The organism is Rheinheimera sp. EpRS3, assembly GCF_001513785.1.
Taxonomy (GTDB): domain Bacteria; phylum Pseudomonadota; class Gammaproteobacteria; order Enterobacterales; family Alteromonadaceae; genus Alishewanella.
On the sequence record NZ_LNQS01000010.1, the window covers coordinates 288357 to 519042 of the forward strand.

Annotated in this window: 197 protein-coding genes (2 of these 197 only partly in view); 72 read left to right on the forward strand and 125 right to left on the reverse strand. The window is 49.1% G+C overall.

Translation table 11 applies throughout. The features are described 5' to 3' along the window. Positions 1 to 500, reverse strand: the 5' portion of a protein-coding gene (locus AR688_RS16745) for a sensor histidine kinase (RefSeq protein ID WP_068236668.1). The gene continues 574 nt to the left of window position 1, outside the view; only the first 500 of its 1074 coding nucleotides appear in the window; it begins with the start codon at positions 498 to 500; its stop codon lies off the left edge, out of view. Positions 501 to 693: 193 nt separating this feature from the next. On the opposite strand from AR688_RS16745, the gene AR688_RS16750 reads away from it, so the two are divergent. The 5 genes from AR688_RS16750 to AR688_RS16770 all read left to right on the forward strand — a co-directional run bounded on the left by AR688_RS16750 (position 694) and on the right by AR688_RS16770 (position 6744). Further along, entirely contained in the window at positions 694 to 1635 is a 942-nt protein-coding gene (locus AR688_RS16750) for an alpha/beta fold hydrolase (protein ID WP_068237267.1), read from the forward strand. Then, the gene (locus AR688_RS16755; RefSeq protein WP_068236671.1) at positions 1635 to 2546 is read left to right on the forward strand and encodes an ABC transporter ATP-binding protein; all 912 of its coding nucleotides are present in this window, start codon (positions 1635 to 1637) and stop codon (positions 2544 to 2546) included. Before AR688_RS16750 ends, AR688_RS16755 begins: the two co-directional genes overlap by 1 nt. Position 2547: 1 nt before the next feature. Then, positions 2548 to 3291 (forward strand): ABC transporter permease, encoded by a 744-nt coding sequence (locus AR688_RS16760; protein WP_068236674.1) that lies wholly within the window; start codon positions 2548 to 2550, stop codon positions 3289 to 3291. A gap of 173 nt (positions 3292 to 3464) precedes the next feature. Continuing rightward, positions 3465 to 5594: a TonB-dependent siderophore receptor gene (locus AR688_RS16765; RefSeq protein WP_068236677.1), complete on the forward strand. Its 2130-nt coding sequence runs from the start codon at positions 3465 to 3467 to the stop codon at positions 5592 to 5594. Between the two features lie 10 nt (positions 5595 to 5604). Then, positions 5605 to 6744, forward strand: a complete 1140-nt coding sequence (locus AR688_RS16770) for a DUF1624 domain-containing protein (protein ID WP_068236680.1) — start codon at positions 5605 to 5607, stop codon at positions 6742 to 6744. A gap of 24 nt (positions 6745 to 6768) precedes the next feature. Here AR688_RS16770 and AR688_RS16775 read toward each other — a convergent pair whose 3' ends face one another. From AR688_RS16775 to AR688_RS16795, 5 genes are all read right to left on the reverse strand, one after another. Beyond that, positions 6769 to 8025: a phospholipase effector Tle1 domain-containing protein gene (locus AR688_RS16775; protein WP_068236683.1), complete on the reverse strand. Its 1257-nt coding sequence runs from the start codon at positions 8023 to 8025 to the stop codon at positions 6769 to 6771. A 118-nt stretch (positions 8026 to 8143) separates the two neighbouring features. Next, positions 8144 to 8854 (reverse strand): SDR family NAD(P)-dependent oxidoreductase, encoded by a 711-nt coding sequence (locus AR688_RS16780; RefSeq protein WP_068236686.1) that lies wholly within the window; start codon positions 8852 to 8854, stop codon positions 8144 to 8146. Beyond that, positions 8851 to 9825 carry an NAD(P)/FAD-dependent oxidoreductase gene (locus tag AR688_RS16785; RefSeq protein WP_068236689.1) on the reverse strand — a complete coding sequence of 325 codons (975 nt, stop codon included), beginning with the start codon at positions 9823 to 9825 and terminating at the stop codon, positions 8851 to 8853. The genes AR688_RS16780 and AR688_RS16785 overlap by 4 nt, the downstream gene beginning before the upstream one ends. A gap of 66 nt (positions 9826 to 9891) precedes the next feature. Continuing rightward, positions 9892 to 10368 (reverse strand): hypothetical protein, encoded by a 477-nt coding sequence (locus AR688_RS16790; protein ID WP_068236692.1) that lies wholly within the window; start codon positions 10366 to 10368, stop codon positions 9892 to 9894. Next, the gene (locus AR688_RS16795; protein ID WP_068236695.1) at positions 10358 to 11506 is read right to left on the reverse strand and encodes a PepSY-associated TM helix domain-containing protein; all 1149 of its coding nucleotides are present in this window, start codon (positions 11504 to 11506) and stop codon (positions 10358 to 10360) included. The genes AR688_RS16790 and AR688_RS16795 overlap by 11 nt, the downstream gene beginning before the upstream one ends. Positions 11507 to 11649: 143 nt before the next feature. On the opposite strand from AR688_RS16795, the gene AR688_RS16800 reads away from it, so the two are divergent. After that, entirely contained in the window at positions 11650 to 13755 is a 2106-nt protein-coding gene (locus AR688_RS16800) for a TonB-dependent siderophore receptor (RefSeq protein WP_197412264.1), read from the forward strand. A 36-nt stretch (positions 13756 to 13791) separates the two neighbouring features. Here AR688_RS16800 and AR688_RS16805 read toward each other — a convergent pair whose 3' ends face one another. The 6 genes from AR688_RS16805 to AR688_RS16830 form a co-directional block, all read right to left on the reverse strand. After that, complete coding sequence (locus AR688_RS16805) at positions 13792 to 14901, reverse strand: PepSY-associated TM helix domain-containing protein (protein WP_068236697.1); 1110 nt, start codon at positions 14899 to 14901, stop codon at positions 13792 to 13794. A 50-nt stretch (positions 14902 to 14951) separates the two neighbouring features. Continuing rightward, on the reverse strand, positions 14952 to 16886 hold the full coding sequence (locus AR688_RS16810; protein WP_068236700.1) for a TonB-dependent receptor domain-containing protein: 1935 nt from the start codon (positions 16884 to 16886) through the stop codon (positions 14952 to 14954). Between the two features lie 86 nt (positions 16887 to 16972). After that, on the reverse strand, positions 16973 to 18304 hold the full coding sequence (locus AR688_RS16815; protein ID WP_068236703.1) for a sensor histidine kinase: 1332 nt from the start codon (positions 18302 to 18304) through the stop codon (positions 16973 to 16975). Next, positions 18301 to 18993 carry a response regulator transcription factor gene (locus AR688_RS16820; protein ID WP_068236706.1) on the reverse strand — a complete coding sequence of 231 codons (693 nt, stop codon included), beginning with the start codon at positions 18991 to 18993 and terminating at the stop codon, positions 18301 to 18303. The genes AR688_RS16815 and AR688_RS16820 overlap by 4 nt, the downstream gene beginning before the upstream one ends. A gap of 91 nt (positions 18994 to 19084) precedes the next feature. After that, positions 19085 to 20398 (reverse strand): short-chain fatty acid transporter, encoded by a 1314-nt coding sequence (locus AR688_RS16825; protein WP_068236710.1) that lies wholly within the window; start codon positions 20396 to 20398, stop codon positions 19085 to 19087. A 118-nt stretch (positions 20399 to 20516) separates the two neighbouring features. Beyond that, the gene (locus AR688_RS16830) at positions 20517 to 20915 is read right to left on the reverse strand and encodes a DUF4168 domain-containing protein (protein ID WP_068236713.1); all 399 of its coding nucleotides are present in this window, start codon (positions 20913 to 20915) and stop codon (positions 20517 to 20519) included. 169 nt (positions 20916 to 21084) lie between these two features. Here AR688_RS16830 and AR688_RS16835 point away from each other — a divergent pair, with 169 nt between their 5' ends. The 3 genes from AR688_RS16835 to AR688_RS16845 are packed head-to-tail and all read left to right on the forward strand — an operon-like array spanning position 21085 to position 24775. After that, complete coding sequence (locus AR688_RS16835) at positions 21085 to 22584, forward strand: sensor histidine kinase (protein WP_197412265.1); 1500 nt, start codon at positions 21085 to 21087, stop codon at positions 22582 to 22584. Further along, positions 22581 to 23951, forward strand: coding sequence for a sigma-54-dependent transcriptional regulator (locus AR688_RS16840; RefSeq protein WP_068236716.1), 1371 nt, complete (start codon positions 22581 to 22583; stop codon positions 23949 to 23951). The genes AR688_RS16835 and AR688_RS16840 overlap by 4 nt, the downstream gene beginning before the upstream one ends. After that, on the forward strand, positions 23948 to 24775 hold the full coding sequence (locus AR688_RS16845; protein ID WP_197412266.1) for a kinase: 828 nt from the start codon (positions 23948 to 23950) through the stop codon (positions 24773 to 24775). The genes AR688_RS16840 and AR688_RS16845 overlap by 4 nt, the downstream gene beginning before the upstream one ends. Positions 24776 to 24842: 67 nt before the next feature. Here AR688_RS16845 and AR688_RS16850 read toward each other — a convergent pair whose 3' ends face one another. The 15 genes from AR688_RS16850 to AR688_RS16915 form a co-directional block, all read right to left on the reverse strand. Continuing rightward, on the reverse strand, positions 24843 to 26945 hold the full coding sequence (locus AR688_RS16850) for a peptidase domain-containing ABC transporter (RefSeq protein ID WP_068236718.1): 2103 nt from the start codon (positions 26943 to 26945) through the stop codon (positions 24843 to 24845). Continuing rightward, positions 26945 to 28186: an HlyD family secretion protein gene (locus AR688_RS16855; protein WP_068236721.1), complete on the reverse strand. Its 1242-nt coding sequence runs from the start codon at positions 28184 to 28186 to the stop codon at positions 26945 to 26947. The genes AR688_RS16850 and AR688_RS16855 overlap by 1 nt, the downstream gene beginning before the upstream one ends. A gap of 36 nt (positions 28187 to 28222) precedes the next feature. Then, a complete protein-coding gene (locus AR688_RS16860; RefSeq protein WP_068236723.1) occupies positions 28223 to 31354 on the reverse strand; it encodes a lantibiotic dehydratase in 3132 nt (1043 codons plus the stop codon). A gap of 27 nt (positions 31355 to 31381) precedes the next feature. After that, the gene (locus AR688_RS16865) at positions 31382 to 32590 is read right to left on the reverse strand and encodes a lanthionine synthetase C family protein (protein ID WP_068236726.1); all 1209 of its coding nucleotides are present in this window, start codon (positions 32588 to 32590) and stop codon (positions 31382 to 31384) included. A gap of 119 nt (positions 32591 to 32709) precedes the next feature. Next, positions 32710 to 32910: a hypothetical protein gene (locus AR688_RS20255; RefSeq protein ID WP_156420336.1), complete on the reverse strand. Its 201-nt coding sequence runs from the start codon at positions 32908 to 32910 to the stop codon at positions 32710 to 32712. A gap of 70 nt (positions 32911 to 32980) precedes the next feature. Beyond that, positions 32981 to 33181, reverse strand: a complete 201-nt coding sequence (locus tag AR688_RS20260) for a hypothetical protein (protein WP_156420337.1) — start codon at positions 33179 to 33181, stop codon at positions 32981 to 32983. 358 nt (positions 33182 to 33539) lie between these two features. After that, complete coding sequence (locus AR688_RS16870; RefSeq protein WP_068236729.1) at positions 33540 to 33749, reverse strand: hypothetical protein; 210 nt, start codon at positions 33747 to 33749, stop codon at positions 33540 to 33542. Between the two features lie 15 nt (positions 33750 to 33764). Further along, positions 33765 to 34703 carry an HYD1 signature containing ADP-ribosyltransferase family protein gene (locus AR688_RS16875; RefSeq protein WP_331458837.1) on the reverse strand — a complete coding sequence of 313 codons (939 nt, stop codon included), beginning with the start codon at positions 34701 to 34703 and terminating at the stop codon, positions 33765 to 33767. A 55-nt stretch (positions 34704 to 34758) separates the two neighbouring features. Further along, positions 34759 to 35328: a PIN domain-containing protein gene (locus tag AR688_RS16880; protein ID WP_068236735.1), complete on the reverse strand. Its 570-nt coding sequence runs from the start codon at positions 35326 to 35328 to the stop codon at positions 34759 to 34761. Further along, positions 35329 to 35805, reverse strand: coding sequence for an excisionase family DNA-binding protein (locus tag AR688_RS16885; protein WP_197412267.1), 477 nt, complete (start codon positions 35803 to 35805; stop codon positions 35329 to 35331). Positions 35806 to 35939: 134 nt separating this feature from the next. Continuing rightward, positions 35940 to 36887 carry a tyrosine-type recombinase/integrase gene (locus AR688_RS16890; protein WP_068236738.1) on the reverse strand — a complete coding sequence of 316 codons (948 nt, stop codon included), beginning with the start codon at positions 36885 to 36887 and terminating at the stop codon, positions 35940 to 35942. Continuing rightward, positions 36874 to 37353: a hypothetical protein gene (locus tag AR688_RS16895; RefSeq protein ID WP_068236742.1), complete on the reverse strand. Its 480-nt coding sequence runs from the start codon at positions 37351 to 37353 to the stop codon at positions 36874 to 36876. Before AR688_RS16895 ends, AR688_RS16890 begins: the two co-directional genes overlap by 14 nt. Continuing rightward, on the reverse strand, positions 37350 to 38102 hold the full coding sequence (istB, locus tag AR688_RS16900; protein WP_068236744.1) for an IS21-like element helper ATPase IstB: 753 nt from the start codon (positions 38100 to 38102) through the stop codon (positions 37350 to 37352). Before istB ends, AR688_RS16895 begins: the two co-directional genes overlap by 4 nt. A gap of 1 nt (position 38103) precedes the next feature. Then, positions 38104 to 39642 carry an IS21 family transposase gene (istA, locus tag AR688_RS16905; protein WP_068236748.1) on the reverse strand — a complete coding sequence of 513 codons (1539 nt, stop codon included), beginning with the start codon at positions 39640 to 39642 and terminating at the stop codon, positions 38104 to 38106. A gap of 209 nt (positions 39643 to 39851) precedes the next feature. After that, positions 39852 to 40151: a hypothetical protein gene (locus AR688_RS16915; protein WP_068236754.1), complete on the reverse strand. Its 300-nt coding sequence runs from the start codon at positions 40149 to 40151 to the stop codon at positions 39852 to 39854. 302 nt (positions 40152 to 40453) lie between these two features. On the opposite strand from AR688_RS16915, the gene AR688_RS16920 reads away from it, so the two are divergent. Next, positions 40454 to 41317 carry a hypothetical protein gene (locus AR688_RS16920; RefSeq protein WP_156420338.1) on the forward strand — a complete coding sequence of 288 codons (864 nt, stop codon included), beginning with the start codon at positions 40454 to 40456 and terminating at the stop codon, positions 41315 to 41317. A 285-nt stretch (positions 41318 to 41602) separates the two neighbouring features. Here the strand turns inward: AR688_RS16920 and AR688_RS16925 are convergent, their stop codons facing one another. The 3 genes from AR688_RS16925 to AR688_RS16935 all read right to left on the reverse strand — a co-directional run bounded on the left by AR688_RS16925 (position 41603) and on the right by AR688_RS16935 (position 52956). Beyond that, positions 41603 to 42106: a hypothetical protein gene (locus tag AR688_RS16925; protein ID WP_068236759.1), complete on the reverse strand. Its 504-nt coding sequence runs from the start codon at positions 42104 to 42106 to the stop codon at positions 41603 to 41605. Continuing rightward, a complete protein-coding gene (locus AR688_RS16930; RefSeq protein ID WP_197412268.1) occupies positions 42096 to 50090 on the reverse strand; it encodes an RHS repeat-associated core domain-containing protein in 7995 nt (2664 codons plus the stop codon). The genes AR688_RS16925 and AR688_RS16930 overlap by 11 nt, the downstream gene beginning before the upstream one ends. An 802-nt stretch (positions 50091 to 50892) precedes the next feature. Then, positions 50893 to 52956, reverse strand: a complete 2064-nt coding sequence (locus tag AR688_RS16935; RefSeq protein WP_068236765.1) for a M13 family metallopeptidase — start codon at positions 52954 to 52956, stop codon at positions 50893 to 50895. 197 nt (positions 52957 to 53153) lie between these two features. Here AR688_RS16935 and AR688_RS16940 point away from each other — a divergent pair, with 197 nt between their 5' ends. From AR688_RS16940 to argA, 7 genes are all read left to right on the forward strand, one after another. Then, complete coding sequence (locus AR688_RS16940; RefSeq protein ID WP_068237281.1) at positions 53154 to 53567, forward strand: DUF350 domain-containing protein; 414 nt, start codon at positions 53154 to 53156, stop codon at positions 53565 to 53567. A 10-nt stretch (positions 53568 to 53577) separates the two neighbouring features. Continuing rightward, the gene (locus AR688_RS16945) at positions 53578 to 54225 is read left to right on the forward strand and encodes a DUF1190 domain-containing protein (protein ID WP_068236768.1); all 648 of its coding nucleotides are present in this window, start codon (positions 53578 to 53580) and stop codon (positions 54223 to 54225) included. Between the two features lie 6 nt (positions 54226 to 54231). Further along, complete coding sequence (locus AR688_RS16950; RefSeq protein ID WP_068236771.1) at positions 54232 to 55380, forward strand: glutathionylspermidine synthase family protein; 1149 nt, start codon at positions 54232 to 54234, stop codon at positions 55378 to 55380. A gap of 366 nt (positions 55381 to 55746) precedes the next feature. Beyond that, complete coding sequence (locus AR688_RS16955; RefSeq protein ID WP_068236773.1) at positions 55747 to 57495, forward strand: glycosyl hydrolase family 18 protein; 1749 nt, start codon at positions 55747 to 55749, stop codon at positions 57493 to 57495. Between the two features lie 270 nt (positions 57496 to 57765). Then, positions 57766 to 60114 (forward strand): glycosyl hydrolase family 18 protein, encoded by a 2349-nt coding sequence (locus AR688_RS16960; RefSeq protein ID WP_068236776.1) that lies wholly within the window; start codon positions 57766 to 57768, stop codon positions 60112 to 60114. A 180-nt stretch (positions 60115 to 60294) separates the two neighbouring features. Beyond that, positions 60295 to 61509, forward strand: coding sequence for a lytic polysaccharide monooxygenase (locus AR688_RS16965; protein ID WP_068236779.1), 1215 nt, complete (start codon positions 60295 to 60297; stop codon positions 61507 to 61509). A gap of 233 nt (positions 61510 to 61742) precedes the next feature. Further along, the gene (gene argA, locus AR688_RS16970; RefSeq protein ID WP_068236781.1) at positions 61743 to 63062 is read left to right on the forward strand and encodes an amino-acid N-acetyltransferase; all 1320 of its coding nucleotides are present in this window, start codon (positions 61743 to 61745) and stop codon (positions 63060 to 63062) included. On the opposite strand, the gene AR688_RS16975 is transcribed toward argA, so the two are convergent. From AR688_RS16975 to AR688_RS16985, 3 genes are all read right to left on the reverse strand, one after another. After that, entirely contained in the window at positions 63063 to 64133 is a 1071-nt protein-coding gene (locus tag AR688_RS16975; RefSeq protein WP_068236784.1) for a glycerol-3-phosphate dehydrogenase/oxidase, read from the reverse strand. 12 nt (positions 64134 to 64145) lie between these two features. Then, on the reverse strand, positions 64146 to 65252 hold the full coding sequence (proB, locus tag AR688_RS16980) for a glutamate 5-kinase (protein ID WP_068236787.1): 1107 nt from the start codon (positions 65250 to 65252) through the stop codon (positions 64146 to 64148). A gap of 61 nt (positions 65253 to 65313) precedes the next feature. Beyond that, a complete protein-coding gene (locus AR688_RS16985) occupies positions 65314 to 65832 on the reverse strand; it encodes a DUF4124 domain-containing protein (RefSeq protein WP_068236790.1) in 519 nt (172 codons plus the stop codon). Positions 65833 to 66032: 200 nt separating this feature from the next. Between AR688_RS16985 and AR688_RS16990 the strand changes: the two genes are divergently transcribed. After that, positions 66033 to 66671 carry an OmpA family protein gene (locus AR688_RS16990; RefSeq protein WP_068236793.1) on the forward strand — a complete coding sequence of 213 codons (639 nt, stop codon included), beginning with the start codon at positions 66033 to 66035 and terminating at the stop codon, positions 66669 to 66671. A 57-nt stretch (positions 66672 to 66728) separates the two neighbouring features. On the opposite strand, the gene fkpA is transcribed toward AR688_RS16990, so the two are convergent. Continuing rightward, positions 66729 to 67469 (reverse strand): FKBP-type peptidyl-prolyl cis-trans isomerase, encoded by a 741-nt coding sequence (fkpA, locus tag AR688_RS16995; protein ID WP_068236796.1) that lies wholly within the window; start codon positions 67467 to 67469, stop codon positions 66729 to 66731. 105 nt (positions 67470 to 67574) lie between these two features. Between fkpA and AR688_RS17000 the strand changes: the two genes are divergently transcribed. After that, entirely contained in the window at positions 67575 to 68555 is a 981-nt protein-coding gene (locus tag AR688_RS17000; protein WP_068236799.1) for a WD40 repeat domain-containing protein, read from the forward strand. Next, positions 68542 to 68769, forward strand: a complete 228-nt coding sequence (locus tag AR688_RS17005; protein WP_068236801.1) for a SlyX family protein — start codon at positions 68542 to 68544, stop codon at positions 68767 to 68769. Before AR688_RS17000 ends, AR688_RS17005 begins: the two co-directional genes overlap by 14 nt. 155 nt (positions 68770 to 68924) lie before the next feature. Here the strand turns inward: AR688_RS17005 and AR688_RS17010 are convergent, their stop codons facing one another. Then, the gene (locus AR688_RS17010) at positions 68925 to 69131 is read right to left on the reverse strand and encodes a YheV family putative zinc ribbon protein (protein ID WP_068236804.1); all 207 of its coding nucleotides are present in this window, start codon (positions 69129 to 69131) and stop codon (positions 68925 to 68927) included. A 103-nt stretch (positions 69132 to 69234) separates the two neighbouring features. On the opposite strand from AR688_RS17010, the gene AR688_RS17015 reads away from it, so the two are divergent. The 3 genes from AR688_RS17015 to AR688_RS20265 are packed head-to-tail and all read left to right on the forward strand — an operon-like array spanning position 69235 to position 71874. Then, complete coding sequence (locus AR688_RS17015; protein ID WP_068236807.1) at positions 69235 to 71142, forward strand: ATP-binding cassette domain-containing protein; 1908 nt, start codon at positions 69235 to 69237, stop codon at positions 71140 to 71142. A 14-nt stretch (positions 71143 to 71156) separates the two neighbouring features. Then, positions 71157 to 71657: a TIGR02444 family protein gene (locus tag AR688_RS17020; RefSeq protein WP_068237287.1), complete on the forward strand. Its 501-nt coding sequence runs from the start codon at positions 71157 to 71159 to the stop codon at positions 71655 to 71657. A 34-nt stretch (positions 71658 to 71691) separates the two neighbouring features. Further along, the gene (locus tag AR688_RS20265; protein ID WP_231732125.1) at positions 71692 to 71874 is read left to right on the forward strand and encodes a DUF3149 domain-containing protein; all 183 of its coding nucleotides are present in this window, start codon (positions 71692 to 71694) and stop codon (positions 71872 to 71874) included. Between the two features lie 10 nt (positions 71875 to 71884). Here AR688_RS20265 and fdxA read toward each other — a convergent pair whose 3' ends face one another. Further along, positions 71885 to 72211 (reverse strand): ferredoxin FdxA, encoded by a 327-nt coding sequence (fdxA, locus tag AR688_RS17025; protein WP_068236810.1) that lies wholly within the window; start codon positions 72209 to 72211, stop codon positions 71885 to 71887. Between the two features lie 304 nt (positions 72212 to 72515). Between fdxA and AR688_RS17030 the strand changes: the two genes are divergently transcribed. After that, positions 72516 to 74117: an NAD(P)/FAD-dependent oxidoreductase gene (locus AR688_RS17030; RefSeq protein WP_068236813.1), complete on the forward strand. Its 1602-nt coding sequence runs from the start codon at positions 72516 to 72518 to the stop codon at positions 74115 to 74117. Positions 74118 to 74128: 11 nt separating this feature from the next. Here the strand turns inward: AR688_RS17030 and AR688_RS17035 are convergent, their stop codons facing one another. The 4 genes from AR688_RS17035 to AR688_RS17050 all read right to left on the reverse strand — a co-directional run bounded on the left by AR688_RS17035 (position 74129) and on the right by AR688_RS17050 (position 79972). After that, complete coding sequence (locus AR688_RS17035; RefSeq protein WP_068236816.1) at positions 74129 to 75526, reverse strand: sensor domain-containing protein; 1398 nt, start codon at positions 75524 to 75526, stop codon at positions 74129 to 74131. A gap of 139 nt (positions 75527 to 75665) precedes the next feature. Then, entirely contained in the window at positions 75666 to 77684 is a 2019-nt protein-coding gene (locus AR688_RS17040; protein ID WP_068236819.1) for an amidohydrolase family protein, read from the reverse strand. Between the two features lie 82 nt (positions 77685 to 77766). After that, the gene (locus tag AR688_RS17045; RefSeq protein ID WP_068236822.1) at positions 77767 to 79317 is read right to left on the reverse strand and encodes a GMC family oxidoreductase; all 1551 of its coding nucleotides are present in this window, start codon (positions 79315 to 79317) and stop codon (positions 77767 to 77769) included. Between the two features lie 157 nt (positions 79318 to 79474). Next, positions 79475 to 79972, reverse strand: a complete 498-nt coding sequence (locus AR688_RS17050; protein ID WP_068236825.1) for a hypothetical protein — start codon at positions 79970 to 79972, stop codon at positions 79475 to 79477. A 52-nt stretch (positions 79973 to 80024) separates the two neighbouring features. Here AR688_RS17050 and AR688_RS17055 point away from each other — a divergent pair, with 52 nt between their 5' ends. Then, positions 80025 to 81026, forward strand: coding sequence for a hydrolase (locus AR688_RS17055; protein WP_068236828.1), 1002 nt, complete (start codon positions 80025 to 80027; stop codon positions 81024 to 81026). Continuing rightward, positions 81023 to 81259, forward strand: coding sequence for a YheU family protein (locus tag AR688_RS17060; protein ID WP_068236831.1), 237 nt, complete (start codon positions 81023 to 81025; stop codon positions 81257 to 81259). The genes AR688_RS17055 and AR688_RS17060 overlap by 4 nt, the downstream gene beginning before the upstream one ends. Here AR688_RS17060 and AR688_RS17065 read toward each other — a convergent pair. After that, a complete protein-coding gene (locus tag AR688_RS17065) occupies positions 81256 to 82860 on the reverse strand; it encodes a ParB-like protein (protein ID WP_068236834.1) in 1605 nt (534 codons plus the stop codon). The two genes, AR688_RS17060 and AR688_RS17065, sit on opposite strands and share 4 nt — an antisense overlap. Before the next feature lie 85 nt (positions 82861 to 82945). Between AR688_RS17065 and AR688_RS17070 the strand changes: the two genes are divergently transcribed. Both AR688_RS17070 and AR688_RS17075 read left to right on the forward strand, forming a co-directional pair. After that, complete coding sequence (locus AR688_RS17070; protein ID WP_068236836.1) at positions 82946 to 85747, forward strand: TonB-dependent receptor; 2802 nt, start codon at positions 82946 to 82948, stop codon at positions 85745 to 85747. A gap of 115 nt (positions 85748 to 85862) precedes the next feature. Further along, positions 85863 to 86885: a CNNM domain-containing protein gene (locus AR688_RS17075; RefSeq protein ID WP_068236839.1), complete on the forward strand. Its 1023-nt coding sequence runs from the start codon at positions 85863 to 85865 to the stop codon at positions 86883 to 86885. A gap of 59 nt (positions 86886 to 86944) precedes the next feature. Here AR688_RS17075 and AR688_RS17080 read toward each other — a convergent pair whose 3' ends face one another. From AR688_RS17080 to nudE, 4 genes are all read right to left on the reverse strand, one after another. After that, positions 86945 to 88564, reverse strand: coding sequence for a methyl-accepting chemotaxis protein (locus AR688_RS17080; RefSeq protein WP_068236842.1), 1620 nt, complete (start codon positions 88562 to 88564; stop codon positions 86945 to 86947). Between the two features lie 188 nt (positions 88565 to 88752). Then, complete coding sequence (pckA, locus tag AR688_RS17085; RefSeq protein ID WP_068236845.1) at positions 88753 to 90354, reverse strand: phosphoenolpyruvate carboxykinase (ATP); 1602 nt, start codon at positions 90352 to 90354, stop codon at positions 88753 to 88755. A 252-nt stretch (positions 90355 to 90606) separates the two neighbouring features. Continuing rightward, complete coding sequence (gene cysQ / locus AR688_RS17090) at positions 90607 to 91437, reverse strand: 3'(2'),5'-bisphosphate nucleotidase CysQ (protein ID WP_068236848.1); 831 nt, start codon at positions 91435 to 91437, stop codon at positions 90607 to 90609. Continuing rightward, a complete protein-coding gene (gene nudE, locus AR688_RS17095) occupies positions 91415 to 92014 on the reverse strand; it encodes an ADP compounds hydrolase NudE (RefSeq protein ID WP_068236851.1) in 600 nt (199 codons plus the stop codon). The genes cysQ and nudE overlap by 23 nt, the downstream gene beginning before the upstream one ends. 59 nt (positions 92015 to 92073) lie before the next feature. Here nudE and yrfG point away from each other — a divergent pair, with 59 nt between their 5' ends. Then, the gene (gene yrfG / locus AR688_RS17100; RefSeq protein WP_068236854.1) at positions 92074 to 92745 is read left to right on the forward strand and encodes a GMP/IMP nucleotidase; all 672 of its coding nucleotides are present in this window, start codon (positions 92074 to 92076) and stop codon (positions 92743 to 92745) included. A gap of 17 nt (positions 92746 to 92762) precedes the next feature. Here yrfG and AR688_RS17105 read toward each other — a convergent pair whose 3' ends face one another. Genes AR688_RS17105 through gspC form a run of 12 tightly spaced genes read right to left on the reverse strand, consistent with a single transcriptional unit; the run spans position 92763 to position 104036 of the window. After that, positions 92763 to 93506 carry a type II secretion system protein N gene (locus tag AR688_RS17105; protein ID WP_068236857.1) on the reverse strand — a complete coding sequence of 248 codons (744 nt, stop codon included), beginning with the start codon at positions 93504 to 93506 and terminating at the stop codon, positions 92763 to 92765. Between the two features lie 8 nt (positions 93507 to 93514). Further along, positions 93515 to 93985: a type II secretion system protein GspM gene (gene gspM, locus AR688_RS17110; protein ID WP_068236859.1), complete on the reverse strand. Its 471-nt coding sequence runs from the start codon at positions 93983 to 93985 to the stop codon at positions 93515 to 93517. After that, complete coding sequence (gene gspL, locus AR688_RS17115; protein WP_068236862.1) at positions 93982 to 95169, reverse strand: type II secretion system protein GspL; 1188 nt, start codon at positions 95167 to 95169, stop codon at positions 93982 to 93984. The genes gspM and gspL overlap by 4 nt, the downstream gene beginning before the upstream one ends. Then, the gene (gene gspK, locus AR688_RS17120; RefSeq protein WP_068236865.1) at positions 95166 to 96155 is read right to left on the reverse strand and encodes a type II secretion system minor pseudopilin GspK; all 990 of its coding nucleotides are present in this window, start codon (positions 96153 to 96155) and stop codon (positions 95166 to 95168) included. Before gspK ends, gspL begins: the two co-directional genes overlap by 4 nt. After that, positions 96152 to 96796 carry a type II secretion system minor pseudopilin GspJ gene (gene gspJ, locus AR688_RS17125; RefSeq protein WP_231732127.1) on the reverse strand — a complete coding sequence of 215 codons (645 nt, stop codon included), beginning with the start codon at positions 96794 to 96796 and terminating at the stop codon, positions 96152 to 96154. The genes gspK and gspJ overlap by 4 nt, the downstream gene beginning before the upstream one ends. Further along, positions 96789 to 97157 (reverse strand): type II secretion system minor pseudopilin GspI, encoded by a 369-nt coding sequence (gene gspI, locus AR688_RS17130; protein ID WP_068236871.1) that lies wholly within the window; start codon positions 97155 to 97157, stop codon positions 96789 to 96791. Before gspI ends, gspJ begins: the two co-directional genes overlap by 8 nt. Then, entirely contained in the window at positions 97154 to 97750 is a 597-nt protein-coding gene (gene gspH / locus AR688_RS17135) for a type II secretion system minor pseudopilin GspH (protein WP_068236874.1), read from the reverse strand. Before gspH ends, gspI begins: the two co-directional genes overlap by 4 nt. Beyond that, the gene (gene gspG / locus AR688_RS17140; RefSeq protein WP_068236877.1) at positions 97750 to 98205 is read right to left on the reverse strand and encodes a type II secretion system major pseudopilin GspG; all 456 of its coding nucleotides are present in this window, start codon (positions 98203 to 98205) and stop codon (positions 97750 to 97752) included. The genes gspH and gspG overlap by 1 nt, the downstream gene beginning before the upstream one ends. Before the next feature lies 1 nt (position 98206). Further along, a complete protein-coding gene (gspF, locus tag AR688_RS17145) occupies positions 98207 to 99430 on the reverse strand; it encodes a type II secretion system inner membrane protein GspF (RefSeq protein ID WP_068236881.1) in 1224 nt (407 codons plus the stop codon). After that, entirely contained in the window at positions 99430 to 100941 is a 1512-nt protein-coding gene (gene gspE / locus AR688_RS17150; RefSeq protein ID WP_068236884.1) for a type II secretion system ATPase GspE, read from the reverse strand. Before gspE ends, gspF begins: the two co-directional genes overlap by 1 nt. Beyond that, complete coding sequence (gspD, locus tag AR688_RS17155; protein WP_068236887.1) at positions 100941 to 103061, reverse strand: type II secretion system secretin GspD; 2121 nt, start codon at positions 103059 to 103061, stop codon at positions 100941 to 100943. The genes gspE and gspD overlap by 1 nt, the downstream gene beginning before the upstream one ends. A gap of 27 nt (positions 103062 to 103088) precedes the next feature. After that, positions 103089 to 104036, reverse strand: coding sequence for a type II secretion system protein GspC (gene gspC, locus AR688_RS17160; RefSeq protein ID WP_068236890.1), 948 nt, complete (start codon positions 104034 to 104036; stop codon positions 103089 to 103091). A 169-nt stretch (positions 104037 to 104205) separates the two neighbouring features. Here gspC and hslR point away from each other — a divergent pair, with 169 nt between their 5' ends. The 4 genes from hslR (at position 104206) to AR688_RS17180 (ending at position 108995) form a co-directional block, all read left to right on the forward strand. Then, positions 104206 to 104619 (forward strand): ribosome-associated heat shock protein Hsp15, encoded by a 414-nt coding sequence (gene hslR / locus AR688_RS17165; protein ID WP_068236893.1) that lies wholly within the window; start codon positions 104206 to 104208, stop codon positions 104617 to 104619. 9 nt (positions 104620 to 104628) lie between these two features. Further along, positions 104629 to 105477 (forward strand): Hsp33 family molecular chaperone HslO, encoded by an 849-nt coding sequence (hslO, locus tag AR688_RS17170; RefSeq protein ID WP_068236896.1) that lies wholly within the window; start codon positions 104629 to 104631, stop codon positions 105475 to 105477. Positions 105478 to 105735: 258 nt separating this feature from the next. Then, positions 105736 to 106692 (forward strand): glycoside hydrolase family 16 protein, encoded by a 957-nt coding sequence (locus AR688_RS17175; RefSeq protein ID WP_068236899.1) that lies wholly within the window; start codon positions 105736 to 105738, stop codon positions 106690 to 106692. Between the two features lie 185 nt (positions 106693 to 106877). Then, positions 106878 to 108995, forward strand: a complete 2118-nt coding sequence (locus AR688_RS17180) for a TonB-dependent siderophore receptor (protein WP_068236902.1) — start codon at positions 106878 to 106880, stop codon at positions 108993 to 108995. Between the two features lie 64 nt (positions 108996 to 109059). Here AR688_RS17180 and AR688_RS17185 read toward each other — a convergent pair whose 3' ends face one another. From AR688_RS17185 to AR688_RS17205, 5 genes are all read right to left on the reverse strand, one after another. Beyond that, positions 109060 to 110046 carry an LLM class flavin-dependent oxidoreductase gene (locus tag AR688_RS17185; protein ID WP_068236905.1) on the reverse strand — a complete coding sequence of 329 codons (987 nt, stop codon included), beginning with the start codon at positions 110044 to 110046 and terminating at the stop codon, positions 109060 to 109062. A gap of 207 nt (positions 110047 to 110253) precedes the next feature. Continuing rightward, positions 110254 to 111849 carry a glycoside hydrolase family 32 protein gene (locus AR688_RS17190; protein WP_068237290.1) on the reverse strand — a complete coding sequence of 532 codons (1596 nt, stop codon included), beginning with the start codon at positions 111847 to 111849 and terminating at the stop codon, positions 110254 to 110256. Between the two features lie 57 nt (positions 111850 to 111906). Further along, positions 111907 to 113628 (reverse strand): RagB/SusD family nutrient uptake outer membrane protein, encoded by a 1722-nt coding sequence (locus AR688_RS17195; RefSeq protein WP_082694823.1) that lies wholly within the window; start codon positions 113626 to 113628, stop codon positions 111907 to 111909. 26 nt (positions 113629 to 113654) lie between these two features. After that, positions 113655 to 116615 carry a SusC/RagA family TonB-linked outer membrane protein gene (locus tag AR688_RS17200; RefSeq protein WP_068236908.1) on the reverse strand — a complete coding sequence of 987 codons (2961 nt, stop codon included), beginning with the start codon at positions 116613 to 116615 and terminating at the stop codon, positions 113655 to 113657. Between the two features lie 114 nt (positions 116616 to 116729). Further along, a complete protein-coding gene (locus tag AR688_RS17205) occupies positions 116730 to 119522 on the reverse strand; it encodes a hypothetical protein (protein ID WP_082694824.1) in 2793 nt (930 codons plus the stop codon). A gap of 446 nt (positions 119523 to 119968) precedes the next feature. On the opposite strand from AR688_RS17205, the gene AR688_RS17210 reads away from it, so the two are divergent. Both AR688_RS17210 and AR688_RS17215 read left to right on the forward strand, forming a co-directional pair. Then, positions 119969 to 120904 carry a carbohydrate kinase family protein gene (locus AR688_RS17210; protein WP_068236911.1) on the forward strand — a complete coding sequence of 312 codons (936 nt, stop codon included), beginning with the start codon at positions 119969 to 119971 and terminating at the stop codon, positions 120902 to 120904. Between the two features lie 152 nt (positions 120905 to 121056). Next, entirely contained in the window at positions 121057 to 122277 is a 1221-nt protein-coding gene (locus AR688_RS17215) for an ROK family transcriptional regulator (protein WP_197412270.1), read from the forward strand. Positions 122278 to 122311: 34 nt separating this feature from the next. Here the strand turns inward: AR688_RS17215 and AR688_RS17220 are convergent, their stop codons facing one another. From AR688_RS17220 to AR688_RS17235, 4 genes are all read right to left on the reverse strand, one after another. Continuing rightward, positions 122312 to 123652: a sugar porter family MFS transporter gene (locus AR688_RS17220; RefSeq protein ID WP_068236915.1), complete on the reverse strand. Its 1341-nt coding sequence runs from the start codon at positions 123650 to 123652 to the stop codon at positions 122312 to 122314. 210 nt (positions 123653 to 123862) lie between these two features. After that, positions 123863 to 124477: a single-stranded DNA-binding protein gene (ssb, locus tag AR688_RS17225; protein WP_068236918.1), complete on the reverse strand. Its 615-nt coding sequence runs from the start codon at positions 124475 to 124477 to the stop codon at positions 123863 to 123865. A 21-nt stretch (positions 124478 to 124498) separates the two neighbouring features. After that, on the reverse strand, positions 124499 to 125863 hold the full coding sequence (locus AR688_RS17230) for an MFS transporter (protein ID WP_068236921.1): 1365 nt from the start codon (positions 125861 to 125863) through the stop codon (positions 124499 to 124501). 99 nt (positions 125864 to 125962) lie between these two features. Then, the gene (locus AR688_RS17235; RefSeq protein WP_068236924.1) at positions 125963 to 127189 is read right to left on the reverse strand and encodes an MFS transporter; all 1227 of its coding nucleotides are present in this window, start codon (positions 127187 to 127189) and stop codon (positions 125963 to 125965) included. Between the two features lie 165 nt (positions 127190 to 127354). Here AR688_RS17235 and AR688_RS17240 point away from each other — a divergent pair, with 165 nt between their 5' ends. After that, positions 127355 to 129691, forward strand: coding sequence for a glycoside hydrolase family 65 protein (locus tag AR688_RS17240; protein WP_068237299.1), 2337 nt, complete (start codon positions 127355 to 127357; stop codon positions 129689 to 129691). Further along, positions 129688 to 130335 (forward strand): beta-phosphoglucomutase, encoded by a 648-nt coding sequence (pgmB, locus tag AR688_RS17245; protein ID WP_068236926.1) that lies wholly within the window; start codon positions 129688 to 129690, stop codon positions 130333 to 130335. Before AR688_RS17240 ends, pgmB begins: the two co-directional genes overlap by 4 nt. Positions 130336 to 130480: 145 nt before the next feature. Here the strand turns inward: pgmB and AR688_RS17250 are convergent, their stop codons facing one another. Further along, on the reverse strand, positions 130481 to 131512 hold the full coding sequence (locus AR688_RS17250; RefSeq protein WP_082694827.1) for a LacI family DNA-binding transcriptional regulator: 1032 nt from the start codon (positions 131510 to 131512) through the stop codon (positions 130481 to 130483). Between the two features lie 270 nt (positions 131513 to 131782). Between AR688_RS17250 and AR688_RS17255 the strand changes: the two genes are divergently transcribed. The 3 genes from AR688_RS17255 to AR688_RS17265 all read left to right on the forward strand — a co-directional run bounded on the left by AR688_RS17255 (position 131783) and on the right by AR688_RS17265 (position 137296). Further along, entirely contained in the window at positions 131783 to 134050 is a 2268-nt protein-coding gene (locus AR688_RS17255) for a TonB-dependent receptor (RefSeq protein WP_068236929.1), read from the forward strand. A gap of 119 nt (positions 134051 to 134169) precedes the next feature. Next, positions 134170 to 136992 (forward strand): excinuclease ABC subunit UvrA, encoded by a 2823-nt coding sequence (gene uvrA, locus AR688_RS17260; protein ID WP_068236932.1) that lies wholly within the window; start codon positions 134170 to 134172, stop codon positions 136990 to 136992. Positions 136993 to 137005: 13 nt separating this feature from the next. Next, entirely contained in the window at positions 137006 to 137296 is a 291-nt protein-coding gene (locus AR688_RS17265) for a helix-turn-helix domain-containing protein (RefSeq protein WP_068236935.1), read from the forward strand. 15 nt (positions 137297 to 137311) lie between these two features. Here the strand turns inward: AR688_RS17265 and AR688_RS17270 are convergent, their stop codons facing one another. From AR688_RS17270 to AR688_RS17290, 5 genes are all read right to left on the reverse strand, one after another. After that, entirely contained in the window at positions 137312 to 137773 is a 462-nt protein-coding gene (locus tag AR688_RS17270; protein WP_068236938.1) for a methyltransferase family protein, read from the reverse strand. 14 nt (positions 137774 to 137787) lie between these two features. Next, positions 137788 to 139116 carry an ATP-binding protein gene (locus AR688_RS17275; protein ID WP_068236941.1) on the reverse strand — a complete coding sequence of 443 codons (1329 nt, stop codon included), beginning with the start codon at positions 139114 to 139116 and terminating at the stop codon, positions 137788 to 137790. Positions 139117 to 139272: 156 nt separating this feature from the next. Beyond that, complete coding sequence (locus AR688_RS17280; protein ID WP_068236944.1) at positions 139273 to 140028, reverse strand: HNH endonuclease; 756 nt, start codon at positions 140026 to 140028, stop codon at positions 139273 to 139275. Between the two features lie 118 nt (positions 140029 to 140146). Next, the gene (locus AR688_RS17285; RefSeq protein ID WP_068236947.1) at positions 140147 to 140938 is read right to left on the reverse strand and encodes a putative porin; all 792 of its coding nucleotides are present in this window, start codon (positions 140936 to 140938) and stop codon (positions 140147 to 140149) included. A 229-nt stretch (positions 140939 to 141167) separates the two neighbouring features. Continuing rightward, positions 141168 to 141560, reverse strand: a complete 393-nt coding sequence (locus tag AR688_RS17290) for a hypothetical protein (protein WP_197412271.1) — start codon at positions 141558 to 141560, stop codon at positions 141168 to 141170. Positions 141561 to 141717: 157 nt separating this feature from the next. Here AR688_RS17290 and AR688_RS17295 point away from each other — a divergent pair, with 157 nt between their 5' ends. The 5 genes from AR688_RS17295 to AR688_RS17315 all read left to right on the forward strand — a co-directional run bounded on the left by AR688_RS17295 (position 141718) and on the right by AR688_RS17315 (position 146614). After that, positions 141718 to 142104 (forward strand): DUF4920 domain-containing protein, encoded by a 387-nt coding sequence (locus AR688_RS17295; protein WP_156420339.1) that lies wholly within the window; start codon positions 141718 to 141720, stop codon positions 142102 to 142104. Positions 142105 to 142286: 182 nt separating this feature from the next. Beyond that, on the forward strand, positions 142287 to 144560 hold the full coding sequence (locus AR688_RS17300; RefSeq protein ID WP_082694828.1) for a TonB-dependent receptor: 2274 nt from the start codon (positions 142287 to 142289) through the stop codon (positions 144558 to 144560). Positions 144561 to 144567: 7 nt separating this feature from the next. Continuing rightward, complete coding sequence (locus AR688_RS17305) at positions 144568 to 144834, forward strand: hypothetical protein (protein ID WP_068236950.1); 267 nt, start codon at positions 144568 to 144570, stop codon at positions 144832 to 144834. Continuing rightward, entirely contained in the window at positions 144824 to 145087 is a 264-nt protein-coding gene (locus AR688_RS17310; protein ID WP_068236953.1) for a hypothetical protein, read from the forward strand. The genes AR688_RS17305 and AR688_RS17310 overlap by 11 nt, the downstream gene beginning before the upstream one ends. Continuing rightward, positions 145088 to 146614: a PepSY-associated TM helix domain-containing protein gene (locus AR688_RS17315; protein ID WP_068236956.1), complete on the forward strand. Its 1527-nt coding sequence runs from the start codon at positions 145088 to 145090 to the stop codon at positions 146612 to 146614. Between the two features lie 52 nt (positions 146615 to 146666). On the opposite strand, the gene AR688_RS17320 is transcribed toward AR688_RS17315, so the two are convergent. Then, on the reverse strand, positions 146667 to 147134 hold the full coding sequence (locus tag AR688_RS17320) for a hypothetical protein (protein WP_068236958.1): 468 nt from the start codon (positions 147132 to 147134) through the stop codon (positions 146667 to 146669). After that, the gene (locus tag AR688_RS17325) at positions 147127 to 147666 is read right to left on the reverse strand and encodes a DUF6942 family protein (protein ID WP_068236961.1); all 540 of its coding nucleotides are present in this window, start codon (positions 147664 to 147666) and stop codon (positions 147127 to 147129) included. The genes AR688_RS17320 and AR688_RS17325 overlap by 8 nt, the downstream gene beginning before the upstream one ends. Before the next feature lie 101 nt (positions 147667 to 147767). On the opposite strand from AR688_RS17325, the gene AR688_RS17330 reads away from it, so the two are divergent. Next, positions 147768 to 148631: a DUF817 domain-containing protein gene (locus AR688_RS17330; RefSeq protein ID WP_068236964.1), complete on the forward strand. Its 864-nt coding sequence runs from the start codon at positions 147768 to 147770 to the stop codon at positions 148629 to 148631. 47 nt (positions 148632 to 148678) lie between these two features. Here AR688_RS17330 and AR688_RS17335 read toward each other — a convergent pair whose 3' ends face one another. The 3 genes from AR688_RS17335 to ccoG are packed head-to-tail and all read right to left on the reverse strand — an operon-like array spanning position 148679 to position 151796. After that, on the reverse strand, positions 148679 to 149314 hold the full coding sequence (locus AR688_RS17335) for a thiol:disulfide interchange protein DsbA/DsbL (protein ID WP_068236967.1): 636 nt from the start codon (positions 149312 to 149314) through the stop codon (positions 148679 to 148681). A 50-nt stretch (positions 149315 to 149364) separates the two neighbouring features. Next, entirely contained in the window at positions 149365 to 150360 is a 996-nt protein-coding gene (locus AR688_RS17340; protein WP_068236970.1) for a serine/threonine protein kinase, read from the reverse strand. A gap of 8 nt (positions 150361 to 150368) precedes the next feature. Continuing rightward, on the reverse strand, positions 150369 to 151796 hold the full coding sequence (gene ccoG, locus AR688_RS17345; RefSeq protein WP_068236973.1) for a cytochrome c oxidase accessory protein CcoG: 1428 nt from the start codon (positions 151794 to 151796) through the stop codon (positions 150369 to 150371). Between the two features lie 266 nt (positions 151797 to 152062). On the opposite strand from ccoG, the gene AR688_RS17350 reads away from it, so the two are divergent. Together AR688_RS17350 and AR688_RS17355 are read left to right on the forward strand one after the other, a co-directional pair. Continuing rightward, on the forward strand, positions 152063 to 152425 hold the full coding sequence (locus AR688_RS17350) for a hypothetical protein (protein WP_068236981.1): 363 nt from the start codon (positions 152063 to 152065) through the stop codon (positions 152423 to 152425). Between the two features lie 14 nt (positions 152426 to 152439). Continuing rightward, positions 152440 to 152862 carry a DUF3010 family protein gene (locus tag AR688_RS17355; RefSeq protein WP_068236982.1) on the forward strand — a complete coding sequence of 141 codons (423 nt, stop codon included), beginning with the start codon at positions 152440 to 152442 and terminating at the stop codon, positions 152860 to 152862. A 48-nt stretch (positions 152863 to 152910) separates the two neighbouring features. Here AR688_RS17355 and AR688_RS17360 read toward each other — a convergent pair whose 3' ends face one another. Beyond that, positions 152911 to 153690 (reverse strand): peptidylprolyl isomerase, encoded by a 780-nt coding sequence (locus AR688_RS17360; protein ID WP_068236983.1) that lies wholly within the window; start codon positions 153688 to 153690, stop codon positions 152911 to 152913. Positions 153691 to 153765: 75 nt separating this feature from the next. After that, the gene (locus AR688_RS17365) at positions 153766 to 155745 is read right to left on the reverse strand and encodes a DNA topoisomerase III (protein WP_068236984.1); all 1980 of its coding nucleotides are present in this window, start codon (positions 155743 to 155745) and stop codon (positions 153766 to 153768) included. Positions 155746 to 155920: 175 nt separating this feature from the next. Here AR688_RS17365 and AR688_RS17370 point away from each other — a divergent pair, with 175 nt between their 5' ends. Then, a complete protein-coding gene (locus AR688_RS17370) occupies positions 155921 to 157618 on the forward strand; it encodes a hypothetical protein (RefSeq protein WP_068236987.1) in 1698 nt (565 codons plus the stop codon). 11 nt (positions 157619 to 157629) lie between these two features. Here the strand turns inward: AR688_RS17370 and AR688_RS17375 are convergent, their stop codons facing one another. Beyond that, entirely contained in the window at positions 157630 to 158937 is a 1308-nt protein-coding gene (locus AR688_RS17375; protein ID WP_197412272.1) for a sensor histidine kinase, read from the reverse strand. Between the two features lies 1 nt (position 158938). Beyond that, positions 158939 to 160303, reverse strand: a complete 1365-nt coding sequence (locus tag AR688_RS17380; protein ID WP_068236995.1) for a sigma-54-dependent transcriptional regulator — start codon at positions 160301 to 160303, stop codon at positions 158939 to 158941. A 243-nt stretch (positions 160304 to 160546) separates the two neighbouring features. Here AR688_RS17380 and AR688_RS17385 point away from each other — a divergent pair, with 243 nt between their 5' ends. The 4 genes from AR688_RS17385 to AR688_RS17400 are packed head-to-tail and all read left to right on the forward strand — an operon-like array spanning position 160547 to position 166052. Next, positions 160547 to 161797, forward strand: coding sequence for an efflux RND transporter periplasmic adaptor subunit (locus tag AR688_RS17385; protein ID WP_068236998.1), 1251 nt, complete (start codon positions 160547 to 160549; stop codon positions 161795 to 161797). Positions 161798 to 161807: 10 nt separating this feature from the next. Further along, on the forward strand, positions 161808 to 162509 hold the full coding sequence (locus AR688_RS17390) for an ABC transporter ATP-binding protein (RefSeq protein ID WP_068237000.1): 702 nt from the start codon (positions 161808 to 161810) through the stop codon (positions 162507 to 162509). After that, entirely contained in the window at positions 162502 to 164919 is a 2418-nt protein-coding gene (locus AR688_RS17395; RefSeq protein WP_068237001.1) for an ABC transporter permease, read from the forward strand. The genes AR688_RS17390 and AR688_RS17395 overlap by 8 nt, the downstream gene beginning before the upstream one ends. A gap of 35 nt (positions 164920 to 164954) precedes the next feature. Then, positions 164955 to 166052 carry an MBL fold metallo-hydrolase gene (locus tag AR688_RS17400; RefSeq protein WP_068237002.1) on the forward strand — a complete coding sequence of 366 codons (1098 nt, stop codon included), beginning with the start codon at positions 164955 to 164957 and terminating at the stop codon, positions 166050 to 166052. Positions 166053 to 166056: 4 nt separating this feature from the next. Here AR688_RS17400 and AR688_RS17405 read toward each other — a convergent pair whose 3' ends face one another. Continuing rightward, a complete protein-coding gene (locus tag AR688_RS17405) occupies positions 166057 to 166335 on the reverse strand; it encodes a superinfection immunity protein (protein ID WP_068237003.1) in 279 nt (92 codons plus the stop codon). A gap of 43 nt (positions 166336 to 166378) precedes the next feature. Then, entirely contained in the window at positions 166379 to 167839 is a 1461-nt protein-coding gene (locus AR688_RS17410; protein ID WP_068237005.1) for an amidohydrolase family protein, read from the reverse strand. Positions 167840 to 168026: 187 nt separating this feature from the next. On the opposite strand from AR688_RS17410, the gene AR688_RS17415 reads away from it, so the two are divergent. Together AR688_RS17415 and AR688_RS17420 are read left to right on the forward strand one after the other, a co-directional pair. Further along, positions 168027 to 168551, forward strand: coding sequence for an RNA polymerase sigma factor (locus AR688_RS17415; RefSeq protein WP_068237008.1), 525 nt, complete (start codon positions 168027 to 168029; stop codon positions 168549 to 168551). After that, complete coding sequence (locus AR688_RS17420) at positions 168541 to 169125, forward strand: hypothetical protein (protein WP_068237009.1); 585 nt, start codon at positions 168541 to 168543, stop codon at positions 169123 to 169125. The genes AR688_RS17415 and AR688_RS17420 overlap by 11 nt, the downstream gene beginning before the upstream one ends. On the opposite strand, the gene AR688_RS17425 is transcribed toward AR688_RS17420, so the two are convergent. The 3 genes from AR688_RS17425 to AR688_RS17435 form a co-directional block, all read right to left on the reverse strand. After that, a complete protein-coding gene (locus tag AR688_RS17425) occupies positions 169118 to 170236 on the reverse strand; it encodes an SLC13 family permease (protein WP_231732129.1) in 1119 nt (372 codons plus the stop codon). The two genes, AR688_RS17420 and AR688_RS17425, sit on opposite strands and share 8 nt — an antisense overlap. An 83-nt stretch (positions 170237 to 170319) precedes the next feature. Then, the gene (locus AR688_RS17430) at positions 170320 to 171651 is read right to left on the reverse strand and encodes a type II toxin-antitoxin system HipA family toxin (protein ID WP_068237010.1); all 1332 of its coding nucleotides are present in this window, start codon (positions 171649 to 171651) and stop codon (positions 170320 to 170322) included. Then, the gene (locus AR688_RS17435; protein WP_068237013.1) at positions 171652 to 172056 is read right to left on the reverse strand and encodes a helix-turn-helix transcriptional regulator; all 405 of its coding nucleotides are present in this window, start codon (positions 172054 to 172056) and stop codon (positions 171652 to 171654) included. It lies immediately after the preceding gene. Positions 172057 to 172377: 321 nt separating this feature from the next. Here AR688_RS17435 and AR688_RS17440 point away from each other — a divergent pair, with 321 nt between their 5' ends. Continuing rightward, complete coding sequence (locus AR688_RS17440; protein ID WP_068237015.1) at positions 172378 to 173172, forward strand: DUF2971 domain-containing protein; 795 nt, start codon at positions 172378 to 172380, stop codon at positions 173170 to 173172. Between the two features lie 80 nt (positions 173173 to 173252). Here the strand turns inward: AR688_RS17440 and glmS are convergent, their stop codons facing one another. Next, complete coding sequence (gene glmS / locus AR688_RS17445; RefSeq protein ID WP_068237017.1) at positions 173253 to 175082, reverse strand: glutamine--fructose-6-phosphate transaminase (isomerizing); 1830 nt, start codon at positions 175080 to 175082, stop codon at positions 173253 to 173255. A gap of 56 nt (positions 175083 to 175138) precedes the next feature. Further along, positions 175139 to 175906, reverse strand: coding sequence for a DeoR/GlpR family DNA-binding transcription regulator (locus tag AR688_RS17450; protein WP_068237021.1), 768 nt, complete (start codon positions 175904 to 175906; stop codon positions 175139 to 175141). A gap of 255 nt (positions 175907 to 176161) precedes the next feature. Here AR688_RS17450 and AR688_RS17455 point away from each other — a divergent pair, with 255 nt between their 5' ends. Further along, the gene (locus tag AR688_RS17455) at positions 176162 to 177958 is read left to right on the forward strand and encodes a flavodoxin domain-containing protein (RefSeq protein ID WP_068237024.1); all 1797 of its coding nucleotides are present in this window, start codon (positions 176162 to 176164) and stop codon (positions 177956 to 177958) included. Here AR688_RS17455 and AR688_RS17460 read toward each other — a convergent pair. After that, positions 177955 to 178515, reverse strand: a complete 561-nt coding sequence (locus AR688_RS17460; RefSeq protein ID WP_068237028.1) for a DUF1439 domain-containing protein — start codon at positions 178513 to 178515, stop codon at positions 177955 to 177957. The two genes, AR688_RS17455 and AR688_RS17460, sit on opposite strands and share 4 nt — an antisense overlap. A 232-nt stretch (positions 178516 to 178747) precedes the next feature. Here AR688_RS17460 and AR688_RS17465 point away from each other — a divergent pair, with 232 nt between their 5' ends. Then, positions 178748 to 179887 carry a dicarboxylate/amino acid:cation symporter gene (locus AR688_RS17465; RefSeq protein ID WP_068237030.1) on the forward strand — a complete coding sequence of 380 codons (1140 nt, stop codon included), beginning with the start codon at positions 178748 to 178750 and terminating at the stop codon, positions 179885 to 179887. A 165-nt stretch (positions 179888 to 180052) separates the two neighbouring features. Here the strand turns inward: AR688_RS17465 and glmU are convergent, their stop codons facing one another. From glmU to mioC, 23 genes are all read right to left on the reverse strand, one after another. Beyond that, entirely contained in the window at positions 180053 to 181417 is a 1365-nt protein-coding gene (gene glmU / locus AR688_RS17470; protein ID WP_068237032.1) for a bifunctional UDP-N-acetylglucosamine diphosphorylase/glucosamine-1-phosphate N-acetyltransferase GlmU, read from the reverse strand. Between the two features lie 178 nt (positions 181418 to 181595). Continuing rightward, positions 181596 to 181946 carry a hypothetical protein gene (locus AR688_RS17475; protein ID WP_068237036.1) on the reverse strand — a complete coding sequence of 117 codons (351 nt, stop codon included), beginning with the start codon at positions 181944 to 181946 and terminating at the stop codon, positions 181596 to 181598. 10 nt (positions 181947 to 181956) lie between these two features. Then, positions 181957 to 183207 carry an HlyD family secretion protein gene (locus AR688_RS17480; protein WP_068237039.1) on the reverse strand — a complete coding sequence of 417 codons (1251 nt, stop codon included), beginning with the start codon at positions 183205 to 183207 and terminating at the stop codon, positions 181957 to 181959. Positions 183208 to 183267: 60 nt separating this feature from the next. After that, positions 183268 to 185997, reverse strand: coding sequence for a class III lanthionine synthetase LanKC (gene lanKC / locus AR688_RS17485; RefSeq protein WP_068237042.1), 2730 nt, complete (start codon positions 185995 to 185997; stop codon positions 183268 to 183270). 138 nt (positions 185998 to 186135) lie between these two features. Further along, a complete protein-coding gene (locus AR688_RS17490; RefSeq protein ID WP_068237045.1) occupies positions 186136 to 186333 on the reverse strand; it encodes a hypothetical protein in 198 nt (65 codons plus the stop codon). 190 nt (positions 186334 to 186523) lie between these two features. Beyond that, the gene (locus tag AR688_RS17495) at positions 186524 to 188617 is read right to left on the reverse strand and encodes a peptidase domain-containing ABC transporter (protein ID WP_068237313.1); all 2094 of its coding nucleotides are present in this window, start codon (positions 188615 to 188617) and stop codon (positions 186524 to 186526) included. Between the two features lie 213 nt (positions 188618 to 188830). Continuing rightward, positions 188831 to 189484, reverse strand: a complete 654-nt coding sequence (locus AR688_RS20685) for a helix-turn-helix transcriptional regulator (protein WP_068237046.1) — start codon at positions 189482 to 189484, stop codon at positions 188831 to 188833. 33 nt (positions 189485 to 189517) lie between these two features. Continuing rightward, positions 189518 to 189676, reverse strand: coding sequence for a hypothetical protein (locus AR688_RS20270; RefSeq protein WP_156420340.1), 159 nt, complete (start codon positions 189674 to 189676; stop codon positions 189518 to 189520). Between the two features lie 99 nt (positions 189677 to 189775). Continuing rightward, the gene (locus AR688_RS17505) at positions 189776 to 191863 is read right to left on the reverse strand and encodes a winged helix-turn-helix domain-containing protein (RefSeq protein WP_068237047.1); all 2088 of its coding nucleotides are present in this window, start codon (positions 191861 to 191863) and stop codon (positions 189776 to 189778) included. 173 nt (positions 191864 to 192036) lie between these two features. After that, entirely contained in the window at positions 192037 to 192453 is a 417-nt protein-coding gene (locus tag AR688_RS17510) for a F0F1 ATP synthase subunit epsilon (RefSeq protein ID WP_027670541.1), read from the reverse strand. Between the two features lie 23 nt (positions 192454 to 192476). Beyond that, positions 192477 to 193862: a F0F1 ATP synthase subunit beta gene (gene atpD, locus AR688_RS17515; protein ID WP_068237050.1), complete on the reverse strand. Its 1386-nt coding sequence runs from the start codon at positions 193860 to 193862 to the stop codon at positions 192477 to 192479. A gap of 33 nt (positions 193863 to 193895) precedes the next feature. Beyond that, entirely contained in the window at positions 193896 to 194759 is an 864-nt protein-coding gene (gene atpG, locus AR688_RS17520; protein ID WP_068237052.1) for a F0F1 ATP synthase subunit gamma, read from the reverse strand. A 52-nt stretch (positions 194760 to 194811) separates the two neighbouring features. Continuing rightward, on the reverse strand, positions 194812 to 196353 hold the full coding sequence (gene atpA / locus AR688_RS17525; RefSeq protein WP_068237054.1) for a F0F1 ATP synthase subunit alpha: 1542 nt from the start codon (positions 196351 to 196353) through the stop codon (positions 194812 to 194814). Positions 196354 to 196367: 14 nt separating this feature from the next. Continuing rightward, on the reverse strand, positions 196368 to 196901 hold the full coding sequence (gene atpH, locus AR688_RS17530; protein WP_068237057.1) for a F0F1 ATP synthase subunit delta: 534 nt from the start codon (positions 196899 to 196901) through the stop codon (positions 196368 to 196370). A 12-nt stretch (positions 196902 to 196913) separates the two neighbouring features. Then, the gene (atpF, locus tag AR688_RS17535) at positions 196914 to 197384 is read right to left on the reverse strand and encodes a F0F1 ATP synthase subunit B (protein WP_068237060.1); all 471 of its coding nucleotides are present in this window, start codon (positions 197382 to 197384) and stop codon (positions 196914 to 196916) included. Positions 197385 to 197433: 49 nt separating this feature from the next. Next, positions 197434 to 197667 (reverse strand): F0F1 ATP synthase subunit C, encoded by a 234-nt coding sequence (gene atpE, locus AR688_RS17540; RefSeq protein WP_008985017.1) that lies wholly within the window; start codon positions 197665 to 197667, stop codon positions 197434 to 197436. Positions 197668 to 197712: 45 nt separating this feature from the next. Continuing rightward, a complete protein-coding gene (gene atpB, locus AR688_RS17545) occupies positions 197713 to 198573 on the reverse strand; it encodes a F0F1 ATP synthase subunit A (protein WP_068237061.1) in 861 nt (286 codons plus the stop codon). A 14-nt stretch (positions 198574 to 198587) separates the two neighbouring features. After that, positions 198588 to 198968 carry an ATP synthase subunit I gene (locus tag AR688_RS17550; protein ID WP_068237064.1) on the reverse strand — a complete coding sequence of 127 codons (381 nt, stop codon included), beginning with the start codon at positions 198966 to 198968 and terminating at the stop codon, positions 198588 to 198590. A 135-nt stretch (positions 198969 to 199103) separates the two neighbouring features. After that, positions 199104 to 199976 carry a ParB/RepB/Spo0J family partition protein gene (locus tag AR688_RS17555; RefSeq protein ID WP_068237067.1) on the reverse strand — a complete coding sequence of 291 codons (873 nt, stop codon included), beginning with the start codon at positions 199974 to 199976 and terminating at the stop codon, positions 199104 to 199106. A gap of 29 nt (positions 199977 to 200005) precedes the next feature. Beyond that, complete coding sequence (locus AR688_RS17560; RefSeq protein WP_068237070.1) at positions 200006 to 200800, reverse strand: ParA family protein; 795 nt, start codon at positions 200798 to 200800, stop codon at positions 200006 to 200008. Positions 200801 to 200819: 19 nt separating this feature from the next. Beyond that, positions 200820 to 201437, reverse strand: a complete 618-nt coding sequence (rsmG, locus tag AR688_RS17565; RefSeq protein WP_068237073.1) for a 16S rRNA (guanine(527)-N(7))-methyltransferase RsmG — start codon at positions 201435 to 201437, stop codon at positions 200820 to 200822. A gap of 18 nt (positions 201438 to 201455) precedes the next feature. After that, positions 201456 to 203345, reverse strand: a complete 1890-nt coding sequence (gene mnmG, locus AR688_RS17570; protein ID WP_068237076.1) for a tRNA uridine-5-carboxymethylaminomethyl(34) synthesis enzyme MnmG — start codon at positions 203343 to 203345, stop codon at positions 201456 to 201458. Between the two features lie 581 nt (positions 203346 to 203926). Further along, positions 203927 to 204364: an FMN-binding protein MioC gene (mioC, locus tag AR688_RS17575; protein WP_068237078.1), complete on the reverse strand. Its 438-nt coding sequence runs from the start codon at positions 204362 to 204364 to the stop codon at positions 203927 to 203929. Between the two features lie 162 nt (positions 204365 to 204526). Here mioC and AR688_RS17580 point away from each other — a divergent pair, with 162 nt between their 5' ends. The 6 genes from AR688_RS17580 to AR688_RS17605 all read left to right on the forward strand — a co-directional run bounded on the left by AR688_RS17580 (position 204527) and on the right by AR688_RS17605 (position 211735). Beyond that, positions 204527 to 206305, forward strand: coding sequence for a DEAD/DEAH box helicase (locus AR688_RS17580; RefSeq protein ID WP_197412273.1), 1779 nt, complete (start codon positions 204527 to 204529; stop codon positions 206303 to 206305). 61 nt (positions 206306 to 206366) lie between these two features. Next, entirely contained in the window at positions 206367 to 208946 is a 2580-nt protein-coding gene (locus AR688_RS20540) for a M1 family metallopeptidase (protein ID WP_231732132.1), read from the forward strand. Further along, positions 208946 to 209434, forward strand: coding sequence for a DUF6702 family protein (locus AR688_RS17590; protein WP_068237080.1), 489 nt, complete (start codon positions 208946 to 208948; stop codon positions 209432 to 209434). The genes AR688_RS20540 and AR688_RS17590 overlap by 1 nt, the downstream gene beginning before the upstream one ends. Before the next feature lie 66 nt (positions 209435 to 209500). Continuing rightward, a complete protein-coding gene (gene trxC / locus AR688_RS17595; RefSeq protein WP_068237083.1) occupies positions 209501 to 209923 on the forward strand; it encodes a thioredoxin TrxC in 423 nt (140 codons plus the stop codon). Between the two features lie 25 nt (positions 209924 to 209948). Further along, on the forward strand, positions 209949 to 210440 hold the full coding sequence (locus AR688_RS17600) for a YbhB/YbcL family Raf kinase inhibitor-like protein (RefSeq protein WP_068237085.1): 492 nt from the start codon (positions 209949 to 209951) through the stop codon (positions 210438 to 210440). Positions 210441 to 210547: 107 nt separating this feature from the next. Further along, entirely contained in the window at positions 210548 to 211735 is a 1188-nt protein-coding gene (locus tag AR688_RS17605; RefSeq protein ID WP_068237086.1) for a YbfB/YjiJ family MFS transporter, read from the forward strand. A gap of 146 nt (positions 211736 to 211881) precedes the next feature. On the opposite strand, the gene AR688_RS17610 is transcribed toward AR688_RS17605, so the two are convergent. The 3 genes from AR688_RS17610 to AR688_RS17620 form a co-directional block, all read right to left on the reverse strand. Further along, positions 211882 to 212895 (reverse strand): aldo/keto reductase, encoded by a 1014-nt coding sequence (locus AR688_RS17610; RefSeq protein ID WP_068237089.1) that lies wholly within the window; start codon positions 212893 to 212895, stop codon positions 211882 to 211884. Between the two features lie 559 nt (positions 212896 to 213454). Continuing rightward, positions 213455 to 213985, reverse strand: coding sequence for a type II toxin-antitoxin system PemK/MazF family toxin (locus tag AR688_RS17615; protein ID WP_068237092.1), 531 nt, complete (start codon positions 213983 to 213985; stop codon positions 213455 to 213457). A 19-nt stretch (positions 213986 to 214004) separates the two neighbouring features. Then, positions 214005 to 215063, reverse strand: a complete 1059-nt coding sequence (locus AR688_RS17620; protein ID WP_068237093.1) for a hypothetical protein — start codon at positions 215061 to 215063, stop codon at positions 214005 to 214007. Between the two features lie 196 nt (positions 215064 to 215259). Between AR688_RS17620 and AR688_RS17625 the strand changes: the two genes are divergently transcribed. Continuing rightward, positions 215260 to 215922 carry a hypothetical protein gene (locus AR688_RS17625; protein WP_068237094.1) on the forward strand — a complete coding sequence of 221 codons (663 nt, stop codon included), beginning with the start codon at positions 215260 to 215262 and terminating at the stop codon, positions 215920 to 215922. Positions 215923 to 215977: 55 nt separating this feature from the next. Here the strand turns inward: AR688_RS17625 and AR688_RS17630 are convergent, their stop codons facing one another. The 3 genes from AR688_RS17630 to AR688_RS17640 all read right to left on the reverse strand — a co-directional run bounded on the left by AR688_RS17630 (position 215978) and on the right by AR688_RS17640 (position 218630). Then, on the reverse strand, positions 215978 to 216307 hold the full coding sequence (locus tag AR688_RS17630; protein ID WP_197412275.1) for a helix-turn-helix transcriptional regulator: 330 nt from the start codon (positions 216305 to 216307) through the stop codon (positions 215978 to 215980). A 50-nt stretch (positions 216308 to 216357) separates the two neighbouring features. Then, positions 216358 to 218085, reverse strand: coding sequence for a DUF927 domain-containing protein (locus AR688_RS17635; RefSeq protein WP_197412276.1), 1728 nt, complete (start codon positions 218083 to 218085; stop codon positions 216358 to 216360). A 167-nt stretch (positions 218086 to 218252) separates the two neighbouring features. Beyond that, complete coding sequence (locus AR688_RS17640; protein WP_068237099.1) at positions 218253 to 218630, reverse strand: hypothetical protein; 378 nt, start codon at positions 218628 to 218630, stop codon at positions 218253 to 218255. 447 nt (positions 218631 to 219077) lie between these two features. Here AR688_RS17640 and AR688_RS17645 point away from each other — a divergent pair, with 447 nt between their 5' ends. The 3 genes from AR688_RS17645 (at position 219078) to AR688_RS17650 (ending at position 221731) form a co-directional block, all read left to right on the forward strand. Continuing rightward, positions 219078 to 220604 (forward strand): anti-phage dCTP deaminase, encoded by a 1527-nt coding sequence (locus tag AR688_RS17645; RefSeq protein WP_068237100.1) that lies wholly within the window; start codon positions 219078 to 219080, stop codon positions 220602 to 220604. Continuing rightward, positions 220597 to 220755 (forward strand): hypothetical protein, encoded by a 159-nt coding sequence (locus tag AR688_RS20275; protein WP_156420341.1) that lies wholly within the window; start codon positions 220597 to 220599, stop codon positions 220753 to 220755. Before AR688_RS17645 ends, AR688_RS20275 begins: the two co-directional genes overlap by 8 nt. Before the next feature lie 217 nt (positions 220756 to 220972). Then, positions 220973 to 221731 (forward strand): hypothetical protein, encoded by a 759-nt coding sequence (locus tag AR688_RS17650; RefSeq protein ID WP_068237101.1) that lies wholly within the window; start codon positions 220973 to 220975, stop codon positions 221729 to 221731. Positions 221732 to 221764: 33 nt separating this feature from the next. Here the strand turns inward: AR688_RS17650 and AR688_RS17655 are convergent, their stop codons facing one another. The 6 genes from AR688_RS17655 to AR688_RS17685 form a co-directional block, all read right to left on the reverse strand. Further along, positions 221765 to 221950, reverse strand: a complete 186-nt coding sequence (locus AR688_RS17655) for a hypothetical protein (RefSeq protein WP_068237109.1) — start codon at positions 221948 to 221950, stop codon at positions 221765 to 221767. A 78-nt stretch (positions 221951 to 222028) separates the two neighbouring features. Further along, complete coding sequence (locus AR688_RS17660) at positions 222029 to 222892, reverse strand: phage integrase N-terminal domain-containing protein (RefSeq protein ID WP_068237110.1); 864 nt, start codon at positions 222890 to 222892, stop codon at positions 222029 to 222031. 598 nt (positions 222893 to 223490) lie between these two features. Continuing rightward, positions 223491 to 224759, reverse strand: coding sequence for a hypothetical protein (locus AR688_RS17670; protein ID WP_068237114.1), 1269 nt, complete (start codon positions 224757 to 224759; stop codon positions 223491 to 223493). An 18-nt stretch (positions 224760 to 224777) separates the two neighbouring features. Further along, positions 224778 to 225107: a DUF6527 family protein gene (locus tag AR688_RS17675; RefSeq protein ID WP_068237117.1), complete on the reverse strand. Its 330-nt coding sequence runs from the start codon at positions 225105 to 225107 to the stop codon at positions 224778 to 224780. After that, the gene (locus tag AR688_RS17680; RefSeq protein WP_068237118.1) at positions 225104 to 226510 is read right to left on the reverse strand and encodes a ThiF family adenylyltransferase; all 1407 of its coding nucleotides are present in this window, start codon (positions 226508 to 226510) and stop codon (positions 225104 to 225106) included. Before AR688_RS17680 ends, AR688_RS17675 begins: the two co-directional genes overlap by 4 nt. Continuing rightward, positions 226507 to 227643, reverse strand: a complete 1137-nt coding sequence (locus AR688_RS17685) for a multiubiquitin domain-containing protein (protein WP_068237119.1) — start codon at positions 227641 to 227643, stop codon at positions 226507 to 226509. The genes AR688_RS17680 and AR688_RS17685 overlap by 4 nt, the downstream gene beginning before the upstream one ends. A 147-nt stretch (positions 227644 to 227790) precedes the next feature. On the opposite strand from AR688_RS17685, the gene AR688_RS17690 reads away from it, so the two are divergent. The 4 genes from AR688_RS17690 to AR688_RS17705 are packed head-to-tail and all read left to right on the forward strand — an operon-like array spanning position 227791 to position 230057. Continuing rightward, the gene (locus AR688_RS17690; protein WP_068237120.1) at positions 227791 to 228006 is read left to right on the forward strand and encodes a transcriptional regulator; all 216 of its coding nucleotides are present in this window, start codon (positions 227791 to 227793) and stop codon (positions 228004 to 228006) included. Then, positions 228003 to 228632 carry a GNAT family N-acetyltransferase gene (locus tag AR688_RS17695; protein WP_068237122.1) on the forward strand — a complete coding sequence of 210 codons (630 nt, stop codon included), beginning with the start codon at positions 228003 to 228005 and terminating at the stop codon, positions 228630 to 228632. The genes AR688_RS17690 and AR688_RS17695 overlap by 4 nt, the downstream gene beginning before the upstream one ends. A 2-nt stretch (positions 228633 to 228634) precedes the next feature. Beyond that, positions 228635 to 229108: a helix-turn-helix domain-containing protein gene (locus AR688_RS17700; protein ID WP_068237123.1), complete on the forward strand. Its 474-nt coding sequence runs from the start codon at positions 228635 to 228637 to the stop codon at positions 229106 to 229108. Positions 229109 to 229127: 19 nt separating this feature from the next. Further along, positions 229128 to 230057, forward strand: coding sequence for an ImmA/IrrE family metallo-endopeptidase (locus tag AR688_RS17705; protein ID WP_068237124.1), 930 nt, complete (start codon positions 229128 to 229130; stop codon positions 230055 to 230057). A gap of 530 nt (positions 230058 to 230587) precedes the next feature. Here AR688_RS17705 and AR688_RS17715 read toward each other — a convergent pair. Continuing rightward, positions 230588 to 230686 carry the end of a tyrosine-type recombinase/integrase gene (locus AR688_RS17715; protein ID WP_068237130.1) on the reverse strand. 1041 nt of this gene lie beyond the right edge of the window, so only the last 99 of its 1140 coding nucleotides appear in the window; its start codon lies beyond the right edge, outside the window; it ends in the stop codon at positions 230588 to 230590.

A 230686-nucleotide genomic window follows, 5' to 3' on the forward strand; every position in this document is an offset into this window, starting at 1 on the left:
GTCGCCAACTGTTTAATTTCATCTTCGCTTTGCTGCTCAGCCATACGGTGGCGCAGTTTTGCCTGCTCGGCGCGGCCCAGCAAACTGACTGCCAGCACGATCGGCGCCCCCATAATTAAAAACAGGTTCCAATGAATGGTTAGTGTCAGCTCAAGCAACACCAACAGCGCGATCAGTAGCGCCATCAGCAGCAGGTAGCGCGGTAATGCATAAGCAAAACCGATAAAAAAGCCGGCATACGCAAACATTGATACCGAGCCCGGATTAACCGGAGTAATCAGTGTTGCCACCAGCACTATGCCGGCAATTGGCCAGTGCATTTCGCTACGCCGGCTGCGATAGGCCCAGAAATAACACACTAAAAACAGTACCAGCGCTGCCGCCATACTGAGGTACTGCCACAATGCAAAGTGCACAATAAACAGTGGCATAACATAAAAGATAAGGTTTATCAGGTAAACCCAGCTTAATTTGTTTTCCAGCTTATCGTAAGGCGTCATCCGTCTCTCCCGCGCTTTGCCGATTGCCAGTGTAATCAGGATCAAGGGTTTGATGCCAGTGACAAAGGTCATATTAGCCGGTGGCAATTGTCATCCGCAATTGATGACAAGCGTTAGCTGTACCCGCCGTAACAGCAACCTAAACTGGCCCCGTCAACATTACAAACATATCAACACTTACGGGGCTTACAATATGAAAACATTAAACACCGCCATCAATACTTTGGTTCTGTCGCTGGCCTTAACAGGCAGCTTAATTAGCCCGGGTGCCGCAGCAGCACAAGCAAAAACTGCCGTTGCTGCGCAGCAACAGGCTTGTGCTTGTTTTGAGGTAAAAGTAACGGGCCAGGGCCCGGCAATTATTTTAATTCCCGGCGTGGCGTCGTCCGGTGAAGTGTGGCAAAGCACGGTTGATGCGTTGCAGGGCAATTATCAGCTGCATGTTTTCACCCTGGCCGGTTTTGCCGGGGTAGCACCGCTGCCAATGCCAAGCTGGGGTGAGGGCTATCTGGCGACGCAACAACAAGCGATTTTACGCTATATCGATGAGCAAAAGCTGGATAAACCGGTGGTAATTGGCCACTCCCTCGGTGGTTATCTGGCGCTGGCACTGGCCGCGAATGCGCCAGAGCAAATTGGCGCTGTTATCAATGTTGATGGTTTACCGGCACTTGGCGCGCTATTTGCGCAAAGTAATACACAGGGCTCTACGGCAACTACTGCCGGGGCTGCTGATAACAAACCACAACGTGGCAACTTTGACCCTATGGCCATGGCTAAAGGTATGACCAACGACGCAAGCTGGCAGCAACGTATTGTTGCTGATATGTACCGCTCTGACGGTATGACCAGTGGCCGGGTAATGGGCGAGCTGATGCAGGCTGATTTGCGGCCACAGCTGAATAATATCCGCGTGCCGGTGCTAACGCTGGGCGCATTACAACATGGCGCGCCATACAGTACGCCCGAGCAGGTGCAGGCCAACTATGAACAGCAGCTGGCCAATGCGCCAACGCAATACCACAGCTTTGCTTTTGCCCGTGATTCCAAGCATTTTATTATGGCCGACGCACCACAGTGGCTGAACCAACAAATTCAGCAGTTTTTACAACAACATCCGCACCGGGGGCAATAATGTCTGCCTTGCCATTACAGGTAACCGGCCTGACCAAACATTATGCCGATAAAACGGTACTGGCCAGTGTCGACATAGCACTGGCCAGCGGCGAGGTGTTGTGTATCCTCGGGCCTAACGGAGCCGGTAAAACCACGCTGATTTCTGCCGTTTTAGGCCTGGTTAGCGCCGACAGTGGCCAGATCAGGCTATTTGGCCAGTTGCAAAGCGGGATGGCCAGAAGCACGGCTCTGCGGCAAAAACTGGGGGTAATGATGCAAATTGGCAGCCTGAGCGCCAATTTAACCGTGTATGAGCAATGTGATTTATTCAGCAGCTACTATCAAAATGGTCACAACGCCACAGAGCTGATTAGCCTGGCCGGGTTAGATAACCACGCTAATCAACGTTTTGGCCGGTTATCCGGTGGGCAGAAACAACGCTTATTATTTGCTTTGGCACTGGCCGGTAAACCGCAGCTGGTGTTTCTGGACGAACCCACCCTTGGTATGGACGTTGAAGCACGCCGTAGTTTATGGCAGCAGGTGCGCCAATTAAAACAACAGGGGGTTGCCGTGGTACTGACCACACATTATCTGGAAGAAGCAGAACAATTGGCTGATCGCATTCTGGTACTGAACAACGGCCAGATTATTGCCCAGGGTAGCCCGGCACAACTTAAAGCCATGACAGCCTATAAATTTATTCAGTGTTGCAGCACTTTAGATGATGCGCAGCTAACTGCCCTACCCGCAGTACAGCAGCTAACCCGCCTGCCGCACAGTGTTGTGCTGCAAAGTAACCAGATAGAACAAACTTTGCGCGCCCTGTTAGCACAGGACAGCCATGTCACAGATCTTGAAGTGCGGCCGGTAGCGCTGGAGCAAGCGTTTTTACAACTTACGCAAAGCACAACAGCAAAGGAGCAGTAGCATGAGCACACTACGCATTTATAAAAAAGAAGCCTGGTACGATCTAATCAGTGTCTGGCGCACACCTGGCTTTGTGCTGCCATCACTGGCCTTTCCGCTGATGTTTTATCTGTTTTTCGGCGTGGTGTTTTCTGCTGGTGGCAATGCCACTTACCTGCTTGTCAGTTATGGCTGCTTTGGCATTATGGGCCCGGCGATGTTTAATTTTGCCATGAATATCGCCAGTGACCGGGCCCACGGCTGGCTGACATTAAAACGGTTATCACCCATGCCGGTTGGCGCCTATTTGCTGGCCAAGCTTTTTACCAGCCTGGTGTTTGCTCTGGTTATTATTTTGCTATTGTTCAGCGTAGCGGCGCTGTTTGGTAACGTGCGGCTGCTCACCAACCAGTGGCTGATACTGGCTGGTCTGCTGTTAGCAGGTACGCTGCCATTTGCACTTATTGGCTTAATTCTGGGGTTAACTTTGAGTGACAAAGCCGCACCCGGCGTGGTCAACTTGCTTTATCTGCCAATGGCCTTTTTGTCTGGCTTATGGCTACCTATCACTATGCTGCCGCAAGCACTGCAACAACTGGCCTGGTTGTGGCCTAGTTATCACCTGAGCCAGTTGGGTTTAAAAGTCGTCGCGGCAGATCAGGGCTTTGCACTGTGGTTACATTTACTGATTGTCGTGCTAAGCACCGTAGTGCTGGCTGGCACTACTGTACTGGTGTTTCGTCGCCTGAAAGCAAACAAAGCTTAAAGCTGTTAATGGCCCGACGGAGGCCCGGCTTTGCCCTGAGCCATTCAGCCTGGTTTAAACTGCGCCAGTCGCAACAATACAGCGACTGGTGCTTTCTCTGCGTTAAAGCAGCTGCATCCCCCAAGCAATTATGTTATGTTATAACATCTTTTTGTCGTAGTAATAAGATCCCTATGTCACCGATAACTCCGCTACCGTGTTTTCTTCTGCTTGCCACTGCAGCAAGCAGCCTTAATGTACACGCCAATGTTGCTACACAGGCCGACACTGAGCTGGCTAGTACCGAGCAAGCAGCAATTGAACATATCAGCGTGCGCCATAAGCAGGCTTATCGCGGCGATGTGCCGCTAAAGCTGCAGCCACAGGCTTTGGAAACTCTTAGCCTGGAGCTGCTGACCGACAATGGCATTAGCAGTTTTCAGCAGGCACTGGATTTATCCGGCAGCATAGCGCGGCAAAATAACGGTGGCGGTCTGTGGGACAGCTTTTCTATCCGCGGTTTTCCCGGCAATGAAAATATGCCATCGGGGTACCTGCTAAACGGCTTTAATGCCGGTCGCGGTTTTAGCGGTAACCGCGACTTATCCAATATTGAATATATTGAAATTATGAAAGGCCCGGGCTCGGCGCTATTTGGCCGCTCAGAACCCGGCGGTACGGTAAATATTATTACCAAAAAGCCGCAGTTTGCGCCGGAAGGTTATTTGCAGTTATCGGCCGGTAAGTTTGATCAATACCGCTTAGAAGGTGACTACACCAACGGCGTTAACGACAAACTGGCTGTCCGGGTTAATGGCGCAGTGCAGGACTACGACAGCTTTAGGGATTATGTCGGCAATAAAAAAACCGTGTTTACGCCGTCTGTCAGTTATCTCGTTAATGACCACAGCACGCTGAATTATGAATTTGAATACCTGAAACAAGAGCAGCTGTTTGACCGTGGTTTGCTGGTACTGAACAATAACCTGCATACATTACCACGCTCGCGTTATCTGGGTGAGCCAGACGACGGCCCAACTGAAGTTGATGCTACCGGCCACCAGTTAACACTGGACACCACCCTATGGCAGGACTGGACCTTACTGGCCGGTGTGGGCTATCGCGAATCTGCGCTGCAGGGCTATTCGTCTGACGCAGAACTGGCCGCCGGCCGCCAAAGCCTGTTTACTGACGGCGAAACCCTGACCCGCCAGCGCCGTTACCGCGATTACGATTCGGAAGATTTAACCGTACGTACCGAGCTTAGCGGCAACCTGCAGTTGGGTGGTATTGAGCACCACATCTTGCTGGGTGCCGATGCGTTTGACTACAGCCTGTATACCCGGCTGGACAGATACCGTGGCCCGGCGGGCAGCTACAGCCTGAATATTTACCAGCCGGTGTACGGCAGTACAGCACCAGAGCCGGTTAATTTATATATTAACGACGAAACCCAGCACGGTGTCGGCTTATATGTGCAGGACCAGCTGCGTTTAACCGAGCGCTGGCATTTATCTGCCGGAGTGCGGTTTGACCGCATCACCCAGGAATTAACCGAGCTGGTGTCGGATATTTCCAGCAGCCAGCAGTTTACCCGGCTTAGCCCCCGCTTAGGTTTAGTGTACGAATATCACCCCGGGTTAACGTTTTACAGCAACTATTCCGAAGGTTTTGTGCCGCTAAGCGGCACAGACTTTAACCGTAATATGTTTGAACCGGAAGAAAGTGAGTCGTTTGAAGTGGGCGCTAAGTTTAGTTTGGGCGCTACCCAGGGTACGCTGGCGCTGTTTGATGCGGAAAAATCCAATATTCTGACCTCGGATCCGCTTAATGCTACCTTTCAGGCTACGTTGGGCAAAGCGCGCAGCCGTGGTATTGAGCTGGATATACACAGCCACCTGAATGACAACCTATATGCCGACTTATCCTACGCCTTTATGGATACCAGAACCGTAGGCGAGGCACTAAACGCCGACTGGGGCAGCCAGGTGCCAGACGGCAGCCGGCTGGTCAATGTGCCCAAACATAATGCCAGCCTGGTGTTGACCCAGTTACTGCAACTGGCCGGTAGAGAAAGCAAAGCAGGTATACGGTTGCGTTATGTCGGCAGCCGGCTGGGCGATTCAGTAAACCCGGATTATCAGCTACCGTCTTTTACGCTGGTTGGCGTGTTTACCAGTATGGAATTAACGCCGCAGCTTAGCGCTCAACTAAATATTAATAACCTGTTCGACCGCCACTATGTGCATAACTCGTACAACGAATTATGGACAGTGCCGGGCGAACCGCTGAACTATCAGGCCAGTATCCGTTACCGCTTCTGAAGGTGAAATTATGACAACCGCTTTAGTGAAAAAACGTATAGACACTATTGATATGATGCGCGGCCTGGTGATCCTGCTAATGCTGCTGGATCATGTACGCGAGCGTTTTTATTATCATGTGCAAGTATCCGATCCGATGGATATTAGCATTACCGAGCCGGGGCTGTTTTTCAGCCGCTTTGCCGCGCATTTTTGCGCGCCGGTGTTTGTGTTTTTAACCGGTTTATCGGCCTGGCTATATGCGCACCCGGTGCAAAGCGCACCGCGCTCTGCCCGTGGTTTTTTATTTAAACGCGGCCTGTTTTTAATAGCACTGGAAGTCACCGTAATTACCGTGTCGTGGATGGGCAGTTATCATACTGTCTGGCTGCAGGTAATTTGGGCCATTGGCGTAAGTATGCTGGCCCTGGCTGCTATGCTGGCACTGCCGTATCGCGTATTGGCGGTGCTGGGGTTGTTAATTGTGTTTGGTCATAATGCGCTAACGCCAATTAACTTTATGCCCGGCGAGTGGGGTTATAATCTGTGGACTATCTTGCATGACCGCAACTACCTGCTGCAAAGCGAAGGGCTGAATATCAGGGCCAGCTACCCGGTACTGCCATGGATTGGTGTAATTCTGCTTGGCTATGTCGCTGGGCCTTTATATGCCATGGCAGCCACAACAAGGCGGCGCTGGCTGCTACGCCTTGGCGCGACCTGTTTACTGCTGCTGGTGTTGCTGCGTGGCTTTAATATCTATGGCGAAACCCTGCCCTGGCAACTGCAGGCGTCAGCGTCAGAAAGCCTGATGGCAATATTAAACTTTACCAAGTATCCGCCTTCGCTGCATTTTTTACTGGTAACCCTGGGGCTGATGTTTTTGCTGCTGGCGCAAATGGAGCGCTGGCAAAATAAGGCAGCACAGGTGCTGGTAACCTTTGGTTCAGTACCCATGTTCTTCTATATTCTGCATTTATACGTGCTGCTGGCGCTGTACAGTATCTGTATGGCACTGTTTGGCCCAAATCAGGGCGCGCTGTTTGGCGTAAACCAGTTAAGTCTAATCTGGCTGATTAGCATAGTGCTGGCTGTGTTGCTGTACTGGCCCACCAAATGGTTCAGCCAATACAAGCACAGCAGTAAAAAGGCCTGGCTGCGTTACTTGTAACATCCGTTAAGGTAACCACTGGCCTCAGGCAACAAATTGCAGGCCATACTGGTTGCCTTTTTTCCATACACATTGCGCAATGCTGCTGCCAAAGCGTTCGCTTTCAATGCTTACGCTGTCGCCTTTTTTCAGCTCACCATTGTACTGAATACGCGCGCCGCCGCCCTGGCTGAAATCCAACAACTGGCAATGGGCGGCAAACTCTTTTAACGTTAGCTGGGCCAGAGGGGTATCGGTGGCCATATAGCGGATTTGCCTGCGCCGGTCGGCCAGTTTGTCTGCAGTTGGAAAATCGGGGTTTTGTGGCCGGTATTTACCGCCCGCTATACGCTGATACACGCTATCATGAATACTGACATTAATAGGAGGGTTGGCCGGATCGCCATAAATGTGCCGCACCGATCCACCGGCTCCCATTTTTTCCAATAATTTGTAACTGTACGAATAAGAGTTATGCACCTGCATGTTTAAGTCGGGCTGACACAGGGTGAGTAAATACTCGTCATTAAATTCCAGCCCCAGCGCGCAGGCTTTAATCAGCATCCATTGCAGTGGAATATCAGACAAGCCACACTCTTCATAACCACCACCAATATCAGAATGCACGCCGGCAAACCAGCATTGCTCCACGTACTGATCATCTTTTAAGCTGCCGGTCCATAAATCAGGTTGAAACGGCGCCCGCCGCTCATCCAGCGCCAGAGCATGATAGGCATGTTTTACCTGTTCACAAATATGGGTGTTAAAAAAGCCTACCCAGCCGCGGGTGAGTTTCCCCAGAAATGGCGTGGGCGCCCCCAGCGCACCAACGGTATCAAACACACCTACCATCCGGATTTCCGGCCGGTAATTGTCATAATACTGTGTTTGCGGCCGCTGTTCCGGGTGGGTGCGATAGTATTTGTATACTTGCCGCATCTGATCAAGCTGGTCTTTTTCCAGCAGGCCAACGGTGTGTATTAACCCGACAAAAGCTCTGGCGGTATAAGCACCGCGGCTAAAACCAAAGCAATATATTTCGTCGCCCAGCTCATAGTTGTGTACCAAAAATCGGTAGCAATCGAGTACGTTTTTTTCCAGCCCGCGGCCAAAGGCACCGCCAATAAATCTGTCTATTCTGCCGCCGGTGCCAACACCCTCATCATAAAACACCACCTGATGTATGCCATCGCTGGCGGTGGGCTTAATACTGCGTACCAGTTTAGTTACATTGGTGGGAATATCATCGGGCTCATTCCAGGTACCGTCACAACAAATTATTATCCGTTTCGAAGCCGCCATCACTGTTCTCCTTATGTCAGAAAAACGGCATATCTAACTGCGACCTTACTACGATAACTGCGCCGGACTGCGAAAACAGTATAGTTCAAACCTGGTTAAAAAACGTACCAGACACAATTTACCAGGGTAGCGCTGTGCCATCCCAATTCAGTAGCAAGCCGGTTTTCTCTGCGTTAAGCCCGGCGGCCACGCGTGCCAGCCGCTGTGCAGTCGCAGCCGGGGTTTGCAATTGCCCCTGCGGTAAATTTTGCTGAAAGGGCTCTGACAATGCGGTGTCTGTGGTGCCAGGGTGAACACTGACAATAGCGGCAGTTTTGTTTAGCCTGCCCACTTCAATGCTGAAGTTTTTCACCAGCATATTCAGCGCAGCTTTGCTGATACGGTAACTGTACCAGCCGCCAAGAGCGTTATCACTGATACTGCCTACTTTAGCGCTAAGTGCCAGCACACGCACATTGGCTTGCTTACTAAGATAGGGGAATAACAGTTTCAGGTATAACGCCGGCACCTGCACATTAGTTAAAAAACGCTGAGCAAGGATGGCGGTATCCAGCTGGCGAATGGTTTTTTCCGGCATGGCTTTGTCGTCGTGCAATACACCATTACAAATGAAAATGGTATCCGGCTGATACAGCAATGCCTGCTTTACCGCCTGTGCACTGTGCTCTTCAGATAACAACGGGTCTTGCAGCCAGTGCAGGCCTGCATTGCCGACACTATTATTTTGCCGGCTGATAACACAAACGGTTGCGCCTGCATCCGCGTAATGCCGGGCCAGCGCCAAACCTATACCTTTACTGGCGCCAATAACCAACACAGACTGCGTCATAACACTAACTCCGCTGCCAGTTGTACGCCGCTTAACCAGGCATTTTCTACCCGGCCGCCGTTAAGCCAGTCTCCGGCCAAACCCAGTGCTAAATCCGGTAAATATACCGCGCCCGACACAGGGTACTGCGGCGCCTGCTGGGCATAACGCCAGCGATGGCATAGGGTTGTTACCGCATTTATTGGCTGCCCGCTTATCTGCTGTAAGGCTATAACAGCCTGCTCAGCTATCGCTTCAGTGCTGGCTTCAAGATGCTGGGCTGAAAACGCCGGGCTGAAATGCAACAGCCAGTGCTCTGCGCTGCAACGTCCTGATTTAGAGGCTTGCCGGGCTAGCCAGCTTATGGAATGGTTTTTAACAAAAACAGCGTCATACGGCAGTAACGGTTGCTCAAGCTGAATATTTACTGCCCAGCATGGCAACAGCGCCGTAGCGGCGAATAGTGTTGTCAGCCGGGCGCTTTGCGGTAGAAAAGGTTGTAATAACTGCCTGGCTTGCTGCTGTGGTATCGCCAGCACCAGTTGGCTAAAGCTGCCAAGCGCAATACCCTTACTAAACAGTTGCCAGTGGTTACCATCAAATTGCAGTTGGTCTACCGGGCAGTTGCAATGCAGGCTGATGTTACCCAGCAACTGCACAACCGGTGCCTGCATGGCAGGCTGGCCAATATAACGCGCGGTATTATCAGGTGAAGGGTGAAGGCCGCTGTCATCAAACACAGCTAAGCGGCCGTTCCAGCGGCTAATAGTGCCCGCTTGCAGCCATTTAGCACACTGCGCCCGAAAAGCCTCACTGCGGGCGGTAAAATACTGCGCACCTAAATCCAGGTAGCCCTGTTCAGTGCGCTTACTGCTCATGCGCCCACCGGCACTGCGGCCTTTATCAAACACGACTACCTGGTGGCCTTGCTGTGTCAGCCGAGCGGCACACGCAGCTCCGGCGATTCCGGCACCAATAATTGCTATTGTCACCCTTTACTACCTGTGTTTTATTCTGGCATGGCACAGGTTACGGGCAAAAACTATGGCGCGATCAGGCTATGGCAGAATTTGTTGCAGCAATTCAGGGGGCAGTTCCCAGCTGCTGGTCAGCAGTTCACCCTGCCAGGTTTCAATGGTCAGCCAGAGTTTATCCGTGGCGCTAAACTGCTTTGGCGCTATCGCATGCACATGCTGGCCATGGCGGCTGCCGTGCAAAATGCCTTCATCGCCTTGTTGTAGTTCTTCAATTGGCAGAGGCGCCGGGCCAATATTGACATAACCCTGGCGAATATCGCTGACATCACCCTGGCCGAACATCAGCATAAAATCTTTTACATACTCATCGTGATGGGCATAAGGTGGTTTGAGGTTCAGTGGCATGGGGGCAATTTCAAATTGTCCTACTTGCTGTGCCGGCCAGGCGGGCGGAAATTCCGGCGTGAGTGACTGATATAAAAACCAGAATGGCAATACCAGTACCAGGCCATTCAGTTTGTATTTGTGCCGCTGCCAAACGCTGTTACTACGCGCCATGGTTAATCTCCTGCAATGCTTCGCTGCTACGGCTGGCCCGAACCGCTTTAACGGTGCGGCTGCCCCAAATCATAAAGCCGGTAATCGACATGCCGGACAAGATCAAACCAAACAGAAACCAGATAGCCTTGGTCCAGATACCGCCAATAGTGCCGTAGTGTAACGGATCAGCAATATGCATTACCGTTTGCAACGCCGTCATCGATTCCGGTGATTTCTCGTGGGCAATCTCGCCGGTCCAGGGGTTAATACTCAGGTTATAAGACTGCTCATCGTAGAAAATATGGTCGCCACCGCCCATCAGCGTATACATGCCGCGGTTATGCTCTGGCAGCATCAGGTAACTGGGGCGAAAATCCGGGAAACGCTGTTGGGTAATTTGCATCGCATCAGCAAAACTGACCGGTGGTGTGGTATGCTCAGCCGGCATATCGGTTACAGCCACAATAGGCGCATGCGGCTCTATATCAACATCGGCATGCCACATTACCGCCTGCACCAAATACCACAGGCCGGTAGCACTCATCAGCATTAAAAACCAGATCGACCACACCCCGGCCAACCGGTGTAAATCGGTCAGTATGGTTTTTCTGCCCTGATTAAAACGGATTTTGGGTTGGATAAAACTGCGCCAGAAGTTTTTGTAGATCACCAGGCCGGTGATCAGCGCGCCCAGCATCACTATGGCCATTGCCGACACCAAGTAATAACCTACGCTGTAACTGCCCGGCCAAGGAAATAATAACCAGCCATGCAGGCTGCGCATAAAGCCGATAAAAGTAATACCTTCATTTACTTGCTGAATTTCGCCGCTGTACTGGTTTACATAAGCAATAGCAAACGGCTTATCGTGATCGGTAAACATTACTGCATTAACCAGATAAGGTTCAAATACCATTACTGTGCCAACAGCGGCAGTCGGGTAGGCTTGCTGTACCGTTGCTACCAGTTCGGCTACCGGCCTGGCCGCTAAGTTATCCGGGTTTGTCGCGCGCGAAGCCGGGTTGGTTAGCCACGTCAGTTCATGGCTGAAAACGGCAATAGTGCCGGTGAGGCAAACAAAGCAGAAAATCAGCCATATTGGTAATGAAAACCAGCCATGTAATTGAAACCAGAAACGGTTGCTGAGTTTAGCCATGTGAAAACTGCCTGTGATTACACTGATGTACCTGATTAATGCCGACTATATTAATGTTAATAAGAATACTTATCAACCAAGATTACAATTGAGATTAATTATCATTTAGAATAAGACCGATTTTCTATTGATAAGGATCTGTTGTGAACATCAGCCATGCTTTTCGTTTAACCACTCTTTCCGCTGCCGTCTTGCTGGCGCTGGCGACTCCACAGTTACAGGCACAGCAAAGCACGGCAGAAGCTGACGTCGAAGTGTTGCAGGTGCGCGGCAGCCGGCTGGACAGCGCAGCTACGGCTACAGGCTTGCCGCTGACGCTACGCGAAACACCGCAGTCGGTATCTATTATTGATGACAGCTTTATCAGTGCGTTTTCGCTGGACAGCGTGGCCGACATTATGGCACTGGCCCCCGGCATTCAGGCGCAGCAGGCAGAAACCAACCGTTATTTTTTCCGCGCCCGCGGCAATGCCATTACTAATTTTCAGTTTGACGGCGTGCCGGTGCAATACAGCAGCTTTTTTAATGAAGCGGTGACCGACAGCATTTTGTTTGACCGCATTGAACTGGTGCGCGGTGCCAGTGGCTTGTTAAGCGGTGCCGGTGAGCCCTCGGCTGCTATTAACCTTATTCGCAAAAGGCCCAAGGCTGAACCCGCCGGTTACGCCAGTGTCAAGCTGGGTAGCCGGGACAGCGTGCGGCTGGAAGCCGATCAATCGTTAAATCTTACTGATGATGGTGCGGTACAGGCGCGCTTTGCCGCTGCCTACGAGCAGTTCGACAGCTATATCGATTTAGCCAAAGAAGACAACCTGCAACTGTATGGTGTAACCACTGCCGCGCTGGCTAGCAATACCCGCTTAACGGTGGGGGTGGATTACAGCGAACGTAACCCGGAAGGTTCAACCTGGGGCGCTTTACCGCTGTTTTATGCCGACGGCAGTGCGGCTAACGATATATCGCGCTCTACCACTACAGCGGCCTCCTGGTCCAGTTGGCAGCGTAAAGGCTTAAACGCTTTTGCCACCCTGGAGCATGGCTTTACCAATGGCTGGGATCTCCGTTTAGAGCTGGAGCGGCGCCATGACGAAATGGACGGGCATTTGCTGTATTTGTCTGGTTTTCCGGATAAAACCACCGGCCTTGGCATGAATGCCTTTCCAATGGTTTACCAGGCCGAACGCGATCAGGATGCCTTGCGCTTATTCGCCTCCGGCCCCTATCAGCTGTTTGGCCGCGAACATCAGTTAACTGCCGGCCTGCTGTATTCAAAGCAGGATATGAGCGCCAATTCGTTTTATACCAGCGACACACTGGTGGTAGGTAATTTCTGGCAATGGGATGGCAGTATTGCCGAGCCGTCTTACCCCACCCAGCCGTTAACCGACAGCGCTGTAGATACACAAAAAGGCTTGTATATTGCCAGCCAGTTTAACCTGCACGACAAACTGACATTAATTGTTGGTAACCGTTTTAGCAGCTACGACATGGATGCCGCCACAGACTATAAGCACAGCAATATCAATACACCTTATGCCGGTGTGGTATTCGATGTCACAGAAAAACTATCCTTGTACAGCAGCTATACCGAGATTTTTCAGCCGCAAAATGCGCGTGATGCCAATAACCAGCGGCTGGATCCGGTAGAAGGCAGCAACATTGAATTGGGTATTAAAGGGGATTTCCTCAATGATGCAGTTACCGCCAGTATTGCTGTATTTAAGGTAGAAAAAGACAACGTTGCCGAACGGGATCCCAACTTTACCGCACCCTTGCCGGATGGCAGCTTCCCAATGCGCGGTGTAAAAGGCACTAACAGTAAGGGTTATGAGCTGGAGTTAACCGGTAAACCACTGGACACGCTGGATCTGTATTTCAGTTACACCCACAACACATCAGAGCAGGCCGATGGCAGCGCTTTTGCCACCTATCTGCCGGAAGAGATGCTGCGTTTTAGCGCCATTTACCGCCTGAACGGCAGCCTGGCACCGGTAACCCTGGGTACTAACATTAACTGGCAGAGCAAAATGACCCAGCCCAATGTAGGCCCTAATGGCGAAACAGCAGAGCAACCGGCCTATACGCTGGTTAACCTGATGGCCAGTTATGACATTAATCAGCAACTGATCGCACGCTTTAATGTGCGCAACCTGTTTGATAAAAAGTACTACTCCAGCATCGACTTTTATAATCAGGGCTTTTTCGGTGCGCCACGTAGCGTCGAGTTAAGCTTAAGTTATAACTGGTAATACTGCGGCCCAGCCGTAAGCAGCGCGGTGCGCCGCTTAAGGCTGTTTAGTGCTGGTTTTCAGCCGTCGGTTCAACCACATTTTAATGCCGGTGACAAACAACAGCAGCGGCAAAAAACCGCCAATAAACCAGAGTATCCGGGTAAGAATGCCGCCAAATTCGCCAAAATGCAGCGGGATCAGCCAGGCACTGGCCAGTGCCGCACCACGCGGTAGTGTGGCAGGATCATAACTTGACAGCACTTCGCCGGTAAAAGGGTTGGCATGAATAAAAGCACGCCGCCTTGGCCCGCTGTGCAGGCTAAGGCTGTTTTGATAACCCCACACCAGGGCATCGTCGCTATGCTCAGCAAACCAGATATTACGCGGATACAGCTGCGGATAATACTGCGCCATATGCTGTACCACCTCTGCTGCGCTTAACATCGGCTGCTGCGGAATGTTGAACTGGTACTTTTGTTGCCAGGGATCTGCCGGTGCAGGCGCTGATAAGGTCAGCACATCCAGTACTTTTTGCAGCGGCGCAGTATATAAAAAATAAGCGCCGGTTATAGCCATGATAAATAATGGTATCGCGAACAGGGCACCACTAACGCTATGTAATTCAAAATTAAAGCGTTTGGCATTACCGCGGTGAATTCTCAGCGCATGGCGCCAGCGGGTTAAGCGCCGGGGCCACCACAGATACAGGCCCAGCAAAACACTACTCAACGCAAACAGCAGTGAGGCTGTAGCGGTAATATAACGGCCCGGCTCCCCCAGCAGCAGGTTAGCGTGGATATTATAAACCAGCTCAAAAAACGGATGGTTAAAGGCGCCTTTATTTTGCGAAATAGCGCCGCTGCTTTGATCAAAATAGTACCAGTTGCTATCGTCAAATACCTTAAAAGCATAAGTCTGCCGGCTGCGCACCGGCCATTGCAGCGTTTGCAGCTGCGCCTGCGTTTGCTGCTCGATATAGCTGGCAATGGCAGCATCGTCGGCAAAAGGCCGGCTACTTAATTGCGGCTGATAATAATCGCGCTGCAACCAGGCGGTCAGCTCAGGTTCAAACACGTACAAGGAGCCGGTAATACCGACAATACTGACCACAATACCGCTGAGCAGCGCAGTAATAAGGTGAATTTTTCTTAGCCAGTGCCGCATAAGTTAACATTGCCTGCAAGAAAGAATAACAGGCGCAAGCGCCCATCGGGTTAAAACTGCCAACGTGCTTCCAGGCGCAGATCGCGACCGGCTTCTGGCAAGCCGGCCAGACCTTCAAAATCCGGCAGATGGCCGAAATCGGCCACAGTAGCGTGATCGCGGTAGAATTTATCCAGCAGATTACGCACTGTCAGGTTCAGTGTCAGGCCATTAAGCATCGCCGGTTGCCAACGCACAAATACATCATGTACGGCATAGCCGGGTTGCTGCACCAGGCCGGCTGAGGTGGGAATATCGTGTTCACCTTCCACCGCCCGGCTGCCCCAGCCGGTTAACAGCGTATCGCTGAGCGCGTATTCCAGCCGTAGTACCCAGGTACGGCCCAAAGTGGTGCCAAGGGCACCATGGTCATAGCCATTCATTCGCTCGCCGTTTAGTCGGGCCCTGGCCTGGTTTACACTGGCCGAGGCTGAAAAATCCTGTAACCGGTAGCGCAGTTGCACGTTATAACCCTTGGTTTCTACATCGCCGATGTTCTGGTACACCCGGCTGACTTCTGAAATAGCATCATCAATATCGGTCTGAAACAGGTTGGCATTCAGCTGCCAGTTACCCTGGCGCCATTCAGACCCCAGTTGCCAGTGATGGGCTTCTTCCGCTTGCAAATCCTCGCTGTTGCTAAGGCTATCTAGTACAAAGCTGTTAGTGGTTAAGCGGCCACGCAGCGCACTGCTGTAACCCCCGTAAAGGCGCCAGTTTGTTGTTTGCTGCCATGACAAGCCAAGGTTAGGGCTGATACCGTCAGACGTTAACCGCTGCTGATTAGCATCATCAACTTTATAGTCGTCAAAGCGGGCACCGGCATTCAGGCGCAGGCGCGGCGTAATATCCCAGTAGTCCTGCAGAAACACGCCGATCACGCGGGCTTTCTCGCCATCCTGCGGCACTGTTGGGTCTTCCAGTGCCGTTAAGCCGGTTTCTTCATGCCGGTAGTCAATACCGTATTCCAACTGATGCGTACCAAGGCGGCTGCTGTTACGCAAATCCAGCCCCTGATTCTGAATATCGCCCTGATACAGGCCAAAACGGGCGTTTTGCTTCAGTTTGGTGTCGCTATGAAACAGTGCCAGTTTGACATCAACCAGCGCAGAGTCTGGGTTAAACTGGTAGTTAACAGCGCTGGTGCTACGCACCGTTTGCAGCGGATACACCGCATTCCAGCTACTAACCTGCCAGTTTGGCCGCTGCGCCCGCAGGCCGTCGTCAGTGGCGCGTTCAAAACTAAAGCGCACAGTTTGATGCTCAGTTAGCTGGCCGGTCAGCTTGGCAAAACCAAATTGTTGCTCTGCTGCTGTACCTGGCTGTTTAATGCCAGCGCCATCTTGCATCAGCTTGCTATCCACATCAGAAAAACTGCCAATCAGGCCCCAGTTATCGCTGATCATACCGGCTAAAGTCAGGTTATACTTTTGTCCGTCATTCACCGAGCTATAGCCGGCTTTGGCCAAGCCGGCAAAACGCTCGCCCGGCAGCAATAAGTCGCTGGCGTCTTTGGTGATAAAATCAATACTGCCGCCTAAAGCACCTGCGCCCTGAGTGGCATCACCGGGGCCGGCCTGCACTTCAACCTGGCGCAGCAGCTCCGGCTCCAGTGTTAGCCGGCCAATATGATGAAACATACTGCCCGATTGCACGGCGCCATCAATTGATACATTCAGCAGTAAATCTTCAATGCCATTCAGGTAGATTTTCTGTGCTACCCCTAAGCCTCCGCCGACACTGAGTGCAGCTTGTTCGGCAAACAAATCTTCCAAATCCTGCGCCTGGCGCTTTTGCCAGTCGTCGTCAGTCAGGATCAGCCGCTCTGCGGTAATGCGCTTACCGACAACTTCTATGGTTTCCAGCTCAGATGAGTCAGTATTGGCCAAAGCCTGAGCGCTGGCGGCGGCAACAGCGACAGCCAGCAATGAGTAGCGCAGAGACATGTGCAATCCTTAACAATGAGAATAGTTATCATTAATCATTGTAAAGATCAGCAAGCCGAAGCAAACCACTTTTACACTTGTTACATTTAGCCGGGTAACTTCAGGCTAATACACAAACCGGGCGTGCAATTAGCGGCGCTGATACTGCCGCCAGCGGCTTCTGTCAGCCGCTTCGCCAGTGCCAACCCCAGGCCATAGCCGGAGCCGGAAAGCTCTGCCCCGGGCACGCGGAAAAATGGTGTAAATAGCCGAGGTAAGTAAGCTTCTGCTACGCCAGGGCCGCTGTCGCGGATTTGCAGAATCCAGTACTCTTCGCTGCGGCTGACACTAAGCCAGACGCTGGCACCGGGCGGAGTAAACCGCAGCGCATTACGTAAAATGTTCTCAATCGCCTGGCCAAGCAAACGGGCGCTGCCCTTGCTTAACGGCATGCTGTCTGGCCAGTTGCAGTGTAACTGCCGATCAGGAAATTCAAAGCGGGCATCGCTGCATAAACTGTCGAGTAAGTCAGCTAAATCAAAGGCTTCAGCGGCCAGCTGGCCTGCTTCGTTATCCAACCAGGCCAGCGTTAGCGCATTGCCAATCAGTTGCTGCATCGCATCAGACTCGCGCCGCAGCCGTGCAAGCATGATCTGGCTATCCAGTTGCTGTTCGGCGCAGTCCAGCGCCAGCGTCATCCGGCTAAGCGGTGTGCGCAGCTCATGCGACATATCAGCAATAAACTGGCGCTGACGCTGCAGTTGCTGGCTTAACCGCTCGGCCATCAGATCAAAGTTGTCGGCCAACTCGGTCAGTTCATCCTGCCTTGGCCCCAGCGCAGGCCGCACGCGGCTGTCTAACCGGCCGGCGGCCAGTTGGCGGGCATGCTGCTGTAACAGCTTTACCGGCCGCATTAAATGCCGGTACAGTAAATAACACACCAGCAGCATCAGCGTTAACGGTAGCAACAATTGCAGTAGTAGTTTCAGCGGTGGCCAGTATTTGCCCGGTCTGAGTTGCTCAGGCAGTTCCAGCAGTAAACTGGCATGGTGGTGGATAAACGGCAGGTCCATTACCGGGTTATAGTCCAGATGTAAATGAATTGGCCAATCGATACTGCGGCCAAGAATAAAGCCATCGGTAAAGCGGGCCTGTAAATCGGTGCTGTCGATACTGACAACATCAAGGTGCACCACGGTAACCCAGCTATTTTCCTGTTGCCGAAACTGGTTAAGCCATTGCTGCAATGCAGCCGGATTGGCCGGGTCATACAAAGCTTCGGCCTGATCGCGGTACTGCAATAATGTTTGCCTCGCCGCTGGGCTTAACATGCTAAGCTGACGCTCCAGCTGGTTCAGTGCTGCGGCAATCAGCCAGAACAACAGCACAGTACCCACCGCCAGCAGCATACATAAGCGGATAAACAGCGGCCGGTTCATAGTAACCGGAAGCCTTTACCGTGCAGTGTCACCAGGCGCCCGGTGTTAAAGCCGCAACTGCTGAGTTTCTTTCTCAACCTGCTTAAGTGCATATCCAGGCTGCGATCATGCTCGGTAAAGTTACGGTCCAGCACCAGCGGATACAACACGCGCTTACTCAGTATCTGCTGCGGTTGCTGCGCCAGTGCCCACAGTAAGCGAAATTCTACCGGCGTCAGCATCAGCAACTGCTCATAGCAGCTGGCACTCTGGCTGCGCCGGTCCAGTGTTAATTCCTGATATTGCAGCTGCCACACTGCAGCCTGAGGCTGGCTGCGGCGCAGCACGGCCTCAATCCGCAGCAGCAACTCAGCAAAGCTGTAGGGCTTGGCCAGATAATCATCGGCGCCATGGGTAAAGCCCTGAATACGATCCGCTTCAGCGCCACAGGCCGAGACAATAATCACCGGCGTATTGGCGCGCTGCCTTAACAGTTGCAGTACATTAAAGCCATCGATGCCGGGCAGGCGGATATCCAAGAGGATCAAATCATAGCTACCGGTCAGCGCCATACTGGCGCCACTCTCACCATCTGCGGCGATGTCCGGTTGATAACCATGGTTTTGCAGCAGCAGCTTTAATTGCTGGCGCATCTGGGCGTCATCTTCGATCACCAGCAGGGTTTTGTTATAACTGGTTGTGGCAGGCATCCGGGCTCTGATAATGGCAAATTATATAAATAATAACCATTATCATTTGAGAAAGTAGCCTTGTCCAGCCTGTTTTCCGGCCGCGCAAAACTCAGGTAAAGGCAAAGCTTAATACCAGGCTGATAATTACCCCGGTAATAACCAGTTGTACCAGACAAAAACCCATAATATCTTTGGCTTTTAAACCGGCAATCGCCAGTACCGGTAAGGCCCAAAACGGTTGTATAAGATTGGTCCAGGCGTCGCCCCAGGCCACTGCCATGGCAATGCGGCTAACATCAGCACCCAACTCCAGCGCCGCCGGCAGCATTACCGGTGCCTGTACTGCCCACTGGCCGCCGCCTGAAGGTACAAAAATATTCACAATACCGGCGCTGATAAAGCTCCAGAACGCCAGTGATTCGGCACTGGCAAAGCTGATAAACCACTGCGACATACTCTGGGCCAAGCCGGATTGCACCATAATGGCCATAATTCCGGCATAAAACGGAAACTGAATAACAATACCGGCGCCGCCCTGAATCGCCTGCTGCAGGCTGTGCAGCAAACGCCTTGGTGTGCCGTGCAGTACTATGGCAAGAAACAAAAATAAGAAGTTAACGATATTCAGGTTAAGCCCGCCGCCCTTGGCAAAGTACTGCACTAAATAAGCAATACCGGCAAAGCCTACCAGCAGCGCCAGCAGCATACTGTTTTCCAGCTTATCGGCCGGGCGTGATGTGCTGCTATCAGCAAGATCAGCGTCCTGCAGTTTGGCCGGGTCAACATAAACACTGTCACCGGCCTTGGGTAGTATTAAGTAATTTACCAGCGGCACGGCAATAAACAGTAAAGCTACTAATAGCAGGTTAAAACCGGCAAAAATCGTTTCACTGGTCGGAATAATGCCTATTTGCGCTTCGCTAAAGTGGTTCGGCGTGGCAATAGTTAATGGCACTGAGCCTGCCAGCCCGCCATGCCACACCACAAAACCCGAGTAAGCGCTGGCTACCAGCAAGCGGTAATCCACTTTTACTTTTCTGGCCAGTGCTTTGGCGAACAGCGCCCCTACTACTAAACCAAAGCCCCAGTTAATCCAGCTGGCCAGCAACGAAATAACCGTTACCAGCAAAATAGCCTGCCCGGCAGTTTTTGCCAGGGCAGCCAAGCGATCCAGTATGCCTTTTACCAGCGGCGTACTGGCCAGCATAAAGCCGGTAACCAGCACCAGCAGCATTTGCATAGAAAAACTAAGCAAACTCCAGAAACCGTCACCCCAATAGCCTAAAACGGCCAGCGGGCTTTGCTGCTCAAATAATATTGCAGCGGCAAACACCACTATGCTGAGTAACAGTACAAAGATGTAAGGATCGGGCAGGTAACGTTCAACCAGTTTAACAAGGGGTTTAGCTGCGGCGTTTAACATGGCAATTTACTGAATCAACAGAATGTTGCACTTAGCCTAACGCGAAAAGTGAAAGGTTGCCAGCCAGTCGGATCAGCTCCGGCCTGGCTGGCAGGTTTACCCAGCGGTTCTGCCTGACTTAACCCTTGTTTGACGCAGGGGTTTTCGCCATGGCGAGAATCTTGTTACGCAGAGCTTCGTCCTGCTGAGCCTGTTGGGCGATGGCGTTGTATTCGTCAGCAGTTAAGCCTGCTGCCTCCACCGCTTTTACCATTTCAGCCTGTGCTTCTTGCTGCACTTGCTGGGCTTGTTCCGGCGTTTCGGCTGCCTGGAACTTACTTTCATACTCTGCACCAACCTTCTGGATGGAATCCATAGCTACACTGAACTTCAGCAAATTAGCGTCACTCAAATCTACCGCACTTTGCTGCGTGGCTGCTGCAGCCTGAGTAGGCGTCTCTGTAGCAGTTTGTTGTGCCAGCGCCGCACCAGACAGGGTAAGGCCAGCCAGAATGGCTGCTAAATAAGTTTTACGCATAAAGAGTCTCCTCTGATAACAATTCATTATTACTGTTGCAATGTTGCTATTGCCAGTTGCGTGCCAGTTTTTAAGTTATTGAATTTAATAAATTATATTTAACGGGCGACTTGGCATTCGGCTATATCGCCAACCTTGTGTATACTTATGACACACCAAAGGAGGCATTGTGACAAAACTATCCAGTTTACTACGCTGGCCACAAGGCAGCTTACAGCGCAGTTTGTTCTGCTATGTGGTTTTACCTATGTTATTGCTGTGTGGCCTGGCCATCCGCTTTGGCCTTAGCTTTACCCACGACATGGTAAGCCAGAGCCTGCGCAGCGATCTGGAGCTAATCGGCCGGGCCATTCGTACCCCGGTAAGTGACGCCCTGCTCAGTGGCGATGGCAATGCGATACTGGCGAATCTGGAATCGGTGTTTGCCATTAATGAAATTTATGGCGCTGCGGTTTATAACACCAGTGGCAGGCTGGTAGCCTCGACCGGGCTGGCAGAAACTGATTTAACCCGCTCACTGGCGGCCTCGGAAGCCGTGCGTACCGGCGAGCAGCAGGAATCTTATAGTGTGGTATCCGGCTGGCAGTTATATTCGCAGTTTATGCCGGTAACCGATCGCAGTGGCCGTATTCATGGCCTGCTGCAAATAACCCGCCGCGCCAGTGACTTTGAGCAATCATTAACCCATTTGTCCCGTCTGGCCTGGCTTAGCTGGGGCGCGCTGGCGCTGCTCAGTTTTTTAATTATCCGCTTTGGCCATAACAAAGCCATTGGCCGCTATTTATGGCAGCTGCAGGGCAGTATGCGACGGGTGGCGCAAGGCGAGTTGCAACACCGGGCTGTGCTGTCTGGCCCGGCCGAGTTTCAGGAAGTCGGCCATGGTTTAAACGCCATGCTAGACAGCATGCAGCAGGCCGAACATCAGCTGCGCCAGCAGCAGCTGCAACAACAACTGCTCACACAGCAATTAAAAGAGCAAGAAAAAATGGCGGTAATAGGCCAGTTGGTAAGTGGCGTAGCGCATGAGCTTGGCGCTCCGCTTACGGTAATTGATGGCCGTGTACAACGCGTACTACGCGAGCACAACGATGAAGACACCGAGCGCCAGTTGCAGGCTGTACGTAATCAGGTATCGCGGTTAAGCACACTGGTGCGCCAATTACAGGCATTTGCCTATACGCCGGTGGCACAACGCCAGCCGCTGTCGGTAGCCGAATTATTACAACAGGCCATTCACAGCCTCAGTTTTGAATTGCAGGCCGAAGATGCACAGCCGCAGTTGCAACAGCCGTGCCCTAAAGTAACCCTGTATGGTGATCCCGGCCGGCTGGAACTGGCGTTGGTGAATTTACTGCGTAATGCAGTGCAGGCGGCAACCAGCAGTGTATCAGTGCAGGTGGAAGTAAATGCCGGCGAGCTGGCCATTAGTGTGCTGGATGATGGCGCGGGTTTACCGCCGCAATTTAGTACCGAGCAGCTGTTATCGCCATTTGTGTCTACCAAAGCGCAGGGCCGTGGCACCGGGCTGGGGCTGGCCATAGTGCAGCAAATTGTGCTGGAGCATGAGGGTAAACTGTTATTGTCGAACCGGCCAGAGGGCGGCTGTTGTGTGCGTATAACCCTGCCGTTACAGGCAGAAATAGCAGCTAAACCGGAGGCCAACGTATGAAAAACGCCTCACCGTATCGTATCGCAGTAGTAGAGGACGACCCGGCACTGCTGGAGCTGCTGCAGGAGGAACTAACCAGCCATGGCTATCAGATAGCAGCCTGTGACAGTGCCGAAGCCTTGTTAGCGCAACTGGAAGATTTAACACCCGATCTGGTAATAAGCGATATCCGCCTGCCGGGTATTGATGGTATGGCACTGCTGCAGCGCTTACGCCAGCAACCTAAGCCACCGGCATTACTGCTAATCACCGCTTTTGGCACCGTGCGTCAGGCCGTGGCAGCCCTAAAACAGGGTGCCGATGACTTTCTTACCAAACCACTGGATTTAGAACATCTGCTGCTGAGTGTTGAGCGCTTACTGGCGCATAAAGCGCTGCAACAAGAAGTGCAACAATACCGCCAGAGCAGCCAGCAAGGGCCGGGCGGTATGATCGGCCAAAGCCGTGCTATGCGCCGTTTATACCAGCAAACTGAGCGCATAGCCAAAGCGCAGGGCGCTGTATTAATTCTGGGCGAAAGCGGCAGCGGTAAAGAGCTGGTAGCGCAGGCACTACACCAACACAGTGATCGCGCCAGCCAGCCCTTTATTGCAGTAAATTGTGCCGGTATTCCGGCCGAGCTGATGGAAAGTGAATTTTTCGGCCACGCTGCCGGGGCCTACACCGGTGCGCGTAACAGCCGCGCCGGGCTATTTAAACAGGCTGATGGCGGCACCCTGCTGCTGGACGAAATAGCCGAAATGCCGCTGCTGTTGCAGGCCAAATTATTGCGCGTACTGCAGGAAGGCCGCATGCGGCCGGTGGGTGGCGATGAAGAAGTAGCGGTTGATGTACGCATTATTGCCGCCACGCATCAGAATTTAGAACAGCTGGTTGACGCCAGCCAGTTTCGTGCCGATTTATTCTTCCGGTTGGAAACCTTTACGCTGAATATACCGCCGCTGCGCGAGCGTGCCGACGATCTGGAGCTGCTGGCGCAGCATTTTCTGGCACAGTTAAAACAAAAACAACCGGCGAATGTCCACAGTATCAGCAGCGATGCGCTGGACTGCCTGTACCGTTATCCGTTTCCGGGCAACGTGCGCGAGCTGCAAAATGCACTGGAGCGGGCCTATACCTTCGCCGCCAGCCATGAAATAACCCCCGACGACTTACCCGAGCGTATTGTCAGCTATCAGGGCAAATCGGCGGTGCCGCAGCAAGCCAGCGACACCAGTTGGCCCAGCCTGCAGCAGGTGCAGCACAACTATATGCGCCAGGTATTACAACATACCAATGGCAATAAGCAGCAGGCGGCCGAAATGCTCGGCATTACCCGCCGTACGCTTTACCGCTGGCTGGAAGAACAACAGGCCGGGCAACAATGAGCCAACTTAACGCACTGTTCCAACATCTGCAGCTTAATGCAGATGCCGAGCAGGCTTACCGGCAAATGCTGCAGCAACTATTCAGCGCACTGCAGAATCTGCCGCGTCCGGTGATTATTGGCATCAGCGGTGCTCAGGGTAGCGGCAAAAGTACGCTGGCTACTATGCTGGCACAGATGTTTAATACAACAGGTTGCAGCGCTGCCGCCGTATCGCTGGACGATTACTACCTGAGCAAAGCACAGCGCCGGCAACTGGCAGAAAATGTACACCCCCTGCTGGTACAGCGCGGTGTACCGGGTACGCACAATATTGCGCAGGCACTGGCCGATGCCAGAGCGGTGCTGGCCGGCGAGCCGGTAGCATTGCCGCAATTTGATAAAGCCCTGGATGAACCGGCTGCCGCCTTACCGGCACAAACGCTGGATATTCTTATTGTCGAAGGCTGGTGTCTGGGCGTACCGGCGCAAACCGAAGCAAAACTGGCTACACCGGTTAATGAGCTGGAAGCACATGAGGATAGCAGCGGCCGCTGGCGCCGTTATGTCAATACACAACTGCTGGGGCCTTATACAGAGTATTGGCGCTTAATGACACCACTGATTTGGCTACAGGCACCCAACTGGGATTGCGTATGCCGCTGGCGCGCTAAGCAAGAGCAACAGCTGTGGCAAAGCCGTGGTAAAGGCATGGCAGAAGCCGAACTGGCACGGTTTATGTTGCCGTTTCAGCGCTTAACGCAAGCCAGCTGGCAACAGCTACCCACCACTGCCGATCACATTATCCGCTTAGATCAACAGCAATTGCCTTTGTTGGCGGTGTAAAAACCGGCAGATTATTGTTGTTTTAGCTTAGACACCAGAAGTTGACTGTCATATGGTTATTGCTTGGCTATTCTATAATATCTTTTCTCGGTTGCAGTTGAATAACTCTGTCAACCGATGCGATAGTTTCTGGCCGATGTGCAATTACAACACGTGTAATATTAAGTTGTTGAATCGCTTTGCTTACATAAGATTCGGTTTTGGTATCCAGATGACTGGTTGCTTCATCCAAAAATAAGATGCGGGGTTTGCGGTATAAAGCTCTGGCAAGCAATACACGCTGCTTCTGTCCGCCGGATAATGCGGAGCCCATATCTCCAATCAGGCTATTGTACCCCATCGGCATTTGCATGATGTCACTATGAACTGCTGCCATTTTTGCGCATTCCTCTACCCAGGCCATGTCGATATTGTCTTCAAAGAAGCCAATGTTATCCCGAATACTGCCTGACAGAAGCTGATCATCCTGCATAACGGCCGCTACCTGGCGTCTATAGTTGCTTATCCCCATTTGATCCAACGAAATATTATCAATCAGAATGCTGCCACTGGCGGGCTGCAATAAAGCCAACATTACTTTCATCAAGGTTGTTTTTCCACAACCAGAAGGGCCTACCAGAGCAACAGACTCTCCTGATTTTATACTGATATTAATATCCTGCAGCACAGGGCGGGTAACGTCGCTGTAAGAAAAAGAGATGTTTTTTAACTCTATCTGGCCCTCGATCTGGTGTTGTCTTTCCTGCGGGGGATGCACCTGCTCTTTGGCCGACAGTGCTATATCGCCGATACGTTCGAAATGCAGGCTTAACATACGAAACTGAATCAACTTATCGATCAGCCGGGCCATGCGATCCATAAATTGGGTTTTATACGCCATAAAGGCAAATAACATACCGGTACTAAAACCACCTTCAAGCACTAAACGGGCAGCCAGATAAACCACCAGGATATTTTCCAGCCCAAATAACAGGCGGTTCACTGCCTGATAAGAAATATTGAAGATGCCAAGATTAATAGATTTATTGGTGAAGTTAATATAGTGGTTTTGCCAGAGTCCTTCCCGTTTGGCTTCTGAGCCAAATAGCTTAATAGTCTGCATTGCTCTGACAGTTTCCATAAAATTAGATTGCTCGTTGGCCCGTGCCAGAATTTCCTGCTCGGATACCATACGCAATGAGCGGTACATGGCTAAACGAAATAAAGCATAGGAGAGTACAGCGACCACCACCACGGCGGTGAGAGAAGGGCTGTAAACCAGAATCACCACCAAAATTGCGGAGGCCATCAAGCCGTCGATTAGTGTTTCAATAACTCCTGTTGTTAATAGCTCACGCACTTGCTGCAGTGAGCCAAAGCGGGAAACAACGTCACCCATATGCCGTTTTTCAAAATAGTTGAGTGGCAAACGGATCAGGTGATGAAACAGGTTTCCTGCCATCTGTATGCTGAGCTGGCTGCCAAAATGCAACAATACAAAACTGCGGGCAATATTTGTGGCTATTTCAAACAGCAACACCATGCTAAAGCCAATAGCCAACACCAGCAATAAGCTTGTATCGCGGGTAAGAATGACGTCATCAATGACCAGCTGCATATAATAAGGTGCAATTAAGGTGAACACCTGTAGCAGAATAGAAAAAACAAAGAGCAATGTTAGTGAGCGTTTAAGGCCGGTAATTTTAGACCAGAAATTAGATAAGCCAAGCCTGGATTGGCCTTCTTTCAAGGAGAAATTATTAGTAGGGATCAGCTCAAGCGCAATACCGGTGAAATGCTTCGCTACTTCAGACATAGGCATCTTACAGAAGCCGGTTGCCGGATCGTGGATATGGCACATATCGCCACTAACTTTCTTTAAAACAACAAAGTGGTTTAAATCCCAGTGCAAAATGCATGGTGTTTTTAATGACGGCAAGCCTTCCATTTCTATGCGTAACGGCCTTGCTGAAAGCTCCAACCTCTCAGCAAAATTCATTAAATCCAGCAGAGTGCAGCCCTCAATAGACAACGAGAATTTGTGTCTAAGTTCATTCAAACTGGTGTGATACCCATGATACCCAGCCACCATTGCCATACAAACAAGACCACATTCAGCAGCTTCTGTCTGATAAATTACTGGTAGTGAATTCTTATGCCAAAATGTTAACTTCTGCACAGCTGCCTGCATTACAAACGTCCTTTCAGGCTGAAAATAGGATCAAATAACCACCGTATAAGGCTGCGGTGCTCTGTCACTATATCAGCATCCAGAGCCATGCCTGATCGCAGAGAAAGCTCACGGTTGTAGGCATAAATAAATTGTTGCTGTAAGCCTATGCGCACCCGGTAAGCCGGCTCTTCCAGAGTTAGTCCGGGCACTTCATCAGGCATAATCACAGTACGACTAATCTCTAATACCTTGCCTTCGTGCACCCCAAAGCGTTCATAAGGAAATGCGTGAAAACGAATACGGGCGTGTTGCCCACTTTCAATAAATGCGATAGCCCGGGTGGGCACATAAACAACGGCTTCTAACTGCGTATCGTCAGGTAAAATGCTCAATGCCACACTGCCTGCAGCTAAGTACTGGCCAGGCTTTATCAGAATACCCGTTACCGTTCCGGCTACAGGTGCTGTAATTAATGTTGATTGCTCATGTTGCAGGCGCGTAAGCTGATTACGGAGTTCAGAAATCTGATTATCCAGTTGGCCCTGAGACGCATTGAAATCTAATGGTTGCTGTTGCTGTTCACTAAGCTGTTGTTGTAGTTGTTCTTCCAGAACCAATTGCTGATTGATTAGCGTCTGCTCCTGCTGTTGTAACGACAGCAGAGTATCTTGCTGCCGGCTTAATTCAATATTGGAAATATACCCTGTGCCGGAAAGCTGGGAGATCTGGCTTACCAGATAATCATTTAACTCCAGCCGCTTCATGAAGGTTGCATGCTGAGTTTGTAGTTGTTCCTGCTGTTTCTTCAGGTTGGCTATCCGTGCTGCTATTTCTTTTAAGCGCAGTTGATACTTTTGTTCTTCCTGTAATTTCTGGCGCTGTAAATTAGCCAGGATAATGTCCAGCTCTTTGCCTAGCGCTGCATTTAGCTCGGTCTGCTCGGCTAAATAGCGGTTCATTGTCAGTTGCAGCAATGCTTGCCCGGCCTCAACACGCTCCCCCTCTGCAATAAGAAATTGTTGCACAGTACCGGACTGGTTGGTTTGTACCCGTATTATTCCTTGTTCCGGCTGTAATATGCCAAAGACCACTTCTTTTCGTTTATAACTGCCTGTAATCAAAAACAGCAGGCTAGCAATCAGAATAAAGCTGATTAACACCGCCAGTAACGTAAACGTTGGAGGTTGGGTTAAATTGACTTCTCCCTGAAGGCGGGACTGTCTGACATCTAAAACCTGCTGACGAAAAAGTGATTTCATGTATGCATGGGCCCGGAATATTGACTCAACTGTAATTTATTTGTGTTTCGAGCCCTCTGAAAGATAACGCCTTCTTAAGAAATCGTAAACAACAAACTCCTGCTCACGACCATAAGCTTTGAAAATACGGTTGTTCAACATATGTAGCAATGACGCCACTAGTGTGTCCAGGCTGCAGGTAAGGCTATCAGTCTGCTGCAGTTGTATTAATTGCTGTGCAATAGGCTCTAGTGTCTGCAAGTAGCGTTGGCGCAGTTCTGACAGCGGTTTTGTTGTCTGGGTATGGTTACTGTCAGGCTGGTTAGCAGAAAAGTCTTGCCTGATATAATCAGCCTGCTCACGGTACTTTTTCCCCAATTGATTGCGTAGATGAGTATGTTCCTGAAATTCTTGCCCGAACTTATGCCGTAGTTCACTTATCAACTTTAGTTTTTCAGGAAGACTGTAGCCAAAGGCGTCCTGTAACGCATCTGATAGCTGTAATGCCAGACGCCATCTTATGGATTCACCATACCCGGTAATTAATTCAAGGCCCTGTAATATGATATCGCTGTCGACCCTAAAAATATTTTCAGCAAATACAATACCTTGCTCGCCACCATAGCGCTCAACCTCCCGCTCATAAGTGAAAAGCTCTAAGCGATGCAATTTATTACTGTTTAACCATGGTGCTAAACGTTGTTGCAACTGGGGGAGTAGCTGACTGTAAAGTTGCTGAGGATTGCCATAAAACCGCAGGCGAATATGCCAGTCGGGATCCGCGTACCGTATAAAAAACCACTGTTCGAAGCTTTGCTGTGCGTACATCGTTTCAATTAATGGTTTTATATCTTCCAGCAAGATTTGTTCAACAGTGCTGTTAGCAGCATATAATTTAATACTCAGCCACTTTGAACCAGGCTGAAAGCGCCGAACTGTGGTGGAATTAATTTGTGCTTGTGGGTTCTCGTGTAGTACCTGCTCCGGAACTGCGGCATTATTAACTAGCGGTACAATAATTTCATGAGCAAAAGAGCCGTCGTCATTGCTGACATAGCTCTGATACTGCATTAGCAATGATTCTTTTAACAAAATATATTTTTGGTGCTGGGTTTCAGATAACAGCAGATTTACCATAAACGGATTGTGCAAATCTAAGGTAAGAACATTGTCTGCAACGGCATAACAGACATAACGTTTAATCTTATATCTGTCACAGAGTTTTGCCCATGCTTCAGCCTGCCACTCTTTATTCTGTATTAACGCCACCAGCATTTCGCGTTCAATCCGCCAGTGGGTTTCATGCAGGATAACGTTATCAAGCTGTATGCGGGGCACATATTCCATCTGGTTGAAGGATGCTGGCATGACAAAATGCGGTAATTCAGCTTGTTGATGTTGAAGCATGCAAAGAAAGCGGTAAATGCCAAGAGCATGGGAAGAGTAGTTATGTGCCGAGGTAAGACGGGGAATAATTTGTTTATTCAGCCTTTTAGACCAGAGTTTTACCTTGCCGGCTTCGATAAATACATAAAGATCGCTGACAGCGATCTGTTTGCTCTCGTCCAGTGTGGTATCAGCCAGAAATACAATTTCATAATCACGTAATGATGGTCTTGAGATCACATTACCCGGGCGCCCGTCTGGCATATGTACTACTTCGGCAAATATGGCCTCCGGTGACAGGCTTTCTTCTTTTTTCAGGTATTGCCTTACCTGATTAAGTAACTGCTCATCAAGATGACAAAAGCGCCCCAGCATATTGGCTCCTGATGGCCCTGACAGGCCATGCAGATGAATCAACAGCTGATTGTTTTCGTCCTGATACAGCGAAATATTCACTGCAAATGAGGCCGGCAGCTGTTTTAACATGATGTTTTTATCACGGTCTTTTAGTAGATCTTCAGATTTCAACTCCAGGGTGGAAGTGTTGTTTTTTAGTGGCACTTCCCGTAAAAAAAGCTGCTCAAACTTGCTGATATGATGATTATTGCCGGCATCACGTGATGAAGTAATATTTAACCCGGCTAATAATGGTGATTCATAGCCTGTATCTGATGAAAAAGAAACACCTGCTTCGTCATCTAGCACCTGTAGCAGAGATACAAACTGGCCTTCAAAACGCTGATTAAATTGCCGGATAAAAGTATCAAAATGTCCTGTCTTATCAGAAGCTGTGGTTTTTAATGCCAGAATTGTTTGCTGTAGAGTATTTAAAAGAGAGGTACTGATATTGGCGTGCTCCATCGTTCGCCAGGTATCGCTCTGAAACAATTTATTTTCGGACACCTTATAGGGCAGAGCCTTCAGTGTTTGGTACATCGCCCGATATTCATCTGGGGTGCAGGTGTTGAGGCGATCATGGTTCTGCAGTTCAGCCAGTATTTGCTCCAACACACTAGCTGTCTGCTGTGCTCCGGCCAGTTTCACAGAGGTAACAAATGACTCTCCCGTATTGCCGGATGTCAGGGGGAGTTTAAGCTCGGGAATAAGCACTTGTTCCTGAAACAGTTGTTGCAGGTAATGTTCAATATCCGTGATATCCGCCTCAGGGTATCGCTCTGAGAATGCCTGCACCAGCTGAGTTTTCGTTCTGCCCTTTAAAGCCAGTGCGAGCACAGCGTCAAGATATTCATCCTGTTCAGCGGCACTGAGCCGATACTGCCGTTTATCTGCAGACTGATAAGGTTCGATATAGTGGTAAGTGTGGCCCAGCAAATAGAGTGTTGCGTTAGGTTTGTAATAACACTGTGCTATTTCGGCAGGGTTCTGTGCCAACTCTTGCTGGATAGTGCCCAGATAAAACATATCCAGTCGGGTTTTACGACGTTCAACAGCCAGTGAAGCAGGTTTAAGCACAGTGTTTTCATTAAAACTGCCTGAAGCTACCCCGGCAAATAAACCAAAAGGTGTTGCTCTGCACCCCATACGTATAAGGTACTTAAGCAACGCATAAGTGACTTTTATGCCTGATTTACTGTCGGGTTTAGCCTGCCAGAGTTCTAAACGTTCCAGCAGTGAAGGGCTTGCCAGATAAAGCGCTTCTTTTACTCCGGGTGATGCCAGCCAACCGGACAAATAATCCTGTAATTCTGCTTCATTAACAGGGAGAGCTTTAACGATTCTGCAGCTAAGCCGCGGAATACGGATAACAAAAAAATCGGCTTCTAATTTTGCAGTACTGGCCATTAAACACCTGTATTTCTATTATTTTATTTATTGCAGCAGCAAAGCTTCTGTCCAATCAGCGTTTTGTCCCAGAGTAGTCAGTAAATACAAACCTATTCCGGCATAACCGTTCAATAAAGAGGCATCCTCCAGATAAGTGGGTTGCCCTTCTTCTTCCCCAAACCGATAAAAACCTTTCAGGCCTTGGGTTCGATATAACGTCAAGAGTTCGTTATGCCAGAACTGCTCCGCCAATTTTATTTGTGGGTGCGTGCAATATTCTGATAGCAGACGAAAGCTAAGTGCTAAACCAGCTATGCCGTGGCAGATAGCTGCGTCCTGAACGAAACTTTGTTCAAGTGTTCTGTGACTGGCATGCAGGCAAATTTCAGTCGCGGCACCAATAAGGTCATCTCTTTGCAGCAAATGCCCTGCGCGAAACAAAGTTAGGGCAATAGTCAAATCCCCATAACACCATCCCAGCCGGGATTGAGATAGTTTCTCCGCAACATTGCCAAAATAACAACCATACTTTTGCGGGTCCTGACGTTGTGCCAATAGCCAATTGCAGCCGGCATTTAGAAGTTTTGCTGCTGTTGCTTTTTGCTGGGTTAATCCGTCATGTAAAGCGATTAAAGCGGCTAATACAGCCGGAACGCCATGAGCTAATCCCAGATTAAACTCAGGGTTGTTATTATCTTTATTGAAACGATAGATTGAAGACGGCGGCGTGCTCCAGGCACAAGATGATTCGTCCAGAAAATGTGCTTGCCTCTGCAAAACTGAGATCAATAATTCACTACAACCCAGCGCTTGCCGGCAACGATTTCTTCGCGCCAGATATACTGCAATACCACTCACTCCAAGTACATATTCGATATCTGTACTATCTGAAACCTGTTCCAGATATTGTTGTACAAGAATATCAGTATTCTGGTTAAACTCTGGCTGGTAACTGTCGGTCTGATCCTGCAAAAAAGTTTCATATAACCAGGCAATACCGGTTATACCAATACCAAAAGACATCCCAAAGGGCTTGGTATGATCAACAACTTCCATTTCCGACAGATGCCGATTAAATAATGATTCAGATACCTGCTCTGGCAAAAACTTGCCTGCATGCCATAAAAATAAAAGGTGCCCGCTAAGCCCAGTTAGCAGGCCAGAACTGATGGCTTTTTCCGGTATATTTTGTATTTCGTTGATCATTTCCCTGACAATACTCTCTGCTTCATCAATCACACTGGTTTGTTGCATCATTTTCCTTAAATGTTTTTTAGCCAATGTGTGGCTTCAAAAATATAACCATCTGAAAAAATTTTTGCAGAAAGGCAGAGAGTAAATCTCTCTGCCTGATAGATGTAAAAATTGTCTGATTAAGGAATTTGACAACAAGGACGTGTAAAACCCGTTGGATCAGAAATTGGACAACCAGGTCTGTTTGGGCTATCAACAGATGGCTGCGGGCACCAGTCCGTTACTGCGCCACCGCCAACCTGAGGAGTAAGTTCATTGGGCAGAACCTGAGCATCTTGCGATAAGTTCACTAGTTGTTTTTTGTTTAATTCAAGTTTCATTTTATATTCCTTTAGTTTGCATCATAAACGAAAGTTATAATCATACTTCTGTCGCTTTTAGCAGTATTTTTCAGGGAATAAGGCAACACATATGTGTAAAACCTGATGGGTCGGAGACTCTGCAGCCAGGTTGATTCGGATAATTAACAGACGGTTCGGGGCATCCTTGAGTATTGACACCGCCGCCAACCTGAGGGGTGAGTTCATTGGGCAGAACCTGAGCATCTTGCGATAAATTTACCAGCTGCTTTTTATTTAACTCTAGTTTCATAACAATCTTCCTTCCTTAAATAATCAGTTAGTGAAGTTCGCCATTAGGCAAATAACTACTAACACTAAACAAACTTTTCTCCAAATAGGAACGGAAATTATCACATATATATCACATTTAAATATCCATTATCAAAACGGTATTACCAACTATATATTCCCGTTTAGCTCCCCCACTCAAGCTTCCACAGGATTTGCAGAACTGAAGGCCATTGAAACAGAGTTAAAAGTTAGTGGCACTGGTTCAGATTGCCAGGCCTGCTGGCCAACGCTGATCACTTCTACCGGCCCACACTGCCCAGCCTGCTGATGGTTCTATTCACCTAAGTTAAGCCCAAGGTAGCTCTTGAATATGTAATTTAACGCTCTTCCAACTCAGCCTTCACATCGTCAGGCAGCCAGTCCCATATTATGTTGTGATATATATCTTTCAACTCTGGATAAATCTCCTTTGCAAAGGCCTCTATATTTAAGTGGTTCGCTGGTTGATGCAAAAACTTCTGTAATTTTTCAACCACCTCGAAAACATGAATAGCTTCATTAAGCTTGATATTGATTTCTCTATCCACACATAGCCTCACTTTTTATCTTTTAATGAATGTTGCATTACGACCCGGTAAGTCAACATTTCCGTTGAAAACCCTTTCGGTAGCACCGGTAACAGGGTTCTTAATAACTTTAAATTCACTGGGGCTTGCATCAAACTCGACGTAGTTTCTACCTCTACCAGGCCCAATACCCAGTCTTTGCTCAACATCACGGGGACTTCCTGGCTTCCCTCTAGCTCTTTCCGTAAACACACTGTTTTGATCACTGGCTTTGATAACCTGACTTTCACGGATACCTTCCAACCCTTTATTATTTGTGAAATGTCGAACTCGCTCTGTTAAATCAGTAACGCCGTCAGCGATACTCTCACCAATTTTCCCTACGCCTTTTACTTTTTTACCGACAATACCGGCCATTGATTCCAATGCGCCAGTATAATCGCCATTCATTGCAGCATTTATTGAATCTTCAATATCAGGAATTGGGTTTATAAAGTTATCAAATACCCATTGCTGTGCTTGGCCGAACGGGCTTTCAAAAGCTCCACTCTTTAAAAGAGTTTGGAAATCAGTTTTTTGGTTCTCACCACCATTGATATTCCCTCCATTAATAGTAGCTGTGTTTTGCTGAGCACCAATATCCATGATCGCCTGACCTATCTGGCCAGCTCCAACAGCCTTAGCAGAGTTTACTTCAGCACCATTTTTGAAATTAACATCTTTGACTACCGTACTTCCAACAACCTTGCCGTCTATTTTCAGGTCAACTTTCATATCGCCGCAAGACTTAATCCGAGTACCAGTTGCTGCGGCACAGTAACCCGTAGGATCGGTGCCAGCCAGCGGGTTGTTCATGATGTAGCTGTAGGGGTTCAAGCTTTGCGAGTTTGCCGGGCTTTGGATTATCGGGTCAACACTCAAAAACCTACCAAGGTTGTAATCATACGCCCGGCCGTTCATATGAATTAATCGGATAGTGCTTTTGGAGTTAACTTATTAAAGAGCGAAGAAAAAGCCCCTTGCGGGACTTTTACAGTATCATTTCAAATTGGCGTAACTTGGATACAAATGCAGGCAGCTTTTGTCGTTGCAACGAATCCAGATATTCCTCCACCGTCATGGGAGGGTTCTTTAGTGAACCTCTTTGTCGCTGTGCTGCCAGAATTGCTCTGCCAGGATCGAGTTCAAACATATCAGTCAGAAATACATCTGGGTGAATAGCCGTTAATCCCAAAGGAGCCAGGCTCTGCTGCGGAAAATCTTTCAGGTTAAAGGTAATGATGCCTTCTGCCTGGCCCTTTATTGCCGCCGCGACAACATGCCTGTCGTCGTCATCAGGTAGCTCAATGCCTGTAACAAACTGTTGGTAGCCTTCAACAACACAATCCGGTGCATGGCTGTTCATCAGTTCCCGTGTCTTTTGTAACTTTTCTGCGGGCAGGTCAGGTTGATTCTTTAGCAGATTACGTATCCATTCATCATGTATCTGCTCGGTCCATCTGGCACGGTAAAGGCCGGTTTGTGCAAGATATAATAAATAACTGCGCAACGGCGCTGGATACATCACACATGCATCCAGGATCACGGTATAGGTTGCCATTTAATATCCCAAATTCAGCTCCTGATCGAGGGCTGATAACTCATCCAGGGCTGTTAGGCGTTTAGCATCAAGATTTTGCTTATATTTCATCACATCGACAAACGCAACCTTACGACGATTGCCCGTTCTGTTATGAGCAAGCTCTCCGGAATCAAGCAACTTAATAAAGGTGGGGCGGGACATATTCAGCATATCCGCCGCTTCTTGCGTTGTCAGCTCAGCATGTATAGGAGTGATGCTCACACTATTACCCTGACCGAGTTGAGTCAGTACCTCGATCATTAATTTAACCGCACTGGCAGGAAGCTTTACCGAATGGTGTTCGCCATCCTTTCCCACCACATTAAAATTTTGTACATCACCATTTGCTTCCAATACAGCAGAAAGCTCCTGGCTGCTTAACTTTGCCAATGCAATTTCTTCAGCACTCGGTAATGATTGTACATTTAACATTTCAATAATCTCTAAAGTTTTCAAGTTTTCAAGTTTTCAAGTTTTCAAGTTTTCAAGTTTTCAAGTTTTCAAGTAATTATCCGCAATATTCGCAACGGCGTCAAGTTTTCGAAATATTCGCAACAACTGCCTTAAGGTTCATCCCTGAACCTACATTCTCATTTTTGGGCGGCTGGATGCGTCCTGTTGTAAACTTCTCTCAGCTTTACCATACTCACGTGCACATAGATTTGTGTGGTAGACAGATCGGCATGGCCCAAAAACTCCTGCACGTGGCGGATATCCGCGCCATTATCGACCATGTGCGTTGCAGCAGCATGCCGATATTGGTTACAAGCACCTCTTTTACGAATATCTGATAGCTTGATATATTTCGCTACCAGCTCCGACAACTGTGCAGCCCGGAACGGCTTACCATTGTTTGCCAAGAACAGGACTTTACCTGAATGTTCATTTGCCAGCCTGGTTCTTACCTCTTTCAAATAGCGGTAGATCCAAAAACAGGCACTCTTGGCTATTGGTACATACCGGTCTTTAAAGCCTTTTCCCTGATTAACTCTGAGTTGATACTGCTCAAAATCCAGATCATCCAGTGTCAGGGTTCCCAGCTCAGAACGTCGAATACCGGAGGCATAATATGTTTCCATTATCGCCCTATCTCTTAAACCACGCTGACCATAATGCTCTGATTGTTGCAGCACTTTTTTCACTTCTAGCTTGCTTAGGATTGGCTTGGGCAACCGCCTGCCAATTTTAGGCAATTCAAAGTGCTCTGTACTATTCACCTCAAGCACGCCTTTAACAAACAGCGTCCTGATCAGCACTTTTACCACTGTTAACCGGTACCGTATGGTTGCCCGGCACAATGGCTCGCCATTACGTACTTTGCGGTATTGATGCAGATATTGCTGATAGCTGTCCAGTAAGTCTACATCCACTTGCTCCAGGCTGATAATACCCAGTGCCTCACACCACTGCTGAAATAGGGATAGAGCAGCCTCTTTGCTGACCACCGTATTTTCACTCTGCCCCTTAGCCCGGCAAACATCCAGGTAATAATGGATACAGCCGGGCAGTGCCAGAGATGCTGGCTTAGTGAGTAACATAACGCTTTCCCCATACCATGATGTTGAACCTGACAGGACATGTGTAAACACAGTTCCTGTACCACTGGATAATGCGCGAAGCCGGGCGACTGGGGCAGATCAGCTTAACTCCACATGCTGCTATCAGCCTGTCGCCCTCAAACACCGGTTCTACGATACAACCTCTGAAGATCTCATGGCCATTAGCCTTGGTTAACTCCAAACGTCGCAGTGCACCTCTAAAGCCAGCGCCATCCGGCTTATCAGAGGGCTGAACATAGCGGTTTAACTTGCGGTCGCAGTAGCCCATCTGAAACGCCAGAATTGCATCCATACCTATACCCCGCAGCTTAAGCTTCTGGCATACCATCGGGTTAGTGATTAATCGCTGGTGGTAGATCTCAAACAGCTGTTTGACATATATATCGTCAACATCAACAGATACCAGCATTTGCTCGAAGCCATCAATGTGTATTTCTCTATTCATGACTTGCCCTCCCCGATGGTTTTGTACACTTTGCGCATAGATTCGCCGTGCAATTCCAGCCGGTGAGCGCGGTGAACAATCCTGTCCATAATGGCATCTGCAATCGTCGGCTCTCCGATGTATTCATGCCACTTACTTACCGGCAGTTGTGTGGTAATAATCAGCGAGCCTGACTCGGTACGCTCTTCCATCAATTCCAGCAAGTCCTGCCGGTTACGCTCGAGTAATGGCGTAATGGCCCAGTCATCCAAAACGAGCAATTTGAATTTGGACAGATAACTTCGCAACCTCGGTAAAGAGCCATCTTTGCGGGCAATATCCAGCTCTTCCATCAGCAAACCAAAACGTTTGTACAATACCGGCTGGTTCAGTTTGATAGCCTGGTTTGCTAAGGCACAGGCGATCCAGCTTTTACCCACACCGGTAGGGCCGGTAATAATTAAGAACTGATTTCGGGTTATCCATTCACAGTTAATCAGCGTGGCGAGATAGCCCTTATCAATCCCCCGTTTAGCCAGGTGGTCAATATTCTCCACACAAGCCTGAGCCTGCTTCAGTTTCGCGGCTTTGAACAATCGTTCACGCTTTTTCTGCGCCTTGTACTGGATTTCCTCACAGGTCAGAAACGCCAGGATATCGATAACCGGCATAGCCGCCATATCCGGCGTGTCCAATACCCGCTGCAGGGCCGTGCTCATACCGGGCAACCGGAGAGCCCGGAAGTGTTCAAACACTTGTTGCTCACTCATTTTACTGCCCTCCGTTTATATAATATTGCGCCCCACGCACATTATGATGTAGCGGTAACTGCACTTGTACCGGTATATCCGTTTGTGCGGCATCATCCAAACGACATTGCAAAATCGAGCGCACGCTGCTTGCTGTCAGTGATTGGATGTCACAGGCGCACTTGCAGGCTCTTTCAAACCGGTCATTACCATAATGTCTGGCCAGCTTTTGCAGCTGCGAGCTGGCTTTACAGCCCTGTAGCGAGTGTTCCGGCTTATTGGCAAATTGAGCACACACCAAAGCCGATGCACTTTCACCAATCCCTTTGGCCCACTGCATAAAGTGTGCTTTGGATTGCTCGGCATAAGCTTGATGGCTTTTGGGCCGGTGGCCGGGCTCTGTGGTTGCACCGCCTTTGATAAAGCCTCGCACATGCACGGCAACCAGTTTATGTTGGAAGTAGAGTTCAACCTTGTTTTGGCAAATCTTGATATCCACGTGCTGGTTAGTCAGCTCGTAGGGTACTGAGTAGGCATGGCCAAGTGCATAGACGTGATAGTCGCGGTTTACTTTCTGCTGATGTATCCAGCGGCCAATATCAAACGGCTTATCCGGCAACGCTGACAATACGGCTCTTTCAGCTTGTTCAAAGCGCTCACGCCGGTTGCCTTCATAGCGTTTAAATGGGCGTTTATTTAACTGCTCCAGCAGCTCTTTTATTGCCTGATTAATCTCAGCAAGGCTAAAAAACTGCCGGCGACGCAGCACAACGGTGATCCAACGGGTGACCAGTAACACACCAATTTCTGCCAGCGATTTATCCTGCGGCCGCCTGACTCGCGCTGGCTCAATCACATAGCCATAGTGCTCTGCCAACTCCAGATAGCTGGGATTTATTTCCGGGTATTTGCCGGGTGTGGTAATCGCGGATTTGAGGTTATCCGGCACTACTAACTGTGGCACACCAGCATAGTAAGTGAACATCTGCTGATGGGCACCAAGCCATTCTTCCAGCTTCTGTGAGCGCAGCGCTACAGCAAAAATAAGCTGGGAGTAACCTAACACGCCGACAAAAATTTCCGCAAACTGGGGTTCTTGTGTTTTGGGCTCTGTCCACGGTATCCGCTTACCGGCAAAATCGACAAAACACACCTCACCGGGCGCGTAATATTGGCGCATCGAGACATCAATCGATTTAACGTATTGGCGGTAGTAATGGGTAAACTGGGAATAACTAAACGCATCTGCAGGGCATATGCTGCGATATTCTTCCCAAAGCTGAATAAGCGTTTGATGCTTAACCTGCATCAACTGATGGATGTGTGGCCAGTCTGGCTGACGTTTATCCGAGCCAGGCTGTTTCGATGTACTCAGCTTTGCAGCTAGCTGATTGTCTGCCAACTGCGCAACTTCAGCACTGTCTATCGCGGCTTCGCTCAGCTTTTGCCGGTAGGTCCGCACCGTGTTGGGCGATGTCGCCGCCAGTTGCGCAATACGACGGTTGGAAAAGTTAGTGGTTAGCAGCAACCGGATAAGCTGCCGCAAGGTATGCTTGCTCATAATGAGCCTCCTTAATTTCAATGTTAATGAAATCAAGGCACGCGCAGTCCTGTGTCTTCGGCTAAGCCGAAAACTTGACAGGGATGCAATAGAAAGCTTAAATAAACGGGTCGAGCCGAACAAAATTCGACGAGTTCCGAAAAAGTCAGAGTCCGAAATACTCTGGCTTTTTCACTTTCTGTGCCTTGTGAATATAACGATATATTTAGCTATTGTTCGATAGGCTTCTCCTCTGGTTCGTATTGATGTTGCAGTCGTTGTGTTGCCAGCCAGCAGGCAATATCTTTCACCAATGCAAATCTGCCGCGCCGTCCTTTTATTGTGAACAACTTCACAGGAAAGTTTCTCTGTGACATATGCTTGCGTAAAGAGTGAATGCTGCGATACCCCATGGCCTCAGCGAGCTTTTCGCCGGTCAGTAAAGGTGAGCCATAGCTGTTCATCAGCTCACGCTCCAACTGAAAAGCCAGAGTTTCTATTTCACTACCTTCGCTTGTATCGCTCTGCATCGTCATTAACCTGCATGGAACTCATAGGATTAACTAAGAGTATGCAAGTCTGCTAATCTTGCATAAGGCTTTATTTTCAGATTAAAGGCACGAGTTTAGCGATGGGGTATTTTGCAAATTTCAATTTATTCAATGTGTTGCTTAATACAGGAAGAATTTAGCATCGAAAATGCTAAATTTTATTTTTCCTCATGTATACCTTTGATCAGTACTTAAAACTAAGCCGGGAAGCCAAATCGTTGGCAACAAGGTACGGCTGCGCATGTTTAAAAGCGCACCTTGGTGCACTAAGTGCCTATGACATGAAAAAGAAGTTATTAACTGACGCCGAGAAGATGAAATATGGCGCAGACTGGCTGAACAAATCGTCTCGATTTTATAATAAAAAGGAACAAGGCGAGCCAATAGTCAGACGCCAGGTGGTTGAAGATATCGACAGGCGGGTTCAACCGCTATTCAGCTTAACCTCGCTGCTATGCCATCCACTATGGCAGCTGATTGATAACCCAACGCCTACTAAACAGTCGATCACCGAAGCACTGTCAAACTTACCGCATAGCTACGTGCAAATGCTATTTAAGGAAGCCGATGCTGTTGGGCTGGTAAAAAGGAAAAAGTTAAGTCGGCAGGCTATTTGGAAAATTCACGCAAGTGCCGATATTCATGCACTGGCCTGCCTAATCGCGTTTTGTCTTGAATCACCACCAACCAAAAACGACCGACTCGATTTAGCTCAGTTGTCTGCTATTCAATACCTTATAAAACTATCCATCATCAGTGTTTTTTCAACGGTGGCTGAAGATTTTTATATTCTATTAAATCAGAATTTTTCTGCCACACTCGTCGCAAAGCACGACAGACTATATTCCGATGTTTGGCCTTACAGAGCACCTGACGACTCGCATATTATGCTCCCGATGCGAATCATCAACAATTATCATGTAAATATCGCGGGAACCATAAATGTCTATAAAAAGCTGTATCAAAAAGCAATACAACGTGGCTTTGTGAACAAAGCGGATGTAAATGAACAAACCTTTTATAATTTTATCTGCCACACCGAGATACAACAGCTTTCAAACATCCTCTATCAAGATGGACCAATCCCGGACAACTTCCGTGATTTAAAACATCTGATATTTGAGCGTACCCTGCTCCGAAAGTAACAGCAGACTGAGCAGGATAAAGCAGCAGAGCTGATCACACCCAGCCAGCAGAACAGATCAATCTGTCCAGCCCCACCATCTAGTGGCGCTGGCCAAAACTGCATGGCCCGCTGGTCAACGCTGATCACTTCTACCGGACAAGCCTGCCCGGCCTGCTGGTCGTTTTGCTCATTTCAGATGATTCCCAACAACCGGATATTGACTAAATCTAAAACAAAATCCGGTTGTTTTCATCCACCTCAACCATGTGAAACGGTGTAGATGCGATACATATGATAATAAGTGCTAGCAATCACTCCTGCCAGGCACTACATGGAATCCCTGTTGATCATTGTAAACAGAAGGAATGACCACATAATCTTCTCGATGCAAAAATTCTACAAGAGAATCAAACTTTTCTTCTTTACAGAAAAAATCTTCATTAGCAAAAACATCCTTAAATTTACTTTCAAACTTTACAAAAATTTCATCTAACTCTCTAGCACTAATTATTAGGCAGTTATCAAAATCTCCGGCTAGATTACTCGCCACAAATTCGCGCTCAGCTAAGTTAATTTCAGATAATCCATAATTTTTTAATCCTTTATCTGGGTCGACAAAGAAGGACTCTTTACTTAAAGAAAACACATTCCTGCCAAGAGATCTTATAAATCTCCGCCATACTCCATAATAAATATTTACTTTTGTTGGCTCTAGCCAAGCAGCATTTTGCGAGTAAAGATACCAATTAAAGCCCGTAAATTTGTCTAATATTTGCTCTACACTTAAAAAATCTTTGTCAATATCCATAATGTCCACCGTCATTATCTTGTCGGCCATTTCTCATAACCCCAGTATTAAAATGAGGTCCCCAATTATGAATGTTTCCACTTCCATAATAATGACCAGATGAGTCATGGCGTATAAATACATCCCTATATGTTCCGTTCCCTACCGGCAACCTGAATATTTCCACAAAACCTGGCTGAATCACTCCATTATTGTCTCGGTTAGGTTGAACGCTTGTTGGTCTCGCATTCATTGGAATGTTCAAACTCCGCCTGGCCGCTCTGTACGCAGCACCTGTCCCACCTCCGATTGGAGTTAGATCCAGAGCGGGCGCACCTCGAATACCTGATAAATGTTGCTCAAGAACTTCGACTTCCCTCCTTGAAACATCACGCCTTGCCGGACGAGCAACGCTAAAGTTGGGATCCAATTCTCTTATTTGATTAAATAACCTGTTATACCTCGCATTAATATATGATTGAAACGGGTCTCTTGTAGTATTTCCTCTACGACCTCCTTTTGACGCTGTTTGGCCCAAATCATTTGGATCAGTCTGCATTGCCGCAATTTCAACATCAACGTCCGTTGAAACATCTTCATATTTGTCCGCAATTTCTTTGGCTTTTGATTGATTCCAGCTCTTCTTTGCCGGACTCTGAATATCAGTAGTTGGTGTTGTCGGTGTGGGTGGCTGCTGAGCTTGAATCGCGCCATTACCTTTATCGGCTCCACCTGTTGAGATACCAGAAGGTATAGTCCCCGGCTCAGCAAATCCACCATGATTCGCATCGGTTCTCGCACACACAGTATCAATCTTCGATGCTGCACAGCCCATATACCCAGTCGGATCTGTCCCTGCCAACGGGTTATTCATGATGTATGAATAGGGGTTAAGTGATTGGCTATTACCCGGTGACTGAATTATCGGGTCAACACTCAAGAACCTACCGAGGTTGTAATCATACGCCCGACCGTTCATATGAATTAACTCCACTTCATCCAAATGCCGGTGGTCGGTAAAGCCATTGCGGCTTAAGCTCAGGTTTTGTAGCCTCGGGGGCATAAGGGTATTGCCATCTGTCGCTCTGGGTTTACCAAATGCATCAAACATCCTACGGTCGGTTACCTGGCCGTTATGGTCGGTATAGGTTAAGGTGCTGCCTAAACGGTCTTTATGCGTATAGCGTAGCTGGTGGCCGTTCGTGCTGTCGTATTTAATAATGGCAATATCTTGCAGGTATATCCGCCAGTTGCCGTTGCTTTCTTCTTCATACAGCTTGTCTATCTCGTAAGTGGTTACACCGTTGCGGACTTCTTTTAACCGCTCTAGGTTAGCGCCATAGGTAAAGGCGAAGCTGTTGCCGCTCCGGCTTATCTGCGTGGGCTGCTTAAAGCTGTTGTAGCTGATAGCTAAGCCGTCACCTGCGGTTAAGTTGCCCTGGTTGTCGTAGCTAAAGTTTACGGTGCTGTTATTCAGTTTTACCACTTGCCGTACGGCATTGCTACCGGCATTGCCGCCTAAGCTTCTTTGCGCATTGCCGTAACGGTAGGTGTTGGCGTAGTCGCTTTTGCTTTGTAAGTTACCTACCGCGTCATAGCTGTAGCTTATCGGTACGGTGTAGCCCAGGTTGCTGTAGGTACTCTGTGTTAGCCGGTGTAACTCGTCGTAGGCGTAGCTTTCTGTCGCGCCGGTTACATGGTTGTGCACCTGGCGGATATTGCCAAACACGTCATACTGCTGGTATTCCACGTCGTGCAACCGCGTACTACCTCGCCAAGCGGTTAAACTCTGCACCCAGCCTGTTTCGCTGTTGTACTGGTTGTTGTAATACACGCCATTGCCCAGGCTGATATCCAGCATATTACCAAACGCGTCCTGGCTGTTGATTGTGCGGTACACATAGCCACTGGCTGCATTGCTGACCTCTTGCAGGTAACCGCTTGGTGTATAGCCGTATTGCACGGTCAGGCCATTGGGGTAGCGCATACCGTTTGGCAGGCCGCTGCTGGCATCATAAAAGTACTGATTGGTAAAGTTTTTGCTGTCTATCGCTACGGTGTTGGTGGTTAAATTACCCATAGGGTCATAGCCAAAGGTACGCACGGCGCCGTTGGAACTTTCCTGATACGGAAAACCTTTTAAAGCGGTATCAAAGCTAAAGGCGGCACTGTCTTTTACTGTGCTGCCGCTGTAGCTGGTGCGCGTAGTCTGCCGCCCAAGCAGGTCATAATCAAACCGGACAGCCAGACCATTGGCATCGGTTTCCTGCTCCAGCTCACCAAAGCCGTTGTACTGATAGCTGCTGTCGCCCTGATTCGGGTCTTTAACCTGTAATTTTTGCCCCAGGGCATTGTAGCCGGCGCTTAACTGCACGCCGTTGGCATCTTGCAGCACTATAGGTAACCCGCGGCCGTTGTAACGGTAGTACGTCACGCCGCCTTTGGCATCAGTTGTTTGCATCAAGTGCTTTAAACTATTGTAGCTGCGGCTCATGGTTAGCGTGCCGTCGGCCACTATGCTGGTGTCAAGCCCACTGTACTGATAACTAACCTGCAAGCCACCCGGAGATGATTTACCCAATGGCCGGCCCAGTTCGTCATAACCGCTGTAGAGGGTCTCGCCTGCCGCGCTACCTGCTTGCCAGGGGCTGGTCTGACGTATCACCAAACCCCGCTCGTTATATTCCGTGTCTAGGTTGATCCAATCTCCCTGGAAGCCTACGCTGCTTTTGCGCAGTTCCCGCCCCAGCGCATCAAAATAGATCCGCTGCTGTGGCGTGCCGGTCTGAATAATGACCTGCATCCACACCGCTCTGTCCGGAGCGTTATTATCGTAAGCCGCGGTGTCATACCAAATGTTCTGTGCAGCCTGACCATCGTGCTGCACGGTTTTCATCCGGCCATAAGCATCATAATCACTAACCACTGCAATATTATTGGCATCAACTTGCTGTATCGGCTGGCCGGTAGCCACGTCGCTGCGGATATAACTGACATGGTTCAGGGCATTCGTCAGCTTAAACGGGAAATAGCCGTCTACCGCTTCTGTTGTGCCGTTTTTACTGTAACGGATCTGCTCTACCCGGCTTTGGGTACTCCATAGCCCCGCCGTGTTCATAACTTCAGCAGTCCGGGTTACCGAAAGCGGCAGGCCGTAGCCATTAAAGCTGGTTGTCACACTCTGGCTGCGACTATTGTCGCTGCTGCTCACCGCCACCTGCTGTGGCGTGCCCGACGCATGCCAGTCGCTAAAGCTGGTTTTCACCCAACCGGCACTGTCCAGGTTGGCAGCATAATTCAGCACCGGCCAAAGCTGTTGCACCGGGTGGCTATATTCAGTGCGGCTTTTTAAACGGTGTGGCCACCAGGGATTGGTTTGCGGCGCATATTCCGCAAGGAAAGATGACAGATACACTCCGCTGTCGTCCGTAACAGTTGTACTGCCGGCAAGAACATTGCCGTTAGCATCAATATCGCTAACTTGCTGCCGTGTATGACTATATTGCTGTCCTGATTGCAAATCATACAGGTATTGATCGGCTGCCGCCTGATATACATTATAAATAAGCCCGGCCGGGCAGCTCAGGTCGGTTTCATCAGTAAAGCTGTCGGTTGTTGCAGTGCAACCAGTATTACCCAAAGCCGAGGCATGCTGCTGGTTAAGTTGCCAGTCGACAACCTGAGCAGAAATAGCGTTATACACCCCTGTCGCCTCAGCGCCGCTATACCCAATGTTAAAGCCGCTGTCGGCAGCAATATCTGCCGCTTTGAATACAAACTGACCACGCAACTGGCCACTGAACGGAAACTTTTGCCGGAAGTCGCTGTAGGTTATCAAATTATTGCGCATGTCGTGGCTGATAATGCTGCGAAATCCTCTGAAGCCTCTGCCCTGCAAATGATACATAGCGCCTTTGTAGGCAAATTGGGTCTCATTGATACCGCCGATACCGTCAGGCTGCTTGAATGACTGCACCGCATACATACTGGAGGCAAAGTGCAAATAGCCACCGCCCTGATAATAATTGGCGGTTTCATAGAAGGGTTGGCCTGTGCTATTTTCTCCGGTAGACAGCGGCCGGTAACGCCATTCGCTGCGATTACTAAATCCATCCGTAACAGCATGCAGATAGTCTACCGGTTGATAATCTTTGTTGGTATAACCATCGCCACTACCAAAATTACGATTAAAGTACACACCATACTGATTCGCAAAACCGCTGAATACGGTGCCAGCAGCCGTACCGGTAAAACTAAAGCCCGGTCTTAACCGGTGATTAAACAGCAGCCCTGGCAAGCCCGTGCCATAAGCATCAATAATGACAGACTCGTAAGCATGCCCAACTAACGAGGTTGCCTCCTTGCGAGCTGTAATTGTGCCATCTGGCGCGGTATCAAAATAAATGGCATCAAACTGATAAATACTGTCATCTAAAGCAACGCTATCAATACTGGTTCTGGAGCCTCTGTTGGTTGATGCCTGAAAGAAGCTGTACAGAGCATCGCCACATTTTATCGGCGTACCAGGTCCAGGTGTGGGCGCGCAGCCTGTTAGCAGCCTTTGCCCCGGAACAAGCAGTTCGGGAATGCCATCATGGTTAATATCATGCACTTTGAGCGCCGCGCTGTACTTGGGTACATAACGCAGCCCAGGCTCATCCCCGGGCAAGGGGAAATAATCGTTTCTAAACGCCAGGCTGGCACCGGCAATCAAGGTTTTGCCTGAAAATATACCATTACCGAGGTTTTGCCGGTAACCAAAACCCTCGCGATCAGCCTGTTCAGTCCAGCCAACCCAGTCTGGTAAGCCGTCACCATTCAGATCGATAAAGTAACTAAAGGTGTCGTTGAGCATACTGAAACCGAAATCTAATGTCTGACTGGCGAAACTGACATCGCTGCCAAGCTGGGTGGTGTTTTTCAACAGCTCTACCGGTACCGGCTGTGCATAAGCAATATTCATTCCGGCGCCGGTATTCACTCTAATCAAATCTGGCCGGCCGTTGCCGGTCATATCGCCCATAAACTGGATATCCGTTTTCAGTGAATAACGGGCACCACTTTCATGCACAGCGTAACTGAATACTAACGGGCCTGAGGCATAAGGCGTGATTATATTTCTGCTGTGCAAATACAGCTTTAACTGTGGCTGCCCGGCATTATGATGATGTACCATCAGATCCGGCCAGCCATCGCCGTTATAATCGGCGACATGCGCCAGATGACTGTCAAGTAAACCCGATTTGGTACTGTTATCCAACAAAATCCCGGTAGAGAACCAGCTTCCCCCGGTGTATTTAATTTGTAATTGCCCGCCACTACTGCGACGCCAATCATCAGTCAGGCCGTCAAGGTTGAAATCGGCGTCAGTACAGATCGGCGTTTTGAGCAGATAAAAGTTTTTATAGCAAGGTTTCAAGGCTAGGTTATGCGTACCTGTAGATCCACCTTCCGCATTAACATAGCGCCCCGGCCAGTCCCTGACACCATCACCATTGACATCACCCCGGGGTAAAATCTCGGCCAGTTCAGCAACATTGGGGTAAGCCATACCCGAACCAAAGTTAAAAGCCTGTAACTGAACATCTTGCTCTGCATCAAGCCAGTCAAACACTGTTGGCGCCAAACATGCAGCCGCCACACCATCCTGATAACCACACTGCGTTATATTGCGCAGTAAACTGCGGCCAGAGGTAGAGCTTGGCGCGTAACTCAGCTCGTAGCGTTGCAGTAATGTACTTCCGTATAGTGTTGTCAAGGTTTTCAGCCGTTTGGTTTGCTCAAACAGCCCTTCGGCCAGATAGGCTCGGCTGACGTCAGGCCGTGCTTCATAGCTAAACTGTACCTGCCTGTCGCCCTGGCTTGATGCGCTGTTGCCGGTGTAACGAATGCTGTCCAATACCACTTCACCATTACCAGCAGCCAGGTAATTATAGTGAATAACATTGCTAGCTGTTGCGTCCTGCTGATAGTTAAGCAGCCAGTTAAACGCTTCGCTGCGCCCTGCATGGACCACTTTTGCTGCATTGCCTGATGAGCCAAAAAAGGCAGTTTGTCCGTTGCTATACTCAACTTTAAATTGTGTATTAGTCTGGTTCAGATTGCCGCCGAGCTGCGTTACCCGCAGGAGTTGATCAAGCTCTGTGCGGTAAACTGCATTGCTGGCGCCGTAATTACCACTAACCAGCATAAGACGTTGACCATTTAAGCATAAGCGGTCAGTAGTCAGTGCATAACTGACATTGGCAGAGAACCCATCCTGAGCAACGGTAGCAGGACAACGTGCAATGCCGCCACCCGCAGACAGTGCAAAGCCAACACCAAGCAGGCCATTGCCTTGCTGCGATCCGTACGAAATACCAACCTGCGGCTGCATACCCGCCCGCCCCGGCGGCAGTGAAACAGACAGCTGATAACTGGCCTGCCCGCCATTCACTGCTGCAACAGCATCCAATACCCCAACACCGGTAGATACAGGCGAGTACGTTTCGCTGGAAAACGACAGCTCATCCGGCAATTCAGTATTCGTTTGTACCCAGCCTTGTCGCAACACTAAACTGTTTTCAGCAGAAAATGCCGAGCAGCCTGCTGTATTACAGGCTTTAAGGCGGAATTTGTACGTATCACCTATTACGCCAGTGAAGGATTTAGTCAGGGTATTACCTGCATTTATCTCCGGCTGCCAATCTCCCGCCACATATTGCTGTATATGATAGCGGGTTGCACCTGACACACTATACCATTGAACCAACATATCTGGTGACGACGCACTAATGTCAGGCGCCGCCGGCACCGATGGTACCAAGGTTTTGCTTACAATTGCCGACCAACCGGAACAGCCACTGCTGTTACAAGAGCTGACCCGGTAAGAGTAGCTTTGCCCCGCTGAGCCGCCAAATAAGCGACTCAATGAACTGCCGTTGTTTATCACAGCTTGCCATGCGCCATCAACGTACTGCTGCAGTTTGTACGACGCTGCAGCACTAACTGGCAGCCAGCTCACTGTCATTGTTGTGCCCTCTGCAGCTACGCCAGCTACAGGACTGGCAGGAATAGGCGGCACGGCAATTGCCGCTGTAGCCAAAGACCAGTCTGAGCAACCACTGTCGTTGCAAGCCTTTACCTGATACTGATAACTACGGCCCGGCACTACGGTGTATGAATGGCTGCGGCCGTCGCCTTTACTAATCTGGTCCTGCGGGTTACCGTTCTCAATTTGGCGCACATAATAGGCCGTTGCATGAGCCGACGCATTCCAGCCGGTATTGATGGTTGTGGCCGACAAACTGCCCGCCAGCCCGGTTGGTATAGCAGGTATGGGTGGCACCGCTATCGTGGCTGTCGCCACTGACCAGCCCGAACAGCCGCTGCCGTTACAGGCTTTCACCTGATATTGATAACTACGGCCCGGCACTACGGTGTATAGATGGCTGCGGCCGTTGCCTTTACTAATCTGCTCCTGCGGGTTACCGTTCTCAATTTGGCGCACATAATAGGCCGTTGCATGAGCCGACGCATTCCAGCCGGTATTGATGGTTGTGGCCGACAAACTGCCCGCCAGCCCGGTTGGTATAGCAGGAATGGGTGGCACCGCTATCGCAGATGTGGCCAAAGACCAACCTGAACAACCACTGCCGTTGCAAGCATTTACCTGATACTGGTAACTGCGGCCTGGCACTACGGCGTATGGATGACTGCGGCTGCCTCCTTTGTTGATCTCGCCTTGCAGGTTACCATTCTCAATTTGGCGCACATAATAAGTCGTTGCATGGGCAGAGATGTTCCAACTGGTGGTCATTGTCGTTGCCGACAAACTGCCTTTAATTCCGGTTGGCTGACCCGGTATGGGCGGCACCGCTATCGTGGCTGTCGCTGCCGACCAATTCGAACAGCCACTGCTGTTGCAGGCCTTTACCTGATACTGATAACTGCTGGCAGGATACACTGTGAATGATTTTCTGAGCACCTCCTCGGGGCCGACGTCGGCATGCCAAACACCATTCACACTTTGCCTTACATAATAGGTGGTTGCGTATGTAGATGCATTCCAACTGGTGTTAATTGTTGTTGCTGATAAGCTGCCCTTAAGCCCGGTTGGTATAGCCGGCACAGGTGGTACGTTAACAGTGTTGCTTTGATAGGTATACACAGAGCATCCCCAGTCATTGCAGGCTGCGACTCTATATTTATAAGAACTGCCGGGATTTACCGGAAACCGTTTAAATAGTGCCGTTGTGGTTCCGGCGCTTTGCCACGCTGCACCATTAATACTCTGCTGCAAAGCATAATGTTTTGTATTCAGAGAGTAACCCCAACCAACCTGTATAGTTGTGTTGTCGAGATTGGCAGTGGGGATATCGGGTTTAGCTGGTGCGCACGAAGCTGCAGGTGCCAGTGCAGCTGAAGACTGTATTGAGCGTGAATCGCTCCTGGCAATATTTATCGGGATACAAGCAGAAGCTACCCCACCGTTTTCTTCCGGCGCTGATATCTGCTCAGCGCTTATGTTCACGGAAAAAAATGCAGCAATAAGCACGACTACAAAACAACCGCAAGCACGTCCAATATGCAACATTTATATTATCCATAATAAATAAAAAAATATATATATTAAAAATAATGTAAATGTCAAAACATTATTTACTGCATAAAATGGTATTCACTAACATGAGGCAATATTAACAAGTATATGAAGAATACAGAGTGAACATAGACAGAAACTCTATACAGAAAGAGTTTATTCAAAAAAGTGGGCTGCGTTAGCAACCCATTTTTTCTTTAATACTGAAATAGCTTATTCATTTTTCTTACCAGATCTTCACCCGCACTTTGTCGTCACGGTACATGCCATCACCCGGTTTTACATCATAGGCTTCGTAAAACTGTGGCATATTCGATAGTGTACCTAACACGCGATACATACCCGGTGAGTGTGGCCCGGTGATCACTTGCTGGCGCAAGGCTTCATCACGGAATTTAATACGCCACACCTGGCCCCAACCCATAAAAAAGCGCTGCTCTGGCGTAAAGCCATCAATTACTGCACCGCTCTGGCCGTTCAGTGAGTTCTGATAGGCTTTGTACGATACGGTTAAGCCGCCTAAGTCAGCGATATTTTCGCCTAAGCCCAAAGCGCCCTGCAGGTGTAAGTCGTCTATCGGGTTAAAGGCGCTGTACTGGTCAATCATCAGCTGAGCGCGGCCCTGGAACTGGGCGGCGTCTTGCTCTGTCCACCAGTCGCGCAGGTTGCCGTCACCGTCTGAGCGGCGGCCCTGATCGTCAAAACCGTGGGTAAATTCGTGGCCGATAACACCACCGATAGCGCCGTAGTTTACCGCGTCGTCGGCGTCTACATTAAAAAACGGTGGCTGTAAAATAGCGGCCGGAAACACAATTTCGTTCATGGTAGAGCTGTAATAGGCATTTACTGTTTGCGGTGTCATACCCCATTCAGTGCGATCTACCGGTTTACCTAAACGCTCGATGGTACGCTGATATTCACATTCGGCGCTGCGGCGCAGGTTGCCAACTAAATCAGTGGGGCTAATTTCTACACAGCTGTAATCACGCCATTTATCCGGGTAGCCAATTTTGGTGTTAAATTTAGCCAGTTTAATTTGTGCCTGCTTTTTCGTTACCGGGCTCATCCATTCCAGCTCGTCAATTGACTGACGAAATGCCCCGCGCAGGTTTTCAATCATCTGGTCCATACGGGCTTTGGCTTCGGGCTTAAAGTGTTGCTCTACGTATTTTTTACCCACCATAAAGCCCAGATTGCTGTCTACCAGGCTAACTGCACGCTTCTCCCGGCTACGCTGCTCTTGCAGGCCATTTAAGGTTTTGCCGTAAAAATCAAAGCTGGCATCGGCAAAGGCGCTGCTGAGGTTACCGGCATTGCTACGGATTAAATGAAACTTCAGATACTGCTGCCACTGCGCTACCGGGGTATTGGCCTGCAGTTTGGCAAATTCGGTAAAGTAGCTGGGTTGGCGCACCACCAGCTCGTTGATGCTGCCAAGGCCCGCTGCGGTTAAAAAAGCCTGCCAGTCAAAACCCGGTGCCAGTTTAGTTAATTCAGCAATAGTCAGCTTGTTATAGGTGGCGTTGCGGTCACGGTTTTGCACCCGGCTCCACTGGGCGGCAGCAATTTGTTTTTCCAGTGCGACGATATCGGCGGCAGCCTGCTCGGCATTATCCATGCCCGCCAGGGCCCATAATTTGGCAATAAATGCCTGATACTGGCCAAGCAATTCGGCCGAGCGGGCATCATCTTTTAAGTAGTAATCACGATCAGGTAAACCTAAACCCGCCTGCGATGCTCCGGTAATGTACTGATCAGACTGCTTTTGATCCTGGCCGACAAACACAGCTACCGGTGTACCAACGCGGTAGCGCTGCCATTGTCCCCAAAGCGCCGTTAAGTCTTTGTGCGATTTAATATTATCAATTTGCGCCAATTCACCACGCAAAGGGTTCAGGCCCAGCACTTCGGCCAGTTCTTCATCGAGAAATGAGCTGTATAAGTCGGCAATTTTCTGCTCGTCAGAGCCTTTAACATGTTGCTCAGCCGCCAGTTGCTGCACTATGGCCAATACTTGTTTTTCGGCGTTTTCGCGCAGTTCGTCAAAACTGCCCCAGCGCGCTTTGTCACCCGGGATCTCGGTTTTCTCCATCCAGCTGCCGTTTACATAATGGAAGAAGTCCTGTTGTGGGGCTACGCTGGTGTCCATATTCGCCAGTTCGATACCTGAACTGAGGCCGGTCTGGGTTTGCACCACAGCATTATTTTCAGCGGTTACACTGCTGTTCGAGCACGATGCCACGCCCAGCGCCAGCGCAATACTCAGCGCGACTGTTGTAATTTTTTTCATTAGTGATTCCTGGTTATTAACATTCTTATTGTTTTAACGCAGGCCAGTGTAGAAGCATGATCAGCGGTGTCCAGCCAATACAGGTTAAGCAGAAGGCCTGCTGCGATAAATAACCTGCCGCAGCAGACCGATTTAACTTGAACTACAGCCGTATTTTCCGCAGGATCGGCACTATCAGTAAAAACACGGGATCTATTATGCTAAATACTGCCTTAACCTCACTAACCGGTTTACCGGCTTTCGCAGCGTACTTTGCGCTGGCCATTGTGCTGGTGCTGTTATTTGTCCGCCTGTACACACTGGTGACACCGCATGACGAATTTGCCCTGATCCGCGCTAACAACGCCTCTGCCGCTGTTGCTTTTGGTGGCGCCTTAATTGGTTTTGCCTGGCCATTGGCAAGCGCTATTACGCACTCCATGTCATTACTCGACTGCGCTATCTGGGGCGGCGTAGCCTTGCTGGTACAGATTCTGACCTTTTTTATCAGCACCGCTGTGCTAAAAAAGCTGCCGCAGCGTATTACGCAGGGTGAACTGGCAGCCGGTATTTTCTCGGCTTGTTGCTCAGTCAGCGTAGGTATATTAAATGCCGCCTGTATGAGTTATTAAGGAGCGCACTATGACTAACACTACAACTAAAACATTTAAACGCAGCAAAACCGCCCGCCTGATTATGATGGTACCTGCCGCAGGTTTGGTGCTGGCAGGCTGTGGCGAAAAGCCGGTTGAAGTACAGGTGTTTAACTCGCCAGACGAATGCGCCGCCTACTATAACCCGCCGGCAGAATGTAAAGCTGCGTTTGACGACGCCAAAGCTTTGCATCCGCAGGTGGCACCGCGCTATGCCAGCAAGCAGGAATGTGAAACCGATTTTGGTAACGGCCAGTGTGAAACCGCACCGGTACTTGCCGCAAACAACACTGTGCCAACAGAACAAACGCAACAAAGCCAGCAAAGCAGCGGCTTTTTTATGCCGATGATGATGGGTTTTATGGCCGGGCAAATGCTAAACCGCGGTGGTATGGCCGGGGCGCCACAGCAACAGGCAGCCGCCGCCAACCGCTCGCCGGTGCCAAACCAGCCGTTGTATAAATCACGCGACGATCGCAGTACTTTTCGTACAGCAACCAATACTGCCGTTGCCAACCAGCCGGGTAGCACCAGCATACGGCCATCAGCAGTGCAGCCTAAACCTGCTTCCATGGCTCGCCGTGGTGGTTTTGGTGCCCAGGCAGCTAAGCGCAATGTTGGCAGCTATGGTGGTTAAACCGGCATGAAACGAGTGAACAGCACCCCAAGGCCGGGTTGGCAGGCCTTTGCACAAAGTGTTGGCTTTAATTTTCATACCTTTGATGGCGAGCCGTACTGGGACGAAAGTGCCTATTATCAGTTTAGCCTGCAGCAAATAGAGCAGGATCTGGAACAGCCTACCGAAGAGCTGCACCAGATGGCGCTTGATCTGGTTGACGATATCGTTAACAACGAGCAAATGCTGCAGCAACTTGCGATACCGCGCCAGTTTTGGGACGCCGTGCGCAGCAGCTGGCAAAACCAACAGCCGCATTTATACGGCCGCATGGATTTTAGCTACAACGGTACCGGCCCGGCTAAATTGCTGGAGCTGAATTACGACACGCCAACCTCATTATATGAAACCGGCTTTTTTCAGTGGGTATGGCTGGAAGACCAACTGATGCGTGGCGAGTTACCGCAAGGCGCTGATCAGTTCAACTCTTTGCAGGACAAACTGCAGCAAGCCTTTAGTGAACTTAACCTGCCACAGCCGTTTTACTTTGCCAGCGTAACCGAAAGCATTGAAGATAAAGGCACGGTAGATTACCTGATGGATATCGCGCTGCAAGCCGGTATCAACAGCCGTTATATTCAGTTAGAACAGTTGGGCGATATCGATGGCCAACTGGTTGATATTGAGGGCTTCCCGATACAAGGCCTGTTTAAGCTGTACCCGTGGGAATTTATGCTGCAGGAAGATTTTGCCAGCACTATTGTTACCAGCCAGACCCAGTTTATTGAACCGCTGTGGAAGTGTTTATTGTCTAACAAAGGCATATTGCCGCTGCTATGGCAAAAATATCAGGGCCATCCTAACCTGTTACCGGCCTTTTTTGATGACGGCAGCGCATTACAAAACGGCTGGGTGCGTAAACCACTGCTTTCACGCGAAGGCGCCAATATAGAGCTGGTAACCAGTGATGGCAAAGCGCTAAAGCAAGACGGCCCTTACAACGACAGCGGCTATATCCGCCAGGCGTTAGCGCCATTACCGCAGTTTAACGGCAACTATGCGCTGATTGGCAGCTGGGTCGTGGCAAATAGTGCCGCCGGTATTTGCATCCGTGAAGACAACAGCCTGATCACCAAAGACAGCTCACGCTTTTTGCCGCATATTATCCTCGACTAATTCACCGTTACGCACCGGGGCGCAAGCTAAAGCGCTCCGGTTAAAATTAACATTCTTCCCGAAAAACACAGTTCTGGCCCGATAATATGTAAAGAAATCCGGCACCGCGATGTAAAAACATTTCGTCTTATTTCAGTCATTTAAGTTTAAATCAAAAATTTATCATCGAAAAATTAAATCACTTTTTTGACAACGCTGTCATTTTTGCCATAGTCAATTCGCTCATTTCCTATACGATACGGAACCGCTACTTACGCCAGGCAGGCGCCAGAATGTGCAACAACAAACATGTGCTGCAACGGTAAAACCCAGCCAGCACCACGAAATAAAAAAAGATAAAAACAAGTAACAAAACCGGAGGAAGTTATGTTTAAACAAACAGTTAACCTATGTAGTGCTGCCTCACTGCTGCTACTGGCAGCCAGTGTACAGGCCGCCACACCGAATGCACCGGTGATCAGCTGGATGCCAACAGAATACAGCCTGCAAAACGGCAGTGTGCAGGTGCCGGTACGCTGGGATATGTGGTGGGGTACCAACGGTAACAAGTGGTATTTAAAACAAAATGACAGCGTTGTCTTTACTGCTGCAATAACACCAAATGGCCAGAATGCACAAACCGGCACTACCAACCTTACCTTTACCCAACCCGGCAGTTATCAGTTACAGGCAAGCTTGTGCCAGGTAACAGGTACTGCAGAAGAATGCGCCAGCAGTGGCATTACCACTATTAATATTACCGGCAGCGGCGGTGGTGACGGAGGTGACAATGGTGGTGGGGATAACGGTGGCGGCGATGGCGGCTTTAACCCCTGGACTGATCTGGATTTAACCGCCTGGCCGCATCCGCTAAAACAAAGTAATCTGCCGTATCAGAATACCACCGGCAAAAAAGTGGGTGCTTATTTTGTCGAATGGGGTATTTATGGCCGCGCCTTTAATGCCGCCGATATACCGGCGCAAAACCTGACGCATATTTACTACGGTTTTATTCCGCTATGTGGCCCGAACGCTGGCTTACAACAGGCTAACCCCGAAGGCTACGCTGCTCTGAACAGCCAGTGTGCCGGTAAACCGGATTACTCTGTGGTAGTACACGACAAATTTGCTGCCCTGGAAAAAAGCTACCCTGGTGATGTCTGGGATCAACCGATACGCGGTATTTTTGCCGAGTTGTACCGTTTAAAGCAGACTCATCCGCATATTAAAATTTTGCCATCAGTTGGCGGTTGGACACTGTCAGATCCCTTGTACGACGTAGGTACTAACCCAGCAGCGCGGGCGGTATTTATTGATTCTATTATCGATTTTATCCGCACTTATGATTTTTTCGACGGTATTGATATCGACTGGGAATTCCCTGGCGGTGGTGGTGCCAACACCAATTTAGGCTCAGCCCAGGACGGTGCCGGTTTTGCCACCCTGATGCAAGAGCTGCGTGCTGCCCTGGATGCCTTGAGTGTAGAAACCGGCCGCGATTATGAGCTGGCCGCCGCGATGTCTGGCGGGGTAGAAAAACTCAGCGTTGTTGATTGGGAAGATGCCCACCAGTACATGGATTACATTAACCTGATGACTTACGACTACTACGGCGCCTGGAACGGCGTACTGGGCCACCAGACTGGCCTGTATCCGTCGGCGAACTCTCCCACTCCCGGCTTTAGCGCCCATGAAGCCGTGCAATATCTGCTTAACCGCGGCGTACCGGCAGGCAAAATTGCGCTGGGAGCCGCCATGTATGGCCGCGGCTGGCAAAACGTGGCGGGTGTAACCGGTAATAACCCCTTTACCGGCACCGGTGGTGCAGGCATCAGTGGTGGTTGGGAACCTGGCATTATGGACTACAAAAAAATTGAAACCGATTATATGGGCGGGCCTGAAGCCAGCGGCGTTAATGGCTTTACCGTGGGCTGGGATAACACTGCCAAAGCCAGCTATGTCTGGAACCCTACAACCAATACGCTGATCAGCATTGATACCAAGCGTTCAGTGCGGGAAAAAGGGGCCTATATTCTGCAGCATCAGCTGGGTGGTATTTTCGCCTGGGAAATAGATGCCGACAACGGCCATATTTTAAACGCGATGCATGAAGGCTTAGGCCATCCGCAGCAATAACCATACTGCCGCGGGCCGGATACTGATAGCACAAACAGAGGAGTAAGCAAAAACCGCTTTGCCCACGCTAACAAGCCGTAAACCCATCCCTGGGGGCTCGATTGTAGACTTCCTCCTTGAAGTCTACCCTTCGGGCCAGCAGAGCTGTCCAAATTCGCTCCAAACGAATTTGTCAGCATCCAGGCCTGCAACGGTTAGCTTAGAGCAAAGCGGTTCTTGCTCCCTTGGCATTGGCTCAGCTTCCCAGCGGCATTTTCCGGGAATACCACTATGAAACAATCTATTTTACTGTCGCTGCTGGCACTGGTTAGCACAGCGGCATTTTCACAGCAAACTGATCATAACAACTGCCGGCCCGATGGCCTGTACCAAACCCCCGGTATTAACGTACCCTACTGCACGGTGTACGACACTGAAGGCCGCGAAATAATCAGCCCGGATCATCCGCGGCGCATTATTGGTTACTTCACCAGCTGGCGCCATGGCAAAAACGGTCAGCCAGCGTATTTAGCCGCGGATATTCCGTGGGATAAAATTACCCATATCAACTACGCCTTTGCCCATGTAAATGGCGCTAACCAGATTTCAGTAGGTAATACGGGTTCGCCTGATAATGCATCAACCGGTATGGAATGGCCCGGCATGGCCGGCGCTGAGCTGGACCCTAACCTGCCTTATAAAGGTCACTTTAACCTGCTGCAAAAATACAAACAGCAACACCCGCACGTAAAAACGCTGATTTCAGTCGGCGGCTGGGCCGAAAGCGGTGGCTATTTTGACGACGACGGCGAGCGCATTGCCAGTGGTGGTTTTTATACCATGACCACCAACAGCGATTTAAGCATTAACACTCAGGGCATTAATACCTTTGCCGACTCGGCCGTGGCCTTTATCCGTCAATATGGTTTTGATGGCGTGGATATTGACTACGAATACCCCACCAGCATGAATGATGCCGGCAACCCGGACGACTTTGCGCTGGCTAACAGCCTGCGTGGCGGCCTGATGCGCTCTTATATCGAGCTGATGAAAGTGCTGCGGCAAAAACTGGATGCCGCCGGTGCTGCCGACGGTAAGCATTATCTGCTTACCATCGCTTCCCCCTCGTCCGGCTATCTGCTGCGCGGTATGGAAGCCTTTCAGGTAACCCAGTATCTGGACTACGTTAACATTATGACCTACGACCTGCACGGTGCCTGGAACCAGTTTGTTGGCCACAATGCGGCACTGTTTGACACCGGCCAGGACGCCGAGCTGGTAGCGTGGAATTACTACAACACCAGCCAGTACCAGCAAATTGGCTACCTGAATACCGACTGGGCGTACCGGTATTTTCGCGGCACCATGCCTGCAGGTCGTATTAATATTGGCATTCCGTACTACAGCCGCGGCTGGAAAGATGTACAGGGTGGCAGCTTTGGTTTATGGGGCACAGCAGCGTTACCAAACCAGAGCCAGTGCCCGCCCGGCACTGGTGGCAGCACGGTAAGCAAATGCGGTAACGGTGCAGTGGGCATCGATAACCTGTGGCACGATAAAAATACCCAGGGCAGTGAGATGCCAGCAGGTTCAAATCCGCTTTGGCATACCATGAACCTGGCCGAAGGTATCAGCGCCAGCTACTTCAGCCTGTATGATCTTGACCCAGGCAACCCAGAGCATCAGCTGACCGGCAGCTACAGCCGCCACTATGATGCCACTGCCGCAGGTCCCTGGTTATGGAATGCACAAAAACAGGTGTTTTTATCGGTAGAAACCGAGCAAAGCATCAGCACCAAAGCGCAGTATGTGATCGACAACGGCATTGGCGGCGTGATGTTTTGGGAGCTGGCCGGCGACTACGACTGGGACGCAGCTAAAGGCGAGTACTTTATTGGTAACACGCTGACATCGCTGTTTTATAACAGCTTTAAAAATGCCAGCCCTTATGGCGCAGTAAAAGCCGAACGCGTTATGCCAACCCAGGCGGTAGATGTGCGCTTAAGCATCAGTGATTTTAAACTCGGCGATCAAAACTTCCCTATCAACCCCAAGCTTACGCTGACTAACCACAGCAACAGCACTATTCCCGGCAGCAGCAGTTTCAGCTTTGACGTTCCCACGGCAATACCCGATACCATCAGCGATCAAAGCGGTTTTGGTTTAACGGTAGTGGAAAGCGGCCGAAATGCCAGCGGCAACAATATCGGCGGCCTGCAAAATAACCTGCACCGGGTCGCGTTTAATCTGCCGGCTTATTTAAGCGTAGCCCACGGTGAAAGCGTTACCGTTACGCTGAATTATCAGCTGCCAATGCCGATGCCGTCTAACTGGATCCTTAGTGCCAATGGCAACAGCTATGCCTTTGCCGAAGAGTATCCGCAGTTGCCGGTTGTTAGCATCGGCAATGGCGATGGCCCCGGTGACGGAGATGGCGACGGTAATGGCGAGAGTTGTGGCGGTATTACCGCCACTATTCACCCGTACCCGGCCTGGCCGCAACCCGACTGGGCCGGTAACCCAAGCCATGCCGTTAATGGTGATTACCTGTCGTATCAGGGCGACGTGTACAAAGCCAACTGGTGGACAAACTCAGTGCCCGGTAGTGATGGCAGCTGGAGTTTTATCTGTAATTTGTAAGCTGTTACCAAGCGCAAAACGGTGAGTAGCAGACTTACCGCTTTTCCTTGCGAGGGTCGATGCCTTATCAGGGCGCCACAGAGTGTCTGAGTCCGCACGCCAGTGCGGGCGAGTTGCTGTGGCGAGCCTGAGAAGGTCTTCGACCCGGAGCGCCAAGCCTTATAACCAAGAGAAATCACTATGCAACCCAAACACTTACTCCCTACACTACTAACAACAAGCCTGCTATTTACCAGCCTGCAGGCCAGCAGCCATGGCTATGTAGACTACCCCAAAGCCCGGCAGCAAATTTGTAAAGACGACGGCGGTTACTGGTGGCCGGCAGATGGCAGCGGCATACCTAATTCTGCCTGTCGCGCCGCTTACCAACAATCGGGCGGTTATATGCTAACGCAGCACCATGAGTTTTCGGCCAACGTTGCCGATTACCGCAATATGGCAGCAGTGCAGGCAGTCGTCAGCGATGGTAGCCTGTGCGCCGGCGGTGACAGCCGCAAAAGTGGGATGGATATTCCCTCAACCGACTGGCAACGCACCAGTATTAACCTGACGCAAAGCAATGAGATCACGCTGCGTTTTCGCGCCACCACGCCACACAACCCCAGCTACTGGCAAATCTACCTGAGTAAACCCGGTTTCGACAGCGCCAGCGAAACACTCAGCTGGAACCAGCTACAGCTGATACACCAGCAAAACGACGTAAACGCCGAGGCCGGTTACTATAACCTTAATGTGCAGCTACCAGCAGATCGCAGCGGCCCGGCGGTGCTTTACACCCGCTGGCAGCGGGTGGATGTGGTCGGCGAAGGCTTTTATAACTGCTCAGATATCGAATTGGTAAATGGCAGCAGCGACCCCCCACCAGCACTATGGTTTGATAAAGGCGCTTATGTAAACCTGCAAACGTCGGCAGAAGTAGGCGGTTATGCTCAGCTACGGCTGTTTGATGCCAACGGGCAAGAGCTGATAGACGAAAGCTGGCAGATCACCCACGCCAATATCGGCAATGCACTCTGGGCCACTGAACTGGCAACACAGATAAACACCCAGTACAGTAATCTGCTGCAAATTGGGGTGTTAAACGACGATAATGTGGTATTTAGCAGCGATCTGGCAACTAACAGTGCCTATGTGCGGGAGAATAGCACCTTCTATAACCTTGACCTGCGCCCGGCAGACAGCGGCGGCAGTAACCCACCGGGTAACTGCCCGGGTTATGACCTGAGTAGCGTAAACACCTATCCTGACTGGCCGCAAAGCAACATTCAGGGCCAACCCGGACACGCTGCCGGTGGTGATCAACTGATCCACCAAAACGCGCTGTACCAAGCCAACTGGTGGACACAATCCATTCCCGGCAGTGATAGCAGTTGGACACAATTATGTAGCTGGTAGCCACTTACTCAGTGGCAAATAACAACACAGGCCGCATTGCGGCCTGTTAGTCCGGCACTTACTTTTGCTGGAGCGCACAATAAATCAGCATAAATATGCTCAAAAAGTAGATATACACCCACTAATCACCTAAAATGCCGGTTCTGTCGCAGTTGCAGTTGGCATTTTGTCATCTTGCTGCCATCTTTAAGCCTTACACCTGTGTTGTCTTTTCAGAAGGAAGCCCCAAGCCCGTGCGCACTACTGAACTTGTTTCCGGTTTTCGTCAGTCTGCCCCTTATGTTAATGCTCACCGCGGTAAAACCTTTGTGGTAATGCTCGGTGGTGAAGCTATTAGCCAAAGCGGTTTTCGCAGCATTATTAACGACATCGCCCTGCTAAACAGCCTGGGCATTAAAATTGTGCTGGTGTATGGCGCCAGGCCTCAAATTAATACGGCATTGCAGCAAGCCGGTTTAGAGCCTACTTACCATAACCGCGTGCGGGTAACAGATGACGACTCGTTTAAACTGATTAAGCAAGTGGCCGGTGCGCTGCAACTGGATATAACGGCCCGGCTGTCGATGAGTTTAAGCAATACCCCGATGCAAGGCGCGCAAATTAACGTGGTAAGCGGTAACTTTGTTATTGCCCAACCATTGGGGGTAGACGAAGGCATAGATTATCACCACAGCGGCCGTGTGCGGCGCATTGATGCGGCCGGTATTCGCCGCCAGCTGGATAACAACGGCATAGTGCTGATGGGGCCGATAGCGGCCTCGGTTACCGGTGAAAGCTTTAACCTTACCGCCGAAGATATTGCTACCCAGGTCGCGGTAAAACTGAAAGCCGACAAAATGATTGGCTTTAGTGAAATTGGCGGTATTGTTGGCGAAAATGGCGAAATAACAGCAGAGTTAATGCCAAACTACGCCGAAAAAATTATGCTGGAGATGGAGCAGCAACCCAATGCCTGCCCCGGTACACTGGCGTTTTTGCATGCCGCTATTACTGCCTGCCGCTCCGGTGTGCCACGCTGCCACTTAGTTAGCTACGATGAAGATGGCGCCCTGCTGCAGGAGCTGTTCTCGCGTGATGGTATCGGTACACAAATTGTGACCGAATCGGCAGAAAAACTGCGCGCAGCCACTATTTCAGATATCGGCGGTATTCTGGATTTGATCCGGCCGCTGGAACAGCAAGGCCTGCTGGTGCGCCGCTCTCGTGAACAACTGGAGATGGAAATAAACCAGTTTACCTTAATTGAACGCGATGGCTTAGTGATTGGCTGTGCGGCACTGTATCCGTTTCCGGAAGAAAATGTCGGCGAATTTGCCTGCCTGGCAGTGCACCCGGATTACCGCGATGCAGACCGGGGCAGCCTGCTGCTAAAAAGCATTATCCAGCAAGCGCGGCAGCGTAAATACGACAAACTATTTGCCCTGACCACCCGCAGCATTCACTGGTTTTTAGAACAAGGCTTTGAACTGTTAACGGTAGATGATTTACCGGCACAAAAAAAGCAGCTATATAACTACCAGCGCCGCTCTAAAATTCTGGCGATTACGCTGTAATCAGCCCAGCTGTTGTATCTGCGCGGCTACCTGCTGACCCAGGGCCCGCGCAGTAGTCCATTTACCACCCGACACTGTTAACAACTGGCCCTGCCAGTTAAGCTGATATTCGCGACTGGCTTTGCTGGCATTAGCCGTGCCGCCAAGCAAAGGCCGCACACCGGCAAAATCTGCCAGCACTGCATCGTGCTGGCGCGCCGGTAAAAAGTAGTGGTTGTATACACCAAGCAGGTAATCACGCTCGGCATCTGAGCACACTATGGGCTCATCCAACTGCTGGCGCACTTCGGTGGTGCCGAGCAAGGTTTTGCCCTGATACGGCAACACAAACACAATCCGCGCTTCACCCGGCACTTCCAGCATATGGCCGTAACGGCTGATTGGCGGCAGCAATAAATGGCTGCCGCGTACTAAATCCAGCGGTTGCTGCGGCAAGTCCGATTGCTGCAACAGCTGCTGGCTCCAGGGCCCGGCCACGTTTACTACACGATCAAACTGCTGCCAGCCGCTGCTAAGCAACACCTTGCCATCCGTTGTTACCTGCTGCACCGGGCTATGCTCAAAAATGTGCACTCCGGCTTTGGTACATTGCTGCGCCATCCACAGGCCAAGTTTTTTATCGTCCATCTGGCCATCAAAAAACAGGTAAGCCCCGGTTAAACCTTCGCTGTTTAGCTGTGGCGAACAGCGCAGTGCCTGCGCAGCCGTTAACCAGCGATGGCGGCCAATACCTTTTCTGCCGGCAAAAGTATCATACAGCCACAGGCCTATTTTTAATTGCCAGCGAGCGCGGCGCGAGGTGTTGTACAGCGGATACAAAATGGGCAGGCGACGGGTTAACTGCGGCGCTTTTTTTAACCACCAGCGCCGTTCTTGCAAAGCCTCGCGCACCAGCCGGAATTCACCCTGCTCTAAATAGCGCAGCCCGCCATGCAGCAGCTTGGAAGAGGCCTGGCTGGTAGCTTGCATCAGGCCGTCACGCTCAAACAGGCTAACATCATGCCCGGCCAGCGCCAGTTGCCAGCCGCTGCTTAAGCCATTAATACCTCCGCCAACTACTGCTATTTTCATCCGGTATCTGCCTTAGTTTGTCAGTGCAATATCATCGCGGTGTACCACTTCCTCGCTGGGGCAAAACCCCAGTGTGTCAGCAATTTGCTGGCTGTGTAAGCCTTTAATTAACTGTAGTTCAGTTGCGCTGTACTGGCAGATGCCTTTTGCCAGTTGCTTGCCGCCGCTGTCACATAACCAGATAGCATCGCCTTTATCAAACTGGCCAGTTACCGCGGTAACGCCCTTTGCCAGCAAAGAAGCGCCTTTATGCAACAGTGCCTGTACTGCACCGCTGTCCAGCACAATGCTGCCATGGCTTTTCAGGCTGTGCAGCAGCCAGTGTTTTTTCGCGCTAAGCCGGTCTTGCTGGCGTACAAATAAAGTACCGGCCTGCTCACCTTTGAGTAAAGCGTCAAAACTTTCGGCTTTCTGACCGTTAATAATCAGCGTATCTACGCCCAGCCGGGTGGCTTTTTCTGCCGCCTGAATTTTGGTTAGCATACCGCCGGTACCAATGGCGTGGTGGCTGCCGCCAGCCATAGCATAAATGCTGGCATCAACCCGCTCTACCCGGGGGATAAAGCGCGCGTCTGGCGTGGTTCTGGGATTAGCGCTGTAAAGGCCGTCGATATCCGAGCAGATAATCAGTACATCAGCATCAACCAGTACCGCTACCATTGCCGCCAGGTTGTCGTTGTCACCCACTTTAAGCTCCGCCGTGGCAACACTGTCGTTTTCATTCACAACCGGCAATACCTGGTTCGCCAGCAAGGTACGCAGTGTATTGTCGATATTAAGATACCGGCGCCGGTCGGCCAGATCATCATGTGTCAGCAAAATCTGCGCGCAGCGAAAATCAAATAAATGGCTCCAGGTGGCCATCATCTGGGTTTGGCCTACGGCGGCCATAGCTTGTTTAATATTGATAGGTAACGGATGGTGTGAAAAAGCGATGGCCGAACGCCCGGCGGCGACACTGCCGGAAGACACCAGCACTACTTCAACGCCTAGCTGACGGCATTCGCTGATAAAGCGGGCAATAGCGAGTAAATAACGGGTTGAACACCCTTTGGCATCGGGGGAGATCAGCGCACTGCCAACCTTGATCACAATGCGCCGCCAGGCTGAATTTAACATAGACACACCTTCACGCTGCTGTATTGCCAGCAGCTTAAAGTTTGGGCGTCTATATGTCTATTTAATTTTGAGAGAGGGCTACTTTTACGTCACAGTTGCCGGGCGACAAATGGGTAAAGCCGCCATAAGCAGCAATAACCAGTTGCTCGTCAGTAAGTTTTCTTACCTGCCAGCTAACCTGGCCACTACCGAAAGCTGGGTGATCAATAACAAAAGAGCCAGGGGTCTGGCGAATAGCGTATTTAAAGGTGTCTTGCCGCTGGCCCTGGCTGATATGCTGCACCATCTGGCGCTCGCTGAAAATCCAGGTTTTACGCATGGCGCTGTCCAGCGTAACAGTACCATCAGCCACAACAGAAGTGCCTATTTCGCACCAACTGCCAGAAATTAACTGATTAATATCCACGGCCTGTTGTTCACCAAAGCGGATATCTACTTTTACTTCGTCACCACCACGGCAAGGCTCGCCCTGAAATATCACGTCACCATTAGCTGCCGTACATTTATACACTTCAGCACTGATATAAGGCGCAACCAGCAGGCTGACCAGCGGTAAATATAACCGTATCATTATTGTCATTATTCAATCCCTTAGCGCACACTGGCAAACTGCGTGCAGACAAAATCCTGCTTACAATACTGAAAAAACTACCGAAAGTGAATCATGCTTACATAAATATACAAAATAGCAACAAAAGCTTTTTCTTAGTTCCGTTATAGTTCAGCCCGAATTCAGCTGTCAGCACTATGCTAAACAGAATAATTTATCGGGAGTTTCTTATGCGCCGTTCAGCTTTATTAGTATCTTTATTATCTGCCAGCCTGGTGATGGCAGGTTGTGCCACCAACGGATATTCTAACACTGCCAAGGGTGCAGCTATAGGTGGTGTGGTTGGTGCTGTTGCAGGTAAAGCCACCGGTAACCATAAAGACAAACGTCTGGTTATCGGCGCTGCCATTGGCGCCTTAACCGGTGCCGCTGTAGGCAGCTATATGGACAATCAGGAAAAAGCACTTAATGAAGAGTTAAGCGGCAGTGGCGTAAAAGTGGTGCGCGATGGCGACAAATTACGCCTGGATATTCCGGCTCAGCTAACATTTGATATTAACCGTTCAGACATCCGTTCTAGCCTGTACCCGGTATTTAATGATATTGCCAAGGTACTGCGTGATTATGAAAAAACCATGTTGGTTATTGCCGGCCACACTGATGATACCGGAGCCTATCAATATAATATGACACTATCGCAGGCGCGCGCTGACAGTGTTAAGCAGTATCTTACAGCACAGAATGTACAGGCCATTCGGATTGAAACTCAGGGTTATGGCCCAAGTTACCCAATAGTGCCAAACACTTCTGAAGCCAACCGCACGCTAAACCGCCGGGTAGAAATTCATATTGAACCTGTAGTGGAATAACCACCACAGCAAAACAAAAAAAGCGGCCTTGGCCGCTTTTTTTATTGTTGCAACAAATTATTGCTCTGTTGTTTCTGCCGCTGCAATTTCTAATAACTCTACTTCAAACACCAGTACGCTGTTTGGCTTAATTACGCCCATATCGCGCTCGCCGTAGGCCAGCTCTGCTGGAATAGTAAACTTAAACTTAGAACCTACGTTCATCAGCTGTACGCCTTCTGTCCAGCCAGGAATAACGCGGTTTAACGGGAACTGTGCCGGTTCGCCACGATCCAGTGAACTGTCAAACTTGGTGCCGTCAGTTAAGGTGCCCACATAATGTACTTTCACGGTATCAGTTGCAGCTGGCTTGGCGCCGTCTGCCGCTTGCAGCACTTCATACTGTAAGCCTGATTCAGTTACCGTTACGCCTTCTTTCTTGGCGTTTTCTTCTAAGTAAGTTTTACCGGCAGCAATGGCCTGCGCAGCTTCAGCTTCCACTACCGCAGCTTGTTTTTCACGGAACTGTTCTTCCAGTGCGGTCATCATGGTTTGCACTTCTTCTTCAGTCAGTGCGGTTTTATCAGCAATAGCGTCTTGTACACCACGTAAAATTAATGCGCTGTCCAGCGACAGGCCCATTTTGCTGTATTCGTCCAGCGTGCTGTCCAGGTAACGGCCAACAGACACACCTAAGCTATAAGATTGTTTCGCTTCGTCAGTATCCAGCGCAGCTGGCTTTTGCTCTGCTTCTTTCTGACAGGCTGCAAGAGTAATAACAGCCACTGCGACCAGTGACATTTTGGTAACTAAGCGCATTCGGTTCTCCAAGATTTACGCAGCCAGGCTGCAAAAGTATGTTTTAATAGTGTCCAATGAACTGACCTATACTAACGGTTTGTGCGGATGAGGTTAACACCCGACATGAAATATCCTGTGTTTTTTCTGCTATTACTGCTTTGTGGCTGCGAAAAACTGACATCAACGCCACCGGTACAACAATTTCCGCATGTGGCTCAGGGTAGCTACGCCGCCGCTTTGTCAGATGATGGCCGCTACAGTGCTGTATCGTCAATTCAGGATGGCGTGGCATTGTGGGATTTGCAAACCAATGCGTTAAAATACCAGTGGAAGCATCAGGACAGCGCTGAAAATCTGGTGTTTAGCCTGGCAATAAGCCATAACAGCAGCCATGTGTTCACCGCAGATCAAAACACTTATGCGTTGTGGCAGCTTAGTAACGGCGAAAATGTCGGTTTTTGGCAGTTAGATGCCGCCACGGTGCGTGATGTTGCTGTGTCGGACAACGGCGAACATTTATTAATTGGTAAAAGTAATGGCGGTGTGCAGCATATTACGCTGGCATCGGGCCGGCGGCTGGAGTTTTTAGGCCATACCGAACGCATTAACAGTGTGGCCATGTCGCCCAATGGCCGTTATGCTTTAACAGGCGGTAACGACTACAAAGCACATTTATGGGATACACAAAGCGCACAAATTTTATATAGCTTTAGCCACCCCAGCCGGGTAACCAAGGTAGCGCTGGACCCGCAAGGCCGCTATGCCTTTACCGCCGACAGCCAGGATTTAGCCCAGATTTGGGATATTCAAACCGGCCAGTTAGTCAGCGCGTTAAAGTTTACCGCGCGCCAGCAAATATTCAGTGCCGTGCGCTTTAGCCGTGATGGTAAATATCTGGCCACCGGCGCCCCCACGCGCAAACTGGCATTATGGGATGTACAAAGCGGCCGCGAGTTACAGCAATGGCAGGTTGGCGTAAAACCAGACAGCCGCCCGCCCAGTGCGGTAGTACATGCGGTAGCCTTTTTAACAGACAATAAGCTGATAAGCGAAAGCTCCAGTGGCATAGCCGAAGTATGGGAGATAACAGATGACACCAAGTGAGCAGGAATTACAGCTGCATATTGTTGAGTTAGAGAGCAAGCTGGCGTTTCAGGAAGATACGGTAAACAGCTTAAGCAATGAATTGCTGGAACACCAAAAACGCATAGACCGGCTGGCGCAGCAGGTAATGCTGCTGGCCGAGAAACTACGCAACCTGCCGGACGATCAGGGTATATTGCGGCCGGAGGAAGAGCCACCACCGCCGCATTATTGATTAGAGCAAATAAATGTCGAATACATGATTGTTGCACAAGCAGCGCATTTCCCACGCTGACACGCCGTAAACCCATCCATGGGGGCTCGACTCAGGCATCCATGCCTTCAACGGTCAGCTTAGGGTAATCCGCTGCCTGTCAGATATGCTGCAGGTTATTCTGGCTTAAACACGCCAATAACCTGCTCGGCGGCGCGACTGGCTTTGGCTATCTGCGCTTCGGGCTGCACCATCTGGTGGCCGCATGCCACGCATTCGACTTTTTCTACGTTATTCTCAAAAAACAACATCAGCGTATCCATCGCTTTGCATTTCGGGCAGCTGGCACCGGCAATAAAACGTTTCTTTTTACGTGTTGTCATCTTGTATCTCATTTATCAGTGGCAGCAATTTTATCCGGCAAGCCTTGGTTTGTTGCGGTTATACGGGTAAATTAGCAACCCAATTCAGTACACAGGAAAAAACATGATCCAACTGCAACAGGTCGAATTGCGCCGCGGTATTCAGTGTTTGTTTCAGGGCGCCGATCTTACCGTATTTCCGGGGCAAAAGGTGGGAATTGTCGGTGCTAACGGCTGTGGTAAATCCAGCTTGTTTGCCTTACTGCAAAATAAACTGCACGCCGATGCCGGTAATGTCAGTATTCCGGCCAGCTGGCATATTTCTACCGTAGCTCAGGAGACACCGGCGCTGGACTGCAGCGCGATGGATTATGTACTGCAAGGCGACGAGCAGCTATTTCCGTTATTGTTAAAAGTGCGTACCGATTGCAGCGAAAGTGATTTGGCCGCAGTACACCTGCAAATTGAAGCGTTAGACGGCTACCGTGCTGAAGCCAAAGCCGGTATTTTGCTCGACGGGCTGGGCTTTAGCGGTGAAGCACAGCAGCATGCGGTAAAGTCATTCTCTGGTGGCTGGCGCATGCGGTTAAACCTGGCACGGGCGTTAATGCAACGCGCCGAACTATTATTACTGGATGAACCGACCAACCACCTCGATTTAGACGCTGTGTTGTGGCTGGAAAAATACCTGGCGAACTATCAGGGTACCTTGCTACTGATCAGCCACGACCGCGATTTTCTCGATGCCGTTACCGATAATATCGTGCATATCGAGCGCCAAACCCTGACAGTGTACAAAGGTAACTACAGCCAGTTCGAGCGCCAGCGCGCTGAGCAGTTATCGCAGCATCAGGCCAATTTTGACAAACAGCAGCGCCAGGTGGCGCATCTGCAAAAGTTTATTGACCGCTTTAAAGCCCAGGCTACCAAAGCGCGGCAGGCACAAAGCCGGATTAAAGCGCTGGAGCGGATGACCGTGTTAGCACCGGCGCATGTTGATTCGCCGTTCAGCTTTAGCTTTCGTGAACCCAAAGCGCTGCCCAATCCATTGTTAAAAATGGAAAACGTGCAGGCCGGTTATGCCGACAAAATTATTTTAAGCCAGATTAAATTCCAGCTACTGCCCGGCAGCCGCATTGGTTTACTTGGCCGCAACGGCGCCGGTAAATCTACCTTAATTAAACTGCTGTCTGGCGGCATGACACCGCAAAGCGGTGAAGTATGGTACGCCAATGGCGTAAGTTTGGGCTACTTTGCCCAGCATCAGCTGGAAACGCTGCGGCCGCAGGATTCCCCCTTGCAACATCTGGTACGGTTAGACCCGTTAGTACCCGAGCAAAAACTGCGCGACTTTTTAGGCGGTTTTGGCTTTCACGGCGATAAAGCGCTGGAAGCCTGCGCTCCGTTTTCCGGCGGCGAAAAAGCCCGTTTAGTGCTGGCACTTATAGTTTACCAGCGCCCCAACCTGTTGCTGCTGGATGAACCAACCAACCACCTTGATTTGGATATGCGTGAAGCCATAGTGATGGCGCTGCAGGAGTTTGAAGGCGCCATTGTTATCGTATCGCACGACCGGCATTTGCTTAGCAGTTGTACCGACGAGTTTTATTTAGTCGCTAATGGCCGGGTTGCGCCGTTTGACGGTGATTTAGCCGACTACTACCAATGGTTGCAACAAGACGCCCGGCAAACGGCTAATGCCGCTCAGGCCGACGCTGCTGTTAGCAGCAATGTGGTGCGTAAAGATCAAAAACGGCTGGAAGCCGAGCTGCGTAATTTACTGCGCCCGCTAAAGCAAAAAGTGGAAAAGCTGGAGCTACAGCAAGAAAAGCTCACTACTGAACTTGCTGCGATTGAGCAGAAAATGGCAGATCCTGATATTTACGACGCCAAGCGTAAAGCCGAGCTGACTGACTTACTGGCAAAACAAGCTGCGGCCAGCAGCAACTTAAGCAGCACAGAAGAAAACTGGTTTATGGCCCAGGACGAACTGGAGCAAAAAACCGCACAGTTCTGGCAGAACAATGCCTAACCGTGGCAGAAAAAATGTCTGAAGCCATCACAGCAGACAAATTCTGGCAGTTTAGCCTGCAGCTGTATCCGCAGGTTAAACCGCTGTGCCTGCAATGGCAGGACGAGCTTGGCGTAAATGTAAACCTGCTACTGTTGCTGTGCTATTTAGAGCAGCAGCAGCTTAGTTTAAGCGCTGCAGAGCTGCAGCAACTGGCAGCACAGCTAAACAACTTTAGCGCGCAGTTTACCAAGCCATTACGCACACTGCGCAAAAACACCGCTATAGCTGCGGTAACACCGGCACAACAGCAAACATTAAAGCAGGCATTGCTGCAGGCCGAGCTGGAACTGGAAAAGCTGGAACAACAGCTTCTGCTGCAACACTGCCCGCCGCTAAGCAAGAAAGCCACACCGTTGCTGGAGCTGTATTTAGCCCAGTTTAATACCGATAGCAACGCTGACAGCGATACTTTAGCCGCGCAAATACTTGATCTACGTCAAGCTTACCAACACTTATCCCAGCACGGCGGCTGATCTTTGATCTGCATCAGTTAAGCCGGGTATTGCTTTGCCTACACTTGAACTAACAACACAGCAAGAGGGTAAAGTTATGAACCTGTGGCAGGAATTTTTAAACGATCCGGTAATTTTTATCTCTTTTACCGGTTTAGCAATTGTGATCGGCTTATGTATTTTTTATGCCGTGTACTTTATGTATAAAGTCGGACATGAGCAGCCCGACGGCAAGTAGCGGCCAATAATTATTCTATTGCCAGATACTGCAGTTTGTCTGGTACGCCATTCCAGGCATCGGCATCGGTTGGCGCCGGTTTTACTTCGCGAATATTTGGCCACAGCGCGGCCAGTTCGGCATTTAGCTGAATAAAGCCGTACTGCTCTGCCGGCACCTTGTCTTGCTGCACTATGGCATTGGCCGGACACTCCGGCTCGCATAAGCCGCAATCAATGCAAATAACCGGATCGATGGCCAGAAAGTTGGGCCCTTCAAAAAAAGCATCCACCGGGCATACCGCAACGCAGTCGGTGTATTTGCATTTTATACAGTTATCCAGCACCACAAAGGCCATAGCGTATCGGTTCCTATTGTTTCAGGCTGGCGATCATACTGCAGCGCTGTAAAAAAACAACCTATCAGCTGCTATCGGGCACGAACCTGACAACTCACGCTAACACGCCGTGAACCCATCCCTGGGGGCTCGATTCGGCCATCCAGGCCTGCAACGGTTAGCTTAGAGTAGTCAGATTCTCGCTGAAAAGTCCGTCAGTTTTAAAACGAATACGGACATAACCCGAGGCTTGGCGTAAAATAGCCGTTATCTTGTGAGCTGCCCGCTTGTTGCTGTGCAGCAATGACACCGATTTGGAACCCCTATGCTGCGCCTGACCGAAATAAAACTGCCGTTAAACCATGACGAACATGCTATTAACGCTGCCATTCTTACCAAGTTAAACATAAAACCCGAACAACTGCTTAGCGTTAATGTGTTTAAACGCGGCTTTGATGCGCGCAAAAAAACCGATATCCAGCTTATTTACACCCTGGATATCGAAGTAGATAACGAAGCCGCGTTATTGAAAACCTTTGCCAAAGACCAGCATGTTAAACCTTCGCCGGACACCCGCTATAAATTTGTTGCCAAAGCGCCTGAGCAGGTAGCCGAGCGGCCGATTGTTATCGGCCTTGGCCCCTGCGGTTTATTTGCCGGCTTAGTACTGGCACAAATGGGCTTTAAGCCGATTATTTTAGAACGCGGCAAAGAAGTACGCGAACGTACCAAAGACACCTTTGGTTTTTGGCGTGGTAAAGAGTTAAACCCCGAGTCAAACGTGCAGTACGGTGAAGGCGGCGCCGGTACCTTTTCTGATGGCAAGCTGTACAGCCAGGTAAAAGACCCCAAGCATTACGGCCGCAAAGTTATGAGCGAATTTGTTGCCGCCGGTGCACCAGACGAAATTATGTATGTCAGTAAGCCGCATATCGGTACCTTTAAGCTGGTGGCAATGGTGGAAAAAATGCGCGCCACTATTATCGAACTGGGCGGTGAAATTCGCTTTAGCAGCCGGGTAGACGACTTACACATTGAAGATGGCCAGGTCACCGGTTTAACCCTGGCAACAGGCGAGCGCTTGCACAGCCACCATGTGGTGTTGGCAGTTGGCCACAGCGCTCGTGACACCTTTCATATGCTGTATGACAAAGGCGTATATGTTGAAGCCAAACCGTTTTCTATTGGTTTTCGCATTGAACACGAGCAATCCATGATCGACGAATGCCGCTTTGGCCCCAACGCCGGCAACCCTATTTTAGGTGCCGCCGATTATAAACTGGTGCATCACTGTAACAATGGCCGCACCGTATACAGCTTTTGTATGTGCCCGGGTGGCACTGTGGTAGCCGCCGCATCGGAACAAGGCCGCGTGGTAACCAACGGTATGAGCCAATATTCGCGCCACGAACGTAACGCTAACAGCGCCATAGTGGTGGGTATAGACCCGCAGCGTGATTACCCGGGCCACCCGTTGGCCGGCATTGCCTTGCAACGTCAATTAGAAGAGCAAGCCTTTAAACTTGGCGGTGAAAACTACCATGCGCCGGCGCAACTAATCGGTGATTTTTTAGCGGCTAAATCATCAGCCGAACTGGGCGAGGTAAAACCGTCTTACACGCCGGGCATAACGCTCACCGATTTGTCGCAAGTGTTGCCTGATTTTGCCATTGCCGCTATCCGCGAGGCCATACCGGCGTTTGATAAGCAAATTAAAGGCTTTGCTAAAGCCGATGGTTTACTTACCGGGGTAGAAACCCGTACCTCATCGCCTATTTGCATTAAACGCGGCGCAGATTACCAAAGCATTAATATCAAAGGCTTATATCCGGCAGGTGAAGGTGCCGGTTACGCCGGTGGTATTTTATCGGCCGGTATAGACGGCATTAAAGTAGCCGAAGCAGTAGCACTGGCGATGCTGGGCTAAAGCAGGCTTAATTAAACAGGCTCGCCAGGTGTTGTAACACGGTGTTTTACCACTGCAGCGCCGCTTAGCATTATTCTGTTGCCGCCGGCTTTTTTGGCCAGATACATGGCATTGTCGGCGCTACGCATTAATGCCTGCGCTTCATTGCTGTGCTGCGGATACAAGGCGATACCCACACTGGGCTGCACCTGCAGGGAATTGTTAGCTAAAACAAAAGGCTGGTTTAACGCCTGGCGGATTTTTTCTGCCAGCAGCAGGGCAAGATCTTCGCTATCTACCTGTTGTAGTAAGATAACAAATTCATCGCCACCAAAGCGTGCTACGGTGTCGCTGCTGCGCAGGCAGCTTAATATTCGCTGAGCGGTATGTTGCAGTAATTCGTCACCAATATGATGGCCGTAATTATCATTAATCTGTTTAAATTTATCTAAATCCAGATATAACAGCGCAAACTGGCTTTGTTCACGCCCGGCCGTCGTGAGCGCCAGCTGCAATCTGTCGTAAAACAGTTCACGGTTCGGCAATTGCGTTAACTGATCATACAGCGCATTGCGGTGCAGCCGATCCAGCATTTGTTTGCGCTCTATGGCCACTGCCACCTGCACTGAAACAAACTCGAGTAACTCCATTTCGCTATTACTGTACCGGGGCGCGTCAGCACTGTTTTGCACCATTAAGGCGCCCATAACAGCCGAGTGTGATTTTAGCGGCACACCAAGCCAGTTTATTGCAGCTCCGGCTACCAGTTTTTTTAACTTTGCTGGCAGTTCGGCCTGGTTATCGCCGGTAACTAATACCGTTTCAGACCGTCTTACTACCTCAGCACATAATGCCAGCACATCACATTCTGCATGCTCTGCTGTTTGCTGCGACACTGAAGTGTAAACAAAACCCAGCTGCCCGCTGCTAACATCGGGCAATACAATGGCAAAACAGCGCATTGGTATTAAAGCGGCAATAATTTGCTGGATGCTGCGATATAACGCGGGTAAATCGTCGCTGGCAAAGGCCGCTTCTGAAATAGCGTAAATTGCCGCCTGGCGTGCTTCAATTTGTTTGCTGCGGGTAATATCACGGGCTACTGCTACGCGGCGTTTATCGGTGTCTGACCAGCGGGCCGACCAGAGCAAATGCACTGTCTGGCCATCTTTGCGGATATAGCGGTTTTCAAAATCCACTTTCACCGCGCCGGCATTGATCTCTATAGCGGTTTGCAACGTGCGGGCTCTGTCATCGGGGTGTACCAGCTCAATCATCGGCCGCCCCAGCATTTCCTCTGGAGTGTAACCAAAAATACGTTCAGCACCGGCGCTGACAAATTCAAAACGGCCGTCTTTGTCCACTACGCAGATGGCATCCAGCAGTAAATCAATATATTGGCTTAGGGCTTTGTAACTGTCAGTATTCATAAAACTGCGAAACTACTACAACAGGAAATTTGTTAAACATTAGCATGAATCAACAAGGATATCTGGTGGTGCAGGCCGGTTTACATAAAATAAAGCTAATATTGCAAAAGCAACAGGGTGCGGCAGCACCCTGCATGAATTAAGGTTTAAACGCGACCGGGCTGGTAAAAGGTGTAACACCGAGCACCGGATAGAGTTCATCCGGTTTGTAGTAGTGCTTACCTTTAAATACCATAGCCACTTTGCGGATATCGGCCATATTGGTGCTGGGGTCGCCGTTTATCAGTAGTAAATCGGCATCTTTGCCCACGCTGATTGAGCCACTGTGATACGCCGCACCGACCAGCCGGGCAGGTTCATAACTGGCAATGCGCAGTACGTCCAGCGGCGGTATGCCAGCCTGAGCATATAGTTCCAGCTCGCGGTGTAGGGTAAAACCAGCAATATGATCGGTGCCGGGTATTATCGGCACGCCGGCGTCATACAGCTTTTTCACCATTTTCAGCATAGCGTCAGCCGATTGCTGATACACCGGTTGCAGCTCTGGCGCGACGTTCATCGATGCACCTTTTAACTGCCTGACTATGGCCGGCGGCAAATGATCGGCGATACTGGCAAATTCCGGGTCAATTTGTTTATTCTGCCCCAGTAACAAACTGCGAAAAGTGGCAACAGTTGGATCCACCACAATTTGTTTGTCGGCTAGCAACTTAATAAAGTCATTTACCGGTTTACTGGCTAAATCCAGGCTGCCGGCTTTTTCACCGAGCAGAGAAAAGCGCAGCTGGGTACGGGTGTCGACCTCAGTGCCAGCAAGAAAGTTTAAAAACAGCATATTGACATGCTGGATCTCATCAAAACCCTGCTCTACTGCCTGGCGTGCCGTCATAAAGGCCGGCACATGGCCGCTTAAGCGCATGCCGCGGCGGTGTGCATGTTCGGCAATCGGTTTTACCCAGGAGGGATCAATCGAGCTGTAGATCTTTATTTGCAGATAACCGTTGTCAGCAAACCAGTCTATTTTTTCATGCGCTTCCTGCAGTGAATTCACCGACAAACCAGCTGAATACTCACTTTGTTTATCGAAAAAACCGGCACGATATACCCGGCTGCCAATCAGCTGATCGCTGTTAAACAAGCCGGCAATTTCCATAATATTGTCATGGCTGTTGCCTACATCACGCACGCTGGTAACCCCGGCGGCAATATTCAGTAAGCCATCGTTTTTTGACAAGTGGCCATGCATATCCCACAGGCCGGGTATGATGGTTTTGCCGCGTGCATCCAGCACCTTTGCTCCAGCCGGCACCGTCAGACCACTGGCTATCGCCATTATTTTGCCGTCTTTTAGCAGTACATCAGTATTGCGCAGCACTTTGCGCTCAAGCACATCTATCACGCTACCGCCTTGCAGCAGCACCGTGCTGTAACTATGGCTCAGGTGCTTGGCAATATCGGCCAGATAGTCATTCTCGGCCTGCTTTTGTATTTTTGTCAGTTCAGCAAAGTTGTCCAGGCTAAAACCGTCGCGGATCACGCGCATAAAACCGCTGAAATCCTGAGCGAAATAATGGCCATCTTTGTCGAACCAGCCAAAGGATGGGTTAAACGACAGGCCACTGATAGCGTACAACGTTACCTCTTTGCTATTGCTGCCATTAGTTACCGTAACAGTTTTCAGCGCATCCAGCCTTGCCGTGCCGCCGGGAAATAAGTCTACCGAACGGGTTGGCGATGCCATTAATGCTTTCATCAGTACATGCCCGGCGGCACCGGCTTCATCGGCGGGCACGTAAAAACGTTGTTCGCCGGTTTGTAGCATGCCTTCGTCTTTATTACCGGCCCAACGTGCCACGCCGTCAACCAGGCTAAACTGCTCTGCTATCGGCGCACCAAAAGCGGAAGTGCCGCTGGCAGAAAAGGCTATCGGTACGCCTTTGGCATCAACCTGCAGTGTTTCGTTAACGGTAACTACCCTGTTGTTCCAGCTCATTTTAAGTGATGCGCTGTAGTTACCGTCCTCCTGCCGGGTAATAACCTGCTCACCGGCTTCACCTTTTTCTGAATACAGCTTGTTAACGACCTTGTGTTCCGCAGCCTCGGGCGACAGGCAATGCAGTAGTACGAGGCCCCAAAGCAACATAGAGCTAAGTTTCATGTCGTGTCCCTATCAGGAAATAAACTCAGAAACTATAGCAGCTCATTACACTAAAGCAGTGTCAGAGGGTTAAATTGTGGCTTTACTGCAGCTCTTTAATTAACAGCTGGCAATTGCGCCATACCAGGGCATAGATAGTCAGTTGTGGGTTAGCACCCAGGCTGGTGGGCAGAATAGAACCATCGAAAACAGATAAGTTTTGCAGCTGATGATGGCGGCCGTTTTGGTTTACCACGCCGTTGGCCACACTGCTGCTCATATTACAGCCGCCCATTACATGAGCCGATACCACGGTTTGCCGCAGTTTTTGCATTGGCAGTGTTTGTATCGCGCGCCTTGCTTCTGCCCAGCTATTATACAATTTAGCGTCGTGGTGAATGGGCAGCACCTGCTTAGCACCGGCAGCAAATTGCAACTCAGCCATCGACAGCAAGGCTTCGCGCATACCTTGCCATAAGTAATCTGTGATTGGGTAATCCAGCACCGGTTGCTGCGCATCATCTAACTGTACGGTGCCACCCTGGCTTTGCGGATGAAAACCATCGCGCAGCAGCGCTATAATCACCTGCAAATGGTTAAACTGCTGCATTAACGCGGCATGCTGCCCACCGGTGCCTGTCAGCTTAGTGGCCACTAACACCGGATGCAGTGGCGGTACTTCCAGTTTGTAACCGGCTTTGTCGCTATGTTGTGGCCAGACAAAATGGTCGGAATAAATAGATTGTGGCGCGCCGCTGTGGCCGTTAATGGCGTCAGCAAACAAAGCACCGGAAATAACACTGGGGTGCAAATAGGTATGCTTGCCTAATCGGCCTGACGGGTTAGGCACACCGGATCGCAGCAATAGTGCAGGAGAACCAATAGCCCCAGCGGCAACAATATAATGCTTTGCTTTAATATGAATACCGATATCGCTGCGCGGCTGAAAATGTTGATCCACCGGCACGGCTTCAAGGCCGCTTATACTGTCGCCCTGCCACTGCAGCTGACGCACCGAAATCCGCGATATCAGCGAGGCACCTAATGCCATCGCCGCCGGTATAGTACTCACCAACATCGACTGCTTCGCATTAATCGGGCAACCAATACCGCAGTAACCCAAGTTAGCGCAGCCATTTACGTTGCGGTTAATTACCGTATGCTGCCAGCCCAGCGCTTCACAGCCCTGCTGTAGCTTGGCGTTGTTGGCATTGGGTGGCACCGGCCATTGGCGAATATTAAGCCGTTGTTCGGCCAGTACAAAATAAGTGGTTAAATCGTTATCGCCACTAAAATTGATGCCAAACTCACTATTCCAATAGTTTAATGTGGCCTTGGGTGTGCGTATTGACGTTGTCCAGTTAACGGTGGTTGAACCGCCGACGGTACGACCCTGCAAAATACCAATCGCCTGATCGCGGGTTTTACGCGCTGCACCTTCCTGATACAAATTCGGGTAGGCCCAGCGTTCCTGCATCACAAAATCGTCGCGGGTGTAATAAGCCCCTTCTTCCAGCAGCAGTACTTTAAAACCGGCCTGTGCCAGTTGTTCTGCAGCAATACCACCACCGGCGCCGGAGCCGATAATAACGATATCCGCTTCAAACTGCCGGTTCTGCGTAAACTGGCTGGCATCAAGATGGTGAGTCATCATGTATTTATCTCATTAATCTGCTGCAATAGTTGCGACAAGGAAATTCTTACTTCGCCGCCTTCGACAGCACATCCCTGTGCTGTCTCAGCCTCCGCGGCATCCCTGCCGCTGCTACGTAAGAACACCTTGTCCCAACTTGTCGTGCCATCTGTCTAACTTATCTAAACCTTGGCGCGGTATAAGCCAGCGCTTGCCAGTGTTCACTCTGGCCGTAGTAGGCACCGTACAGTAGTTCGCGCAGGCCATAATAAGCCTGCTGCAATAAGCCAAGGTAGCTGTCACGCCATTGGTTTAGCAACTGCAAACGCTGGCTGATCGAAAGTTGTGCTAAAGCCGTGAAATGGCCGGTTAATGCCAGTTGCGTAACCCGATTGGCCAGCAGGTTAAACAGCTGGTGCAGCTCTTGCTGCTGACGCTGCGGTAAAAACGGCATAAAGTCGAAAACAGCAGTTTTAGTGCGGCTAATTTCAGCGGCAGCTAAAGTCGCATCCTGTGGCAAAGCACCGTACAATAGCGCAGGTAGCAGTGCGCTAAGTACCAGGTCAAGGTTATCGTTATGTGGTTGCAGGCTATGCTGCCAGCTAAGCACGCCTAACCCCAGGCTGGATGCAGTACCTAAGGCTATGCCAGATAAAATAAATTGCCGCCGATCCATAGTGCTGCACCTGCAGTAAAACTTCACTTATTGTTTATCAGGATACGCTACTTTGCAAGACCAGATCAGACCAGTATCACCCCCTCCATTTCAGCCAGCCTGGTGGTTAAAACATGCCCATCTGCAAACCATTTTTGCCAAATATTTAAGCCCGAAACAGCGCCTGAACACCGAAGCAGAAACCGTACCCCTGCCAGATGGCGATGAAGTACAACTAAACTGGTTGCATAGTAAAAACAGCAGCGATAACGCCCCCGTGGTTATTTTGCTACACGGTTTAGCCGGTGATATTAACAGCCATTATATTCAGGCCATGTTGGCCCAATGCCATGCACTGGGCTGGACGGCGGTATTACTGCATTTTCGCGGTTGTAACGGCAAACCCAACAAGCTGCCACGGGCTTATCATAGCGGCGATACTGCCGATGCAGCGTTGGTGATAACACAAGTTAAACGCCGTTACCCGAACCGGCCATTAGTCGCCGTAGGCTATTCGCTTGGCGGCAATGTATTACTGAAATACTGCGGCGAGCAGGCTGAACACAACCCGTTGTCGGCGGCTGTTGCCGTGTGCCCGCCGCTGTCGCTGTCGGCCTGTGCTAAACGCATTAATACCGGTAGCAGCAAGCTGTATCAGCGTTACCTGCTGGGGCGCTTAAAGCGCAGCACTTTACTTAAACTAACGCAATTTACCGATTTTCCGCTGCCACTCACGCCGCAGCAGGTGCAGGGTTTTAGCAGTATTGAACAGTTTGATGAGTATTACACCGCACCGATCCACGGCTTTTTAAACGCGCAGGACTATTATCAAAAAGCCAGTGGCAAAGCGTTTTTACGCCATATTTGCATACCTACACTGATTATTCATGCCAAAGATGACCCGTTTTTAAGCGACGACGTGATCCCCAAAGCCAGTGAGCTTAGCCCGCATATTCATTACGAACTAACCAGCGGCGGCGGCCATGTCGGTTTTGTTTATGGCAGCCCGTTAAAACCCCAATTCTGGTTAAACCAGCGTATTCCGCAATTTATTACTGAGCAGTTAGCAAAATGATTATTCCGTACACCGACATCGCCGAAGATACGCTAAACAATCTGATTGAATACTATGTACTGCGCGAAGGCACCGATTACGGCGAGCATGAAATGGCCATGGCAGAAAAAGTTGCTATGGTAAAACGCCAGCTAAAAAGCGGTGACGTGGTGATAGTGTATTCTGAGTTGCATGAAAGCATTAACCTGATGCCAAAGCAGGTGTTTTTACAACAGGAAAACAGCCAACCTTAAAGTTGGCTGCTTTTTATCAGCGCCAGTGCCGCAGCTGCATCATCAAACTTCTGCACTGTTATTTTAGCAGCCGGGCCTTTGTAATGCTCAAACCAGTTTTGCAGTTGCGCCGTAACACCCGGAAACAACTGCTGCAGTTGTGCAAGATTATGCACGCTGGCAAAAGCGCCGTTTAATGGTACAGCCAGCAGCTTGTCGTCGTGCTCGCCGTTATCCAGCATGCGCATAACACCAACCAGCCTTACCTGCTGTATTGTCCCCTGTGCCAGGGCACTGCCCAATACCAGTACGTCCAGCGGATCACCATCTCCGCCCTGCGCTTTACTCAGTAAAGTGCTGGTTACAATGCCATAATTTACCGGATACGGCAGATACTGCACCTGGCGCAAAGCGCCGTTTTGTTGCTCCCACTCCAGTTGCAGCGGCGCTTGTTTATCTTGCTGCCATTTGTCTGCACTGCCGGCGGCTATTTCAATCAGCACATTAATACTGCCATCAGCATTGGTGGCTTGCGGTAACACGCTAAGCCCGCTGTGCAGCGCATTACGATCCAGATACTGCCTGTTGTCACAATTTACCGGCATGCCCCGTTGTTGCAACGCTATCGTCAGCCTGCCACTGCTGGCGCCGCTGCTATTACGCTGGCACAATAACTGGCTTAGCTGCTGGTAATGCACACCACCGCGCCAGCCTAAATCGGCTGCTGTAAAACCGGCAAAAATAGCGGTATTAGCGCTTAACCCGGCTAAATGGCCATGAATACGTTCCAGCCATTGCATATAGTCAGCGGCATTGTAATAGCCCGGAAATTGCAGCCCGTCTTGCTGGCGTAAATACTGTGCCCAATAAAATTCAACAAAAGGGATGGCGGGCTCAGGTTTTCCCCAAACGCCGCCGCGTAAAAAATACATGGCGGCACGGTAAGGGTCATTTTCTAAACTGGCGCGGCCTAAACTGGCAGGCAGTTGCTGATAACCGATAGGGTTACCGGCCGCATCGTACAACCAGGCGTTGCCCTGCTGCTGCATAAGTTGCCAGAACGCTTGCGGCTCTTTTACATCAAGCTTTGCCTGCAAATATACGGCTACCGGCAGTTCTGCACCACCATTTGGCATATCATAAAACGCTGAAAAAGTGTGATGACCGTCGGTCAGATACAACTGGTTATCTGCGCCCAGCACGGCTGTTTTCATCTGCTGTGTTTTGCGTTTTTTCTGCCCGGCATTGGCACACTGATAACTGCCAGGCTGCTGTGGTGTTGAGTCGGCCGTAAAACTGACTTTTTTACCCCAACCGGCACTTTCACATAAATCAGCGAATAACGCCTGACGATTTTGCCGGTACAGTGCCAGCTTATAGTTTACCTGCTCATGGGCAATCACACTTTGTGTCGGACGCAACTGCCCCAGTGTTACCTCAATAACCGAATTGGCCTGCCACTGTGGCTCTGCAATCGCAAAACCGGCAAAAGCCAATATAAAACATAGTGGTAAACCCCAACGCAGCACAGCATGCACTCCTGACAACAGGCCAAAGCGGCCGAGCTTAAAAGCAGCAGATGACAATAGCATGACAATAACCACAATTGTCTTTTTTGTCATGTTAGTGACATATCAGTGTCACTTTGCTGCAATCTGACATTGTTAACATTTGGCCAGAACTTAAAATTATCGTAAGGACGTCAACATGTTAAGCAATAAAACCAAGATAACCCTGCGCCAGCGCCCGCTGTTAAGCGGCCTAATGCTGGCACTGGCATTGCCGGTAGCGGGTTATGTACAAGCCGCTGGCGTAGCTGAAGGTATAGTACAAAAAGCAGACAGCGGCACGCCACTGGCTGGCGCACTGGTTAAAGTAGCCGGCACCGAGCAACAAGTATTTACTGACGCCTCTGGCCGCTTTGTGCTGCGTAATCTGGCTGCCGGAGCAGTGACACTGGAAGTCAGTTATATTGGTTTACCACCACAGACACAGCAAATTACCGTTACAGATAACAGCAACACTGCAGTTGTAGTGCAACTGGACGAAGTTGAACGCCTGGCTGTGGTAGGCCAGCGTCAGGCACAAAATAAAGCCTTAAACCTGTACCGTGCGTCAGACGCAGTAACCAACTTTATCGCCTCGGATGATATGGGGCAGTTTGTTGACCAAAACGTCGCCGAATCGCTGCAGCGTTTGCCCGGCACGTCAATCAGCCGCGATCAGGGCGAAGGCCGCTTTGTCAGCGTGCGTGGTATCTCCGCCGGTTTAAGCACAGTCACGGTAAACGGCATGCGTATTGGTACGCCAGAAGGCAGTTCACGCGCGGTGCCACTGGATGTTATTCCTACCGGCTCCATCGAAGGTATCTCGGTTACCAAAGCGCCAACGCCGGATATGCCAGGCGATGCAATTGGTGGTGCTATAGATGTAAAATCGGCGTCAGCATTTGAGAAAGACGGCCGGCAAATACGTTATCGTGCTGAAGCGTCATACAACGACCTGAGCAGCGAAACCAGCCCGAAATTCAGCCTGAACGCCAGCGACACCTTTAGTTTATCCGGTGACGGTAAAGACTTCGGTGTAGCGTTCGGCATTAACTATCTAGATCGCAAGCTGGAGTCCGATAACGTAGAAGCGGCCTACGACATGGTCGATTATCAGGATGGCGAAGCCTTTGGTTTAATTGAGCTGCAGCAACGCAAATACTTTGTTAACCGCGAACGCATTGGCGCCAACCTGAACCTGGAATTCCGCCCGGACAGCAGCAACAAATATTTTGCCAATACCGTATTTAGCCGCTTTAGTGATGCTGAAACCCGCCAGCGTAGCATTTATGTATTTGAAGAAGGCAGTTTAACGGATTTCGACGGCAGTTCTGCTACGGTCAGCGAAATAGCTCCTGACGCGCTGCGCCGCCGCGTGCGCTACCGTACAAAAGAGCAAGACACGCTGGCTCTGAACCTGGGGGCTGAGCATATTCGCAACAGCTATACGCTGGATTATTATGCCGGTATATCAACAACCCGTGAGCGCGTACTGGACGAGAACGAAGGCCGTTTTGAATACACCGGTGACGAGCTGAATGCAACTTATTCGATTGGCAATGGTGTGCCAAATTTTGCCATTTTACGTGACGGTGTTGCAGACACTACACACCTGGACAACGCCAACTATGAGCTGGATCGGGCGGTACTGGAGCCGAAAATTATCGACGACGATGAATATAATCTTGGCGCCAATATTGAGCTGCCTTATGCCTTTGGCAACAGCAACCTGACGTTAAAAGCCGGCGCCGACCTGCGCTGGAAACAAAAAGACACCAACACCGATATTATTGAATTACGCCGCACACCTGATGCAACGCTGGATCAGTTTACTACTGGCGCGCCGTCTTATGGTTTAGGCAATCTGGGCCAGGGCATCAGCTCTGGCGCTTATATCAACTTTTTTAATCAAAACCGCAGCGATTTTACCGAGCGGCCACAAGATATGGCCGAAAATGCGCAGCTGTCATTAGGTGAAGACTTTGTTGCCGACGAAGACGTGCAAGCCGGTTACCTGATGGCGACGTATGATGCACAGAACTGGCGCTTAATTGCTGGTATGCGGGTAGAGCGCACCGACTACTCTGCCAGCGGTAATCAGCTGACATTTAACGAAGACGGTGAGCTGGCAATCAGCAGCCGCTCGGTAAACAGTGATTACACTAACCTGCTGCCGGGTTTGCATTTGAGCTACGATCTGGCCGACGATCTGGTGCTACGCGCGGCTTGGACCAACACCATAGCGCGCCCGAGCTTTAATGATATTTCCCCCCGTGCCCAGATAAATTTAGAAGACAACGAAGTTGAGCTGGGTAACCCGGATCTGGACCCATACGAAGCCGTAAACTATGACCTGTTGCTAGACTGGTACTACAACGATGGCAGCCTGTTATCCGCCGGTGTGTTTTATAAAGATATCGATAACTTTATTGTTGAGCTAACCAGCAATGACGTGGCAGAGTTTGCCGGCTTTGATGTAACCCGCCCGGTTAATGCACTCAGTGCCAGCGTAAAAGGCTTTGAATTTGCCTGGCAACACAGCTTTATTCAGCCGGCGCTGGCCGGGGTGTTAGTGGGTGCTAACTTTACGCTGCTTGACACAGATTTAGCCGTAGCGGAGCGTGCCGGTGAGAGCTTTAGCTTACCGGAATCTGCTGAGCGTGCCGGTAACCTGTATCTGGGTTATGAAGATGGTAAATTCAGCACCCGTTTAAGTGTGTCATACCGTGACAAGTTCTTAAGCGAAGTAGGTGATGACAGCAACTATGATATCTATGTCGCGGCCCACACTCAGGTTGATGTCACAGCATCTTATAAGCTGAGCAAACATGTTGAACTGGTGGCAGAGCTGGTAAACCTGACAGACGAACCACTTGAGCTGTATCAGGGTAGCTCAGCCTACACTTATCAGTTTGAAGAGTACGGCATGACCTTTGCGCTGGGCGTTAAAGGTAAATTCTAACCGTTTCAGCACGATGCAACAGCGGGCCACACCATCAGCGTGTGGCTCGCTTTTTTGTAGCATCACCTTTATACTGCCATTGCCTTAGTAAAATGGAGTGTTGTAACTAACCTGTATGAGTCTTCTAATTGCATTTGCGGTTCTGTCAATTGCGGTATCTTTTGTCTGTTCTATCCTCGAAGCAGCCTTGCTATCGATTACCCCAAGTTATATTGCCCAGCAAAAATTAACCCGGCCTAAGCTGTATGAACAGCTCAAAGTGTTAAAAGATAAGATTGACCAGCCACTGGCTGCCATTCTGACACTAAACACTGTAGCCCATACGGTAGGTGCTACCGGTGTAGGTGCTCAGGTTACGGTAGTATTTGGTGACGGCTATCTGGGTATTGCTTCGGCGGTAATGACTATCCTTATTCTAGTGTTGTCAGAAATTATGCCTAAAACCATAGGCGCACGTTACTGGCCACAACTCACACCGATACTGCCTTTTATGCTTAACAGCATGATTACGCTATTAAGGCCGTTTATCTGGTTATCTGATCAAATTATGAAACTGTTTGGCGGCGGCCATCATGAGCATGATTTACGCCAGGAAATTAAAGCCCTGACAGTTCTCGGCCGTGAGTTAAACAAGCTGGATGAAGACGAGCAACGCGTTATCGCCAATATTCTGGATTTGCACGACATTAAAGTACGCGACATTATGACACCGCGTACCGTGTGTGAAACTGCCAGCCCCGATGAGCCACTGGAAGAATTTGCCGAGCGCGTTAAGGTAGGTCAGTTCTCGCGCTACCCGGTCCTGGATAAAGACGAAGCGCCGATGGGCATCGCCTTTCGCTACGATATGCTGGACATTACCGACCAGAAAACCGTGGCTGATTTGATGAAACCGGTCAAAGTGATTTCAGACAAAATGAGCGCCGAGCAGTTGATGGCTCAACTGATGCACGAGCGCCAGCATATGTGTTTAGTTTACGACGAATACGGCACCTGGCTGGGCCTGGTAACAATGGAAGATGTGATTGAAACCATTATCGGCCAGCCCATTATGGATGAGACCGACGATATCCCTAATATGCGTCGCTTTGCCAAACGCCGCTGGGAACATAAACTGAAAAACCTGTCAGAAGACTAACTGACGCTTCACCCAATAAAACAGGCCGCAATTGCGGCCTGTTTTATTAGTGCTAAATACTACACCTTAAATTTACTTACCAGTGTATTTAACTCAACTGCCAGACGCGACAGTTCTGATGCACTGGCGGTGGTCTGGTTGGAGCCGGCCGCCGTTTGCGCGGCTAAATCGCTGATAGTCACGATGTTGCGGTCTATTTCGCGCGCCACTTTGGATTGCTCTTCTGCGGCACCGGCGATGACATGGTTCTGGTCGCTTATCGCCATAATGTTTTCGGCGATAAGCTCCAGTGCATCCGCCGCCGATTTTGCTACATTCTGAGCATTATCGGCATTGCCGCTGATCAACTGCATGGCATTTACGGCTTCTTTGGCAGATGACTGCACTTGCTGAATCATCTGCTCAATTTCGCCGGTAGAGGTTTGGGTGCGATGCGCCAGGCTGCGCACTTCATCGGCTACCACGGCAAAACCGCGACCAGCTTCACCGGCACGGGCAGCTTCTATAGCGGCATTCAGTGCCAACAGGTTAGTTTGGTCGGCAACGTTGCGGATAACTTCCAACACCTGATTAATTGATGATACTTTCTCGGCCAGGGTATTAATAACGGTTGTGCTTTGGCGCACATCGGCATTCATTTTCTCAATAACGCTGCGGGTTTGTATCACTTTTTGTGTGCCGTCTTTAGCCAGATTAGCCGATTGCGATGAGGCTTCAGAGGTTTTCATTGCCGTACCGGCTACTTCATCTACTGCTGAGCTCATTTCGGTAATAGCAGTCGCCGCTTGTTGTACTTCATCATTTTGCAGTTGTAGTGCTTTGGCAGATTCGTCGGTAACCACATTAAGCTCTTCGGCGGCCGATGCCAGCTGGCTGGACGAGCTGGAAATATGGCTAATGGCATCGCGCAGTTTTTGCTGCATCTGTTGCAGTGCCTGCGCCAAATCAGTCAGTTCATCACGGCCTTCAATCGTTACTTGCTGTGTAAGATCGCCATCAGCGATAAAGCGTGCTGACACTACCGAGCGTGCCAACGGCTGGCTGATGCTGCGGGAAATTAATATTGATACTGCCACCGCAATACCCACTGCAACTACAATGAGAATAATCACGGCTACTTTGGCACTTTCATAGGTCGCAATAGAGGATTCTCTGGCATCCTGGGCGGCTTTCTGGTTGATATCATCCAACTGGCCTAGCTGCTGCGTTATCTCATTGGCTACCGGAGTCATTTGATCAAGCAAATCCTGCGCCGCACCCAGTTCTTCTTTGCGTAACAACTCTAAGGCTTGTTCCTGTAACTCAAAATATTTCTGTCTGGATACCTGATACTGACCAAAAATAATGCGTTCCTGCGAGTCGAAAATAGACGCTTCATATGGCTTTTCAAGGTTTAAAATCTCTTCCCTTAACCTGCGGATCGTATCAAAGGTTTCGCCTTCTTGCGTGATGTCGAGAGATAGCAATAACCGCATAGTCAAGGCTCTATTACGATTTATGCCGGTGCCTATATCGCCAATACCAGATATCCCCGGAACAACAGCCGTTTCTACGAAATCAGCCTGAGCTCTCACCTTCGACAAACTTTGCAAACTAAACAAACCTGTAATAGTAAGCAACAGTGCCAATGCACCGAAAGCTACCAGCAGCCGTTTCTGGATCGAAATTGTTCTTAACATCAGTTACCTCTGTTGCCACATTATTATGCACTACAAATAGGGCTTACTTACTAGTTACCCTAGCAAATCTAATTCTAAACTACTAATGATATTACTGTTGCACATAGTAGCAGGATATTAACGACAACAGCATAAGCGGCAATATAAAAAAGGCCGCATAAGCGGCCTGACAGATATTGATATCAGACTTACAGCAGCGGACCTGCGGCCACTAAGGCTTTACCTTCATCGTTATCGGTAAATTTAACAAAGTTATCGACAAAACGTTTGGCTAAGTCTTTGGCTTTTAGCTCCCACTCTGCCGCATTAGCGTAAGTGTTACGCGGGTCGAGAATAGATACATCATCCACCCCGTGCAGTGCGGTTGGCATTGCCAGATTAAAATACGGCAGTTGCACAAACTCAGCATTTTCAATGCTGCCATCTAAAATGGCATCAATAATGGCGCGGGTGGCTTTAATGGAAATACGCTTACCGCTGCCATTCCAACCGGTGTTTACCAAATAAGCTTCAGCGCCCGATGCCGCCATGCGCTTGCCCAATACTTCGGCATACTTGGTTGGGTGCAGGCTTAAAAACGCCGCACCAAAACAGCTGGAGAAGGTGGGCGTGGGCTCGGTAATACCACGCTCGGTACCGGCCAGCTTGGCAGTAAAGCCAGACAGGAAATGGTACTTGGCCTGCTCTTTGGTTAATTTAGATACCGGTGGTAATACACCAAAGGCATCAGCAGTTAAGAAAATCACTTTTTTTGCGTGGCCCGCTTTGGACACCGGCGTAACGATATTATCGATATGATAAATCGGGTAAGACACACGGGTATTTTCGGTTTTAGAGCCATCGTTAAAATCAATTTCACCGTCAGCCAATACCGTTACGTTTTCCAGCAGCGCATCACGGCGAATAGCGTTGTAGATATCCGGCTCGTTTTCTTTCGACAGGTTAATGGTTTTAGCATAACAACCACCTTCAAAATTAAATACGCCGTCGTCATCCCAGCCGTGCTCGTCGTCGCCAATCAACTGGCGCTTAGGATCGGTTGAAAGGGTAGTTTTACCGGTGCCGGATAAACCAAAAAATACCGCAACATCGCCGTCTTTGCCCACGTTAGCTGAGCAGTGCATAGAAGCAATACCCTGCAGCGGTAAAAAGTAGTTCATCATGGAGAACATACCTTTTTTCATCTCGCCGCCGTACCAGGTACCACCAATCAGCTGAATGCGTTCAGTCAGGTTAAAGGCGACAAAATTTTCTGAGTTCAGGCCCTGTTGCTGCCAGTTCGGGTTAGTGCACTTGGCACCGTTCATCACAATGAAATCAGGTTTGTAAGTTTTCAGCTCGGCATTCGTCGGGCGGATAAACATGTTTTTAACGAAATGCGCCTGCCAGGCCACTTCGGTAATAAAACGCACCGCTAAGCGGGTGTCGCTGTTAGCGCCACAGAAAGTATCCACGACAAACAACCGCTTACCAGAAAGCTGTGTTGTTACCAGCGTTTTCAGATCAGCCCATACTGCAGGCGTAATGGCTTTGTTGTCATTTTTACCTTGATCAGACCACCACACAGTGTCGCGCGTAGTGTCGTCACGTACTATGTATTTGTCTTTTGGCGAGCGGCCAGTAAAGATACCGGTATCGACTGAAACCGCGCCCAGTTTGGTCAGTTTGCCTTGTTCATAGCCTTGTAAATCACTGCGGGTTTCTTCCGCAAATAGCTGATCATACGAAGGGTTATAAACGATTTCCGTGACATCTGTGATGCCGTATTGGCCCAGATCCAGATCGGACATGATGTAACTCCTAAGGGTACTGTAGGTAAGGGTGCAGTCTCTGGCGGACTTAATTTTCGGTATTTTTGTCACAATGTGCTGTTTTTCTGTGCAAAAACCCGGCTACATAATAGCGTTTTGCCAGAATAAAAGATAGCCGGAAAATGCGCTGATTTGGCTAAAAGCCTTACCAGATATGGAGTTGCCAAACTGTCAGCGGTAAGATAATAGTAATGAAAAACACTTCGTAACCCATACTGAAAGCTTTCAGTATCAAGCGGTAAGGCTACGTTCGGTAGGTCGGGATTTAATTAATTTGGGCCACGGAATGCTCGCCTGCCCCATTACCATAAAGTCAGGGTTTGCCAGGGTATCGCGCTGGTTGTAGCTTAGCGGGGTAAATTCGCTGTCGAGAATTTTACCGCCGGCTTCTTCAACAATAACATGTACTGCGCCGGTGTCCCACTCGCCGGTAGGGCCCAGACGCATATAACAATCAGCTTTGCCTTCTGCCACCAGGCAGCTTTTTAGTGAACAACTACCAAGGGCAATATATTCCACATCGTGCTGGCTTTGCAGTAAATCGACTATAGGCTGCAGCGGCTGGCGCCGGCTAACAGCAATTTTCAGTGTTTGCCCGGCCTGGTGCTGGTTAACCCGCATACGGTTAATCAGGTTACGCCGCTGTTTAAAAGCGCCATTACCGCGGCTGGCGTAGTACATAACCTCTTCTTTAGGCCAGTAAATCACCCCAAGCGCGGGCCAGCCATGTTCCACCAGCGCAATGCTGACAGCAAAATCACCGCTTTTGGCAACAAATTCCTGGGTACCATCCATAGGGTCGATCAGCCAGTAACGTGGCCAGTGCTGGCGCTGAGCCAGCGGAATAAGATGTGATTCTTCTGAAATGATCGGGATATCGGGTGTCAGCTCAGACAAACGATTAATGATAATCCGGTTGGCGGCCAGATCGGCCGAGGTTACCGGGCTCAAATCGGCTTTTTGCTGCTGCTGAAAATCACCGCTTTGGTATAGCTGCCATAGCTCTGCTCCGGCCTCTCTGGCTGCAGATTTAACAGGGTCAAGCAGTTTGCTTAAAAACATCCGGGTTCGCTTCCAAATATTGCTGCGCTAATAACAGAGCGGCGACACTTCTGGCTTCAGTAAAATCGGCCTGCTGTAACAGAGCTGCGCTGTTTTGCCGTGCCCACGGCACCAGCTCAAGTGGCTCGGGTTCATCACCTTCAAGGCTTTCTGCATATAAATCAAAGGCCAGAACTATATGCATTGTAGCATTAAAATAGCCCGGGGCTAAGGCCAGCGACTTCAGCTGAACAAAACGTTGCGCGCCAAAACCAATTTCTTCTTTTAGCTCACGGTTCGCGGCGGTAATCACATCTTCGCCCGGATCAATTAAGCCTTTTGGAAAGCCCAGCTGGTAATCGTGGGTGCCGGCGCAATATTCGCGGATCAGATAAAAATGTTCCGCATCAGGGCAGGCAATAATCATTACCGCGCCACGGCCACTGCCGCGCATACGCTCGTAGGTGCGCTGCTCGCCATTGCTAAACATTAGTTCCAGTTGCTCAATTTTAAACAAGCGGCTTTGTGCAACGATATCTGCACTTAAAATTTCAGGCTTTTGTTTGTTGCTGTGTTTGTCGTCCTGCCGCTGCGTCATGCTGCCACCTCTGGTACAATCCAATGCTGCTACTATAAAACGATTAACAGGAAAAACCTATGCTGAACTGGGCTGAAATTGATACCGTGTTGCTGGATATGGACGGTACTTTGCTGGATCTGCACTTTGACAATTACTTCTGGCTACAGCACTTACCCAAGCGCTGGGCTGAAATTAGCGGTATTAGCGTTGCAGATGCAGAAGCACAATTAAAAGCCGAGTACGCTGAACTAACCGGTAAACTGGAGTGGTATTGTCTGGATTACTGGGGTAAGCGCCTGCAACTGCCGATTAACGAGCTAAAGCGTGAAGTGATGCATAAAATTGCTATGCGTGCCGATGTGCCCCAGTTTCTTACCGCGTTAAAACAAAGTGGCCGCCAGATAGCCCTGGTAACCAATGCCCATCCGGATAGTTTATCGCTTAAAATTGAGCGCACCGAGCTGGCCAGTTATATTGATACGCTGATCTCTACCCATGAATTTGGTGTCACCAAAGAAAACTGGGCGCTGTGGCAAAAGCTGCAACAACGGCTCGGTTTTAACCCGCAGCGCACCTTATTTGTTGACGATAGCCTGCCAATTTTAACAGCGGCACAGAATTTTGGTATTAAGCATTTGCTGGCAGTGGCCAACCCGGACAGCCAGCAACTAAGCCGGCAAATTACCGAGTTTCCTGCCATTACCGATTACACCGTGCTGCTGGACGATATTCGCAACTATCGCAGTTAAGCCCTTAAGCTTAGGGCTTAAAAGCTGATACGGTAGCGTCCCTGGGTATCCGGCTTGCCGAGGAATTGCATCGCCTGATGCACTTCTTCGGGCATATCGGCCTCGGGCTTTAATGTACCATTTACCAGCAGCTGCTCAGCATTAATTACCGCTTTGATATCCAGCCCCAGCCGGTTAGCGCCGTCGGTTGTCAGCACTATAGTACCGTCAGCACAGCTTAATTCACCAAACAGGCTTTGTAACTCAAGCCAGGTGCCGGTTGGTGTTTGTAGGCGGGCATCCTGCCAGCTGGCATGGCCGTTTAATACCTTACACCAGGGCTGGCCCTGGCTAAACTCTGCTACATCCAGCACCAGTTCGCCACTGGCATCTACCGGTAATGGTAAGGGTAACATTGGCAATAACTGTGCGACCGGCAGCTTTAACAAACTATTTTGCAGCGCGCCACCGCCAAAACCGTAACTGGCTGTCGCTGTTACATAAGGCTGGGCCGGGTTTTGCGCGCTGCCACTTTGCAGTTCAAACTGCAGCTTGCCGGTAAATAACCGCCAGGGGCTTAATGACCACTGCAGGTTGTCAAACTGCAGCTGCTGATAACGTAAACCGGCTACTTCGCCCTGCCATAAGGTGCCCGACACCGCACCTAACTGCAGTTGTGCTGGTAGCGGCGCCAGTTTTAACCACCAGCTGGCTGGCGTTAACAGCAAGGTAAACACTAAATAGCTGATTACACCAATAACAATAAGTTTGGTTTTTGACATAGCTTTACTTACTCCACTACCATACGCCGCACCCGCACTATGCCGGGTGTTTCAGCAGTGGCTACGTCTAAATTGATCAGTTTCACACCATGCTGATACTGCAGCGCATGCAGCCAGCTTAATAGTTTGTCGAAACTGACATCTTCCAGCACCAGTGTTAGCTGCTCGTTTTGCGGCTGCATCCGGCTGACACTGATACCGCTGCTGCGCGCACTGTTACTGATAATTTGTGCCAGGCTGCCGCCACTACGCGCAGTAGTGACAGAGGCAGCTTTTAACTGCGGCAGTAATTGCTGCAACTGGCTAAGCTGGCGCTGGGCACTTTGCACCTTTTGTTGCTGTACATCACGGGCCTGATGCAGCGGCTGCCACAGCATCCAGTAAAACAACCCCACCACTACCACTATTGCTGCACCGGCAACCAGCCGTTGTTCGCGTTGTTGTAACCCTGTCCACCAGGTTAAAAACTGCTGCTTCATACTTTGCCCCGCATCGCGACACTGCCTTGCACCTTGCCGCCATCGTTACTTAATGCGCCCTGCTCAACAATAAACCCAGCCTGTTCCAGTGCGGTTTTTAAGCGCTCAAAACTCTGAAAGCCTTCGCCTTTGGCCTGAAAGCGCAGCTCGGCGCGTTTACCATCAAAACGCAGGTTTTCCAGGCTGATATCCGGCACTTTTGCCAACTGCTGCTGCAGGCTGTCCAGCAATGCCAGAAAGCTCTGCTCATTGCTGCCACCGACAGCGGCAAGCTTTTGCTGCAGTTGCAGGTTAAGGTTAACCACACGCTCATTCGGAAAGGCCTGCTGATATACGCTAAGGCTTTGTTGTTGCAGCGCGGCGCTTTGCCGGCCTAATTGCCAGTTATTTAAACCCAGTTGCAGCACATAGAGTGTTAAACAGGCACCGGCCAGAATGGCGCTATTACGCCACAGCTGCAAGTGACGGTTTACCTGACGCTTGGGTTTATATTCGCCTTGCAGCAACGTAAAGTCATTGTGGTTTAGCTGGCTGGCCAGTAATGCCAGAGGCAACTCCGGCTCTGCCAGTTGATGCGGCTGCAGCAGCTCTGCGGGCCAGGGGCTGTAACTGGTTAACATCGGCAAAGCGGCCAGTTGCAGGTAATCTGCCCACCAGGGTGCATCAATAGCCGCAACCTGCCAACTGCTTTGTTTTAACAACCACTGCTCATGCAACTGAATACAGGCGGGTAGCTGCTGCTCTGGCAGCAACAGGGCGTCGGGTAACATGCGGCTAACGCTAAAACCGGCACTTTGCAGTGCGCCCAGCCATTGCTCCAACCGCTCGTGCTGACACACCGCTACTTGCTGGCTGTACTGGCCGTCGTGATGCACTACATCACCCAACGCCAGAAACAGCTGCTCAATATCTTCGGCCTGATCTTCTTCCAGCATATAAGGTAATGCCTGCAGCAGTTGCCGGTTAGGCTTGCCCGGCAAGGTTACCTGCTTTAACACCACATCGGATGCGGGTACCAGCGCCACCACCGGCCGGTTGCCCAGCCGTACTGCCAGCTCCGGCAATTGCTCGGTGCCGGTAAGCTCGCCGCTGGCAATCACTTCCTGGTTATGGCTGGCCCACACCAGCCAACTGATACTTTGTTCTGCCCGGCTACCTAGCCGGATCACCAACTGTTCACTCACCCCTGGCCTCCAAATCGCCGGGCCAATACTTTGACCTGATTATTATCATTTATTTTAAGTACCGACGTTAATACAAAGCCACTTTCCAGATAGGCCGCTGTCGCTGTTAGCTGAAAACTGTCTGACTTAAGCGCCAGCATGCTTTTAGCCTCATCCGGCACGGTAATAGCGCTAAGCTCAGCGGTGGCAAACAGCTCTTCCAATGTAGCAAAACCCTCTTCTGGCCGGTTAGCGATAATATCCAGTGCCGCCTGCTCTGTCAGCTCAGGGATCAGCGCCGCCAGCAATACTGCCGTATCTTCGGTCAGTGTGTTTACATTCAGTAATAAGCGGTTATCTTCCGGCAGCACACAAACAAAAGGTGCCAGTAACTGGTAATCTGCCGGTGTCATATCCAGTATTACCCGCAACTCTGACACACTGGCCATCAGGCTGTTAGCGGCGTAATACGGAAACCGCAGCGCGGCATAGTCATCATCTTCAGCACTACCGGCCGTGCTTAGCATACCATCTTCATCCAGCCAGTCGCCCAGGCGCGCCGTCAGATATTCAGCCGGCATTGATAACTCTGCTGCTTTTAGCTCCAGTAGGCGCTGAAAGGCTTTTTGCCCGGCACTTTGCTCTACTCTGCCACCGCTTTGCGGTGTAACATTTTGCAGCGCATTTAAGTTAAAGCAGCTGCGCAAATCGATAATATCGCCCGATATGGTGCCGTTTTCTACCGGAAAGGTGGCGCCGGCCATGGCCCAGTTTTGTGACAGGTTTACCGTTTCCTGGCCAGATAACTCGCGGGCCAGCAGTACACGGGCAAACTGCTCGGCACTGATGGCATACCAGAATGCCTGCTGTTGCTGCTGCATATTCTGTTGGCGCTGCAGTTGCAGTTGCAGGCGGCCGGTCATGTTTACCGCAATCACCACTACAATGGCAATAATCATCAGCACCGCAACCAATGCCACACCGGCTTGTTTGTGCGGCCTCATCATTCTATTGCTCCTGCGGCAACGGCAGCATCCGGTAGCATAAAAATACGCTCTAACCGGCCGAGGCTTTCATCAACCAGCGTAATGCGTACCGCCAGCGGGAAATTTGCATCCTGCCAGCGCTCCAGCCATTCTTCACCCTGCAGGTAGTGCACTTCAAAACCAGATAAGCCGCTTTGCAGCTGCTGTACTTTAGGCTCAGTGCCGGTTACAGCGTCCGGGTACAAGGTAAATAAACGCTGCAAAGTGCCTTCCTGTAACCGGTAAGCAACGGTTTGAATTTCACTGCGTGGTAAAATCATGCCCGGATTACGCCAGCCGTGCCGGGCAAAGCTAACGCCATGATCTTCGCTTTCCAGTAAAAATTTCTCACCAAACAAACGGTATTTTTGCGCGGCTTCACCATCAAGGCGCACATGGCGCACGCTAATTTGCATAAAGTCACGTTCCAGCATCAGCATAGTGCGCTGCAGCTGCACCAAGCGCTCACTGGCCTGCTGCGATAATTCATCACTTTGCGTTACACTGGTTAACACTGCTACCGACGCCAGCCCTACCAAAGCAAAAATGGCCGCCGCCAGCAGCATCTCAATAAAGGTAAAACCGCTGTTTGCCTTAACCACCGGGCCCATTATCTTAACCACCGGGCTTACCCCTGTAGCTTTGCAACTGAAACAGCACCTGCTCCGGCGATTCAGCCAGGCTGACACTGATTTGTATCAGGCGTAAATCTTCGTCCGGTACCCGGGTTAGCTGTTGTTGCCATAACCAGTTCCGGTTGGCCATTTCTACCTGACCCTGATCTTTTTCTTTGCCCGGCCACTCGGTTTCTATCATCGCCAGTTGCATCTGGTTGTTGGCGATGTAACTGGCCATGGTTAAATCATCTAACTGGCTTAAACTGCGGATATGGGCAGAGCTGGCCTGCATAATGGCCATACCGGCAGTAGCAAAAATGGCCATGGCTACCAGCAGCTCCAGCAGGGTAAAGCCGTTACGCTTCATGGCAGCTCCGCAGATACCGGCGTGCGGGTAAGTGGTATGGCAAAATCGGTCGATATTGCACTATACAGCGGTGTCAGATCAGAGCTTTCGGTCAGCAACAGCTGAAACGGGCTGATTTCGCCCGACGACAGCACAAACACCTGTGGCAGCACAGGTATTTTACTGTCTTCGTCGCTTTGTTCGTCGTCATCCAGTTGCCAGTCCAATTGGCTTAGCAGGTTGGTTTCCTCGCCCGGCAAGCCTTCAAGCTCCAGTGTTAAGGCGATATCGCGCGGTAATGTATATTGCCGTAAACCGGCAGGTTCATCGGCTTCAGCCCATTTGCCTTCGTTATTGTCGTAATACAAAAAGCCATAACGATCTGGCAGCACATACAGGCCCCATTCCTGCTGTTTTAACATGGCAGTTTCTGCGACAAACTGAAATAACTGCTGAAAACGCTCGGCTTCTTTTTCCAGCCGCTCTTCGCGTGATTCGCCGCTAAAATTCATTACCACTGTGGTAGCCAGCAAACCAATCAGCAGCATAACCAGCATTACCTCAACCAGGGTAAAGCCGTTGCTACGATGCTGAACAGCCGGCAGAGATGGCATTAGTTGTTTGAATTCCCGTTGGCATCCAGATTCCAGTTACCGATGTCATCATCAGTACCTGCGGTGCGATCCGGGCCTTTACTCAGGATATCAATACGGCCAACCTGGCCCGGGCTTACCAGAATATAGTCTTCATCCCATGGGTCTTTCGGTAAGCGACGGATAAAACCACCATCCGGAAATGAGCGTGGTACCGGCTGTGACGTTGGTGCGGTAACCAGTGCCTGCATGCCTTGCTCTGTGGTGGGGTAAAAGCCATTGCGCAAACGGTACATGTCCAGCGCGCTTTCCAACTGCTGAATATCCACTACGGCTTTTTGCCGTGCGGCGGCTTCCTGGTTACCTATCAGGTTCGGCACCACCATACTGGCGATAATGCCCAGAATAACGATAACCACCATCACTTCTAACAGCGTAAAGCCGCTGTGCTGTCTAAACTTATGTTGCCTTAACATATTAACCACCACCTACCATATTGTTTAACGCTAAAATCGGCTGCAAAATCGCCATGACAATAAATAACACCATACCGGCCATTACCGCTACCAACACCGGTTCAAACACTTTTAACGACACTGTAACTAAGGTTTCAAACTCGCGGTCCTGCGTATTAGCGGCGCGTTCGAGCATTGAATCAAGCTGGCCGCTTTTTTCGCCGCTGGCAATCATATGCAGCATCATCGGCGGAAACAGCTTGGTTTGCTCCAGCGCGTTACGTAGCGATGTACCTTCACGCACCCTGGCGGTAGCATCTGTTACTGCCTGGCGCATATAAGTATTGCTTAAAACATCGGCGCTAATGCGCATAGCTTCCAGTAACGGCACCGCCGAGGCATTCAGAATACTTAAGGTACGGGCAAAGCGGGCGGTATTCAGCCCTTTGGTTACTTTGCCCATAATGCGGCTTTTTAGCACCAGTGCATCCCAGCGAAAACGAAACGCCGGTTTACGCAACGCCCGTTTAAACAGCACCAGCAACAGCATAAAACCAATCAGGACAAAGATGCCGTAAGCGCGTAAAAAGTCACTGGCGGCAATTAAAAACAAGGTTGTGCCTGGCAGGGTTTGGCCCATATGCTCAAACTGGCCGACAATTTTGGGTACCACCGCTGCCAGCAGGATAGAAATCACCAGCACAGCAAAGCACGTCAGAATAATAGGGTACAGCAGTGCCTGCAAAATCTGGCTGCGCATATGCTGGCGCTGCTCGGTGTAATCGGCCAGCCGGTTTAACACCTGATCCAAATGGCCGGATTTTTCACCGGCTGCCACCATAGAACGAAACAAGTGATCAAATACATAGGGAAACTCAGCCAAGCCTTCAGCCAGGCTGTAACCTTCCACCACCTTGGAGCGCACGGTCATCATCATATTGGTCAGACGTGGCTTGTCGCATTGCTCGGCAACCGCCAGCAATGCGCTTTCAATCGGCAGGGCAGCTTCAACCAGCGTAGCCAGCTGGCGGGTAATCAGTGCCAGCTCAGAGGCGGAAATATTACGCTTAAACCATTGCTTGCCCGAGGCAAGCATTTTTTCCTGCTGTGACGCCAGCGCCACGCTAACCGGTGTTAATTTTTGTTCACGCAATAACGAGCGGGCATGGCGGGCATTATCGGCCTCAAGCACACCTTTGCTGTTTTTGCCTCTGGCATCCAGTGCCTGATATTCAAAGGCTGGCACTATACATCCTCACGCGTAACACGCAGCACTTCTTCCAGCGTAGTTTCACCGCTGAGTACTTTGCTAAAACCATCGGCGCGGATGCTGGGGCTGTGCTGGCGCACGTATTTTTCAATAGCTTGTTCACCCTTGCCGTTGTGAATAAGCTCGCGGATATGCTCGTCTACCAGTAACAGTTCATGAATACCGGTACGGCCGCGGTAGCCGGTGAAATTACACTGATCGCAACCTTTGGCACGGTAGATCAGCACGCCTTCTTTTTTGGTTACACCCAGCAGGCTGCGCTCTTCTTTATCAGGCTCATGCGCTTCTTTACAGTGTATACACAAGGTACGCACTAAACGCTGTGCCAGTACACCCAGCAAGCTGGACGATAATAAAAATGCCTCTACACCCATATCTTCCAGCCGGGTAATAGCACCGGCGGCAGTATTGGTGTGCAGCGTAGATAACACTAAGTGGCCGGTTAAACTGGCCTGTACAGCAATTTGTGCGGTTTCAAGATCGCGTATTTCACCCACCATCACCACATCAGGGTCTTGCCGTAATATAGCGCGTAAGCCACGGGCGAAGGTCATGCTCACTTTAGTATTAACCTGAGTTTGGCCGATGCCTTCCAGTTCGTATTCAATCGGGTCTTCTACGGTAAGAATATTGCGATCTTTGGTATTAATTTCGGTTAAACCGGCATACAAGGTAGTACTTTTACCGGAACCGGTAGGGCCGGTAACCAGAATAATGCCATGCGGCTTTAAAATAAGTTGCGAAAACGCCTGTTGTACTGACAACGTCATGCCAAGGTCGGCTAAATTCAGGTGGGAATTGTTTTTATCCAGCAACCGCATTACCACCCGCTCGCCATGGCTGGACGGCATGGTAGATACCCGCACATCCACCGCCCGGCCGGCAATACGCAGGCTGATCCGGCCATCTTGCGGCACGCGCTTTTCGGCAATATCCAGTTTGGCCATTACTTTAATACGTGATACCAGCAAGCTGGACAAGCGCCGGTTTGGCCGCAGCACTTCGCGCAAAATACCGTCTACCCGAAAACGCACTATCAGCGCTTTTTCAAAAGTTTCCACGTGAATATCGGACGCGCCCAGCTTAATGGCTTCGCCCAGCATGGCGTTAATCAGCTTGATAATGGGCGCATCGTCTTCGTTTTCCAGTAAGTCTTCGCTTTCCTGAATATCGTCAGCCAGTGAAGCCAGGTTAACTTCGTTACCTATATCTTCCATCAGCTGCTGGGCTTCGCTGGAGTCCCGCTGGTAGCTGGCTTCCAGCATGGCTTCAAACTCTACCGCTGATAAACGCTGAATTTGAAACGGCTCAGCCAGCATACGGCGCACTTCTAACACAGCGGCGGCGGCGGTCGCGGTATGAATATATAAGCGCCAGCCTTCATCGGCCTGTAGTTTCAGCAAGACACCGTGGCGTTTGGCAAAGCCGAACGGCAGGCGGATGCGGCTACTGGCCGGTTTTACCTGTTCTGCTTCCAGCGCGTCCATTAGTCTTGCTTCCCTTGCTCAACACCGGCCGGTGGTTGCTGCTTATTCATATAATCATCAAAAGTAGGCGGCAATGTCAGTGATTCATCCCACTCTGGCATCACCACCTGCTTGGTATTTGGCATTAAGCGAATACCGGCCTCTTCACGCTTTAACTGCTCAGCGCGGATATAGTTATATTTGGTTTTAGAAATACCGGAAATGGCCGAGCCTTCGCGCACTATGGTGGCTTTAATAAATACCATCAGGTTACGTTTTTGTTTGGTAACACTGGTCGATTTAAACAAATGCCCCAAAATAGGAATATCGCCTAAAATTGGTACCTTGGATTCGCTTTCCTGCACGTCTTCATCAATTAAGCCGCCCAGCACCACAGTAGCACCGTCATCGGCTATAACCGTGGTTTTAATTTCACGTTTATTAATGGTGATGTCTACTGCGGTGGCACCACCAATACTGGATACTTCCTGCTCTATTGTCAGTTGTACCGCTGTGCCTTCGTTAATTTGCGGCGTAACTTTAAGCTTAATACCCACTTCCTGCCGATCTACCTGCTGGAACGGGTTGGTATTGTTGGAACCGGTGGTAGAACCGGTAATAACCGGCACCTCCTGGCCTACCAGAAAGAACGCTTCCTGGTTATCCATAGTAGTAATATGCGGTGTGGCCAGCACGTTAGAGTTGGTGCTGGTGCGTACTGCCTGCACAAGAGCGGCCCAGTCACCTTTATAAAAGCCCAGCATAGCGCCATTTAAACCGCTTAATACATCTGCAAGAACTGAGTAATCGCGGTTTGAGTCTGGTGTGGTGGTAGTGACAGGGTTGCCATTACCGTCGATGATAACGGTTGAAGAACCTCTAGTGATCTGTGAAGCAACTGCAGCGCCACCCGCCACACTAATAATAGGAATGGTATTACCATTATTAAAGTTAGTACCACCACCATTTGCGTTGATCCACTGCACGCCAAAATCGGTACCATCACCTTCAAATACTTCAACAATAATGGCTTCAACCAGTACCTGAGCACGGCGAATATCCAACTGGCGCAGCACTTCTTCTAACGAACGCATCATATCCGGCTGCGCGGTGATCACCAGAGAGTTCGTGTCTTCATGCGCATCAATGCTGATAGCCCGGCCGGTATTGGCTGCCGCACTGCGACCGCCCTGCGCTCCGGCTGCACCTGCGGCGCCTTGTACTTCAGCCACTATCGATTCACTGACGCCTTTTAGCACCGGTACCAACTCTTCCGCTTTGGCATACTTTAAGTAAAATACCCGGGTGTTGCCGCTGGTTTGCAGTTCGCTGTCCAGCCGTTTGGCCAGTTCAATTACGCGCTGGCGCGCCTGCAATTCGCCGCTAACAATTACGCTGTTGGTGCGCTCATCGGCAACGATGCGCGGCACCAGAAAATCTGGCTGTTCTGCCCGGCCCTGGCTTTTATAAATGCTTTCAAGTATCCGCACAATTTCCGGGGCCGAGGCGAACTGCATTTTAACAATTTCCAGCTCCTGATCGCCGGCTTTATCTACCCGCTGAATAATATCCACCAGCCGGTTTACCACCGCGGCCGGGCCAGTCATCATTATTACGTTAGACGGGTCGTAGTTTACTACATGGCCGCCACCGGCCTGGTTACTAAACTGGCGTAATAATGGCGCCAGCTCGCGTACCGATACATTACGTACCTGCACCACCCGGGTAACCATTTCGTCGCCCTGGCCTGGTGCATCATCAGTCACCACCGGAATATTGCTGGTTTTGGCGTCTTTATTGCGTACAACTTTCAGTACGCCATTATCCATTTCCACCACAGCAAAGCTGTACACTTCCAGTACGTTGAGGAAAAACTGATAATATTGTTTTTCGTTCAGCATTTCGTAGCTGCGCACATTAATGCGGCCACGTACCTGCGGATCAACAATAATGGTTTTCTTCAGATTCATACCGACGATATTAATAAACTCATTAATATCAGTGCCTTTAAAGTTAGGCGAATACATCACCTCTTCCTGTGCTACAACAGTAACACCCGGAACAACGGCAGTGAGCGCAGCCGCCACCAGCAAACTGGCCAGCGAACGGCGGGAGAATAAAGAAAATTGCCCTGATTTCATTAATTTATAACCAATTAGTTTTAATAATTATTGTGACAGACTAACCAGAATATCCCTGATCTCGCCATCGCGCTCTATTTTTATTGCCGCTTCTTTGGCATCGCGCAATTCATTAATTACGTTCATTGCCTGCTGCATATCATTTAAACGAATACCATTAATTTCTACAGCCAAATCGTTAGGCTGCAAGCCAAGCTGAGTAAATAATGACGGGTCTTTGCCCGGCATTAAGCGGTATCCCGCCAGTTGGCCGTTATCCCGGTGGGGTGAAACCCGGATATAGTCAAAAAACTTCATCGGCTGGGCAATCAGCTCGTCGCGACGCGCATCCAAATCTTCACTTACCTGCAACGGTTGCATTTCCATCGGCTCGGGTGCCGGTGCCATATCGGTATAGGGCTCTTCCATTTGCTCGTCAGAACGCCCCAAGCCAGCATTAGCCTGTGCAATTTGCGTGTATTCAAAGCCATCCAGCATCAGGGTTTCATAACGCCCGGCCTGCTGCAACAACACCCGGTCGGCTAACACCTGTTTTAACACTGCACTGGTGCCTTCAATGGTGTCGTCAATGGCGTAGGTTGCCTCGCTGCCGCGGCTTTCTATAATGGCACTACCCTGATTCGGGCTGGCACCCACCGCAACCAGGCCGGTTAACTTAACATTTAATTGGGTTTTCGGCGCTTCAGTTACCACCGGTGCAGCTTGTTGTACCGGCACATCAGAAGCTTTGCCAAACAATGAAAAACCGGTTAATGCTGCCAGACTAACACCGCCGCTTTGCTTTACTGCCGCCGCAGGCCCGCTGGCTGGTGGCAGAGCATTATTATCAGCAGCCGGTACCAGTTGCCAGCTAAAGCTTGCCAATAACCACGCCAGCAAAATAACCAACATCAGGTTCAGCACCTGCTGCACCCGGTTTAGTGGCACTTTTTGTAGTTGTCTCGCTAACTGCTGCGTGTCTAATAACGGCTTCATTGCACACTTCTACTTTAAGAGAGGAATTTATCTTACCCAGTTGTCTGGCAGCCAACAAGGCCAGCGCCGAAATTTACAAGGTATTAACCATGTTTTTTTCGTATCTGCCGCCATTTTGCCTGCTTTGGCACTATAATGGCGATCTTAGTTCGACCACACAGTGTAAATTATGTCGTCAGCAAAACAATCCGCGCAGGATACCACCCCAACATTACGGTTAGATAAATGGTTGTGGGCCTGCCGCTTTTATAAAACCCGCGCTTTAGCTAAAGAGATGATCGAAGGCGGTAAAGTACATTATAATGGCCAGCGCTGCAAAGCCAGCAGAACGGTAGAAACCGGTGCCACAGTGCGCCTACCCCAGGGCACCGACGAAAAAGTGGTAATAGTGCTGGGTTTGTCGGAAAAACGCCTGGCTGCATCTTTGGCGCAGCAGCTGTATGAAGAAACAGCCGACAGCATAGAGCAGCGGTTAAAGCGTGCCGAGCTGAGAAAAACCAACAGCTTGTTTGCTCCGCACCCGGATACTAAACCAGACAAAAAAGAGCGGCGTAAGCTGCTTTTATTAAAATCGCAGCAGTAAGAGAACAGCATGAATTCAGATAATTTATTCCGCTTTTTATTTCAAAACCGCAACGTACGTGGCGAGCTGGTACAACTGGCAGACAGCCTTGATCAGATGCTGCTACATCATGATTACCCACAGCCGGTAAAACAGCTGCTGGCCGAGCTGGTTGCTGCCACCAGTTTACTAACCGCCACTTTGAAGCTGGATGGCGATATTGCTGTACAAATTCAGGGCGATGGCCCAATACGTTTTGCTGCGGTAAATGGCACTGATCAACAGCAATTTCGCGGTGTAGTGCGGATGCAGGCAGAAATTTCCGGTGATAGCTTTCGCGAGCTGGTTGGTGAAGGCTATCTGTTGGTTACCATTACGCCAAAACAGGGCGAACGTTATCAGGGTATTATTCCGTTAAGCGGCGACAGCTTAACCAGTACCTTGGAAGCCTATTTTGCTCAGTCAGAACAACTGCCCACCCGGTTATACCTGTACACCGACTTACAAGCAGCGCACTGCCGTGCAGCTGGGTTTATGTTGCAGGTATTGCCGGTAGATCAGCAAAAAGCCAAAGCAGATTTTGAAGATTTAGTGATGTTAAGCGATACCCTAACCAAAGACGAAATATTCAGCCTGCCAGCCGAGCAACTGTTATACCGTTTATTCCATCAGGAAGAGGTAGAACTGTTTGCCCCGCAGCCAGTCAGTTTTGTTTGTGGTTGTTCAAAAGAGAAATGCGCGTCAGCCATTATCAGCCTGGGCCGTGACATCATTAACGAACATATCGCCGAAGGCAACCTGGATATTAACTGCGAATACTGCAATAAAAATTACCACTTCAGCCCGGACGATTTAACCGCTTTACTGCAGCAAATGTAGCAATGCGGTTGATATTGCCCTTTAAGCGTTTAACCCAAGCCGGCTGACAGTTGCTACCGTGTTAGCCCGGTTATGTCACTTTATTAAATAAACAACAGCTACCCCGTAACAGCAGGTTACATTTTAGAAAAATACCACAATTGACAGCGCTGTCATTTTGCTGCTAGTCTGTTTTTTGAGCATTTATGCTCAGCCCGGTTAACACCTTTCACTTTGAGTCAGGCCGGGTTTCAGCAAACTATGGGGAAGGACGGGGAAATGACAAAAACAAAAATAATGGTAACCACCGCAATTATGCTGGCATTACAAGGTTGTAATCCTTCGGCAGAGATAACATCAGCAGGCCATGCCAACACCGCAGCCCTGCTATTTGATGACTTTAATTATGACAGCACTGACGCCTTGTTTGCTAATGGCTGGACTGCACGCTCAGAAACCGGACACCCCGGTATTGCTGGTGCGGCCTGGTCAGCTGACGGTGTCAGCCTGCACCCGGCACCTGAACAGGCGCAGTTTGGTATAGCCCGCTTAAGCTCTGTTACTGATGGCACAGGTGAAGGCACCCGGCATACGCAAATTTGCCATGCACGTAAATACTTATATGGCACCTATGCCGCCAGGGTATTTTTCCGCAATGAGCCAACCTACGGGCCGGATGGCGACGAAGTGATCCAGACATTTTATGCCATCAGCCCACTGGAGTATCCGCTTGACCCCAACTACAGCGAAGTCGATTTCGAATATCTGCCCAATGGCGGCTGGGGCGAAAACACTCAGCATGCCATGTGGACCACCAGTTGGGAAACCTTTCAGTTAGAACCCTGGACCAAAGTAAATGAATACAGCCGGGTTGAAGGTGACTACAGCGGCTGGCGCACACTGGTAATGAACGTCAGCGCCGATGCTGTGCTTTACTTTGTCGATGGTGAATTGATTGGCGAACATAGCGCTAATGTAGCACCAGAAGTACCGATGTCAGTTAATTTTAACCTCTGGTTTATGCCCAAAGGGGCGGATGGCTCGGTTGGCCCAATTGATTCAGCTGAGCAACGCCAGTATCAGCAGGATATCGACTGGGTACTGCATGTACCGCAAACACAGCTCAGCACTGAAGAAGTTAACGCACAAGTGGCAGAGCTAAGAACCCGGCAGCAGTTTTTTGTCGACACCGTACCCGAAGCTGTACCGGCCTTACCTTCGCCTTGTGGTTTGTAATACAACCTTAGTTGCCGGTATACCCACTCAGCCCAGGCCCGCACCACACGCCGGGCTGAGATTATCTCTGGCAACACCAAAATATACGAATAGCAATAATTATCATTAAGCTTTAAACATAGTAAAACTTGCTTTAAAATGCCTGAAATGCAGCTAAACAACCCTTCAAGTTTCAGGAACCTTATATGCCCGGCCAATTTAAAACTTCTGTACTGGCAAGCGCACTGCGTGTTGTACTACCCGTTTCGTTTGTTACTTTCAGCACCTTTGTGCTGGCAGAAAACAGCAGCGTAAATAACTCAGCAGCAGAAGCCGCTGTTGAAGTTATCGCGGTTTATGGCCATCAGGGCGAGAGCCGCTCGGCCACCAAGCTGGACCTGACCGTGTATGAAACTCCGCAGGTCATCACCGTAGTTTCCCGGCCGCAAATAGAAGATTTTGCGCTTTATTCTGTGAACGATTTACTCAGTTACACGCCTGGCGTCACGGTAGAAAGCGCCGAAACAGAGCGCACCTATTTCACTGCACGGGGTTTTGACATTGTCAATTTTCAGTATGACGGTATCGGTGTGCCGTTTTCGGCCGGGTTATCACAAGGCAGTTATGACACCGCCATTTTTGAACAGATAGAAGTGATCAAAGGCGCTGCCGGGTTGGTTACCGGGCTGGCCAATCCATCGGCAACCATTAACTACCTGCGTAAACGCCCGACACAGGAATTGTTTGGCTATGTTACGCTGGCAGCCGGCTCTGAAAACCACCGCCGGCTGGAAGGTGATCTTTCCGGCAGTATCAGTGAGCGTTTCCGGGGCAGGATCGTAGCAGCCAAAGATACGGCAGACTCATACCTGGACCGCAAGGCAGACGATACTTCGCAATTGTATCTGGTGGGCGAGTACGATCTGACAGATCGCACTGAGCTGACACTAGGCCACAGTGTAAATAACAATAAAGCGGATGGCAGTTTATCCGGTGCTCTGCCGTTGTATTACACCGACGGCACGCCAACCAATTATGCTACTGCTACCAGTACCGCCACCGACTGGGCTTACCGCGATAACAAAACTACCCAAACCTTTGCCGAGTTACGTCAGCAACTGAGCGACGACTGGAGCCTGAATATCTTACTGAGCCAGAATAAAATTCTGCAGGATGCCGAGCTATTTTATGTCTATGGCACGCCGGACAAAGCTACAGAGCTTGGCCTTAACGGCTATGCCAGCGCCTATAAACTTGATGAAAAACATCGTATTGCCGATATTTACCTCAGTGGCAGTTATACGCTGGCGGGGCGTAAGCATGAACTGATGGCCGGGGTTAATTACGCTAATATCGACCTGTTCGGCCAGTCGTTTTTCGATTACGAAACCGGTTACCCGGTGCTGGGTGCCGACTGGGCAACGGGTTCTTCCCCCAAAGGAGTATTTGACGATACCGATCCTTACACCACAGGCCATCTGGACAAACAAATTCATCAATCGTTTTACCTGGCTACGCGGTTGCACCTGAGTGATGCCTTGTCTGTGTTGCTGGGCGCCAGAGCCATGTCGGTTGAACAAAGTGGCTACAGCTATGGCGTTGACAGCAGCTCAGATGCCAGCGAAACAGTGCCCTATGTCGGCGGGGTTTATCAGCTGAACGATACTGTATCGCTGTACGCCAGCTACAGTGAGGTTTTTACGCCGCAATCTTTTGTTGATACCGGATTTAAGGCCCTGGGCGTAGCAAAAGGTGATAACAGCGAAGTGGGTGTCAAATTCTTGCTCAACAATAACCGTGCTACTGCCAGTGCCGCGCTGTTTCGTGCTGATCTGAAAAACGTCGGCGAATTTGTTGAAGTCATTAACGGCGTTAATACCTACACCGGCCTTGATTATCAGTCACAAGGCGCTGAACTGGAACTTACCGGCAGCATTACCGACCAGTTTAACCTTAGCTTTGGTTATACCTGGCTACAAAGTGTAGAAGGCAACGACGGCCAGCAGGTACGCACCTATGTACCGCGTAATCTGGTAAAACTGTCCGGCGTTTATTACCCGCAGGCCATCCCTGACTTATCTGTAGGTGCCAGTGTGCAGTGGCAGGACAGCATCGCCATTACGCCTGAAACAGATATCCGTATCCGTCAGGGCAGCTACGCCTTAGTGGATATGTTTGTCCGCTACAACCTGAGCGAAAATCTGTCAGTTGCGCTCAACGCCACTAACCTTACTGACCGCAAACATTATGAAAGCCTGTACTGGACCCAGGCCTACTATGGCGCGCCAGCACAATGGCAGGCGGCTGTTACCTGGCGTTACTAAGGCATTAAGCTAAGCAAACGGGGCAGCCCTTACAGGAAAGCCCCATTTTGTAAAAACCTGTGCTTTATTCTGCCAGTAACTCTGCCGCTATGCGGTAACTGGTTTGCCGTGCTTGCGGGTTGTGCATCATGCTGGTCAGCATCAGCTCGTCCGGGTTATGTTTGGCTGTAAAATCCTTAATGCCTTGCTGCACCGCAGCGGCATCGCCGACCACAGAGCAGGCTAGTGCAGTCTGCACATAGGCTTTTTCATGCGGCTGCCAGATAGTGTCCATGCTATCCACCGGCGCCGGCAGTAAGCCTGGAGTGCCGCGCGTCAGGTTAACAAACTGTTGTTGCAGTGAGCTAAACAGCCGTTTGGCTTCAGTTGCAGTGTCTGCGGCAAACACATTTAACGCCAGCATCAGGTAAGGTTTATCCAGTTGCGCCGACGGTTTAAATTCACGCCGGTACAGCTCTGCTGCTTGCTTCATCATGCCGGGAGCAAAATGCGAAGCAAAGGCATAGGGCAGCCCTAGCTGCGCTGCTAGTTGAGCACCATATAAGCTTGAACCTAATATCCATAACGGCACCTGCAGCCCTTGCCCTGGCACGGCCTGCACCAGCTGATTCGGCCTGGCGGCAGCAAAGTACTGCTGTAACTCGGCGATATCGGCCGGAAATTGTGCTTCGGTTTCCACTTTATGCCGGCGTAATGCCCGTGCTGTGGCCTGATCACTGCCAGGCGCGCGGCCTAAGCCTAAGTCGATGCGGTTGGGATACAAGGTCGCCAGAGTGCCGAATTGTTCGGCGATAACCAGCGGCGAGTGGTTCGGTAGCATAATACCACCGGCACCTAAACGAATACGCGATGTAGCAGCAGCTAAATGGCTGATTAATAACGAGGTGGCAGCACTGGCAATGCCCGGCATATTGTGGTGCTCGGCCAGCCAGTAGCGGTGGTACCCCAGTTGTTCGGCATATTGTGCCAGGGCTTTGCTGGCAGCAAAACTGTCGGCCACGCTGCTGCCTGCTGAAACCGGGGCTAAATCTAAAATGGATAAAGGGATCATCAGCTCTCCGCTATGCTGTGAATATGGATATTACATACCAAGTGGTATAAAACTATATTAGCAATGGGGGCCTACCTCAGCGGCTTCAAGGGTTAGATAAGCGGTAATAAAAAAGCCTCTGATTTTAGAGGCTTTTCCCGAAAAATTAGCGGAGCGTTAGGCGTTTAAAAAACGACAAGTCGTTAACCGCTAACCAACACTGTATGGCTATTTTTGCCATATTGACCTGAGTTGCGCTATAGCGGCATGCTGAATGTTAACAGCACTGTCAGTACTGAGTTTAAGCTGACTATAGGGTGCGCCAGGAAATACCACACTGGTCATCACCGTGCGGCCATTGTCGGCAAACACTTCTATAGAAGAGGTATCCAGAAATATCTCTAACTGCACAGCGCCAGCTTTAATATCTAATGGCGCCCGCTGCACAGAGGCAAAGCCGCTTTCAAAATCGGCAATACCTGCGTTAGTCCTGTCTAAAATCAATTGTCCCGCTACCGCGTCTATTTTTAGTTTCAGGCTGTGCTTTGCATTTTCAAATGACAGCTCAACTAACTTTGACTGCTTTAAATCCAGCTCAAGCTTGATATGTTCGCCTAACTCTGTAGATTTAGTTAGTTTAACCAACTCTATGGGTTGACCACCTTTTACACTGCTATTGCGCACCATTTTAGCATCCGTCGCCAGCGACGACAGGCTGGCTACCGGTTGCGAGCTGACTATATAGCTATTACCCCGCTTTTCTAATTCCAGCTGCCGGGCAATAGTCATAGCACTGCGCCAACGTTGGGTCGGTACTTTATTGGCATATTGCCAGTTACTCATCCAACCAATAAACAGATGCCGGCCATCTTGTTGCGGCACATCAGACCAGGTTACACCGGCATAGTTGTCGGTACCATAATCCAGCCAAACTGCTGCTTGTTTTGAAGGCGAGCTGTGTTCCGCGGCCATAAGCTGTTGGTTAAATGCCGGGTCAAGTTTAAAGGTTTTACCATCAAAGTCGCCGACAAAGTATTGTGTAGCCGAGCCACCATTCGGGCCTCCAGGGTTAATGCTAACCAGTAACACATACTTTTCTTCGTCACTGCCATTAACCCGCATCTTAATCAGATCAGGACATTCCCATACACCACCGTGCGCACCAATGCCCTGGCCAAAATCGCCGGTATGTTGCCAGTTTTTTAAATCCGTTGACGTGTAGAAGCTGATTTTATCTTTTACTGCAAGTGACATAACCCAGCGCTCAGAGTCCTCGTGCCAGCTCACTTTAGGGTCACGGAAATCCCTGATATCAGGGCTTTTCAGCACCGGGTTACCATCATACTTGGTCCAGGTTCTGCCGTTGTCTAAGCTGTATGCAATACCCTGCGACTGGAAGGTGTCAGAGCCGAAGTTTTCCTGCAAATGATCATGATAGGTGTAAATGGCCACCATAGCTGGCTTGTCTTTGCTACCAAAACCAGAGGTATTGTTCCAGTCTACCACTGCACTGCCTGAAAAGATGGTGCCATGTTGATCCGGATACAACGCTATGGGTTGCTGCTCCCAGTGCACTAAATCTTTGCTGATAGCATGGCCCCAGTGCATAGGCCCCCAGATATTACTGTACGGATTGTACTGATAAAACAGGTGGTATTCACCATCCAGATACACCATGCCATTGGGATCATTCATCCATTGCTGCTCTGGGGTGAAATGGAATTGCGGCCGGTGTGGTTCCTGATATAAATCGTCTACCGCCAGGGCATTGGGTACTATAGTGCTACTCACTGCTAAGCATAAAGCTAAAACTGTTTTTCTCATTTTACTGTATTCCTTTTTAACAGACGGCAGCATCTGAGTTCAGCTGCTGCCATACAATTAATAGCCGGGTAATTGCTTATACAAACCACCACTTAAATTGATTTGTTGCTGTGGGATCGGCAGATATTCGTCGCGCCCGGCAGTGAACAAGGCTTCCTGTAAATAAGGCTTACGGCTGCGTTCAACTTCAAGATAAGTATCTAATGTCTGTTTTGCTACGCCCCAGCGCACCAGGTCAAAGAAACGGTGTCCTTCCAGGCCAAGTTCTAATCGTCGCTCCATCCGTAGTGCGCGGCGGGCTTGCTCTTGTGACGTAAACTCAGTGTAAAGCCCGACATTGTAGATACTGGCATTATTAAGCATGGCGGTGCTGTTCATCGCCCGGCTGCGTAACCGGTTGATGATTTGTAAGGCTTCATCCAGACGATTTAATTCGATCAGTGCTTCTGCTTTCCACAGCAACACATCGGCAAAACGGATCAACACCGTATTCATCGAAAACACCGGGAAGGGCCCGTTTTGTATACGACATTCGCAATCCGGATGCTCCAGTTCTTTCATCGAAATGAAATTGCCGTAAACCGCCGGCGCCCGTGCCCAGGCATTGCCATTTTCAATCATCAGCTCGCTGTCATATTTAAACGGTTTACCTTGCATGGCAACAGTGTGGTCTAACCTGGGGTCAACCGCGTCCTGTGCCAGTACATAATTGGCGCTATTAAAGCTGTCAAACTGTGGTAAGCCCTGAGCATCGGTTTTAAACGCGTTAACGAAATTCTCTGTCGGCACATGAAAACCACAGCAGCCAAAGCCGCCCTGCAAAGGCGCATTCAATGCTGTTGGCCAGGAACCACGGCCATCCGGCGAACCGTCATTGCGTGAGCGCTGGATCGCAAACACCGACTCTTCGCTGTTTTCAAAACGGTGCAGAAAGTTCTGCCCGAAGTCATCCTGCAAACCATAGACACTGGCGTCTTCAATATCATCCACCAGATCGACCACCGTTTGCAGTTTCTCCAGATCAATGTTGACGACCTGATGCACATCATTTTGCTCATAAGCCTGATACAACTTCGTTTTCGCCAGATAAGCTTTGGCGCTTAACTGATTGGCCCGGCCGATTTCACTCTGTGTAACCGGTAAATTGTCGGCGGCAAACTGGAAATCTGCGGCGATTTTGTCCCACAATTGCTGATCGGTTAAATCAAAGTTTGTCAGCGCTTTAATCTGCTCTGATGACATGGTTTCATCAACATAAGGGATATGCTTGTGGTGTATTTTCAGATCGAAATAAAAGAAAGCGCGTAAAAACCTCAGCTCAGCCTCTCGAATAATCTTTTTCGCAAACTGTGCCTCTGAGGCATTACCAAGGGCCTTTAATGCGGTATTGGCTCTTGAGATGGCAGTGTAGTTCCTTACCCACTTCTTGTTATTCAGGTCAACAAAATCCGGTGGGTAAGACTCCATATCAGCAATAATCGACGTATACATCGACAGCGCATGATAGGCAAATATATCACCAGGCCCATTGCCGCCTTTATGGGCATCACCGGCCCGCAGGTTACCGGTTGGCCAGAGAAAATTTGGCGCAGTATAGTGATCATTGCCAAGGTAAGAATAAGTGGCCGTCACCAGCCCCTCCAGATTACCACCGCCGGTAATTTGCTCTTCCGTTAGGGTGCCTTGTGGTGATTGCTCAAGATCGCCACCACAACCCGCTACTGCCAGCAGCACAGTACCGGCAACTATCATTACACCTGCTTTTAGTTTGTTATACATAATTCATGTCCTATTTAAGCATCAACTCAGAATGTCATCGACAGACCCAGGGTCACGGTTCTTGGAATGGGGAATACACTGTTCGGCGCCTCAGGATCCTGACTTAAAGTGCCGCTTGGCGTTATCGTCAGTAAGTTCTGTGCACTTAAGTAAACCCTTGCATCAAGAATTTCCGGGTCGATGTTGTATGCGATAGAAAGATTGCGCAGCTTCAGGTATGAACCATCCTCCCAGTAGAAACTGGACTCTCTGGCTTCATTGTTGTTATCCAGTAAGGTTAATGCCGGCACATTGCTGCCGGTATTATCTGGTGTCCAGGCATTCAATGTCCTGTCACCATAGTTAGAGCCGATATTCAGTGAGGTGAAATCGGTAAACAAGCGCCAGCTGTTACGAACACTGCCGCCTTTTACACCTTGCCAGAACATATTGAAGTCCCAACGCCCGTAGGTCAGCGTGAAATTCAGGCCGTAGATAAAATCCGGATCGGTATTGGTAAAGAAATCCTGGTCCTGATCGTTAATGACACCATCACCATTGAGGTCAACATAACGTATCCGGCCGGGGGCTGCGCCAGGCTGGCTGGCATGCGCGGCAACTTCTTCCGCACTTTGGAACAGGCCATCGGTAACATAACCAAATACCGAATTTACCGACTTGCCCAGAATGGTTTTATCCCGGCCGTTACCGCCAAAGGAGTTCACCACCGAGTCAGGCAGCGCTATGACCTTGTTTTTTGCGGTTGAAATATTGCCGGCAATATCGAACGTAAAGCTCCCCAGGCTGGCCACAGTAAACTCATCGGTATAACCCAGCATCAGCTCAATACCGGTGTTTTCTATGGTGCCACCGTTGACGATCATCTGCGCACCTTCGCCTTCTGTCGCCAGCGGCTGCGTTGTGGTCAGAATATCTTCGGTGCGCTTTCTGAACCAGTCAAAGCTGCCGTATAACGCACTGTCAAAGAAGTCAAAATCCACCCCCAGGTTCAGCTGGGTCGATGTTTCCCACTTTAAGTCCGGGTTACCTGAACTGACTTTGGCAAAGCCAGACGGTAGATTGCCCTGATCACTGCCGGTTAAATCGTATGCGGTACCTTCATCCTGTTCATTGGTAAACAGTGACTGAGTGGCGTAACGTGATTGAAAGATGGATGAAGTCGCCCGGGTATTAATTTCCTGGTTACCATTTTGTCCCCAACTGACTCTGAATTTCAGCTGGTTCATCGCATCAAACTTAAAGAAATCCTCATCTGAAACACGCCAGCCTACCGACGCAGCGGGGAAGTTACCCCACTGATTATTCTGGCCAAAACGGGATGAACCATCGCGGCGCAATGTAAAAGACGCCAGATACTTTCTATCATAGTCATAATCGAGTTTGGTAAAGTAGGATTTCAGCGTCCATGCATCAGCAAAGCCATTGGCCGTAATGCCGCTGGTGGCCTGCTCTAAAAAGGCATAATCACGGTCTTGTGACGCAAAGCCAGAACCGGAAGCGCTAAAAAACTCACTCTCAAACTCAACCGTTTCATTACCCACCAACAGGGTAAACATATGGTCATAATTCAGTAAGTATTTGTACTCTGCGGTATTTGACCAGACAGTGGTTTTGTTCCAGTCGTCCGTCACCGTAAGACGGTCATTAAAGTTCAGGCTGCCGGCCTGAAACGCTTTGGTGAAATTACGAAACTTAAAATTGCCATAGCTCAGGCCATAGTTGGTCCGAAGTGTTAAATCATCCAGCGGCAGATATTCCACATAAACATTGCCAAGCACCTTGTTAAATCTGTTGGTGTTGTCTTTGTTCATTTCCAGCAGCCGTACCGGATTATCACGGTCTGTGATACCGGCAGTTGGCCCGCCCCAGCCAGTGCCGTCTTCAGTGCGGATTGGGATAATAGACTGTTGCTCAATCGCCAGGCCAAGAATGCCGCCAGCCAGGTCGTTGACGAGATTCTGCTTCTGATCAGTCAGGGCCAGGTTTTCACCTACCCGCACTTTGCCGTCAAATAGCTCAACATGTGAATTTACCCGGCCGCTGATGCGGGTAAATTCAGAGCTTTTCACTACGCCATTGCGATCAAGATACCCCAGTGATGCGTACACCGCAGAAGTATCACTGCCGCTGGAATAAGACAGGTTTAAATCTTTTGACGTAGAACGCCGGGTCACTTCATCAAACCAGTCGGTATCGGCCGGGCGCATGGTTTGCGCACTGTCAATGTAAGTGTTCAGAATGACGTTATTAAGCTGCGGATTATCGTAGTCACCGTTCCAGTCGTACTGATACAACGGGCTGACATTATTCGGGTTAGCCCTGTCGTTAACGGCTGCGCGCCAGACAACTTCAGCACGTTGCTTGGTATTTAGCGGATTAAGGTCGTACTCGAAGTCTTCCGTTGAGGTATTTAATTTCACTTCAAATTTCGAATCACCGCTGCCTTTCTTGGTGGTAATAATAATGACGCCATTCGCTGCCCGCGCCCCGTAAATACTTGCGCTGGCCGCATCACGCAATACAACAAGTGATTCAATATCGTTACTGTTAATCTCGTGCAAACCGGAGTTCATCGGCACGCCATCTACCACGTATAACGGGTCGTTATACCCCAGAGGTCCAAGCCCCTGGCCGCGAATTTTTACCTGAGCGGTTGAATTTGGATTACCGTTAGTCAGGATCTGCACGCCAGGCACTCGCCCCTGCAAATTCTGCATAATATTGGCTGAGGACAAATCTTTCACATCGGCGATTTTCACATCGACTGCGGCGCCGGTAATATCTTCCTGCCGTGTACTGCTGTAGCCCACAACCACGATGGTTTCAACTTCTTTCTCTTTCTTCTCCAGAGCGCTTTGTTGCGCTTCAGAGTCTTGTTGCTGAACGACCAACTCATCAGGTACTGAGTCCTGTTGCACCTGCGCCGCCAGTCCTGCACTTTGCAATGCACAGCATAGTGCACTTAACGCAAAAGTTTGTTTTTTCATAGTTCCCCCGTCTCGTTTTATTTTCTTCAGAGACAGCATCGCTGTATCGGGCCAGCCGACATCAATTCTGCCTGGCCCCAAAGTTTGCTGTTATGAAGAAGTGATTTCTATTAGTTATTGTTTGTAGCGCTGCAGTCCGTTTACCGTGACTGGCGCATTCCCGGAATAAATGCCCACGTCATAGTCTGCCAAACCATACAACCGGAAGCTCAGCGCCTTATCCTGGTTGATATAGACAGCCCCGACACCCGCGAGCGGGTCAAGCAGGATCTCCAGCGCCACTCCCTGCTGGGCATCTAACGGCAGTTGTACTGTTGGATAAGCCGGGTTGTGGCCTGCCGGTTCTGCTTTGTAGCTAACGACACCAGTCGCACTGTTTATCTCGATAAAAACATTACTTTCTGTTTGGTCAGCGTTAACTTTGCGCAGTTGCACACCGAAAATAGCATCACTGACAACAGAGCTGATATCCAGACTCAGTCTGTTCTTTACCGCCAACTTTTGCAGCGTAAAGGCCGCATCCGCATTCAAAAGCAGTTGCTCGTTTTGCGCTGAGACACTGCCTTGGGTCCAAATAGTATCTACCGGCACAGGCTCTGCTAACGCCTGCTTCAGCTTTTGTGGCAGTTCAACCTGCAACCTGCCGGCAACATGGCGAACCTGGTGCACTATAAGATCACCACCCCAGTCATATCTGTTGCCATCCATACGGCCTTCAGTGTGCGCAATCCAGCCAAACAGCAAGCGCTCATCGCCGCTGCCTGCCGTTCTTGCGGCATAAAATGCCCGGCCATCCACGGCGTCAAAATCCGGTTTGGTCCATACACCATCAACCTGTTGCAGGTATTTCACCTGGCGCGATTCATCGCGCTGATCGGAGTAAACAATAAAAGGTGTACCATCAAGACTAAAATAATCGGGCACTTCAAGGTTCAGGGTTGAGTCTTCCAGATAAAGCGGCGTCTGAGGCGCCCAATTCTGTAAATCCGTCGACGTGTATAAGCCGATAGCTGCCTGATTGTTGTAGCGGGACGTGATCAGCATCCAGTAGTTTTGCTGTTGTGCGTTCCAGACCACCATAGGATCACGGAAGTCGTAATCACTGTAGCCTGCCGAGCCGGAAAACTGCTCGCCAGATGATGCGGCCCAGTTATATAAACCTGTATCGGACGACTGGGCCCGCATAACCACTTCAACCGGCGTCAGATTTTTATTGTGCCCGGTATAGAACAGGTGCAACTGACCATTTTCAGCTTTAATTACACTGCCGGAGCCCAACCATTGATCTGCTGCATTGGCCGCGCCGGATGCAGACAGCACTTCACGTGGGAAACTAGAGGTTATTAAATCGTCAGTCTTAACCACCGACCAGGAGTGATTGCCAATATTCTGCAGGTAGTAAATGTAGTAACTGCCGTTGTGATAAAACGGGTTGGGATCGCCCATATCAAGCTTCAGCGCCTGATCATGCCCGTCAACTGTGCTGACAACCGAGTCTGTTGCAGGCTGAACGGCAGCGGACGGACTTTGCCTGATTTCATCAACCAGGATAAATGCCAGTGCGGCATCGTCAGGATTGGCATCATGGCGGTCAATTATTTCAATCACTGCTTTTTGTCCGCTTAAACCCGATACATCCCAACTTTGCCAGTCAACTTTACTTGCTTCGCCATTGCCTGAGGCGTGCCGGACTATTTTACCGTTGACCCGTAATACCATGGCAGTTGCCCGCGGATGGTCAAACGGATTAGTACCGCCACCAATCAGGAAATTAATGTACTTCTCGGTAATGGTGAATGTAGGAGAAACTAAAGTGCCGGTAGCCGCGTCGCCAATCCAGCCCAGTGCCGTACCATCGCCGGTAAAACCATCCGCCCGGCTGGAAAATACCCGCTCACCCACATGATTAACAATGTCGGCGCCCCAAAAACCACCATCCAGTTGCAGGAAATCGCCGGTAGCATGAAACTCATGTTGCTGATAGGTATTAAACTTACCGCAACAGAACTCAAAACCAGCAATATGTTGTCCCGGCTCCGCCTGGCGGGTAAAGGCCGATTTTCCGGCCGTGAGTGGGTTCGCGGCTAACTGAGCCGCAGCACCAACCTTGTCTGTTGCTACCGGCAGCGCCGCGGCTTTATCTGCTTTGCGAAATTCATCCGCCAGCATATATGGCAGCGCTTGATCGGAGTTATCTGCCGGATGCTGGTCAATAAACCGGATCTGTCCGGTTTGCCCGGCCAGATCTGCCACATCCCAGCTATGCCAGGCCATTGCTGCAGCCTGGTTATTACCATGGGCGTGCCGTACAACTTTATCATCAACCACCAGCACCACAGCAGTGGCATTGGCGGTGTCAAAACGATTAGCCCCGCCGCCAATCAGAAAATTAATGTACTGATGCGTGATCTCAAACGCCGGACTGTCAATAGTGCCGGTCGCTGCGCCACCTAACTGCTGTGCCGTGGTGTCTTGCTCATTATCAAACCCATCGCCGTAACTGGAAAAAACCCGTTCACCAATCAGGCCCGCAATGTCAGCCCCCCAGAAACCACCATCCAGTTTTAGAAAATCGCCGCTTGCGTTAACAAAGCCATGCTGCTGATAAGTATCGTAGCCACCGCAACAAAACTCAAAGCCCGACACATTTTGCCCGGGTTCATCTGAGCGCAGAAACAGACTCACACCCTCTGTAGCGGGATCATCAGATAAGGAGACATCAGTGTCGTCATCACCATCATCTCCTGAGCCGGGATTAAGCACATCTTCAATACTCTGGCCTTCTTCCAGCACAATCAACCCGACCCCACTGTCAGGTACCTTTTTAGCATCCCCGTCACAGCCCACTAACGACAAAGAGCTGAGACAAATAGAACCCAGTAAAAACAGACTATGTTTGCTCGCCATAAAACACCCTATCAAGTTTAGTTATTATTTTTTGGAGGTCTGTTCCGGCGGTATTGGCCCTTTGCGGTATCAGCTAAGAGCAGTTTTCACATGCATGTTTGGAAACCGTCAATTTTCCTGTTTTGCATATTGCACATTATTCGACCATCCACGCACCAATATACAACACAGCTTTAGTTAATCAAGTTTGACCAGTTCAGAAAAATGCAATAATTAAGAAATAATCAAGAATCCGCATTAAGGTTTATATTTATTCTCCTCTTAAAACAGTAACTTAATTATTAAAATAATAAATGACAAACCAAAAATAAAAAATAACATTGATTTAGTTATAAAGCTAAAACAGAATAGATGACATATAAGAGAAAGCATGCTAATGCCAAGATGCGCGGCTCATTACTATTGGCGAGGTGGCGTTTGCACCTTAAATGAACACGGAGAACACTATGATTGCGGTGCTTGGAGAGAACGTTGTTGATCTGTTAATGCAGCCTGATGGAAATTTTTGCCCTCATCTGGGGGGATCACCGTTTAACGTTGCCATTGGCATTGCCAAACAGGAAGTGCCTGTTACATACCTTTCGCCCATTTCACAGGACAGGTTTGGTGACAACTTTCTGAGCTATATGCAAACACAAGGCGTTCAGTATGGTGCGCCGCATCGCTCAGCGCTACCAAGCTCGGCGGCTATCGTCACGTTAGATGCGCAGCGCCAGCCACATTATAGTATTTACCGCCATCACGTTGCCGACAGGGATATCAGTACCGGGTTGCTGGTTTCTTGCCTGCCGGAAAAAACCCGGATATTGCACACCGGCTCTTTGGCATTGGAGCCTGAGGACTTAACAAAAGTTAAAACACTTTTAGCTTTTGCCAAATCCAGAGGGGTCAGGATCAGCATAGACATTAATATCAGAATGGATTTCGTCACCGATAAAGCCGCCTACAGTGCCGGCATTGAAGAGCTGGTACCACTTTGCGATTACGTTAAAGCAAGCGACGAAGATTTGACCAGACTGTATCCGGACATGCCCCTGAGCGATGCATTGGCAAAGTTTAAGTCCCTGATACCGGATGCACTCTTTGCTTACACTGAAGGTGATAAGGGCGCACTTTTATGCACCCAAGCGATAGAAATTACGATGCCGGTAATTCGTCCTGACGTATTCGGCGATACCGTCGGCGCGGGTGACACCTTTTACAGCATGCTGTTATCTTACCTCTGGTCTGAAAACCTCGACACTATTGCTCCCTCATTGCTGTCAGACACACAACTTCGCCCTGCACTTAAGCATGCTATTGTTGCCGCGAGTATCAATGTGTCCCGCCATGGCTGCATGCCGCCAAGCAAAGTGGAGGTTCAACAGAAACTGGCTTGCTGATGCCTTGATGATTGATTTACTGCAATTAAACTCTGCGTACCGTTAGGGTACGTAGTATCATCATAGAAAAATGTGCCTTAACTGGTTATTATTACGGCAAATATGGCGTTTCGCCGTTCAACCGTTGTACAACCAAGATAATGTGGAATTTTATGGGGCAAGGCAGTAATTCATCAACTCTCAGACAGTACAATGAGCGCGTGGTTATTTCCGCCGTGCGTAAGGCTGGCGTCGCATCTAAACCGGATCTTGCCAGAAGTATTGGTTTAACCCTGCAATCGTTAACCCGTATTGTCGATGCGTTAGAAGAAAAAGGGTTGCTGGAGAAATCCGGCCGGCGCAGTGTTGGCATTGGTCAGCCATCCAACCTGTACCAGATTAAAGCCGATGGCCTGTTTTCGGTTGGTATCAAGCTGGGCAGACAAAATATTGAGTATGTGCTATCTGACTTTGCCGGTCAGGTAATAGATAAAGCATCCCATCGTTATAAAGAACCCACTCCAGAGCAGCTTATCGACAGCTTAAGTAGCGGCATTGAAGTGATGCTGGGCAAACTATCGCCAGCACAACGTCAGCGCTTTGTTGGTGTCGGGATTGCGATGCCCTGGTTTTTAGGCAATTGGGCCGCACAGCATGAAATGGCACCTGACATCGCGCAGCAGTGGGTTGATATTGACTTCGCCAATGAATTGGAACAACGCCTGCCTTACAGCATATTCTTTGAAAATGACTGCTCAGCGGCCGCGGCTGCTGAGCTGTACTTTGGCCAGATAAAAGCGGCAAATAATTTCCTCTACATTTATATTGATACCTTTGTCGGCGGCGGTCTGGTACTCAATGGCGATCTGGAAAGAGGGGTGCATAGCAACGCCGCCAATCTGGCAACGTTACCTGTGCCGCAATCCAGACTGGACAGCCAAAGCAACACCTCAGGCTGGGATACCTTAGTTAACCGGGCTTCGATAGCAACACTGCTCAGACACCTGCAGTTTCATCAGGTTAATATCGATAATATTGCCGATCTTGCCGATATTATTGATGACAACCGGGCACTGGTGCATGACTGGATGCAGGACTGCGCAGAAGGCGTAGTATTCTGCATTATGTCTTGTGTCAGTTTCCTGGATTTGGAAAAGGTCGTCATTGACTCCCAACTGCCAACGTTCTTATTAATTGAGCTTATCAGCATGATCAAAAGACGGTTGGCAGCGATGCCAACGTCAAATTTATTCGTGCCACAGATCGAAAAAGGCAGCCTGGGTGAAGATGCGATCGCCATTGGTGGTGCTATTTTGCCGCTTTATTCGCATGTCGCACCAGACCGCACTGTACTGTTGAAAGGCGGCGTGCCGGACAGGTTGCAACAGAAATAACAGCATGGCGGATGGTACGCCATGCTGTCAGGTTTTACTTCGTTAATACAATAGCCTCAGAATGTTCTGTCTGGACCTCTTCCGAGATAGACTCCAGCGTACGCCCCTTTGTTTCAGGCATGACAAACAACACAAAAACCAGCTGCAGTACCATCATAAAAGCAAAGAAGATAAAGATAGTGGCGGGTGTAAATACACTTAAGAAAAACGGCATCAGTAAAGCAATTAATGCCGCAAATACCCAGTGTGTGCTGGCCCCGAGAGACTGACCTTTGGCGCGAACCGCATTAGGAAAGACTTCAGATATAAACACCCAGATCACCGCGCCCTGGCCAATGGCGTGCGAGGCAATAAACAGAAATACAAAAAACACCACGGCCATACCCCCTATGCCAGCATAAAAAGCATATGCCACTACGCTTAATGACACTATGTAGCCAACTGAGCCTATCAGCATAAGCAAACGTCTGCCGGCTTTATCAATCAAATACAGACCCAACATGGTGAAGATCAGGTTCACAATCCCCACGCCCGCCGACGAAAGTAATGCGGAGTCACTATCGAGGCCTGCCAGCGAAAAAATGCGCGGTGCAAAATAGATAATAAAATTAATGCCCGACAGTTGGTTAAAGAAAGCAACAAAAAACGCCAACATTACCGGGAAGCGATAGCGGGTTGAGAACAAACTGGATTTTTTTCCTGTCGGCCGGGTGCGCTTGATATCTGACACTATGCTATCTACATCTTTCTCTTGCAGCTGGTTAAATACCGCTCTGGCTGCAGCTTCATCTCCTTTATGCAGGATCAGCCAACGCGGGCTTTCTGACACCTTAAACACCAGAAACAGAAAGACCATAGCGGGAATAACTTCAACTCCCAACATCCAGCGCCAATCCTCAGCTGAAATACCTGATAACAAGTAGTTGCTGAAAAATGCGACTAAGATACCAAACACAATCTGGAACTGGTACATCGCAACCAGGCGCCCACGATGTTTAGCCGGTGCTATTTCAGCGATATACGCCGGCACTGCAATCGACGAAATGCCAACCCCTAAGCCACCGATAAACCGCATAAATGAAAACGTATAAGGATCTGCTGCCAACGCTGAGCCCAGCGCCGACAAAATATATAAAATACCGATAGCAATAAGGGTAGCCTTACGACCAAACCGGTCGCACGGCACACTACCAAAAAGCGCGCCAATGACAGTGCCCCACAATGCCGATGACATGATAAACATGCCGTGAAATAGCGGATCTGTTTGCCAAAGCTGCTGTATCGGCAGATCGGCTCCGGAGATAACTGCGGTGTCAAAACCGAATAAAAATCCGGCCAGCGCCACGGTTATCGCCCATAAAAAAATAGTCTTCATTACTCCCCCGATTAAATAACACTGTTTTAGTTATTGCGTCTGAGTAGAATAAAATCGGTGCAGATTGTCAAGCAGAATCTCTAATTTGGTGCAGGGCCTTAGCCGGCATTATCAGCATTGCGAGGGATTGAGTATGAATGGCACCAACAAAAAAGCCCCACAAACGTGAGGCTTCAGAGGATTTTAATTTACTGTTTTAAAATACTAATCCTAAAACGGGATATCGTCATCAAAGTCGATTGGCGGTTCCATCGGGGCGCGTTGTTGGTTCTGGGCCGGTTGCTGATAACCACCTTGTGGCTGCGCCGGTTTTTGATAACCGCCCTGCTGTGGTGCAGCTTGCTGGTAACCACCTTGTTGTGGTTGCTGATACGCCGGTGCAGCTTGTTGGGCTGGCTGCTGGTAGCCGCCTTGCTGTGGCTGAGCCGGTTTTTGGTAACCGCCTTGCTGACCGCCGCCCATACCACCGCCTTGTTGCTGGCCATCACCGCGGCCGTCTAACATTTGCAGTTCGTTGGCAATAATTTCTGTGGTGTAACGCTCTACACCGTCTTTATCCTGCCATTTACGGGTTTTCAGCTTACCTTCAATATACACTTTGCTGCCTTTACGCAGGTATTCACCGGCAATTTCGGCTAAACGCTGATAAATCACTACACGGTGCCATTCGGTTTGCTCTTTTTTCTCGTTAGTGGCTTTGTCGGTCCAGCTCTCTGAGGTTGCTACCGTTAAATTCGCCACTGCGCCGCCTTGCGGCATATAGCGCACTTCCGGGTCAGTACCCAGGTTACCAATCAGAATAACTTTATTAATGCCACGCGCCATGCGAATTCTCCTAAAAAATGTTTAAGCCCCGGCGGCTGTAATAACAGCCTGCGCTGCTGTGTGATCAAACTGTGCTGAACTGACTTTCAGATAACAGCGCTGCTCTGCCAGAACAATTGTAACTTCCTGCACCCCATTCAGTGTGGTCAGCTGCGCTGCCAGTGCACTGGCTTGCTGTTCGCTGGTTAACGACACGGCCAGAGACAGACGCTGGGCGCGTGGAGGAAGCTGAAGGGTGCTGGCAACTAACAGCCATATTAAACCAATAACCGCCAATGCGGCAAACAATGCTTGGTAACCAAAGTGCTGTACCAGTGTACCACCGGTTACGCCGCCTAAAAATGCACCAAAAAACTGGCTACTGGAATAAATACCCATAGCACTGCCACGCTGGCCTGCCGGTGCAATACGTGACACCAACGCTGGCAGGCTGGCTTCTAAAAAGTTAAAGCCAATAAAAAACAGCAGTAAAGCCATTGTCAGCGCAGTAAAACCGGGCACCAGCAATGCCAGCAGCATAGCGCTAACCAACAACGCTATGGCCAGTAAAAAGAAGCCTTTTTCCTGGGCTTTGCGCATCGCAATAATCATCATTGGGATCATCAGCACAAAAGAGCCCAGCAACACCGGCAAATAAAACTGCCAGTGTTTTACCGATACCAGGCCGTAGTTTTGCAGCAGTGCCGGCAGTGCGACAAACATTGCCGTCAACATTAAATGTAGCAGTAATACGCCCAGATCCAACTGCAGCAGTTGGCGGTGTTTAAGCATGTTACCCAAACTTTGCGGCAGCGCCAGTGTTTCTGCCATCGGTGCTTTGTTAACACTTTTAGGTAATAGCAGAGCGACCACCAGCATAGCGCCACAAGCCAGCACGGCGGTAAACCAAAATACGCCACTTAGCCCGGCCCACTTTGCCAGCAACGGCCCCAGTACCATTGCCACCGCAAAACTTAAGCCGATACTGGCACCTATAATTGCCATTACTTTGGGCCGCTGTTCTTCGCGGGTTAAATCGGCAGCCAGTGCCAGTATGGCACCGGCAATAGCACCGGCGCCCTGCAAAATACGGCCGAATGTAACCATATAAACAGAATCGGCCAGCGCAGCCACCACTGAGCCCGCGGCAAACAGAGTAAGCCCGCCCAGCATCACTTTGTGGCGGCCGATACGGTCAGACAACCACCCGAGCGGAATTTGCAAAATGGCCTGAGTTAAGCCATAAGCACCAATGGCCAGGCCTACCCATAACGGTGAAAAACCCTCCAGCTCGCTGCCATACAGTGCAAACACCGGCAGCAGCATAAACAGGCCCAACATCCGGCTGGAAAACACCAGCGCCAGCGCCATAGCCGCACGTTTTTCTAAAGAATTCAGTTGATGCATCAGGTATGAGTTAACCGCCCAAATAAGCGCGCCAGTGTAGCACAGAACCCGCGCGTTTTAAGCGGATTTCAGCCCGGTTTGCCGGTAAGATGCGACAAATCAGGCCACAACCTGTTTACTCTGACGATGAAATAACCCCACTGACAACAGCAGCAGGCTTAGCGGCAACAGGCAAAGGTAAAATGCCGTCTGGCCGTCAAAGTTGGCAAAGGTATAGCCGGTAACCATAGAGCCGGTGGTACCACCCAGGGCGGAAAACACCACAATAAGGCCTGTCATAGCGGCATGCCTCGCCTTGGGCAGCGCGCTTAATATCACCGAGTTAATTACCGGATAAATAGGTGCCATAAACAGGCCAATCAGCGGAAACAAATAGGCCGCCAGCGGCGCAGTAAATAAGCCAACCCCGGCATTGTGCTGAATATCACGGGTTAATGGCAGAGTCAGCAGTATTAGCAGTGCCATAGCCAGCAAACAGCTGTTTAACAGCACATACCAGGACAGCTTTTTCAGCACTACGCCGGCCAGAATACGCCCCAGTGCCAGGCTGGCAGCAAAAATGCTGGTTAACTGCACGCTAAGCTGGTTTGGCAGCTTCAGCACTTCATTGTTAAACGTTGGCAACCAGCTGCCAATACCTTGCTCTATCAGCACATATAAAAACGCCGATAGCACAAACACGAACACCAGCGGTTTATACACCAGCTGCAGCATGGCGATAAAATCCTGCTTTAATGGCTGGGCCGGTGGCAACTCCAGTTTGGGAAAAGGTGTGCTGCTTAGCAATGCCAGGTTGGCTAGACAAAGTAGCGCCAGTAGCCAATACACCTGTAGCCAGCCGCTGGCTTGTGGCGCTGCTGGGTCCATAAAAGCCGAAAACAACCAGTAGCCCGACAATACGCCAAGCATAAAACCGCCTTCAATAAAATTCAGCAAAGATGCATGCTCAGCTTTGGTGTTGGTAACCACGCCGATACTGGCGTACACCGATACCTTTACCAGCGCAAAACTGGCGCCCACGGTAAGAAATAACAACTTGGTAGTCCAGAATGCCGGGATCAGCGGCATCATGAAACAGGCCAGTGTTACCAGCACCAATGCAATTTGCAGCGCGGTTTTATAACCCAGCCGCGGCAGGTAAGAAGCAATAATAAAAGATACCACCGCTATCGGAATATCTTTAAAACCCTCCAACACACTGGCGGCTTCTTTACTGATTTGATAAGTGTGGATCACCTGCAAAATAACAGTACCCACGCTGTTTAGCAGAATGGCAAATACAAAATAGGTTAACAGTAGCGACAAGCGGATACGCAAAGTGGCCATGGTCTGGTTCTCATTTTATGCTGTGTGACACAGCTATAGTTGTTTTACCCTGTTGCCAGTCTGTTTGCTGACATTTTGCACTATACAACGCTTTCGCCGCATATTGCAATCGATTGCAAAAGCTGTATATTAAGCTTATTTACTGCAATTAGTCAGGTACGCTTTATGTCGTTACATCCCCATGCTGCCGTGCGGCCCCTTACCACCGAGCCCTGGGCTTTAACCGACAGCCACTATCAGCCACAACACATGCTGCTACAAGAGACACTGCTTAGCCTCGCTAATGGCTATATCGGCAGCCGCGGTACGCTGGAGGAAGGCACTCAAGCTGGCGTTGCCAGTTGCGAAGGCACCTATTTAAACGGCGTGTACAGCAGCGAACCGATTCATTATGGCGAGTCCGCTTACGGTTTTGCCAAACATAATCATAAAATGTTGCAGGTAGCCAATGGCAAAGTGCTGCAACTGAGCGTAGACGGCGAACCCTTTAGTGCTGACAAAGCCGGCAGCCACAGCCGCACACTGGATTTGCAGCAGGGCGTACTTAGCCGGCACAGTGAATGGCAAAGCCAAAGCGGTAAACAGCTACGTATCGCCAGCCGGCGTTTTGTGTCGCAGGCCAACCCGCATGTAATGGCCATTGAGCTGAGTATTACCGCGCTGAATTTCTCCGGTGAGGTTATTCTGACCAGCGGCCTGGATGCCGCTTATCCGGGTTTTTATAAAAAAGACGATCCGCGCGTTGGCGAAATGGCCATCGCCGACAGCTTAACCCTGCTTAGCCAGCAATTCAGCGGCGAAAAAAGCCTGATGCTACACCGGGCTAAAGGCGCGGATTTTATTGTCGCGGCCGCGGCTAGCCATGTACTGCCGGCAAATGCAGCTTTGCTGGCACAGGACGACAGCCAGAGTAATAAACTAACCCAGCACTTTGCTCTGCAACTGCAGCAAGGCGAAACACAAACGCTGCATAAACTGGTGATCTACTGCCACAGCACCAATGTTGACGATAGCAACAGCCTGGCGCAACAGGCACTGCAGTTACTCGGTAACGCGCAGCAGCAAGGCTTTGCAGCCTTGCTAAGCGAGCATCAACAGTGGTGGCAGCAATTCTGGCAGCAGGCAGATGTCAGCATAGAGGGCGATATTGCCCTGCAGCAAGCCATCCGCTTTAACCTGTTTAGCCTGGCGCAGTCTGCCGGCCGTAACGGCCAGAGTAATATTGCCGCTAAGGGTTTAACCGGCCCGGGCTATGACGGCCATTATTTCTGGGACACCGAAATTTACGTGGTACCGGTAATGAGCCTGACCCAGCCAGACATTGCCCGCCAGTTACTGAGCCAGCGCTACAGCCAGCTTGATGCAGCGCGTGAGCGCGCAAGCCAGATGTCACATAGCAGTGGCGCGCTGTACCCGTGGCGTACTATTGGTGGCGAAGAATGCTCGGCGTATTTCCCGGCCGGTACCGCGCAGTACCATATAAATGCTGCTATTGCCTATGCTATCCGCAGTTATTATCTGGCCACTGACGACTGGGCCTTTATGCGGCAGATGGGCGCTGAAATGTTGGTTGAAACTGCACGATTGTGGCTGCAACTGGGGTTCTTTTCTGCGCGCAGCGGCAAGTTTGAAATTCATATGGTCACCGGGCCGGATGAATACTCAGCCCTGGTAAACAATAACTTTTACACCAATGCCATGGTGCAATTGCAGCTGCGCTTTACGCTGCAAATAGCAGAAAAGCTGCAAACAGAACAGAGTCCGTTGTTGCAGCAGTTGGCGGTAACCGACGAAGAAATACAGCAGTGGCAACAGGCTGCCGATACCATGTATCTGGCGTTTGACGAACAACTGCAGGTGCACCCGCAGGATGATAATTTCTTAAGCCGCCAGCCGTGGGATTTTGCCAACACCCCGACCGACAAATATCCGCTGTTGCTGCACTATCACCCATTGGTAATTTACCGCCATCAGGTATTAAAACAGGCCGATGTGGTGCTGGCGCTGCTACTGCTGGATGATGCAATACCGCAGGCGCAAAAACAACGCGATCTGGCCTACTACGAGCCATTAACCACGCATGACTCCAGCTTATCCAGCTGTATTCACAGCATTCTGTTTGCCGAAACCGGCGACACCACAAGAGCACATGAGTTTTTTGGCGACAGCGCGCGGATGGATCTGGATAACCACCATGCTAATACCGAATTTGGCGTGCATATTGCCTGTATGGCCGGCAGCTGGATGTCGCTGGTAATGGGTTTTGCCGGCGTGCGCTCGCGCCCCGATGGCCTGTATTTTAAGCCGCAGCTGCCAGTGCAGTTGCCGGGCCTGAGCTTCCGCTTAAGTTACCGCGGCCGCGTGCTGCAGTTTAGCGCCGACAGCCGGCAGGCCAGTTATCAGCTAATCAGCGGCGAGCCGTTAACGCTGTTTCACTCTGGCCAGGCTGTAGCGCTAACCAGCGGCCAAACCGTAAGTAAAGCGATTGGAGTATCAGTATGAGCTGCCGCGCGGTGATTTTTGATTTGGATGGTGTACTTACCGACACCGCCATTTACCATTTTCGTGCCTGGAAGGCATTGGCCGATGAGCTGGGTATTGCCTTTACCGAACATGACAATGAACAGTTAAAAGGCGTTGACCGTTTAGGCTCCCTGCGCTGGATTTTGCAGCAAGGCGGGTTAACGCTGAGCGAAGCTGAAGAGGCGCGGCTGATGCAGCAAAAAAACGCGCATTATCTGGAGCTTATCGCCCATATGACAGCTGCCGACCTGTACCCGGGTGTGCAGCCGTTGTTTGCCCAGTTGCGACAAAGCGGTACTAAAATTGGCCTGGCCTCCGCCAGTAAAAACGCCGCCTTTGTGGTTGAGCGTTTAGGTATAGCGGCACAGTTTGATTATATTGCCGATGCCAACCAGGTAATAAACAGCAAGCCCGATCCGGAAGTGTTTTTACTCGCCGCCAACGGCCTGGGTGTGGCGCCACAGCACTGTATCGGTGTCGAAGATGCACTGGCCGGTATTGAAGCGATTAACCGCGCCGGTATGAAAGCGATAGGTATTGGTGATGCCAAGGTGCTAAGTGGGGCATTAAAGGTATATCCGGACGTAGCTGCAATTACACTGACAAATTTGCTGAAGTTGTAGTTACCTCTGCAGCAGTGGCGGTTAGCATTGTTGACGGGGCGACACAGAGTGTCTGACTGAGCGCGTCAGCGCGAGGGAGTTGCTGTGGCGAGCCCGGCGGCAATGGTAACGCAAGCCACGGCAAAGTTTTACCAAACCCGTCGCTTCAGTGTTTTCGTAAGCTGGACTGCCGTTCAATTAACTTTACCGGCAGCAGCTGTGATGCGGCTTTGCCGCCATTAATCCGGCTCAGCAGTTGCGCTACCAGCAGTTTACCACCGGCATGGGTGTCCTGTTTTACTGTGGTCAGCGATGGCGTGCAGTAGGCCGACATAGCAATATCATCAAAGCCGACCAGAGCCAGTTGCTGTGGCACCTTAATGTTGTGCTCCAGCAGCGCTTTCATCGCTCCCATGGCAATGGCATCACTGGCGGCAAAAATACCGTCCAGTGTAGCAAGCTCATTAAACAGCGCCTGCTGTGTCTGTAAATAACCGGCCTGAGCAGTAAAATCGGTATTAAGCTGCAATTTAGCCTCGGGCTTAATACCAGCCGCTTGCAACGCATCCTGATACCCAAGATAACGCATTTCAATTTCGGTATGGCGGATATCACCCAAAAAGGCGATACGCTTACAGCCCTGGGCCAGCAAATGCGTTACGGCCAGCTGTGCGCCCTGGCGGTTATCACTGCCAATTACCGGAAAACGCTCTGTGCCGGTTGCTGCGCCCCACACCACAAAGGGCACGCCGGCGTCGCTGAGTTGTTCTACCCGCTCGTCATGCTCGCCCTGGCCGATAACAATCAGGCCATCGGCCCGTTTTGAATCAAAGTAGTAACTACGCCAGTCTTTATCAGTGGTTTTGCTGGTGCTTAGCAGCATGTCGTAGCCCTGGCGTGTCAGCTCGTCAGCTATCACCCCCAAAATATCCAGCAGAAACGGATCTGTAATCGCCTGTTGGGTTTTGGCGTCAAACAGAATAATGACGGCGATAGTATGGCTTTTTTGCGTACGCAGGCTGCGCGCAGTGGCATTGACTTTAAACTGATGATCAGCAGCAATTTGCTGCACTTTTTGCCGGGTTTGCGCATTAATTACCGGATTATCGCGTAGGGCGCGCGACGCGGTTGACTCCGACACCCCGGCAAGCCGGGCAATATCAGATAAGGTCATGGTTTTTGCCGGTTTAATGGTCACTTTACCTACCTGGATTTACTGCTTTGTCCTGTTGTGCCATCAATAATGCCTTAAGCAGCGTGGTGTCGCAACGCCGCTGGCCAGCTGGTTACACATTTTATGTTTTTAACCGATAAATTTCTTTTGCAATCGTATGCAAAAACATCTTTAAGCGTATTGCAATCGATTGCAATATAGCCTATGTTTAAATCCGCACGGCACTAGACTGACCAAAAAGTGATTAAAACAACAGCCGCTGTAATCATCGACAGGATAGCAGGAGAACAAAAAATGGTAGCCAGACTCAACAAGATCAGTGCCGCTTTGGCGCTGGTATGCAGCATGCCCCTTATCGCACAGACTAATACAGACGCCACAGCTCCAACTGAAAGCCAGGGTGAAATAGAACAAATTGTTGTTACCGGTAAAGCCAGCGGTATGTCTGGTTTTAAAGTTGATACCAGTTACGCCATTACGAACGTGTCGGCCGAAAACATCGGCCGGCTGGCACCGAAAAGCACCGCTGAATTATTTACCGTAGTGCCTGGCGTATGGGCAGAAAGCTCAGGTGGTGTGGCAGGCGCTAATGTGTTTGTGCGCGGCTTTCCCAGCACAGGTGATGCGCCGTTTTTAACTATCCAGCTCAACGGCGCGCCAATTTTTCCGCCGCCAACTTTATCTTTTTTAGAAAACTCGTCGATTTTCCGCCTTGATGAAACCGTACATTTTATGGAAGCACTGCGTGGTGGTTCAACGCCGGTGTTATCTAACGGCCAGCCGGGTTTAACCACTAACTTTCTGTTAAAAGAAGGCAGCGAAGTCACCGAAGGCCTGGTGAAGTTTTCTACCTCCAGCTATGGCCTGCGCCGGGTTGATGGCGTGGTTAGCGGTGAAATTGCTGACCGGCTGTATGTTATGGCTGGCGGCTATATCAGTAGCTCAGAAGGCCCGCGCGAAACCGGTTTTAACTCAGAAAAAGGCCATCAGTTTACCGTTAATGTGACCAAAGAGCTGGATAACGGCAGTATTAATGTATACACCCGCCAGACTGACGACCACGGTGTATGGCACTTACCGGTAGCACTTAATGCACCGGGCGTAGATAACAACTACAGCCAGATTGGCCCGAACAACCGTTTAGGCAGCATTGCCTATGGCCCGGATGGCGAAGAACAAAGCTATGACTTTGGCGACGGCCGCGGCTGGAACGGCGGCATTACCGGCGGTACCGTCGACTTGGACCTCACCGATAGCTGGCGGTTAATGTACCGCTTTAGCCATATTGAAGGAGAAGCCAATACCTTTGGCCTGGTGCCGGAAGGCGGCGCCACTACGCTGGGTAACGTAGAGGGCATTAATGGCCCGGTAACAGGCGTTACCAGTGGCGACACTTACGATAACGATACCGTGGTACAACAAATTGGCCGCTGGGTGGTGTTAAAAGATATTGAAGCTTTTACCAATGACTTATCTTTCAGCAAAACTACCGACAATGCTGTATTTACGCTGGGTTATTACGCCACCAACTTCTCGGTACAGGATTGGTGGTCTATCGGTAACCAATCCTGGTTTGTGGTAGAAAAAGGCGGCGAAGAACTAAGTGGCATTGATTGTAACGATACACTGGCCAGTTGTAGCTGGAACTACGATATCGATGCCACCGGCGACGGCGATACCAGTGCCTTTTATGCCGCGGTAGAGTATCAGCTAAACGAACAATGGCGGGTTGATGTGGGTGCCCGGCGCGAAAACCACAAAATTACCTATGTGGTAGATGAAGGCTTAACCGGCGATATCAGCAAAGCGGTAGATTACGACGAAAGCAAAACCGCCTGGACCGCCGGCGTTAACTGGATGTGGCAGCGCAATATGGGTATGTTTGCCCGCGTCAATAAAGGCAATAAAATGCCATTTTTTGATGACTTCCGCGACAACTGGGGCGCTTTTGAAAGCGGTGACAAGCTGATTAAAGAAGTTACCCAGTATGAGCTGGGTTATAAATGGGCCGAGCAGAATTACAGCATGTACCTGACAGCCTTTTACAACGAAGTCGACGGCGAGCTGTTTGTATCCCGCCCTGGTGCACCGGCCGAAGTGCTGACCACTGAAGCCATGGGTATTGAGTTTGACGCCAACTACCGTGCAGATAACGGCTTTGCGGTAAATTTGAATGCCACCGTGCAGGACACCGAAATTACCAACCACCCTGATCCATTGGTAGTGGGTAATCAGGCCATCCGCCAGCCGGACTGGATGCTGCGGATAACGCCAAGCTATGGCTTCGATGTGGCTGATATGTATGCTACGGTATACGGCACTTTATCATCAGTGGCGGATCGCTACGGTGATAATGCCAATAGCGTGAAACTGGATGGTTACAGCAAAATCGATCTGGGCGTACAGCTGGATATTACCCAACAGCTAAAAGCACAGTTATCAGTGGCTAACCTGACTGATAAAGACGGTATTACCGAAGGCGATCCGCGCAGTGCCGGCAGCCCGAACGGCCGCTATATTATGCCGCGCAGTATCGATTTTAGTATCAGCTATACCTTTTAACATCCACTCCCTTGTTTCACCCGTATTGCCTCCGCTTAGTGCGGAGGCTTTTTTTTTGCCCCACATAGTGTATATTTGTACAGCTTTAATGCCTTCACTGCTGATAACCGGAAACCACAATGGATAAAATCGATATTCGCGGGGCCCGTACCCATAATCTGAAAAATATTTCGCTGACCATTCCGCGCGATAAGTTAATTGTGATCACCGGGTTATCCGGTTCCGGCAAATCGTCGCTGGCGTTTGATACGCTGTATGCCGAAGGCCAGCGCCGTTATGTCGAGTCGTTATCTGCTTACGCGCGGCAGTTTTTAAGTTTGATGGAAAAGCCCGATGTTGATCATATCGAAGGTTTATCACCGGCCATTTCAATCGAGCAAAAGTCCACTTCGCATAACCCGCGTTCTACTGTCGGCACCATTACCGAAATCTATGACTACCTGCGTTTATTGTTTGCCCGCGTGGGTGAGCCACGTTGCCCCACGCACGATTTACCGCTGGCAGCGCAAACCATCAGCGAGATGGTGGATAAAGTTACCGCCTTCCCGGAAGGCACCAAATTAATGGTGTTAGCGCCGGTGGTGCAGGAGCGCAAAGGCGAACACGTAAAAACACTGGAAACCTTAGCTGCCCAGGGCTATATCCGTGCCCGGATCGACGGCGAAGTCTGTGATTTATCCGACCCGCCAACGCTGGATTTACACAAGAAGCACACCATTGAAGTAGTGATCGACCGCATTAAAGTGCGCGATGACGTAAAAACGCGTTTAGCCGAATCATTTGAAACCGCGCTGGCGTTATCCGGCGGTGTGGCTAAAGTCGCTTTGATGGACGAGCCAAACGCCGCAGAGCTGGTGTTCTCGGCCAATTTTGCCTGCCCCAGCTGCGGCTATTCGATGGTGGAACTGGAGCCGCGCTTGTTTTCATTTAACAACCCGGCCGGCGCCTGCCCAACGTGTGACGGCCTGGGTATGAAGCAGTACTTTGACCGCAATAAAGTCATTGTCAGCGACGAGCTCAGCCTGGCCGGCGGCGCTATACGGGGTTGGGACAAACGCAACTTCTATTATTTCCAGATGCTGAAATCGCTGGCCGAGCACTATGGCTTTGCACTGGATGTACCCTTTAACAGCCTGACCAAGCCCCAGCAAGACGCCATTTTACAAGGCAGCGGCAAAACAGTAATAGATTTTAAATACCTGAATGATCGCGGCGATATCGTGCAACGCAGCCACCCGTTTGAAGGCATTTTGCCAAATATGGAGCGGCGCTACCGCGAAACCGAATCAAACTCGGTGCGTGAAGAGTTAAGCAAGTATCTGGCACATCAGGCCTGCCCAAGCTGCAACGGCACCCGCTTACGCGAAGAAGCCCGCCATGTGTTTATCGGCCAGACTAATCTGCCGCAAATCGTCGAGCTGTCGATTGGCGATTGCATGGCATTTTTCCAGCAACTGGCCCTTACCGGCCAGCGCGCACAAATTGCCGAAAAAGTATTAAAAGAAATTCAGGACCGCCTGAGCTTTCTGGTTAACGTGGGCCTTAACTATCTTAACCTGTCGCGCAGCGCAGAAACCTTATCCGGCGGCGAAGCGCAGCGCATCCGCTTAGCCAGCCAGATTGGCGCTGGCCTGGTTGGCGTAATGTATGTACTGGATGAACCTTCTATTGGTTTGCACCAGCGCGATAATGACCGTCTGCTTGGCACACTGCGCCACCTGCGCGATTTGGGTAATACCGTGATCGTGGTCGAACACGATGAAGATGCCGTGCGCATGGCAGACCATATTATCGATATCGGCCCGGGCGCCGGTGTACACGGCGGCCATATCGTGGCCCAGGGCACACTGGAGCAGGTTATGGCAGCGCCAGATTCCTTAACCGGCCAGTATTTATCCGGTACGCGCAAAATAGAGGTACCGAAAAAACGCCATAAACCGGGCAAAAAATGGTTAGAAGTAGTAGGCGCAACCGGTAATAACTTAAAAAATGTTGACCTTGCCATTCCGTTTGGCCTGATGACCTGCATCACCGGCGTGTCCGGCTCGGGTAAATCTACCCTGATCAACGACACGCTGTTTCGGGTAGCGCACCGGGTACTGAACAAAGGCGAGGGTGACGACCCGGCGGCGCATCGCGAAATTAAAGGCCTGGATCACTTTGATAAGGTTATCGATATTGATCAGAGCCCAATCGGCCGTACACCACGCTCTAATGCCGCTACCTACACCGGTATTTTTACCGCCGTGCGCGAGCTGTTTGCCGGTACTCAGGAATCACGCTCACGCGGTTATCAGGTCGGCCGTTTCAGCTTTAACGTTAAAGGCGGCCGCTGCGAAGCTTGTCAGGGCGATGGCGTTATTAAGGTAGAAATGCACTTTTTACCCGATGTTTACGTGCCGTGCGATGTCTGTAAAGGCAAACGCTACAACCGCGAAACGCTGGAGATTAAATACAAAGGCAAAAATATCCACGAAGTGCTGGATATGACAGTCGAAGACGCTCTGGCTTACTTTGAAGCCATACCGGCAATTAACCGCAAGCTACAAACGCTGATGGACGTTGGCTTAAGCTATATCAAACTGGGGCAATCCGCCACCACGCTGTCGGGTGGTGAAGCGCAACGGGTAAAACTGGCGCGTGAGCTAAGTAAACGTGATACCGGTAAAACGCTGTATATTCTGGATGAACCCACCACTGGCCTGCATTTTTACGATATTCAGCAACTGCTGAACGTACTGCACCGGCTGCGTGACCACGGCAACACCATAGTAGTGATCGAGCATAATCTGGACGTGATAAAAACCGCCGACTGGATAGTAGACTTAGGCCCCGAAGGCGGTAGCGGCGGCGGCGAAATACTGATCGCCGGTACGCCAGAGCAAGTTGGCGACTGTGAAAAATCCTACACCGGGCATTACTTAAAGCCGTTGTTAAATTAGTAGAGCAAAAATTATGAGTCTGCAAAAGTTTAAGCAACGCGCTTTAGCCAACCCGGAAGTTAAAGCTGAGTATGAACTACTGGAAAGTGAATTTGCCTTTATTGACCAGCTACTGTCTATGCGCACTCAGGCTGGACTTACCCAGGCGCAGGTCGCGGAGAAAATGCAAACTCAGAAAAGCAATATCAGCCGTTTAGAACGGGGCAACGCTAACCCCAGTTGGTCTACGTTACTAAAGTATGCACATGCCTGCGGCTTTGAGTTGACCATTAAGCCGCTAAAAACCCAAAGCCACAATCACTAAACTTAAAACATGGCTCTACAACCAGCGCCTTACCTGCGTAGTGTAGGATTGATACTCAGCGCCAAACTTATGCAGCAAGTGCCGCTCTTCCGGCGCTATCTGAAACCGGTTCATATACAGCACAAACAGCGGCAGCAAAATAAAAGCTACCGCATTCATCAGGTAACAGGCCAGTGCCGTCAGTAGCAGTAAAAAGCCTAAATACATAGGGTTGCGGCTGTAACGGTAAATACCCCGCGCCACCAGGCTGGAAGTTTGCTGCGGCACGCGTGGGTCTACCGTGGTATTGGCGCGGCGAAATGCCAATACGCCTGACAGGGCAACCACAACACCAGCACCTGCAAAACCGATGGTCAATACCAGTCGCCAACCCACAGGCAAAGCCAAAGGCGGTGCCAGCTGCGCCAGTAGCCACATCGCTAAGGCAAACAGTGCGACCAAAACAAGCGGCGGAATTTTAAGTTCAAGGGCCTGCATAAATCCGTCCTGTTTTATGCTAACGACAACAGGTGTTTGCGTACAGCATGAGCGGTGTAATACAGCGGATAAACCAGATGTTGCTGTTCCAGCGGCGACGAGCCCTGAGTACCGGTCAGTTTAATGGTTTTAACGGGGTTGCACTTTTCAATATAAGACTGCAGTGACCTGGCCTTGGTACGCTTACCGCTTTTTACTTCCAGCGGTATGATGTTGCCGGCGCTATCAGCCAGAATAAATTCTATCTCAGCCCGGGCATCGCCCCACGAAAAAGTAGGATCAACGCCAAGGGCAGCCAGCTCCTGCTGGACAAAATTTTCTGCTATATAACCCTTGTAGTCATAATTTTGCTGCTTAATCTCAAGATAGCTGACCCCCAGCATATGGTTAAGTAAGCCAACATCAAACAAAAACAGCTTAACCATATTATCTTTTTTATAGGCAGCTAACGGGCTGCGCGGTGTGCCTTCGACAGGATAGTTCTTTAAGATCAGCCGGCACTTCTCCAGCCAGACAATACCGCTTTCCAGCTCCTGATAACGCGATTTGCGCTCATGCACCTGTTTAAACTTAAAGCGTTTAACCGACTCGTCCAATACGGCCGCAAGCTGAGCCGGCACGGCAGTAAACACAGATTCAATCAGGCCGGCATCAACCTTACCGGAATATTTACCAAAATCCCGCACATAACCGGCCAGCAAATCGGCATGCACCTGTGATACCGCTTTTACCCGCTCAAGAATGCTTTGTTCAGCCAGCTTAAACCACAGACTGACGGCTTCCGGCATACCGCCGGTAAAGTAATAATCTGTCAGCTTATCAAACAATTTAGTGTGGGCGGCAGCTGAGTTTTGCCCGGCATCATAAGCGTTTAACAGCACGGCCTCGCCAGAGGCCAGTAAGAACTCGCGGAAGGTTAACGGCCGTAAATTGTATTGCTCAACCTTGCCTACCGGGAAGGTATTCAGCAAGCCGATATTAGAGCCACTGGCAGCAATAAAAGCCTGCGGGGTTTGCTCGGCAAAGTACTTTAATGCCGTTACCGCACGGGGGCATTCACCAATTTCATCGAGGATCAGCAGGTCGGTTTCAATATTAAAACGCTGCCCTGTTAATAGCTCGATATTGCTCAGCACATCGCCTGGGGCTAACGAGCTGGCAAAGGCGTCCTGCATTTGTGGCGACTCAAGAAAATCAATCCGTAGCACCTGCGAAAACTGCTGGCCCAATAGCACTTGCAGTAAATAGGTTTTACCGGTTTGCCTGGCACCATCAATCAGCAGGGGTTTACGCTCAGGTTTCGCCTTCCAGCTAAGCAGTTCTGTCAATAACCCGCGTTCCATAACACCACCTTAATGCAGTCACATTGCGCCGACATTACACTTTTCTGCGCATAAAAACAAATTTAATCACACTTTTATGCGCATAAAAATGTTAAATTCCGCATTTTTTAGCGCATAAAAGTGCGGTAATTGGCTTTGGTTTGGCAGTGGCTCCCATCAAGTTCGCTGAAAAATGTGCTCGCGATGAAAGGCTAAAAACTGTGCTGCTGGGTAAAACTTTTCTGGCAGCGCTATAGGCCTGCCATGAAAACTAGCAATTGCCGTATTAAAAAACAGGTCATTTGTATCCGTGTTTTGGCTAGACACTACTACCCGATAATCCTCATCAATGGTGATCACACCCAAATCGAAGGCTTTGTCATGCAATGCCGATAGCGCTAAACCATTATGCGGATTTAACCTGTTATGTTCGTCTTCACGCCACGGCACTATATGGCTGGCTACCAATAATTTGGTGTTAGCTAAGCCACTAATACAGCAACGCTGATTGTAAGCACTTAACACCGCATCGCGAAAGAACTGCTGGCCAATTCGCACTTTCACTTCGGTTATTTTTGAGGTGGTTCGGTTGCTGGGCCCGTCGATGGCAGTTGGCAAGCTCGTTGCACAAAGTTCCTGCTCTGCTTGCGCCATCGCAATAGAAAAAGCTGCCCAATCTTGCTGCATTTCTTGCCACATTGCTTTATCAGCACTAGATGCACCGCTTAAACCCGAACGTCCCGTAGAGGTGATGGCAGGGTCTAAGCTGGCAATATTGGATAGCTTCATCGCCAACGCTGAAGGTGTGCGGCCAATCAAATTTGCATACTGAATAATTTCCGGATTACGCATATGAAAGCGGCCAAAAGGTAAGCGGCCATACAGGCTAAAAGCCACTAAACTTTGCTGCCTTGTCCAGCCTGATGACGCCATGCTCTATTCCGAAATGTCTGAATATTTGTATTTAAACAACATAATGTCACTGAAATCGTCAATAAAAAAGGGGCAACAACTGTTGCCCCAAAAACGCTAGTGTAGCTACCAAGGAAATTTAGAACTGGCCGGTAACGCCTAAGCGGTAAACTTTATAGCCAGAGCTATCAGCGTTGCTGCCAAAACCTGCTTCTAATGCCCAGCTGCGGTTAAAGAAGTGCTTGGCTGTCAGGCCGTAATTGTCGACTTTGTCGTAAGATACGCCAACTGAGGTCATCTTGCTGAAATAGTAATCAGCGTCAACCGCCCAGCTTGAACGGTCAAATTCCTCTTTCAGTGATGCACCTAAAGCAATAAAACGGTCAGCACCCAGGCTGGCGAAATATTTACTGCTGATACCATATTGGTCAAACTCATCGTCGGTATGCGCAGTAAAACCAACATAGTCACTACCCTGCAGCTGGTGGTTGTAACTGGCAGAAAACAGATAAGAAGTGCTGCCTTCTTCAGGTTTTGCAGCTTGTGCGCGGACAATAAAATCTTTTGAAATCAGATAGCCAATACCAACAGATGTGGCATGGAAGCCAGCATTTTCAGTAAAGCGTGCAGAGAAAACCAGATTGTTGTCAGCAAAATACTCACCGCCGACAGACCAGAAGTTTTCGTCATAAAAGCGGCTGAATGCTGCATTTACATTAGTAACTTTATTAATATATTCAAACTGATCCAGCGGGCCTAAGGTTTGTTTTTTATCAAAGAAGTAAGTACCGTTTAAAGACCATAAATTCTCACTGTCTCCGCTGTAACGCTGATGATACGCTTCCAGGTCGGTGAATAACTGATACTCTTCTGCAGATACGGTTGCAGAAGCTGCCAGTGCGATAACAGGTAATACATACTTTAACGTCATTGTTTTTATTCCCTAAGTTGGTAATTGCGGCGCGCATACTAACGGCAGGAAATACAAATGTAAAATACAAAAGCCATTTAAATTCACAAAATAAACCAACAGTTTACTTTTTAAGCAATGCCGGAGATAAATCAGTCAAACTCATTACGATTCAGGCAGTAAAAAAACAAAAGGCACAATTCAAAAGATTGCGCCTTTATTGTTTCGCCAGTTGTTGCACAACATAGCTTTACTCTTTAGTTTCAGATGTCTTAAACAGCGCTTCACAATCGTCACAGGCAAAATAACGATACACGTCACCACACTGAATATGCCCGGTCGCGCCAGCCCGTACCTGCCAGTTACAGTTTTGCTGGTGGTATTTTAGGGTGCCCTCAATAGCGCAGGGCGCGTAATTATAATGGTCGTGTAAGGTTTTATGCTCTACTTCACGAGCCTGCTGGAAAAACTGCGTTACTTCTATATTGCTAAGGTCAACATCCGTTGGCCGGCATTGCTCCGGCGCGTCTGAAACAAAGTCAGCAATATACAGTGAGCTGATTCGGTCAGAATCAAATAGCTGTTGCTGGCTGCCACAGGCCAGTAGCCATAACGATAAGCTGCATAATATAAATACCCGCATTACCAGTTTGCTCCTTCGTGATGGTAAAGCCGGTGCCAGTTATAGCGCAAAACCAGGCTTCAAGAAATATTAAATTTACATATTTGCAATTATTAATTATCCATTTGCTTTTTTGAGCTATTGCGCCAGAATACGGCATCTGACAGGGAGAATAAGTATGTTAAAAACACTATTGGCAGTTACTGCTGCCGGCCTGCTATTTACTGCTCATGCCGCCACACTATTTAGTGCCGCAGTTGATAAAACGACGGTAATACCGGTTGAGCAATTGCTGGTGCAGCCTGCAAGCTATCTGGATAAAGTGGTTACGATCAGCGGAAAAATAGATTCGGTATGCAGCAAACAAGGCTGCTGGATGAAATTTACCGCCCACAGTGAACAGGGGCCGTTCCGCATTAAAGTGCGCGATGGCGATATGGTGTTTCCGCTAAGCGCGAAAGGCAAAACCGCCTATGCCACCGGCACTGTGCGGTTATGGCCACAAGGCGAAGATAAAGCCGATGCTTACCAGCTTTACCCGACAGCAGTAGAAATAGCCGATTAACAAAGTGGGCATCCTGCTATGCCCACTTATTCAACCGCTGCCACAAAAAATAGTCCGTACAAATATTATCAGGCGTGTTTCAGGCGACAAATTTAGCCCGCACCAATAAATTGTTATTGAGATTTATTATCATTAGCGTTAGCCTTTGCAAAAAAATCGGCTTACCTGCGTGTGGAAATTAAATGTCAGTAGCAACTAAACGCTTTAACCTTTCTTTTTTAGTAGCCAGCCTGTACCTGCCATTAGCCGCACAGGCTCAGCAGCAGCCCCTGCAAGAAAGCCAGATTGAAACCATTACTGTGCGTGGCGAAAAAACCGATCGTTCGCTACAGGATACCTCCAGTAGTGTGGCTGTAACCACTGCATTGAGAATTGAGCAGGAAAATCTGCAAAGCCTGGACGATATCTTAAACCGCACCGCCAACGTTTCTGCCATGTATGGCAGCCGGGGTTTTACTATCCGCGGTATTGCGGACGAAGCCGGTGCCTCTAACCCCCTGGCCACCATCTATCTGGACGGCGCAGCACTGTCCAGCCAGATCAGCGATGCTGGCCCGACTGATTTATGGGATATTGCCCAGGTAGAGGTTATGCGCGGCCCGCAGTCTACCATTCAGGGCGAAAATGCCCTGGCCGGCGCCATTATTATGCGTTCGGCAGAGCCGACAATGGACTGGACCGGTAAAGCCAGAGTGCAGTGGTCAGATCCCTCAGATCGCCGTATCGCTGTTGCCGGTGGCGGCCCGTTAATAAATGATGAACTGGCTTTCAGAGTGGCGCTGGAGAAACGGGATTTTGATGGTTTTGTACACAATGTTACCCGTAATGAGCCGGAAGACGCAGTTGACTCCCTGCAGGGGCGCATTAAGTTATTGTGGACACCGTCAGCTTTGCCGGGGTTTACCGCCAGATTAAGCCATATGCGCGATGACCGCGACGGCCCCTATATGTATGTCTACAGCGATATCAGCGCCGGCGACTATTATGCTGACCGTACCAACAGATCGGACGCCAAAGGCAGTACCGATATTGTGACGGATATCACCACGCTGGAGCTGGACTACCAGCTCAATGAGCTGTGGTCGTTATCTGCGGTTACCGCTAAAAGCCGCTCTGACGTCAACCGTACTTATGATACAGATCAGACAGAGCAGAACACCTCTTTCGGTAATGTAGCAGGGCTGCACGATACGCTGTCACAAGAGCTGCGGCTGCATTACAACGGCGATAAACTGCGGGGTTTGGTTGGCGGCTACTGGTCAAAGCGGGAAAACGATACCCTGACGACCACCCTGAGTAATGTTATTACCCCGGTAGGAACAATCAGCGCAGTATTGCAGGGCAATGGCCTGGACAGCACTACCGCAGCGCAACTGGCGGCGCTGTACGCCAGTGAACTGCCGCTGATCCCGGTAGATTATCAGAGTAAAGCCCCGACCCAATCGGAGAATCTGGCAGTGTTTTTTGATGGTGAGTATCAGCTATCAACGCAGTGGGCCCTGCTTGCCGGTGCCCGGTTGGATAAAGAACAATATGATTATCAGTCAGATACCACGGCTGTGTTTGCCGGCACGCTGCCAGATCCAGCTAATTACGGCCAGCCGGGTTCGGCACTGCATACGATATTCAGCGGGGTAAACGCCGCAGTATTAGCCATGGTCGATGATGCCAGCAGCAATGCGCCGGCCAGCAGCCGCGACTTTACTGCATTTTTGCCCAAGCTGGGCGTGCGCTGGTCATATCACCCGGAGCAATCTCTGGCATTGACGGTGCAACGCGGCTACCGCTCTGGTGGTAGCTCTTACAATATTGCCCGCGGCGAAGTGTTTGCTTATGAACCGGAATACACCACTAACTATGAACTGGCCTGGCGTAGCAACTGGCCAGATCAAAACCTGATCATTAACAGCAACCTGTACTACATCGACTGGACAGATAAGCAGGTTATTGCCAATTTTGGTATTAATAACTTCGACAGTCATACCGTGAATGCCGGTAAGTCGCATTTATATGGCGCAGAGTTAGAGCTGCGCCAGCGGCTAAATAACCAGTTCGACTGGTATGGCTCTTATGCCTATTCGAAAACCCAATACGACGAGTTCGACACCATAACAGACGCTATTATCAGCAACTTTTCCGGCCAGCCTTTTGCTTACGCACCGCGTCATACCGCAGCAGCAGGGGTAAACTGGTATCTGGCTGATAATTGGGCACTTAATGTCAACGGTAACTTTCGCAGTAAAGTCAGTACCGGCCCGCGCGATAGCACGCTGTGGCTGTCATCCAGAACCCTGTTTAACGCCCGGCTAAGTTATGATCAAACCAACTGGTCAGCCTATCTGTTCGTCAATAACCTGTTGGATAAAGGCTACCAGCAGTACCGCTGGCTTGATGAGCCGGTGGCGATCCTCGGCGCACCAAGAGTCATTGGTGCCGGTGTGCAGTGGCAATGGTAGCGGCGTTATGACGTTACTGCTGGCCTTAATCTGCCTGACTATTACCGCCCTGGCGGTGTATATGCTGGCGCCGCAGCAGCAATTAATACGCCGCAAACCCCACACTCTATGGCTTGGCAGCATTGCTATCTGTAGCTTGCTGGTTGGTGTGCTACTGCCAGCACCAGGCTATGGTTTCTGGCCAGCCTGTTATCTGGCGTTAACCTGGTTAATGCTGTGTTGGCTGTTATTGCCGCTTATTTCAGTATTTAAAAAGGTGAAATATGGCGGCTAAACACTGGGCGGCGGCATTGTTCGGCTTGCCACTTACCATTGCCTGGGTTGGCATATTGGCGTTGTTATTTCCCGGTACTGCACAACAGGCTATTTTGCCGTGGTTATTACTGACCTTTCCTTTGTGGGTCGCTGTAATGGCGCTAATGTACCTAAGCCGCAGTGGCAAGCGGTTATGGCTGCAGCTAAGCGCCTTAACCATCCTCAGTTACGCCGCATTATGGCTGTTAAAAACAACCGGTACGGCGGTATAAATGAAGGTTATTACCCAAAAAAGCTTCCGCAACCTGCATACCTGGACGGGCCTGCTTACCGGCTTGCTGCTGTTTATTGCCTTTTATGCCGGTGCGGTGTCGGTGTTTGTACACGAGCTGCAGCAGTGGCATGCCACCATTCAGCCCACAGCGCCAACCGCGTCGCTGTCACAGGCTCAGCCCCTTATTGAGCAGGTACTGCAGCAATACCCACAAGCAGCACATGGTTTTAACCTGACACTGCCGGGAGCCCATGGTACTGATATGGCGCTGCTCTGGTATGACAGCGACAGCGCAACCCAATACAAATTTATTGCCGACAGCCAGCAGCAACTGCAGAAGCAAACCGCCAGGCAGGATTTTATCAGCCTGATTTATGATCTGCATTTTACTGCCGGCTTACCGCGTCAGGCAGGTTTATACCTGTTTGGTCTGGCCTGCATTTTATATGGTCTGGCGCTGGTCAGTGGTGTGGTTATTTACGCGCCGGTGTTTATCAAAGATTTATTTGCGCTGCGTTTAGGCCAGAGCACCAAACGCCTGTGGCAGGATGCACACAATCTTATTGGCGTACTGTCGCTGCCATTTCATATTATTTTTGCCTGGAGTGGCGCAGTACTAACCATCGGCTTTTTACTGCTGGCGCCGTTTCAGTTTGTGGTGTTTGACGGCAAACTGCTGCAAATACTGGAACCCGACTTTGATGTGGTCGCCCATGTTGAGCCTGCCGGTGTTGCCGCCCCGCTGTTACCCGCCGAAACCTTGCTGGCCATGGCCGCTCAGCACTTGCCGGCAATGCAGGCTGAGATGCTGTTTTATCATGATGCCGGCGATGCCAACGGCACTGTTACCATCTACGGCGAGTTGCCATCACCAACACTTACACAAAGAGCGATAGTGGTACTAAATAGCAGTACCGGCGAGCTGGCTGGGATGCAAACCCCGGAGCAGTTCCGGCCGGGCACGACCTTTCTGCGGGGGTTACAAAACCTGCATTACGGTGATTTTGCCGGCTATGCCTCCAAGTGGCTGTATTTTATCTTAGGCCTGGCAGGCGCTTTGCTGTTTTACACCGGCAACTTACTCTGGCTGGAAGTACGGCGACGCAACAGCAGCGCGCAACCGGCAAAAATACGGCTGATGGCCTCACTTACGCTTGGTGTGTGTTTGGGCGCAATGGCCGGTATTTCAGCGTTGTTTATCGCCGGTATATTGCTGACAGAACCCTGGCATAAAACGGTGTATTTCAGTGTGTTTTTTGCAGCGTTAGGCTGGGCTTTTTTGCGCCAGCCGGCCAAAGCCGGTGCAGAGTTACTGTATTTAACGGCACTGCTAACCTTGCTAATGCCTTTTGCAGCCTGGTACCACAGTGACCAGTTTTTCCTGGCAACTTTATTAGAGGGCAACGTCTTACGCTTTATGGTGGAAGGTACGGCGATCTTACTGGCGGTATTGTTTTGGCTACTGGCGCGCGCGGCACAAAAGCGGGCAGATAAAACCGATAACAGTATCTGGGCAAAATCATAAGCCATAGTTAAATACTGCAGCTAAGCGTATGGCAGAGGTAAAGCGTATCAGCTTATATACTTTGTGCTGTTAACTGCAGCAAGTAAGCTTTAAGCTGCGCTACCCGCTGTGGCCGGTTAAACAGCTGATACAGTTGCAGCCAATCTGCCGGCGGCATCCAGCAGATACCGTCTTGCCAGTGGCAACGCTGCGGATTAAATTGCCAGTTAGTAATTACATCAGCCTGTTTTACCGCTATACCGGCCATCAGTTCAATATCGGGCCAGCCGTCACGGCAAAAACGGGCAAAATGCGCAGTTGCATAATCCGGATGCGCCGGTGTTACCTGCAATGAAAACTGTGGCTGCAGCGCCTGACGTATCAGTGCAAAGTCACTTTGTGTGCAAACAATATCAATATCATTTGGTTCACTTTCCAGCCCCAATTGCCACAACAGACAACTGCCGCCCACGCCAAACTGAAAAGGCTGCAGTACAGCGCAAAGTTGTTGTAATTGTGTCAATAAATGCGTGTTAATCATCCAATGCCTTAATCAGCCGGGCCAGAAAAGCCAGTTTTTCGTTATTAAGCTGGCGATAGTCAAAGTAAGGGCATACTAACACCCGGTTATGTTTATCAACGGCAAATTCGTTATTCAGCCAGTTAAGCTGTGCCGGTAAGCCGGCCTCCAGCAGTGCTTTGGCGTGAGTACGGCCAGCAATAATATGTACAACTCCGTTTGCTGGCTGAAGATCAGGCGCACTAAAGACTAACGCCGTATTGCTACCGGCCTGCAATAAATATTGCTCACGATATTGCTGCCAGCTGCCGGCATGCTGCGTAAGGGCAAATTGTTTGGTGTCCAGCGCAAATAACAGCTTGGCATACACATTAAACACCTTGCGCCAGCCATTGCCGCAGGCACGATTGATCAGCTCTATTTCGCCACTGTGCAGCGGCTGCATTGTCACTAAGTCAGCATACTCTGCCATCGGTGGCCGGCTAGCAATATATACGCGGATGCAAGCGATGGTATCACCAAAGCCTGCGGCTGATATCGGTAGGGTTTTCATAGCCTTGCTCAGCTTTTATTCAGGCAGCTACTTTAGCATAAGCTCTTGCCTGCAGTGTTATAGCAGGTTAATTTTAGTTATTACTTTGCCAGGGACTGCCTATGTCATCTTTTTCTGTTGCTGCTGTTAACCGGCTGGACCATTGGTTAATGCAGGTTACCCCGCCCGCCGATACCAACGGCTTTCGCCGCTTTTGCTGGGAATTCTGGTTTTTTGGTTTAAAGCAGGCGCGGGCCTGTTTATTTGTTGCCTTGTTTTTTGCCTCGGTGTTGCTGGTGCCACGCACCGGGTTCCTGGGCATACCACGCTATGATGTGTTGTTTATTCTGGCGCTGTTAATTCAGTACTGGATGGTGTGGAGCAAACTGGAAACGGTCGATGAGCTAAAAGCCATTTGTTTGTTTCACCTGGTAGGCTTTGCGCTGGAGGTGTTTAAAACTTCGGGCGCTATTCAATCCTGGAGTTACCCCGATTTTGCTTACACTAAGGTATTTGGCGTGCCGCTGTTTGCCGGTTTTATGTATGCCGCCGTAGGTAGTTATATTATTCAAAGCTGGCGTTTAATGCAGCAAAGGGTGGCGCACCATCCGCCGTACTGGATGGCGGTGCTGGTGGCACTGCTGATATACGCCAACTTTTTTAGCCACCACTATATTGGTGATTACCGCTGGTATATTGCCGCCGCTACACTGGGGCTGTACGCCCGCACCGTGGTGTACTTTACGCCGCTGGACCGTGAGCGCAGTATGCCACTGTTACTGGGCTTTGTACTGGTGGGCTTTTTTATCTGGCTGGCGGAAAATATCAGCACCTTTATGGGGCTGTGGAGCTACCCTAACCAGTTAGGTGCCTGGTCGGTGGTGCATTTAGGCAAGTGGAGTTCCTGGTCATTGCTGGTGATTATGACCTTTACCATAGTGGCGCAATTAAAATACGTAAAACAACGCATTGATGTACCACGTTAGGCGAAAAAAAGGGCCGCCACTGGCAGCCCCCTTTGTGATAACAATAATTACGCGTCTTTTTGCAGCAGGAAATTAATCAGTTCCTGCATTTCTTTTTCATAATTACGTGAGTCCAGCGCGGCATTATTAATTTTGTATTTACCGTTTACTACCAGCATAGGTACACCGGTTAAAATACGCTTTGCAGATAACTCATCCTGATCTTTTTTCATCTGATTAGCCGCGCCACGTACTGAAAAGCTTTTCATCGCCTTATCGTAAGTATCGGCGTCAACATCATGAATTAACACCAGGCTGCGGATCTCGTTTTCATTGGAAAAGGGGGCGCGGTTGCGGTGAATTTGATTAAAAATAGCACTGGCTACCTGATCGCCTTTACCCTGGCTTTTTGCTACCAGATAAGCACGGACCAGCGCATTTTGCAGCTCGGGTGAAGCAGCACGGATAAAATCAACGTGCACTTTTTTAAATTCGGTACCCTCTGGCAGCTTTTTAGCAATGCTTTGCGCTACCGGTTCAAACGCATTACAGCCACCGCAGTAAAACGAAAAATACTCTTTTACTTCCGGCTTGGCGGTTTTTTGCTCAGAGATAACCTCATAGTGCTTGCCCTGTTCAAACTTGGCCTGAGCAGCAAAAGGCAGTAACAGTGTTAACGCGATTACAGATAACAGCTTTTTCATTTTAGATTATGTCCTTAATTAGACCGGTTGAAGCACAGCTTAACAAAAACTCAGTAGTCTGGCACTAGCGAAAGAGGTGCTTGTTGCAACAGATAAAGTTGTTCTTTTAATGCCAGGCATTGTTGTTCCCAGTATTTGTCTGTGGCAAACCACGGAAAGTTCATCGGGAACGCCGGGTCTTGCCAGCGCCTCGCCAGCCAGGCCATATAATGCACCATGCGCATGGCGCGCAGCGGTTCAATTAACTTCAGCTCTGCGGGGTCAAATTCGCAGTACTGCTCATATTCTTCCAGCATCAGCTCCAGCGTATCGCGCTGCTGCAGGCGGTCACCCGACAACATCATCCAGATATCCTGAATTGCCGGGCCTCTGCGGCAGTCGTCCAGATCAACAAAAAACGGGCCCTGGTCGACATAAAACAAATTACCGGCATGGCAATCGCCATGCAGCCGTATCAAGGTACCGGGCTTGTATTGCTTAACACAGAGTGCAATAACCTGATCCAGTGCAGTGTCAAATGCCGGGCGCAGGTAAGACGGTATAAACGGCAATGTGCTTAACACCTCCCGGCTTTGCAGCAGGTGGCTTTCAACACTAAATGCCGGGCGCTGGCTAAAAGATTTTACTTTGCCCACCTGATGCAAACGGCCAAGAAAACGCCCCAGCATGGCCAGTTGTTCGTCGTTATCAATTTCCAGCGTGCGGCCACCGCGGCTTGGAAACAGCGCAAAGTAGTAGCCACCATACTGTAACAACGACTGGCCGTTTACTTTTACCGGTGCAACCACCGGAATCTCAGCTGCGGCCAGCTCAAAGGCAAAATCATGCTCTTCCTGCAGTTGCTCTGCACTCCAGCGTTGTGGCCGGTAAAATTTTACGACAAATTTTTCCGGCTTTAATGCCTCGCCGCGGTAAGCGCTGAATTGATACACTCGGTTTTCATAGCTGTTTAGTGCCGACAAACCAGAGCTGACATCCAGCCCCAACTGCTGCAAGGCATCAATAATCAGATCTGGCTGTAGGGTAGAAAAATCAAAGGCCGTCATAAGGCTCCTTAGCGGCCAACAAAAAAGGTAGTGGACTGAGCCAGTTTAACATCCGGGTTATCAGCTTGCTGCACTGTAAAACGGATATCCAGGCTGCGCTGCTCTGTGCTGTATGGATCCAACGCCAGGCTTACCGGCACGCTGCGGGTTTCACCGGCACTGATACTTACCCGTTGCGGGCCAATCCAGTTAAAGTTTTCGCTACCGGCAACACTAAGGTCAAACTCCACTGCATGCTGCGACTTATTTGAAATACTCAGCGTATAAGTATTTTCGATCAGGCCTTCGTTTGTTTCGCGGTACAACTCGCCACGGTCGCGGATAATGTTCATTTCCAGCGGTACCCGGCTGTATAGTGTCCAGGCAAAGGCCACACAAACGGCCACCAGCACCAGCATATAGCCCAATAGTTTAGGCCGCAGTACCTTGGTGGGTTTGCCATTCAGGCTGTGCTCGGTTGTGTAGCTGATAAGCCCGGGCGGGTAGCCCATTTTGCTCATGGTGTCATCGCAGGCATCAATACAGGCACCGCAGTTAATACACTCGTACTGCAGGCCGTTGCGTATATCTATGCCGGTTGGGCAAACCTGTACGCACAGATTACAGTCGATACAGTCACCCAGGCCTTTTTCTTTGTAGTCTTTATCTTTACGGCTGCGAGGGCCACGGTTTTCGCCGCGCTTTTCATCATAAGTAACGGTAAAAGTGTCTTTATCAAACATCGCCGATTGAAACCGGGCATAAGGGCAAATGTGGGTACACATAATTTCACGCATCCAGCCGGCATTACCGTATGTACACAGCGTAAAAAACAGCACGGAAACTACCGCCCAAAAGCTGGCTTCAAAGGTAAAAAACTGAATAAATAGCGGCCCGACAGGGGTAAAGTAACCAACAAAGATCAGTGCTGTCAGTAAGGCAAATGCCAGCCAGCAAAAGTGCGTAGCTGCTTTTTTGAAAAACTTGCTGGCAGACCAGGCATCGTTATCCAGCTTAATCCGTTGATTACGGGTGCCCTGGATTTTTTCTTCAAACCAGATAAAAATAAAGGTCCATACCGATTGCGGGCATAAATAGCCGCACCACACCCGGCCATAAAAAGCAGTAACAAAAAATAATGCATAGGCGGCAATAATAAAAATCCACGCCAGAATGGTGAAATCCTGCGGCCACAGAGTCAGGGCAAAAATATTGAATTTCTGTTCAGTAATATCCAGCAATATGGCCTGATGGCCGTCATACTGCAGCCAGGGCAACAGCATAAACAGCCCCATAAACACAAATCCCATATAGCGCCGTATAGCCTGATGCAGGCCTTTTACTGCCCGCACATAAATACGGTCTCGCGGGTTGTAATGCCCACTATGGCTGCTATCCGGTTTATGTACTTCAACGTGTACCGGAATATTTTTGATGTCTATTTTTTGCTGATCCAAGGAAAACCCCGTTACTGCATATTGCGCCAGCTGCCAAGTATAACAGTTTGCCAGACTGAATTTTTGACATGAAACAAAGCAATATCTATGCCTGTAGCATTTTTGCTGTGCCTGGCCCGATCTAGCGCAGAAAAACGTAAACCAAGTTTACACCTGACACTTAAAGTGTAAACTTAATATGCAGCTTGCAGATATTAACTGCCGCCCCGTGCGCAGCGCAGCGCTATCCGTTACAATGCCGTCATTGCTTACCGGAGTAGAAGCTGATGAAGAAGTTGTTTTGGCTGGTTGTTGTTATTCTGCTGGTGATTACTTTTTCTGACCATAACCTGATCCGCCCTTATAAAGAGCAGTTATTTGCTTTGATAATGGACAAGGCCGCTATAGCCGGCGACAGTAAAGAAGCCGCACTGCGCACTACACGCAAGCAATTGCTGGCATTATCTGAGCAATGGGGCGAAGGCCAGCGTACACAGCTGGATAAAGCCAGCAGCAGCATTGATAACCTGCTGCAATTTCAGCGGAATTACTGCAAAAATGGTGATTTTAACCCGTTTTTATATGGTGATCCGTTAAAGCAAAGCTGTGCAGTGATTGAAAATCAGTTGCACAACCTGACCAAACCCTAAGCAGAGGATTGCCAATGCGCACCTGTGGTATCGAAATTAAAGGCAGCGAAGCCATTATTTGCCTTATGACCCTGAAAAATGGCCTGTTCGACTTACCGGATTGCCGGCAAAACCGCTTTGCACTGAGTAAAGACCAGGATCAGGAGCAAATGCGCCATTTTCAATTTACTTTCGCTAAGTTTATTGAGGATTACCAGATAACCCAACTAGTTATTAAAGAGCGGCCTCAAAAAGGCAAGTTCGCCGGTGGCGCGGTAGGTTTTAAAATTGAAGCAGCATTGCAACTGATTGCCGGTTGTAACTGTCATTTAATCAGTGCCAGCGAACTGAAAGAGAAGCTAAAACGCCACCCGATACCGGTTGATTTTAAAGCTACAGGCTTAAAGGTATTTCAGGAAACCGCTTTTCTTACCGCTTACGCTTTTTTAGCTAAATAAAAAGCGCTTATATAAGCGGGTACCACTATAGTACCCGCCACCTGCCAACTAGCGCAGCCGTCTTCTGGCTACCAGCAGCATACCCGCCAGTAAACTTAACCAACCAAAACTGCCCGAGCTACCGCCATCATCGTTATCACCACCACCACCGCCAGCAGCGGTATTAGCAACCGGGTTAAGGCCTGCAGCAGTATTTGCGCGGGCATCCACCACTACGATGCTTTCAATAGTGACTAAATTAGACGCCACCAGTGGTTTATTATCGTCTCTGTCGCTGCTGCTGTAGTTACGCAGTGGCAAATCGGTAATACCCGGAAACGAAAAGCGCTGCAGGCCGGCAATGGCATCTACTACTTCCATATCCTGTGACGTGATTTGGCCAAACACGGTAAAACCGCTATTTTGGGTATCTAACTGAGGCGAACCACCACTGTTATTGGCTAAATTAACAAACCATTGGTTGGTAGCACTGTTAGGGTTACCAGGCTGCTTGGCCATAGCTACTGTAGCCCGCACATTTGACCATTTCGGTTCATTCACAATGGGTGAAAAAGTGGCAACGGCCTTTAACGGCAATTGCTGATCGAAGGTAAAGCCGCCTCCCTGAATAACGAAACCAGGTGCTGAACGATGAAACACCGTGCCGTTATAGCGCCCGGCATTAACGTAGCTAAGAAAGTTCTGCACAGTTACCGGCGTAGTTTGGTCAAATAAATTAATTTCAAATTTGCCCACATTAGTGGTTACTTCAACAATAGTGGCGTAACTGGCCGTACTGCAAAGCAGCGCTAAAGCAGCACCTGCGGTTTTAATTAGCTTGCGTTTCATTACTGAATTCTCCGTTTTAATTGCGTTGCAGCTTAAGGCAGTTAAAGTGGCAAAATCCAGCGGGATAACAATTAATTACGCTTTAGTTACAGATTGTTTGGCACGGCGGTAACCGGTGGCTTTAGCGCTGGCCGGTTTGGTGGCTTTTTTCCGGCCCCAGCGTTTGGTTTTGCCTTGCGGTAAACCGGACGGCGTCACCGTTGCCACTTGGCTAATAAGCTGGCCAAGCTCGGTTTGCAGCGGCTGCATAAAAGCCTGATAGCTGGTTTCACGCTGGCAAATGCGGCTTAGCTCAGCCTCCCAGCGGGCGGTCATATCGGGCAAACTAGCCTGTGGCGGCAGGGCCTGAATTAACGCGGTGCCGGTATCGGTAGCGCGAATTTGCTTACCCTGGCGCTGCAAAAAGCCGCGCTTAAATAACAGTTCAATAATACCGGCTCGGGTGGCTTCAGTACCCAGGCCATCGGTCTCGCGCAATACCGCTTTAATAGCCGGATCACTGACATAACGGCTGATACCTGTCATAGCCGCCAGTAAAGTGGCATCGGTAAAAGGTTGTGGCGGCTGGGTGTGTTTTTCCAGCAACTGCGCGTCGTAACAATCTAATTGCTGGCCTTTATGCAGTTGCGGCAGGCTATGCAGGATCAACTCATTGTCTGGCTGGCTTTTTTGGGCTGCGTCCTGGTTACTGCCAGAGCGGTATAACTGCTTCCAGCCGGCAGATAACTCGGTGTTAGCTTTTGCACGAAATAAACCGCCGGCAATAGTCAGTTCAACCAGCGTTTCGCTGTAGCAATAGGCCGGGTAAAACTGCGCCAGATACTGGCGGGCAATCAGGTAATACAGCTGTTTTTCTGCCTGGGTTAAGCCGGTAAACGCCTGGCGTTTTTCTGTCGGAATAATAGCGTGGTGCGCCTCAACTTTGCTATCGTTCCAGGCTTTGCTTACCAGTGCCATATCGGCCTGCTGTACAGCAGCACTAAGCTGGCTGTCATTAGCCGCGATTGCGGCGGTTACCGCAGCAGCCCGGCTTAGCTGCCCGCGTGGCAAGTGCCGGCTATCCGAGCGCGGATAAGTAATAAGCTTGTGTCGTTCATACAACTGCTGGCAATTATCCAGTACTTGCTGTGCTGTCATGCCGTAGCGTTTGGCAGCGTCAATTTGCAACGCCGACAAGTTATAAGGCAGCGGTGCTGGCTGTTTACGCTCTTTTTGTTCAACTTTAGTTACCAGTGCCGGCTGGCCGGTAATTTTTTGCTGTACTTTTTCAGCTAACGCTTTTAACAGCACCCGGCCATCTTCATCCTGCCAGGGAGCGCAGGCCTCGCTGGGTTGCCACATTGCGCTAAAACGTTGTTTGTCGCTGGTTTCAACCTCTGCCAGCACCTGATAAAACGGCTTTGTGACAAAACTGGCAATATCCTGATCCCGCCGTACTACCAGCCCCAGTAATGGCGTTTGCACCCGGCCAACAGATAACACGCCCTGATAACCGGCTTTTTGCCCCTGCAAGGTGTAAGCCCGTGTCATATTTAAACCATACAGCCAGTCGGCGCGGCTGCGTGCCAGTGCTGAGGTAGACAAGGGTACAAAATCTTTATTTGATTGTAGCTGTGCCAGCGCCCGCTTTACTGCCGGTGGGTTTAAATCGCTGATCAGCAGGCGCTGCGTTGCCGCCAGTTTGTTACCGCTAACGCCGCAGTAAGCCAGCACTTCGTCTACCAGCAACTGGCCTTCGCGGTCAGGATCGCCGGCATGCACCAGCTGATCAGCCTGTTTAATCAGTTTTGTTAATATACTTAACTGGCTTGCGGCAGACTTTCTTACTTTTAACTGCCATTTATCGGGGATTATCGGCAATTGTGCGATTTGCCAGCGCTTATACTCCGGGTGATAATCTTCCGGTTCGGCCTGCTCCAGCAAATGGCCCACACACCAGCTGACAACATCGCCATTAGCCAGCCGGATAAAACCGTTATCTTTGTGTTGTGGTTTGGGCAATACTGCGGCTATCGCCCGGCCTAAACTGGGTTTTTCTGCGATATAAAGGATCATAGCCAACACCTAACTGTTTTTATATACAGTAATTTAGCCAGTTAAACGCCGTGATGCAAATAAAATGTAATAAAAATTTGGTTTTAACGGAAAAGTGCATAGAATACTGATCTTTGTAGCGTTGACCTACGATATTTCTTTGTACTTCCACCCCAGGCAGTCGGATAAGTAAACTATGACGCAATATAGTGACGTTAAGAAAATCTGTGATGAGTTACAGAAAACAGGTAAGCCGGTTTCCCTGGATTATTTAATTTCCCAAGTGCCCGGTGCGCAGGCCAGCCTGGTGGTGCACTATCAAAAATGGCGGAATGAACAAGCCAACCGGGCGCCGGTGCAAACATCTGCTGAAAGCCTGTTTAGCCCTGAGTTTGTTGCCGCATTTCAACACGAAGCAGAGCTGCGCGCCAAACAACATACCGATCAGCTTAACCAACAATTACAACAGGCGATGCAGGCCGAAGTGCTGGCGGCAGAACACAACCGCGAACTACAGCAAGAACTACAACAACTGCAGCACCGTAAAGCCGAGCTTGAAACCAGCCAACAACAGCAGCAACAGCAACTTAGCACTCAGGCAGAAAAATATGCTGCCCTGACCGAAGAGCGCGACCAGGCCCTTAAGCTAACCCAAAAGCAGCAGCAAGAGCTGACTGACGCCCGGCAACAGTCTGAAACGTTACAAGCCACGCTGGCAATGGCGCAACAGGAAGCCGAAACTATTCAGTTAAAAGTCATTGGCCTGCAACAAGCGCAGGATGAACTGGAAGAACAACTACAACACGAACAACAGCGTAACCAGCAAAAACTGCAACAGTTACAGGCCGAACTGGCTGCCGCCGAACAAGAACTTGAGCCACTGCAAAGCAAGGCCAAAGCAGCCGAACAAACCGAGCAGCAGTTAGAAGCGGTACAGCAATCAGAGGCCAAAATAAAAACCGCGCTGGAAGCGGCGCAGCAAGCCAATAAAAAGGCGCTGCAAGATTTGCAAACCCGCGATCACGACGTAACCGAACTGCAAGCGATGCTGGAAGAGTTTGAAAACAAACTGCACCAGGCCACCAAAACGGAAACCCAGGCTGTCGCCCTGACCAAACGCTTACAGGCACAGTTAAACCAGTTGCAACAAACAGCAACCGAGCAAGGCACAACAACCAACGATAGCGTAGTGGCTGAGCAACAAGCAGCCCTGCTGGCCGAGCGCGACGCTGCTCAGGCGCAACTGACTAAACTGCAGCAGCATTCTGAAACATTAATTGCAGAGCGTAATGACGCCCTGGCGAAACTGGAGCAGGCACAAGCGCAACTCAACGCAGCACTCAGTGTACAGCCTGCCGCAGCTGAAATGTCTGCACAGCAGATAGCCGAACAGGAAAAACTGCAGCAACAACTCAGCGCCTATGAAAAACAGTTGTCAGCCCTGCAAAAAGAACGTGAAACCGCGCAGCGTGAAGTAGCCGAGCAACGTGACGCTGCGCAAAAAGTGCAGCAACAGTTGGATGCCATGCAACAGGCTCAAGTGAGTGATGAAGCCGATGACACCGATATTCATGCCACGGTGGCACAGCTTAAAGCCAACAATGCCATGCTAAAAGAGCAAAGCGCTATTACCGCCGGCCATCAGGCCGAACAGCGCGAAACCATTAAGCAACTGCGTGAAGAACTGCAGCAGCAGCGCGATATGGTGCACGATATGCAAATAGAACAGGAAAAACTGCAGAAACAAAAAAATCAGCTTGAACAACAAGTTAGCTTTGTTAAAGATAACGCCGCCGCCACTATTGAGCGCTTAACCCGTTACCGCGAGCAAGCGCAGGAAAAAATAGAAAAGCTGGAGAAAAAACTGGGTGTGAATAAAGCATCAGACGCTTAATAACGCCGCACTTACTGCGCAAAGCTAATACGGAAACAGCTGCCGGGCGCCTCACCCGGCACGTAGTTTAACTGCGCATCCTGCACCTGCAATAACGCCCGCGATAAACTTAAACCAATACCGGAACCCGTTTGTTTAGTGGTAAAAAACGGAATAAATATCTGCTGCGACACCGCCGCACTAATCCCCGGCCCACTGTCGGCAATATCCAGTTGCCAGCGCTGCTGAGTGTCTGGTTGCAGGCTTAGGGTTAACTGTTTTTGTGTTACTCCTGTCATGGCATCTATGGCATTTTGTAGCAGGTTAATTAATACCTGCTCCATTAATGCTTCATCCAGCCACAGCATGGCCTGTGCCGGTAAGTTGGTATGCAGCTGTATACCTTGCTGTGCCAATGCACCGCGCTGTAACGCCAAGCAATTATGAATAATTGCCACCAGATCGGTATGCTCTAACCGGGGTTGTACCGGTTGGCTTAACTGTTTAAACGACTGAATAAAACCCGCCAGGTGCTGACCACGGCGGTTAATAGTGCTAAGGGCTTCATCAAGATCAGCATGGTCGCTGTGGTTTAACACCGTATCTGCCGCTGGCAGAATTTGCCGGCAGCTTTGCGCCAGCGACGCCATCGGCGTGACCGAGTTGGCTATTTCGTGTGTCAGTACCCTTGTCATCTGCTGATAGGCCTGCACTTCCTGCTGCAACAAGGCCTGATGAATGCTTTGTAAGGTTACCAGTTTACGCAACTGGCCCTGAATACGGGTGCACACTATGCTCAGCGCCAGCCGGTCAGTATAGCCCGGCTGTTGCCACTGTAACTGGCCCTGATAATGCGTACTGGTTTGGCTGAGTATAGCCGCCAGTTGCTGTAAGTTAGTATCGTCAAACCGGCCCTGTTGCAGCTGTTGCCACTGCGACGCAGACAACAAGCGCTGCGTTGCCGGGTTAGCCTGCAACAACTGGCCGTTATCGGCAAACTCCAGCACAGCAATATCCAGTTGGCTCAGCAGCGTTTGCAGATACTGCGCCCGGGCTTCTGCCTGCTGGCGGCTACTGCTGAGTTGTTGCTGTACCTGTGCCAGCAAAGCTTGTAAAGCGCTTTGGCCCCGCAGTGTCAGTGATGTATCCTGATTGGCCAGCGCTTTTAATACCAGCGCGGTCTGATGCTGCTGCCTGCGGTTGTGCCGCCAGATAAGCACCGCGCACAACAGCGCTGTCAGGCTCAGCATAACAGCCAGCGCCGAAGGCCCGGCCAGCCACTGCAAGCAGGCTAACATCAGCAACAGGGTGTAACCGCCCAGCAATAACACTAAACGCATATTAAAGCCCATATTTTTCCAGCCGCCGGTACAAGGCACCACGGGTTAAACCCAGTGCTTTGGCGGCCTGGCTAACATTGCCCTGATAATACTGCAGCGCCTGGCGGATCGTTTTTTCTTCAACAAAATCAAGAAAAAAGTCGTTATCGGCAGCGTTCACTGCACTGTCGGAAGCCGCTACCGTTGCTGCTGGCAACTGGCTGAAATCCAGTGTACTGCCGTCGGCCAATACCACGGCACGCTCTACCGCGTGTGCCAACTGGCGCACATTGCCCGGCCAGTCGTACTGCTGCAGCTTATGTTTATCACTGCTACTGATCTGTAAAGCATCGCGTTGGTATTTCTGGCTGTAATGCTGCAGATACCAGTCCAGCAACTGTGCAATATCGCTTTTGCGCGCCCGCAGCGGCGGCAGCACAATTTCTACGGTATTAATGCGGTACAACAGATCCTGGCGAAAGGCGCCTTCCGCAACCGCCTGATATAAGTCTTCATTGGTGGCACACACCAGGCGGATATCCACCGCCACACTCTGGCTGCCACCTACCGGCACCACAGTGCGGCTTTGCAACGCAGTTAACAGCTTGGCCTGCTGTGCCAACGGCAGGTTGCCCAGTTCGTCCAGCAACAGGGTACCGCCGCTGGCCTGCACAAAACGTCCGGCGTAGTCGCTTTTGGCATCGGTAAAGGCGCCCTTTTTATGGCCGAATAACTCACTTTCCAGCAAGCTGCTGCTTAAACTGCCCATATCAACGCTTACCAATGGTGCAGCAGCACGCTGCGATGCCTGATGAATAGCCTGCGCCACCAGGGCTTTACCGGTACCGCTTTCCCCCAGCAGTAATACGTTGGCATCGGTTTTTGCTACTTTTTCAATGGTGCGTAACACCTGCTGCATAGCGGGGCTGTCGCCCAGCAGCGGAATCGCCCCTGCACCGGCGGCGGTCTTGCTGTTTGCTGCGCCATTGTGGCCAAGTTGGTGTTGCTGCAATAATGCCTGCTGCAGCGCCTCCAGCAACTGTTCATTTTGCCAGGGCTTGGCAATAAAATTAGCCGCACCCAGCTGCATGGCACGCACCGCCAGCGGCAGGGCGGCGTAGGCGGTCATCATCACTACTTTTAAGCCGGGCCGGGCTTTTAATACCTGTTTTAAATAAAACAAACCTTCTTCGCCACTTTGCGTATCGCGGCTGAAATTCATATCCAGCAACAACAGATCAAACGGCTGGCTGCCAAGCATACTTTGCAGTTGCGCCGGCTCATGCAGCGTAACCACCTGGGCAAAGTGTTGTTTTAAAAAAATCCGGCTGGCGGTAAGAATGTCGTGGTTATCATCCAGTACCAGCACATTAAATGGCTGCTTCATTACTACATCCTTGGGTTTATCTTTGCACCCTACCCGAAAATACCAGCGCCGCGCAACAGGCTTTTAAATCCAACAAGTTAGCGATTTTAATAGCTGTCCGTTAATGGACACCTGGCTGTACCACCAGCGGACACCATCGCAACCGAAAAAACTATAAAGTGTTGAATTTTAAATGTTTAGTGTTTGGCATGGCCTTTGCGTTAACAACACTAACTCGCATCGCTATTTTTTCGGAGCATACAGATGGACAAGAAGATAAGCCCCAGTGTCAAAGGTCGGCTGATAAAGCCTGCTGTTGTGTTTAGCTTGCTGGCCGCCACTGCCTGGTTTGGCACTAACTGGCAGGCCAGTGCGCAAATGTCGGTATTGCTGCCACTTAGCTCTGTCAGTACTGCCATAGTGCAACAGCAAAGCCTGCAGGAAAGCATAGCACTGCGCGCCAACGTACTGCCGCAGCACACGGTGTTTCTGGATGTGATTGAAGGCGGCCGGGTAGAGGAAAAACTGGCCGAACAAGGCCAGTTTGTTGAGCAGGGCCAGCCCCTGGTTAAGCTAAGCAACACTGCCTTGCAGCTGGATTTAATCAGCCGCGAAGCTCAGGTAACCGAGCAGATGAATTTTTTGCGCAACACGCAAATGACGATAGAAACCAACCGGTTGAACCTGCAACGCGATGTGCTGGATATTGAGCATCAGATAACCACGCTAAGCCGTAATCTGGCCCAGAGCGAGCCACTGGTAAAAACCGGCGTGTTAGCCCAGGAACACCTGCTAAATCTGCAACAGGACTTACGCTACCAGCAGCAACGCTTACAACTGACAAAGCGGCAACAGCAGCAGGAAGAAGCCATCCGCCAGCAGCAACTTAGCCAGCTAAGCGAAAGCGTAGACATGCTGACAAAAAACCTGGAGTTTGCCCGGCAAAACGTACAAAACCTACTGGTGCGCGCACCGGTAAGCGGCTATTTAAGCGAGTTTAATGTAGAAGCCGGTGAATCACGCGCGCCGGGCAGCCGCATGGGCCAGATTGACCTGCCAGAGCGTTACAAGCTGGTGGCCAGCGTAGACGAATTTTACTTAAGCCGCGTTAGCACCGGTATGCAGGCAGTAGCCAGCCTGAACCAGCAGCAGTTGCCACTTACCGTAAGCCGCATCGACAGCCGGGTGGTAAACAATCAGTTTCAGCTTGAATTTGCCCTGCCGGGCGAACACAGCGTAAAACGCGGCCAGTCGGTTAACCTGAACCTGCTGCTGGAGCAGCAGCAACAAACCGCACTGGTGCTGCCACGCGGCGCCTACTTAGCCGACAGCGCAGGCCAGTATGTGTATGTGCTGGACAGCCGCACCGCCATGGCGCGTAAGCAAGCCGTTACGCTGGGCAAACAAAGCGCCAACCAGATTGAAATTGTCAGCGGCCTTAATGCCGGTGATCAGGTGATTATTTCCGGCTATCGCGAATTCCAGCAAGCCGATACTATTCAATTACAACAATAAGGACAGCATCATGATCCAGTTACAACAATTAAACCGGGTATTTCGCACCAGCGAACTGGAAACTACCGCTCTGAACCAGATTGATTTACATATTCAGCAGGGCGATTTTGTGGCCATTATGGGCCCATCAGGCTGCGGTAAATCTACCTTGCTAAGCATTTTAGGCATGCTGGACAGCCCCAGCTCAGGCGCCTATTTATTTCAGGGTACGGATATTGCCAATTACAGCGAAAAACAACTGGCACAACTGCGCAAAACCCAGCTGGGCTTTGTGTTTCAAAGCTTTAACCTGATAGATGAGCTAACGGTATTTCAAAATGTTGAGCTGCCGCTGCAGTATCAGGGCGTGGCGGCCGGCGAGCGCAAGCAGCGGGTAGAGGCAATATTAAAACGTATGCAAATTGACCACCGCGCTGATCACCTGCCACTGCAGCTATCCGGTGGCCAGCAGCAGCGGGTGGCCGTGGCACGGGCGCTGGTAATTAACCCGGCGCTGATTTTAGCCGACGAACCTACCGGTAACCTGGACTCAAAAAACAGTGAAGAAGTGATGCAGATGCTGCGCCAGCTAAACCACGACGGCACCACAGTGGTGATGGTTACGCACTCTGAGCATGAATCACGCTACGCCAGCCGCATAGTGCGGATGCTGGACGGCCAGATTATTACCGAGCGTGCCATGGAAGCAAAGATGGAGGCCAAATATGCGTAATTCACTGGCAATGCTGGGCAATTACTTCACCACCGGCGTGCGTGCAGTGCTGCGGCATAAAACCCATTTAGCGTTAAATTTACTGGGCTTAACCACCGGACTGGCGTCGGCCCTGCTGATTTTACTGTATGCCAGTTACGAGCTGGGCTTTGACAAAATGCACCCCAATGCGGCCAATACCTACCGGCTGGAGCAGTTTTTTAACCCGGTAAACCAGCGTTTTCCTATTTCCAGCCCGGCGATGAAAGATCTGCTGCACAATTATGATGACCGTATCCGGGTAACACGCATTAATACCGGCGCACCGGCGCTACGCCTGGCCGGTTCCAGCCAGCAGCTGACACTGGAATGGCCGCAAGCGGTGGATACTAATATCACCGACTTTTTTCAGATAGACACATTGTCTGGCGATCTGGCCGCTACACTGGCGCAACCCAACCTGATTGCGTTATCTGAACAGGAAGCTAAGCGGTTATTTGGTAACACCAATGTGACCGGCCAGCAGTTACAACTGGGCGAACAGCGTTTTACTGTTAGCGCAGTGTACCGTATGCCAGAGCAGAGCCATTTTCAGGCCGGGTCATTGCGCCGGCTCAGCGATGAAGTAGCTGCCAGCCGCCTGGCAATGAATAATGTTTACAGTTATATCTCACTGCCTGACGACATTGATCACAGCGCTCTGCTACAGCAGTTATCTGCCCAGCTAAACGAACAGGCTTATACCGGCCGGCACATTACTGAACTGCAATTGCGGGCACTTACCGATATTCACCTGCACTCCAGCCTGGCTTACGAATTTAAAGTGAATGGCTCGGCCAGTACGGTGAATATCTGTTTGTTACTGGCGGCTTTATTGCTGCTGATTGCCGCCATTAACTTTATTAATATGAGCACCGCCCGCGCCGCCATGCGAGCCAAAGAAGTCGGTGTGCGCAAAGCGCTGGGCGCCAGCCGTGGCCAGTTGTTTGTGCAGTTTATGCTGGAGTCAGTATTAATTGCTGCCTGCGCCGGTTTATTTGCAGCCGTGTTAGTCGAGCTGGTATTACCGCAGTTTAATTTGCTGGTAAACCGCCCGCTGCAACTGCACTACTTTGGCAGTTTTGGCCTGATTTTGCTTGGCAGCACCCTAAGTGTCGGCATGCTGGCAGGTGTGTATCCGGCGATATTTATTTCGGCCTTTGATGCCAAAAAAGTGCTAAGCGGTGATTTTCAGCGCGGTAATACGGCACTTTTGCTGCGTAAGGGCTTATTGGTACTACAGGGTGCGATTACTATAGGTTTGTTAGTATCCAGCGCAGTATTACAGCAACAACTGCAACTGCTGCAAAACCAGCCCACCGGTTATCAGCGTGATGCCCGGTTAATGGTTTCCGGTATTGAGAATGAGCAGGTATTCTGGGCGGGCAACCAAAACCTGCTACAAAGCCTGCGGCAGGTTGAAGGCGTAACGGCCGCTTCGATAATGGATATGCAGCTTACAGACACTGTTTCTCAGGCGATGAATATTCAGTTGCCGGGGCAAACCCAGGATAACGCTCTGCCGCCTATTTCGCAGATGGCAGCAGGCTTTGACATTGTCAAAACTGCGGGCTTTACCTTGCTGGCCGGGCGTGACTTTAGTGAAACCTATCAAAGCGACTGGTATCAAACGCATGGCGATCATGCAACTGCTGCAGTTATTATTACTGAATCACTGGCACGTAAAGCGGGCTATAACCAGGTGCAGGACGCCATCGGCCAGCAATGGCTGTTACCCGGCGACAATCCTGTTTTACAGATGAAAGTTGTTGGGGTAGTTGCAGATATCCAGATAGGCTCAGCCCTAAAACAACAGGAACCGTTAATACTGATTTGCGGCCGCTCGCCCATGACGTACGGCAATATCCTGCTGAATCTGCGGCCAGAACAAGCCTTTAGCGCCCGCAGCAAAGTGCAGCAACTACTGACTGATCGCCTGCAACGTCAGGATCTGCTGCTAAGCTGGCTAAGTGATGACTACAACGCCATGTACCAGAACCAGCAGCGCCAGACTAAGGTTATTGCTATTTTTGCTGCACTGGCCATTGCTTTAACCTGTGTCGGCTTATTTGGTTTAGCCGCCTTTAGTGCCGAGCAGCGCTCACGCGAAGTAGCAATGCGCAAGGTGCTGGGTGCAGGGCGCTTTAGTCTGGTTAATTTGCTGGCCAGCGAATATATCAGGCTGATGGCAATTAGCGCCGTACTTGCCATTCCCGCCACTTTTTTGGCACTGGATAGCTGGCTGGCTGAGTTTAGCGTGCGCATCAGCCAGAACCCGCTTTGGTACTTGCTGGCCGCAGCCGCTACCTTCGCTATTTGCTGGTGCACTGTTGCCACTCTGGCCTGGCAGGTTGCAGGGCGTAAACCTGCCATGGTATTAAGACAGCAATAAGCGAAATAATAACAATGATAAATAAAGGATTATTAATGAAACTAACCTTAGTTTCTGCCACCGCGCTGCTTGGCAGCGCGGTATTACTCAGCGCCTGCAGTACCCCCAACAAGGTAGAGCAGCAGTTGGGCGCAGATGCACTGATTGAGCAGGTAGCAGAGGGCAAGTATAAAGGCATGTACCGTAATGTGTATCGCACACCGGTAGAACAGCGCCAATATCCGGCAAACTGTGAAGCAGATTGCTATCCGGCGCATCCTGCAGTGAGTTGCAAAACACCTGCCCAGGATTGCCAGTACACCGGGCCGCAGCAGTCACCTGCGCTGGATACTGGTTTTAGCCTGCAATGGTTGGGACATGCCAGCTTTTTAGTTAATACCCCTGATGGCCAGCAACTGCTAATTGATCCGGTATTCGGCCAGTTTGACTGGCCGGTAAGCTGGGCGCAGCATTTTGCCGGTATTATAAAACGGCCCTACACTCCCCGGCTGACCAAAGAACAACTGGCAGCTACCGATGCGGTGTTATATTCGCATTTACACTACGATCATTTTAGCCATGCCAGCATCGCGCAAATAGGCGCTACGGCTAAATATTACGTGCCATTAGGTATGGCTAATTATATGCCTAAAGGCGGCTATAACGTTGTGGAGCAAGCCTGGTATAGCCACAGCCAGTTGGATGGGCTGAATATCCATCTGGTACCGGCACACCACTTTAACAGCCGTAAGTTGTTTAATGATCATAACCAGGCGATGTGGGGTGGCTGGCTGCTGGAGCATAGCGGAAAAACCCTGTTTTTTGCCGGTGATACCGGCTATTCCGGGCACTTTAAAGATATTCAGCAGCGCTATGGCGATATTGATATCTGCCTGATACCTATTGCGTCTTATCATCATGATAAAGACGGTGACTGGTACCGCTATGTGCATACCACGCCGGAAGATGCTTTAGTAGCCGCAGCAGAGCTGGGTTGTAAAGTAATGATCCCCTGGGGGTATGGTAATGCCAGCTGGCAGATGGGCGATCACAGCTCACACTCACCACTGCTACGCCTGCTACATATGCAGCAGCAACTGAATAGCCAGGTGCCGCTGCTGATTTTAAACGAAGGTGACAGTGTAGCCTTGTAACGTATCAGGCCACCGGCTTTAACCGGGCTTTAGCGGCAAGTTTGTCACCCAGCTTGCCGGTAACTGCCCAAACAGCCAGCGCTACCCAGGCTATCCAGGAAAAACCGGCAGGAATATTAAGCAGGGCAATTTTACCGGCATGCTGGCGGTTAAACACCAGTGCCAGCAGGCTGGGTAAAAACCACACCGTTATAAAAAACACGCCAAACAGCAGCAGAAATACCCAGTCGGCTTGTTGCCAGGCAGTACTAAATGCAGAGATAAATTGTTGTAAAGTTTCCATCTTTATATCCTCTTCATATTTAAGTTAATTAAGAAAATCAGCGTTAAAGTTCAATATCGGCCAACATAGACAGTTGGGCTTTCAGCTCATCCACTTGCCAGGCTTTGCCTTGCTGTACCACGGTATGTACCGTATTTAGCGCCTTAAGATCGGTTAACGGGTTGGCCGTTAACACAATAAAGTCGGCGGCAAAGCCCTCTGCCAACTGCCCCGTGTCGCTTAAACCAAGGTGGCGGGCACCGCCTGCTGTAGCCAGTTGCAACACCTGCCAGTTTGTCAGGCCAGCGCCCTGGCTAAGCTGTAATTCACGCAAGTAAAACGGCCCGCTGGCCACACTGTCAGTGCCAATGGCCAGCGGCACACCGGCGTCATATAAGCGCTTAAATAATTGCTGTACTTTGGGCATTTGTTGCTGTGCGGTGGCCAGCTCTTCTGCTGTCCAGTCATAACTGGGCGCGGCCAGCGTCGCACGCCAGCGCTTACGCATTTGCGGGTGATACACCCACATATCCTGCTCCGGATATAAACTGTCCAGCTCACGGGCGAAGTACACCAGCTCGTTGACAACCAGCGTTAAATCGACATGAGTTTGCTGGCGCGCCAAAGTGTCGAAAAGCTGCTGCATTGGGGCGCTGTCATAATCAACATGCTTAAACCAGCTGTAAATAAACCGGGCGCTGTGTGGAATGTTGCGCTCGGCCAGATAAGCGGTTTTGCCCTCGCCGGTTAACAGTTCGCTACTTGTTGGCAGGGCATGGGTTAGGGCATCAATACCCAGGTCCGCCGCATATTGCCAGCTAACATTGTCCAGATGTGCCAGGGTTTTTAACCCGGCCGCTTTGGCCAAACGCACGCCCATCGCGACTTCATCTTTCGTCAGGCCCTGATACAGTTTTATATACTGCACGCCAAGCGCTTTTTGGCTGGCAATTTCGGCCTGCCAACCGGCCTCATCTTTCGGGTGCACCGAGCCGCCTAAAATTGGCGTAGGTTCAAACACAAACCCCGCATAGCTAAACTTTGGGCCAGGCCAGTTACCCGCTTGCTGCTGGCGGGCATACTCGGCATTAGCCTCTGGCTCACCAGCCGGGCTAAAGGCGGTGGTAACGCCGGTGGCTAAGGTGCTAAGCGCGTGATAACGGGTAATTTGACTATGGCCTTGCATGGTAAGTACTGGCTTGCCATCCTGCATCTCAACCCGGTGTGGCCCGGCGGTCAGGTGCAGGTGCACATCAATAAGGCCAGGCAATACGTACTGCTGCTGTAAATCAATTTGCTTTGCTACTGCAGGTAAGCTGGCATCAGCCTGTTGCTGGCCCATTTGCACAATGCGGCCGTCTTTTACCAGTAACCAGCCATCGTTAAGCTGCTGCTCTGTTGCCGGGTCCAGCAAGGTGGCATTGTGGTACAGCACCGCTTCCTGCGGCATGTGAGAAGGGGTATCAGCACAAACCTGCGGCAGCGCCAGGCTGGCCATCAGGCATGCCAGTAGTGATTTTTTCATCGTAAGGTTCTCCGGTATAACGTTGTGATAAGTTGCCGTGTTTGCTGGATAAGTCGTGGTTGTTTTGTGCACTGTTACAAAATTTTTTTTATTTTTTTATGTAACACTTTGCCTGTGCCGGCAGACTTACTTATGACACAGTGATAACGTTAACAAGAACAATAAAACATTGATCAGCGAGGGGTTTTTGACAGTATCCAATACCAGCGCAATAACGCCGGAGCAGTTTTTACTGCAGCTATGGCAACAAAATCAGGGCGCAATAAGCCGCACCTTGCTGGCGTCTGAAGCCGACCCGGCAGCGCGGCAGGATTTAAAACAGGATATTTTTCTGGCACTGCACCAGGCTGCCGGCCGGCTGCATGCTGCAGACATGCCGCGCGCTTACCTATTTCGCATAGTACACAATGTAACGGTAGATCATATTGCCCGGGCGCAGCGGCATAAATGGCTGCCACTGGAAGAAGACTTGCAGCGGCAGATGCTTGATGATTGCCCGTCAGAGCAGTTAGGTGAGCAACAACAAAGCCAGCAGTTGATGCAAGCGGTACGGCGGTTGTCACCCGCCAACCGGCAGGTAATATTACTGGCCATGGAAGATTTAGACGCACCTGAGATCGCCGATATTTTGCAGATCAGCCATGGTGCCGTGCGGGTGCGGTTAAACCGCGCTAAAACAGAATTAATGGAGTTAATGCAAAATGGCAGATAACTTTGACTTTGCCACCCTGGCAAAAAGCTGGCAACAACAGCCTACCCCAACTGAAGCCGCGCCAACCGCGCAAGATTTAGCCCTGGCGAACCAACGGCAGCGCCAGCAGCGGCTATTAATGTACGGCGAATGGCTTGGTGCCCTGGTGATGGCAGCCACCGCCTGCTGGTTAATATTAGCCCTGCCGGGCTGGCTGGGTTATATCGCAGCGGGGTTCCTTGCGCTTGGCGCATGCAGCACCCTGTATATTAGCTGGCAGGTGCACCGGCCTATTCTGGCCTATGACAACTGGAGCAGCAGCGGGCTGTTACAATTTCGCTGTCGAGCCTGCCAGCTAAGCCTGCGCTACTACCGTTACACCCAGCTAAGCTGCGTGGCACTGCTGTTATTTACGCTGATCCTCTGGCTGTTACAGTGGTGGCAACTGGCAGATGTCTCCAACGACTTGCTGTTGTTTTACAGCCTGATAGCATCGCCGCTTTGCCTGTTTGCCATATACCGGCTGCAGCTAAAAGCTCAGCAAAAAGCCGCTGAGTTACAGCAATTAACCGCACTGGCAGCAGACTTTAACTAAGCCACCATCCCAACACTAAGCTGCCGGCAAACACCGGCAGCGACCAGTAATGAAACTCGCGCCACAGCCCTGGTTGTTTGCTAAGCCGCAAGGCAATTAAATTCGCCAGTGAGCCAATAGCCAAACCAAAGCCGCCCACACTTACCCCCCAGCTAAGTGCACGCCAGTCATCAGTAAAATGCTGCAGAAAAATGGCGGCCGGTACATTAGAAATAAGCTGCGACAAGAACGCCGCCCCCGTGTAGCTGCCATTTGGCAGGGCAACTAACTGCACGGCCAGTTGCTGCAACAGTGGTAATTGTGCCAGCAAACCCAAGTCGATAAACATCAACATAAATACCAGCAGCAGTAACCAGTCGATCCCCGTTACCACACTGCGTTTTAGCAACACATACAGCGCCAGTACCAGCAACGCGGCATAGGGCGCTAACTGACATTCCATCGCCAGAATAAACAGCGGGTAACCGGCCAGCGACCAGCCAAACAAGCGACGGTTATCATGACTGTTGTTATGAGGCACTGCGATACTCAGCTTGTTGCCACTAAATGCGGCACAGCTTAATAACAGGATCAGCAACAACAAACTCAGCGCTAACGGTGCCATCATCAATGTGAACTGCCAGAAGCTGTAACCGGAAGCCTGCCACAGCAGCAGGTTTTGCGGGTTGCCAATCGGCGTAAGGCTGGAACCGGCATTCACCGCCAGTGCCAGAAAAACAATTAACCGCCCCACCGGCACGCCGGTTAACCGGCCAATACTTAAGCTGATTGGCAGCAAAATAAACAACGCCACATCGTTGGTTACTATGGCAGATAACAATGCTGCAAATAACACCAGCAGTATTGCCAGCATACGCTGTGAATGGCAAAGCTTAAGCAGCCAGGCGGCAAACCGTGCAAGGTAGCCACTGTCTTCCAACGCCCGGCTTAGCAGCATTAAACCCGCCAGCGCCGCTACCGTATGCCAGTCAACCAACGCAACCAGGCCCGCCGGTGCTGTTGGCTTAAACCATAACAACAGTGGCAGCAGCAATAGCAACGCCAGCAGCAAATAATCTTCCGTAACACGGGATAACACCCGGCGTATCAGTGGCATAGTAGTAAAAGGCATAAGGTAAATTATGCAGCTATTCTAGCGCGAATGCTGACGCAAGTGCTGAGTTGAATAAACTCTGTTTCGTAACAGCATTGCTGTCACTGAAAAGCAGCCAACTTCTTGTTCATCGCTACCATACCGGCAAAAATGCTTTCACTCACCAGTGGGGGAAAGTCTGCCGGTAGCTCCTGTATTACCAGATTAATTACCTTATCTACCTGAGCATGAGTTTCTGTCAGTACATCAAGTACAACAAAATCCGGCAGGCCCAGTTTTTTGCCAAACTCGATCCACTGTCGCGCAAGAATCATAAAAGCATGATAGTGGCGATGCTTCGACTCAACAGCCATGGCAAGCTTCACCCGCTGCTTTGGGATCTGATTGGCTTTTTTTCCTATTACCGGGTGTGCAGATAGCACATCGTAAAGGGGTGTCATGGCATAGTTACTCTGACGCTGAAGAAATATCGAAAAGTTTTTTGCATGGCCATCCGTTGCCGCCATCAGCCAAAAAACGACTAAGGTTTTAAAGAAATTCCGGCAGTCTGCATCCGCATTGCTACTAAACCTTAGCTTTTGCATGATATCCCGTGCTGTAGGACCGCCATCTTCTTCATATTTGCGAAGTGAATTAGCCCCAAAAGCCTGGCACATATCTTCTTGTGGTATGCGCAGAAGTTTGCCAGCTTGTGGATCAAATCTTCTATCAAACCGTTCAACCGATAACACCTTAACGGGACCGATATCATCATTGAACACCAATGGCTCGCATTTGGCGACTGGTAGGCCGAAATGGTGAACGATGCGCGAGCATAGCCACTCGTTCTCTACCGACGTGGACATATCGGCTGCCATGTTGCCAACTAAACCAAGCGGTAGCTTAAGAATATGTGTTGTTGCTGTCGCCCCTGCAGGCAGCCACCAGGTATCAGCGAAATAAAGCAAAGCATTCTTTTCCTGAGCGCCAGCAATCGACAGCCTTAGTCCATCATGGTGATGTGGTAAATTTACCGGCCTGTCCGATGTGGTATTTCTTAAGATCTGCGCTATTTCTGCTTCTTGTAATGCGTAACCTACTATTCCTTCGTCTGGCGGTATCTCCGAGCCAGCCGGTACCAACTGAATAGCGCCTACGCAATCACGACCTACAGCGCTAAGCAGGTCTGCTGTATCTGTAGAACGAGCTTTGAACTTTACCGCAATGCGACGACGTATCGCATCTGCATCCGGCAACAGATTATCAAAGTAGTTTTGTACCACATCACCGCTATAAATCAGGTTACCCGGCACAAGCGGCAGCGATAGCGACAAGCTTCGCGCATATTCACTGGATGCCCATTCATCGTAATACTGAAATAGCTTTTTGCCTGGTTGCCATACACCAACCCGCAACCCATTCATCCATATATCAAGTTTGGTAGTTTTACTCATTTACCAGCTCGACTTCTTACCGGTTGGTTTAACGATTACCTGCGGTTTATCTGTTAAACCGGATGAGTCTGATTTACTGCTTTTGCTAACAACATCCCGCTTGTCAGGCTTCTCGCTTGCTAATCTACGCTGCTGAACAATCGTTTTGTCTTTTGTCTGCCAAGCTTCTCGCGGTAGCGCTTTTAAACCGGGCGTAAATTTTACCGATAATTGCGCCTGAAACAGCTTTAATATCAGCATAAAGCGCTCAACACTGATTTTCTCCGGCGCTTTTTCTATGCGAGCGTAAGCTTGCTGCGATATGCCAAGCAGTTCCCCGGCTTGCGTTTGAGTATAGCCGGCTTGCCTTCTTAGCCCCTCTACAAAGGCGCTCAGCTGTGAAGGTGATAGTAATGGGTAGTCCATAAGTTCGCCGCCGCAATGTACAACACTGATGTTGTAACTATGCTTTACAACATTTGTATTGTAAAGCCAAAATACAACATATTTGATGTACTCATCATTTACAACATATTGGTTGTAAATTTAGAGTGCAGGAGAAAGGTCACCGCACTAGCAGGCCTTGGTACAGTTTTACCATAAAGGGTTTACCAATCTGGCACTTGTGACACTACCCGCCACAGTGCTGGTAATTATATGGCTGGTAGTGTCGAAGCCAGTGTTTTGAGGTTGAAATAATCAATTCTACAGGTAATCTAACTCTAAAAATTTGGCAATGGTACGTATATGCAACTATTCAAATATATGCCGATAGTAACTCCATCAAATGCAGGAAGTACCAAAGCTAAAATAGACAACAAGATGCGTCTTGCATCTATTGCGAACAACAATTTTTGGTTTGCCAAACCAGAAAACCTTAACGACCCATTTGATTGCAAGCCTGAATTCAGAGAACCCAAAGGATTTAGAGAAACCGAAAAAATCATTCAAGAATTAAGTAGTGACGAAATCGACTATTTGGCAACACAACTTCCAGGAACAAAAACTAAAAGTGATGTAATAAAAAGGTATAAACTTCTATATGACAACGGATCGATTTCAATACCTCTACTACACAGTTTTACCAAAAGACTTGTTCAAGTAAGAATGTCTAATATGGGAGTTCTAAGCCTTTCTGAAACTAATTCAAATTGCTTAATGTGGACTCATTACGCAAAAAACCATTCCGGCATTTGTGTTGAATATTACATTCCTGAAAACACGAGAGGCTTGGATAAAGTTAGATACCGGCAACGACAACCTGTGCTTTCAATTAATCAGGCGTTCTCCGAAAAATCAGGAAAGCTACTTGAAATGCTATATACAAAAAGCATCCACTGGAAATATGAGAAAGAATGGAGAATTGCTCGATTAGAGGGTAATAAGTTATACAGCGTCATGAACGCTAGAACTCTGAATATTTATTTCGGTATAAATGTATCTTCAGCGACTAAAAAGTTCGTAAAAAGGGAATTGGGGAATAACTTTAATTACATTGAAATGCGCCTAGATCGAAATTTTGGAATAAAAGAAAAAAATTAGTCGGCACTTTTAAATACTTGAAGAACAAAAAAGGCCATCACGGTATGCTGTTGATGGCCTTTGTATTTTTAGCGCTGAATTTATTCTACAGTAACACTCTTCGCCAAATTACGTGGCTGGTCTACGTCAGTGCCTTTGATAATGGCGACGTAGTAGCTGAGTAACTGCAGTGGCAGGGTGTAGACGATAGGTGCCAGGATGTCGGCGACGTGCGGTACATTGATTACCCGCATAGTAGCGTCTGACTGGAATTTAGCATCGGCGTCGGCGAATACGTACAGAATACCGCCGCGGGCGCGTACTTCTTCAACGTTCGATTTCAGCTTTTCCAACAGGTCGTTATTCGGTGCTACCACAATAATGGGCATCTGGGCGTCAATCAGCGCCAGCGGGCCGTGTTTTAACTCGCCGGCGGCGTACGCTTCAGCGTGAATGTACGAAATTTCTTTTAGCTTTAACGCGCCTTCCATTGCGATAGGGTACTGATCGCCACGGCCTAAAAACAGTGCGTGGTGTTTATCGGCAAACTCTTCGGCCAGGGCTTCAATTTGTGGTGCCAGCGTAAGGGCTTGTTCCAGTTTGCCCGGTAAGCTTTTTAGCGCTTCGGTGAGTTCACGCTGCTGTGCTGCGGTTAAGCCGTTATATTTACCAATCGCCAGCGTTAACATGGCCAGGCCCACCAGCTGAGTAGTAAAAGCTTTGGTTGAGGCTACGCCAATTTCCGCGCCGGCGCGGGTCATAAAGGCCAGATCAGATTCGCGCACCAGTGATGAACCAGCCACGTTACAAATGGTTAAGCTGCCAACATAACCGGCTTCTTTGGCCAGACGCAGTGCTGCTAAGGTGTCAGCGGTTTCGCCCGACTGGGAGATGCTTACCAGCAGGCTGTTTGGCTGCACGAATGATTTGCGGTAACGGAATTCAGAAGCAATTTCAACGTTACAGGAAATGCCGCCCAAGGATTCTAACCAGTAGCGCGCTACCATGCCGGAGTGATAACTGGTGCCACAGGCGACGATTTGTACGTGTTTTACTTTTTTAAACAGCTCGGCCGCGCCGTTGCCAAAGGTTTCGTCCAGTACGGAATCACTGCTTAAGCGGCCTTCCAATGTGTTGTTGATAGCGTTTGGCTGCTCATAAATTTCTTTTAGCATAAAGTGGCGGTACTGGCCTTTGTCGCCGGCGTCGTAACTAACGTTAGACTCATGCACTTCGCGCTCAATCGCGTTGCCGTTGCTATCAAAAATACGCACGCTGTGGCGGGTAATTTCGGCTACGTCGCCTTCTTCCAGGAAGATAAAACGGCGGGTTACCGGCAGAAGTGCCAGTTGATCAGAAGCAATAAAGTTTTCGCCAATACCTAAGCCAATTACCAGCGGGCTGCCTGAGCGCGCCACAACAACGCGGCTGGCGTCGGTTTTATCCAGCAGTACAGTGCCGTAAGCACCGTGCAGTTGCTTAACCGATTTTTGTACTGCGGCTAACAGGCTACCGGCGCTTTTTAGTTCTTCTTCAACTAAATGCGCGATAACTTCGGTGTCAGTGTCGGAGGTAAATACATAACCTTTGGCTTGTAAGGCTTCACGCAGCGGTGCGTGGTTTTCAATAATGCCGTTGTGCACTACGGTAATATTGCTGGAAACATGCGGGTGGGCATTACGTTCGCTGGGCTCGCCATGCGTTGCCCAACGCGTGTGGGCGATACCAGTGCCGCCGGTTACCGGGGCAGCGGCTACGGCGTCGGCGAGTTCTTTTACTTTACCCAGGCGGCGCAGCCGGGTTAACTCGCCAGCGCTGTTTACCACGGCAACACCGGCCGAATCATAACCACGGTATTCCAGACGGCGCAGGCCTTCAACCAAAATATCCACTACATCACGTTGCGCTACAGCGCCGACTATTCCACACATAATTATTCTCCGGAAATCTTAAATATTATAACGTTACGTTAAGGTGTGGCGGTGAATCAGGCCTGAACCCGTATTACCTTAACACCCTGTTGTTCAATTTGTTTGGCGTCGGCCAACGATAAGCCTTCATCCGTGATCAGCACTTTTACCATAGCCCAGGGCAATTCAAGATTATGAATTTTGCGCCCCAGCTTATCGGACTCAAGCATTACAATAACTTCGCGGGCTACTTCTGCCATTACCCGGCTTAAGCTGTATAACTCGTTGTATGTGGTGGTGCCCCGGGCTAAATCTATGCCATCGGCACCAATAAATAACTGGTCAAAATCATAGTTGCGCAGCATTTGTTCTGCCAGCTGGCCCTGAAAAGCTTCAGATTGCGGGTCCCAGGTGCCGCCGGTCATTAACAGCGTGGGCTCGTTTTCCAGCTCACGCAGGGTATTGGCAATGGCCAGTGAGTTTGTCATGACTACTAAGCCACGTTTTGCCGCCAGTTCGGGCAATAAGGCGGCAGTAGTGCGGCCGCTGTCGATAATAATGCGGTAATGATCTTTGATCAGGCTGGCGGCCGCTTTAGCAATTGCTAGCTTTCGCTTTGAAATTTTCTCTAAGCTGGAGTCGCTGACAAAATCCTGCGGCACCGGCACGGCACCGCCATAACGGCGCAACAGCAAACCGGCTTGCTCCAACACGGTTAAGTCTTTACGAATAGTCACTTCAGAGGTATTAAACTGCCCGGCCAGCTGCTCAACCGACAATTCGCCCTGTTGCTGCAGCTGGCTAACAATAAGATGCCGCCGTTGTTGGGTGTTACGTTTATTCATTTCTTTCGCTTAAGTTTCAAAACGAAAGATATTTTACTGGCTATTGCTGCTTTTGCAAGCAAAACGTTACGATACCCATTTGCAGCAATTATTTAATGAGAACCATTTGCATTTGAGAATTAGTCGTATTATAGTTTGTAGCGTTCAGGGATGAAGGTAGTTCCGGGCCCCGGATGGGCTTCTCTGGTCGTTGTTTTACTTGTCTTGCACGTTAAGGGGTGGGTTTTGCCACCCCTGTTTTTCTTTTGAGGCTTTATGTTACAGCGCTGGCAAACCAAGCTGGAGTGGTTGAATTTAGTATTATTGCTGCTGTTGCCGCTGTACCACCTTTATTCTGCCGATACCTTGCAACCGGGTAGCCTGGCATTACTTTACCTGTTTAACCTAGCGGCGCTTATCGCCAGTTTCCGCTTTAAACCTTACTCTGCTGCGGTAAAAAAACTGCCGGCGTCTGCCTGGCTTGAGCAACATTTATTGCTGGCGTTAATTCTTACGCTGTTGTGCTGGTTTTATCTGCCGCAAGCGCCTTTTATTCAGCCCCAGGCGCAGTGGTTGTGGCTAAGCACCCAACTAACCATTACAGGTTTGCTGCTACGGCTTTGCTGGGCGGTGAAAAAGCAATCCGTAGCCCCTGCTACCAGCGGGCAAAACTGGCTGGTGGGCTATGCCAGCCAGTCTGGTATGGCGCAACAACTGGCGCAAAGTAGCGCCAAACAGCTGCAACAAGCAGGCTTTAGCGTTGCGCTGGCAGAGCTGAACCAGCTAACCCAACACCAACTTAACCAATATCAGAAAGCGCTTTTTGTGGTAAGTACCTATGGCGACGGTGAGGCGCCTGACAATGCCAGCCAGTTTTATCAGCTGGCACAGCAGTGGCAAAGCTCGCTCGATCAATTGCAGTTTGCCGTATTAGCGCTGGGCGATCGCAGCTATCAGCAGTTTTGTGCCTTTGGCCACTGGTTGCAGCAGTGGCTGCACAGCCGTGAAGCAAAAGCGCTACAACCGCTGCTGGAGCTGGACAGCTCTGAGCGGCAAAGCGCGGCATTAACACAGTGGCAGCAGCTGCTTACCGGCTTTACAGCACCCTTAACAGCACAACAAGCGCCAACAATAGATACCAGCGCTAGCTGGCTGCAGGCCAGCCTTAGCAGCCGCTATATTGCCAACCCGGCCAGCACCGGCTTGCCTTGCTATATTGTTAAGCTGCAAGCGCCAGCCGGCACTCACTGGCAAGCCGGCGACATTGTGGAAATTCAGCCGGAAAACAGCAAATGCAACGTAGCCCTGTGGCTAACACGGCATTTAGTTAATGGCTGCCAGGCCGTGCATTATCAGGGCCGGCACATTCCGCTATGCTGGGCATTGGCCGAGCTACAACTGGACAAAGTGCAACCACCGGCCAACGGCGAATCGTTAGCGCAATGGTTGACAGCCCAGCCCAAGCTGCCACTGCGCAACTATTCTATCGCGTCGGTACCCGGCGAGGGCCCGATAACCTTACTGGTACGCCAGGTGCAATGTAATGACGGTGCTTTGGGTATTGGCTCTGGCTGGCTAACGGCCTGGGCGATGGAACAGCAACCGGTGCAAATTCGCCTGCGTAGCCATAACCAGTTTCATTTACCGGCTGATAGCAGTAACACACCGCTTATTTTTATCGCCAACGGCACAGGCATTGCCGGTATTCGTGCCTTACTGGCACAACGTGTTGCCCTGGGCCAACGGCAAAACTGGTTACTGTTTGGCGAGCGCAAACAACAAAGTGATTTTTTCTTTGCCCGTGATATTCAGCAGTGGCAGCAGCAGGGTTTTATCAGCCATTGCAGCCTGGCCTTTTCGCAGGACCAGACCGAAAAGTGCTATGTGCAGCATGTGCTGGCTGAGCAGCAGCAACAGTTACGCCAATGGCTGGCGCAGGGCGCGGCTATTTATGTTTGTGGCAGCCTGCACGGCATGGGTGAAGCCGTGCATGAGGTACTACAACAGGTTGTTGGCGAGGCCGGATTAGCGCAGCTTAAACAACAAGGCCGCTACCGGCGCGATCTGTATTAGTTTTTACCCGCCGTAAAACTGATGCGGCCACTTTGCACGGCCATATTTACCGGCACCGCGGTAAGTATTTTAACGGTAGGGTTAGAGGTGTCCAGCTTGTAAACCGGGTTCGCTGCCAGATAGCTGTTAACCAACTGCAATAACTCATTGGTTACCGGCGCCAGATTACCGCGATAACCGGCAGCTTCAATCTGTGAGCCCAGCAACTTAACCGAGCGCAGGTATACTGCTTTCTCTGTACCATCATAATAAGGCACACCTTCTACCTGCAGTTGCATATTGGCCGGATAACTTAAGCCGAACAATGACAGCGCAGCAGTGGCAGCGGTATTAACCCGTATCACTTCAGAGTTGTCCGGGCCTATTTCCACCTGCATGCTTTCTACCTGCATTTTTAGCGGAATACCTGCCACATTGGCCTGGCGGGTTAATTTGGGTATTTGCTGGCGCAACAGTTGCTCTAAATCTGTCTCCGTAACGTTATATGCCGACATTTGCTGTAACTGGCTGCACGCCGCCACTAACGTCATTATGATTAACAGCATTATCTTGCGCATGTTTTCCCTTTCCTTATGTACTATCCAGTCTGAATTGAGCTTAGTTTAACACGGCAATACGATAACGCTTAGTGACTGACTTTTACCTGAATATAAGTTGCTCCACGTGAAACACAGCCGACCAGCAAAGCGCAGTCAGCATAAACAACTTATGGTATGCTCTGACGCGACACCCTCTGTACGCGGTTGCCTGCCGGCTGCCGCCAAGCGTTTATAAGAACGAGAATACTGTATGTTACTGATCCTAAAATTAATTGCCGGTATTTTGCTAGGTATAATGATGGGGCTTTATGCACCGCATTGGCTTACGCAAATTTTAATTACCTTTAAAGCGTTGTTTGGCCAGTTGTTATTTTTTACTGTGCCGCTGCTGATCCTGTTCTTTATTACCAGTGGCATTGCTGCCTTACCAAGAAACTCCGGTAAATTACTTGGCCGCACTTTGGGCATAGCTTATTTATCAACTATTGCCGCCGGCACGCTGGCGTTTTTGGTAGCTACGCTGGTTATTCCGTTGCTGGCGCCAGCAGCAGCTGACTTAGCCAGCACTGAAGGGGTAAATTTAACGCCTTATATCGAAATGAATATTCCACCGGTATTTAGTGTGATGACCGCGTTAGCGCTGGCGTTTATTTTTGGCCTGGGAATTGCCAGTACGCAGGCTACCTCGCTAAAGCAGTTATCTGATCAGGGCCGCGACATTATTCAGTTGCTGCTAACTAAAATTATTATTCCGTTTTTACCGCTGTATATCGCTGGTGTATTTGCCCAAATGGCAGCAGCAGGTTCGGTGTTTGTTACGCTGAAAACCTTCGGCATAGTGCTGGTGCTGGCTATAGTGCTGCATTGGGTCTGGATTTGCTCGCTGTTTGTTATTGCCGGCATTAAGGCCGGTAAATCGCCATTTGGCCTGATCAAAAATATGCTGCCGGCGTATTTTACTGCGCTGGGTACCATGTCGAGCGCGGCAACGATTCCGGTAGCGCTGCAGGCCACCAAAAACAACGGTGTAAAAGAAGATGTAGCCAACTTTACCGTGCCGCTTTGCGCCACTGTGCATTTATCCGGCTCTACCATTACTATCGTCAGCTGTGCTGTGGCGGTAATTATGATGAAAAGTAACCTGGAAATTCCGTCACTGTTTACCATGCTGCCGTTTATTTTAACCTTAGGCGTAGTGATGCTGGCTGCGCCCGGCGTACCCGGTGGCGCCGTAATGTCGGCAGTTGGCTTACTGGGAAGCATGCTGGGCTTTGGTGAAGGCGCCATTGCACTGATGATCGCACTTTATATGGCACAGGACAGCTTTGGCACCGCCTGTAATGTTACCGGCGACGGTGCTATAGCGGTTCTGGTCGATAAAGCAGATTAGGGATTACGCGCAGAACTGCCGGTTGCAACTCCCGTTCCGGCTCACCACAGCAACTCGTCCTTGCCTGCGGCAGGACTCAGACACTCTGTGGTAACCGATCCGGGATTCCAACCTGCTTACAGCAGCAAAACTAAACAGCCCGCAATTACGGGCTGTTTTATTAACTTACTTTTTAATTTTTACCGGCCGCAGCCAATCGCCAATATGCCGCTGTTTGGCACGGGCAACCACCAGCTCACCATCTGCCGCATCGCGGGTGAGCACCGAGCCGGCACCGATTGTGGCATTAACGCCTACCGTAACCGGTGCTACCAAGGCGCTGTTCGAGCCGATAAAGGCGCCGTCTTTAATGGTAGTGACAAACTTATTCGCACCATCATAGTTACAGGTAATGGTACCGGCACCAACGTTTACCTTGGCACCAATCACAGCGTCACCCAGGTAGGTTAAATGGTTGGCTTTAGAGCCTTTGCCTAAGGTAGTTTTTTTCATTTCAACAAAGTTACCGACATGGCTGTCGTCCAGCATCACGCTGTCCGGCCGCAGACGGGCATAAGGACCTACCGAACAATCGCTGCCGACTGTAGCCTTTTCAATCATTGAATTCGGTTTAATTTGTGTGTTATCGCCGATAACACAGTCTTTTAAAATACAGTTAGCACCAATAGTCACGCCTTTACCCAGCACTACCTTGCCTTCAAAAATCACATTGATGTCGATCATCACATCATTGCCCACCTCAACCGTGCCGCGGATATCAAGCCGGGCAGGATCGCGCAGGTTAGCACCTGCTAGCATTAACTCTTCGGCTTTACGCAGCTGATAAGCCCGCTCCAGCGCCGCTAATTGCACACGGTTATTGGCACCTTCTACTTCCATCGGGTTTTGCGGCTGCGCAGTGGCAATTTCCACACCTTCACTGTGTGCCATAGCGATAACATCGGTTAAGTAATACTCGCCCTGGGCATTGCTGTTTGATAACCGGCCCAGCCAGCTTTTTAACTGTTTGCCCGGCAGCGCCATAATACCGCTGTTTACCTCAGCTATTTTCAACTGCTCCGGCGTGGCGTCTTTTTGCTCGACAATGCCGGTTACCTTACCGTTTTGCCGCACTATACGGCCATAACCGGTGGGGTTGGCCAAATTTACCGTTAAAATCGCCAGGCCATTGGCCGGTTTTACCGCCAGCAACTGCTGTAAGGTCTCTAAACGGGTAAGTGGTACATCGCCATATAACACCAGTACGGTGTCATCATCAGCAATATTCGGTATCGCCTGCGCTACTGCATGGCCGGTGCCCAGCTGCTCAGCCTGTAATACCCAATGCAATGGCTGATCGCTAAGGCCCGCCTTTAGCGCATCGGCACCGTAGCCATATACCAACTGTGGTTTTGCTGAGCCCAGGGCGCGGGCGGTATCAATAACATGCTGCACCATTGGCCGCTCAGCCACTTTATGCAGTACTTTGGGTAAATCAGATTTCATCCTTGTACCTTTACCGGCCGCCAGAATCACTACATTTAATGCCATAAAAGAATCCCTGTAATCATGCTTCATCGATAGTGTGGTTATTCTAATAGATAACGCAGCAGATTACAGGGCCAGGGTGAAGTTTTGCTGAATATCCAGATACAGCTCAGTTACTTTACTGTTTGTTATACCCGAGGTAATAACTCTCACGCATAAACTAAGGCATTTTAGCGGGGTGCTATTCAGCAGTATGCCTTTCACTGATGCTGAATATCTGGTGCTCAGTCACTATCGGTAATTCCGCCGTTTCAAGATAAAATCCCAGCTTGATTTCATCTGGCCGCGCTGTAGCATGTGTAATGGAAAACAACCTGCCACTAACCTGATAGGTTTCATGTTGCAACAGGTACAAACTGCCAACACTAAACCAGTTAGCATGCTTTTTATCTGCCCAGAAATGCAGCAATGGCTGTTCGCTCTGCATGTCAGACGGCTGTGGTTCTGCCGCACGGATATAGATGGCATAAGGATACAGTGCAGCCACCGCAACAGCAGACAAAAACAGCCCGATTATCAATAACCGATGCATATGTTGCTCCCTATAACCTGCCACGCAAGCTGAATAGCGGCTCAAACAGCCAGCTGAGCAGGCTGCGTTGTTCCAGCATAATGTCAGCACTGAGCAGCATACCGGCCTGCAACGGCACCTGATCGCCATAAGCGGCGATCTGCTGCTGATCCAGTTGCACATTAACCTGGTATACCGGCTCGGTAAGCGATACCGGCATGTCTACTTCATTGGGTAATAAAATGGCTTTTGACTGCTGCACCACTTTACCGCGATACAAGCCGAAGCGTTGATACGGAAAAGCGTCATAACGTAAGCGGGCCTCCTGGCCGGGTTGAATAAAACCAAAAGCACGGGTTGGCACCAGCAACACGGCGTACAGATTGCTATTCTCAGGCAAAATGGTCAGCATCGATTTGCCGGCCTGCGCCATGCCGCCGGCCTGAGCCACTAAATTGGTGATCCGCCCGGCAACCGGAGCTGTCACTAATATTTCACCGCGCGCTGACAGTTCCGAGTGCTGTTGCGATAAACGCGCCAGTTCGGTTGCCAACTGAGCTTTCTGCTGCTCATGCTCCCGCGGTAATGCGGCAAGCTGTGACTTTAGCTGAATTAGCTGCCCCTGCTGCTGCTGATAGTTAATCAATAACTCCGTACGCTGCTGCTGCATGCTGAGCAACAGTTCCCGCTGATTATTAAGCTCTGTGGCGGAAATATGTCCTTCGCGGTGCAAAGTTTCAATATCAGCTAACCGCTGCTTATTCAACAACTCCCGCTGTTGCATCAGTTGCTGCTGTGAACGGATTTCGGTTAGTTGCGACAGCAGATTATCAATACGGTCCTGCAAAGTTTGATGTTGCTGGATATACAGTAACTGGTACTCATCCAGCCTGAGCTGCAAAGTCTGCTGTTGTTGCTCCAGTGACAACAAAAGCTGGCCGCTTAAGTTACTCCCGTGCGCCAGATATTCTTCTGATGAAATCAGTGCCAGTTTCTGGCCTGCACTAACACTGTCCCCATCAGCAACAAATAATTCAACGATAGTGCCGGAACGCTGTGGCGCCACGCGCGCCAGCCCCAGATCAGGTTTTAAATACCCAACTACCGTTTCCTTGCGGTTAAAAGAGGCCTGACTGAGAAATAATACAGCCATGACCACCACCAATAACAAAATACCGACCAGCACAGACACTTTAATAGGTTGTGCAATCACCACACTCCCATCAAGCTTAACTCCTTGATGTTGTACTGCTTCAGCCCTGAATAAACTATCGGAACTCATGATATTTCCCGCCCCGTGCCTGACATTACCTGTAGTAAATTTGGTCTTACTGCATAACTGTCATACATAACACTGTGCCTGTTGATGACCAGACGAAGACACATCAAACTGAGGGCTTCTGGCCAGATAATCCCAAATCAGCTGATCGGACATGAAATTGAAGTTTTCCCCCCCTAACACTAAACGTTGTAAAAACAAGGCGCTACCAGCAGACCCATCAGCATAATCTACATTAACCTTAGTCCGGTTGTTTGCCGGAAAACACATACCTTCGCTACGTTCAATTACAAAAATTTTTAACGCGGTAGCAGCCTGACAGGCTAAATGGTAATAACTCTGATCATTGAGGAATTCATAAGCATCCAGCAGATAGTTGCCCAGCCCGGACACACCGCTGAATAAACCCGAATTAATAGTGTACTTTGACGAAACAGACGTTTTAATAGCATGGATAAAATCCAGATACTGACTCTCAGCAGTTATCGCATAATAACGCAACACAACACTGGCAACCCCGGCAGTGCCATAACCAAGATAGGGATAAAGAATCGAAACGTTGCTTCGCTTAGGAAAGCCATAAGAGCCGTTGGTATCTTTACCAAAGTTAAGGTCAGCCTGTAAGGCCTTTTTACCGGCTTCCAGATACTGTTTGTCCACCGTAGCGCAGTACAGATACAATAAAAACAACGCTATACCGCTGCCGCCTTCCCACAAACCAACACCGATACCAGCTGGCTGATCATGATTTTCCCAGTACAGCGCGCCGTCACGTTCTGTTGCCTGCAATAACAACACAGCCGCTATTTTTTTTGCTGCGGCTAAATCATCAGCCAACCCGACTTTGTGCCAACGGCGTAACAGCGTATAGCCATACCCTGCCGCACCATAGCCCAACGACATATTGCTATATAACTGACGATTAGTAGCAGTTTGCCGCAGCATCCTGCCTGCAAGTTTTTCAGAACCCAGCTCTTGCAATACCCAGGCATAACCGGCAGTTCCGTTTAACAAACCGGGTAAGGCATCACCACAAGATGCTGCTTTGTGTTCTAGCCAGTTCAGCATTTCAGCAGGTATTTGTCCGGCCAATCTGTTCCAGGCATAAGCCACGCCAGCGACGCCGTGGTCTACCGCTATTGCTTGCTGAAACTCAGGACCAAATGGCAATACACGTTCATGGCGATCTAGTTGCAAATAATGCGTATTGTATTTCAGTACTCCATTGATAATCTGCTCGGCACTCTCCTTTAAATGCTGAAAGCTAATATCGGTTTTCAACACCAATGCGTGCATCTGACTAACATCTATCTGCTGCAGCATTTCAATACAAATGTCCAAGCTTGGTATCGGATCTTGCAGTAAATAAGTGATGCACTTCAGATAAGCGTCTGGCAGACCAAAATCCTGCTGTAACTCACGGAAAAATACTTGCGCATAATCTGCTTTAAGATTCAGCATAGTGCTGCTGGGCATAAACATCGCCACCAGCACACACCCCATAGCGTAATAGTCGTCACAGTAATCAACACAATCCCGGCTCAGGCGATCGGCTTTAGCAAAACCTGGGGTGTAAAAATTGACATCTTTATCGATACCCGGCTCGCAGGCGCCTTCGAAATCAATCAATTTAACGACCAGCGTGTCTGGTTCAATCATAATATTATTTAATGACAAATCGCCAAAAATAACCTGCTTTGAATGCAACAACTGCAACGCTTTGATACAGTTAATAGCGATGGTAATAGTATTTTTAACCCAAAGTTGCAACTGCTCTGTACTGGATTGCGCATGCACAATCTTACTTTGCTGCACTTGATAACTACGCAATGTCTGTCCGGCAACAATCTGTTGCGCCAAATACATATGCTGCCATTCCTGAAAGTAGCCGTAGGATTTTGGTGCTATGTCTAAGTCTTTGAGCTTAGTAAGTATTCGGTGTTCTTTCTCCAGCCTAACAATACAGTCAACTCCTGAGTCAAAGCCCACATATGGGCGGGCCTCTTTAATAATAACTTCTTCACCACTGTGGATATCTTCAGCAAAATACACACCACCTGCATTAGAAAATTTAATCACAGACTTGATATCGTAACGGCCATCAAAAGCAGTAGTTGCTGTAACCTGATCAGAAAGAGTTGTGTCATCTTCAGTATCAATCTCAGTAGCAGGTGCCACAAACTCATCGGTTACAAAATCAGGTAAGACAAAACAGGCATCACGCTTATCTTCGGTATAGCAAAACTCACTGTCTATAATGCATGCTGTTGTTTGATTAAAGTTATCTTTTTGCTCAAAACTTTTAAAACCACCGTAACGATAGAACAGTACAGCTGCGTCTTTATAAGGCCTATCCGACAGAATATATGGCCCTTCTTCGTTTTTAAGTTCTTGGTATAAAGCCTCTATCAGCCGAATATAAATGGCTTTGTCAGTAGGATAAATGGTAATAAATTTTCCGGACGCAGAACGGGTGCAGTTTTTCCCCAGCAGCGTTTTTAACACTCTGCCGTCTGTAGCGAATTTAAACTCTACCTGGTGCTCAATACATAACGGCACCACTTTTTCTAAAGTCCGATACTCATTACCCCAGCGGCTGGAGACATGAATTTTCCAGCCTTGCACAGGTTTAGTGGCAGCGCTGTCTGGTGATATGGCGTAGGTCCAGAAGTAGTCTTGCCTTAAACGCCAAGTTAACGGAATAATATTACTGACGAAGTCAAAGTACTCTGAATTAGGCTGCCGCCATTCAAATGGTATATAAAAATCCGGATGCGCATTTAAATCTCTCATAAAAACCTCAGCCTTATTAATTAATATAAAGCTATAACAATAATTAAAAATTATTAAGCTGTAATTTATGACAGGTTTATATTAATAAATAAAAAATCGGGCTGAAAGCCCGATTTTTTTCATTCTAAATAATGAAAGTTATGCCTTTGAAATAACACCATCACGTACACAACCATCACTCATTGTGCTCCACTCGTCACCGCCAACAGTGTTACAGCCACGGCTCATCGTGCTCCAGTCCAGCGGAGCAACCTGGTCTTGTAAACGACCACCTGACACTTGAGCCAGCTGCTGAAGATTCAATACTTTATCTTTGCTTAATTCTTGTTTTTTCATTTTCATTTCCTTAAATTTTGATTAAAATATCAGCTATTAATTTGTTAGTATCAAGCTGTTCCGCCAACCAACGATTCAATAATAGTATCAATATAAATATAAACAACCTGTAATATATTACAGCATAGCTGAAATTTTCATAAAAAAAGCGGGCACAATGCCCGCTGTAATAACTATTAAATATATTGTTTCATGCAATTTTCTGTAACATATCTCTTCGATACTGCTCAGTGATTTCTACCAACTTACCATTGCACAGCAACAACACTCTATCAGCACTTTGTATCGTTTCTGGCCGGTGTGCAATTATGATTCGGGTAATATTAAGCGTTTTAACAGCGTCGTTTACATGGCTCTCTAACTGAATATCTAAACTGCTGGTAGCCTCATCCAAAAACAGAATTTTTGGTTTTTTATACAAAGCTCTGGCCAGATGTAATCGCTGGCGCTGGCCGCCCGACAATGAGCTCCCCATATCTCCAATTAAAGCATTGTAGCCCATCGGCATAGCAATAATGTCATGATGGATACCTGCCAGAGTTGCACATTCTGTAACTCTGTTCAGATCCATTTCTGGATCAAAAAAGGCTATGTTCTCAGCCAGAGTGCCAGACATCAACTGGTCATGCTGCATCACTGCAGCTACCTGCCGTCGGTAATGCCCCAGCCCTAGATGCCGGATATCAGTGTTATCAACCAGTATCTTGCCACTGTCGGCAGGTAAGAGCCCAAGCATCAATTTAGCCAGTGTCGTTTTCCCTGAACCAGATGGGCCTATAATGGCGACACTTTCGCCAGCAGTAATGCTAAAACTAACTGTATCAAATAACAGCGGATCAGTTGCTGAATAGCGGTATGCCAGTTGTTGTACTGTTATCTCACCAGAAATCTCACGATAAAGGCCAGCTGCATCATCTTGCTCTTTCTCAGTTAGTGCAATATCTGACAACCGCTCAAGATGAAGGCGTGTCATGTAAAGTAGTACCAGTTTGTCAATCAGTGCAGCCATTCTCTCCGTAAACTGGGTTTTGTAAGTGAGGAACGCAAATAACATACCCACACTTAATAGGCCATCCATCACAGCATAAGCCGCAAGAAAGATAACGACAGTGTTCTCGATACCAAACAACAACTGATTAATCGTCTGGTAAGAAATTTGCCACCTGCCTAGCAAAAAGTTTTGGTTAACTGCGTCTGAATATCTGTTTTGCCAAATATTTAACCTTTGGCTTTGCTGACCAAACAGCTTAATGCTCTGCATACCACGTACAGTTTCCATAAAGTTAGACTGTTCGGTCGCTGTTGCCATAATACTGGCCTCGGTGCGGTCACGCATTGGCCGGTATAATACCCAACGCAATAAGCCATACAACAGCACTGTGCCAAGCACTACAGTGGCCAGTTTAGGGCTGTAGATATACATCATCACCAGCACACAGCTGGCCATAATGCCGTCAATCAGCCCTTCAACCAGACTGTTGGTCAGCAACTCTCTCACCTTGTTCAGAGAGCTAAAACGCGACACAATGTCGCCGATATGGCGTTTCTCAAAATAACTTAGCGGCAAGTGCACCAGATGCCGGAACAAATTGGTAGCCATCTGCAGGTTCATCGTGGAGCCCAGATACAAAATCACCCAGCCTCTTAATGTCTGGGTTAATACTTTAACTAACATTAGTAAACCAAAGCCCAGCGCCAGCACCAGCATCAGCGACTGATCTGCACTGATCAGCACGTCGTCAACCACCAGTTGGATATAGTAAGGCGATGCCAGTACAAACAACTGTAATAGTAGCGATAAGACAAAAATCTTTAGCAGCGACGGCAGTAAACCCTCAATACGGCTCCAGAATGCTGTCAGCCCAAGCTGGACACGTTCATCACGTTTGCGAAAACTTTGTGTAGGAGTTAACTCCAGGGCAATACCGCTAAAACAATCTGATACTTCAGCCCTAGCTACTTTACGTTCACCCACAGCTGGGTCCAAAATAACGATATAGCGCTTACTGACTTTTTTCAGCACCACAAAATGATTCATATTCCAATGTAAAATACACGGCAATTGCAACTGGGCAAGCTCATCCAGGTCAACCCTTAGTGCCCTTCCCGCCAGCGACAACTGATCAGCCAATTGGATAAGATGCTGTAAGTTAGTGCCCTTCAGTGAAACCGAGTAACGATTCCGCAAGGTGCCAAGATCAAGTTGATGTCCATGATTACTTGCTATCATGGCTATACACGCTAATCCGCACTCGGCTGATTCCGACTGATAAATGAATTGCATCTTTTGCCCCACTGTATTTTCTAAATTGCTCAGGTTAGCTTGCGGCAAGAATGGGTATGGCTACTGATGCGCTAGCTGATGTTTCAGTGCCAGATTTGACCGAGCTAAGGTTCTCCACCAGTTGGCTCAATCGCTGTAGGCTAATAAACTCTGGCGCAGGTAAAGCAGATTTTGGTTTAGCGACTTGCATAAGGTTACCTTCCAACTGGCGATTCAAAGATAAATGTGACCAGCGCTAATACAACGGCTGATCGCCTGCTGACGGTTGCTACTATTGGTTTTTGCAATACAATTGCTCAGATGAAAATTCACCGTACGCTCAGATATCGATAGGATTTGGCTGATTTCCCACGATGTTTTGCCTCTGGCTGCCCAGTTAAGGCAAGATTTCTCCCGGCTGGTTAAGCCAAAATTTTCAACATCGTCAGCATGGGCTGACAATCGGTAAATTGCTTCATAAACATAGTGAGCTATGATGGTCCAGTACCACGCAATATGCTCCGCCAGTTCAACTTGTGCCGACTGCATGCCAATGATCAACACTCCGGCATCAGTGCCCACCCCACGAATCGGGATCAACAAAGCCTCATCAGCAACAGGCAATGCGTCAATTAATCCACTATCACGGGTTAATGCCGGCGTGCAGCGCTGCTGGCAGAATATTTGTAACTGGTTATGGCTGGTCAGAACGTTGAAGTCTTCCTTTGTACCGGCACATATTAACTCAGCTTTTCGTTGCGCCCGCCACAGCACCAAGCCACAGAAAGGGTATTGGTATTGCTGCTGGATCTGCAAAAAGAAATCTGGCAGCGCAGCCACAGTCGTCATCGACTGTAATTCTCTGACCATAGGTTCAATCTGGCTCATAGTAAGTTTCCTCTGGTGTTAATAACGGCAGCTTTACTCAGAGACATTATCTGGCGGGCAGATAAACCAGCAGTAAGGTTTAATATCAGTTTTATCCTTATCTGCATTGTCATCGGCCAGTAGCGGCGCAGAAACAAATAAAGAGAACACAGTAATTAAAGCCGTAGCTACAACAGAGATTTTCTTTAACATGATGGCGTCCTTATAAATTTGACTGAGCGGATACTCGAGCCAAGCTTGGTCGCCGAAGTATTTTAATGCGATAACCGCGGCAGGACTTAGGTGTGACTTTTACAGAATGGACTTATAACCAAAGTTATAACCACCACTAACTAACTGATTTGTATCAACTCTTGGTTTAAAGAACAGTAGTTCATTACCAGATACATCCAGTGAAAAATTTAAACTAAATTCATTAAAAGCCAGGCTGCGTTGCCAGTTGGTATGCTGCTGCAGGTCAATACGCACCAGTTGCCAATCTGACATCAGTGTACGATGCACTAAACTTAACTGCTCCTGACGCAACATAAACTTATAATCCAGATCAAAATGAATCCCCTGATACAGTAACTGTTGCTGGCCAAATTGTTTATCTAACTGCCACAGGCGGCCGGTAGAATCCGCCCCCAGATAACCATCTTTGTAGGGCTGCAGGTAACGGTAGTCCTGTAGCAGTAAATGCTGTGATGCTGAAGCCACTTCGTATTGCATAATCTGCCATTGTCCGGCACTGAATACCGGAAAATACACCGCAGAACCATCAGCAGCAAATACGCCTTGATCCACCTGTTGTGTGCGCAAAGATATATTGGCTGACATACCACTGTTAACGTCTAACAGTTCGAGCCGGTTATTGCGCTTTAACAGTAGTAAAGCAGAGGCTGGCGCCTGATCCAACAGAGTAAAACTAGCTTCTGACTGCATAACTAATTGGCGCTGCGCAGTGGCCGGATAATAACGTGACAACAGGTACTGCTTGTCCTGCTGCTCTACTAGCCAGTAATACTGCGGGTCCTGGCTAAAATGCAAAGCCAATACTTGGGGGCCAAGCTGTAAATGCTGATTAAAGCCCTCACGAAACGGCCAGCGGGTTTTATATATTTGCTGCTCTGCCGCTTTGCGAAAAATGGCAAAGTACCGACCGTGACCATCCAATACCAGCTCTTTCACACTATGAGCGGCATTATCCAGCGCACTGAGTTTATTATCAGCCAGATGCAGTTGCTCAAAGCTATCACCACGCTTTATCAGCAGCTCAGCATTACTTATCCAGGCTATACGGGTATCCGCCAGTTCATTGCTGAGTAAACGCTCATACAACAGCTCTTTATCCGCCAGCCGGTAGAGCTGCAGATACAGCTTACGCTCAGCAATATTGGCACGAACTAAGGCAACTTGGCTTCTGTCCGGCGACAACCTGGCATAGGCATCCTGTACGCCGACAATACTGCTGTAGCTAAACTGACTGATTGTTTTCTGCGTTAAATCGTACTGGTAATAGTGAATATTGCCGTTATAGGTTTCGCCACCGGCAATCAGTAACCTGTTGTCTGGCAATGCCAGGGGGCCAGCCAAAATAGGTAAGTCCGGTAAGACGACGCGTTGCGGCGCAGCGGCCAGATTGGACAACGGCTGCAGATAAAACTCAGCGTGATCTGCGCGAAAGCCAACATACGCCAGCAAAGTATCGCCGGCAACAAAGTCGACAAAACGCACATGTGGTACCGGAGTTGAAATTTTTGTCAGTTGAGCAGTGGCTTTGTCGTGTAAAAACAACTGCCAGTTATCACTGCTGTTAACCCTGCCAACAAAAGCCTGATACCGGCCATCGGCAGACACCGCCAGGCTGGCTTTTTGTCCGGGGATATCTAATATTACTTGCTGTAAATCTGCTTGCAGACCCTGTGCTGGTTGTAAATACAGCCAACAGATACTTAATAACGAAGCAAAGAATATGCCCGACGCAACAATACGGCGGTAGTTAGGTCGTTTAACAGAACCGTATTCTTCATTACTTGTGGCTGCGTCAGGCTGCAGTGTTACTTTGTCGGCCGGCTGTGCCTGCGACTCAAATGCCGGGCAAACCAACTGATAGCCGCGCTTCATTTGCGAACGAATGTATTTGGGCTGCTCAGTATCATTGTCGCCTAACAAGGCCCGCAACTTACTGACAGTGCGCCTTACCGCCGTGTCAGTAACAACACGCCCCTGCCAAACCTGTTGGTGTAATTCCTGTAAACTGACAAAACGATCAGCATGTAGAATAAAGTAACACAACACCTCTATTACTTTTGGCTCGGCGGCCAGCTCTTCGTGCTGGCGGTATAGCCTGCGCTCCTGTGTATCAACTCTGAACTCACCGAGATCGACAATCTTCATCTGTCGCCACCAGGACTATGTTAACAATTAAAGCATTAAGTTTTAATTCAGTTATTTTTATATAATAAAGATAACGGAGTATTAATCAACATTGTTCCCCAACTGACTGCAAATTGACCAAACATAAGCAAAAAGCCACCCTAAGGTGGCTTTTTATATTTCGGAACCCGAACTTATTTTTTACGCATTTTCTGAATAATGCGCAGCTGGGCAATGGCCTCAGCCAGTTGTGCCGCAGCTTCAGCATAGTTGAAGTCTGCGCCAGCGTGTTGCATCGCTTCTTCAGCACGTTTTTGTGCGTCTAAAGCGGCTTGCTCGTCTAAGTCTTCGCCGCGTACCGCGACATCGGCCAGTACAGTGATGGTATCGGGTTGTACTTCAAGTACACCGCCGGCTACGTATATCACGTGCTCTTCGCCAAATTGTTTCACGATACGGACCATGCCAGGTTTCAGGGTGGTCAGTAACGGGGCGTGAAAAGGTAAAATACCTAACTCGCCCTCACTGCCTGTGACCTGCACGGATTCGACAAGGCCGGAGAAGATTTTTTCTTCGGCACTTACTACATCCAGTTGCACTGTCATCGCCATCTCCGCTCTCCTAAAGCCTGAACTTACAGTTTCTTCGCTTTTTCGATCGCTTCGTCGATAGAACCAACCATGTAGAACGCCTGCTCTGGCATATGGTCGAACTCGCCTTCCAGGATGCCTTTAAAGCCACGGATAGTTTCTTTCAGCGGTACGTATTTACCTGGTGAACCGGTGAATACTTCAGCTACGAAGAAAGGCTGTGACAGGAAACGCTGAATTTTACGCGCACGGTATACTGTTGTGCGGTCATCATCAGACAATTCGTCCATACCCAGGATCGCGATAATGTCTTTCAGTTCTTTGTAACGCTGCAGTACAGACTGTACGCCACGGGCCACTTCATAGTGCTCTTTACCGATTACCAATGGATCTAATTGACGAGAGGTAGAATCCAGTGGGTCGATTGCCGGGTAAATACCCAGTGAAGCAATGTTACGGCTCAGTACTACCGTCGCATCTAAGTGCGAGAAGGTCGTAGCTGGTGACGGGTCAGTTAAGTCATCCGCAGGTACGTATACGGCCTGGATTGACGTGATAGAACCGGTCTTGGTAGAAGTGATACGCTCTTGCAGCGCGCCCATCTCTTCTGCCAGCGTTGGCTGGTAACCTACCGCTGATGGCATACGGCCTAAAAGTGCAGACACTTCAGTACCGGCCAGGGTGTAACGGTAAATGTTATCAACGAAGAACAGTACGTCACGGCCTTCATCACGGAATTTTTCCGCCATGGTTAAGCCGGTTAACGCTACGCGCAGACGGTTGCCTGGCGGCTCGTTCATCTGACCGTACACTAACGATACTTTATCCAGTACGTTAGAGTCTTTCATCTCGTGATAGAAGTCGTTACCTTCACGGGTACGCTCACCTACACCGGCGAATACTGAGTAGCCGCTGTGCTCGATAGCGATGTTCCGGATCAGTTCCATCATGTTTACGGTTTTACCTACACCCGCACCACCGAACAGACCAACCTTACCACCTTTAGCAAACGGGCATACCAGGTCGATAACCTTGATACCGGTTTCCAGCAGGGCGTTAGACGCGGCCTGATCTTCGTAGCTTGGCGCGGCACGGTGAATAGGCATACGCTCTTCTTCACCGATAGGGCCTGCTTCGTCGATTGGCTCGCCAAGTACGTTCATAATACGGCCCAGTGTGGCTTTGCCCACCGGAACGTGAATTGCTTTACCGGTGTTGGTCACGGCAGCGCCGCGACGTAAACCGTCTGTTGTACCTAACGCGATAGTACGCACTGTACCGCCACCCAGCTGCTGCTGCACTTCCAGCACTAAACCAGCCAGATCACCGTCAGTCACGTTTAACGCGTCATAGATACCAGGTACCGCATCTTGTGGAAAGTCGATATCCACAACGGCGCCAATGATTTGGACGACCTTACCTTGACTCATGATGTTTCCTCAAATTTCTCAAAACTGTTTACCTTAGCCTACAGCTGCCGCACCTGCGACGATCTCGCTAAGCTCCTGGGTAATCGCGGCCTGACGTGCTTTGTTGTACACCAGCTTCAGGTCGTCCATCAGGTTACCGGCGTTGTCGGTTGCAGCCTTCATGGCTACCATCCGCGCCGCGTGCTCACTGGCAGAGTTCTCTACCACGCCCTGATAAACTTGCGATTCAACGAAGCGGTCCAGTAACATATCGATGATAGGTTGTGGATCCGGCTCGTACAGGTAATCCCAGTTATGCTCTTTTTGTGCAATGTCTGCTTTTGGCAAAGGTAAGAGTTGATCGATCACTGGCTCTTGCTTCATGGTGTTGACAAACTTGTTGTACACCAGGAATAAGCGGTCAATCCGGCCTTCGTTAAATGCTTGCAGCATCACTTTTACCGAACCAATCACATCAGCCAAACGTGGTACGTCACCTGAACCCGCCTGTTGCGCGACTACCTTACCACCGAAACGCTTGAAAAAGGCTGTTGCTTTGTTGCCGATAACAGCAAACTGCGCATCTACGCCTTTGTCTTTCCAGCTTTTCAGCTCAAGGGCAACTTTCTTAAACTCGTTGGTATTCAGGCCACCGCAAAGACCACGATCAGTAGAAATGACAATATAGCCAACCCGTTTTACCTCACGCTCCGCTAAATACGGATGGCGGTATTCCAGGCTGCCATTGGCAACGTTACCGATCACTTTGCGCATACCTTCAGCGTATGGGCGTGTTGCAGCTACACGGTCTTGCGCTTTGCGCATTTTGCTGACCGCAACCTTTTCCATAGCACTGGTGATCTTGCGAGTATTGTTAATACTCCCGATCTTACTTTTTATCTCTTTACCACCGGCCATGACTGTATCTCCGTTTCATTCAACGAACGGGGTGGCAAGCCACCCACATTGCTTACCAGGTCTGCGTTGCCTTGAATTTATCAATGGCAGCTTTGAACGTAGACTCGATTTGGTCGTTGTAGTTACCGGTTTTATCGATATCAGCCATCAGCTCAGCGTGTTCAGCTTTCATAAAAGCGATTAAGCCGGCTTCAAAATCGAGGATTTTGGCCACTTCAACATCTTTCATAAAGCCTTTTTCGATAGCGAAAATAGACACACCCATTTCGGCAACAGACATCGGGCTGTACTGCAGCTGTTTCATCAGCTCAGTGACCTTCTGGCCGTGCTCTAACTGAGCGCGGGTTGCTTCGTCAAGGTCAGACGCAAACTGCGCGAACGCTGCCAGCTCTGAGTACTGGGCTAATGCCAGACGAATACCACCACCTAATTTCTTGATGATCTTGGTTTGTGCTGCACCACCTACCCGCGATACCGAAATACCGGCGTTCACCGCAGGACGGATACCGGCGTTGAATAAGTCAGTTTCTAAGAAGATCTGACCATCAGTAATCGAAATTACGTTAGTAGGTACGAACGCAGATACGTCACCAGCCTGAGTTTCAATAATAGGCAGCGCGGTTAAAGAACCGGTTTTGCCAGTTACTTCGCCGTTGGTTAAACGTGCTACGTAGTCAGCGTTAACGCGTGATGCGCGCTCCAGCAGACGTGAGTGCAAATAGAATACGTCACCCGGGTAAGCTTCACGGCCTGGCGGACGGCGTAACAGTAACGAGATTTGACGGTAAGCAACAGCTTGCTTAGACAAGTCATCGTATACAATCAGCGCATCTTCACCGCGGTCACGGAAGTACTCGCCCATGGTACAGCCAGAGTATGGCGCCAGGAACTGCAGTGCCGCCGCTTCAGACGCAGAGGCCACTACCACGATAGTGTGGGCCAGGGCGCCGTGCTCTTCCAGCTTACGTACTACGTTAGCGATGGTAGAAGCTTTCTGACCAATAGCAACATAGATACATTTAACGCCGGTGCCTTTCTGGTTGATGATGGCATCAATCGCCAGCGCCGTTTTACCGGTCTGACGGTCACCGATCAGCAATTCACGTTGACCACGACCGATAGGGATCATCGCATCAACCGACTTATAACCAGTCTGCATTGGCTGATCTACCGATTGACGGTCGATAACGCCTGGCGCGATTTTTTCTACCGGTTCAAAGCCAGCGGCTTCAATCGGGCCTTTACCGTCGATAGGTGCACCTAAGGTGTTAACCACACGGCCTAATAACGCCGGGCCAACCGGTACTTCTAAGATACGGCCGGTGCTTTTTACTTTAGTGCCTTCGGTTAAGTCCGCGTACGGGCCCATAACTACAGCACCAACTGAGTTGCGCTCTAAGTTCAGCGCGATAGCATAGCGATTGCCAGGAAGCTCAATCATTTCGCCCTGCATACAATCTGCAAGACCATTGATACGAATAATACCGTCTGTTACCTGAACGATAGTACCTTCGTTACGAGCTTCACTGACCACTTCAAACTGAGCAATACGACTTTTGATCAGTTCTGATATTTCAGTGGAATTCAGTTGCATTCTCTGTTCCCCAATTATGACTGCAGCGCAGTTGCTAAACGATCCAGCTTGCCGCGGATCGAGCCATCAATAACCATGTCACCTGCTTTGATCAGCATACCGCCAACCACTGCAGGATCTTCGCTACAGTTTAATTTAACTTTGCGTGCCAAACGTTGCGATAATGCTGCGGCTAGCTTGTCTTGTTGTGCTTTATTCAGCTTGGTTGCAGAAACCACAGTAACGTCGATTTCTTTTTCAAACTCAGCTTTTAGCGCAATAAAGGCAGCTAACACTTCAGGCAACGCCAACAAGCGATGATTTTCTGCCATCACTTTAATAAAGTTCTGGCCGTGCTCATTGAGTTGCTCACCACATACCTGAATAAACAGACCGGCCTGCTTGTCAGCAGAACCGTTGGCGCCTAAATAAGCACCAACCTGGTCATTCTTTGCTACTTCTGCAGCAAAGACCAACATCTGCAGCCAGGCGTCCAGTGCTTTTTGCTCTACAGCAAAATCAAAGGCCGCTTTGGCGTAAGGACGAGCAATATTAGTCAAATCAGACATAGCTCATCCTCATTACAGTTCTTGAACCAGTTTTTCCAGAATGTCGCTGTGAGCAGCTTCATCAATAGAACGTTGCAGAATTTTCTCTGCGCCTGCTACTGCTAATGCAGCAACTTGCTTGCGCAGCTCTTCGCGTAAACGATTACGTTCCGCTTCCAATTCTGCTCTGCCAATCGCCAGAATGTTTTCACGTTCAGCGTTGGCTTTGTGCACGGCTTCATCCAGCATTTTGGCTTCGCGTTTTTTCGCTTGCTCAATAATGTCTGCTGCTTGTGCTTTAGCATCTTTTAGCTGATCTTTGGCTTTGTCCTGCGCTAATGCCAGGTCTTTTTCCGCACGATCAGAAGCTGCTAAACCGTCAGCAATTTTTTTCTGGCGCGCTTCGATCGCATTGATCAACGGCGGCCATACAAATTTCATACAGAACAGCACGAACACCGCAAATGCGATTAATTCGCCTAGCAGAGTGGCGTTTAAATTCACGACCGCTCCTCCTTAGTTAACAGTTGTTCGGAATAACACAAAGCTTCAATTACATTGCGAACAACATGTACATGGCGATACCAACGCCAATCATCGCAACGGCGTCAATCAGACCTGCCAGGATGAACATTTTAACTTGCAGTGAAGGGGCCAGTTCCGGTTGACGCGCACAAGCTTCTAAGAACTTACCGCCCATGTTACCGAAACCCAGTGCAGTACCGATAGCACCGAAACCGATTAACAAGGCAACTGCGATTAATTTAAGACCTAATACTAGTTCCATTTTTTTCTCCGATATTTCAATAGTTAAAGTTAAAGTTTAAAAAAATCAGTGGTTATCTGAACTGGCCATGCTTAGGTAAACAATGGTCAGCATCATAAATACAAACGCCTGCAGCACTATTACCAGAATATGGAATACCGCCCAGACAAAGTGCAGTGGTAACTGCGCTAAACCCACGGCACCAATCAGGATAAAGATCATCTCGCCGGCGTACAGGTTACCGAATAAACGCAACGCCAGTGAGAACGGCTTGGCAACTAAGGCTATGGTTTCCAGCAATAAGTTGGCCGGGATCAGGATAATTTGCAGTGGTACGTTTTTGCTGCTAAACGGGTGCAGCGTTAATTCTTTAATAAAGCCCAATACGCCTTTAATGCGAATTGAATAACCGATCATCAGAATAAATACCCCGATGGCCAGCGCAGCAGTTAAGTTGATATCGGTGGTGGGTACAATTTTCATGTACACATCTTGCGAATCCATACCTAAGGCTTGTTCGCCAACAAAGCCGGCAAAAGCGGGCAGGAAATCTACCGGGATCAAATCCATCAGGTTCATCAGAAACACCCAGACAAAGATAGTCAATGCCAGTGGTGCGATTAATTTACTTTTGCCGTGATAAGTATCTTTAACGTTAGTGGCAACCAGCTCAACCACCATTTCGATAAAGCACTGAAACTTCCCCGGAACGCCGGTAGTGGCTTTTGTCGCTGCACTGCGGAAAATCCACAGAAACAACAAACCAAGGCCAATAGACCACGCTAATGTATCGACATGCCATGTCCAGAACCCGGCCTCACTACACGCTTTATTAAATGCAACGCTACCATCAACGGTACACATTTTGGCGTTAGTAAGGTGGTGCTGAATATGGCTAGAGAGGGTTAACTCTTCACCTGCAGCCATGTTTCATCCCATTGTTAATGTTTAAAAAAAACTGGTGCTGTCCATTGTGCTAACAGCGTAAGCAGAAAACCGGTTAAAAAAATACCTGGCACCAGTTGTTGCTGCGTAAATACGACGCCTAAAAGCACAGCGGTTAATATTAATTTTAGTGACTGCCCCCGCATAAAGGCTGCCAATACTGCATTTGCGTTATGTGATGCACTGTAACGAAAAGCAAAAAACACAAATACACAATTTGGTATTACTGCAACCAAGCCACCTTTAAAGGCGGATTTGGCTGCTGCTGCATCGGCAGCTAAAAAAAAAGCCAGTGCGATAACCCCGGCTACTGCAAGCTGGCACAGTACCAGCTTATAAGCTGATTTGCGCGCCAACGCCGCACTTTGTTCAGTCACTGTATGTCCCCCTGAAATCACCCATGAAGGGGGTATGAAAAACTTGCGAAAGTATACTTATCTGCCTTCAATTTGCAACAAAAAGCGGCATCAGCACTGGTTTAGTACATATTATTGGTAAATAGTGGAGCATTATTACTCAGCTGCATTCAACTTATTAATAATACCGTCTAACTCATCTAAGCTGGTATAACTAATTTCTAATTTACCTTTGCCTTTGTTGTTGTAACTAATCTGCACCGGTGCAGCAAAACGCTCGCTTAACCGTTGCTCCAGCGCCAGTACATCCGGATCACGCGGTTTTTCTGCTACTGCAGGTTTAGGTTCTAAAATCCGTCGGACTAAATTCTCAGTTTCGCGCACCGTAAGTTGTTTTGCTGCCACTAAACGCGCAGCATCAGATTGCTCGTTATCTTTTAAGGCTAATAACGCCCGGGCATGGCCCATTTCAATATCGCCATGCTCCAGTAACAGTTTAACGTCGTCATTTAACTGGTTCAGCCGCAATAAATTGGTGACTGAAGCGCGGGATTTACCCACTGCATCGGCCACTTGCTGGTGGGTCAAAGCAAATTCAGTCAGTAAGCGATCCAGCGCCACCGCTTCTTCCATCGCGTTTAAATCTTCGCGCTGAATATTTTCAATCAGTGCAATAGCGACAGCGGCTTCGTCCGGTACATCTTTAACAATACAGGGTACTTCAGCCAGTTGCGCTAACTGGCTGGCACGCCAACGCCGTTCACCGGCGATAATTTCAAACTTATCTTTTGCCAGCGGCCGCACTACTATCGGTTGAATAATGCCCTGAGCGCGGATAGAACTGGCTAAATCTTCCAGTGCTTCCTGCGACATATCTTTACGTGGCTGGTATTTGCCCGGCACCAGAAACTCTACCGGCAGCTGTTGCAGCGCGCTGGCTGTTGTCGTGGCGGTATCACTGTTACTGGTTCTGTTGGACGTAAGTAAGGCATCCAGACCCCGGCCCAGGCCGCGTTTCTTTACCGACATGCTAAATAGCTTCCCTAAAATTATTCAGATCAGACAGAGGTAGTGCTGTTAACCGTTTTTTTATCGGCCCGGCGCAGCATTTCGCCCGCCAACGCCAGATACGCTTTAGCCCCGGTTGAGCTTTTATCGTAATACATTACCGGTGCACCAAAACTGGGCGCTTCAGCCAACCTTACATTGCGCGGGATCACCGCGCGGTAAACCTTGTCACCAAAATGTTGTTTTAACTGTTCCGAAACATCATTCGCCAGACGATTGCGCGGATCGTACATGGTTCTTAATATACCTTCGATCTTTAACTCAGGATTAACCGCAGCAGCAAGCTGATTAATGGTATCAACCAGCGCTGTTAAGCCTTCCAGCGCAAAGTATTCGCACTGCATCGGTACCAGCACGGTATCAGCAGCGGCCATGGCATTTACAGTAAGCATATTCAGTGACGGTGGGCAGTCGATAAAAATAAAGTCGTAACTGTTGCGGTAATCTTTCAGCGCGTTGCGCAAACGCAGTTCGCGGGCAAATACATTCATTAAACGCACTTCTGCCGCGGTAAGATCAGAGTTTGCCGCCACCAGGTGATAGCCACCGGCAGTCTCTTTTACCAGTACGTCAACCAGCGGTTTTTCATCAACCAGTAAATCATAGGCGGTGGCCGGCAGGCTATATTTATCTACGCCACTGCCCATGGTGGCATTGCCCTGCGGATCAAGATCGATCAATAGCACCTTGCGCTTGGTCGCAGCCAGTGAGGCAGCCAGATTCACTGCCGTAGTGGTTTTACCAACACCACCTTTCTGGTTAGCTATTGCGATCACTTTCGCCACAAGATGTCCTCGTTATCAGTTAGCAGGGGTTCAGTATTACCAAATGCCGCTGTGCTTGCAACTGCGGTACAACAAGAGGCTGAACGGAGGCTACTTTAACAAAATCAGGCAAAGCTGCAATTTCTTCTTGTACTGCAGCACCTTTCATGGCGAAAAAGCAGCCGTTTGTCGCGGGTAAATGTCGACACCAGCTGAGCATATCATTGATTGAGGCAAAAGCGCGGCTTATTACGCCATCATAGCCTTGTTCTGGCTGATGTTCTTCTACCCGGCTTTGCAACGGCTGAATATTAGCCAGCTTCAGCTGTAATTTAACCTGATTTAAAAAGCGGATACGTTTGCCCAGGCTATCTAGCAGGGTAAAGTGTTTATCCGGGTAATAAATGGCCAGCAACACGCCTGGTAACCCTGGGCCTGTACCCACATCGATAAAGCGCTCACCGGTTAAAAACGGTGCCACCACTAAACTATCCATTACGTGCTTGATCAGCATTTCTTCAGGGTTACGCACTGAAGTCAGGTTATAAGCACTGTTCCATTTATCCAGTAGCTGTACATAGGCGATACATTGTTGCAACTGCCGTTCAGACAGCGTCAGGCTGGTTTGCGCTACCAGCGCCTTAAGTTTTTCTAACATCGTGATCCTTAAGCTGGCTTACGCTGATTTTCGCAGTAACCCTTGTTTTTTTAAGTAAACCAGCAGTAATGATATCGCCGCCGGCGTAATACCGGAAATACGCGATGCCTGGCCAACAGTTTGCGGCTGAGTCTGGTTTAGTTTAACGATAACTTCGTTGGATAAACCTTTAACTTGTTTATAATCAAACTGTTGTGGTAACAGCGTTTGCTCATTGCGCTGCTGTTTAGCAATTTCATCTTGTTGACGGTGAATATAACCTTCGTACTTGATCTGAATTTCTACCTGCTCGGCAGCAACAGGATCAGCCAGTCCTGGGCCCAGATCGGCTATTTGCATCAGATCAACGTAATTAATCTCTGGCCGGCGTACCAGTTCTTCCAGGCTGGCCTCTTTGCTTAAAGGGGTTTTAACCAACGCATTAACCGCTGTCAGTGCAGCATGTTGCGGGTGGATCCAGCTTTGTTTTAAGCGCTGGCGTTCCAGCGCAATCTGTTCCATTTTTTCATTAAATGCCGCCCAGCGAGCATCATCAACCAGGCCAAGTTCACGGCCTTTTTCCGTTAAGCGTGAGTCGGCGTTATCTTCACGCAGCATCAGGCGGTATTCAGCGCGGCTGGTAAACATCCGGTATGGCTCTTTAGTGCCCATGGTGGTTAGATCGTCTACCAGTACACCGAGATAAGCTTGTTCACGCCCTGGTGACCAGCTGTCTTTATCCTGGCTAAACAGCGATGCATTTAACCCTGCCAATAAGCCCTGAGCACCGGCTTCTTCGTAACCTGTGGTGCCGTTAATCTGGCCGGCAAAAAACAGGCCTTTAATAAATTTGGTTTCCAGGCTGTTTTTCAGATCGCGTGGGTCAAAAAAGTCATATTCAATGGCGTAGCCTGGCCGGGTGATATGCGCGTTTTCCATACCTTTAATTGAGCGCACTATGCTCAGCTGTACATCAAATGGCAAACTGGTTGAGATACCATTTGGGTAAACTTCATGAGTAGTTAAGCCTTCCGGCTCGATAAAGATCTGATGCTTGTCTTTATCGGCAAAGCGCATAATTTTATCTTCAATTGACGGACAATAGCGTGGGCCTATACCTTCAATTACACCGGTGTACATTGGTGATCTGTCCAGATTATTGCGGATCACATCATGGGTGTTTTCATTGGTGTAGGTGATGTAACAGGGTATTTGTATTGGATGATCAGCCTGTTTGCCCATAAACGAAAACACCGGAGTAGGGTTATCACCTGGCTGTGGCTGCATCAGTGAAAAATCGATGGTACGGGCATCAATACGTGGTGGCGTGCCGGTTTTTAAGCGATCTACCCGAAATGGCAACTCACGTAAACGTTTTGCCAATGCAATAGACGGCGGATCGCCTGCTCTACCGCCTGAATGGCTTTGTAAACCGATATGAATTTGGCCACCCAAAAAAGTACCCACGGTAAGTACTACAGATTTAGCCTTAAACTTTAACCCCATCTGGGTTACTACGCCGCTAACTTGATCGTTTTCAACCATCAGATCATCACAGGCTTGCTGAAAAATACTTAAGTTTGGCTGGTTTTCCAGCATTGTACGAATGGCAGCACGGTACAACTGCCGGTCAGCCTGTGCTCTGGTGGCTCTTACCGCAGGGCCTTTAGAGCTGTTTAAGGTGCGAAACTGAATACCGCCTTTGTCAGCGGCTATTGCCATAGCGCCGCCTAAAGCATCAATTTCTTTGACCAGATGACCTTTGCCAATACCACCAATAGCCGGATTGCAGGACATTTGTCCTAAGGTTTCAACATTGTGGGTTAGCAATAATGTTTTACGGCCCATGCGTGCAGCTGCCAGAGCGGCTTCGGTGCCGGCATGGCCACCGCCTACAACGATAACGTCGAATGTCTCTTGGTACAGCATAGTTGCCTCAGTATTTGGTTAATCTGTCAAAGTGTTTAAGGGGCGCTATTGTAGCGCGATCCAGGGGTAAGTGGAATGCTGTACCGGGCTTAGGATCTTCTAAATTAAATAAGATCTTTTTAGAGATCTTTTTATTATTTTTACTACTAAGGAGCCGGTTTTCAGTGCATAAGCGGATCTTTATATGAATGATCAGAAGCTTACTAAGGATCAGATCCTGTGATCAAGCTAGGATCTGTTGCGGTTGAACCGGTGATCAAAATGGCACTTTATCCACATGTCAGAAAAATATTTTTTTTATATTTAGGATAAATACAGCTTAATAACCGGTTTTACCTATACTTATGCACAGAGTGATTTATTAATTTGTAATTTTGTTGATAACTTGGGTGTAACTGGATCCTAACGCTTAAAATGCTTTTATCATGGCTTTATCATGCTGATATCAAGACTGTTCGCCAGATTGGCGGTAAGGTAACGACAAGTTGGTTTTATTGCTGAGGCCAACCTGGGAGAGACTAACGTTATCCTGTTCTTCCTGAGATATACTTGTGTTTGCGGGTGCTTGCCACCCGCTTTTTTTATTGCAGCGTTTTAATAAAGTCAGGTAGCCAGCGCAGGGCATGTTCCTCTGGCAGTTCGGCATCCTGGGCATCAATTTGCAGTGGCATTAACAAGCATTTTGCCTGCTGCATATCTAGTAAACTCGCTATTTTCTCGCCAGCCAGACAAAAAGTATCGTAGGCAGAGTCACCTAAAGTGATCACGGCATAAGAAAGTGTGGTAAGATCACGCCGATCTTGTGCTAATTGATCCGCAAAGGGTTGAATATTATCAGGCAGATCTCCTGCGCCATAGGTGGATGTGATCACTAACCAAACCCCGGAAGGGTTAAGGTGATCCAGTTCGGGTTTCAGATGAAGTGTTGCTTCATAGCCCGCTTGTACCAGTGTTTCAGCAACTTGTTCTGCCACATATTCCGCTGCGCCCATTTGGCTGCCAACGAGGATGTCTATCATGATATGCCTCTTGTCATAAAAATGTTTGGCTATACTACTGGAATAAAATCAGTTAAAGCTATGCTTTGGTCTGATTTACGTGCTTTTACTGCTCTGCAGGCTAAGTAAAAGCAACAATAGCACTACCACTACGCCTGCGTGTTATTGAGGTTTAAACAACGTATGTCTGACACTGTGTCATTTTCCCAGCTAATGCTGCCTGAAGCTATTGTTCGTGCTGTCACTGAACTTGGCTATGAAACGCCGTCGCCTATCCAGGCTGCTGCTATCCCAAAACTATTAGCTGGCGAGGATGTATTAGGCCAGGCGCAAACCGGTACCGGTAAGACCGGTGCTTTCGCGCTGCCTTTATTAGCACGGCTTGACCCTGCGCAAAACGATCCACAAATTCTGGTTCTGGCACCAACCCGTGAACTGGCGATTCAGGTTGCTGAAGCCTTTCAGGCTTATGCCCGTTATATGCCGGCGTTTCATGTACTGCCGTTATACGGTGGCCAAAGCTATACCAACCAGCTTAAATCACTAAAACGTGGCTCTCAGGTTATTGTCGGTACACCCGGCCGTATTCTTGATCACTTAGACCGTGGTACGTTAAAGCTGGATAAGCTGCGCGCTATCGTACTGGATGAAGCCGACGAAATGTTGCGTATGGGTTTTATCGATGATGTGCAAACTATTATGGATGCTACGCCGCCAGGCCGTCAGGTTGCGATGTTCTCGGCAACCATGCCTGCACCCATCCGCGCTATTGCGCAGAAGCATTTAAAAAATGCTGAAGAAATTAAAATTGCTTCTAAAACCAGTACCGTTGAGCGTATTACCCAACGTTATGTGATGTTAGATGGTAACCAGAAGCTGGATGCGTTAACTCGCTTGCTGGAAGGCGAAGAGTACGATGCCACTATCGTATTCGTGCGCACCAAAAGTGCCACTGAAGAAATTGCCGAGAAACTGGGCGCACGCGGTTATGCCGTGGCCTGCTTAAACGGTGATATGAACCAGGCACACCGCGAACTGACCATTCGTAAAATGAAAGCTAACCAGCTGGATATTATTGTGGCAACCGACGTTGCCGCCCGTGGTTTAGACGTAGAACGTATCAGTCTGGTAGTAAACTACGACATTCCTTACGACAGTGAAGCCTATGTGCACCGTATTGGCCGTACCGGCCGTGCCGGTCGCGAAGGTAAAGCGATCTTATTCGTGTCACCACGTGAGCGCCGTTTGCTGCGTACTATTGAACATGCTACCAAACAGCCAATTGAGCAGATGTCACTGCCTACCGGCCGTGTGATTGAACAGCGTCGTATCGAATCGTTCCGTGAACAGTTAGCGCAAACCATCGAAACTCAGGATTTAAGTTTCTTCCAAACGTTAATTAACGATTGGCGTGAGAAGATTGAAACTACAGAAAATGATCTGGCTGCGGCTTTACTGTTTTTAGCGCAGAAAGACCAGCCGTTAAACGTGGCCAGCCAGTTCCCGGAAATCCGTGAGCCGCATGCCCGTGGTGAGCGTGAAGAACGTCCACGCCGTGAGCGCTCAGATCGCCCTGAACGCAGTGGCGAGCGTCCGGATCGTGGTCCACGTGTGAAGCGTGAAATGAAAGGCGATTACCAGACTTACCGCATTGAAGTAGGTAAAGAGCATGGTGTGCGTGCCGGTGATATCGTGGGTGCCATCGCCAACGAAGCTAATATCGACAGCCAGTTCATCGGTAATATTAAGCTGTTTGATCATTTCAGCACGGTAGAGTTGCCGGCAACTATTCCGAATGAAATTTTCCAGCACCTGAAAAAGGTATATGTGCGTAAGCAAAAGCTTAATATCACCGTAGACAGCGGCGCGACAGCTGCGGCAGCAGGCGAGCGTCGTCCGTCGAACGGCCCGGGCCCACGCCCTGGTGCTGCGCCACGTGCGCCGCGCAAGCCGCGCGACTAAGTTTCACCCGTTATAAGAAAACCCTGCTACGGCAGGGTTTTTTATTGGCGACAGATTAACCATGGTACGTGTTAAACAGTGCTTGTTTGACAAGCTGAAGTTTCTTATTGTAGAAAGCTTGCTTAACACACTGAAAATAATAAGAGTGCAGCTGATTATGCCGACCATTTTTTCCCGCCCCCTGCCGTTGTTTAGCCTGCTGACAGCGTTGCTGTGCAGTACGGTTGTAAATGCTGATGCTATCCGCCAAACCAAAGGTGACTTTGAAGATAAGTTTCGCCAATTAGACGAAGTGCTGCCGACGCCGAACGTATATCGCAATGCTGCCGGTGAACCGGGCCAACAATACTGGCAGCAACAGGTTAATTATAAAATGGACGTGGTGTTGGATGAAACCAAGCGCCAGCTTAGCACTAGACAGCAAATCCATTACAAAAACAATTCACCCTATACGCTGAAATACTTGTGGCTGCATCTGGATCAAAACATCTTTAAAAACGATTCAATGGCGGAAATGAGTACCGACTTTGGCGGTATCGGCCGCCGTGGCCCGGCAACCTCTGTTGGCGATGGCGACATTACCGCGCGCTTAAGTCTGGAAGAGTTGCGCCGGCAGCAGTTTATGGCGGATAACGAACTAGGCTTTGTGATCAGCAACGTTAAAAGTAGCAGTGGCAAAGCGCTGAAAGTCACCATTGTTGGCACCTTGATGCGCATCGATTTGGATAAGCCGTTAAAGCCTGGCCAGGCTACAGATTTCAGCCTCGATTTTTCCTTTAATATTGTGGAAGAAGACGCAGTATCGGCCCGCTCCGGTTATGAGCACTTTCCGAAAGATGCGCGCGAAGGCGGTAACGATATTTTCTTATTAGCGCAATGGTTTCCACGGCTGGTGGCTTACACTGATTACGAAGCCTGGACCAATAAAGAATTTTTAGGCCGCGGTGAGTTTACGCTGGAGTTTGGCGATTACGATGTCAAATTAACGGTGCCTGAAGACCATATAGTGTCGTCCACCGGTGAGTTACAAAACAGCAGCAAGGTGCTGACTAAACAGCAATTAGCCCGCCTGGAGCAGGCCAAAACCGCCAAACGCCCGGTGTTTGTAGTTACTGAACAGGAAGCGTTGGAAAACGAGAAAGACGGCACTGATCAGAGCAAAACCTGGCATTTTAAAGCAAAAAATGTGCGCGATTTTGCTTGGGCTTCATCGCGCAAATTTATCTGGGATGCCAAAGGCTATCAGCAGGGCGGCAGCGAGCAGCCATTTGTGATGGCAATGTCGTTCTACCCGAAAGAAGGCGGTGAGCTGTGGCAAAAATATTCCACCGAAGCCATAGTGCATACCATGGAAGTGTATTCACGCTTCTCGTTTGACTATCCGTATCCGGTAGCGCAGTCGGTTAATGGCCCGGTAGGCGGCATGGAATACCCGATGATCACCTTTAACGGCCCGCGTACTAAGTTGCAGGACGATGGCCGCCGCACTTATTCCCAGGCGGAAAAGCGCTTTTTAATTGGTGTGGTGATCCATGAAGTGGGTCATATTTACTTTCCGATGGTAGTCAATTCCGACGAGCGGCAATGGACCTGGATGGATGAGGGCTTGAACAGCTTTTTAGATGGTGTGGCTGGCCGCGAATGGGACCCAACCATCCCATGGGGCGTAGAACCGCGCGATATTGTCGACTATATGAAGTCAGACGTGCAGGTACCGATTATGACGCAGTCTGACAGCGTATTAAAACTGGGCCCTAATGCGTATACCAAGCCGGCGGCGGCGCTGAATATTCTGCGCGAAGTGATTTTAGGCCGTGAACTGTTCGATTTCGCCTTTAAAGAATATGCCACACGCTGGAAGTTTAAGCGGCCAACGCCCGCCGACTTTTTCCGTACTATGGAAGAGGCCAGCGGCGTTGATCTGGACTGGTTTTGGCGTGGCTGGTTTTACAGCACCGATCATGTCGATATCTCGCTGGATAAAGTGTTTCAGCTGCGTTTAGACACGAAGAACCCGGACATTGATTTCGAGCGTCAACGCCAACAGGAGCTGGATAAACCGATGCCGCTATTTGTTGAGCGTAATAAAGCTGAAGGTAAAGTGTTGTGGATAGACAAAAATCCGGATGTACGTGATTTTTATGATGATAACGATCGCTTCACCGTTACCAACAAAGAGCGCAATGCCTACACCAAATTTTTGCATGAGTTAGAGCCGTGGGAGCGCAAAGCCTTTGAGCGCGCAGTGGCAGAAGATAAAAATTACTACGTACTCCAGTTTAGCAACAAGGGCGGCCTGGTAATGCCGATTTTGCTACAGCTGAACTATGCCGACGGCAGCAGCGAGCAGCAGTATATTCCGGCCGAGATTTGGCGTCGTAGCCCCAAAGCGGTGAATAAGCTGATTGTTACCGCCAAAGATAAAGTGCTGCAGGATGTAGTGGTAGATCCGAAATGGGAAACTGCGGATGTGGATATTGAAAATAACTTTTATCCGCGCCGTATTATCCCGTCACGCATCGAGGCATATAAAGCTGACAAGAGTAAAGCTAAAGTCAGCCGCGATATTATGCAAGACAGCAAAACTGAGCTGAAAGATCCGGCAAAGAAGCCCGATAGCGAAAAAAAGGATAACAATTAATGCGTGTGCTGGCGTGTTTGGTTGTTCTGGCCGCGTGCAGCGGTCAGTTAGCGGCACATGAAATGAAAGCTGCGCTGACTAAGCTGGTATTTAACCAGCGCAGCGGCAATATCGAAGTAATGCACCGCTTTTATGTGCACGACGCCGAACACGGCGTTAAACAGCTATTTGATAAAAGCGCCGATCTGTTAAACAGTCAGCAAACCCAACAGACATTCAGCCAATATGTCAGTGAGCATTTTGCGCTGACAACCCCGGCGGGTGAGGCTATCAGTTTAACGCTGGTTGGCGGGCAACTGGACGGCCGGTTTTTCTGGGTGTATCAGGAAGCGCCAATCCCACCAGAGCTGCAGGGCTTGCGCATTAAGCATAACGCCTTGCAGGCCTTGTGGCCGGCACAGGTAAATACCGTCAATATAGAGGGCCGTGGTGAGGTAAAAAGCTTAAGCTTTGATAGTAAAACCGGCTGGCAGCAGCTGAGTTTTTAACGCCGGCTTTAAATATAACTGAACCGCCGCCATATAGCAGGCTATAGCCATAGTGTGGAGTTTGCCATGATTGTTGCCTGCCCGAATTGTAATGGCCTTAACCGCTTGCCTGCTGATAGGCCGGCAGCGGCTGCAAAGTGCGGTAAATGTAAGCAGTTACTGTTCAGTGGTGCACCACTGGATCTGACCAGTGCGAATTTTGCCGCTCATGCGCAAAAAGCTGAGCTGCCGCTGGTGGTGGATTTTTGGGCCAGCTGGTGCGGCCCCTGCCAGAGCTTTGCGCCGGTTTTCAGTCAGGCTGCACGTGAGCTGGAGCCGCATTTTCGCTTTGGTAAAATCAATACTGAGCAGCAGCAACAGTTGGCGGCACAGTTTAATATCCGCTCTATTCCTACTTTAATGCTGTTTAAACAGGGTAAGGTTGTCGCACAACAAGCCGGCGCTTTACCCAAGCAAGCCTTTTATCAATGGGTATCAAGTTATAAGTAAGTGTTCACTTACATTTGGAGGCGCTATGACAACTAAGGTTTTTACGCTAAGCAGTGCGGATATTAAAGAAGGCCATTTTATGGCCAAAGATCACGAGTTTGATGGCTTTGGCTGTAGCGGCAAAAATGTATCGCCTGAGCTTAACTGGGCTAATGCCCCGGCGGGGACAAAAAGCTTTGCTGTTACCGTATTTGACCCGGATGCACCCACTTGCTCAGGCTTCTGGCACTGGCTGGTAACCGATATTCCGCTTGACACTAATGGCCTGGCACGCGGTGCCGGTAAAGGCAGTTTGCCAACGGGCAGCCGCAGTTTTAACAATGATTATGGCAGTAAAGACTTTGGCGGCGCTTGCCCGCCGGAAGGTCATGGTATGCACCGTTATCAATTTACCGTGTGGGCCTTACCCGAAGAAGCCCTGCCGGCCGCTGATGGCGCCAGCGCTGCAGTGGTCGGTTTTATGTTAAATGCTATGGCGCTGGGCAAAGCCACGTTAACGGCAACCTATGCCCGTTAATCATTATAAAGGTACATCAGACTAAGGCCGCATACCGCGGCCTTTTTTCTTGCGCTAAGCTAAGGTTTTCGCCTTGCGGGGTTAGTACTCTGACAACCACAGCTAATATGATGCCGCAACGTTTCTATGTATTGCTAGCCGGGTTTTTCAGCCAGTTACTTTGCCTGGGTGTGGCCCGCTTTGCCTATACCCCGCTGTTGCCATTAATGCAGCAGCAAAATGTGCTGGATGACGCCAGTGGTGGTTATCTGGCTGCGGTTAACTATTTGGGCTATATGGCCGGGGCTTTGCTGGCGGCCAGCCTGAGTAATCTTAAACTAAAAGATACGCTATACCGGCTTGGCTTAATTTTAGCGGTGCTGAGCACTCTTGGTATGGCGTTAACCGATAACGTCTGGCTGTGGTCGTTCTGGCGTTTTGTGGCGGGCTTAAGCAGCGCTTGTTCCATGCTGATTGCCTCCGGCCTGATTATGCACTGGCTGTTAAGCCACAAACAACGGGCTGAACTGGGCATTCACTTTGCCGGCTTAGGCTTTGGTATTGCACTTGCTGCGGTATTGGTAGAGCTGATGCTGAGCCAGCAGCTGGACTGGCGCACCCAGTGGCAGTATTTAGCCGTGTTCGGCGTGTTACTGGCCATTCCGGCCTGGCGCTGGTTGCCACGCCCTGCTGCGGTTACTACTGCCGCGCAGAGCCGCTCAACTGATACACCACCGTCTAAACCCTTTTACCGCCTGATGCTGGCTAGCTACTTTTGCGCCGGTTATGGCTATGTTATCAGCGCTACCTTTATCGTTACCATTGTTGAGCGTATGCCGGGTTTAAGCGGCAGCGGTAACCTGAGTTTTATCATTTTAGGTTTAGCGGCCGCGCCGGCGGTATTGTTGTGGGATTTAATCGCGCGTAAAACGGGCTACCTGAAAGCCATTATGCTGGCGTTGCTGGCACAAAGCGCCGCTATTTTGCTGCCGTTGTGGTTTAGCTCACTAACAGCGGTGCTGTTAAGCGCAGCCTTATTTGGCGCGACCTTTGTCGGGGTGGTTAGTTTAGTGCTAACCATGGCAGGGCGCTTGTATCCGAGTAAACCGGCGAAATTAATGGGCAAAATGACACTAGCTTATGGCAGTGCCCAGGTACTGGCGCCGGCGCTTACAGGTTATCTGGCCGAAATAACAGGCCAGTACGATATTGGTTTGTATCTGGCTGCCGGCTTTGTTACTTTAGGAGCATTACTGATTGCGGTGTTGATCACAACGGACAACACCGCGCAGCAGTTGGATGCAGTAAAAACTTAAATTAACATATTAATTGTTGGTAAAGTGTTTTCTCAGGGCCTCTAATCCATCCTCATAAATGCCCTGAAAAAGCGCAGATATCTCGTCCTCAGCCGTAACCGGTAAGTTGATAAATGTTGAAGCTTTTGCCATGTTAAATCTTCCTGTTACTTGTCGACTGGCAGTGGTGCGGCAGGATTGACCAAACCGTCACTACGAAGCTGTTTCCAGAAATCCGCCGGGACTATAGCTTCAAGGGCTGCACTGTCTTCAGCCAGACGGCTTGGTTTGCTGGCTCCAGGGATCACAGCTACAACTGCAGGGTTTGCCAGCGCAAATTGCAGACCAGCTGATTTCATACTGACGCCATAACGGTCGGCAATAGCTTTAATTTTTGCTACCTTGAGCAGAATTTCCGGCGTAGCTGGCGCATATTCAAAGTTAGGCCCACCAACCAGTGCGCCAGAACTATAAGGACCACCGGCGACTATACCCAGGCCTTGTTTCGTTATTTCAGGCATCAGACGTTGTAGTGCGCGGTCATGATCCAACAACGTATAACGGCCCGCCAACAGGAAACCATCAGGACGTGGTTCGTCAAGATCAAGCAGCAGTTCAATCGGCTCAACGCGGTTAACGCCCAGGCCCCAGGCTTTGATAACACCTTCATCACGCAAACGGTCAAGGACTTTGAATGCACCTTTACGGGCACTTTCAAAGTGGCTGAGCCATTCATCGCCATAGAAATCCTGAGCTACATCATGAACCCAGACGATGTCAAGATAATCGGTCTTCAGACGCTTCAGGCTGTCTTCAATGGAGCGTAATGTGGCGTTTTCAGAGTAGTCATTGACGATTTTATTTGGTCGGCCGTATTTGAATACGTCACCTTTTTCTCCCAGATCGCGGGCACTGACATCTTCAATCTCATCGAGAATGACACGCCCCACTTTGCTACTAATCACGTAGTCTTCGCGAGGGTATTGAGAAAGCACATTACCCATACGAATTTCAGCTAAACCAGCCCCGTAGAAAGGAGCATTATCGTAATAACGGATTCCACTGTTCCAGGCCGTCGCCACTGTGGCAACAGCTTCTTCTTCCGGAATATTGCGGAACATATTGCCAAGCGGGGCGGCGCCAAACCCCAGTTTGCCAGGAAGAATATTTTTAATACTCATAATCAATACCTTAAAGTTAGTTAACCAGATGCGAACTCTTTAGTTCAGTCATAGTCTTGAGTTGCGTCTTGCCCGAAAACCTGAGGCAAGAGCGACCCGCTTCATTGCCGGACGTATATAGTTATAGGGCAAAAGCTTGGCTCTGAGTAGACGTTAAGCATTCCAGGCACTTTGGAAGTAAATGCATAAATAGACGGGCCAGCGCTGTTTTATCATCGGCAAATTTTGCCAATTATCACCGCGAGTGACCAAACTCCGGCTGGTTTCTGCTTTGTAACGGTGCCCAGCGCTAGACGTGGTTGAGGTGTTGTTGCCGCAGATTTACTTACCGATACAGAAAGTGAAATGTTTATATAATTCAAATATTTATTTGATATTAAGTGGTTGATTAGTGGGCCTGAATCGGATTAGTAAATATCATGCCAATTGACACTAAACTTCTTAATATTTATCCAAATTTTTGACGTAAATAAAAAAAGCCCCAACTTTCGAAGGGGCTTTCTCTAAATCTTGCCTTTCGGCTAAAAAATTAACTTGCCTTTCGGCTACCTGATAAATGTTACGCACTAACTTGCTTGTTGTCAACTATAGCTAGTAAGGAGTTCATACCTATTGAGATGATTATACCTTCTCTTACTTTTTTTAAGGTATCTTCTGACATTTGGTGGGCTAAAATATGTGACTGCTGAACGTCATCGTAGATGTCTCTAAGTCTTCCTCCATCAATTGTTGTGACAAGATTACTTTTTGCCCACCTAGCGGTTTCAGCTTCATACCGTTTGGTTACAGGAAAATCGCCTAGCTTTAACGGAACATGAAACCCTTTACTCTCAGGCTCTTTCTCAACACGGTTGGCTGTCTCTTTTGTGCTGCTAATTGGAACTACTACGTATTGACCTCTGTGCTTTCCGACGACAACAACAGCTCTTCTTTTTATCATTTCATTCGGAATTCTGTAATTGTAGTCATCTTGAACCGCGTCATCTTTATCAGATGTAGTTAGACCATCCATTTTCTTCTTGAACATTCCGAATTCACATTCATATATATGTCCAATTTTCACGTTTCCATTAATCTTTAACTGAGCCATTTACTTTCCTAAATACATATCATTCATAGGGTAATTCACCAAAAAGGCCAATCATAAGATCATCTTTGAGAACATGAAAAGGTAAATTGACGTAGCTGTCTGGATGCCTTGGTTTTGCTCGCCCGTCATTTGGAGCATTTTTAGTATGGCCTTGAACTTTTTCTCCATTTTCCTTGATATATGGAAGGACGACTAATCGACCATGATTTTTTGAAATTATGGTACCCTCAAACCAAATTGCGCTTCCATCCGAACTTTCACTACTAGCCGTTTCCTTAACTTGCCATCCTATATTTCCGCTCTCTTCAAACCAAAATACATAACCATTTGACACAACAACTTGATGACCTTGAGATTTTGCTTCAGCTAACAAGCGTTGCACACTAGCCAGTTGAAGTAACTGATTAGCTCTTGGAAGCAATATTTTGCGAATGGACGCTTTAATCTTGCCCCAATGCGATTCAGCACTAAATCCGAATCCATTCGCTACTTTTGATCTTTCCGCAAGCTGCGCGCCTTTTCTTCCTACGTTATATGGTTTTGACCAAGCACGTTCATTTTGTCGATATAAAATCGCTTTTTGATTAGCGGTCCTCGTAAATGCTATACGTAAGTAAGGCAGGGTTTGCAGTTGATTAAAAAGGTCTTCTCTAAATATCTCTGCGCTTGCTGGTAATATTATGTCGTTGATGCTGATTCTTTCTTGTTGTTTGGAGCGTCTTATTGCTTCTGAAAGCATTAATTGTTCTTCGTTAGCTAAGCGAGATTTGGCTTGAATGGTTTTTTTTGCCTTCAACTCCAGAGAATATCGCTGCTGTTCACTTAAATCTAGCTTAGACAAATTAGCTAAGTGTTGAATGTTACGCTCATCTGCAACAGATACCGCTCTATCAAAAGTTGTAAAATACTCGGCTTTTACATGGCCATTTTCTGTCAATATTGTTGACTTAAACCACTTCAAGGAACCGTCTGGACAAATCTTATAGTCGTGCATAAGCCAACCTTGTGTTTCGTACCAAGGTTCAGGCCAAACAGCCAATGTTGGGTAGCCGTAGCCCGGCATTTGTTCTGGTGTCATAGAGTGGCCTTAATTTTTATTTTAGATTGACACACAATAGCAATTTTGGCTATTTTCATACGTAGCGCTACCGGCGCTTGCTGCCCACCTTGGCGAACCCGGACGGGACGGTTTATCAATTCAATTTAAAGTTTGTGATCATTCATGAGCTATCTGGCAGTGGGCACCAGTCTGCTCGTGTAACGGAGCACAGACTATGTTATTTCAAGTAACACCACCAAAAGGCGTAAATCTAGCCAATTTTAATTTTGATGCAGTTCCTGCTGAGTATTTCACTGACTTTGTTATATCCAAAAAGGACCTTGAGATTTTTAGGCATCAAGCAAAAAAACTCAAACGTGAAAATAAAATTCCTCACCATGCCGCTTTAGATCTGATAGCAAGCAACATGAAGTTCCATCACTGGAAGCATCTATTAACATGGCGTGAAAAATCACAAGAAATTGAACAAGCGTTTTATAAAGGTTGTGTAGTAGCCTTTGATTCTCTTGAGCACGTGGATTTGGAGGATGGATCACTAATTGAGATAGGCCGCAGTACTCTTATGCACTTATTTGGTCATGAGCTGAAAGAACTCTATGGTAGTCAAGTTGATGAGGATGATAAATGTGGCCGCCTTGTTTCTGAGACGCACAGCGATTCTGACCTGATGCAATACGTTCAGGAGAGTGTTGAAGGAATGGACTTTTATCGGATTGCACCTACCGTTTATTATCGCTCGTTGAAGCAAGCAGTAAAGATAGTCCAGGACAGGTGTTTTTGGCTGCCAATTATAATGCGATACCGAGGCCGTATTATTGATACCCGTTCACTACCAACCAAGAACAATGACGGCAACATCGTAGGTTTGAGATACTAAATTGCTGACCGGGCAGATTTATTTGAAGCAATCTAATAATCTGCCCGGTATGTCATCATGTTCTTAGCTTTAACGAATTGACTTTCTGTGCGACGAAATGAGATCTGTCGGCTTCAGTTTCAACAGGATTACTAAGTAGCCATTCTTCAATTTTTCTCCGGTCAAAGAATACTAACTTGCCGTTTGGCTTAGAGTGCGGAATTTTACCGGTATGCGTCAGCTTGTAGATATAGCTGACGCTCAGCCCAGTGAAAGCTGAACATTCAGCCACATTCAATACTGCTTTGCTATTCAAGTTACCGTACATCATTACCTCCAAAGCGGTTTTTTGATTGTTTAGTTGGGTGTTGTCCCGTAAAACAGAATCTTCATTTTTTTCTGTCATTGTCGTTCCTTTAAATCTCCTGGGAAATTGGGAATAAGGGAAAACCCTTATTAATCATGTTCATTAATTGGGAATATTGGTTGGGAAAGTTTCTCGTCCAGCGCTAAGTCACTAACTATTTTGTTGGGTATTACTTTGAAATATCGACCACCTGCTGGACCACCGGGAATGACTCGCTTGAAAGTGTCCCGACCTTCGCTAGTCTCCATCCAGCCCTGATTCGCCATGTACTGCACGGATTGCGAGACTTGGTTTTTGAAGTTGAGGTCAAGCCCTTCTTTAAATGCATCGCGTGTCAGATACCAAACCTGAACGTTATTCTCTTTGATGATGTAGCCATAGTGATCTTGCAATGGTTTGCCTTCAGGCAGCAGTTTTCTGCGCCAATGTTTTAAAGCTTTTGGCAGGTGCTTTTTTAGTTTTTCGTCTTCTGAATCGACATTGCTACCCCGGGTATCCAGCCACGATTTAAAAGCAATGTTTGCCGCTTCCTCTGCGGTGCCTATTGGCCACGGAAGCAACCCTGCAGAAATAGCCAGCTCGCCAGCTACCGCATGTAAAGCAAATCTTTTCGCTGCTTCTGTAACCTGATTACCGTCTCCGGTTTGTCGCCACTGATTTAGCGTCTCGGCTATCTGGTTGCTCAGAACCAATCGCAGATTTTCTGTAATGCTGAGATATTCGATCCATGCTTTGAATACAGAGCCGTGATTAAGGTTGATACCATTCCAAATGGCTTGGGAGAACTCATGGATAGAACTGTAGCCATGGAGATCGTCATAGATGCCGAATTTTCTGGTTGCCGGCACTTCCAGAAAGCGAATCTCCTGGCCCGCTTTAAGGTTTTTCTGAATAGTTGATAGTTTTTCCTCTAAGCCAACTTCACCTGTGCTTAGATACAGCAGCCGCCACTTACGCTTTTCGCCAAGTGAACCGTCTTGGTTGCTGCGGATTTTCGACATACCATTTGCAAGCATATAGATTGATTGATCGACATCTTCAGCATTCACTTGGTGCAGTTCATCAAGGCAAAGCAACATATCATTGTGAGTTGACGCAATTATCTCTAAGCCGTTAGCTGTAGATCTCCAGCTGTAAACGTAGTCTTGATTGGAATACAGACTGGCCGCCAGGTTAAGTACTGTGGTCTTTGCTATTTTGGATTTGCCAAATAGGTGAACGCCACAGCTTGGCCAGTTCAGCCAGTAAAGCAGTGGAGCCGCTAAGCCGGAACAAATGCTAAAAATTAGCATTGGATTGTTCAAACACAGTGGAGCAACAGAAGTTTGCCAGCTCTCAAGTGAGCCTTTCGATGACATCAGCTCCGTGCGGCTGCCGGAATAGATAACGGGTTCATGTTCTTTGCTAATACACCAATCTGGAGTGATGAAACTATGATTAAGCCAACCTGTTTGCGATGAACTGACCAAGCGAGCTTTCGGGAGAGATTGGTTCAGGAAAGTAATGATATTCTCCCAAGTACGGGTTCTGTTTGACACTGCCAACCCGGTATCTACCAGCACTTCTTTCAGCTGCCTGCCATTTTCATTTATGATTTGTTTGCGGGGAAAAACCTGACGAATGATTTTATTATCTAGGTTTTCCCACTCAATTAATAAGCCATAGTTTTTGCGATTATCTGAATCGCGTGTAATACCCAGTACCCGGATCGGCCCACAGAGAAATTTTGATTCACCGTCTTGTTGATTGATAAATAAACCGTTACTTAATGATTCGTACATGTTCTTTTGTTTTCCGATGGCTTCTAATGGAATCACCGTACCTGAGAAGGATAACTATTTCAGCGAAAAGCTGGGGTAGAATTCGGGGGGTTTTTAAAGCTAGTAAAAATGCGGATTTTTTGATTTTTAAAGTGAGATTTAGTTTGTTTTTTAATCAAAAATTTGGCATGCCAAATTTTCTAGTTATTAATTCAGGGAAATGGTCAATGCTTAGTGGTGTTTACAATGCCAGTCTGGTTCCAGTCACAGAGCAGGATCAGCCATCGGCTGATTGCTTGTAAGCGCTCGGGGCTGTTGCCTTTGGCAGCAAAGGTCAGGTCAATGCTCCGGGCCGCAAACTGACGGAAGGTTTCAATCAGAATATCCCAACATTCATCTCGCTCGTTGCTAACCTGAAAGGCAAAGGCTTTCTGTTTGAACAAATCGTGAAATAGTTGCTCTTCAGTCTCATAAGATTCTGCCAGCTCAAAGCCAAGCGGTTTGCGATATTTCTCTATGCCAGCAATGCGGTTTTGTAATTCTATAATAGCGGGAATAAAAGGCCGTAGCTCTGCTATCTGATAAAGATTGTCAGTGTTCATGTACTCTCCAGAATTACCTATCGGCAAGCTTTGTTCCTTAAGTAGGAATTTGGCATGCCAAATTTTTTGCTAAGAAATCCTTAGCATTTTGAGGCTCATTAAAACTGAGAGTATCTTAGCTTCCAAATTTCGTTGGAAAAATGATTATTAAAGATGATTCACATTTCCTGAAGCGATTAAAATAAATTAGTTTATACGTGACTTATGACAAAAGCAGCAGGGCATCCTGGCAGAAATGAATTAGTTTTCTGCCTCTGCCTGGATGAACCAGTATGAGTGCTGAGTAAATGCAGCAGATTTAAAACTGCCTTTGCTTTAAGTAAGGTGCTTGGAGGCCAGCTGCGTTTTTTATCGTTTGGAAGTTGAACTTGCACAATATATTCTAGATTGGTCAAAGTATTACTGTTAGATTCAGTTAAAGGGAACGGTTTGAAAGATGGAACGAGTATGAAAGATAAGAAATCTAATATTTCCAAAGTTAGCCCTGAATCTGATGAGTTTTCTGAAGTTGTCATTGCACTCGTGTGTGCTGTAGGTACTGATCTTAATAGATTTATTACCATGATCACCGAAGAGTTGGAGTTATATGACTTCAAACCTGATGTTATACGAGTCTCAGAAAATATATTGAACGAGCTTAACAAAAAGCCCACTGGCCTTTCTAGAATAAAAACCATACAGCACTATATGGAAGTTGGGAACAAATATAGAGATATTACTGAAGACAATGCTGCATTAGCCTATTCTGCTATTGCAGAAATTTCTAAAAGAAGAGCAAGTATCTTGGAAGGAGAGGAGCCTCGACCACTAAGTAAGAAGGCGTGGGTAATTCGCTCATTAAAGCATCCTGAAGAAGTCAAAGCACTGAGAGAAACTTATGGTAATAGTTTGTTTGTAATAGGTATACATGCTAGTTACGAAAAGAGGTATCAGACACTTTGTAAAAAGTTAAGGCAAGCGGAACCTAAGACATTAGTAGAGCAACTAATAGCGAGAGATGCTGACGAAGGCCCTGATAGTGGTCATGGGCAACATACTCGGGATACCTTTCATCTGTCAGACTTTTTCATAGATGAAGATCAAAATATGGATAAGAATAAAGCGGATGTAGAAAGAGTCTTTAAGCTGATTTTTGGTTTTCCGTTCCTTACTCCAACATTTGACGAGTATGCAATGTACATGGCATTTTCTGCCTCTACTCGTTCTGCTGATTTATCTCGACAGGTTGGAGCGGTGCTCGCTAAAGACAAAAATATTATCTCTACTGGAGCAAATGACGTACCGAAGCCGATGGGCGGCTTGTATTGGCCTATTTTATCTCAGTCAGAGATCGTGGATGTTGATCAGGGGCGGGATTACAAGCGGGGATTTGATGCTAACAAACGTGAAATCCAAGATATTGTCGATGACCTGATCTTAAAATTAGGTTTAGAAGACTCGGTCGAAGTGCGTAATAAGTTTAAACGCACAAAGCTTAGTGATATCACTGAGTATGGCCGAGTCGTGCACGCAGAAATGGAAGCAATACTATCTTGTGGAAGGTCAAACAACAGTACTATTGGAACTACGCTTTATTGCACTACGTTTCCTTGTCATAACTGTGCGAAACATATTATTGCTGCGGGTGTCGCTCGAGTTGTGTATGTTGAACCTTACTCTAAAAGTAAAGCTTTTGATTTTCACGACGATGCGATTTCTGAGGGAGCATCCGATGGTAAGTTATCGTTTGAACCATTTGTGGGAGTTGGTCCCCGCAGTTTTTTGAATTTATTTTCGCTAAAATTGGGTAACGGTCGAGAGATAAAACGAAAAAAATCTAATGGTGAAACTGTAGACTGGTCTCGAGAATCCGCTACACTGAGACTTACTCCTGACGAGTTGCAATATATTGCTCGAGAGGAGTTTGCAACGGCGATAGCAAATGCACATCTAAAGAGTTATATGAAGATGAGCGGAGAGGAAAAAAATGACTAAAAAAGACAATAGAACCTTAGCTGAGCATATGGAGCTTGTTAGCCAAAAGGTCTCAGTATGGCCGCAGTGGCAACAGCAGATTTTTAGAGCCAAAGTCTCATCTCCTCAAAAAAGCACAAATGAGAAAAAACTTGTTGCAGAAAGCGCTTGATTGGAGAAGTTTTAAAAAAAGCTGCTTGATGCAGCTTTTTTTATCTTCGGTTTTATCTAACCTCTCAAGTATTTAGTAACATGGGACGTAAACATTCGGAGTCAGGTACTGCTTTACAGGAGCGGGCAAAACAACGTGATTGCTCACATAGTAAAACAGATAATGATGTTCGTATTTTAGATAGGAATTTGGCATGCCAAATTTCGAAGGACATTAATTGAAACGTTTAATACTCTCTTTTTGGCTCTCAATCATCGTTATTCTTGCTGCTCTGACATGGCTTATTTTCCCCGATATTAATCTGGAACCACTAATCGTCTTTACTGCCGCTATGACGGGCATCATTCCTCTAGTCAGAAGTGAATTTTTGCCATGGTTTGAGCACTTAAAACTGAATAAAAGAAAATTTAGTTTCCTGACAGGGTCATCAAAACTTAATGCGGTTGAATTTACTTTTGACGACCTGCGCAACGGCAAAGGCGTAAAGTTAAATCTTACAAAACAATTTTTTGCTAATTACCCAAAAGTTGTATGTAGCTATTTTGAACAAAGTGATATTTCCTTTCAGGTCAATTTTCACAATGGAAGCAGTACCCGGCTTGAGCATTGTTTTAGTCTTGGTTATGAGACTGCTGAAGAGTACAAAGCACCCTTGTCGTCCAACAGGTACTTTATTGCTCAGGCCGATATCGACTCAGATGGGGTTGAGGAGATTGTTCTGGGGGTGCTCGATGACAATTCTGGCTTAATAGATGTTGAACTCAAGGTATATAAGTATTTTCCACCATATTTTGAGAAAGATATAGCAAGATCTAAAAATTGGGAGCTAATAGGTGCCTTAAAAGCTCTTGGTATTATCGAGACGCCTCTTATCGAGATTGGACAAGGTTTTATCAAAATACCGCGTAATTTTAGGGACTTTTACTATAAGTGGGTTTTTGTTGACGGCAAGGCCACTGATGTCGGAGAGTATTAATTTGGCATGCCAAATTCCTTTATCAGGAACGATCTAAGCTTTTTTATCGGGTAAGGTTTCTAATTTACGCTGTAAAAGCTTAACCCCCTTCTTGTCTTCGACGTTCAAATTGCGTTTCGTATAGCGGACTTTTTGCGGATTGTTCAAATCCTCCACAAACCTTTTGGCTACTGCTAAGTCTTCGATGTGAAAATGCTTATCAAACGATGCTTCAGACATAATTTAAAATTCCGTTGTGAATAGCCTGGAAATTTGGCATGCCAAATTCTCAGGCTGATAAAACTACTTGGTAATTGGTCAACTGCCCAAGTAAGCATAGGTGATGGATAGTCGCTCATGTCCCAGGTCTTTGCTAATCTGCAATCTGGCTGCAGTATCAATTGCATGCTGTTCAGCACTCAAAGTTTTACGTTTAGGACCATCATTTGCCGGACATTGCCAGCCAGTCAGCTCCAGATAACGTTGCCGAGCATAATGATGGCGTAAGCCATGGTTCTTGTTTAGACCAACCCGGACGGTTTCGCGCTCATATAGCCCGAGCTGTTGGGCATAATTGGATGTTGCCGGTATAAGAGCGGCTTTGGTTATGGCACTGATATTTTTTAGCAGGTCCAGTTGTGACTGAGTCGTTATATGAACCTCACGGTACTTACCACCTTTAGTCCACGAACCTTTAAGACGGATATGATTATTTTGCCAAGCGTAGGAAACATTGAATTTAATAGCTTCTTCCCGACGCAAACCAAACTCCTGCTGCAAACGCAGTGACAGCTTTATAAATTCACATTTGATTTTGCTATGTTTGTCATTATCTAGCTGCTTTGACTTACCCACAGGGTTGTTGCGGATCGTGGCAATGCCATAATCGTCATTATCCCGGGCAACAATATTACGTTTGCCTATCTTATCTGCTAGCCAGCGAATTGCCGCCAGCCTGTTTTTCATTGTTTTGTCGGCAATACCGTCTTGTTGCCATTTCGACACCAGGTAATCAACGTGTTTGGTTTTTAAGCCGCTTGGATCTCGCAGTTTAAAGCCGCTTTCCAAAAGTTGTTTGGCTGCCAAATCCAAAATGTTACCCCGGCTATTTCGGGTGCTGTAACTGCTTTCTTTATGATGAATATTTACCATCTGATTTAAACGATAACCTAATTGGCTCATGCTTTTTCCTCTATTTGGTGGACTTGAAAGTGCTTTTCAGCAAGAGAAAAAATCAAAACCAAAGATCAGGGGGCATCTGCCAAATAAGGTGAGTTTTAAAGCCACATATACGGTCGCAACCGGGTATGTTGTCGAATTGACACAAGGGCTGACTGATCTAAAGCAACACAAGCTGAGCTGGTTTGCTTCTGTTGAAGGCAATACCAGACTACGGTGGTTTTGATTACATTGGAGTTTGGTCTTGTAGACCCGTTGCTACGAACGTAGCGCCTCAGAAGCGTGTTGTGGGCAGCAGATAATGCGCCCTTTTTGCTTTTGCTCTTAGCGAGCGGTTTACGAGCAAAAAGATAACACATCGATCAGGTATTTCAACAAAAAATTTGTATCCCTGATATGGCCCCGGCATTTTTAACAGCAGATTCTGTTGCAAGGCATCATGAGCAATGGCCTTGCGTAGCGACTCTCCGAGTCGTCCCTACCTTGGCAGTAGGGACGACTCGGCCAGAATCTGCTCAAAAACATATCGTCTATCTGTCTCTTACAGGTAAAATTTAAAGACTTTTTGTCCTATTTAATGCACAGAACTAGTGTGTTGGCTTTACTCAGATTTTCTTATCAGTATAAAGAGTTTTAAAAACGGATAGTTAAATAGCCGTCTAAGAAAATTTAATATCTGATGAGTTCTTGGAGGTGAATTGTCATGCTCTGTTGAGTTGACAAGCTTAACAGTAGTATTAGAGATTTTCACACCTACTAAAAAAGAAAGCAGAACAAAAATCATCCACTTCACATAGGGATTACCACCTTGTTTGGCAGCTTTTTCTTCTAATGTTTGAAGCCTTTTTTTCCCTTGGATAAGGTTCGGAAGTACGCATTCCGTAGCAAGCGCCAAGGGTGTAATCATTAAATTTTTTTCTATTGCACCGTCAAGCTCTGGTGGATACTCTCGGCATAGTTCTGATGGCGTACGAATACAGCTTGAGTCAACATTCCTGAAGCTTTTTGAGCCGCCCCCCAAATCTTCTATAGGACATTTCTTGGCATTGTATTGTGCGATTTCCCTACGAATTATGCTCGTAAGTCCATTGTTTCCTCCAAAGAAGTCCTCTATAGAGTCAGGTCCGGATCGTGTGTAGTAACTACCTAAATCACGAAGTGTGTAGTCATAGAGTTTTTCTTTAACACGTTGGCTCCAAGAACAAGTTTCATTTACTAGGCCCTCTTTTTTGCAGTCTGCATCTAAATAGTATCTATCTAGCTGATCGATTAAGAAAATGGATGAGCTATTAACAATAGACTCTTGATAAGCGATTTCAGATTCATACTGTTTATCAGAACTCTCAACAACAAAAAAAATACCCGAAGAAATTGCTAAGAGATACCAGAAATGATCAAAAATATTTCGGTATTTTTCCCCCAATCGAAAATAATCCGATGAGATGATGTTTAGAGACCAGCCACAAGTGAGTGCTAGCGCAACAATCACAATGAATCCGGTGATAGTACTTAGTTTCCCTCCTCCTCCGACTACATAATCTGTCGGAACAACGGCGAGCTCAGGCCAAACCGATAGTAATGATAAAAGGCCTGGAAGCAATAAAATTAAGATTGTAAGCAGCGTTCCTTTGAGCCCACCCAAAATGTAACCTGCAAAAACAAAAAGCGAACATAAAATAGCGAAAGGAGCGAGCATCATCCCAAGTAATTCTATAGTAGCTTGTCCCGGTGACCAGTATGAAGCGACGATGTGTTGATGCTCATTGACTTCAGTGAAGCTTGAACTTCTTAGTCCTAATCCTTCAAGAATTTGTTGTAAAGACCAAGCTGCGGCAAAGAGTATTTCAAAATATGGTTTCAAAAATATCAAAATAGGGACTCCACTTGGTTAACACCAGATAATTTTGCCGTTCCTAAGCCAAAAGTGTGACTTGCATCCAACTTTTAACCAGACAGAAGGGTGAATTGTTGGTCTACTTCTCTCATCAAGCGTCAATTTCCAATTTGGTTTTACTTCATCGATTAGCATGAGCTCAATTTTTCTTTTACACCCGCAGGGACATAAAAAGCCAACAGCCCAATCCTCTCCATCTTCCCTTGCCAATATCAAATTTCGCATAGGCAAGCGGTTAGGGGGGGAATCGTCTTCAATCACTGATACCTTGCGAGGAGGCAACAAAAATTCTAATAATTTCAATACCCACTTTGGTTTTATCATGCTGCCTCTTCCTGTGAACCGAGTTTTTGAAAACAAGGCATTCCAAGTAATGGCTCTTCAAGACCCCGCGCCATCATCTCACTTGGTGATAACTCACTATTTTTAAGGTTTTCGTGCTCCTCATAGCTTTCAGCCACAGAGAAAATCACCCTATTGAAAAGAGCATTTGGCTCATGTCTGAATTGATAGCGTCGAGCCAAAAACTCCATGACACATGTGCTTGCAGCTTTCATGTTTAAAGTGATGACGGACGGTGCCTCATCGACAATACCTTTAATGTAACCTTCCTTAACTTGGTTGTTGAAATCTTCAGGTGCTGTTTGGCGGAGATATTCGTTACGTAAAGATTCTGGTGAATAAACGCAGCGGTCAAGCAAAGTAGGGCTACCGGGGTATATGTAGTCAATGCGCCCTAATACATCTGCAATGACAGGTTCACCACAACTACTACTTCTCGTTGGTATGGTTACCCCAACATCAAATAATGGTTGTAAAAAAGCCGTACTAATTTGATCACATATCTGTCGGCCTTCCAAACTGTCTACACAACAAAATAAGAAGTCAGCATCTCCGGCTGCTACAATCGAATCTCGGCAACTAATCGTAGAGTTTATACACGAAATTTCGATGTCATTTCGATGCTGCAAAACTTTTGTTGCGAGCATTTCCGTTTTAAAACAACCGGCTTTTGCATCATCAATTGTTGAGTTGAGAATGCGATTAAGATTTTTAAATTCTGTCCTGTCGAAGTCAATAAGAATCAGCCTTCCGATTCCCATCCTGGAAAGTTGCTCTACAACGATTGAACCAGTTCCAGATACTCCTACAATACATGCTGTTAGGCGTTTCAGGTCTTGTCGCATTTCTGAAGAAAATGCAATTGGTATTTTTTGTACTGTTCCATTTGAAGATGGGGCCCAAATATCAATATCGTCTGAAGAACAGACAACAAAGTGAACAGGATCAATACTCATGTCGCTGTTATAGATTCGGGCTCGTATCGCTTTGTCTGGGGTCATAATAGCCGAACCATGCACTATGTCCTCCGCTGATATGGCCTGATAAAGACATGGAATTATTTTAAGATCGCTGTCGTTATCTTCGGTTGAAAAGTCAAACATTCCGCCCGGATGGGAATGAATCAGAATAATCGACAGATGTTCGGAATCTGCAATATCTATTGCACTTTCTATTGCAGAACCAGGCCAACTAATCTGATTGGGTAGTCGTACTTTGCATACATCATGAGGCACTAGAACAACATACTTTACGAGTAGACGGTTAGCGCTGCTTCTGGAGCACAGTAAAATTGCAGCCGCCTCTAAACCATCGCCAGGAAGAAGGTGCTTGGCCACCTGATCATGATGATGTTTAGAAATAGCGATTCTATAAGGCCTTCTCATTCACCTACCTCTCTCAATAATGACTCTTCTACAACAGTCATTTGGGTGATGATGCTATCCGTTGTCGGATTCCAGCGTGTGGAAGGAGCAAGATGCCTGCTCCACCGTTGAAATGATTTTCCTGCAATAGCCTGTTGGCTTTCAGTCTGAGCTATAGCAGTACCTGACTTTAGGCAAAGGGATGGATTGCAGTAGAACATATCAAGCGCCGCATTTGGGTACACTAGAGGGATATCAATTGCGATATCCGTTTTGTCATGGTTGTAGCCTTTTGGCAGAAGATAGTTTCTGATAATCAGCCACCTCCTTTGGCCGTCTAGCAATGTTTCCCATTGCAAGCCAGATGCATTTAGGTAAGCGATGTCCTTTTCCAATAAAGCAAAGTCTATACGTTGTCCTAACGGCTTTTCTCCATTCACGATTTCTTTGCGCATGAGCCTTAGCTTCTCAATGCCCGGTGCACTTAAATCGATTACATCACTAACAGCTATCGATTTTTTAGGTTGGTCTTTAACTTTAAGGATAAGATTCCAATCTTCTGTGGGGTCAAAGCCAGCAAGCAGCATTGCTTCTGATGCGACAATTGTTGGATTGTCAGATGAGATAATTACTCCATGTACATTCAGTTTCCATTCTTCAGCTTTTGAATAAATTCTTTCCAGGCCTTTCTTGGAGAGATCTACGCTATCCCCACTATTGATTAGTTGATCTGCGGTATCTCGGACGGCCTGCCAGAGAGATTGATTTGGAGGAATTTCGCCAACGTAGCGTAAAATACTCTCACTGATAGATTTGCTTCCCCATGGAAGTCTTTTCCCGTTTAACTCAAAATAAAAGACCCTGTCACTTTTAAAAGTAATAAACTGCTCGACCCCACGCTTATAGACATCGACCGTTTCAGAGAGATTGATTTCCTCTAATGTTCCTGATGCCTGACGCATTAACAACATGTAGTCTTCAGTCGGGAAAAGGTTTGCCGCTTCCAGAATTTGCCTTCCCGTTAGTACAGGATCGTTCATAGTTAAACGAACGAACTCCAGATACTCGTTCCCTATGCTTATTTGATATACGCCTTGGTTACTTACCTTAAGGCTGCCATCGATCTGTTTCTGTATATCTGCGTTACCGCTCATTTTCCTTACCTCTCACTTTAATTTTGGCTGTTCCTTATTTATAATATAGCTAAAAAATAGCTAGTCAATAGCTTTGACATGTTTTTTTTTAAGGGTATAATTAGCTATGCTATACAGTAAAAGCCTTTTAATTTGTGAGGAATGGAAATGGCAAGCGCCAAAAAGACAATGACTTTGAACCTGACGGATGCTGAAATGAGTGCTTTAGAAGCTCTAAGCGATAAAAAGGATCTCAACAAGACATCTATTTTGCGCCAAGCACTTAGGTTGTATCAGGTTATTGAGGCCCGTTTAGAGAAAGGCGATAAGTTGTACTTTGAAGATGACAAGACCAAAGAGAAGGCGGAGGTCGTAATGTTATGACGGCAGAGGTATCCAAAGCTTATTTGCGGGAAGCTACAACCGGTCTGGTGAAAGAGGCTGAAGTGTGGGATTCGATTGTAGAGCAGCATTTGGTCGACTGGGAAACCGAATGGAAACCTTACCGGGATATGATTCTACAGGCGCACCGAGCTGCTGGTGTTTCTCTATTGAAGTGGCCACAAAGCAGGCATTGGGATTGGCGAAATAAATATCAGTGCGTGCAAGGAATGCTTTCAACGCCGAGCTTCGCGGTGATGTGTTCAGGTATGACAGAAGGATTGATGTTGCTAGATTTGTCGTTACATCGATGTCAGCTGCCTGAACAGAAAGGCAAGCATTTGGTATATGTTGACTTTCTTGAAGTCGCGCCATGGAATTGGAAAACGTCTATTGGTCACTCTCCAAGGTATGCTGGTGTTGGTAGCTTGTTGTTAAGAGCTGCTATTGAAAGAAGTTTAGAGGAAGGGTTTAAAGGGCGTGTTGGGTTGCATGCTCTGCCACAAGCAAATAGCTGGTATGGAAAATTGGGTATGATAGATTTTGGACCTGATTCAAGCAAAAGCAACCTACACTATTTTGAGATGCCATTAGATAAGATTGATTCCTTTATTGGAAAGGATGGTTAATTATGAAGATCAAATACTCTGAAGCATGGTGCCTGAAAATGGCGGACCTCGAGCTGGGCAATGAGGTTGGTGCTGGTGTGTTTGGCCTCGCACAAAACGTCGCTAAAGATGCCGAATATCCTACTATGCATTCATCTACAATTCCTTTTGGCCGTTTTGTCAAACTCATGAGACGTAACAAGCGGCTTACTATAGAGAAATTAGCGGAAGATGCGGATATTGACTTAGACGAGTTGATTGAAATTGAAGATAACGCAGGGCATGTACCTGAGCCAAGGACTGTGTATCAATTAGCTCAGTTTTTTGAGGTGCCCACAAATAATTTAATGCAAGTTGCCGGATTGTCTTCAACAAGAGATGAACGATTGGTTAATGAGTCTATGAAGTTTGCTGCACGTTCAGATACCTTGGCTCCATTGTCTCCAGAAGAAAAGGCTGCTTTGGAAGCTTTCGTATCTATTTTGGGCAGAAAATAATGAGATAAAGGGCGGTGTAATGAAAAATTTGATTTTATCTAATAAAACCGCTCAAGACATATCTAGGCGAGTAGATAGGGTGCTGAAGGATCTTGGAAATCCTGAGCCCCCTATAAGGCTAGAAGATGTGCGTGAACTGTTGAAGCTGGATTTGCGTTATTACACTGCTGATGATCCCAGCTTAGTCGATGAAGTTGTAAGTAAGATAAAGGTTGCCACTATACAAATTTATAGACGGCCCACGTTACTTCTTGAGGCTATAAAAAAACTATCGTTGAAAGCGCTATATATTCCTGATAGAAAGAGAATCCTACTCGATAGCACCTTACCGAAACTTAAACATCGATGGAATCAGGCTCATGAAATTGGGCACAGTCTTATTCCTTGGCATGAAAGCATAATGCATGGAGACAACGAACAGACATTGTCTCATCATTGCCATGAACTGGTTGAAGCGGAGGCAAACTTTGCTGCTGGTCGAATGATTTTTTTGGGTGATAGATTTGAAGAGGAAGCCTTATCAATGCGAGCTAACTTTGATTCTCTTACACAACTAAAAAAAACATATGGAAATACGTATTCGACTACATTGTATCGGTTTGTTGAGAGCTTCGGTGAATCGACGCCTGTGATTGGGATGATCAGTTGCCATCCTCATATAAGCCGCCGGCCAGTAGATTTTAACCCGCGTTCACCTAGCAAGCATTATATTCAGTCATCTGCGTTTAAACATAAATTTGGGCATATTACGGATGTTAATGTGTTTGGCGCATTAGAGGAATTTTGTATGAATAGAAGTGGGGGAATAATAGGAACGTCGGATTTGGTGCTCACTGACCGAAATGGTGAAGACCATCGATTTATGTTCGAGACATTCTATAACAGCTACGACGCTTTAACTTTGGGAGTTTATTTGAATAAAGAGAGCATCGTAGTGGCAGTTCCATAACAGCCAGTTTTCATGTGTTAAACCACTTCGTTCAAATCCAGTAAAGCCATAAATCGGAACCCCACGCGGTGGGGCCCCCTTGCTGCGCAACCCTGCGGGCGATTTATAGCTTGACTGGCTTTTCTCTGCGTAGTGCATGTTGGCCATGTGGTATGGCAGGCCTGTAGGCGATAAACGCCTATAGGCTCACCAACCACATATCCATAAGGGGCTAACATGACAAAATCTGAGTTTATTAAAAGAGCTAAAAAGATAAGTTTTGACCAAATAGTCAGGAATGGGCAGCCTGTCAGCCAGGTACTTCTAACTGAGGTACTAAGTACAGACCATTGCTTCTTAGTACAGTCTGGTGAAAAGCATCAGTTCTGGATCACCCGCAACAACAAGCTGTGTTTGGTTTCGTCAACGCTGAAATCGAGTTTTTGTGTGGTAGCTTAAGTCAAATAATGGGAAGGGGAGACAGATATAAAGCTTTTAAATTACTGATATTTAAAATACTTCCCTGTTTCCCTATTTTCCCAATTTAATTTCTAATGCCACAGGCTCGGTAACGACTCCATTGCCTCTTTGCGTTTGCTCTCAATGATGTCAGCGTATATCTGAGTCGTTTTAAGCTCGGAGTGGCCGAG

Coding starts and splice junctions, on each gene's coding strand:
- gspM (WP_068236859.1), bottom strand. CDS start 93,985: ATGAAGCAGCAGTTTTTAACCTGGTGGACAGGGTTACAACAACGCGAA.
- AR688_RS17580 (WP_197412273.1), top strand. CDS start 204,527: ATGTCTGACACTGTGTCATTTTCCCAGCTAATGCTGCCTGAAGCTATT.
- gspI (WP_068236871.1), bottom strand. CDS start 97,157: ATGAAGCGTAACGGCTTTACCCTGCTGGAGCTGCTGGTAGCCATGGCC.
- AR688_RS17610 (WP_068237089.1), bottom strand. CDS start 212,895: ATGAGTATTAAAAATATTCTTCCTGGCAAACTGGGGTTTGGCGCCGCC.
- AR688_RS16765 (WP_068236677.1), top strand. CDS start 3,465: ATGTCACCGATAACTCCGCTACCGTGTTTTCTTCTGCTTGCCACTGCA.
- AR688_RS17510 (WP_027670541.1), bottom strand. CDS start 192,453: ATGGCGATGACAGTGCAACTGGATGTAGTAAGTGCCGAAGAAAAAATC.
- AR688_RS17265 (WP_068236935.1), top strand. CDS start 137,006: ATGAGTCTGCAAAAGTTTAAGCAACGCGCTTTAGCCAACCCGGAAGTT.
- AR688_RS16940 (WP_068237281.1), top strand. CDS start 53,154: ATGCTAAATACTGCCTTAACCTCACTAACCGGTTTACCGGCTTTCGCA.
- AR688_RS17355 (WP_068236982.1), top strand. CDS start 152,440: ATGCGCACCTGTGGTATCGAAATTAAAGGCAGCGAAGCCATTATTTGC.
- AR688_RS17185 (WP_068236905.1), bottom strand. CDS start 110,046: ATGATCCCTTTATCCATTTTAGATTTAGCCCCGGTTTCAGCAGGCAGC.
- gspG (WP_068236877.1), bottom strand. CDS start 98,205: ATGTTAAGGCAACATAAGTTTAGACAGCACAGCGGCTTTACGCTGTTA.
- AR688_RS17620 (WP_068237093.1), bottom strand. CDS start 215,063: ATGACACCAGAACAAATGCCGGGCTACGGCTACCCAACATTGGCTGTT.
- AR688_RS16920 (WP_156420338.1), top strand. CDS start 40,454: ATGAAAAAGAAGTTATTAACTGACGCCGAGAAGATGAAATATGGCGCA.
- AR688_RS17365 (WP_068236984.1), bottom strand. CDS start 155,745: ATGATCCTTTATATCGCAGAAAAACCCAGTTTAGGCCGGGCGATAGCC.
- AR688_RS17080 (WP_068236842.1), bottom strand. CDS start 88,564: ATGTTAAGAACAATTTCGATCCAGAAACGGCTGCTGGTAGCTTTCGGT.
- AR688_RS17405 (WP_068237003.1), bottom strand. CDS start 166,335: ATGGAAACTTTACAACAATTTATCTCTGCATTTAGTACTGCCTGGCAA.
- AR688_RS20270 (WP_156420340.1), bottom strand. CDS start 189,676: ATGTTAAAGAAAATCTCTGTTGTAGCTACGGCTTTAATTACTGTGTTC.
- atpH (WP_068237057.1), bottom strand. CDS start 196,901: ATGTCTGATTTGACTAATATTGCTCGTCCTTACGCCAAAGCGGCCTTT.
- AR688_RS16955 (WP_068236773.1), top strand. CDS start 55,747: ATGTTTAAACAAACAGTTAACCTATGTAGTGCTGCCTCACTGCTGCTA.
- AR688_RS17270 (WP_068236938.1), bottom strand. CDS start 137,773: ATGCAGGCCCTTGAACTTAAAATTCCGCCGCTTGTTTTGGTCGCACTG.
- AR688_RS17680 (WP_068237118.1), bottom strand. CDS start 226,510: ATGAGAAGGCCTTATAGAATCGCTATTTCTAAACATCATCATGATCAG.
- istB (WP_068236744.1), bottom strand. CDS start 38,102: ATGAGTGAGCAACAAGTGTTTGAACACTTCCGGGCTCTCCGGTTGCCC.
- AR688_RS17430 (WP_068237010.1), bottom strand. CDS start 171,651: ATGAGTAAAACTACCAAACTTGATATATGGATGAATGGGTTGCGGGTT.
- AR688_RS17690 (WP_068237120.1), top strand. CDS start 227,791: ATGGCAAGCGCCAAAAAGACAATGACTTTGAACCTGACGGATGCTGAA.
- AR688_RS17605 (WP_068237086.1), top strand. CDS start 210,548: ATGATGCCGCAACGTTTCTATGTATTGCTAGCCGGGTTTTTCAGCCAG.
- gspK (WP_068236865.1), bottom strand. CDS start 96,155: ATGATGAGGCCGCACAAACAAGCCGGTGTGGCATTGGTTGCGGTGCTG.
- AR688_RS17375 (WP_197412272.1), bottom strand. CDS start 158,937: ATGCGTTTAGTGTTATTGCTGGGCGGTTACACCCTGTTGCTGATGTTA.
- AR688_RS17240 (WP_068237299.1), top strand. CDS start 127,355: ATGTCGTTACATCCCCATGCTGCCGTGCGGCCCCTTACCACCGAGCCC.
- AR688_RS17350 (WP_068236981.1), top strand. CDS start 152,063: ATGAAGAAGTTGTTTTGGCTGGTTGTTGTTATTCTGCTGGTGATTACT.
- AR688_RS16780 (WP_068236686.1), bottom strand. CDS start 8,854: ATGACGCAGTCTGTGTTGGTTATTGGCGCCAGTAAAGGTATAGGTTTG.
- AR688_RS17700 (WP_068237123.1), top strand. CDS start 228,635: ATGAAGATCAAATACTCTGAAGCATGGTGCCTGAAAATGGCGGACCTC.
- hslO (WP_068236896.1), top strand. CDS start 104,629: ATGAATTCAGATAATTTATTCCGCTTTTTATTTCAAAACCGCAACGTA.
- AR688_RS17655 (WP_068237109.1), bottom strand. CDS start 221,950: ATGTCTGAAGCATCGTTTGATAAGCATTTTCACATCGAAGACTTAGCA.
- AR688_RS17435 (WP_068237013.1), bottom strand. CDS start 172,056: ATGGACTACCCATTACTATCACCTTCACAGCTGAGCGCCTTTGTAGAG.
- AR688_RS17060 (WP_068236831.1), top strand. CDS start 81,023: ATGATTATTCCGTACACCGACATCGCCGAAGATACGCTAAACAATCTG.
- AR688_RS17040 (WP_068236819.1), bottom strand. CDS start 77,684: ATGAAACTTAGCTCTATGTTGCTTTGGGGCCTCGTACTACTGCATTGC.
- AR688_RS17030 (WP_068236813.1), top strand. CDS start 72,516: ATGCTGCGCCTGACCGAAATAAAACTGCCGTTAAACCATGACGAACAT.
- AR688_RS16880 (WP_068236735.1), bottom strand. CDS start 35,328: ATGGCAACCTATACCGTGATCCTGGATGCATGTGTGATGTATCCAGCG.
- AR688_RS17630 (WP_197412275.1), bottom strand. CDS start 216,307: ATGACAGAAAAAAATGAAGATTCTGTTTTACGGGACAACACCCAACTA.
- ssb (WP_068236918.1), bottom strand. CDS start 124,477: ATGGCGCGTGGCATTAATAAAGTTATTCTGATTGGTAACCTGGGTACT.
- AR688_RS20275 (WP_156420341.1), top strand. CDS start 220,597: ATGACTAAAAAAGACAATAGAACCTTAGCTGAGCATATGGAGCTTGTT.
- pgmB (WP_068236926.1), top strand. CDS start 129,688: ATGAGCTGCCGCGCGGTGATTTTTGATTTGGATGGTGTACTTACCGAC.
- AR688_RS16755 (WP_068236671.1), top strand. CDS start 1,635: ATGTCTGCCTTGCCATTACAGGTAACCGGCCTGACCAAACATTATGCC.
- trxC (WP_068237083.1), top strand. CDS start 209,501: ATGATTGTTGCCTGCCCGAATTGTAATGGCCTTAACCGCTTGCCTGCT.
- AR688_RS16825 (WP_068236710.1), bottom strand. CDS start 20,398: ATGTTAAACGCCGCAGCTAAACCCCTTGTTAAACTGGTTGAACGTTAC.
- AR688_RS17045 (WP_068236822.1), bottom strand. CDS start 79,317: ATGATGACTCACCATCTTGATGCCAGCCAGTTTACGCAGAACCGGCAG.
- AR688_RS17640 (WP_068237099.1), bottom strand. CDS start 218,630: ATGAACACTGACAATCTTTATCAGATAGCAGAGCTACGGCCTTTTATT.
- AR688_RS17455 (WP_068237024.1), top strand. CDS start 176,162: ATGTTACAGCGCTGGCAAACCAAGCTGGAGTGGTTGAATTTAGTATTA.
- AR688_RS20260 (WP_156420337.1), bottom strand. CDS start 33,181: ATGAAACTAGAGTTAAATAAAAAGCAGCTGGTAAATTTATCGCAAGAT.
- gspD (WP_068236887.1), bottom strand. CDS start 103,061: ATGAAATCAGGGCAATTTTCTTTATTCTCCCGCCGTTCGCTGGCCAGT.
- AR688_RS17450 (WP_068237021.1), bottom strand. CDS start 175,906: ATGAATAAACGTAACACCCAACAACGGCGGCATCTTATTGTTAGCCAG.
- AR688_RS17370 (WP_068236987.1), top strand. CDS start 155,921: ATGACGCAATATAGTGACGTTAAGAAAATCTGTGATGAGTTACAGAAA.
- AR688_RS17215 (WP_197412270.1), top strand. CDS start 121,057: ATGGGGCAAGGCAGTAATTCATCAACTCTCAGACAGTACAATGAGCGC.
- AR688_RS17075 (WP_068236839.1), top strand. CDS start 85,863: ATGAGTCTTCTAATTGCATTTGCGGTTCTGTCAATTGCGGTATCTTTT.
- AR688_RS17020 (WP_068237287.1), top strand. CDS start 71,157: ATGTCTGAAGCCATCACAGCAGACAAATTCTGGCAGTTTAGCCTGCAG.
- AR688_RS16895 (WP_068236742.1), bottom strand. CDS start 37,353: ATGAATAGAGAAATACACATTGATGGCTTCGAGCAAATGCTGGTATCT.
- AR688_RS16960 (WP_068236776.1), top strand. CDS start 57,766: ATGAAACAATCTATTTTACTGTCGCTGCTGGCACTGGTTAGCACAGCG.
- pckA (WP_068236845.1), bottom strand. CDS start 90,354: ATGTCCGATCTGGATCTGGGCCAATACGGCATCACAGATGTCACGGAA.
- AR688_RS16820 (WP_068236706.1), bottom strand. CDS start 18,993: ATGCCTGCCACAACCAGTTATAACAAAACCCTGCTGGTGATCGAAGAT.
- AR688_RS17230 (WP_068236921.1), bottom strand. CDS start 125,863: ATGCATCAACTGAATTCTTTAGAAAAACGTGCGGCTATGGCGCTGGCG.
- AR688_RS17360 (WP_068236983.1), bottom strand. CDS start 153,690: ATGAAACGCAAGCTAATTAAAACCGCAGGTGCTGCTTTAGCGCTGCTT.
- atpG (WP_068237052.1), bottom strand. CDS start 194,759: ATGGCCGGTGGTAAAGAGATAAAAAGTAAGATCGGGAGTATTAACAAT.
- proB (WP_068236787.1), bottom strand. CDS start 65,252: ATGTTAAATTCAGCCTGGCGGCGCATTGTGATCAAGGTTGGCAGTGCG.
- AR688_RS16965 (WP_068236779.1), top strand. CDS start 60,295: ATGCAACCCAAACACTTACTCCCTACACTACTAACAACAAGCCTGCTA.
- AR688_RS17675 (WP_068237117.1), bottom strand. CDS start 225,107: ATGATAAAACCAAAGTGGGTATTGAAATTATTAGAATTTTTGTTGCCT.
- AR688_RS17210 (WP_068236911.1), top strand. CDS start 119,969: ATGATTGCGGTGCTTGGAGAGAACGTTGTTGATCTGTTAATGCAGCCT.
- AR688_RS17460 (WP_068237028.1), bottom strand. CDS start 178,515: ATGCGCAAGATAATGCTGTTAATCATAATGACGTTAGTGGCGGCGTGC.
- fkpA (WP_068236796.1), bottom strand. CDS start 67,469: ATGCGCTTAGTTACCAAAATGTCACTGGTCGCAGTGGCTGTTATTACT.
- AR688_RS17645 (WP_068237100.1), top strand. CDS start 219,078: ATGAAAGATAAGAAATCTAATATTTCCAAAGTTAGCCCTGAATCTGAT.
- AR688_RS17330 (WP_068236964.1), top strand. CDS start 147,768: ATGTCATCTTTTTCTGTTGCTGCTGTTAACCGGCTGGACCATTGGTTA.
- AR688_RS16985 (WP_068236790.1), bottom strand. CDS start 65,832: ATGACAATAATGATACGGTTATATTTACCGCTGGTCAGCCTGCTGGTT.
- AR688_RS17480 (WP_068237039.1), bottom strand. CDS start 183,207: ATGAGTTCCGATAGTTTATTCAGGGCTGAAGCAGTACAACATCAAGGA.
- AR688_RS17395 (WP_068237001.1), top strand. CDS start 162,502: ATGCGTAATTCACTGGCAATGCTGGGCAATTACTTCACCACCGGCGTG.
- AR688_RS17015 (WP_068236807.1), top strand. CDS start 69,235: ATGATCCAACTGCAACAGGTCGAATTGCGCCGCGGTATTCAGTGTTTG.
- rsmG (WP_068237073.1), bottom strand. CDS start 201,437: ATGTTAGAAAAACTTAAGGCGCTGGTAGCGCAAACCAGCCTGACGCTG.
- AR688_RS17325 (WP_068236961.1), bottom strand. CDS start 147,666: ATGAAAACCCTACCGATATCAGCCGCAGGCTTTGGTGATACCATCGCT.
- AR688_RS16915 (WP_068236754.1), bottom strand. CDS start 40,151: ATGCAGAGCGATACAAGCGAAGGTAGTGAAATAGAAACTCTGGCTTTT.
- AR688_RS17660 (WP_068237110.1), bottom strand. CDS start 222,892: ATGAGCCAATTAGGTTATCGTTTAAATCAGATGGTAAATATTCATCAT.
- AR688_RS16750 (WP_068237267.1), top strand. CDS start 694: ATGAAAACATTAAACACCGCCATCAATACTTTGGTTCTGTCGCTGGCC.
- AR688_RS16935 (WP_068236765.1), bottom strand. CDS start 52,956: ATGAAAAAAATTACAACAGTCGCGCTGAGTATTGCGCTGGCGCTGGGC.
- AR688_RS17235 (WP_068236924.1), bottom strand. CDS start 127,189: ATGGCCACTTTGCGTATCCGCTTGTCGCTACTGTTAACCTATTTTGTA.
- AR688_RS16945 (WP_068236768.1), top strand. CDS start 53,578: ATGACTAACACTACAACTAAAACATTTAAACGCAGCAAAACCGCCCGC.
- AR688_RS16805 (WP_068236697.1), bottom strand. CDS start 14,901: ATGCGGCACTGGCTAAGAAAAATTCACCTTATTACTGCGCTGCTCAGC.
- AR688_RS17305 (WP_068236950.1), top strand. CDS start 144,568: ATGACGTTACTGCTGGCCTTAATCTGCCTGACTATTACCGCCCTGGCG.
- AR688_RS16775 (WP_068236683.1), bottom strand. CDS start 8,025: ATGGCGGCTTCGAAACGGATAATAATTTGTTGTGACGGTACCTGGAAT.
- AR688_RS17625 (WP_068237094.1), top strand. CDS start 215,260: ATGTTATTTCAAGTAACACCACCAAAAGGCGTAAATCTAGCCAATTTT.
- mnmG (WP_068237076.1), bottom strand. CDS start 203,345: ATGCTGTACCAAGAGACATTCGACGTTATCGTTGTAGGCGGTGGCCAT.
- AR688_RS17205 (WP_082694824.1), bottom strand. CDS start 119,522: ATGGCGAGCAAACATAGTCTGTTTTTACTGGGTTCTATTTGTCTCAGC.
- AR688_RS17590 (WP_068237080.1), top strand. CDS start 208,946: ATGCGTGTGCTGGCGTGTTTGGTTGTTCTGGCCGCGTGCAGCGGTCAG.
- mioC (WP_068237078.1), bottom strand. CDS start 204,364: ATGATAGACATCCTCGTTGGCAGCCAAATGGGCGCAGCGGAATATGTG.
- AR688_RS17310 (WP_068236953.1), top strand. CDS start 144,824: ATGGCGGCTAAACACTGGGCGGCGGCATTGTTCGGCTTGCCACTTACC.
- cysQ (WP_068236848.1), bottom strand. CDS start 91,437: ATGTTTTTAAGCAAACTGCTTGACCCTGTTAAATCTGCAGCCAGAGAG.
- AR688_RS17050 (WP_068236825.1), bottom strand. CDS start 79,972: ATGGATCGGCGGCAATTTATTTTATCTGGCATAGCCTTAGGTACTGCA.
- gspH (WP_068236874.1), bottom strand. CDS start 97,750: ATGCCATCTCTGCCGGCTGTTCAGCATCGTAGCAACGGCTTTACCCTG.
- AR688_RS16815 (WP_068236703.1), bottom strand. CDS start 18,304: ATGAACCGGCCGCTGTTTATCCGCTTATGTATGCTGCTGGCGGTGGGT.
- AR688_RS17010 (WP_068236804.1), bottom strand. CDS start 69,131: ATGACAACACGTAAAAAGAAACGTTTTATTGCCGGTGCCAGCTGCCCG.
- AR688_RS17505 (WP_068237047.1), bottom strand. CDS start 191,863: ATGAAGATTGTCGATCTCGGTGAGTTCAGAGTTGATACACAGGAGCGC.
- AR688_RS17705 (WP_068237124.1), top strand. CDS start 229,128: ATGAAAAATTTGATTTTATCTAATAAAACCGCTCAAGACATATCTAGG.
- AR688_RS16890 (WP_068236738.1), bottom strand. CDS start 36,887: ATGTTACTCACTAAGCCAGCATCTCTGGCACTGCCCGGCTGTATCCAT.
- AR688_RS17280 (WP_068236944.1), bottom strand. CDS start 140,028: ATGGCGTCATCAGGCTGGACAAGGCAGCAAAGTTTAGTGGCTTTTAGC.
- AR688_RS17105 (WP_068236857.1), bottom strand. CDS start 93,506: ATGTCAAAAACCAAACTTATTGTTATTGGTGTAATCAGCTATTTAGTG.
- AR688_RS17555 (WP_068237067.1), bottom strand. CDS start 199,976: ATGTCGGTAAAGAAACGCGGCCTGGGCCGGGGTCTGGATGCCTTACTT.
- yrfG (WP_068236854.1), top strand. CDS start 92,074: ATGCTGAACTGGGCTGAAATTGATACCGTGTTGCTGGATATGGACGGT.
- istA (WP_068236748.1), bottom strand. CDS start 39,642: ATGAGCAAGCATACCTTGCGGCAGCTTATCCGGTTGCTGCTAACCACT.
- AR688_RS17070 (WP_068236836.1), top strand. CDS start 82,946: ATGTTAAGCAATAAAACCAAGATAACCCTGCGCCAGCGCCCGCTGTTA.
- AR688_RS17200 (WP_068236908.1), bottom strand. CDS start 116,615: ATGAAAAAACAAACTTTTGCGTTAAGTGCACTATGCTGTGCATTGCAA.
- AR688_RS16865 (WP_068236726.1), bottom strand. CDS start 32,590: ATGCAACAAACCAGTGTGATTGATGAAGCAGAGAGTATTGTCAGGGAA.
- lanKC (WP_068237042.1), bottom strand. CDS start 185,997: ATGAGAGATTTAAATGCGCATCCGGATTTTTATATACCATTTGAATGG.
- AR688_RS20685 (WP_068237046.1), bottom strand. CDS start 189,484: ATGAGCCAGATTGAACCTATGGTCAGAGAATTACAGTCGATGACGACT.
- AR688_RS17425 (WP_231732129.1), bottom strand. CDS start 170,236: ATGCCTTTTACTACTATGCCACTGATACGCCGGGTGTTATCCCGTGTT.
- AR688_RS16810 (WP_068236700.1), bottom strand. CDS start 16,886: ATGTCTCTGCGCTACTCATTGCTGGCTGTCGCTGTTGCCGCCGCCAGC.
- AR688_RS17600 (WP_068237085.1), top strand. CDS start 209,949: ATGACAACTAAGGTTTTTACGCTAAGCAGTGCGGATATTAAAGAAGGC.
- AR688_RS17195 (WP_082694823.1), bottom strand. CDS start 113,628: ATGTATAACAAACTAAAAGCAGGTGTAATGATAGTTGCCGGTACTGTG.
- hslR (WP_068236893.1), top strand. CDS start 104,206: ATGTCGTCAGCAAAACAATCCGCGCAGGATACCACCCCAACATTACGG.
- atpA (WP_068237054.1), bottom strand. CDS start 196,353: ATGCAACTGAATTCCACTGAAATATCAGAACTGATCAAAAGTCGTATT.
- AR688_RS17000 (WP_068236799.1), top strand. CDS start 67,575: ATGAAATATCCTGTGTTTTTTCTGCTATTACTGCTTTGTGGCTGCGAA.
- AR688_RS17175 (WP_068236899.1), top strand. CDS start 105,736: ATGACAAAAACAAAAATAATGGTAACCACCGCAATTATGCTGGCATTA.
- AR688_RS16975 (WP_068236784.1), bottom strand. CDS start 64,133: ATGAAAATAGCAGTAGTTGGCGGAGGTATTAATGGCTTAAGCAGCGGC.
- AR688_RS17695 (WP_068237122.1), top strand. CDS start 228,003: ATGACGGCAGAGGTATCCAAAGCTTATTTGCGGGAAGCTACAACCGGT.
- AR688_RS17380 (WP_068236995.1), bottom strand. CDS start 160,303: ATGAAGCAGCCATTTAATGTGCTGGTACTGGATGATAACCACGACATT.
- AR688_RS16770 (WP_068236680.1), top strand. CDS start 5,605: ATGACAACCGCTTTAGTGAAAAAACGTATAGACACTATTGATATGATG.
- gspE (WP_068236884.1), bottom strand. CDS start 100,941: ATGGACGCGCTGGAAGCAGAACAGGTAAAACCGGCCAGTAGCCGCATC.
- AR688_RS17340 (WP_068236970.1), bottom strand. CDS start 150,360: ATGACGGCCTTTGATTTTTCTACCCTACAGCCAGATCTGATTATTGAT.
- AR688_RS16830 (WP_068236713.1), bottom strand. CDS start 20,915: ATGCGTAAAACTTATTTAGCAGCCATTCTGGCTGGCCTTACCCTGTCT.
- atpD (WP_068237050.1), bottom strand. CDS start 193,862: ATGAGTCAAGGTAAGGTCGTCCAAATCATTGGCGCCGTTGTGGATATC.
- AR688_RS17190 (WP_068237290.1), bottom strand. CDS start 111,849: ATGAGAAAAACAGTTTTAGCTTTATGCTTAGCAGTGAGTAGCACTATA.
- AR688_RS17065 (WP_068236834.1), bottom strand. CDS start 82,860: ATGACAAAAAAGACAATTGTGGTTATTGTCATGCTATTGTCATCTGCT.
- atpB (WP_068237061.1), bottom strand. CDS start 198,573: ATGGCTGCAGGTGAAGAGTTAACCCTCTCTAGCCATATTCAGCACCAC.
- glmS (WP_068237017.1), bottom strand. CDS start 175,082: ATGTGTGGAATAGTCGGCGCTGTAGCGCAACGTGATGTAGTGGATATT.
- AR688_RS16840 (WP_068236716.1), top strand. CDS start 22,581: ATGAAAAACGCCTCACCGTATCGTATCGCAGTAGTAGAGGACGACCCG.
- AR688_RS17320 (WP_068236958.1), bottom strand. CDS start 147,134: ATGATTAACACGCATTTATTGACACAATTACAACAACTTTGCGCTGTA.
- AR688_RS17410 (WP_068237005.1), bottom strand. CDS start 167,839: ATGAAAAAATCACTACTGGCATGCCTGATGGCCAGCCTGGCGCTGCCG.
- AR688_RS17685 (WP_068237119.1), bottom strand. CDS start 227,643: ATGAGCGGTAACGCAGATATACAGAAACAGATCGATGGCAGCCTTAAG.
- AR688_RS16860 (WP_068236723.1), bottom strand. CDS start 31,354: ATGGCCAGTACTGCAAAATTAGAAGCCGATTTTTTTGTTATCCGTATT.
- AR688_RS16795 (WP_068236695.1), bottom strand. CDS start 11,506: ATGGCTAAACTCAGCAACCGTTTCTGGTTTCAATTACATGGCTGGTTT.
- AR688_RS16990 (WP_068236793.1), top strand. CDS start 66,033: ATGCGCCGTTCAGCTTTATTAGTATCTTTATTATCTGCCAGCCTGGTG.
- AR688_RS17440 (WP_068237015.1), top strand. CDS start 172,378: ATGCAACTATTCAAATATATGCCGATAGTAACTCCATCAAATGCAGGA.
- AR688_RS17615 (WP_068237092.1), bottom strand. CDS start 213,985: ATGGCTCAGTTAAAGATTAATGGAAACGTGAAAATTGGACATATATAT.
- fdxA (WP_068236810.1), bottom strand. CDS start 72,211: ATGGCCTTTGTGGTGCTGGATAACTGTATAAAATGCAAATACACCGAC.
- AR688_RS17220 (WP_068236915.1), bottom strand. CDS start 123,652: ATGAAGACTATTTTTTTATGGGCGATAACCGTGGCGCTGGCCGGATTT.
- AR688_RS17295 (WP_156420339.1), top strand. CDS start 141,718: ATGTTAAAAACACTATTGGCAGTTACTGCTGCCGGCCTGCTATTTACT.
- AR688_RS20255 (WP_156420336.1), bottom strand. CDS start 32,910: ATGAAACTTGAATTAAACAAAAAACAACTAGTGAACTTATCGCAAGAT.
- AR688_RS17335 (WP_068236967.1), bottom strand. CDS start 149,314: ATGAAAAAGCTGTTATCTGTAATCGCGTTAACACTGTTACTGCCTTTT.
- AR688_RS17005 (WP_068236801.1), top strand. CDS start 68,542: ATGACACCAAGTGAGCAGGAATTACAGCTGCATATTGTTGAGTTAGAG.
- AR688_RS17255 (WP_068236929.1), top strand. CDS start 131,783: ATGGTAGCCAGACTCAACAAGATCAGTGCCGCTTTGGCGCTGGTATGC.
- AR688_RS17385 (WP_068236998.1), top strand. CDS start 160,547: ATGGACAAGAAGATAAGCCCCAGTGTCAAAGGTCGGCTGATAAAGCCT.
- AR688_RS16925 (WP_068236759.1), bottom strand. CDS start 42,106: ATGGATATTGACAAAGATTTTTTAAGTGTAGAGCAAATATTAGACAAA.
- AR688_RS17285 (WP_068236947.1), bottom strand. CDS start 140,938: ATGACGTTAAAGTATGTATTACCTGTTATCGCACTGGCAGCTTCTGCA.
- AR688_RS16950 (WP_068236771.1), top strand. CDS start 54,232: ATGAAACGAGTGAACAGCACCCCAAGGCCGGGTTGGCAGGCCTTTGCA.
- atpE (WP_008985017.1), bottom strand. CDS start 197,667: ATGGAACTAGTATTAGGTCTTAAATTAATCGCAGTTGCCTTGTTAATC.
- AR688_RS17475 (WP_068237036.1), bottom strand. CDS start 181,946: ATGCATCGGTTATTGATAATCGGGCTGTTTTTGTCTGCTGTTGCGGTG.
- nudE (WP_068236851.1), bottom strand. CDS start 92,014: ATGACGCAGCGGCAGGACGACAAACACAGCAACAAACAAAAGCCTGAA.
- AR688_RS17420 (WP_068237009.1), top strand. CDS start 168,541: ATGGCAGATAACTTTGACTTTGCCACCCTGGCAAAAAGCTGGCAACAA.
- AR688_RS16850 (WP_068236718.1), bottom strand. CDS start 26,945: ATGCAGGCAGCTGTGCAGAAGTTAACATTTTGGCATAAGAATTCACTA.
- AR688_RS17400 (WP_068237002.1), top strand. CDS start 164,955: ATGAAACTAACCTTAGTTTCTGCCACCGCGCTGCTTGGCAGCGCGGTA.
- AR688_RS16760 (WP_068236674.1), top strand. CDS start 2,548: ATGAGCACACTACGCATTTATAAAAAAGAAGCCTGGTACGATCTAATC.
- AR688_RS16845 (WP_197412266.1), top strand. CDS start 23,948: ATGAGCCAACTTAACGCACTGTTCCAACATCTGCAGCTTAATGCAGAT.
- AR688_RS17035 (WP_068236816.1), bottom strand. CDS start 75,526: ATGAATACTGACAGTTACAAAGCCCTAAGCCAATATATTGATTTACTG.
- uvrA (WP_068236932.1), top strand. CDS start 134,170: ATGGATAAAATCGATATTCGCGGGGCCCGTACCCATAATCTGAAAAAT.
- AR688_RS20540 (WP_231732132.1), top strand. CDS start 206,367: ATGGTACGTGTTAAACAGTGCTTGTTTGACAAGCTGAAGTTTCTTATT.
- AR688_RS16790 (WP_068236692.1), bottom strand. CDS start 10,368: ATGGCGCGTAGTAACAGCGTTTGGCAGCGGCACAAATACAAACTGAAT.
- AR688_RS16855 (WP_068236721.1), bottom strand. CDS start 28,186: ATGAAATCACTTTTTCGTCAGCAGGTTTTAGATGTCAGACAGTCCCGC.
- glmU (WP_068237032.1), bottom strand. CDS start 181,417: ATGGCATTAAATGTAGTGATTCTGGCGGCCGGTAAAGGTACAAGGATG.
- gspC (WP_068236890.1), bottom strand. CDS start 104,036: ATGAAGCCGTTATTAGACACGCAGCAGTTAGCGAGACAACTACAAAAA.
- AR688_RS17390 (WP_068237000.1), top strand. CDS start 161,808: ATGATCCAGTTACAACAATTAAACCGGGTATTTCGCACCAGCGAACTG.
- AR688_RS17275 (WP_068236941.1), bottom strand. CDS start 139,116: ATGGAACGCGGGTTATTGACAGAACTGCTTAGCTGGAAGGCGAAACCT.
- AR688_RS17495 (WP_068237313.1), bottom strand. CDS start 188,617: ATGCAATTCATTTATCAGTCGGAATCAGCCGAGTGCGGATTAGCGTGT.
- AR688_RS17315 (WP_068236956.1), top strand. CDS start 145,088: ATGAAGGTTATTACCCAAAAAAGCTTCCGCAACCTGCATACCTGGACG.
- AR688_RS17300 (WP_082694828.1), top strand. CDS start 142,287: ATGTCAGTAGCAACTAAACGCTTTAACCTTTCTTTTTTAGTAGCCAGC.
- AR688_RS17180 (WP_068236902.1), top strand. CDS start 106,878: ATGCCCGGCCAATTTAAAACTTCTGTACTGGCAAGCGCACTGCGTGTT.
- AR688_RS17290 (WP_197412271.1), bottom strand. CDS start 141,560: ATGCGGGTATTTATATTATGCAGCTTATCGTTATGGCTACTGGCCTGT.
- AR688_RS17465 (WP_068237030.1), top strand. CDS start 178,748: ATGTTACTGATCCTAAAATTAATTGCCGGTATTTTGCTAGGTATAATG.
- AR688_RS17490 (WP_068237045.1), bottom strand. CDS start 186,333: ATGAAAAAACAAGAATTAAGCAAAGATAAAGTATTGAATCTTCAGCAG.